The sequence below is a fragment of the Buchnera aphidicola (Diuraphis noxia) genome, from assembly GCF_001700895.1.
GTDB lineage: Bacteria > Pseudomonadota > Gammaproteobacteria > Enterobacterales > Enterobacteriaceae > Buchnera > Buchnera aphidicola_D.
This window is the reverse complement of the sequence record NZ_CP013259.1, coordinates 57,672-288,357: the sequence shown is the minus strand read 5'-3', so window position 1 is coordinate 288,357 and position 230,686 is coordinate 57,672. Positions and strand designations below refer to the sequence as shown.

Sequence of the window (230,686 nt, the reverse complement as noted above, 5' to 3'; positions counted from 1 at the left end):
TTGACTAATTTTATGCCAGTTAATTTTTGGATATGCAACTAAATGTGCATTATAATTCCCAGTAGTGCCATTCATTTTACCTAATATTTCTATATTTTTAATTTTTTTATAATAACGTTGCATACGATAATAAAAATTAGTAAGTTCTTTTCCCATCGTTGATGGCGTAGCTGGTTGTCCATGCGTTAAAGATAATAAAGGGACATGCTGATATTTAAAAATCATGTTTTTTACAGAAGCAATTATTTTAGACCATAATGGTAAAATTATTTTATTACGAGCATCTTTTAACATTAAGGCATAAGATATATTATTAATGTCCTCTGAAGTACAACCAAAATGTATAAATTCTAAAATTGATGAAAAAATTTCTGATTTAGAAATTTTATCTTTTAAAAAGTATTCTAAAGCTTTTACATCATGTTGAGTTGTTTTTTCTATTTTTTTAATCTGACTGGCATCTTCTTCAGTAAAATCATTAATAATATTATTAAGAAAAGATATGTTTTTATCATCAATTTTTTTTAATTCTAAAAGTTCAGATATGCTTATTATTTTTTTAAACCACTGAATTTCTACGTTGAGACGATATTTAAAAAAACCAAATTCGCTAAAAATCTCTCTAAGTACTAAAGTAGATTTACTATATCGACCATCAATGGGAGAAATAGCAGTTAATGAATTTAACTTCATATATTATATCCTGACTATTTTAAAACCATTTATTTTTTGTAATTATATAGTATGTTTGTATATATTTAAAAACATATTAATTAAAAAAATTAAATAAAAATATCTAATTTTATTAGATTATTTATCAAAACAAATTATTTTTTTCATAAAAAATCTTTATTACATATAATTAATCATTTTTTAAAAAATTAATATTCATATAACTAAATTCTAATTTTTTCAAGACTTATAAAATCAAAAATATATGTAATAAACTTAAAATAAAAATAGAAAAAATTAAAAATCATACAAAATAAACGTTAAGATTTTTATTTTTAAATCAAGATTTTTCATGATATTTATGTATTACAATTACTCAGACTGACCTAACATATAACATACTGTATAAGAACGTTGGAAATGTATCATTCTCACATTTCTCAAATAAAATCATTTTTCAAAATATACTGGTTGATATACATTTAAAAATGATATTCTAATTGAATTTTCTTTGTTAAGTATAATGATCTTATTATTTTAACATAATCAAAAAATTAAAATAATGGTATTCTAGAATTAATAATTCCACCACCTATACATATTTCTGATAAATAAAAGACAACGGATTGTCCTGGAGTGACTGCATTTACTGGAGAATCAAATACAACTTTTATATATAAATTATTTACGTAATCTATCTTACAAGATATATTGTTTTGACGATACCGTGTTTTTACTGTACATGATAATGGAAAAGTAAACTGTTCATGATTTATCCAAGTAATATTTTTGGCAATTAATCCTGTTGACATAAGATGTTTATTATAAGCTCCTTGAGCAACAATTAATATGTTTTTTTTAACATTTTTATCTACAACGTACCATGGAATATTATATCGTCCTTTGATACCTCCAATTCCTAATCCTTTTCTCTGACCTAGAGTATAATAACAAGCACCATAATGTTGACCAACAATCTCACTATTAGTGGTAATAATATCTCCTTTTTTTTCAGAAATATATGGATTAAGAAAATTTCTTAAATTTTTAGGACCAATAAAACAAATACCAGTAGAATCTTTTTTTTCGGCTACTGTTAAATTCAGTTTTCTAGCAATATCTCTAACTTGTCTTTTTTTTAAGGCTCCAATTGGAAATAATATTTGTTTCAATTGATAATTATGCAACGTATATAAAAAATACGTTTGATCTTTATCAAGATCTATACCTTTGAGAAGGTAGTATTGTCCAGATATTTTTTTTATGCGAGCGTAATGACCCGTTGCAATATAGTCAGCTTGAAGATTTTGAATAGAATATTTTAAAAATAGATTAAATTTAATCTCTTTATTACAAAATATATCAGGATTAGGTGTGATACCACTTTTGTATTCATTTAAAAAACGTTGAAAAACATTTTCCCAAAATTCTGTAGAAAAATTCATCTTATGAAGATGTATATTTAACATTTTACATACGTTTTCAGCATCCAATAAATCTTGTTCAGAAGTACAATGTTTTGCATTATCATCTTCTTCCCAATTCTTCATAAATAAACCTTCTACTTCATAATTTTGTTTTTTTAAAATCCAAGCAGATACAGACGAATCTACACCTCCAGACATAGCAATGATAACTTTTTTATTTTTGTTAATTTTCATAAATAAAACTAATTTTTATATTGTTTTTATATTTTTCTAAAATCAAAAAATATATTATATATTATAAAATGAATCAATACATTATATACTAAAATAATTAAATATTATTAAGATATATTTTAAATAATTTTAATAAAAACAACAAAAAAATATTTTTTTATGCATATTAAAATAATAAAATATTATGGTAAATATTAAATATGAAAAAAATACGAAATTTTTCTATTATAGCGCATATTGATCATGGAAAATCAACTTTATCTGATCGTTTAATACAAATTTGTCATGGATTATCTGAAAGAGAAATGTCTAATCAAGTTTTAGATACAATGGATTTAGAAAAAGAACGAGGAATTACTATCAAAGCACAAAGTGTTATGATTAATTACAAAGATAAAAATGGTAATATTTTTCATTTAAATTTTATTGACACACCAGGTCATGTAAATTTTTCTTATGAGGTATCTCGTTCATTAGCCGCATGTGAAGGAGCATTATTAATTATTGATTCTACTCAAGGAGTAGAAGCTCAAACATTATCTAATTGTTACACTGCACTAGATATGAATTTAGAAATTATCCCAGTATTAAATAAAATAGATTTACCTAATTCTAATTTAGAAAAAGTTTCTAAGGAAATCGAGGATGTTATAGGTATATCTGCATCAGATGCTATTCGATGTTCAGCTAAAACAGGAGAAGGAATAAAAGAATTAATAGAATATATTATTAAAAAAATTCCACCTCCTAAGGGTTCAATAGAACAACCACTTCAAGCATTAATTATTGATTCTTGGTTTGATAATTACTTAGGTGTAGTATCCTTAGTAAGGATTAAAAATGGGATTTTATTTGAAAAAGATAAAATTCAAGTTATGAGTACAGGAAAAAATTATTTTGTTGAAAAAATAGGCATTTTTACACCTAAAAAAATTGAAAAAAATCAATTAAAATGTGGAGAAGTGGGTTGGATTATTTGTGGAATTAAAAATATCAATGCAGCACCAGTTGGTGATACATTAACAACAACTATTAATCCTGCAAAAAAAAGATTAACTGGATTTAAAAAAATTAAACCACAAATATATGCTGGTTTATTTCCTGTTTCATCTGATCAATATGAAGCATTTAAAAACGCATTAGGAAAACTGAGTTTAAATGACTCTTCGTTATTTTATGAACCAGAAAACTCTAGCGCACTTGGATTTGGTTTTAGATGCGGATTTTTAGGTTTATTACATATGGAAATTATTCAGGAACGTTTAGAAAGAGAATATTTTATTAATTTAATTTCAACAGCACCAACAGTGATGTATGAAATAGAACTCATCAATGGAAACAAAGTCTATTTAGATACTCCTACTAAATTCCCTCCTATAAATACTATAAAAAAAATTAGAGAACCAATAACTGAATGTAATATTTTAACACCTCCAAAATTTCTTGGTGCAATAATTAAATTATGCGTAAAAAAAAGAGGTTATCAAATTGATATGATTTATCATACACATCAAGTTTTATTAAAATATCAAATACCTATGAACGAAATAGTATTAAACTTTTTTGATGAATTAAAATCTGTTTCTAGTGGATATGCATCACTAGAATATGATTTCAAATGTTTTAAAACAGCAAAAATGGTACGAATTGATATACTTATTAATTCAGAAAGAATAGATGCTTTAACAATTCTAGTCCATAAAAATAATTCACAATATCGTGCACGAGAAATAGTTGAAAAAATTAAAGAACTAATACCCCGACATCAATTCGATATTGTAATTCAAGCTATTATTAATAATGCAATCGTAGCTCGATCAACTATTAAACAATTAAGAAAAAATGTATTATCAAAATGTTATGGTGGTGATGTTAGTAGAAAGAAGAAATTATTACAAAAACAAAAAGATGGAAAAAAAAGAATGAAAAAAATAGGTAACATTAATATGCCTAAAACTGCCTTTCTTGAAATTTTAAATATTAGTAAAAAATAACATTAAGGAATTAACATGTCTAATATATTAACTATTTTTTTATTGATTAGTACATTATTTACAGGTTTGTTTTGGACTTATTATCAGATTAAAAAAATTAAAAACATGTGTTTAAGAAAAAAAATTTTTAATAAAAACATAGATCACAAATATCTAGAAAAAATAGAATATAAAAATACTTTTTTTCAATCTTTATCATCTTTTTTTCCAGTCTTTCTCATAATATTTATTATACGTTCATTTATTTATGAACCTTTTCAAATCCCTTCAGGATCTATGATGCCTACACTTTTAATTGGTGATTTTATTCTTGTAGAAAAATTCTCATATGGTATTAAAGACCCTATTACGCATCATACTTTAATACATAAACAATTTCCTAAACGTGGTGATGTAGTAGTCTTTAAACATCCTATAGAATATAATACAGATTATATTAAACGTGTAATCGGATTGCCTGGAGATAAAATTGAATATAATGAAAATACTAAACATTTACAAATTTGTACAAATTATTTAATTACAAAAAATTGTAACGAAAATTTACTCATTAAATATTCACATTCTCGACAAAGTGAATTTACTCAGAAACTATATTTTTTTGATCAAAACAGATCAATACAAAACAATAAAATATATCATAAAGTTTATTATGATATTGTTGAAGAAAATATTAATAATCTAAAACATAATATTCTATTGTTAGAGGGGATAAAAAGTGTTAAACAAGATTATTATCAACAAAAAGATATGAAAAAATTAAATTGGATTGTACCTGAAGGGCAGTATTTTATGATGGGAGATAATCGTGATAATAGTTTAGATAGTCGTTATTGGGGTTTTGTTCCTGAAAAAAATTTAATAGGAAAAGCTGTTAAAGTATGGATGAGTTTTAATAAAAATGAAAATGAATGGCCTACTGGTATACGTATTAATAGAATTGGTAACATATATTGAAAATTATTTGTTTAATTAGTATTTACAATTTTTTTGTTTATATATATTTTAAATTTTATAAAAATTTTTTAATTTTCTGTTATATATCTAAAATCAATTAAAATATCATTACAATTGGTATAACATGAACTATATTACAACAAAAAAAATACAAAAAATATTGGGATATACTTTTAATCATAAAGATCTCTTAAAACAAGCATTAACACATAGAAGCGCAAGTAGTAAACATAATGAAAGATTAGAATTTTTAGGTGATTCTATTTTAAGTTTTGTAATTGCTAACGCTTTATATCAGCATTTTCCTTATATTAATGAAGGAGATATGAGTCGTATGAGAGCAACTTTAGTACGTGGAAATACCTTAGCTGAAATTGCATACGAATTTGATTTAGGAGAGTATTTGAAATTAGGACAGGGTGAATTAAAAAGTGGAGGATTCCGTCGTGAATCTATTTTAGCAAATACTGTAGAAGCAATAATTGGAAGTATTTATTTAGATAGTAATATAAAAACAGTAGAAGAATTAATATTAAAATGGTATGAAAAACGTTTAGAAAAAATTAGTCCTGGAGATACACAAAAGGACCCTAAAACACGATTACAAGAATATTTACAATCAAAACATTTATCTTTACCTACATATTTTATAGTTGAAATATATGGTGAAGCCCATAATCAATTATTTACCATTCATTGCAAAATTAGCATCATTTCAGAACATTTAATTGGTACTGGTTCAAGCCGGAGAAAAGCTGAACAAGATGCTGCAAAAAAAGCATTAATTAAATTAGGTGTAGAGTGAATATACAACAAAAATATTGCGGATATATAACAATTATTGGAAAAGTAAATGTTGGTAAATCAAGTTTAATTAATAAAATAATTGGGAAAAAAATTTCTATAATATCAAGAAAAAAAAATACTACACAAAATAATATTATAGGTGTTAAAACACAGAATGCTTATCAATCTATTTATATAGATACACCTGGAATAATGTTTAATAAAAAAAACAATATAATTTTGTATAAAAAAAATCTTTTTTATAAAACAATAAAAAACTCATCGTTGTTAATGTTTGTTATAGATAAATTATCTTGGACAGAAAATGATAAAAATATTTTTAGAATAATACAAAAAAGCAAAACTCCTATTATTATTATCATTAATAAAATTGATAAAATTCAAAATAAACAGAATTTGTTACCTTTTATTGATGATCTTAAAAAAAAAAATATCGCCATAGAAATAGTACCTATTTCTACAAAAAAAACAAATAATTTTTTTTCATTAAATAATACTATTCAATCTTTTTTACCAAATAATCCTCATATATATCCTGAAAACTATATTACAGAAAATTCTTATGTTTTTACAATTTCAGAAATTATTCGCGAAAAATTAATTTTGTTTTTAGGTGATGAATTACCGTCTATCTTAAAAGTCAAAGTTGAATTTTTTCAAAAGAAAAAAAATGAAGAATTATATATAAGAGCTATTATTTTAGTAGAAAATATAAGACAAAAAAAAATTGTTATTGGTCATCATGGAGAAAAAATCAAAAAAGTCAGTATTCTTTCTAGATATAATATACAAAAAGAATTTTCTATAAAAACGCATCTTTTTTTATGGGTAAAAATCAACCTGAAAAAAAACTTAAAACATTAAAATACGAATTTTTTACACAATTACTAATTTTTTCAAAATTAGTTAAAAACTTAAAAATGCAACTAATTTTAAAAAAAATTATATAAGAATATTTTTTATTTTTTAAAAGGTTTATTTGAACAATGTCAATTGTAGGTATAGGTATAGATATCGTAGATATTTTACGTATCAAAAAGATTTTTTTACTTTATAGACATCAATTTGCCAAAAAAATTTTATCAAAAAAAGAATGGAAAAACTACATGGTTAGTAAAAATCAAATTGTTTTTCTAGCAAAAAAATTTTCTGCTAAAGAGGCAGCTTCTAAAGCATTAGGTACAGGAATAAATTATGGCATAACATTTAATCAATTAGAATTGTATCATAATGATATAGGAAAACCTCAATTTTGTTTTCTAAAAAATGCTTTAAAAAGAGCTAAGGAAATACAATGCAAATCTATACATGTAAGTATCTCTGATGAAAAATTATATACATATTCTGTAGTTGTTTTAGAATCGTAAATTTATTAGCGATATATACTAAAAGTATTAATTATTTTGTTTTCTTTTTTTCTGAAAAAAATTTTTTAAAAGATTAGAGCATTCTTTTTGCATAACATTTTTTTGAATATTAAATTTTTTTTCCATATTTAAAAAAAGACTTTGTAAATTACATTGATTATTTTTTTGTTTTTCATAATTTGCACCAAATACTAAACGTTTAATGCGACTTTGTATAATTGCTCCACAACACATTATACAAGGTTGTAACGTTACATATAATGTGCTGTTAACTAGTCGATAATTTTTTATTACTTTTCCTGCATAACGTAATGCTACAATTTCTGCATGTGCAGTAGGATCATTTTGTGAAATAGAACTATTCCAACCGATTCCTATTATTTGTTCGTCAAAAATCAACACTGCACCTATAGGAACTTCACCTTTTTTTTCTGCATGATGTGCATATTTTAAAGCAATTTTCATCCATTTTTCATCTTTTTGATATATCATAAAATATCTTTAGTACCTTGTTTTTTTTTGATTATATTGAGTTTGTCTTTTTTCCATTGTTTATTTTTTATATGTAATCTTTTATCTTGTATACTTTTCCCCTTTGCTAATCCAAATTCTAGTTTACACCAAGATTTTTCCCAAAATAAAGATAAAGAAACAAGAGTATATCCTATATTTTTTTTCTTATTAGATAAAAAATTAATTTCATTTTTATTTAATAATAATTTTCTTTTTCTTGTAGGATTATATATAATATATTTAGAAGATACACTTAAAGGTTGAATTAAGGAGTTACAAAGATACATCTCATTAAAAACACTGGTTATATAACTCTCAGTAATATTTACTTTTCCAGATCTAATAGATTTTACTTCCCACCCCTCTAAAACAAGACCAGATTGAAATTTTTTTTCTATAAAATAGTTATAATATGCTTTTTTATTAACAATTTTAAATAATTTTAAATTACAATTTTTCTTATCTATCATAATATTATTTTTCCAAAAAAAATATGTATTAATGTCTTCTACATCTAAAAAATAGTATTTATAATCAATCTAATTATCATTAATAACATATAAATAAAAAAATGCATATCATTCAAGCAACAGTAGTTTATGCTTTACCAGATATTCAATATATTTTAAAGGTTAATATGAAAATAGGAAGTACTGTAAAAGAAGCAATATTAGAGTCAAAATTATTAACATTGATAAAAGGCCTATCATTATATACTTTAAAAGTGGGAATTTATAATAAATTAGTATATTTAAATTCACGCATAGAAAATGGAGATAGAATTGAAATTTATAGAAATTTAATATTTGATCCAAAAGAACGAAGAAGAAAAAATATTTTAATTCAAAAATGAATTAATTAAAGACTATAATGTATTTTAGATTTAATAAAATTAAAAAAATTTTTAATTTTTATTAAATCTAAGAATATTATGTTTATATTTTTTTCTTTGACACTAACACCATAGCTGGACGTAATAAACGAGAGTTATGTAGAATATAACCAGGTTGCATAACTGTTACTATTTTATTAGAATCCATGTTATTAGTATAATGAATAGACATAGCTTCATGAATAGATGGATCAAATGGTACATTGATAGCGTCTATTTTTTTTATATGGAATTGTTGAAAAGCTTGGTTTAATAAATCAGATATTAATTCTAATTTATTTTTTATTTCTACAAAAAATTTATTTGACATATTTTTTTTTATTAAATTTAATGAACGTTCAACGTTATCAAATATGGGTAGAAAATTAATAATACATTTTTCTAATGAAAATTTTCTAGCTTGGTTGATTGTTTTGTTTGATCTATTCAAAAAAATTGTTAATTCTTTATCAATAGAGATTTTTTTTTCTAATATTTTTTTTTCAGATTCTTGTAGTTGATTTTCTAAGAATGTTATTAAATCTTTGTTTATAAAATTATTCTTTTCACAATCAATTTTTTCTTTTTCAATGTTTTTTTCTATTTTTTTATCTTGTTTTTTTGTCATAAAAACATCTCTATTTAGTATTTGGTTATTCTATAAAAAATATTTTAAAAATCTTATTTTTTATGACGTTTTAAGAATTTATTATAAATATTATTTTATTATTTGTTTCAAGATATTCTATTGGATTTTATAGTTTTTAAATAGAGGAGGTATGTAAGAAATTGACGTATCCCATGGTTGTTCAATCCATACATTTTGAGGAATATCTATCACATAATCATCAACTAATAAACGACCCATTGGTTTTGCAAAAATTGTAACAAAATATGCTTTGGGATATAAATTTCTAATAATTTTTGCAGTTCCACCAGTATCTACTAAATCGTCTATTACAATAATTTTTTCTCCGTTACCTTTTGCTTTTTTGATAATTTTTCTACTTTTTTTTAGACAATTATAATCATAACTTGAAACACAGACAGTATCGACATATCGAATACCCAATTCTCTTGCGAGTAGAGTAGATGGAACGAGACCTCCTCTACTTACAGCAATGATTCCATTAAAAAGTTTAATTTTTAGTAATAATCGATTTGCTAATTTTCTAGTATGAATTTGAAGCATATCCCAGGTGACGATGTATTTCTCACTCATAAAAAGAAATTCCGAAACTATAAAATAGTATTTATTTGAGAAAATTAAAAAAAATTTATAATGATTATATGATTGTGGTGTTTTCAAAAAATTAGAAATTTAAGATAAATTAATATTTTTCATTTCTGTTTCAATAATTAGTATTAATATATGAATAATTTTAATATGAATTTCTTGTATTCGATCTGAAAATCCAGAGTAAGGAACACAGATTTCTATATCAGACAATCCTTGTATTTTTCCTCCATTATTTCCGGTTAAAGCAATTGTGTTAATATTTTTCTTTTTCGCTTCTTTTATTGCTTTAATAATGTTAGAAGAATTTCCAGAAGTAGAAATTGCTAAAACTGTATCTCCTGAACACCCCACACTCTGAATAAATCTTGAAAATACATGATCATAACCAAAGTCATTTCCTACAGAAGATATATAACTACTGTCAGAAATAGATATAGCTGGATATCCTGGTCGTTTTTCTCTATAAAGACTAGTTAATTCCTCTGAAAAATGTGACGCATCACAATGAGAACCGCCATTTCCACAGGAAATTACTTTCTTTCCATTTTTCAATGAACTACAAATTAACATTGCAGATTTTTCAATATTATTTAATTGTTTTTTATCTTGTAAAAATTTTATTAAAAGATTTGATGCAACATTTAATTCTGAAAAAATTATTTTTTTATACATAATTTAAATATTTTTATATTAAATAAAAAAATTTAATATTCTCTTTAAAAGAGAATATATTATTTTTTTTCGGTGCGGACGGGGCTCGAACCCGTGACCTCCGGCGTGACAGGCCGATATTCTAACCAACTGAACTACCGCACCTTCTTTTTTTAATTATACTACTATTTTACATATTTTAAAAAAGCAGTCAATGATCTTTTTAAGATTTATGAAAAAAATTTATTCCACAAACATATACCATGTTTTTTCATATATTCAAGATATTCTTCATGTAGTTGAATTTCTTTTTTTGTAGCATATAAAACTTTTAACGGTTTTTTGTTAGCGATCGTATTTTTTTTTTCTTTAAAAATTGTGTTGCTAGAGATATTGTCATAAACAAACATAGACTCTTGACCACCAGTCATTAAAAGATATAATCTACCTAAAAGAGTTGCATCTATAATAGCGCTATGTAAATTTCTCGCAGATTTAGTTATTTTATAACGTTTACAAAGAGCATCTAGATTATTTTTTTTACCAGGAAATAATTTTTGCGCGATTTTTAATGTATCTATTACAGAACAAATTGTATCAATTTTGTCTATTTTTTTGTTTAACATTTGCAATTCTTGATTTATGAATCCTATATCAAATACAGCATTATGAATAACTAATTCAGAGTTACTGATATATTTTAAAAATTCATCAGAAATATCTTCAAAAGATGGCTTGTCTAATAAAAAACTATCATTAATACCGTGTATGTTCAAAGCTTCAGGGTCAATCGATCTGTTAGGTTTAATATAAACATGAAAATTATTTCCTGTAAAACGTCGATTAATAATTTCAATAGCTCCAATTTCTATAATTCTATGATTAATATGTGGAAGTCCATAAAAATTTATACCTGTCGTTTCAGTATCTAATACAACTATTCGTTTTTTTTTGATCATAATTTTAAACTTTTTTTAATAAAAATTATATAATTTTAGGAATTAATACTATGCTTAAAAAAATTAAAATGTTTACAGATGGATCTTGTTTAGGAAATCCTGGAGCAGGTGGATATGGAACAATATTACGATATAAACTACATGAAAAAATATTAACCTCAGGTTTTTATTTAACCACTAATAATAGAATGGAATTAATGGCTGTAATATCAGGGTTAGAATGTTTAAATCAATCTTGTTTAGTTCAAATTACAACAGATAGTTTATATGTTAAAAAAGGCATTACAGATTGGATGCCTGTATGGAAAAAAAAAGAATGGCGAACAACTAAAAAAAAACGCGTAAAAAATATAGATTTGTGGTTAAGAATCACTGATGTCTTAGAAAAACATTTAGTGAATTGGCTGTGGATTAAAGCACATGTAGGACATTTAGAAAATGAAAGATGTGATATAATAGCACGTGAATCAGCCAAAAATCCATCATTTAAAGATTTTTATTACGAAAATAATCAATTATAAAAATAATTTATAAATTTTTTTTTAAAAAATAATATTTTTGTTGGAGTTAAGAAATGATGTTAAAAAAAATTCCTGTATTAATCGATAACTATATTTGGATACTATATAATAAAAATAATTTTTGTATCATTATTGATCCTGGTGAATCGGATCTAATATTGAAAGAAATAAAAGAACATAAATGGTTTCCAGTAGCTATTTTATTGACTCATAATCATTTAGATCATGTAAGTGGAGTAAAAAATATAGTCAAACATTATCCAGAAATAATAGTATTTGGACCTCAAGAAACAATAGAAAACAATATCAATGTTGTTGTTCAACCTAATGAAAAAATATTTTTATTAAATAAAGAATTTTTTGTTCTTTTTACTCCAGGTCATACATTAGGTCATGTTGCATATTATAACAAACCTTATCTTTTTTGTGGTGATACTGTGTTTTCAGCAGGTTGTGGAAAGGTGTATGATAAAAGATATTTAGATATGTATAATTCTATAAAAATTATTGCATCGTTTCCGGATGAAACAATACTATGTTGTGCGCATGAATATACGTTGTCTAATTTAATTTTTTCTATGTCTATACTTCCTCACGATCGATTGATTAAAAATTATTATAACAAAATAAAAATAATTATCGAAAATCAGAGATCTTCTTTACCTACTTATATATCAATAGAGAAAAAAATTAATATTTTCTTTAGGACTAAGGAAAATTTTTTAAAAGAAGCTATAGGATTAGATTATAATTGCAGTTGTTTAGAAACATTTACAAGTCTAAGAATAAAAAAAGATTTTTTTTGGAGCTAAGCGGGATCGAACCGCTGACTTCCTGCGTGCAAGGCAGGCGCTCTACCAGCTGAGCTATAGCCCCAGATAATAATATGGTAGGCCTGAGTGGAATTGAACCACCGACCTCACCCTTATCAGGGGTGCGCTCTAACCGTCTGAGCTACAAGCCTGTTTTATTAGATAATTTGTGTGGGCACCTTCAAAAAGTATATATTTTTTAAGGAGGTGATCCAACCGCAGGTTCCCCTACGGTTACCTTGTTACGACTTCACCCCAGTCATGAATCACAAAGTGGTAGGCGCCTTCTTTTTATAGTTAGGATACCTGCTTCTTTTGCAACCCACTCCCATGGTGTGACGGGCGGTGTGTACAAGGCCCGGGAACGTATTCACCGTGGCATTCTGATCCACGATTACTAGCGATTCCGACTTCGTGGAGTCGAGTTGCAGACTCCAGTCCGGACTACGATTTACTTTATGAGATTTGCTTGTCTTTGCAGATTTGCTTCTCTTTGTATAAACCATTGTAGCACGTGTGTAGCCCTGGTCGTAAGGGCCATGATGACTTGACGTCGTCCCCACCTTCCTCCGGTTTATAACCGGCAGTCTTCTCTGAGTTCCCGGCCGAACCGATGGCAACAGAGAATAAGGGTTGCGCTCGTTGCGGGACTTAACCCAACATTTCACAACACGAGCTGACGACAGCCATGCAGCACCTGTCTCACAGCTCCCTAAGGCACTTTTTTATTTCTAAAAAATTCTGTGGATGTCAAGACCAGGTAAGGTTTTTCGCGTTGCATCGAATTAAACCACATGCTCCACCGCTTGTGCGGGCCCCCGTCAATTCATTTGAGTTTTAGCCTTGCGGCCGTACTCCCCAGGCGGTCGACTTAACGCGTTAGCTTCGGAAGTCACTTCTCTTGGAAACAACCTCCAAGTCGACATCGTTTACGGCATGGACTACCAGGGTATCTAATCCTGTTTGCTCCCCACGCTTTCGCACCTCAGTGTCAGTATTCGTTTAGGAGGCCGCTTTCGCCACGGGTATTCCTCCAGATATCTACGCATTTCACCGCTACACCTAGAATTCTACCTCCCTCTACGATACTCTAGTTTTTCAGTTTCAAATGCAGTTCCTAGGTTGAGCCTAGGGATTTCACATCTGACTTAAAAAACCACCTACGAGCTCTTTACGCCCAGTAATTCTGATTAACGCTTGCACCCTCCGTATTACCGCGGCTGCTGGCACGGAGTTAGCCGGTGCTTCTTCTTCGGGTAACGTCAGGAAATAAAATTATTAGTTTTATTTTTTTCTTCCCCGCTGAAAGTACTTTACAACCCTAAGGCCTTCTTCATACACGCGGCATAGCTGCATCAGGCTTTCGCCCATTGTGCAATATTCCCCACTGCTGCCTCCCGTAGGAGTCTGGACCGTGTCTCAGTTCCAGTGTGGCTGGTTATCCTCTCAGACCAGCTAGAGATCGTCGCCTTGGTAGGCTATTACTCTACCAACAAGCTAATCTCGTCTGGGTTCATCCATAAGCATGAGGCCAAAAAGGTCCCCCACTTTGGTTTTTCAACATTATGCGGTATTAGCTACCATTTCTAGTAGTTATCCCCCTCTTTTGGGTAGATCCCCAGATATTACTCACCCGTTTGCCGCTCGCCGACAAGAAAGCAAGCTTTCTTTCGCTGCCGCTCGACTTGCATGTGTTAGGCTTGCCGCCAGCGTTCAATCTGAGCCATGATCAAACTCTTCAATTGAAAAGCTTTTCTTAAAGAAAGAATCTTTAAGATTTATTAAATAAAAAAATAATTTTTGTACTTAATTTAAGTGCCCACACAGATTATCTAATATATTTTTAAAGAGCGTTTTGTTTATTTAAAACTTGAGTTAAGAGATTACATTTTTTTTATTGTATTGTCAACCTTTTTTGTAAAAAATATTTTTTTGTATTATATTCAAGATATATATTATTAAATACAATATATATTGTAAAAAATTATTGAATAAAATAAAAAAGGTTTAATTTATGAATTTAAAAAACATAATAAAAAAAGATATTAAAATTATTTTATCTAAAATTAGTTATAAAAATACACTTGATCCTATTATTACATTAAATAAAAAGAATAATTCAGATCATTATCAAATCAATAATTTGATAAAAATAGCTACTACATTAAATTTAAAAACTTGTGAATTAGCTGAAAAAATAATGTTTTATATTAACAAAAAACATATGTACAAAAAAACAAGTTTTTCTGAACCAGGATTTGTTAATTTTACCATTTGTAATAACTGGTTATCTGAAGCATTAGAAAAAATTTTTATATCACCTAGACTGGGTATAAAGTATGTACACTCAAAAAATATTGTTATAGATTACTCTTCTCCAAATATTGCAAAAGAAATGCATGTTGGGCATTTACGTTCAACAATAATTGGTGACGTTATGGTAAGAGTCTTAAGTTTTTTAGGGCACAACGTTATTAAAGCTAATCACATTGGAGATTGGGGGACTCAATTTGGTATGCTAATTGCATATCTAGAAGAAAAAAAAATAAACAATAAGGATTTATCTCTTCCTAAACTTGACAAGTTTTACTGTAAAGCCAAAATAAAATATGATTCAGATAAAAGATTTGCAGAAAAATCTAGAAAATATGTAGTAAAATTACAATATGGAGATAAATATTGCTATAAAATCTGGAAAAAATTAGTATTTATTACTATGTCTGAAAACTATAAAATATATAAAAGATTGAATGTGACGCTAGAAAAAAATGATACTATGGGAGAAAGTTCATATAAGAATATGCTTTTTGATATTGTTGAAGATCTAAAAAATAAAAAAATAGCAATTGAACACAATGGAAGTGTAATTGTTTTTTTAGAAGAATTTAAAAATAGAATAGGAAAATCTATGGGAGTAATTATTCAAAAAAAAGATAAAGGATTTTTATATTCTACTATTGATATAGCTTGTATTAAATATAGATATGAAACACTTCATGCCGATAGAATAATATTCTACACTGATTCACGTCAACATCAACATTTAATTCAAGCTTGGATGATAGCAAAAAAAGCTAATTACATATCTAAAGAGTTATTATTAGAACATCATGTGTTTGGTATGATGTTGTCTCCAAATAAACAACCTTTTAAAACTCGAGATGGCAACACCATCAAGCTATCTACTCTTTTAAATCAAGGTGTAGAAAAAGCAAGAAAACTAATTAAACAGAAAAAACCAAATTTTTCTAAAAAAGTTCTAATTCAATTATCTTCTATAATCGGTATTAGTGCAATCAAATATTCTGATTTATCTAAAAATAGACACATGAATTATATTTTTGATTGGGAAAAAATGCTTAACTTTGAAGGTAATACCGCTCCTTATATACAATATGCTTATACAAGAATTATTTCTTTGATCAAGAAGTCTAATATTCCTTTAAAAAAATTAACGTCCAAAATTATTTTAACAGAATCATATGAAATTCATTTAGCTATTAAAATATTAGAATTTGAAGAAATCATTTTATTAATAGAAAAAAAAGGCACACCACATGTAATGTGTAAATACATTTATCAACTTTCTACGTGTTTTTCTAATTTCTATGAAAATTGCTCAATACTTTTTTCAAAAACAATAAAAACTCGAAAAAGTAGATTAAAATTATCGATTTTAACAGCTAAAACATTAAAAAGAGGTCTTAGCATGCTTGGTATTAAAACAATAAAGAAAATGTAACATTTTATATTAAATAATTGAGAAAGGTGAGGAAATAATATAATACTGAAAATGTACTATTTACACCCACACCTCAACTTACTTGAAAAAACTCATTTATTTTTAAATTAATTACCAATAATACTACTCATTTTTATTTGATTAACATTTGTGATTTCTAAATGAGATAAGACAGTCAATTCTGGAAAATTTAATCGTAAAAATTTAGATAAAAAATATCGAAGAGGATGACTAACTAATAATACAAGAGGAGCATTTATTGATAACTGTTTTGTAATAGCTTCTTTTGTTTTTACTAATAAAGTTTGAGATAAATTAGGTTCAATAGCATTAGCACCTTCTTTTATAGTATTTAATAATAACTTTTCTAAATTTGCTTCTAATCCCATTACTTCAATGATATCTTTGTTGCCAAATAATTTTTGTATGATAATTTTTCTTAATGCAATACGAACAATATTAGTTAATTCATGTGGATCTTTTTGTGTATCTGCATGTTCTGATAATGTTTCTAGGATCGTTCTCATATCACGTATTGGAACATTTTCTGATAATAAATTTTTCAAAACTTTATGTAGAACTGTCAAAGTAATTGTATTTGGAATTAAATCTTCTGTAAGTTTCGGCATATCTATAGAAACATGTTCTAATAGCTTTTGAGCTTCTTGACGACCAAACAACTCATCAATACGGTGTGATATTAAAAAATTTACATGTGTAGAAATTATCGTACTAGATTCTATGACAGAATAACCTTTTTCTTTTGCTTCATTTTGAAAATCTTTATTAATCCAATAACCAGATAAACCAAATGTAGGTTCATAAACTTTTTCAAATGGCAACGATTCTATTTCTCTTCCAGTTTCAATAGCCATAAAATGATTAGGAAAGCATTTTCCTTTACCTACTTCTACACCTTTAATTAAGATACGATAAGAATTTTTTGATAAATTTATATTATTTTTGATATGTATTAATGGAGGTAAAAATCCAATTTCTTGAGCAATCGTTTTTCGTACAATACGTATTTTATCTATTAAATTCGTTGCATCATTAATATTAATCATTGATATTAAATTACGTGCTATTTCTATTCTAACTGGGTCTTCTAATTGAACATCATTCCAAGATGCTTCTGTAATAGATTGTTCTATTAACTTATATTTTTTATTGGCATTTAAAACATTACCATTTTTTATAGATTTTTTTTCATATAGCCACCAAGATAAAAAAAATAACAAAGCTGTGAAAACTAAAAAAATAATATTTGGCATACCAGGAACTAATCCTAAAATACCCAATACTCCTGCGCTTAATAAAATCACTTGAGGATTACAAAATAATTGACTAACTATTTGTTCTCCAACATTTTGATTAGTACTCACACGTGTTACAATCACACCAGCAGCAGTAGAAATAACCAGAGCAGGGATTTGTGCAACTAATCCATCTCCAATGGTTAATAAAGTATAAACTTCCGCAGCCTTTTTTAAAGGCATATTATGCTGTAAAAAACCAATAATTAAACCTCCAATGATATTTAAAATCATTATTAAAATTCCAGCAATAGCATCACCTCGAACAAACTTACTAGCTCCATCCATAGAACCATAAAAATCAGCTTCTTGTGTTATTTTAATACGACGTTTTTTAGCTTTTTCTTCACCAATTAAACCTGCATTTAAATCAGCATCTATTGCCATTTGTTTTCCTGGCATCGCATCTAATATAAATCGTGCACCTACTTCTGCAATACGACTAGCACCCTTTGTAATTACTATGAAATTAATAATTACTAAAATTATAAATACAACCATTCCAATAGCAAAGTTTCCACCTACTAAAAAATGACCAAAAGATTCAATTACTTTTCCCGCTGCACTAGTTCCAGTATGTCCATTTAAAAATACAATACGAGTAGAAGCTACATTTAATGCTAAACGTAACAATGTAGAAAACAGTAAAATTGTTGGAAAAGCTGTGAATTCTAAGGTATGACGAGTAAACATTGAAACAAGTAAAATTATTATTGATAAAGAAATATTAAAAGTAAAAAGTATATCTAATACAAAAGGCGCTAATGGTAAAACCATCATCGCTAAAATCATTAAAATCAGTATAGGACCAGCTAGTATTTGCCATTGAGATATTTTAAAAATTTTCATAATACTAAAAAAGGAAGAAAAATTAATCATTTTTTTTACGTTCTCCTCTAAAAATTAGTTCTGATGGGACTATGATATTTTTAGGTTTTTCAGGAAAAACACCACCTTCTTTTTTCCATTTCTTTACTTTCCAAACCCATGCTAAGACTTCTGCAACAGCTTTATAAAGAGGACTTGGAATATATTGTCCTATTTCAGAATAACGGTATAACGAACGAGCTAAAGATGGTGCAGAAATTGTAGAAATATTATATTGAAAAGCTATATTTTGAATTTTAATAGCTGTTTCACCTATACCTTTAGCAATTACTTTAGGTGCATTCATTCTTTTATCATCATATTTTAGTGCAACTGAATAATGTATAGGATTTGTGATTACAACATCAGATTTAGGTACATCTGATATCATTCTTCTGCGTATAATAGCTTTCATTTCCTGACGAATACGAGCTTTAATATTGGGATTTCCTTCTTTCTCTCTAAATTCATCTTTTACTTCCTGATGAGTCATTTTTAAATTTTTATAATGCTTAAATTGCTGAAGTAAAATATCGAAAGATACTATAGGAACTAATCCTAGTATTACTAAAAAACAACAATGAAATATCATATTGCACCCATGAAATAAAGATGATATAAAGCTTTCATGAATTAATGTTAACATTTCAGGAAAAGAAAAATACAAATACCATAGGGTTATACTGATAATAATAAATAATTTTAATATTATTTTAAAAAATTCTATTGCGATTTCAAAAGAAAATATTTTTTTTAAACCACGAAATAGATTTAATTTTTTAAAATTAAAATCTAATGATTTAAAATTAAATTTAATGCCACTGAATAAAATCGGAGGTATTATTATTATAAATAATAGAGTTACCAAAAAAGGAAATAAAATAAAAAACAACTCTTGTAAAAATATAAAAATGTTGAATGTAATTACATCATTGTTTGAAATAATATTTCTATTAAAAGAAAAACTATGAAACATAATATTCATAAAACTAGATAATATAAGATTTTTATACCACCATAAATTTATCAATCCAATCAATAAAATCAACAAAGAATTTAATTCTCGAGGGTATCTTGTTTTTCCTCTTGTTTTAAATTTTTTAATACGATGTTCAGTGGGATTTTCAGTTTTTTCTTCATTTATATTATGATTCATATTCAGTATTTTTAACCATTATTTTCATCTATAAAAAATTTATTAAACCTCTCTATTAAAAAAAAAACAAGTTAATTTTTTGCAATTTTATATACAATTAAAATTCTTTTTACAAAAAAATCTTTTTGATGAAAATTCAAAAATTTTCTACTTTTTGATTAATGTATAAATTTTTTTAAAATGAAAATACAAATTTATGTTTAAAAAAACATTATAAATGTTATTTTATAATATATTGCAATTAGATTCATTAATAAAAAAAATTTTATTTTTTGAGATATAATAAATGCGCACAAGTCAATACTTACTATCAACTTTAAAAGACAAACCTTATGATGCTAAAATTATTAGTCATCAACTAATGATAAGAAGTGGAATGATTAGACAATTATCTTCAGGTTTATATATTTGGCTTCCTATTGGAATAAGAGTTATAAAAAAAATAAAAAAAATTATTACAAAAGAAATGCAAAAAATAAAGGCTCTAGAAATACATATGCCTATAGTTCAACCTGAATCTTTATGGAAAAAAAGTGGACGTTTAAATGTTTATGGAGAAGAATTATTAAAATTTTATGATCGTCGTCAACATCAATTTATTTTAGGGCCTACTAATGAAGAAGTTGCGACTGACTTTGTAAAAAAAGAAATTCATTCATACAAAGAACTTCCTTTAATCATATATCAAATACAAACAAAATTTAGAGATGAAATACGACCTCGTTTTGGAGTAATTAGAGCACGTGAATTTATAATGAAAGATGCCTATTCTTTTCACATTGATAAAGATTGTTTAAGAAAAACTTATGATATTTTTTATCAAAGTTACATCAATATATTTAAAAAAATGCAACTAAATTTTTGCATAGTAAAAGCTAATTCAGGTTCTATGGGTGGAAATTTTTCTCATGAATTTCAAGCTTTTTCTAAAAATGGAGAAGATGAAATTGCTTTTTCAGAAAACAAATTATATTCATCAAATATGAATACAGCTCAATCTATGGAAACCATTAATTTTTTAAAAAATAAAAATACAATTCATACACGTCAAAAAATAAAAAACAGTCAAAAATCTAGAATAATTTCTCATGCGTTAACAACGCCCATAAAAAAGCAAATTAAAACCATTTTAGTTAAAACCAAAGAACATGATACTAATTTAGTAGCAGCATTATTAATACGTAGAGATCATGAATTAAATTTATTTAAACTTGAAAATCTTGCAATATTTCAAAAACCTTTAGTTTTTTTAAACGAAAAAGAAATAATTTCATTAACAGGAGTAAGTAGTAAGTTTGTAGGTCCTATAGGATTAAAAATTCCTATTGTTGCAGATATTTCTACTATTAATATGAAAAACTTTACTATCGGTGCAAATGTAGATGATCAATTCTTTGTGAATGTCAATTGGAATATAGATCTACCTATACCTATTGTACAAGATATTAGAAAAGTTACAAAAGAAGATTTAAGTCCTAATGGAGAAGGTTATCTAAATATTAAAAAAAGCATTGAAATTGGACATATATTTCAAATTGATAGAAAATATTCTAAATCAATGCAAGCTTCAGTTAAGTTAAAAAATGGAAAAAAAGAAAATATGTATATGGGATGTTATGGTATAGGAATTACAAGAACCATAGCCGCTATCATCGAGCAAAACCACGACGAAAATGGTATTATATGGCCTAGTGTTATTGCACCTTTTGAAGTAGCTATCTTGCCTATTAATATAAATAAGTCCAATAAAATAAAAAATATATCAAACTTTTTATATGAAAATTTTAAAAATAGAAAAATAGATGTTATTATAGATGATCGAAATGAAAGACCAGGTATTATGTTTAATAAAATTGATTTAATTGGTATTCCTCATCAAGTCATAATTAGTGAAAATTCAGTTGCAAACCAAAATGTTGAATATAGAAGAAGAAAAGATAAAAAATTTATTTTAATCAATATAAATTGTATTATTGATTTTATTTCAAATCAACTAAAAAAATAAAAAAATATACTATATAAAAAAATATGAAAATACTTTAAATTATAAAACTAGATTACTCGCATCTGAATAAACAATATATTTATGCGAGTTATAAATCTAAAAGCATGTTTAATTATATTTTAAATTTATTTTTTTTGTTTTTGATAATTTTTGCAACGTATTTAAAAATTTATCACTGATATCAATTAATAAATTTTGTTTCAATTTTGAATCTAAAAAAAAATTGTTATTTTGATAAACCATACTTACAGAAACAGTTCCTACAGATTGTTTTTTTAAAAAATGAACAAGATTTTGAACAAAACAAATATCTGTGTTGTTTTCATTGATTATAATTTTTAATTTATGTATATACTTTTTACGAACTATTTGTAAATTCATGATATTATGAGCTGTCATTTTAAGGTTTTTATTGATAAAATTAATATTTACAATACCTTCAACAAACAAAAGATTTTTTATTTTTAAAAGAGATTTATAAGAACTTAATAAGTTTGAAAAAATTATTACTTCTATACGACTTGTATTATCATCTAATACCAATATAGCTATACGATTATTATTTTTGGTTTTTTTAATTTTGATAGAAATTATTATTCCTGCAATTAACATTTTTTTACTTTTACTAAGAAATTTTACATTTGAAATTATTGTATTTTTTAAATAATTTTTTAATTCATCTATATACTTATCAATAGGATGTCCTGTAAGGTAAAATCCTAATACTTTATATTCATCATCTAATGAATTATTCTTTACAGATGATAAATTAATTAGATTATTTTTTTTTACTTGATGTAATTCATCTTTAAACATACCAAAAAGACTTTGTTGTTTAGAAGATTTAAGCTTAAAAGCTTCTTTTGAAGCTTTTAAAACATCGTCAATTAAATTAATTAAATAATGCCGATTTTTATTAAAACAATCACAACTACCAGACATAATCAATTTTTCTAAAACTCGACGAGTGATTTTATTAGAATTTACACGCATACAAAGATCAAATAAATCATAAAAATCACCATTTTTTTTTCGTTCTTTAACAATATCACGTACTGAATTTTCCCCAATACCTTTAATAGCACCCATTCCATAAACTATATGATTATCTTTATTAACGTAAAATTCATATGTACTCAAATTAATATTAGGAGGTATAATTTTTACGCCTATACGAGTAGCCTCTTTCACTAAAACAACGATTTTTTCTGTATTATCTATATCAGATGTCATTGCTGAAGCTATAAATTCTGCAGGATAGTGAACTTTTAACCACAAAGTTTGATAAGAAACTAAAGCATATGCAACAGAATGAGATTTATTAAACCCATATCCTGCAAATTTTTCTAATAAATCAAAAATTTTCATAGCTAATTTTTGATTAATACCATTTTTTAAAGCACCTGATTGAAATATAGAACGTTGTTGTGACATATCTTTCATGTTTTTTTTGCTCATTGCTCGTCTTAAAATATCTGCGCTTCCTAAAGTATAACCAGATAAAATTTGCGCTATTTGCATGACTTGCTCTTGATACAAAATAATACCGTATGTTGATTCTAATATTGGTTTAAGTGATAAATGTTGCCATTTATGATCCGGATATGAAATTTGTTCACGTCCATGTTTACGATTAATAAAATTATCTACCATCCCAGATTGTAAAGGTCCAGGTCTAAACAGTGCAACTAATGCAATTATATCTTCAAAACAGTCAGGTTGTAGTCTGTAAATCAAATCTTTCATACCCTGAGATTCTAATTGAAATATAGCTGTAGTTTGAGATTTTTTGAGTATTTTAAAACATTTATGATCATTGATGGGAATGGAGTTGATGTTTATTAATTTTTGTTTATTTAATTGACGTTTTACATTAATCATATTTACTGCATCATTAATAATTGTTAAAGTACGTAAACCAAGAAAATCAAATTTAACTAAACCTACATATTCTATATCATTTTTGTCAAATTGAGTCACAGGGTTATTACCTGTTTCATCACAATATAACGGACAAAAATCAGTAATTTTAGTTGGTGAAATCACAACTCCACCTGCATGTTTCCCAACGTTTCTATTTGTTCCTTCTAACTTTTTAGAAATATCAATTAAATTTTTAACATCTTCATTATTTTGATAAAGATTGAATAATTCAGATTCGTTTGAAAATGCCTCATTTAAAGTCATACCAGGGTCTGAAGGTATTAATTTAGATAAATTATTAATAAATCCATATGGATATCCCAATACTCTACCCACATCTCTAATGACAGCTTTAGCTGTCATGGTTCCAAAAGTAATAATTTGTGCTACTGCTTTTCTACCATATACATCCGTTACATGTTCGATTACTTTATCACGTTTTTCCATGCAAAAATCAATATCAAAATCTGGTAATGAAATACGTTCTGGATTTAAAAAACGTTCAAATAAAAGATTAAAAGATAATGGATTTACTTCAGTAATATTTAATGCATATGCTACAAGAGAACCAGCACCAGACCCTCGTCCTGGACCTACTGGTATATTATTATTTTTTGCCCATTTGATAAATTCCATAACAATTAAAAAATAGCCAGGAAAACCCATTTCATTGATTACTTTTAACTCCATGTCCAAACGATTTTTATATTTTTTATATATAATTTCATATTCTTTTTGATGAAAATTAAATGTAATTAAACGATTTTTCATTCCTTTATATGCTTGAATAATTAAATAATCTTCAACACTAGCTTGCCCTGTAATAAATTTAGGTAAAAAATATTTACCAGATTTAATAAAAACATTACAACGTTTTGCAATTTCTACACTATTTTCAAGCGATTCTGGGATATCAGAAAAAAGATCATACATTTCTGATATACTTTTTAAAAACTGCTCATCACTATAATTATTTTGAATTTTTGAATTTTTTAATGTCTCACCTTCATTAATAGCAATTCTAATTTTATGAACTTTAAAATCTTCTTTGTTTAAGAAACAAACATCATTAGTTGCAACGACTGGAATATTTTTAGATAAAGATAAATCTATTGCTAAACGTAAATATTTTTCTTCGTTATCTCTATTAGTACGCAACAATTCTAAATAATAAGATTCAGGAAAAATTTTTTGATAAAAAGATAAACAAGTAGATATTAATGATGAATTACCATTTAATAAAACTTTTCCAATTTCACCTTGACAACCTCCAGAAAGTAATATTAATCCTTGATTAATTTCTAATAACCAGTTTTTTTTTATCTTTATATTATAACTATTAGTATATCCATTTTGATATGCTCGAGAAATTAATAAAATTAAATTCTTGTATCCTTCTTCATTTTCAGCTAATAAAGTTAATTTAGTTAGTTCATTGTTTATTAAATCAGAAGAAAATTTAACAGTGACTCCAATAATAGGTTTTACACCCAACGCATGAGCTATATTATAAAATTTAATTACACCATATAAATTATTGTAATCTGTTATTGCAAGAGCAGGCATACCTAACGATGCCGCTTTTTTAATTAAATCTTCAGGTTTAGATAAACCATCGATAATTGAATAATCACTGTGTACGTTAAGATGAATAAATTTAGTTTCATTCATACTATTTCCTGAAATTAACATGAAAATATTTAATTTTAAACAGATTTTTTAGCAAAAATTGTTATTGATTTACAAATTATATTATTTTTTACAAAAGCAATATTTTTAAATTTTAAAATATTTTTTTTAGACTTCAAAAACATTGTTTCTATTGCAATTTGATCACCAGGTACTACAAATTTCTTAAAACGTACATTATCTACACCTACAAAATAATATAAAGTGTTTATATTGAGTTGTCCTATACTTTTGTATATTAAAATACCTGCAGCTTGAACCATAGCTTCAATAATTAATACACCCGGAAAAATTGGATTAGTTGAAAAATGTCCTTGAAAATATGGTTCATTAACTGTACAGTTTTTTATTGCTTTTAAATATTTAAATATATCTAGTTTAATAACACGATCGATAAGCAAAAAAGGGTAACGATGAGGTAGAATTTTTAAAATTTCTTCAATATTTAAAGTATTTTTTATAACATTCAAAATATCTTCCTATGTTAAAAATTTTTAAATGAATACTAATATATATAAAAATTTTTAATATTTATTTTATAATTACCAATTCTTCCCGATATTAAATTGAAATGGTTCTAAATGATGATTTTTATTTTTTTGAATAGGAATAGAATAAGAAAACACTAATGGACCAATAGGTGAAAACCATTCTAATGAAAGACCAAATGATGAATAAATATCATCGATAATATTATGTTTTAAAGAAGTGAATGTATTCGTATAATTTTTATTATTTAATTTTGTGTCCCAAATATTTCCAACATCAAAAAATATAGAAGATCGTAAAAATTGAGAATGTATTTCATTTAGAAATGGAATTGGTATGATAAATTCTAAATTGGTAGAAAACGTAGCGTTACCACCAATGGAATCAATTGATTCACACGAATCATTGTTTTGATATCCCATACAATGATCTAAATCAACATTATCGTAGATTTTTTTAGGACCAATAGTTTTAGAACGGAAACCGCGAATGTGATTTGAACTATCAGCATAAAAATTTTCATAAAAGGGTAATTTTTTATTATTAAAACTATTTCCTATACCCATGTGAATATGGCTTAAAAAAATAAATTTTTTTAATTTATCCAATGGAACATATTGTTCACTATCTAATATAATTTTATAAAAATTATTGTCCGATCCAGGAATTGTATTTTTTCCGCTTATATAGGTTTGATTACCGGAAATAGGGAAATAAATATATTTTAAAGTATTATACGTCCAAGAATAATTTAAAGTAAAATCATCAACTAAACTAGTGGCTAAAATATTATCATTTAAAGATGTGTTTATTGAAGAAGGAGTTTTTATTTTTTTATTTATTTTTGAAGTATCATTGTTAAAAATACCATTATGACTATATCCTATACCAAAATTTATTTTATTAGCATCATTGATTGGAAATCCTAAGTTACTTTCAAAACCATAAGTATGTTTGTTTATATTCGAAACACTATTAAAATTATATTTAAAATCATTAAAAAATAATCTAGTATTTAAATCTGTTTTATCAAAAATAAAATAAGGATAATTTATTGATAAATCGATATATTTTTGATTTTTATTTTTAATAATACTGGATTTTAAAGAATTACCTGAACCAAATATATTGTCTTGAGAAAAAGAAGTATTAAAACTGATACCACTATCTATACCATACCCTAATCCAAAATTTATAGAACCTGTTGGTTGTTCTTTTACTTTATAAATAATATCGATTTGATTAGAATCAGAAGAAATTTTATTATTTATTACTTGTATTTGACTAAAATACTTTGTATTTTCTAATAAAATTTTTCCAGATTCTACTAATTTCAAGTTAAAGCATTCCCCTTCCATTTGCTTCATTAAACGACGTAAAACTTTATCTTTAGTTAACTCATTACCCTGAAAATAAATTTTATGTACATAAAATTTATTTTTGATATCAATATTAAAATTTAAAACAATGGTTTTTTTTTCATAATTAATTTCTGGAATAACAATAATCTGGGCATCAATATATCCATGTTCAAATAATAATCGTTTTATTCTGTTCACAATCAAATTAATTTTATCTTTATTATATGGCTCGTTATGATTAATATTAATTAAATCTTTTATTAAAGGTCTGTAATCAAATAAATCACCATTAATGAAAAATTTAGAGATGTTATATTTTTGACCTTCAGAAATGTAAATTTTAATATCTACAGAATTATTTTCTTTAAGAAAATTTACTTCTTTTTTATCTATATTAAAATAAAAATACCCTTGATTTACATAAAAATTATTTAATTTTACTAAATCAACGTTTAACTGTTTTGGTGAATAATGAGATTCATGAAAAAGATTCCACCAATTTGAATTCGTTTTTAACTTAAATAATGAAATTATTTTTTTTTCAGAAATATTTTGTGCGCCAAATATTTTAATACTATTCACTTTTATTAGAACACCTTCATTAATCATTATTTTTAAATTAACGGTATTATGAGGTAAAAAAATCTTTGAAATTTTTATATTAAATTTACATCTTCCTATATCATAGTAAAAATCTTTTATTGTTTGAATAAATTTTTTTTCTATATATTCACTGAATGAATGACCTTTTTTTATGTTTAATTTTGTCAAATATTTATCTAATATGTTAGTATCAATAATTTTATTGCCTAAAATGATTACATCATTAATAATAGGTCGTTCATGGATATAAAAAATTATTTTTTGTCCTGAAAAACCTACCTTTATATTGTCAAATTTCCCGGTTTTAAATAAAGATTTAACACTATTTTGTATATCATTTTGAGTTATTTTACTTCCAATATTAAAAACAATATTTTGTAAAACTTCATTTTCTGAAACATTTTTTAATCCGTTAAATTTTATATCTTTGACAATCCATATATTTTTTGCATAGACAGTAGAACTGACAGTAGCACTAAAAAACATAAAAAAAAATATAAAAAGTTTTTTCATTAACATTATCGTCAACATTTTTCCTGGAAAATATTCCATATTTTATAAAAATAAAATCTCAAAATACTTGATGAGTAGTCATTTTTACAAAATAATTAAATAAAATTGTTTTAAAAATATAAACATATTATTTTTCACATGCATTTAAATTTTATTTGTATACATGACTTGAATTGTATTTAAAAAATATACTATTTTTTACACCCTCCAAAACGACGTTCACGAGATATAAAAAAATCTATAGCATTTTGAAAAATATATTGATTAAAATCAGGCCATAATACATCAGTAAAATATAATTCTGAATAAGCTATTTGCCATAGTAAAAAATTACTAATTCTTTTTTCTCCTCCTGTTCTTATAACTAAATCGACTGGTCTAAGACCTCTAGTAGATAAATATTTAGAAATAGTATGTTCTTTGATTTGCTCTACATTTAAAATTCCTTGTTGAACGTTTTTCACAATTTTTTTAACACTTTGTATTATATCCCATTTTCCACCATAATTTGCAGCTATATTTAAAATTAAACCACTATTTTTTACAGTAATGTCTTGAACTTGATTGATTTTGTTTTGCAATGTTTTATTAAAAAATGTTGTATCACCAATAATTTTTAATTGAATATTATATTTTTCTAAATTATGTAATTCATTATTTAATGCAAATAAAAATAATTCCATTAATCCATTTACTTCAAGCATTGAACGATTACGATTTTCAGTACTAAAAGCATACAATGTTAATATTTTTATATTATTTGTAATAGAAAATTTCACTGCTTTTTTTAATGCTTGGAAACCTTCTTTATGACCTAAGATAGATAATTTCCCTTTTTTTTTAGCCCAACGTCTATTACCGTCCATAATAATAGCTACATGATTAGGATTTTCTTTTTTAATTTTTTTTTTATATTTTAACGAAAATTTATACAACATAGTACTTATAAATTTCTCTTAAAAATAGAATTTTTTTATTTAATATTTTTATCTAAAAATAATTTATTTATCATATTCAGTTAAAACGAAAAAGATAACACTTTTTTCATGGCCAATATTCTTGCCATTCTATCAATTTCTAAAACATCTTCAATAGAATTTGGTTCTGAAAAACAAGAAGACATTAATGTCTCTAAATTGACGTTATATATTTTATCAAAAGAAATTTTTCTATTCAGAAAAGCAGAAACTGCAATTTCGTTTGCTGCATTTAAAACAGTCATTGCTGATTGACCTTCAGAAAAGGTATCAATGGTTAATTTAAGACATGGAAATTTAGTAAAATTAGGTTCAAAAAAAGATAAGTTATTATTTTTTAAATAATTAAAAAAATCAGATTTTAAACGAAGACGATGGGGCCAAAACATTGCATATGAAATAAAAATTTTTATATTAGGAATAGATAATTGAGCTGATATAGAACCATCATAATACTCAATCATAGCATGAACTACAGATTGAGGATGGATCAAAATTTTAATTTCTGATTCTGAAGCATGAAATAACCATCGTGCTTCAACATATTCTAAACCTTTATTCATCATGGTAGCTGAATCTACTGATATCTTTTTTCCCATTGACCAATTTGGATGAGAACATGCCTGAATTGGTGTTACATTTTTTAATTGAGATATAGAAAAATTATAAAAAGGTCCTCCAGAAGCAGTTAAAATAATATTTTTAATAAAACTTTTTTTTAAATTAACTATGCCTAAATTTTTTTGTATATCTAAAGGTAACAATTGAAAAACAGCATTATGTTCACTATCAATTGGAAGAATTCTAGCTTTACTAAAAGATAATTCTTTCATAAACAAGTGGCCACACGTAATTAAAGATTCTTTATTAGCTAATAATATTGTTTTTCCAGCACGTATTGCAGATAACGTCGGTAATAATCCTGCTACCCCAGAAATAGCACAAACTACTTGATCTATTTCTGATAATGAAGCAAGTTGACAAATTGCTTGTGCACCAAAAAGAACACGAGTTTTAATTTTTTTAATTCTTAATTTTTCACTAAGTGAATTCGCAGATTTTTCATGATACATTGCTACCCATTCAGGAGAAAAAATTTTACATTGTTCTAAAACTTTAGTAACATTTTTATTTGCAACTAAAGCAACTACTTTAAACAAATTTGGGTAAAGTCGTATAATAGACAAGGTGCTAGTACCAATGGAACCACTAGATCCTAGGATAGTTATCTTTTTCATGAATATTGTTATATTATAAATAAATTTTTATTATGAAACGAATATTATAAAGCTTTTTTATTAAATAAAAAATTTAAAATTTCATTAATTCTGCTTCTTTTTTTGCTAAAATCAATTCTATTTTTTTGATGTATTTGTTGGTAATTTCTTGTATTTTAATTTGTGCAATATGTTCTTGATCTTTTCCAATAACTTTATCTTTAATCAATTTTTTAATTTTATCATTTGCATCTCTACGAATATTACGAATACAAATGCGACTATTTTCAGAATCTTTACGCATAACTTTAATTAAATTTTTTCTTCTTTCTTCGGTTAATGCTGGTACTTTTATAATAATATCTTTACCAGTCAACATTGGATTTAAATCAAGATTTGCTTGTAAAATAGATTTTTTAATTAATGATGTAACCGAACTATCAAATACATTAAGTCTAATAGTATTAGCATCTTCAACTATAATGTTACAAACTTGACGTAAAGAACTTTTGGAACCAAAATATTCCACATAAATATTATTTAATAAAGATGGCGATGCTCTACCTATTCTAATATTATTTATATTATTTTGAAGTGTTTGAACACATAACTTCATTTTTTCATTACTATTCATATTAATTTCATTAATCATATTTTTACCTATACAATATGCTTTTATATGTCTTCATTTATCAAAAATACCAGTATTTTATTGTTTTGAGTTCATTTTACTTAACTAATAAGTGTGCCTTCGTTTTCACCCATAATAATTCTATATAAAGATCCAGAATTATTAATATTAAAAACCCGAATAGGTAAACAATAATCTCGAGCAAGTGTAAAAGCAGATAAATCCATCACTTTTAACTCTTTTTCTAGCACATCTTTATATGTTAATTTTTTATAAAGAATCGCATTAAAATCCTTCTTAGGATCTGCTGAATACACTCCATCAACCTTAGTTCCTTTTAAAATGATATCAGACTCTATTTCAATACCTCGCAAGCAAGCAGCTGAATCAGTTGTAAAAAAAGGATTTCCAGTTCCTGCGGCAAAAATCACAACAAAATTATTAGATAATAAATTCATTGCTCGATCATAATTATATGCTTGACAAATACCATTTATTGGTATTGCAGACATTAAATAACTATTAACAATAGACATTGAATTAATTTTATCTTTCATAGCTAAACTATTAATGATTGTAGACAACATACCTATATGATCTGATACTACTCGATTGACACCTAATTTAGATAGTTTTTCACCACGAAACAAATTACCACTTCCAATGACTAAACCGACTTGTACACCAATCTTTACTATAGATGAAATTTCTGTAGCAATCCTTGTTAACACACTTATATCGATTCCAAATTTGTTAACTCCCTGTAATACCTCTCCACTTATTTTTAATAAAATACGTCGATATGTAATTTTTTTTTTTTCAGACATGTTCCTCAACCTAAGTACATTCTATATTCATAGAAAACTAATGAAATAAAAGATGTGGTGAAAAAGAATTAATGCATAATATTAATTTAAGAAATAATTTCACCTAATTCAAATCTAAAAAATGATTTAACATATACGTTATGTTTATTTAATATATCTTGTACTGTTTTACTAGTATCCATAATAAAATTTTGACTAGTTAACGAAATATTATTCAGAAATTTATTCATTCTTCCGTTTATAATTTTTTTAACTACATGATCAGGTTTTTGAAGATTTTTTGCTAATTCTAATTGAATGTTATATTCCCGTTGAAACACTTTTTGAGAAACATCTTTTGGATGTAAATATTGTGGTTTACTTGCCGCAATATGCATAGCAATATTTTTCAGTATGTTTTTATCACAATCTGTAGCATTAATTAATACACCAATACGATTACCATGTAGATAAGAAAGAATATTCTCACTTTCTATAAAACAAAAACGACGTATATTAATATTTTCACCTACTTTTGTAATTAGATTTATTCTTTTTTCTTCAAAAGTATCTTTTAATTTTTGAATATCATGTATTTTTTCTGCTAGTACTGTTGAAACTATTTCATTTCCTAATACAATAAATAAATTATCTTTAGATACAAAATCAGTTTCACAATTTAACTCTAACATTACGCCAAATTTATCTCGAGTTTTTAAAAAAATTGCGCCTTGATTAGTAATATTATTAACTTTTTTTTCGGCATGTAATTTTCCTGATTTACGTAAATTATCAATAGATCGTTCTATATCTCCATTTTCTTCTATTAATGCGCGTTTACATTCTAAAAAACCAACTCCTGTGCGCAATCTCAATGTTTTAATTAAACTAGCAGTAATATCAATTTTCATATGTATTCTTCTTATTCATTGTTTTAGATGTAAAATAATATTAGAAAAAATTTCAGAAACAAATATATATTTTATTTAGAATCTATCTCTTTTGTACAATGCGTCAATGATTTATCTGATATATTTTGAAGATTGATCTTAGATAGATTAATCGAAACAAAATTTAAGTACAATGACACTGATCGAATAGCATCATCATTTCCAGGGATAACATAATCTACACCATCAGGATTAGAATTAGTATCAACAATAGAAAAAACGGGAATACCTAAATTATTGGCTTCTTTTATTGCAATATGTTCATGTAATGCATCAATAACAAACAAACAATCAGGTAATCCACCCATATTTTTAATGCCACCTAAACTATTTTCTAATTTGCATAATTCTCGAGATTTTATCAACGCCTCTTTTTTAGTTAATTTTGAAAAAGTACCATCCTTCGATTCTATTTCTAAATCTTTTAAACGTTTTATAGATTGTCGAACTGTTTTCCAATTAGTTAACATTCCTCCTAACCAACGGTGATTAACATAAAATTGACTGCAATTAATAGCTACTTGTTTTACTCCTTTTCTAGCTGCTCTTTTCGTACCAACAAATAATATTCTGCCTTTTCTAAAGGCAATTTTTTTCAATTCTATAAGAGCAAAATTAAACATTGGCAAAGTTTTTTCTAGGTTAATAATATGTACTTTGTTGCGAATACCAAAAATAAAAGGTTTCATCTTTGGATTCCAATAACGTGTTTGATGCCCAAAATGTACTCCTGCTTTTAACATATCTTTCATGGATACTATGTCCATAATCACCTCTAAGTTAAAATAATCAACGATATTAAAAAAATAACAATAAAATTATCAAAAAATTCTATTAAATATTTTAATTAAAATTCATAATAATTAAAATGTTAAATTTACATTTTTTTCATATTAATATATATCATATTTTTATATTAAAATTATAAAATTATTAATAATAAATAATATATTTTCATTTTATGTAGATTTATTAGTAAAGAATTTTTTAAATACATTTCAAATATAGTTTTAATATATCCTAAATTTTAAAAATTGACATAAAAAACGGCTAAATATTATGAATTATATGATTAAGAAACCAACAGAAATTAAAAAAATGCGAATATCTGGAAAAATAGCCGCTGAAGTCCTGGAAATGATAGAAAAGTATGTTCGACCTAATATAAGTACAGAGGATATCAATCAAATTTGTCATGATTATATCATTCATGAGAAAAAAGCTATTTCAGCATGCTTAGGATATCATGGATTTCCTAAATCTATTTGTACTTCTATTAATGATGTCGTATGTCATGGGATTCCAAACAAAAAAAAGATATTGAAAGAAGGTGATATAGTGAATATCGATATCACCATTATAAAAGATAACTATCATAGTGATACTTCAAAAATGTTTTTAATTGGGGAAACAAGTATTTTATCTAAACGTTTATGCACAATTGCTCAAGAAAGTCTATATCGCTCGTTAAAATTAGTTCAACCAGGAATACCTTTATATAAAATTGGTGAAACGATTCAAAATTATGTTGAAAACAACAATTTTTCTGTTGTAAAAGAGTATTGTGGACATGGTATAGGTCGCAATTTTCATGAAGAACCACATATTTTGCATTATAAAAACAAAGATAATAACATTGTTTTAAAAAAAGACATGATTTTTACTATTGAACCTATGATTAATTCTGGAAATCCTCAAGTCAGATGCATGAAAGATGGATGGACTGTCAAAACTAAAGATCGTTCTTTATCAGCACAATACGAACACACTATTTTAGTTACAGAATATGGATGTGAGATTTTGACATGGCGTAAAAATGAAAAAATTTGTCAAAAATTATCTAATAAAAACTAAATTTTTACTAAAAATAACTCTAAAAAATATCTTTACTTATTAATAAAGAAATAGGTGCATAAAAAAACAATGGAATCATTTAAAAAAATTATTGAAGAAGCATATCTCAAAAAAAATAATATTACTGAAATGACTCATGATATGTTTAATACAGTAAATTATGTTATTAAATTATTAAATAATGGAAAAATTAGAATTGCAGAAAAAAAATCAGGTGTATGGATAACGCATGAATGGTTAAAAAAAGCAGTTTTATTATATATGTATATAAAAAAAAATCATATAATATCAGATTATCATACAAATTATTATGATAAAATTCCATTAAAATATGAAAAATACAATGCACAACAATTTGAACAAGACAAAGTTCGTATAGTGCCACCAGCAACCATTAGATACGGTTCATTTATCGCACGTAATACAGTAATTATGCCATCTTATGTGAATATTGGCGCATATATTGATGAAGGGACTATGGTTGATACCTGGGCTACGGTCGGTTCTTGTGCTCAAATTGGTAAAAATGTTCATTTATCTGGAGGTGTTGGTATAGGAGGGGTTTTAGAACCATTACAAAATAATCCTACAATTATTGAAGATAATTGTTTTATTGGAGCTCGTTCTGAAATTGTAGAAGGAGTAATTGTAGGACAAGGATCAGTAATTTCTATGGGTGTGTTTATTGGGAAAAGCACTAAAATATATGATAGAACAAATGGAAGTGTTTTTTATGGAAAAGTACCTTCTAACTCAGTAGTGGTTTCCGGAAGTTTACCTTCAAGAGATAAGACTCATCATCTTTATGCTGCTATCGTTGTAAAAAAAGTAGATTTACAGACATTAAGTAAGACAGAAATTAATACACTTTTAAGACATATATAATAAAAAATCCGCCCGATTTGTTCGGGCGGAAATATCAAAAATTATTCGCTTACTAAATAAATGCTATAATTACCTCGTTTTACACTAAAAACTAATATTTTTGGTTTACTATTTAGAATCATCCTTAGTTCTTCTACATTTGTTATAATTTTTTGATTAACTGCTATTATAATATCATCTTTTTTAAAACCAATTTTTGACGCCGCAGTATTTGATTCTACATTTTCTACTTTTACGCCTTTTTCTCCATTTAATAAATAATCACTAAAATTTGCACCTTCAATTCCTAAATAATTATTATCTAAATTTAGATTATGGTTTAAAGAATGTTTTAATTCTACAATAATATTTCTAATTTTTCCTTCTCTAAATATTCCTAATTCCATTTTCGTAGTAACTGGTAAAGAACTAACTTCGGCACGTAATGCAGAAAAACTAGAAATAGGTTTTTTATTTAAAGAAATGATGATGTCACCAGCTTTAATACCTGATTCAAATGCAGAGGAATTAGGTAAAACTTGACTTACAAATGCACCTTTTTGTGCATTTATCTTCATAATTTTTGCTAAATCTGAGTTTAATTCCATACCTATAATTCCAAGTTCTCCTCGTCTAACTTGTCCAAATTGAACCATTTGTGCAGTGACGTTCTTCACCATATTCCCTGGTATCGCAAAACCTATTCCAATATTACCACCATCTGGCGCTAAAATAGCCGTATTAATACCTATTAATTCACCGTTTAAATTCACTAATGCTCCACCAGAATTACCGCGATTAATTGCTGCATCAGTCTGAATAAAATTTTCATAATGTTCAATATTTAGTCCACTACGACCCAAAGCAGAAATAATACCTGACGTAACAGTTTCACCAAGACCATATGGATTTCCGATAGCTACAGTATAATCTCCTACTCTTAAACTGTCAGAATCAGCAATTTTTATTGCACTTAAATTATTTGCGTCTTTTAATTGTATTAAAGCAATATCAGAACGCGGATCTTTTCCGATTATTTTAGCTTCATAACGACGCCCGTCACTTAACTGTACTTGAATTTTATTAGCATTTTCTACAACATGATTATTTGTTACTGCATATCCTTTTTCAGCATCAATAATTACTCCAGAACCCAATGCATGAAACTTTTCATGTGTATTTTCAGAATTTGGATTCACATCACAAAAAGGAGAATGTCGAAATGGCGAATTACCTTGACAAAACGGAGAATTATCACCAAAAAATGGTTGAAATTGATGCGGTAAACGAGAACCACGTATTATAGTACTTCCTTCAATATTAATACTAATAACTGAAGGCATTACTTTTTCTAACATTGGTGCCAAACTAGGAGCTATTTCGTTAGAAAAATTATTATTTTTATCCAAATTACCTGAAGACATTCCAAAACTTAGTAATAGCATGAAAAATAACATTACTTCGCTTAATATTATCATCTTTATTCTTTTCATTGTTTCTTTCTCATTATTACAATCTAATCTATAAATGAACTTTATTTTTCATAGTAATCATTACAAAAACAGAAGATATTTCATTATACACTTCATCACTCTTGAACTCCACGAATCGTTAATATCTATAAAAAATAAATTTAAAAAATATATACTAATATGAAATTAAAGTTTTAAAATAAATTAAAAAATGCATACTTATTTTTCAAATATAAAAAATGTTTATAAATTATTATACTTTAAAAAAGTATACGATTTTATAGTTTGAAAAATAATACTTGTGATTAAAAAAAGGATTATAGATATTTATGTTTTTCAAAATTATATTTAATATTTTTTTATATTTTTTGTTTTTTCTAATCGTTTTTCATAATCAATTTTTAACAATATTCAAAAAAACAATACACGTTACAACTTTAACAGGAAGAACTATGGGGACATATTGGCAAGTAAAAATCCCAAATCTAAAAAAAAAATACAAATTTATAATTTAATAAAAAAATCTTTAGATAAAGATGAAAAAATGCTTTCTTCTTGGAAGGAAAATTCTATAGTATCTCAATTTAATAAGCGTAAAAAAAATGAACTGCAAATAATTAATAGAAATTTTTATCATATCATTTCACAAGCAATGAAAATAAACAAAAAAACTAATGGAAAATTAGATATTACAGTTGGTAAATTAATTAATATATGGGGATTTGGCACTAGAGAAAAACCTACTATTTATCCTTCTATGAAAAAAATACAAAATAATATGTTTGATTTTGGAAGTAGACACTTAAAAATTATTAAGAAAAATTCTAAAATATATTTAACAAAAGATATCAATGGTATAGAAATTAATCTTTCAACTTTAGGTGAAGGTTTTGCTACAGATCATATATCGTATATACTTAAAAAAAAAAGATAAACAACTATACTATTTCAGTTGGAGGAACTGTATTAACAGAAACAGAAAAAAATGAAAAACAGTCTAAAATAATTGCAATTCAAAAACCTATAGATCAAAACCAATCAATTCATTTATTAATAAATTTAAAAAATGGTGCCATCAGTACGGCTGGATGTTACCGTAACTATTATTATCTTAAAGGAAAACGTATTTGTCACTTAATCAATCCTAGAACTGGAAAACCTATAACACATAATTTAGTTTCTGTTAGTGTTATTTCTTCAACTGCTTTAGAAGCAGACGGATGGGATTCAGGATTACTTATCATGGGATTTAAAAAAGCAAAAAAATTAATACTAAAAGAAAAATTAGCAGTTTGTCTTATCACTCAAAAAAAAAATACTTTTTCAACATGGACATCTCCTCAATTTAGAAAATTTTTACTTAAGTAAAATACTTTTAAATCATGACAATAATTAATCAATATAAATTGCATTTAATTAGATTCTACTAATTGATAATATCTGATATATTTGTAATAATAAAAAATTACATCATTAACAAAAATAATAGTTTTTATTTTTAACATAAGAACTATTTGAAAAATATCGAAAAACTATTTTAAAAATTTTTTATATTAAATAGCGCTAATTTTATCTAGATAAACTACAGGATAATCTGATAGATAGCGAACTAGGAAATAAAACCTAATACTAAATTAGTATCCTGGAGGAAAAAATGGAAATATTGTCAGGAGCCGAAATGGTCGTTAGATCATTAATTAATCAAGGAATACAACATATATTTGGTTATCCTGGTGGAGCTGTACTAGATATTTATGACGCTCTAAAAACTATTGGTGGAATTGAACATATTCTAGTTAGACACGAACAAGCAGCAACTCATATGGCTGATGGATATGCCCGTTCTACTGGTAAAACAGGAGTGGTATTAGTCACTTCAGGACCAGGTGCAACTAATGCTATTACTGGCATCGCTACTGCATATATGGACTCAATTCCTATGGTGGTAATATCAGGTCAAGTTGCTTCATTATTAATTGGTTATGATGCTTTTCAAGAATGCGATATGATCGGTGTTTCTCGTCCAATAGTCAAACATAGTTTTTTAGTTAAAAAAACTGAAGATATACCAATTACTTTTAAAAAAGCTTTTTGGTTAGCAGAAAGTGGACGTCCGGGACCAATCGTTATTGATTTACCAAAAGATATTTTAAAGAAAAAAAGTAAATATTTTTTTAAATGGCCAGATAGTGTTAATATCAGATCATATAATCCCACAACTAAGGGGCATAAAAAACAAATTCAAAAAGCTTTATATAGATTACTCAAAGCTAAACAACCAGTTATTTATGCTGGCGGGGGGGTAATTAGTTCCAAATGTCATAAAGAATTACTTGAATTTGCAGAAAAAACAAATTGTCCTGTGACTACTTCTTTAATGGGATTAGGTGTCTTCCCAGGAAATCATCCTCAAAGTATTGCTATGTTGGGTATGCATGGTACTTATGAAGCAAATATGGCAATGCATCATGCTGATGTAATTTTTGCTATTGGTGTTAGATTCGATGATCGAACAACAAATAATTTAAAAAAATATTGTCCTAACGCTATTGTTGTACATATTGATATTGATCCTACTTCGATTTCTAAAACTGTTTCAGCGCATATACCTATTGTAGGAGACGCGAAATACGTTTTACAACAAATGCTCAAAATATTAAAATCAGAACAACATATTTTTTGTTTAAAAAATTGGTGGAACTGTATTGAAAAATGGAAAAAAGTTAATAGTTTAAAATACTATGAAAATAACAAAAAAATTAAACCTCAAAAAGTTATCGAAACTCTTTTTCAACTCACCAAAGGTGATGCTTATATAACTTCAGATGTCGGTCAACATCAAATGTTTACTGCATTATATTATCCTTTTAATAAACCTAGACGCTGGATTAATTCAGGTGGATTAGGTACCATGGGATTTGGATTTCCTGCTGCTTTAGGTGTCAAATTAGGTTTCCCTAAAGACACAGTTATTTGTATAACTGGAGATGGCAGCATTCAAATGAATATCCAAGAATTATCTACAGCACGACAATATAATTTAGCTATATTAATTATTAACCTGAATAATGCTTCTTTAGGTATGGTTAAACAATGGCAAGATATGATTTATTGTGGACGACATTCTCATTCTTATATGGATTCACTACCAAATTTTATACAATTAGTAGAATCTTATGGACATATTGGAATTCAAATTAGCCAACCTCTAGAATTAAAAGAAAAACTAATACTGGCATTACAAAAACTATCTACTGGAAATTTAGTTTTCGTTGATATTAAAATCGATAGTTCTGAGCATGTTTATCCTATGCAAATCCAAGGTGGTGGAATGAATGACATGTGGCTAAGGAAAAAAGAGGAATTTTAAAGATGCGCAGAATTTTGTCTATTTTATTAGAAAATGAATCAGGTGCACTGTCAAGAGTAATAGGGCTTTTTTCCCAAAGAGGATATAACATAGAAACGATAACACTTGCACCAACTGAAGATCCAACTCTATCAAAAATGACTATACAAACAATCGGAGATGAAAAAAATATTGAGCAAATCGAAAAACAACTGCATAAATTAATAGATGTATTAAGAGTTGTTCAGATTGACCAATTTTCTCATATAGAACGCGAAATTATGTTAGTTAAAGTCCAGATTAATACTTCTTCTAAGAGAGATGATATTAAACATACTACTGAAGTGTTTAGAGGTCAAATTGTAGATATGACATCTACAACATATATACTACAATTATCTGGAACAACAAAAAAATTAAATTCTTTTTTAAAAGTTATAAGAAAGATATCAGATATCATAGAAATAAGTCGTTCTGGCATAGTAGGTATTTCACGAGGATAAGTTGCTGTTTTATAAAAAATAATATGTGATTTTATTATTTTTTTATATGTATATGCAAAAAATATTTATTTTTTTAAATTTTTTAAGTTTAATTTTATAAATTAAATCAATTTTGTTAAACATGGTCATTTAAATTTAGTGACCGTGTATAAATAATAAACTACTATAAAAATTAAAATGAATGACATACTTAAACATATTCCAGTAATGAAAAAAGAATTAATACAATCTTTGAAAATAAAAAAAAATGGCATCTATATTGATAGCACATTTGGTTCTGGTGGGCATTCAAAAGAAATTTTGAAATATTTAGGGAAAAATGGCACGCTATATTCGTTTGATAAAGATCCTAGTGCTATAGCTATAGGGGAAAATATTCAAGATTCTCGTTTTCATATAATTCATGAAAAATTTTCTAATTTATTAAATTATGCTGAAAATAAAAAAATAATAGGAAAAGTGAATGGAATAATTTTTGATTTAGGTCTTTCTTCATTACAAATTGATGATTATAAAAGAGGTTTTTCATTTAAACAAGATGGTCCTTTAGACATGCGCATGAATCCTAATTGTGGGATTTCTGCATCAGACTGGTTATTTAAGAGTGATGTTCATACTATCTCTTATATATTAAAAAATTTTGGAGAAGAAATTTTTTCAAAAAGAATAGCTTATGCTATTAAAAATAAAAATCGCCAAAAAAAAATAACAACTACTAAAGAATTAGTTGATATTATCAAAAATGCAATACCTATAAAAAACAAATTTAAACATCCAGCAAAAAGAACTTTTCAAGCTATTAGAATTTATATTAATGAGGAACTAGAGGAAATTAAAAAAGCTTTAAACAATACCTTAAAAATACTAATACCAGGAGGACGTATTTCCATTATTAGTTTTCATTCTCTAGAAGATAGAATTGTAAAACAATTTATGATAAAAAACAGTAGAAAAGCCAGCGTTCCATATGGAATGCCAATTACAGAAGTACAATTAAATAAATTAAAAACATCTAAATTAAAAATTATTCATCGTATTTTACCTACTCAGAATGAAATAAAGAAAAACCCAAGATCAAGGAGCGCAATACTCCGTACTGCAGAAAAAAAATAAAACAATGAAAATTCAACGTTATGATCTAATTCAAATAATAAAAAATGATTTTCTTTCAAATTGGAAAATACACTTAATTTTATTGATAGCCATTTTAATATCTGCCAGTTGTACTGTTATTACAGTCTATAAAACTCGTTTACTAATTTCAGAAGAAGAAAATCTTCTTCGTATTAAAAAAAAAAAAACAATGAATGGAGAAATTTAATCATTGAAAAAAATACTTTATTTGTTTCATCTCATATCTCAAAAAAATAATTTCTATCAATTAACTTTTAAAATACATAAAAGTATCAAGTCAATAGTTTAAATCAGATAATTTAAATTAATCAATGTTCTCTAAAAAAATGTATAACAAAAAAAATATTAATTTTTCTAAAGAAAAAAAATTTAAAAAAAGTGTGTATATAAATTGCCGTTTTTTTATATTATGTAGTTTTATTTTCTTATCTTTTATAATTTTAACATTACGTATATTTTTTTTACAAATTATTCATAAAGAAGAACTAATAAATGAAGGAGATCGGCGAACTTTAAGAATAGAATCTCTACTTAGTACAAGAGGAATTATACACGATCGATTAGGATATCCATTGGCTGTTACTGTATTAGTTAATGCTGTATGTGCTAATCCTACAGTAATATTAAACAATCAAAAAAATATTACAAATGATTTACGTTGGAAAGCGTTATCAGAAGCTATTTCGATTCCTTTAAAAAACATTATTTATAACATTAATAAAAATAAAAAATCAAAATTTATTTATCTAGCTCGACAAATTTCTCCAGAAATTGGAAATTATATTAAACAATTACAACTGTCTGGGATTTTCTTACAAGAAGAATCAAAAAGATATTATACTTCTGGGAAAATAGCTGCTCAATTAATAGGATTGACTAATATAGATGGTGAAGGTATTGAAGGGATTGAAAAAAGTTTTAATAAATTATTGATAGGAAAACCAGGAAAAAGAACGATTAGAAAAGATAAAAAAGGACAAATTATTGAACAAACATCTTTAGTTGATAAATCTGTATCTAATAATTTAACTTTGAGTATAGACAAAAGATTACAAACTATTGTATATAATGAATTAGATCAAGCTGTTAAAAATAATAAAGCTGATTCAGGAACTGCTGTTTTAATTGACATTGAAACTGGAGAAATTCTCTCAATGGCAAATAGCCCTGCATATAATCCAAATAATATGCTGCATGTTCTTGCAAAAAATATTCGTAATAGAGCTATTACAGATATGTTTGAACCTGGTTCTACAGTAAAACCAATCGTCATAATGGAAGCCTTAAAGTTAGGAATAATTCAAACAAACTCAGTAATTAATACAAAACCATATTTAATAAAAAAACATAAAATAAAAGATGTGTCATATTACAATCAACTATCTATAACAGGAATATTACAAAAATCAAGTAATGTAGGTGTATCAAGAATTGCATTATCTATTCCGACCAAACAATTAGTTGAGACTTATATGAAGTTTGGATTAGGAAAACCTACTCAATTAGGTTTGATTGGAGAACAAAATGGTTTTTTCCCAAGAAAAAAAAACTGGTCTAATTTAGAAAAAGCGACTTTCTCATTCGGATATGGATTAATGGTAACTCCTCTTCAATTAGCACGATTATATGCAACAATTGGAAGTTATGGAATTTATCGTCCTCTTTCGATTATAAAAATTGATACACCCGTCAGAGGAATACGAGTTTTCCCTAAAAAATATGTAAAAAACGTAATCCATATGATGGAAAGCGTCGCTAAAACAGGAGGTGGAGGTATAAAAGCAGCTGTAAAAGGATATCGTGTAGCAATTAAAACAGGTACTGTAAAAAAAGTTGGCATACATGGAACTTATATCAATCAATATGTTGCTTATACTGCAGGAATAGCACCAGCTAGTAATCCAAAATTTTCATTAATAGTAGTTATTGATAATCCTAAAGGCAAAGAATATTATGGAGGTGCAATTTCTGCTCCAGTTTTTAGTAGTATAATGCAATTAATATTAAAAAAAATGAATATCAAACAAGATAACGCATAAAAAAGGTTTAAATGCACAATATTTCACTAAAATATTTATTATCACCTTGGATAAAAGATGTACCGAATAGAAATGTTTTATCTTTAACAACAGACAGTAGAACTTTAATTGAAGGAAGTTTATTTATTGCTATATTAGGAACAAAAAGAGATGGACGAAGTTTTATTTATGATGCAATTCATAAGAAAGTAGCAGCTATTCTATACGAAACACAAAAAAAAGTAGATCATGGAATATGTAAATATATTCATTGTATTCCTATTATTTATTTTTTTAAACTTTCTAAAAATATTTCAACATTAGCAAGTCGTTTTTACAAAGCACCAGGAAAAAAAATAAAAATCATCGGAATAACTGGCACTAATGGAAAAACAACAGTAACACAATTAATTAATCAATGGAGTGAAATTTTAGGGACAAAAATAGCAACTATGGGAACTTTAGGAAATGGTTTTTTAAAATCTTTACATGTAACAAAAAATACTACACCTGAAGCTATTTACATACAATCATTTTTATATATGGCAGTAGAAAAAAAAACTAAATTAGTGACTATGGAAGTATCATCACACGGTTTAGTACAAAATCGAGTTAAAGAGATTCCTTTTCATATTGGAATATTGACAAATATCAGTCAAGATCATTTAGATTTTCATGGAAACATGGAAAATTATAAATCAGCTAAATGGTCATTTTTTTCTAAACATAAAATAAAAAAAGTAATATTAAATGCAAATGATAAATGTGGACAAATTTGGCTAAGAAGATTATTTAATGTCTATACGATAGCAGTTACTATTAAAGATAGTACACAAAAAAAATATGCAACCAAATGGATTAATGCTACTCATCTTCAATATGATAAAAATGGCACTAATATCACTTTTGAATCTAGTTGGGGTTCAGGTAATATAAAATCCTACTTAATAGGAGACTTTAATGCTATAAACTTATTATTATCATTAGCTTGTCTTTTAGAATTAGGTTATAAGATATATGATCTTATAAATACATCATATAAAATACAGCCTATAAATGGTCGAATGGAGACTGTGTTTCATAACAACAAACTCGTTTTCATTATTGATTATGCACATACTCCAGATGCATTAAAAAAAGCACTGAATTCAATTCGTTTACATTATAATCAATCTTATATATGGTGTATATTTGGATGTGGTGGAAATAGAGATAAAAAAAAACGTCCTCTAATGGGTTCTATCGCCGAAAAAATAGCAAATAAAGTCATTATTACTAATGACAACCCAAGAAATGAAAAAGAAGAAAATATTATTAATGATATTTTAAATGGTTGTAAAAACCCAAAAAAAATTTTCATTATTCCAAATAGAAAACAAGCAATATCTTATGCGTTTCATCAATCACAAGATGATCATATAATTTTTTTAGCAGGAAAAGGTCATGAAGACAAACAAATTATTCAAAATAAACATATTAATTATTCAGATAAAAAAGTAGTTTTAAATTTATTGGAAAAATAAAATGATTTCTCTATCCTTGAAAAAAATAGCTAAAATTACTAATGGAAAGTTATATGGATCAAATTTAGTAATAAATAAAATCGTTATTGATACTAAACAGGTTGTTCCAGGCTGTCTGTTTATTGTATTAATAGGTAAAAAGTTTGATGCGCATAACTTTATAGAAAATGCTATCATCAAAGGATGTGCGGCTATTATAATGCAAAAAAACATCAAATGTTGTATTTCTTATATTATTGTAAAAAATACATCTATTGCATTAGGTGATATTGCTTCTTGGATTAGACAATCAACTAATGCAAAAATATTAGCGATTACAGGTTCTTGTGGTAAAAGTTCTGTAAAAGAAATGACATCATCTATACTAAAACAAGATGGCAATACAATATCTACTATTGGTAATTTTAATAATCACATCGGTGTTCCGATCACTTTACTACAACTTACAAAAAAACATAAATATGGTGTCATTGAATTGGGTGCAAATCAACCAGGTGAAATTTTTTATAGTAGTAAAATTAGTCGACCAGAAGTCGTATTAATAAACAATATTTACTATGCTCATTTAGAAGGTTTTAAATCACTTTTAGGAGTCTCCAAGGCAAAATCGGAAATATTTTCTGGTCTTAAGTCTAATGGTATAATTATTATCAACTTAGATAGTCATCATCTTTCACAATGGAAAAAAAATATATCTCAAAAAGATATCATATATTTTTCTATTAAAAAAAAAAATCGAGCGATATTTTTTCTAGTGACATTAAAATTCACATACATGGTACATCTTTTACAATACATACCCCGTCGGGAAAAATAAATATTTCATTACCATTTTTAGGATATCAAAATATATCTAACGTATTAGCAGCAACCGCTTTATCTTTTTCTTTGAAAATACCCTTAAAAAAAATAAAAAATGGATTATTAGCCACTCCAATTTTATCTGGAAGATTAGAACTCATTGAATTAAAACCGCATAAAATTTTGATTAACGATACTTATAATTCTAATGTTTCATCTATGATTTCAGCTATTCAGGTATTAGATAAAATGCCAGGATATAAAATATTAGTTTCCGGTGATATGTCAGAATTAGGGAAAAAAAGTGTTTTATACCATAAAATAATAGGAAATACTGTAAATTTATATAAAATAGATGAAATCCTTACGATTGGACAAATAAGTTATGAAATCAGTAAAATATCTAATAATGGAAAACATTTCCTTGATCATAGACAATTAAATAAATATTTAAAAAAAATATTTTTTAATAAAAATAAAATTACAATTTTAATTAAAGGTTCACGTAATACAAGAATGGAAAAAGTAGTAGAATATCTCATTAAAGAGAGTAAAAAACATGTTAATTTTGTTGTATAAATACTTCAATGTTTATTTTTACACTATTTCATATATTTCATATCGTGCAATATTTAGTTTGTTGACGTCTTTTTTTATCAATTTGTATATTGGACCTATTTTTATATATTTTTTTAAAAAAATACAAACATATCAAACAATAAGACACAATGGTCCAAAAACTCATTACTTAAAAAATAAAGTTCCAACTATGGGTGGTTTATTTATTATTTTTTCTATAATGTTTTCAGTTCTTTTATACTGTGATTTATCTAATAATTACATTTGGTATGTGGTTAGTATTTTATTAGGCTATGGTTTTATTGGTTTTGTAGATGACTATAAAAAGTTAAAATATCAAAATTCTCAAGGATTAACAGTTTTATGTAAATATTTTTTATTATCTATTCTCGCATTAGGAATAATATATATAATATATATTAATAATAAAACTCTTTTTTTTACTGAATTAAATATTCCATTTTGTAAAAAAAATATTCAAATTAATTATCTATACATATTATTATCTTATTTTATAATTGTTGGTACTAGTAATGCAGTTAATTTAACAGATGGATTAGATGGTTTGGCAATTATGCCCGTTATTTTTTTGTCATGTGGTTTTACATTAATATCGTTACTTAGTCTAGATATAAAAAATTCTGAGTATTTAAATGTGTCTTATATAAAAAATGCAGGCGAATTATCTATATTATGTACAGCTATTATTGGATCAGGATTAGGTTTTTTATGGTTCAATAACTATCCTGCTAAAATATTTATGGGCGATGTTGGATCTTTATCATTAGGAGGATCGTTAGGAATAATTGCAATTTTATTGCATCAAGAATTATTATTAATAATAATGGGTGGAGTATTTATTTTCGAAACTATATCTGTTATTTTACAAGTTATATCATTTAAAATCAGACGAAAAAGAATCTTTAAAATGGCACCAATTCATCATCATTATGAACTGAAAGGAATATTAGAACCTACAATAATCGTAAGATTTTGGATTATTTCATTAATATTACTTTTAATAAGTCTTATTTCACTCAAGGTGTGTTAATGAAATACAATTACTTTGGGAAAAAAATATTAATTTTAGGTATTGGATTAACAGGAATATCATGTATTCATTTTTTTTTAAAAAAAGGTGTAATACCAAAAATAATTGATGAATCTAAAAATCCTGTGTTTTTAAAAAAAATCCCTAAAAACATTCCATTTTTTCTAGGAAACTTAAACAATAAATGGATTCTAGAAGCAGATATAATTGTTATTAGTCCAGGAATTTCTTCATTTAAACCTATTTTAATACATGCTCGTTCATTAGGAATTGAGATTATTAGTGATATAGAACTTTTTTCAAGAGAAGCCATTTTTCCTATTATTTCAATCACAGGTACTAATGGAAAAAGTACTGTGGCTACAATGGTTGAAAAAATTGCAAAAAAATCAGGTTACAAAGTATGTTTAGGTGGAAATATAGGCGTTCCTATTTTGAATATGCTCAATCAAAAAGTAGATTTTTACATATTAGAATTATCTAGTTTTCAATTAGAAAATACATTTACTTTAAAATCTAAAATTGCAGTAGTGCTAAATATCAGTGAAGACCATATTAATCGATATCCAGAAGGTTTTAAACAATATAAAAAAATTAAATTATCTCTTTACCAAAGAGCAGAAATTTGCATTGTCAATGTAAAAAATAAATTACATGATGTTATTCAGACCAATAAATCTAAAAAATATATTACTTTTGGTACTCAAAACAGTGATTATCAAGTTCATTATAACCATAAAAATGTTATATTATCTCGTAAAAATAAAAAAATACTAGATATTAGTCAAACATTATTATGGGGTGCTCATAATCATCAGAACGCATTAGTTGCTCTAGCTATTTCTGACTCTATAAAATGTCCTAGACATTGTATAATAACTACATTGCAAAAATTCTCTAGTTTACCTCATAGACTTCAAATTATACATAGAAAAAAGGGAATAGATTGGATAAACGATTCTAAATCTACAAATGTAAATAGTACAAAAGTTGCTTTAAATTCCTTAAATACTTCTGGAACAATCAGATTATTGTTAGGTGGAGATAGCAAATCTGCAAATTTTAATATACTAAAAGATGATTTTGAAAAATTTAAAATAAAAATTTACTGCTTTGGAAAAGATGGAAAAAATATTTCACAAATATGTAAAAAAAAATCTATTTACTTCGATACTTTACAACAGGCAATGAAATTAATTATAAAAGAAGCAATATCAGGTGATACAGTACTTTTATCTCCTGGTTGTAGTAGTTTAGATCAATTTTCTAGCTTTGAAGAAAGAGGTAATATTTTTATGAAAATAACAAAAGATATAGCTTCTTGAAAATACCCAAATAATTTAAAAATATATATAAAAAATTCAATATGAAAAACTCATATATCATATTATATGATCGTGTATTAGTTTGGTTAAGTTTAAGTTTATCTGTAATCGGATTGATTATGGTTCTCTCGACATCTATTCCTATAGGTCAAAATTTATACCAAGATCCATTTTTTTTTGTAAAAAGAGAAATATTTTATTTCTTTTTAATCTTTGCTTTATCTTTTATTTTTTTACGTACACCAATTATTTTTTGGAAAAAAAAAAGTAAATTAATGTTAATTATTTCAATTCTATTACTTATATTTGTACTGTTAATAGGTCATTCAACACGTGGATCTTATAGATGGATAAAAATAGGGTTTGTGCACATACAACCTTCAGAAATATGTAAGATTTCATCTTTTTGTTATATATCTAGTTATTTATCACGTAAACAAAAAGAAGTATGCAATAATTTTTGGGGGTTTTTCAAACCTATCAGCATCATTATAATCGAGTCTGCTTTATTGCTGGCTGAACCTGATTTGGGAAGTGTTATTGTTATTTTTTTTACTAGTTTGTCAATTTTATTTCTTTCTGGTGCTAAAATAAGACAATTTTTAATAATTACACTTATCAGTACAATAACGGTTTTTTTATTAATCCTAGTAGAACCTTATCGCATGAGAAGAATATCATCTTTTTGGGATCCGTGGAAAGATCCTTTTGGCAATGGCTATCAATTAACACAATCTTTAATGGCATTAGGAAGAGGTAATTTTTTCGGTCAAGGATTAGGAAATTCGATACAAAAATTAGATTACTTACCTGACGCACATAGTGATTTTGTATTTTCTATTATCGGGGAAGAATTAGGTTATATTGGTGCTTTTTTTATACTTTTAATGATTTTTATCATTTCTTTTCGTGCTATGTATATTGGAAAAAAAGCATTAGAAAAAAAACAAATATTTTCAGGATTCTTAGCCTGCTCTATTGGAATTTGGATTGGATTTCAAACATTAATTAACGTTGGCGCAGTAACTGGTATATTACCTACTAAAGGATTAACTTTGCCACTAATTAGTTATGGTGGCTCAAGTTTAATTATTCATTCAATAGCTATTTTTTTTTTATTAAGAATAGACTTCGAAATTAGATTAAGAAGATCACAAGATTTTCCTAAAGAGGTGAAATGATTTCAAAAAAAATAATCATTATGTCAGGTGGCAGTGGAGGTCATGTTTTTCCAGCTTTAACTATAGCAAAATTTTTAATAAAAATGGGCTGGAATGTCAATTGGATTGGTACGAAAAATAACATTGAAGCTGAAATTATTCCAAAACATGGAATAAAAATACATTTTATTGAAATTAAAGGATTACGTAATGCCAGTTTAAAAAACTTAATTTTCTGTCCAATTTATATATTAAAATCTTTTTGGAAAGTAAAAAAAATAATAAAAAATTGGTCTCCAGACATTATATTAGGTATGGGAGGATACGTATCTGGTCCAGGAGGAATCGCCGCTTGGTGCTCCAAAATTCCATTTATTTTACATGAACAAAACAAAATTGCTGGTCTTACTAATCAATGGCTATCTAAAATATCTACAAAAAATATGCAGGCTTATTCTGGATCACTTAAAAATGCAGAACTAGTAGGAAATCCAATTTGTGAAAATATAATAAACATTCCGTCACCTAAAAACCGTTTTAAAAACAGGGAGGGACCTATTCGAGTATTAGTAGTTGGAGGGAGTCAAGGAGCTTCAATATTAAATACAATTTTACCAGAAGTCGCTTGTTTGTTAAAAGAAAAAATTATTGTTTGGCATCAATCTGGAAATTTCGAATTTAAAAAAACCAAAAAAAAATATAAACAATTAGGATTAAATTCAAGTATTATTGTTTCTTTTATTACAAATATAGCTTCTGCATATGAATGGGCAGACATAATTATTTGTCGTTCCGGAGCTCTCACTGTCAGTGAAATATCTGTAGTAGGATTAGGAGCAATTTTTATACCATACCCACATAAAGACAAACAACAACACAAAAATGCACAAGAACTTGAAAGTATTGGTGCCGCAAAAATCATCGATCAAAAATATTTAAATACAACATTAATCATTAATATAATTAATCAGTTAAACAGAGAAACTCTGTTAAAAATGGCAATACAATCTTATTCTTTAGGAATTCGCGATTCAATATTAAAAATTTCTGAAATTATTCACGATACTATTAATGAATAGTCAATATTATATTTTAAAAAATATTAAAATAAATTGAAAATTAAAAATTAAATCTTAAAAGATAAAAATATGAATGTCAATGACATAAAAAATATTAATTTTTTTGTTTATAACAAAAAAAAAATAAAAAATATCCATTTTATTGGTATCGGTGGTACAGGAATGGGAGGTATTGCTTTAATTTTGTTAAAATTGGGTTATAACATTAGCGGATCTGACTTATTGAAAAATGCTGTTACAGATACATTAATTAACTTAGGAGCTAATATATATTTTAAACACTCTAAAAAAAATATTAAAAATTCTGATTTTGTTATTAAATCTAGCGCTGTTTTATCAAACAATCCAGAGATTACTTCTGCTAAAAAATATAATATTCCTATATTATTAAGAGCAGAAATGCTTCAAATATTAATGAAATTTAAAACTGGCATAGCCATTTCAGGTACACATGGAAAAACTACTACTACTTCAATGATTACAGATATCTGTATTAGAAGTAGATTAAATCCTACTTGCATTAACGGTGGATTAATAAAATCTATAAACTCTTATGCTACACTAGGTTCTTCTAGATACTTTATTGTAGAAGCTGATGAAAGTGATGCTTCATTTCTGTATTTAAATCCAACGATAGCTATCGTAACAAATATTGAATCAGATCACATGGATCACTATAATAGTTTGCAACAATTAATAGAAACGTTTTTAAAATTTTTAAAAAAAATACCAATACATGGAATAGCGATAATATGCATAGATAATTTTCCTATTCCTAATATTTTTTCCAAAATAAAATGTCAAATTATAACATATGGATTTAATAAAAACGCAGATATTCGCATTCTCTGTTATCGACAACATTCTTTTCTTGGATTTTTTTCATTAATTGTTAACAAAAAGATAAAATTAAGTATCAAATTAAATATACCAGGTAAACATAACGCATTAAATGCAGCTGCCGCTGTTGCTTTTTCTTTAAGTCAGGGATTAAAAACTGAAGATATAATTAAAACACTAAAAAATTTTCAAGGAACTGCGAGAAGATTTGAATATCTTGGATATCTTTCAATCACAAAAGATAACATTAATAATAAAAATTCTATACTCATAGATGATTACGGACATCATCCTACGGAGCTTTCTGAAACTATTAAAACAATACGAACAAGTTGGCCAAAAAAAAATTTAATAATGATATTTCAACCTCATAGATATACGAGAACATATAATTTATATTATGAATTTATTAAAGTTTTAGTAACAGTTGATACTCTTTTAATATTAAATGTATATTCTGCTAACGAAAAATTTATATCTGGAGCAAATAGTTATTCACTGTACCAAGATATAAAAAAATCTGGAAAAATTGATATAACATTAATTTCTAATAACAATTTCATTATGACTACACTTCTTTCTAAAGTAACAGGCAATGATGTTATTTTAATACAAGGAGCAGGAAATATAGATACAATTATGAAAAAAATATTAATTTACCAATAAAAGAAAAAACACAATGAAAAAAAAAATAGCAGTCTTATTTGGTGGAACATCTTCTGAAAGAGAAATTTCAATACAATCAGGAAATGTTATACTCCAAAGTCTAATAAAATCTGGTTTTGATGCACACGCAATTGATACACGTAATACGTCTATTTGTAATTTAAAAAAAGAACAGTTTGACAAAGTATATATTATGTTACACGGAAAAGGGGGTGAAGATGGGAGTATTCAAGGAGTTCTCGAATATCTCAATATACCTTATACTGGAAGTGGGATTATGGCTTCTGCAATATCTATAGATAAATTTAGAACTAAATTACTATGGAAATCTTGTAATTTACCCACAATACCTGATGTTTATATTAAAAAAAAAACTCAAAACTGTTGAGTTCTTCTATAATACAAAAAATATTAAAACTAGGATTTCCTATTTTGATAAAACCAAATAATCAAGGATCGAGCATAGGAATTACTTTAGTATCTTGTATAAAAGAATTGAGTAATGCCATTAATATTGTGTGTAGTTATAATGATGATATTTTAATTGAAAAATTTATAAAAGGAAAAGAATATACGATATCTATTTTAAACAACGAAATATTACCAATTATTCGTATTTATACAAACAATAATTTCTATGATTATAATGCTAAATACCAATCTTTTTCTACTCAATATTCATGTCCTAGTGGATTAAACATAGCGCAAGAAACAACACTAAAAAAAATAGCACTATTAGCATGGAAAACATTAAACTGCAAAGGATGTGGACGAGTTGATGTTATATTAGATGAAAAAAATCAATTTTGGTTACTAGAAGTAAATACTATACCTGGTATGACTCATCGTAGTCTAGTTCCAATGGCAGCTAAAGCAAGTGGAATATCATTTGATGAACTAGTTTTATTAATTTTAAACTTAAAGAAATCTAAAAACAACTATCCAAGTAAAACTTGTTAAATTTTATCTGATAAATAATAAAATAAAACTATTAATATCAAAAGATAATGGTTCAAAAAATTATTAAATAAATTAAAAATTTTTTAAATTATCAAATTTTATTATAGCATAAACATCAAAAACAATAACATTGTGTTTGATTAAAAAGTAATAACTAAAGTAATAAAGTACAGGCCAAAGAACAATGATTATATCAAAAGATAGAAAGTTAGTAGTCGGTTTAGAAGTTGGCACTACTAAAGTTGTCACTTTGGTGGGAGAAATATTAGTAGATAATACATTGAAAATCATTGGATATGGAATATGTTTATCAAAGGGAATTGATAAAGGAAGAATTAACAATTTAGATAAAATTGTTACATGTATACGCGAATCTATTAATCAAGCTGAAATTATGGCTGACTGTCATATTACTTCTGTATATCTTTCTTTATCTAACAAATATATACACTGTCAAAATGAAATAGGTATAGTTCCGATTTCTGAAGATGAAGTGACAAAAGAAGACATAGAAAATGTAATCCATACTGCAAAATCCGTTCAAATTCCAAATGAACATTATATATTACACGTCATTCCTCAAGAATATTCAATTGATCAACAATCTGGAATTAAAAATCCTATAGGACTATCTGGAGTACGCATGCAAGTAAAGGTACATTTAATTACTTGTGATCAAAATATAGCAAAAAATATTGTTAAAGCTATAGAAAGATGTGATGTAAAAGTTGATCAAATGATTTTTTCAGGTCTTGCTTCAAGCAAAGCTGTTTTAAATAAAGATGAACGTAAACTAGGTGTATGTATGATTGATATAGGAGGAGGAACGATAGATTTTACTATTTATATCGATGGTTATATACAACATAGTCAAGTTATTCCATATGCAGGAAATATTGTCACTAGTGATATTTCATATGCTTTTAATACGTCTGATTTTAATGCAGAAAAAATAAAAATGCAATATGGATCTGTAATAAAACCTTCTTTAGGGTCCTCTAAAAATATTGATTGCTCTAATATCAACAGTAATTTCCAAAAAATTTTACAACAAGATGCGTTGATAGAAGTTATTGAATCAAGATATATTGAATTACTAAATTTAGTAAAAGATAAAATTTTTAATATACAAAAAAAACTTCATAAACAAGGAGAAAAATATCAATTATCTAGTGGTATAGTATTAACGGGAGGTGGATCAAATATTCCATATTTAACTGATTGTTCAGAAAAAGTATTTAATAAAAAAGTACGTATTGCTAAACCTTTGAATATTTCTGGTTTAATAGAAAACATAAGTCAACCAGATTATGCTACAGTAATTGGCTTATTACATTATGCAAAAGAATTTTATATAAATATTGAAAAAAAACAAAAACAACTTTCTTTTTTTGAAAAATGGTTCAAAAAACTTAATAATTGGTTTAAAAAAGAATTTTAAAAACAATTAAATATACTTAAAACTCTATAAATAAATGATAGATAATGGAAACAAATTATGTTGGAACCTTTAGAAGCAAGCAACAACGCAATAATTAAAGTCATTGGTGTTGGAGGTGGTGGTGGAAACGCAGTTGAACATATGGTTAGAGAACGTATCGAAGGAGTTGAATTTTTTTCAGTTAATACTGATGCACAGGCCTTAAGAAAAATAGAGGTAGAGCAAACCATACAAATAGGTAACAACATCACAAAAGGATTAGGTGCAGGAGCTAATCCAGAAATTGGCCGTACTTCAGCAGAAGAAGATAAAGAATTATTAAAATCTGCTTTAGATGGTTCCGATATGGTTTTTATAGCTGCTGGAATGGGTGGAGGGACAGGTACTGGAGCTGCACCTGTAGTTGCAGAAATTGCAAAAGAATTAGGTATTTTAACTGTTGCTGTAGTTACAAAACCTTTTAATTTTGAAGGTAAGAAAAGAATGATTGTAGCAGAACAAGGCATTATAGAATTATCAAAATATGTAGATTCTTTAATTACTATTCCTAATGATAAATTATTAAAAGTACTCAATCGGGGTATTTCTTTACTTGATGCTTTTAGTGCTGCGAATAATGTTTTAAAAGGAGCTGTACAAGGTATTGCCGAGTTGATTACTAGACCTGGTTTAATGAATGTAGACTTTGCTGATGTACGTACTGTCATGTTAGAAATGGGATATGCAATGATGGGAACTGGTATATCATCAGGAGAAAATCGTGCAGAAGAAGCTGCCGAAATTGCTATATCTAGTCCTTTATTAGAAGATATAGATTTGTCTGGTGCACGCGGTGTATTAGTTAATATTACTGCTGGGTTTGATTTGAAATTAGATGAATTTGAAACAGTAGGAAATACTATTAGATCTTTCTCTTCTGATAATGCAACAGTAGTTATAGGAACTTCTTTAGATCCCGATATGAATGATACTCTGAGAGTAACAGTTGTTGCTACAGGTATTGGAATGGAAAAAAATTCAGATATTAATCAGATAAAAAATAAATCATCTAGAGAATTATTAATGGATTACCGATATCAATATTTAAATATTTCCCCAAAAAAAATAGATAAAATAACAAAAAACCAAGAAAAAACAAAAACAGAAAATAAAACACACAAAGAACCGGAATATTTAGATATTCCATCTTTTCTTCGTAAAAGATCAGATTAATCTCTTTGTATCACAAAAACGTATTTTTAAAAAAATTCCAATTAAGTATTGATGAATTATCTTTGTATCTTAATAGCCTGTGCCAATAACAAAAAAATTTATTGGTACATGGGCTAATTTTTAAACAATAAAACATATAAAATATATAAAAAATATTTATTTATGCTAAAATAAACATTTTATGTATTCTAAGAATAAGAATGAAAAATAAATATAAAAACTATATTAGTTTTACTGAAAAAGCAGCGAATAAAATAAATGATTTTATCAAAACAAAAAAAAATAATAACTTAAAGTTAAGAATATATATTAGTGGAGGTGGATGTAGTGGTTTTCAATATCAATTTATTTTTGACGACAAAGTAACCAAAGATGATATCATAATAAATCAATTCAATGTATCATTAGTGATTGATCCTATTAGTGCTCAATATTTATATGGAGGTAAAATCGATTATTTAGAAAACCTAGAAGGTTCTAAATTTATAGTATCTAATCCGAATGCAAAAAATACATGTGGATGTGGTTCATCATTTAGCATTTGAAAAATATATCAATAACACAATAATTTTAATAATTCAATATACATGATAAGAATATGAAAATTGGAATAATAGGCGCAATCAATCAAGAAATTAAAACATTAAAAAACATGATGTTTCCATACACAAAAAAAAAAATTGGAAATTGTAAAATTTATATAAGTATTTTTAAAAAAAATAATATCTTTTTAGTAAAATCAGGAATAGGTAAAGTTTCTTCTAGCATAGCATGTATGATTCTTATCAATTTGTATAAAATAGACATTATTATTAATAGTGGATCCGCCGGAAGTTTAATTACATCATTAAATGTTGGCGATATTGTCATTCCAAAAAAAATATGTTATCACGATGTAAATTTAACAAATTTTGGTTATTCTCTAGGGCAAATACCTAAATATCCACAAAATTTTTTAATAAAAAAAGATATATATATATATATAAAAAATATTACTAAAAAAATTAAATTAACATTTAATACAGGACTAATAATTAGTGGAGATACTTTTATTAATAACAATTTATCTATAAAAAAATTAAAAAATCAATTTCCTTCTGCAGTAGCTGTTGATATGGAATCAGCCGCAATAGCACAAGTGTGTTATCAATTTACAATTCCTTTAATTTGCATAAAAACTATTTCTGATTTATCTGATGTCAACGCAACTGTAAATTTTAAAAAAAATATTAGTACTGCATCTTTTCGATCTTTTCAAATAGTAAAAATAATTTTAGAAAATATAGTAAAAATATAAAAAGTATATAAATCAAAGTAATAAAAGTTAGTATTATTATAATTTTTTTGATAATCTTATCGAAAATATTTTTTAAAATTTTTTTAATTAATGATATTAGATAAATTTTAAAAATTAATTTATTTCGATAAAATCACTTTCCTTCTTTTAAATAATTTAATAAAAAAATCTATTATCACAATATACTTAGAATTTTGTATTAATACAAAAAATCTATAACGTTATATTTTATAGGATAAAAAAATAATACCATGAATTGCAAAAAAATATGGCATGAAAAACTTTATTGTCATTTTGGACAACATTTTTTAATTGACGAACTATTATATAAAAAAAAAACTAATTATCAAGAAATAATGATATTCAAGAATTCTTTTTTTGGTAACATTATGGTAATAGATGACGTTGTTCAAACAACTGAAAAAGATGAATTTATATATCATGAAATGTTAACTCATATTCCTGTATTTTCTCATGGGTTAATAAAAAATGTCTTAATAATAGGAGGAGGAGATGGAGGTATACTACGCGAAGTATGTAGACATAAAACAATTGAAAATATTACTATGGTTGAAATTGATCATGAAATTATTGATATATGTAAAAAATTTTTTCCTAATCATAGTAAAAATTCTTATAAAGACTCACGTTTAAAATTAATTATTGACGATGGTTTAAACTTTACAAACAAAACCAAAGAAAAATTTGATTTAATTATATCAGATTCAACAGATCCTATAAAATATGGAAAAAATTTATTTTCATCAAAATTTTACTTAAACTGTAAAAATTGTCTTGATAAGAATGGTATTTTTGTGGCACAAAATGGTGTGTTTTTTTTACAAAAAAAAGAAACTTTTCTGACTTTAAAAAATTTAAAAAAACACTTTCATGACACAAGTTTTTATCATGCAACTATTCCAACTTATTATGGAGGAATAATGATGTTTGCATGGGGTACTAACAATATAGAATATCGTAAAAACACTCTCAAAAACCTACAATCACGTATAAAAAATGCAAAATTAGCTTTTAATTACTATAATGCTAAAATTCATATCAGCAGTTTTTATTTGCCTGAATATATTATTAATGAATTAGACAAAAATTAAAATCCTTTCATAGGAGAATAATTAAATTGCAAAAACTAAAATTATATGGCTTTAATAATTTAACTAAAAGCCTAAGTTTTTGTATCTATGATATTTGCTATGCGAATACTAATGATTCACGTAACGGTTATATTTCTTATATTGATGAACAGTATAATGCTATTCGATTAACTAAAATACTAAGAAAAACTTGTTCAATTATTGGTGCTAATGTTTTAAATATATTTCATCAAGATTATGAACCACAAGGTGCAAGTGTAACTATTTTAGTTTGTGAAGAACCAATAAATATAGATAAAATTAATGTATTAAACGACAATATAATATCATCTTCTGTTGTTGCTCATTTAGATAAAAGTCATATATGTGTGCATACATATCCAGAAAGCGATCCACAAAGTGGAATTTGCACATTTCGAGCAGATATTGAAATTTCAACATGTGGGATTATATCACCTCTTAACGCTTTAAATTATCTTATACATAAATTAGAATCTGATATTGTTACTATTGAATATCGTGTTAGAGGATTTACTCGAGATATTAATGGTATCAAACACTTTATTGATCATGACATTAATTCAATTCAAAATTTTATGTCCGATAACATAAAAGCCATGTATGATATGGTCGATGTCAACGTATATCAAGAAAATATTTTTCATACTAGAATGTTATTAAGAGAATTTAATTTAAAAAATTATTTATTTAATATTAATTTACAAGATTTAAAAAAAGAACAACAATCTCATATAATTAATTTATTATGGAAAGAAATGAGAGAAATATATTACGGCAGAAATATAACTGAAAATAAAGTTAATTTTTCGTAAAGTTATAATAATTACAAAAGATATGTTATGAAAAACGTGAATTTTTTCCGTCTTCGTAAGAAATATTTTTTTAGAGTTATTTATTAATTTTTTAATATTGTACATTTATCAAAACTTTTAAGTTATCTAATAAAAAACTTTTCATTAGATAACTTTAAAAAAGTTATTTTTTAGATTTCACATTTAATAAATCTGTTATAGTTCCTTGAAAAATTTCTGCAGATAAACCAATTGATTCAGATAAAGTAGGATGAGCATGAATAGTTAATGCGATATCTTCTACATTACAACCCATTTCAATTGCAAGACTAACTTCACCAATTAATTCACCTGCATTAGTACCTATAATAGAACCACCAATAATTTCATTATTATTTTTATTAAAAATTAATTTTGTCATACCTACAGTAGCATTACAAGCAACCGCTCTTCCAGATGCATTCCAAGGAAAAATCGAGACTTCATAATCTATATTGTTTTTTTTTGCTTCTTTTTCATTTAATCCTACACAAGCAATTTCTGGTTCTGTATACGATACTAATGGTATGACTTTAGGTTCAAAATAATGATTTTTACCAGAAATAACTTCTGCTGCAATATGTCCTTCATGTATGCCTTTATGGGCTAACATAGGGGGACCTGTGACATCACCAATAGCATAAATATGAGATATATTTGTTTGTAATTGTTGATTTGTTTCAATAAATCCAAAATTATTAATTTTTATTCCTATTTTATCTAGTCCTATTTCATGAATATTTGGAGTTCTTCCAATAGCTACCAATATTGCATCATAAGATACATATCTTTTATTAATATCGTTTTCTATTATTTTTACCATTAATTTATTATTTATTGATTTAATTTTTTCTACATGAGTATTAAGTATTAAATTAAATCTATTATTAATAGATTTTATATATAAATCACTGACATCTTTATCTACTGAAGGTAAAAAATGTTTAAAACGATCAATTACATCAACTTTAGAACCCAATGCACTGTATATAGTCGCCATTTCAAGTCCAACAATTCCAGCCCCTATAATTAAAAAACGATTCGGTATATTTTTCAACATTAAAGCATCAGTCGAATTCCAGATTCTGACATCATCGTTAGGTATAGAAGAAATTTTAATAGGATGAGAACCAGTAGCAATAATTGCATGTTCAAAAAAAATAGTAATTTTTTTCTCTTTATTTATCACTACAAGACTTTTATCCGTATTAAAAATAGCACTTCCTTGAACAACTTGTATTTTTCTTTTTTTTTGCATATTAGATAAACCAGTCGTCAATTTGCTGACAATGGTTTCTTTCCAACTTCTAATTTTCTCAATGTTAATTAATGGCGGATTAAATGACACTCCTGTTGTATGTAATTCTTTTGATTCTTTAATTACCTTTGCTATATGTAACAATGCTTTAGAAGGAATACAACCTACATTTAAACAAACACCACCTAATTTATTATAACGTTCTATTAAAATTGTATCTAAGCCTAAATCTGAACAACGAAAAGCTGCAGAATATCCAGCAGGTCCTGAGCCAATCACAACAACTTTTGTATAAATTTCTTGATGCATCTTAACCTCTTTAAAAAAAATTAACACAATTTTTTTGATAAATAATAAATTACATAATTAAAAAATGCATATCAGAAAGTAATTTCCCAATAAATGTAACAAAACGTGCTGCATCAGCACCATTAATTACACGATGATCATAAGACAAAGACAATGGTAACATTAAAGAAGGAATAAATTCTTTACCATTCCATAAAGGTTTTATCTTAGATTTTGAAACACCAAGAATAGCTATTTCAGGTGAGTTAATAATGGGAGAAAACCAAGTTCCTCCAATACCGCCTAAGTTAGATATCGTAAAAGATCCTTGTGTCATATCGGATGAATTTAATTTATTGTGTCGTGCTTTTTCTGCTAAATTTATTAATTCAAAAGATAACTGTTTAATATTCTTTTTATCAACATCTTTTAATACAGGTACAAATAAACCATCTTTTACATCTACAGCAACTCCTATATTAATGTATTTATTCAAAACGATTTTTTTCTTATTATCAGATAAAGAACTATTAAAAATAGGATATTTTTTTAATGCATAAGCAACTACTTTAAGTATAAAAACTAATATCGTAACATTATTTTTAACATTGTTTTCAGCATTATATTTTTTACGAAATTGTTCTAAAATTGTAATATCAAATTCGTCAAAATGTGTAACATGAGGTATGTTTTTCCAATTTTTTTCTAATCTTACACCAACAATTTTTTGAAGGCTACTTAATTCAATTTCTGATTTTTGTATTATATTTAAAATAGCAGAATTAATCGTATTGCTTTCTTTTAAATTCGTTTGTTTTAATTGATTTACATATAACTCAACATCTTCTTTTAGAATACGATTTTTACGACCAGTAGGGACGACATTTTGTAATTCAATATTCAAATTTCTTGCTAAACGTCTTATGAAAGGAGTAGCGTGTACAACCACACTTTTATTTAATTTATGAGAGTTAACAAATGTATCTTGTTTTAAGGGTTTTTCCTCTATTGTAGATAAATTTTCATTTTTTTTAGTTTGATAGGAATTTATATTATTTATTTTTAAACTCATTAAAATAGAAGAAGTTTTAACTTTATCACCAATTTTTATAAAAATCTTTTTTACCATTCCTGATATAGGAGACGGTATCTCCATAGAAGCTTTTTCTCCTTCCACAGTAATTAATCCTTGTTCTATTTCTACCATATCATTAACATTTACCAGAATTTCTATGATTTCTACTTCATCTAAACCAATATCAGGCATTTTTACTTCAATATCCACTGTTTTTACCTCTTAAGCTAAACGCGGATTAATTTTATCGATATTAATATTAAATTTAATAATTGCATCTTCTACTACTTTAGTCTGAATACTATTTAATTTAGCTAGTAAATTCAAAGCTGCTACTACAATATAATATGCGTTAACCTCAAAATGATTACGTAACTTATCACGACTATCGGAACGACCAAAACCATCTGTTCCTAATACATGATATTCTTGAGCCGGAATGTAATGACGAATTTGTTCTGCAAATAACTTCATATAATCAGTAGCTGCAACAGCAGGATGTTGATTCATCACCTTTTTAATATAAGCTATTTTATTTTTTTCATGAGGGTGTAACATATTCCATCTTTCACAATCTGCACCATTTCTAGCTAACTCTGTAAAAGACGTAACACTATATATATCCGTTGTTATTAGATAGTCTTCGAGTAAAATTTCTGCAGCTTTACAAACAGAACGTAGAATTGCACCAGAACCCATTAACTGTATTTTTATATTTGTACCATGTAAAGTTTTTAATTTATAAATACCTTTACAGATTCCTTTTTCTGCATTTTTAGGCATAGCAGGCATATGGTAATTTTCATTAACAGTAGTAATATAATAATATATATTTTCTTGTAAAGGACCATACATACGTCTTAATCCATCTTGTATAATCACAGCAACTTCATATGCAAAAGCAGGATCATAAGATATACAATTAGGAACTGTTAAAGATTGTATATGACTATGACCATCTTCATGTTGTAATCCTTCGCCATTTAAAGTAGTTCTTCCTGAAGTTCCACCTATTAAAAAACCTCTTGCTTGCTGATCTCCAGCAGCCCAAAATAAATCTCCTATTCTTTGAAAACCAAAAATTGAATAATAAATATAAAAAGGGATCATAGGAAAATCATTCGTACTATAAGAAGTAGCAGCTGCTAACCAAGATGCAGCAGCACCTAATTCATTTATTCCTTCTTGGAAAATTTGACCTTTTTTTGATTCTTTATAATATGCTAATTGTTCTCGATCTTGAGGAATATACTTTTGACCGTTAGAACTATAAATACCAATTTTTCGAAATAATCCTTCCATTCCAAATGTACGTGCTTCATCGGCAACAATAGGCACTATTAAATTTTTTATATCATTACTTTTTAAAAGTATATTTAAAACACGTATAAAAGCTATAGTTGTAGAAATTTTCTTATTTTGTTCTATTAACAATAATTTAAAATCTATTAAATCGGGTAAAATTAACTCATGAGTAAATTTAGATAAACGAAAAGGAACATAACCACCTAATTTTTTTCTTTGAGTATGTATATAATTATATTCTTTAGAATTTGGTTTAAAAGTAATATATGGTAATTGATCTAAATCATTATTTGATATAGGAAGATTAAAACGATCTCGAATATATGCTATACCATTAGTATTAATTTTTTTTATTTGATGTGCTATATTTTTACCTTCTGCAATAGTTCCCATACCATATCCTTTGACAGTATGTGCTAAAATTACTGTAGGTTTATCTTTTGTTTTTTGTGCTTTTTTAAATGCATTAAATATTTTTTTAGGATCATGACCTCCTCTATTTAACTCCCATATTTCTTGATCTGACATATGTTTAACTAATTCTGATGTTTCCTTATATTTTCCAAAAAAATATTTTCTAACATACGCACCATCTTTAGATTTAAAAGTTTGATAATCTCCATCAATTGTTTCATTCATTAATTGAATTAATTTTCCAGTTGTATCTCGTTTTAATAAATCATCCCATTTACTTCCCCATATTACTTTTATTACATTCCATCCTGCGCCATAAAAAAAACTTTCTAATTCATTTATAATTTTTCCGTTTCCTACTACTGGACCATCTAACCTTTGTAAATTACAATTTATTATAAATATTAAATTGTCTAGTTTTTCTCGAAAAGCTATAGAAATAGCACCTTTAGATTCTGGTTCATCCATTTCACCATCTCCTAAAAAAGCGTAAACTACTTGATTTTTAGTGTCTTTTAATTCTCTATCTTGTAGATATTTTAAAAATTTAGCTTGATAAATTGCACATATAGGACCTAAACCCATAGATACAGTTGGAAATTGCCAAAAATTAGGCATTAATTTAGGATGAGGATACGAAGGTAAACCTTTTCCATCAACTTCTTGTCTAAAATTATTTAATTGTTCTTCTGATAAACGTCCTTCCAAAAAGGAACGAGCATAAATACCAGGAGAAATATGACCTTGAAAATAAATTAAATCACCACCATCTCTTTTATTTTTAGCTCGAAAAAAATGGTTAAAACAAACTTCGTATATTGTTGCTGAAGATTGAAAAGATGATAAATGCCCACCTAGTTCTAAATTTTTTTTTGATGCACGCAATACTATCATCATGGCATTCCAACGAATTACAGAACGAATACGTCGTTCTAAAATAAGATCTCCAGGATATTCATATTCATCTTTACTAGAGATAGTATTAATGTAATCACTAGTAAAAAAATATCTGAAAAATTCAGATCTATTTATTTTAGATTTTTTTAAAATTTGTTCGATTAAAAAATAAGCTCTTTTATAACCTTCTTTACAAATCACAGATTCAATAGCCTGTATCCAATCGCTAGTTTCAATTGGATCCACGTCATCATATAAACGTTTTAACATGCTATAAATTCCTTATACATTTTATGTATTTAACGATTAAATTAAGGTTTAATATAAATACTATTATAAAATAATTTCTTCATTAGTTTATGATAATTATTTTACATATATTATTAAGAAAACATTAATTATATATTTTTAAAAAAATCAATAAAATTAATCATATATAAATACAGTTAATTTTATTGATTTTAATAAATAAATCTTTTTATAAAGATAATACAAATCACTCTTTAAAAATATCAAAAATACAATTTTCTTGTTCATTTACTCTGATAAAAGTAGTTCTTTTTGTTAATTCCTTTAGTTTTTCAGCTCCAACATAAGTACAAGTAGAACGTATACCGCCTAAAATATCACGTATAGTAACATGGACATCACCACGAAAAGGTATTTTAACAGTTTTACCTTCAGAAGCCCTATATCCCTTAATTTCTCCTGAATAACGCTTCATAGCAGAGATAGAACTCATTCCATAAAACAACATATATTTTTTAGATTTTTCTTCTACTATCCTTCCTGAACATTCATTATGTCCAGACAGCATACCACCTAACATAACAAAATCTGCTCCACCACCAAACGCTTTAGCAATATCTCCAGAAACAGAACAACCTCCATCACTAATAATTTGACCATTTAATCCATGCGCTGCATCGGAACATTCTATAACTGCCGAAAGTTGAGGATAACCAACACCAGTTTTAACTCTCGTTGTACACACAGAACCCGGTCCAATACCTACTTTCACTATATCCGCTCCAGAAATTATTAACTCTTCAACCATTTCTCCAGTCACAACATTACCTGCACAAATAATTTTATCAGGAAAAAAATCTCTGACTAATTTTAAAAAAGAGACGAAATATTCAGAATAACCATTAGCAACATCAATACAAATATATTTTAACTCCGAAGATAATAAAAAAATTTTTTTAATTTTTACAAAATCATCTTTAGATGTTCCAATTGACACAATTACATAATTTAATATATCTTTAGAAGATGATAAAATGAAATTTTTCCATTCTTCAAAAGAATAATATTTATGTATCGCTGTAAGTATTTTAAAACCTGATAAAGCTTGTGCCATTTGAAAAGTTCCTATCGTATCCATATTTGCAGCAATCAGAGGAATTCCTGACCATGTCAAAGGGGAATATTTAAAAGAAAAAGTACGAATTAAATCTACTTGAGAACGACTTTTTAAAATAGAACGTTTTGGTCGAATCAATACATCTTTAAAACCTAATTTAATATCTTCTTCAATACGCATAAAATTAGAATCCTAATAAAAATATATAATTACAGATATTATATAAAAACAACATTGAATACAAAAAATATGACTTATATTGTAGCACTTACTGGAGGCATTGGTAGTGGCAAAACTACGGTCTCTAATAGTTTTAAAAAAATAGGTGTCAATATTATTGACACAGATGCAATTGCAAAAAAGATTATAAAATATAATGATAAAATATCAGATGCTATAAAAAAAAAATTGGAAAAAAAATATTAAAATCAAACAACACAATTGATAGATTGTCTTTAAGAGAACATATTTTTAACAACCAAAATGATCGATTATGGTTGGAAAATTTACTACATCCTAAAATTTATCGAGAAAGCAAAAAACAAATACAACTGGTTAAAGAACATTGGTGTTTATGGGTAGTACCTTTGTTAATTGAAAAAAAATTACAACATATACCGAATAGAATTCTTTTAGTAGATACCACTCTCAAAAACCAAATAAAACGCGTGATAAAAAGAGATAAAATCAGTATACAAAGTGCTAAGAAAATTATTTCTGCACAAGCTTCAAGAAAAGAAAGAATTGCCATATCAGATGATATTATTTTTAATAAAAACAGTATTCATCAAATAAGAAAATATGTTGATTATTTTAATTTGTTTTATTCATATTTATCAAAAAAAAATAATCAAAAACAAACAATCAGCATAAAAAAAAATTATTTAACAAGGTTTTATTAATATATGGACTTTTTAAGTTTAAATATAATGGCAATATTTTTTTATATAATTTTATTAAAAAAATTTATATTGTTTTTAAAAGTTAACAAAATATTGAAATTTTCCGGTGAAAATGCATTAGAATCTAGATTCTAGAATACTCTCAAATATAAAAATATTTTTCTTTAACATAAATTTTTTCTTTCAATTTATATATTAAAAAAATATAATTTTAACGATGCTTGACAATACATATACTTTTGCGATTGAAAACATTTAAATGTTAGAATTTTAATTCTAACTTATTTTAATAATTCTCTTTTTAATGCAGATATTATATTTTTATGTTTGTTTAATTTTACCAATTAGAAATTCCCATAAATGTTTTTTATATTTCCTGGTTGGTATAGAACTCTTTTATCATCATTCTAATTTCTATATTTAAACATTTTATTTATATCTTATTTTTAAAATATCACTTGATTTGTAATAATTTAATTTTTATAAAGCACCATGACAATACTTGTATTTTTTTCCTGAACCACATATACAAAGTATGTTTCGACTAATTTTTGTCCATTTAGAAGAGCTTGAATATGATAAATCTTGATGCAAAGACATATACTTTTTTACATCAGATAAATTAATTTTATTCAAGCAAGACACTACTTCGTATTGTAATGATTCTAACATGTCAGAAAACATATTAAAAGATTCACGTTTGTATTCTTGTTTAGGATCTTTTTGAGCATATCCACGTAAATGAATACCTTGTCTTAAATAATCCATCGCTGATAAATGATCTGTCCAAAGAGAATCTAAAGTTTGTAACATAATAGCTTTTTCTATATTTCTTATATTATTTTCACCAATTAATTTTTCTTTTTTATTATAATTACTTTTTGCATAATTAAGAATTTTATTTTTAATATCTTCAATTTTTAAACTAGAATTTTTATTGAACTCATCCCAAATAGATATATGCAAATTAAAATCAGTATTTAGTTTATTTTCTAATCTAATAATAGATTCTTTCTTTACATTTTTATTTTTTAAAATGTAACTATCCATAGTTCTAATTAATACATTTTTTAAAATTTTATAAATAATTTGTTTAATATTTTTTGAATCAAGTAATTGATTTCTTTTAGAATATATTAAACAACGTTGTTCATTAATAACATTATCATATTCCAATAATTGTTTTCTGATATCAAAATTTCGATTTTCTACTTTTTTTTGAGCATTTTCTATTGCTTTTGTTACCCAGGGGTGCTCAATAGCTTCATTAAAAGATAATCCTAATTTGCGCATCATATGAATCATTTTATCAGATGCAAAAATCCTCATTAATGTATCTTCCATAGAAAGATAAAAACGAGAAGATCCACTATCTCCTTGACGACCAGAACGCCCTATCAATTGATTATCAATACGACGTGATTCATGACGTTCAGTACCAATTATATGTAATCCACCTGCAGACACAACTAAATCATGTTCTTTTTTCCACTTTTTTTTTATTTCTTTAATTTTATTAGGATATTTTTTTGACACTCGATTTAATTCAGCATCTAAATTTCCTCCAAGAACTATATCTGTACCACGTCCTGCCATATTAGTAGCAATAGTTATTGCTTTAGATTTCCCTGCTTGTGCTATAATATCTGCTTCTTTATCGTGAAATTTGGCATTTAAAACATTATGTCTAATATTTAATCTTTTTAAGATTTTAGAAATCATTTCTGATTTTTCAATAGAAACAGTTCCCACCAGTACAGGTTGATTCGATTTTATACATCTTTGTATATCCTTAATAATAGCCTTCATTTTTTCTTGTTCAGTGATATATACTAAGTCTGACATATCTTTCCGTATCATAGGCTTATTTGTTGGTATGATTACAGTATTAAGATTATAAATTAAACTAAATTCATAAGATTCAGTTGCCGCAGTTCCTGTCATACCTGCAATTTTTTTGTACAAACGAAAATAGTTTTGAAAAGTAATAGAAGCTAATGTTTTGTTTTCACTTTTTATCGAAACATTTTCTTTTGCTTCTATCGCTTGATGTAATCCATCTGACCATCGACGTCCCGGCATAGTGCGTCCTGTATGCTCATCTACAATAACTATATTATCGTCTTTTACAATATAATCTACATCTCGAATAAATAACTTATGTGCACGAAGTGCAGATAAAATATGATGCATTAACACTATATTATTTGAAGAATATAAAGAATCTCTTTTTTTTATCATCTTTTTTTCAAATAATATTCTTTCAAATTCAATTAATCCTCTTTCTGTAAGATGTACTTGTTTGGATTTTTCATCAATAAAAAAATGTCCTTTGCCTTGAAACACCTCTGAATCTTCTTTTTTTTGCAATATTAAAAGAGGTACAATTTTATTGATTTCCTCATATAAATCAGAACTATCTTCTGAAGTACCTGAAATAATTAAAGGTGTTCTAGCCTCATCAATTAAAATTGAATCTACTTCATCTACTAATGCATAATTTAACCCCCTTTGAACTCTTTCTTCAGGGAAAGAAACCATATTATCACGTAAATAATCAAATCCATATTCATTGTTTGTTCCATAAGTAATATCAGATAAATAAGATTTTTTTTTAGATAAAAAAGACATGTCAGGTAAATTTAAACCAACTGTTAAATCTAAAAATTGAAATAATTCAGTATTTTTTTTAGCATCTCTACGTGCTAAATAATCATTCATAGTAACTATGTGAACACCGTTTCCTGTCAATGCATTTAAATAAGCAGGTAATGTAGATGTAAGTGTTTTTCCTTCTCCTGTACGCATTTCTGCGACACATTGGTTATTTAAAACAATTCCACCAAGTATTTGTACATCAAAATGACGCATATTAAACACACGTTTACTAGCTTCTCGAACGGTAGCAAAAGCTTCTGGTAATAAATCATCTAATGATTCACCATTGCTTAGTCGTCTACGAAATATTTTCGTGTTGTTTTTTAATTGTTGATCTGAAAATTTTTCAAAAACTTTTTCTAATTTATTAATAGAAAATAATATTTTTTCATATTTTTTTAAAATACGATTGTTACGACTACCAAATATTTTAGTAAAAATTTTAATTAACATATTATAATTCTCATATTAAATCTTTTTAAATGAATTAATTTTTAAAAAAATGTTTATTATTTTTACACCTTTTAACTATTTGAAATTTATTTATAAATTAATGTTTAGAAAAAAATTCTAATGCATAAAACATTAATAAATAAAATTTAAATTTTTAATGTATAAAAAGATCTTTTAACCAGAATAAAAAAGATTTTTTTTTGTTTTTAAATTTTTCAAAATAATCTATAGGTTTTTTTAGAAAACAATTTTTTTTATCTTTTTTAGACCATATAGGTATAAATCGATTATGATTATCACTTTTTGTACAAAATAATTTTCCTGAACTATCTATATAAAACATATCAATATTTTTCGGAGGATTTAATATTAAATTTTTTGGATTGTGATATTGAAGATATTTTTTATAGATTTGCATTGCACCAGAAGAACTATATAATCGAGTTGTTTTATTATTATCCCTACCTATCCAAATGATTACTACTTGCTTTCCATCAATACCAACAAACCAATTATCTACTAAGTTATTTGTTGTTCCAGTTTTTCCTGCTAAATTAATATTTTTAAAAACTTTTCCTAATGATTTTGCAGTTCCACTTTTTATTACTTGTTGCATAGCGTATAATGTTAAATAAGAAGCTTCAGAAGAAATTATATGTTTCGATGTAGGTAAACTTTGATATAAAATTTGATTATTATCAGTAACAACAGATCTAACTGAAGATAATGATGATTTAAAACCACTATTAGAAATAATTTGAAAAACTTGAGCAATTTCAATTGGAGTTAAATTAATAGCTCCTAAAGATATAGATGGATATGGAGTAAGGTATTCTCTAGACACACCCAAACGTAACCAACTATCAATTAACTTATTTAATCCTATATCTAAACTTAGATTCACTGTTGGTATATTAATTGAGTTAACTAAAGCATCTAATAACATCACTTTTCCACTAAAATGATAATTATTATTATTAGGTATCCAATATTTACCATTTTTTAATTTAATTGAAATAGGTGTATCAGAAATCCAGGTGTTTAAATTATATTTATCTGGTTGTGATAAAGCGGTTAAATATGTTATTGGTTTAGATAATGAACCAATTGCACGACGTGCGTGTAAAGCACGATTATAACCGTTAAATTTTACTTTAGAACCGCCAATTAAAGCTTGAACTTCTCCGGTAAATTTGTCTATAACGACCATAGCAACTTCTAAATCTTTTAATTGTTTTTGTTTTTTTAATATAGGCATTCCTATTTTTACTGCTTTTTCTGCTGCATTTTGAGATACAAAATCTAAAGTAGTAAAAATTTTTACACCTGAATATTTTTCAATGGAATAATTAATTTTTTTTTTTAATTCAGTATTAACAAGTTGAACAAAAGCAGGATGAGAAGTAACAACATCACCTCTACATTGAACGTTCAAAGAACGTTTACATAAATCTTGATAGATTTTTTTCGTAAATAATTTTTGATTATACAATGAAGATAGTACTAAATTTCTTCTTTTCATTGCAATACTAGGATTAGTCCAAGGATTATATAAAGAAGCTCCTTTAACCATTCCTACTAATAAAGCATATTGATCTAAAGTTAATTCATCTATTGGTCGACCAAAATAATAAATACTAGCAAGCGGAAATCCTCGAATTTGTTCATCACCATCTTGTCCCAAATACACTTCATTTAAATATAGTTCTAAAATTCGATTTTTTGTGTAAAAATAATCTAAAATTAATGCCATATAGATTTCATTTACTTTTCTAAAAATTGAACGAGTATTAGTCAAAAAAAGATTTTTAACTAATTGTTGCGTAAGAGTACTACCACCTTGAATCGTATGTCCTGCTGTCAAATTTGCTAAGAAGGCACGACCAATAGAATATATATTAATACCTTCATGTTTATAAAAATTCTTATCTTCAATTGTTAATAAAGTTTTAACTAAAATTTTAGGAAACTTATCATAAGACTGAAATATGCGTTGTTTTCTATCAGGAGTTTTTAACATAGTAATTAACTTCGGTTCTAATCGAAAAAAATTAAAATCACGATTATTTTCAATATTAGTAATTTTTGTTAAAATATTGTTCTTAAAACATAACCTCGTATAAACTTCTTTTTCTTTAATATCAGGAAAATCAAAAGATCGTCGTATAAATTCTATTTGATTTTTGTGTATACTATATTCTCCTGGTAACATTACAGTATTGACTTTTTTATACATAGTATCATTTAAAAATTGTAAGACTTCTGTTTGAGAATATAAACTTCCTGGTTCTAAGTTGATAATACGAGAATATATGGAAGTAGGAAAACTCCATACTTTTCCATCAATTAATTTACTTATTTTGATATACAAATATAATCCATAGAAAATAAATAAAAGCAAGCCTAAAGAAGACATTTGTATTAAAAGATTTTTTTTTTATTTATGTACATTACGTTTTCCCCAATTTGTTTTATATTAAAAATAAATACTGATTTTCAGAAATGTTATTGAAATATATCATTTATATAAAAAATAGAGTCATACGTTTTGATTGGTAGATGAAAATGCAAAGGATAATCTACTTTCGTTAAATATAAACCTTTAGCTGGTGCTGTCATGCCTGCAAAACGTCTATTTTTTTTTCTTAATAACTTTTGGATACAAAAGTCTTTTTTATTAGATGTACCAATTTCAATTAAAGAACCGACAATATTTCTAACCATATGATATAAAAAAGAATTAGCTGTAATATCAATTATTACCCAATCACAAAAACGACGAACATTTAATTTTGTAATATTTCTCCAAGGGGAATGAGATTGACAATTAAGTGCTCTAAAAGATGTAAAATCATGTTCTCCTAATAAAAATTGAGATTCAAAATTCATCTTTTTTGCATTTAAGGTTCTATAAAAATGATATGCTCGATTTCGAAAAATAGCAGTTCGAGAATTATTATTATATATAACATAACGATAAGAACGTGAAATAGCACTATAACGAGCATGAAATTCTTTTGAAACTGTTTTTGCCCACATAATAGAAATATGTGGAGATAAATAATTATTTGTACCTATCGTCCATGACTTCTTTTCTCGAATAGATTTAGTATAAAAATGTATTACTTGTCCTATACCATGAACGCCAGTATCAGTACGTCCTGCACATGTAACTTTTATTTTATGATTAGCTATGCGAGATAACGCTGTCTCTATTTCTTCTTGAATACTAGGAACATTTTTTTGACGTTGCCATCCATGATAAAAAGTTCCGTCATATTCAACACCTAAAACTATTTTTTTCATATATTATTTTATCTAAAAGTAATACTCATTATATACTTTACAGTACAATAAATCTGTTTTTTAAAAAATCATGTATAAAATATATTAAAATATAGTTAATATTAAAATTATTTATTATAATGAATTCTTTTACTTAAAAAAAATTTTTACTATATATACCTAAACTAATAAAATTAGATCTAGAAAACATATATTATAAAAAAATATTTTTAACAAATTGTTTTAAAATAAATCCATAAAAAATAATAAACCACACATATTCTTTACTAACATCATATTTAAAATTTAATTTTTAGCACATATATTATCTCGGAGAGAGTTATGGAAAAAGAAAAAAATAAAAAAACATCATCTTTAAATGTTCTTTCTATTGCCGGTTTAAAACCGTATCAAAAAAAAATAGACGAACAATATATGAATGAAGATCAAATGTTACACTTTCATAAAATTCTTGAAACATGGAAAAACCAATTAAAAGTTGAAATCAACCATACTCTACTCTACATACAAGATAAAGCTACTAATTTTCCTGATCCCATTGATAGAGCAACACAAGAAGAAGAATTCAGCTTAGAGTTACGCAATCGAGATCGCAGTCGAAAGTTAATTAAAAAAATTGAAATGACTTTAAAAAAAATACAAAATAAAGATTTTGGTTACTGTACTTCTTGTAGTATTGAAATTGGTATTCGACGTTTAGAAGCGAGACCTACTGCTAATCTTTGTATTGATTGTAAAACATTAGCAGAAATTAGGAAAAAACAAATGACTGGTTAGACATAAATATTTTAAAACAATTAAAACATTTTAATAAGGATACTCGGTTTTTGAAATTATTACGAGTATCCTATATAAATTAATATTTACAATGTAAAGTTTAAAACGTAATTAATTAAGGTGCAAATGGAAAACATTACGATTTCTAAATTAACCTCTTGGAAAAAAAATAAAAAAAAAATTGCTGCTATCACAGCTTATGATTTTAGTTTCGCTAAATTATTTTCTAATCAAGGGATACCTGTTATACTTGTAGGTGACTCTCTTGGAATGACTATACAAGGCCATAATTCTACATTACCAGTAACAGTTAAAGATATTAAATATCATACCCAATCAGTCAGAAAAGGGGCCCCAAATGTTTTTTTATTATCTGATTTACCTTTTATGTCTTATTTTACAAGTACACAAGCAATTCAGAATGCAGCTAAAATTATACAATCTGGGGCAAACATGATCAAAGTAGAAGGAGGGAAATGGTTAATCACTATTATTAAGGAATTATCCGAAAGATCAATATTAGTATGTGGTCATTTAGGATTAACACCTCAATCATTTAATTTTTTAAGTGGATATAAAGTTCAAGGAAAAAATGAAAAAGATGCCAATAAATTAATAGAAGAAGCATTCTTATTAGAAGAAGCGGGTATTCGAATGCTTGTTTTAGAATGTATTCCAGCACTATTAGCAAAACAAATAACAGAAAATTTATCTATACCCGTAATTGGAATAGGAGCAGGTAATAGTACTGATGGACAAATACTTGTCATGCATGACTTATTAGGGATAACTGACGGTAAAATACCTAAATTTTCAAAAAATTTTCTTGCTGAAAACGGGAGTATTCAAAACGCCGTGCAAAAATACATAAAAGAAGTACAAACAGGTCTATATCCTGATAAAATATATAGTTTTTAAGAAATAGAGTAAAAATAAATGCATATAATAAAAAAAATACATACTTTACATAAAAAAATAAAAATATTCAAAAAAACAAAAAAAAAGATAGGATTTGTTCCTACAATGGGTAATTTACACAATGGTCATATAAAATTAATTTTATTATCACAAAAATATTCAGATATTATTATTGTAAGTATTTTTATTAATCCAATGCAATTTAATAATTTATTGGATTTAAAAAATTATCCTAAAACTTTTAAAAAGGACTGTAAAATATTACGAAATACTGGTATTGATATTCTTTTTTTTCCTGAGATAAATGAAATTTATCCTAACGGATTTAAAAATCACACATTTGTTAACGTTCCTATATTATCTAAAATTGTAGAAGGTGAATCGCGTCCTGGACATTTTGTAGGTGTTACAACAATTGTTTCAAAATTTTTTAATATAATACAACCTAATTTTTCTTTTTTTGGAGAAAAAGATTATCAGCAATTATTAATTATAAAAAAACTTGTAAAAGAATTAAATTATATGGTAAAAATAGTAAGTTTATCTACAATACGATTAAAAAATGGACTCGCTTTAAGTTCTAGAAATAATTATTTAACTTGTGAAGAACAAAAAATAGCACCTTATTTGTATAAAATCATCAGAAAAACATCAAAAAAAATTATCAAAGAAAACATAGATAACAGAGCAGAAATTATTAATCAATCTAAATTAGATTTAATAAAAAAAGGTTTTTTAATAGATATATTTAATTTATACGATCGTGAAACACTAAATTTATCATCTAAAAATAGTAAAAAAATGATTATTCTCGCTTCTGTTTGGTTGGGAAAAACTCGTTTAATTGACAATAAAAAAATCTTTTAAGTCGCATAAAATTATTTATTTTTCAAAAATTACTTTTCCTATATATGGTAAATATCGGTAAGATTGAGCATAATCAATTCCATAACCTACAATAAAATCATCTGGAATAGAAAAACCTATGAAATCAACATTAATATTCACTTCACGACATTCTGGTTTATCTAAAAGAGTGCAAATTGATAGTGATTTTGGTTTTCTAAGTTTTAGAATATCTAGCACCTTACTTAAGGTTTTTCCTGAATCAATGACATCTTCTACTATCAATACGTGTTTATTATAAATATCTTCATCTAAATCTTTTATGATTTTTACGTCACCACTAGATACTATTCCTCGTCCATAACTAGAGGTTGTCATAAAATCTATTTCATGTTGGATTTCAATCCTACGACACAAATCCGCTATAAACACGAAAGAACCACGTAACAATGCAATTAATATCATCGTATTTGTACTATTTTTATACTTTTTGGTAATTTCTTGACCTAATTCTCGAACACGAGCATCTAGTGCTTTTTCTGAAATAATAACTTTAATAATATGTTTCATAATATAAAAGAAATTTTTAATGTACGTGAATTTAATTATATTGAAAATTTGAAATAATTATAGTGGTTTTCACTTAAAATGCATACAGAATAATAAACAACTGAATTTTGAATAATACCGATAAAAATTCAATATTTATTTTTTTAACTATTGCACTAATAATGATCATTATGTTATAAAAATTAATTCAATAAGAAATATTCATGTCTACTTATAGCCTCTTTACTAGAATAACTATTCTAGTTATAACTAGTTATGAAGTGGGGCCAGATGATATATTTTAAAAACCCGCTCATAGCTTAAAGCGGGTTTTTTTATAATATAAATTTAAGGAATAATTAAATATGAAATTACTAAAATTTGGTGGTACCTCACTAGCTAGTGCAAAAAAATTTTTATGTGTAGCTAATATTATAGAACAAAATATACGATCTGAACAAACTGCAGTTGTGCTTTCAGCACCAGCTAAAATTACTAATTATTTAGTTTCAATTATAGAAACAATCACTCAAGAAAACAAAACGTTAGACATCATTAACCTAACAGAAACTGTTTTTATCAATTTAATAAAAGATTTATCAAAAATACAATCTAATTTTCCATTTTTAAAAATAAAAAATATCATAAATAAAGAATTTAATCGATTAAAACAAATAATACATGGAGTAATGTTATTACAACAATGTCCAGATAGTATTCGTGCAATCATTATTTCTCGCGGAGAAATACTATCAATCTATATTATGAAAAGTATATTGAAATCTAAAAACTATAATGTCACTGTTATTAATCCTATTAAACAACTTGTATCTTCAGGAACTTATTTAGATTCTACTATTAATATAATTGAGTCTAAAAAACGTATTGAAAATATGACTATAGATAAAGACGATATTATTTTAATGCCTGGATTTATTGCAGGAAATGAAAAACAAGAATTATCAGTATTAGGACGAAATGGTTCAGATTACTCTGCTGCAGTTTTAGCTGTCTGTTTAAACGCAAAAATCTGTGAAATTTGGACTGATGTTGATGGAGTATTTACATGTGACCCAAGAGAAGTCTCTAACGCGTATTTACTAAAATCAATATCATATAAAGAAGCAATGGAATTATCTTATTTCGGCGCAAAGGTACTTCATCCTCGTACGATTGAACCAATTGCTAAATTTAAAATTCCTTGCGTTATAAAAAATACTAATAATCCTAACTCTTCTGGTACTGTCATTTGTTCTAGTAATTTTTCAAAAGAAAAACGTTTAAAGGGAGTTACTCATCTCGATCATATAATGATGTTACACGTATCTGTATTGTTGACAAAAAAAATGAACAATATTATTTCACGTATACTTAATATTATGTCACAAAATAATATTAAAATAATATTAATTACTCAATCATCTTCTCAAAACAAAATTAATTTTTGTATTTTAAAAGATAAAACTAATCTAGCTTTATCTTCTTTAAATAAAGAATTGCAATTAGAATTAAAAAATTGCCTATTAAAACCTTTTAAAGTTACAAAAAATTTATCTATTTTATCTGTAGTGGGATCAGATATTTATAAAAAAAATAATATTGCATCAAAAATTTTTTCTTCTTTAGGTAATTCGAAAATTAATGTTTTAGCAATTGCACAAGGATCGTCCAAACATTCTATTTCTGTAGTCATTAAAACAAAAAATATTTTAAATGCAGTTAGAAACGTACATGACATATTGTTTTATAATAAAAAAATTATTCATGTATTTTTAATTGGAATAGGTGGTGTAGGTGGTACTTTATTAAAACAAATACTCAGACAACACACATTTTTAAATATAAACAATATAGAAATCAAGATTCGTATTATTGCTAACTCTAAAAAAATATTAATTTCAAATGATACAATTGATTTATTACATTGGGAAAAAGATTTCCAAAAAACAACAGAAGAATTTAATATAAAAAAATTAAATAATATAATACAAAATCACTGTTGTACAAACTCAGTGATTATTGATTGCACATCTGATGAATTACTATCGGAACAATATATAAATTTTTTATATAGTGGATTTCATATAATAGCTTCTAATAAAAAAGCAAATACTAGTAAATGGGAATACTATCAAGAAATAAGAAATGCAGTTTCTAAAACAAATAAAAAATTTTTATATGAAACTAATGTTGGAGCGGGACTACCAGTTATAGAAACAATTCAAAATTTATTTAAAACAGGTGATAAACTTATTCGTTTTAAAGGTATATTATCTGGATCTTTATCTTTTATTTTTGGAAAACTTGAAGAAGGAGTTTTATTATCAAAAGCTACTCAAGAAGCTAGAAAATTAGGTTTTACTGAACCTAACCCATGTGATGATTTATCTGGTATAGATGTAGCTAGAAAACTACTAATTTTAGCACGTGAAGCTGGACATAAAATAGAATTAAAAAACATAAAAATCGAACCGTTATTACCGATTACATTTAAAAAACATAAAGATGTAAACAAATTCTTAGTAGAATTAAAAAAATTAGATGCACATTTTTTACAACTAATTAACAAAGCTCTTGATTCTGGAAATGTATTACGTTATGTAGGAACTATAGAAGAAACAGGAGAATGTTTCATAAAGCTTGAAGAAGTAAATGTAAACGATCCATTATATAAAATAAAAAATGGTGAAAACGCATTAGCATTTTATACTAATTATTATCAATCGATTCCTCTTGTATTAAGAGGTTATGGCGCTGGTAATAACGTTACAGCATCTGGAGTGTTTTCCGATTTACTGCGCATACTATCATAAACGTCAGGAACATAGAACCAATGATTAAAATTTATGCACCAGCTTCTATTGGTAATGTTGGAGTAGGATTTGATATTTTAGGTGCAGCAATCACACCTATAAATGAAACTCTATTAGGTGATCTTATAACAATAGAACCATCAAATAAATTTCAATTAGTTAATAAAGGTCTTTTTTCTAGTAAATTACCTAAAAAGACTGAAGAAAATATTGTTTGGAAATGCTGGTCAAAATTTTGTAAAGTTGTAAAAAAAAACATCCCAGTATCTATTGTTCTTGAAAAGAATATGCCTATTGGATCAGGATTAGGTTCTAGTGCATGTTCTATTGTTGCTACATTAGTAGCAATAAATGAATTTTGTAATAAACCTTTAAATTCTAAAGAATTATTAGTATTAATGGGTCAAATAGAAGGTGAAATATCTGGTGAGATACACTATGATAATGTGGCTCCATCTTATTTAGGAGGTTTACAACTGATATTAGAAGATACTGAAATCATCAGCCAAAAAATACCAAGTTTTAAACATTGGTTTTGGGTAATAGCTTGGCCAGGGTTTAAAGTATCTACTGCAGCAGCAAGAAAAATATTACCTAAACAATATAAAAAAAACATTTGTATTAAGAATAGTCGTTATTTAGCTGGATTTATTCATGCCTCATATAGTCAACAACCTAATTTAGCAGCTAGATTAATACAAGATTTTATTGCAGAACCATATCGTATGAAATTGCTACCTAATTTTTTAAAAACCAAAGAAAAAATAAAAAAAATCGGAGCTATAAGCTGTGGAATATCAGGATCAGGACCTACTATTTTCGCGATTTCGGATAACATAAAAATAGCTCAAAAAATATCTTTATGGTTGAAAAAATATTATTTAAAAAATGAAACAGGGTTCGTTCATATTTGTTTTTTAGATATGCAAGGTGCACGTAAAATAGGATAAAAAATGAAACTTTATAATTTAAAAAATCATAATGAAAAAGTTAATTTTTCTACAGCTGTAAAATTAGGACTAGGACAAAAACAAGGATTGTTTTTTCCAGTAGAATTACCTGTTATTAATAACATACAATTATCAGAAATATTAAAAATGGATTTTATTACACGTAGTACTGAAATACTTTCTAGATTTATTTATAATGAAATTTCTAAAGAAGAATTATATAAAAATGTAAAAACAGCTTTTTCATTTAAACAGCCAGTAAAAGTCAAAATTACCAACAACATACATTGTTTTGAATTATTTCATGGTCCAACATTAGCATTTAAAGATTTTGGCGCACGCTTTATGGCACAAATGATACTGTCAATTAATAAAAATAATGAATCTGTTACTATTTTAACTGCCACATCAGGTGATACAGGTGCAGCAGTAGCACATGCATTTTATAAAATGAAAAATGTTAGAGTAATTATTTTATATCCAAAAGGAAAAATCAGTGAATTACAAGAAAAATTATTTTGTACTTTAGGGAAAAATATTAAAACCATATCAATTAACGGCAGTTTTGATGATTGTCAAAACTTAGTGAAAGAAGCATTTAATGATAAAAAATTAAAAGAATCGATAGGATTAAATTCAGCTAATTCTATAAATATTAGTCGATTATTAGCTCAAATATGTTATTACTTTGAAGCATTTTCTTTAATTCCTAAAGAAAAAAGAAATAATTTAGTGATAGCAGTCCCATGTGGTAATTTTGGTAATTTAACTGCCGGGTTACTAGCTAAATCTCTTGGTTTACCAATTAAATCATTCATAGCATGTACTAATGATAATGATACAGTGCCAAGGTTTCTTAAAGATGGTCAATGGAATCCAAAAAAAACTGTATCTACAATATCTAATGCAATGGATATTAGTCAACCTAATAATTGGACTAGAATAGAAGAATTATTTAATCGAAAAAAATGGAATTTAAAAGAACTTAGATTTGGTAGTGTATCAGATAGTGTTACAAAAGAAACATTAAAAGAACTTTTTCAATTAGGTTATGTTTCTGAACCTCATGCTGCAATTGCATTTCGATTATTACGAAATCAATTAAAAAAAGATGAATTTGGATTATTTTTAGGAACTGCACATCCAGCTAAATTTAAAAATACTGTAGAAACAATAATCAAAAATAAAATTTTATTACCTAATGAATTAAACAATCGAATTAATTTACCATTATTATCTTATAATATTAATCCTGATTTTAAAAAGTTAAAACAATTTTTAATAGAAAAATAAAAAAATAGAGAGGATTAATAATTGTTCCTCTCTAAAAATACAATCTAAAATCAAGATTTTTACACATTAAAAAGAAAATGTACGATATCACCATCTTCTATTTTATAATTTTTTCCTTCTTTTGTACACTTTCCAAGTTCTCTTATTTTTACTTCGTTTTTATATTTTATAAAATCGTTATATTTAATAATTTGCACTCTAATAAAACCTTTACTAAAATCAGTATGTATTTTATGAGCTGCTTGAAGACTAGTACTACCATCAAGAATAGGCCAAGCACGAATTTCTTTTTTACCCACGGTAAAAAAAGTAATTAATTTTAACAATTGATACCCTGCTGAAATAATATTATTTAGACCTAAACTTTTTATATTGAAAACTTTCATAAAAGATTTTTTTTCTATTTCATTCATCTTAATTAAATCTAGTTCTAGATTTGCAGAAATTGGAATTACTGGAGCATTTTCTTTTTTAGCTATATGATATACTTTTTTTAAAAGAAGCAAAGATTCTTTTTCTTCATTCATATTTGCTATATACATAGTCGGTTTCAAGGTTAAAAGACGTAAAGAACTAATAGTATTTCTTTCATCTAAATTTAGATTAAGATTTTTTAACATTAAACATTGTGTTAAATGTTTAATACATTTTTCTAAAATATTGATTTTTTTTTGCACATCTTGAGTTCGTAATGTTGTTTTTTTTTTATACTTTAACAAATGTTTTTCACAAACATCTAAATCCGATAATATCAATTCAGTATTGATGATTTCTATATCTCTTTCAGGTTTAATGTCGTCATAAACATGACTGATTTTATTATCTTGAAAACAACGTACAACATGAGCTATAGCATTTGTTTCTCGTATATTATTTAAAAATTGGTTTCCTAAACCTTCTCCTTGAGCAGCTCCTTTAACTAATCCAGCAATATCTATAAATTCTATAGATGCATGTATAATCTTTTTTGGAAGAACAATATTAGCAAGTCTATTCAGACGTTCATCTAAGACAGAAACCTTAGCTATATTTGGTTCAATAGTACAGAATGGAAAATTAGCAACAGCTGAATTTCCTTTTGTTAACAAATTAAATAAAGTAGATTTACCAATGTTAGGTAGTCCTACGATACCGCATTTAAAGCCCATTTTTATACGCCTTGAACATATAGAATATATTTTTATAAAATTAAGTTTTTAAAATGAATGAATGTATAGTTTCTTCTATCGCATGTAAAATAGATTGTTTAATTGAAAATTTTTCACATTTATCTGGAATTGACAAAACAAAAGAAGAAACTTGAGATTTGCTACTTGGACGACCAATTCCAATTCTAAATCTATGAAAATTAGTTTTTTTTTTAAATGTACAAATAATACTTCTTAGACCATTGTGACCGTTGTGTCCATAACTGTGTTTCAGTTTTGCAATGCCAGGATTCAATTCTAAATCATCATGAACAATCAATATTTCATTTAAATGTATATTATAAAAGGAGGCCATTTTAAACACTGATTTACCATTTAAGTTCATAAATATATTTGGAACTAATAATCGAATATAATTCGATTCTATATTTAAAAAAGAAGTAAAACCAAAAAATTTTTTTTCTTCTTTCAAAATTTTTAAATAACGTTGAGCTAATAAGTATACAAACCAAGAACCGACATTGTGACGTGTTTGATGATACTCTTTTTTTGGATTAGATAATCCTACTATCATTTTAATAGTATTCAAAAAAATATCCTTAATATTTTGGTAAAAATATTAAAAACATATAATTAATATAAAATTATATGTTTTTATAAAGATATACAATATATAAAAAAACTTTTAATATTTACTAAACAAATAATTAGTTATTTTTGTAAACGATCAGATGCTACTTCCCAATCTACTACATTCCAAAATGCTTTAATGTAATCTAATCGTCTATTTTGATATTTTAAATAATAAGCATGTTCCCATATATCTAATCCGATAATCGGAGTACCATAAAATTTAGACGTTGATTTTTCCATTAAAGGATTGTCTTGATTCGTAGTAGATACTATAGATAAGATACCATCTTGATTTATCAACCATACCCAACCAGATCCAAAATGATTAAGTGCTATTTCTTCAAATTTTTTTTTAAAATTATCAATTGTATTAAATTGTTTTTCTATTTCTGTTTTTAAATCATGTGTTAAAACTGTTCCTACTCTTAGACTTTTCCAAAAAAAACTATGATTTATATGTCCTCCTGCATTATTTTTTAGTGTCTGTTTATTTTCTAAATTAATTTCATTGAAAATTGAAATTAATTCATCAATAGATAAAGAAGAAAACGTTGTATTTTTTAAAATAATATTAGTGTTATTAATATAATTTTGATGATGTTTAGTATGATGAATTTTCATTGTTTTTTCATCAAAAAAAGGTTCTAAAGCATTATATGAATAAGTCAGATTAGGAAGAACATAACTCATCTTATTTTCCTTGTACAATTGAAATAAAATAAAAAATAATATTCATAAAAAATTACATTTATTTAATATTTAGATATTTCTAAAAATTATAGTACACTTGTTGAATAACGACTAATAATTATAATATATTAATACATATTTAAATAGTATCCAAAATTAAAATCACAAAAAATGTAAAAAATTATTTTTTACGAACTTTTTACATTTTGTAATAACTTTAAATCAATAAAAAACTTTTTTAATATATTTCTATAATATATTGATTTTTAATATTTTAAATATCAATATTTTAAAAAAAATAAAAAACTAATTAATTAAACAAAAAGTATTTTAAAAAAATGAGATTTTGATGTCTACAACTCAAGAATTCAATTTATTAAGTGATCGATTTCGTAGTTTTTATCCTGTTGTTATAGATATTGAAACTGCAGGATTTAATGCTAACACTGACGCATTATTAGAAATTGCTATAATTACACTAAAAATGGATAAGCTAGGATGGCTACATAAAGAAAATACTTTACATTTTCATATAGAACCATTTGCAGGTTCTATAATAAATTCTGATGCAATAGCCTTTAATAAAATTGATCCTTTTAATCCATTACGTGGAGCTATTAGCGAAAAGATAGCAATTAATTCAATATTAGAAATGGTAAATCAAGGAATTAAAATACAAGGATGTAGTAAAGGTATTGTTGTTGCACATAACGCTAATTTCGATCATAATTTTTTAATGGCAGCAATTCAAAGAGTAAAAATAAAAAATAATCCTTTTCATCCATTTGTAACTTTTGATACTGCAGCACTCAGTGGTTTAGTAGTCGGTGAAACAGTTTTAGCTAAAGCATGCAAAGCGATTGGTTTAAAATTTGATAATAATCAAGCACATTCTGCACTGTATGATACATTGCAAACTGCAAATCTTTTTTGTGAATTAGTCAACCGTTGGAAACGTTTAGGCGGTTGGCCCTTAAATCAAATAAAAAAAAAATAAATTTATATTTAAATATAAATGAAAAACGTAATAGAAACATATGACATTACTAACTAAAGATAAAAAAATTAATGTTCTTTATTGTAATGTCATATATTAATTTAACAAATAATATATTTTTATATATTAAAAATTATTATTTTTTATATTTCTTAACTGTATTTGATATTAATTTTTTTAGAGCTCCATTTTCTAACATATCGAGAATAATGCTACAACCTCCAATCAATTCACCATCTACCCATAATTGCGGAAACGTTGGCCAATTCGAATATTTTGGTAATTCATTTCTTATATCTGAATTTTCTAAAACATCTACATAAGCAAATTTTTCACCACACGATGATAAAGCTTGAACTGCTTGAGCGGAAAATCCACAGCTAGGAGATTGAGGTGTTCCTTTCATATAAATTATAATAATATTATTTTTGATTTGTTTTTCTATCTTTTGAGTAATATTCATATCTTTTCCATTTTTAAAATTTACGTAAAATTATTAAATAAAATATTTTTAAATATACATTTAAAGAATTAATAGACAAATTGCTTTTTTTTTGTAATAATAGTCACATAAAAATGGGGCTGTTTTTGGATTTGACAAAATTATTTACTAAATAAAGTGCATGCCGAGGAACGGTTTGCCTCGATAAAAGCCGTAAAAAAATAGCTGCAAAAAATAAACAACACTACGCTTTAGCAGCTTAAAAAACTGCATAAAGCCCTTTCTCCTTAGCTTCTTCTCTTAAGACAAGGGTCTATAGAAAGGTCAAAAAAGAGAAAAACGTGAAAATCGAGCTTGACGATGACACGTCATAATTTTCAAGCTATATACCCAAAATGGGTTTTTTCAAATTGGGATACGAATCTAAAAAATAAAAAACTAAGCATGTAGTACTTTATTTTTGTAGACATTTTGGACGCGGGTTCAAATCCCGCCAGCTCCAAAAATTATATTTTTTTGAGACATATTAGATTTCATCAAACTTAAAACTTATCACTTTGTTACCTTGAAAGTATAAACTTAATATTATTTTATGAAAAACATTTCTATCTGTTTCATTACAAAAATAATAATGATAAACGTCTTCAAAAGAATCAGAAATAATTGGAATTCCAAACATATAAATGATTTGTTTTTTTGTCATTCCAATATAATTTTTATTTAAATAATTTTGATTAAAATAAATCTTGTTTGAACAATTCAAATGCTCTTCACTTCTCTCTAACAATGAACAACCAGAAAAAAAAATAAGAATAAATAGTATTATTTTATAATGTCTCATTATAATACCCTATTACAATTTAATATGTAAAAAAAAATTCTTTTCTGTAATATATATAAAATATTTTAAAAAAACTTTTTAGACCAATTTAATTTTGAAGTTAACGTTTGAAAATAATTGTAACTTTTAGGATGTACAAGTCTTAAATAAAAACTACTTCGACGAATAAAAACACATTCACCTTTTTTAATAGTTAAAACTATTTGACTATCACAACTGATTTTTAAATTAGTTTCTACTTTAGAAAATTTTAAACAAATGATACTGTCACTGTGTATCACTAATGGACGAGCAGATAAGGTATGAGGAAACATCGGAACTAAAACCATAGCATCTAAAGATGTAGCTATAATTGGACCACCTGCCGATAATGAATAACCAGTAGAACCAGTGGGCGTTGAAATAATTAGTCCGTCTGCACGTTGTGAAAAAGAAAATTTATCATCAATGTAAACTTCAAATTCTATCATATGAGCTAAATGTTTCGTATGCAAAACTACTTCATTTATTGCTATACTAGATTTAGAAATATTTTTTTTTTGACATACTTGCGCATCTAATAAAAAACGATTTTCTAAAAAATAATTTCCAGATAATACTTCCGATAACTTTTTTAAACCGGTATCAGGATTTAAATCAGTCAGAAAACCTAAATTACCACGATTAATCCCAATAATTTTAATATTATAAATAGATAACACACGTGCTGCACATAATAAATTTCCATCTCCTCCTATAACAATTGCTAAATCACAAGATTGACCAATTTCTATTAATGTAGCAGTATCAGCGTTATTTAAATTTAATGCTCTAGCAACAGTACATTCAATAAAAACTTTATAACCATTTTTTACTAACCACTTATAAAGTATCTTATGTGTTATTAATGCACTCTCATGACGGGGATATCCAACAATACCAATATAAGTGAAATATTGCTTCATTAGACAAAAATTCCTAACAAAAATAATGTATATTATATTATAATATAACAATAAATGACCTTGAAAGATTAATTATAAACCTTATAATCAATTAGTGATTAATAATATTTAAATTGGTAAACTTTATGGATAATCAAACAAATAATTTAAATGCTAATATAGCAGAAGAAGAAAAAGAAAACATAGAAAATGATAATAAAAAAATTCATAACTTAAAGTCTCAAATATTAAAAAATGAAAAAAAAATAAATGAAATTGAATTGCGAAAATTAGCACATATAGAAAATATAAAAAAAAATACAACAGAAACAATAAATACAATAAAAAAAGAACAAATAGAAAAATTTTTAAAAACAATCATTCCTATAATCGATTCTCTTGAAAGTATTGTACAATTATCTAATAAATTAGACAGTAAAAATGAACCATTAATAGAAGGAATTCAATTGACGTTAAAATCTTTTTTAAATACGTTGTTCAATTTAGATGTAAAAATCGAAGGACAGGAAAAAGAACTTTTTAATCCTAATATTCATGATGCAATTCGCTTAGAAAAATCTAATACAACACCGCCTAATCATATTATTTTTGTAGATAAAAAGGGATTTAGTTTAAACAAAACAATATTACGAAAAGCCAAAGTAATAATTTCTAAAGAATAATGTTTTATTTTAAAAAAAATCACATAAAAAAATTTTATATTATTTAAGAATAGAAAAAATTCTAAAATTTTTTTCTATTTTTAAATTACAAACCAATTAATCGGTTGTTTTTTTTCTTTATTTAAAATTTTATTAGTTAAAGAAAAATGTTTACAACCAAAGAATCCACGATAAGCTGATAATGGAGAAGGATGAGACGTTTTTAAAATATAATGATTTTTAGTATTTATCAAATTGATTTTTTTTTGTGCATCATTGCCCCAAAGCAAAAAAACTATAGAGCGTTTATATAAACTAATCATAGAAATAACTCTATCAGTAAAAATATTCCATCCTATATTAACATGAGATCTTGGTTTATTTGACTCCACCGTTAAACTTGTATTTAATAAAAAAACACCTTGTGTAGCCCAATTATTAAGACACCCATGATTAAATAAATAATTTTTTTTAAAATCACTATTTAACTCTTTATATATATTTCGTAAAGAAGGTGGTATAATACAACCATAAGGAACAGAAAAAGACAAACCATGTGCTTGATTTTTAGAAAAGTATGGATCTTGACCTAAAATCACAACCTTAATATTATGAAATGGAGTTAATAAAAAAGCATTAAAGATCTCTTTTTGTTGAGGATAAATCGTTTTTCTTAAACGTTCTTTTTTCAAGAATTTTATTATGTTAATAAAATATTTTTTTTTTCTTGAGATAAAAGATCTTTCCAAGATAATTTTTCATTCATTGTTAACTTCTCTCTAATGTTTTTTTATAAATAAAACTTGTTTTTTAAAAATATTTTTTTTATTGTTGAAATAGTTTTTTTAAACAACACATTCTTTTTATTCAAAAAAAATTATAGGAAAAAAAATGGTTTTAGTTACAAAAGAAGCTCCAAATTTTATAGCCCCAGCAATTCTAAAAAATAATCAAATTATTGAAACATTTGATCTGAAAAAATATGCTAATCAACAATCATTAATATTATTTTTCTGGCCTATGGATTTTACCTTTGTATGTCCATCTGAAATTATAGAATTTAATAATATTTACCTAGAATTGAAAAAAAGAAATACAAAAATTGTTGGTGTTTCAATTGATAGTGTTTTTGTTCATCAAGCTTGGAAAAATACGTTACCTAAAAATGGTGGAATTGGAAAAATTAATTTCCCTATGGTATCTGATATTAAACGAAATATTCAGAAACTTTATGGTATTGAACATCCTGTTCTTGGTGTAGCGTTAAGAGCTTCATTTTTAATTGATGCAAACTGGATTATACGTCATCAAGTTGTCAACGATCTGCCATTTGGAAGAAATATCAAAGAAATAATACGTATGGTTGATGCTATAGATTTTCATAATAAAAATGGTGAAGTATGCCCTGCTAATTGGAAAAACGGTGAGAATGGAATGACACCTTCTATACAAGGTGTTTCTGAATATTTAAGTAAAAAATATTAAAAAAATTAAAGTCAGCAAAAAATATTTTATGCTGGCTTTATTTTTAACAAAAAAATACCTAGAATTATGAATTCTAATATATTAATATTTTAAAGAAAATTCTCGTCATCATGATTCATCTCTTCATAATCTGTAGTTTCAACATCATTATTAACAGTATCTAAGTTAGATGTATTTGGATTAAATTCTTGTTGAGTTTGCTCATAACTTACTAAGTTATCATGATTAATATTGTCTGGTATATCATTATTGTCATGATGTTGTAAAGATGTATTATTATTTTTAATAGTATCAAAAACTTCTTCTTCCGGATTAGCATGATTAAAAACATTCATTAACATATTTCCTAAAATCATACCGCCGGCAACACCTGTTGCTGTTTGTAATGCATTGCTAAGAAATCCACTATTTCTATTAGCCGTTATTATAGGTGATGATTGTGTTACAGGATTAGAAGTCTGAGATTGCAAATGACTATCATTATGTTTCCATATATTGTTATCATGAGATAATTTTTGAGAATCAGGTCTATTTTTAAAAAAATTTGATAAGAAACTTGGTTTTTTATTAGATTCTTTCGTTTTTAATATTTCAATCCTCTTTTTTAATTCTTCAATTTTTGAATTCATTTTATTTATGGCAGTTTCCTGGATCAATATTGTTTGCACCATATAATAAGAAGAAAATGGTTGTTGTTTTACTAGTTTTTGAATTAATTCGTCGGCTGAATTATCTCTTTCAAAAGAATTGAGTTCAGTGTTTTTTAAACGATGAAACAAATTTTTTATTAAATTTTTTTCTTCATCTTTCATATAAGATCTCGTTTTAAAGTCAAATTAATGAACTAAATAAATTATTATAGAATTGACAATTCGTTGTTAGTTTATTTAACAAAAAATTGTGATTATATTTTATATTAATACTTTCATTAAAAATAAACAATATAAAAAAAATTTTATTTTACATAATTTATTTTTTAAAAATTTATCACTAATGACAATATTTTCTTTCTATGCATCTAATAGATTAATTATGTTATACTTTTGTACTTAATTTGATTATGTTCACATATAAAGAGATAATAGTTTTATGAAATATCCTGCACGAGAAATCATACAGGTTGATATTGAAAAAGAGTTAAAAAGCTCTTACTTAGACTATGCTATGTCTGTAATAGTTGGTCGAGCATTGCCTGATGTTCGAGATGGTTTAAAACCAGTGCATAGAAGAATACTTTTTGCAATGTATATATTAAACAATGATTGGAATAAAGCATATAAAAAATCTGCGAGAATAGTAGGTGATGTTATAGGAAAATATCATCCTCATGGAGATTCAGCTGTATATGATGCAATAGTAAGAATGGCTCAAAAATTTTCATTACGGTATATGCTTATAGATGGACAAGGTAATTTTGGTTCCATAGATGGAGATTCAGCAGCAGCAATGCGATATACAGAAATTCGCATGTCTAAGATCTCTCACGAGTTATTAGAAGATTTAGAAAAAAACACTGTTGAATATATTCCAAATTATGACGAAACAGAAAATATACCAGAAATTCTTCCAGCACGAATACCCAATCTTTTAATTAATGGTTCATCAGGTATTGCTGTAGGTATGGCGACAAATATACCACCTCATAACTTATATGAAGTAATTAATGGATGTTTGGCATATATAAATAACAATGATATTACCTTAAGCGAATTAATAAAATATATTCCAGGTCCAGATTTTCCAACTGCCGGTATAATCAATGGAAAATTAGGAATTGAAGAAGCTTACCGAACAGGAAAAGGAAAAATTTATATTCGAGCAAAAAATATTATTGAACAAAACAAAAAAAGTAAAAAAGAATCTATTATTTTTAATGAAATACCCTATCAAGTCAATAAAGCACGATTAATTGAAAAAATAGCAGAGTTGGTAAAAGATAAACGTATTGATGGTATTACTGCATTACGTGATGAATCAGATAAAGATGGAATGAGGATTGTCATTGAAATAAAAAAAGAAACCATGTCTGAAATAATTTTAAATCAATTATATTCTTTAACACAACTAGAAATTTCTTTTGGAATTAACATGGTTGCTTTATGTCAAGGACAACCAAAAACTTTATCTTTAAAAGAAATTTTAAAAAATTTTTTATCTCATCGACAAGAAATAATTACAAGACGTAGTCTTTTCGAATTGGAAAAAGCACGTAATCGCATTCATATTTTAGAAGGATTAAATATTGCTTTAATCAATATTAATTCAATTATTGAAATAATAAAAAAATCGAATAATTTCATAGAAGCAAAAAACTTAATAATCAAAAAAAAATGGAAATATCAAAACATTAATACTTTTTCTCTTTTTGAAAAAAAACATCAATATTTTTTTAGTGAAAAACAAGTACAAGCTATTTTAGATTTACGTTTACATAAATTAACTACCTTAGAAAAAAATAAAATCATTACAGAATACAATGAGTTAATAAAATATTCTAAACAACTACAAAATATTCTTGAAAATAAAAATTCTATGCTTGAAGTTATTAAAGAGGAATTATTATTAATACAAAAAAATTTTGGTGACAAAAGAAGAACAAAAATCATTGAAAATCATACTGATATAAATATTGAAGATTTAATTAATCAAGAAGATGTTGTAGTTACACTATCGCATTCAGGATATGTAAAATATCAGCCCATTTCTGATTACAATGCTCAAAGACGTGGTGGAAAAGGAAAATCAGCTGTAAAAATAAAAGAAGAAGATTTTATAGAAAGTTTAGTAATAGCAAATACACATGATACTATATTATGCTTTTCAAGCAGAGGTATTTTATATTCAATAAAAGTTTATCAATTACCAGAATCGAGTAGACATGCGAAAGGTAAACCAATAGTTAATTTATTACCTTTAAGCAAAAAAGAAAGAATTACAGCTATATTGCCCGTATATGAATATAAAGATAATCTGAATATTTTTATGGCCACTGCTCGGGGAATAGTAAAAAAAAGCTCTTTAAGTCAATTTAAAAAACCTAGATTTTCAGGAATTATTGCAATTAATTTACATTCTAATGATGAACTTATAGGAGTTTCTTTAACTGATGGGAATAACAATATTATGTTATTCACACAAAATGGTAAAGTAGTTCAATTTTTAGAAAATAGTGTCAGAACTATGGGCAGAACTGCTTCAGGAGTAAAAGGTATTAAAATAAAACCAAATGACAAGGTAGTGTCTTTGATTGTTCCAAAAAATAAAGGTAGTATTTTAATAGCAACAAAAAATGGTTATGGAAAACGGACAAAAATCACTGATTTTCCAATCAAATCACGTGCCACACAAGGTGTAATAGCGATAAAAATTACAAAAAAAAATGGAAAAATTATTGGAGCAATACAAGTTTTAGAAAAAAATCAAATTATCATGATTACTGATGCAGGTACACTAGTCAGAATACGAGTATCTGAAGTAGGTGTATTAGGAAGAAATACACAAGGTGTAATATTAATCAGAACATCAAAAAACGAAAAAGTTGTTGCTTTACAAAAAATCGTAGAATCTATATAAAAAAAGTATATTTACTTGAATATTAAACGTATAAAAAACTTTAAACATATATCTTTTTACATTCTTTTATAATAAGTAAAAATTAACATGGAAAATAGTCTGTTTGTTACTAAACGCAACGGAAATAAAGAAAAAATCAATTTAGATAAAATTCATAAAGTGCTAAATTGGGCAGCTAAAGGGTTAGATAACGTATCTGTTTCTCAAGTTGAATTACGTTCGCGTATTCAATTTTATAATAACATGACTACTATTAATATTCATGAAACTATTATTAAAGCTGCAGCAGATTTAATTTCACAAAATACACCAGATTATCAATATATGTCTGCAAGACTAGCTATTTTTCATCTTAGAAAAAAAGCTTATGGTAAATTTGAACCACCTATGTTATACGAACATGTAAAAAACATGGTTTACTTAGGAAAATATGATGAAAATTTATTGAAATATTATTCTTATGAAGAGTATTTACATATGAATTCCTTTATTGATCATTGTCGAGATATGAATTTTTCATATGCTGCCGTAAAACAACTAGAAGGTAAATATTTAATACAAAATAGAACTACTGGAAAAATATATGAAAGTGCGCAATTTTTATATATCTTAATTTCTGCATGCTTATTTTCTAAGTATCCAAAGGATACTCGTATGGATTATATTAAACGTTTTTATGACGCAATTTCAACGTTTAAAATTTCATTACCTACTCCAATTATGTCAGGTGTAAGAACACCTACTCGGCAATTTAGTTCTTGTGTTTTAATTGAATGTGATGATAATCTTGATTCTATTAATGCCACAACTAGTTCTATTGTAAAATATGTTTCGCAACGTGCAGGAATTGGCATTAATGCTGGTAAAATTCGCGCCATAGGAAGTCCAATTAGGAATGGAGAAGCTTTTCATACTGGTTGTATTCCTTTTTATAAATATTTTCAAAGTGCTGTAAAATCTTGTTCTCAGGGAGGTGTTAGAGGAGGAGCAGCAACTATTTTTTATCCAATATGGCATTTTGAAGTTGAAAGTTTATTAGTTTTAAAAAATAATAGAGGTATTGAAGAAAATAGAGTACGTCATCTCGATTATACAGTTCAAATCAATCAATTAATGTATAAAAGATTATTATTAGGGAAAAATATTACATTATTCAGTCCTTCTGATGTTCCTGGATTATATGAAACATTTTTTTCAGATCAAAAAAAATTTAAAAAAATGTATATAGAATACGAAAAAAATAAAAAAATAAGAAAAAAAAGAATTAAAGCATTAGATTTATTTTCTTTAATAATGCAAGAAAGAACATCTACTGGACGAATCTATATACAAAATGTAGATCATTGTAATTCACATAGTGCATTTAATCCAAAATTATCTCCGATCAAACAATCCAATTTATGCTTAGAAATTACATTACCTACTACATCTCTACAAAATATATACGATAAAAATGGAGAAATTGCACTATGTACATTATCAGCTTTTAATTTAGGAACAATTCAAAATCTAGATGAATTTAAAGAATTATCTATATTATCTGTACGAGCTCTTGATGAAATATTAGACTATCAAAATTATCCTATACTAGCAGCAAAAAAATCATCTGTTTCTAGACGATCTTTAGGTATTGGTGTAATAAATTTTGCGTATTATTTAGCGAAAAATAAAGTACGATATTCAGATGGCAGCGCAAAAAATTTAACTCATAAAACTTTTGAAGCTATGCAATACTATTTATTAGACGCTTCATGTCAATTAGCTAAGGAAAAAGGAGCATGTGCTTTATTTCATCAAACAAATTATTATTTAGGAAAATTTCCTATTGATACATATAAAAAATATATTGATAAAATATGCAATGAACCACTACATCTAGATTGGATTACATTACGTAAAAAAATTAAAAAATATGGTTTGAGAAATTCAACGTTGTCTGCTTTAATGCCATCAGAAACATCTTCTCAAATATCTAATGCAACTAATGGTATTGAACCACCCAGAGGATTTGTCAGTATTAAAGTTTCAAAAGATGGAATTTTACGACAAGTAGTTCCGGAGTATAAAAAATTAAAATTACAATACGAATTACTTTGGGATATACCGAATAATATAGGTTATTTAGAATTAGCTGGTATTATGCAAAAATTCATTGATCAATCTATATCCGTAAATACTCACTATGATCCAAAAAGATTTGTAAATGATAAAATTCCAATGAAACAACTTTTACATGATTTACTTTTATCTTATAAACTTGGTTTAAAAACATTGTATTATCAAAATGTGCACGATGGTTCTAAAGATGATCAAAACGTTATATCTGAGTCTGTAATAAATAATATTTGTGAAAGTGGTGCATGTGTTATATAACATCAAACAATTTGTATATATTTAAAAAATATTTTTTAAAGAAAAAAATTAATTATCAGGTATAACAATATGTCTTATACAATTTTTTCAAAAAAAAACAATAATCAACTGAAAGAGCCTATGTTTTTTGGACAATCTGTAAACATTGCGAGATATGATCAACAAAAATATAATATTTTTGAAAAATTAATTGAAAAACAATTATCGTTTTTTTGGAGACCAGAAGAAATAGATTTGTCTCGAGATAGAATAGACTTTCAAAATTTACCTGAACATGAACAACATATTTTTATTAGTAATTTAAAATATCAAACATTATTAGATTCTATTCAAGGAAGAAGTCCTAATATAGCTTTTTTACCTATTATTTCTATTCCTGAATTAGAAACATGGGTTGAAACTTGGTCATTTTCAGAAACCATTCACTCACGTTCTTATACGCATATAATTAGAAACATTGTCAATTCTCCATCTTTAATATTTGATGATATTATTTCAAATAAGCATATTAATGATCGAGCTCAAAATATTTCTATATACTATGACGAATTGATACAACTGACAAGCTATTGGCACTTATTAGGTGAAGGAATTCATTCAGTTAATCAAAAAAAAATTAATATTACTTTAAGTTTATTAAAGAAAAAGTTATATTTATGTTTAATCAGTGTCAATGTATTAGAAGCAATTAGATTTTATGTTAGCTTTGCATGTTCGTTTGCATTTGCAGAAAGAGAATTAATGGAAGGAAATGCGAAAATCATACGACTAATAGCACGAGACGAAGCATTACATTTAACAGGGACTCAGCATATTTTAAATATTTTAAGTAACATAGAAAACGACGAAGAAATGAAAAATATCATTTTACAATGTAAAGAAGAAGCTAAAAATATATTTATTTCAGCAGCTGAACAAGAAAAAAAATGGGCTGAATATTTATTTCAAAATGGTTCTATGCTCGGATTAAATAAAGATATAATTTGTCAATATATAGAATATATTACTAATATACGTATGCATGCTATAGGTTTTAAAATGCTTTTTCAAAAAAAATCTAATCCTATTCCTTGGATTAATTCTTGGTTAACTTCGGATAATATACAAACTGCACCCCAAGAAACAGAAATCAGTTCATATCTTGTTGGACAAATTGATTCAGAGGTTTCTGATAATGAATTTAAAAAATTTCAACTATAAAATAAATAAATCTGTGATTAGAATAATAAATATTAAAAAAAAATTCTATATAAAAAAAACGTTTCATTATTGATGATATTAGAATTAAATAATATTGGTATAGCATACCAATGTCGATCCGGTTATTGTGGAATGTGTCGCATTGAATTAATAAAAGGGAATATAATTTATTCAATAAAACAGCCTATGGCTGCTTTATTGACAAATAAAGATATTTTCCCTTGTTGTTGTCAACCTCACGGGGATATCACAATTAAAATTTAAAAATAATAATACATACTTTATAGAGACTGAATTGAAGTCAAAGCAATAGTATAAATTATATCTTGTACTGAAGCACCTCGTGATAAATCATTTACTGGTTTTCTTAATCCTTGCAATATAGGACCAATAGACAGTATATTTGCAGACCTTTGTACAGCTTTATAAGCTATGTTGCCAGAATTCAAGTCAGGAAATATAAATATATTAGCAGAACCTTCGATAGGTGAATGAGGCGCTTTTAATTTAAAAACAGTTTTTGAAATTGCTGCATCATACTGAATTGGACCATCGATTATCAAATTAGGTTGTCTGTTTTTAATGATACAAGTCGCTTGTCTGACTTTTTCTACTGTAGATCCATGTCCTGAATAACCAGTAGAATAAGATAACATGGCTATACGAGGTTTAATTTTAAAGATTTTTAAGAAATTAGAAGAATTTATAGCAATTTCCGCTAATTCTTCTGAAGTTGGATTTATATTAATAGCACAATCAGAATATATTAAAACTTTATTTGGTAATAACATAAGAAAAATAGATGATACCAACGAAGTGTTATCTTGAGTTTTAATTAATTGTAATGCTGGAAGTATAGTATTAGCTGTCGTATTAACGGATCCACAAACTAATCCATCTACTTCATTATTTTCAAGCATCAAAGTAGCTAAAATAATATTATCTTTTAATTGTTTTTGTGCAAAAATTTTATCTATATGTTTTTTCTTTCTTAATTCTAAGAATCGACTAACATATTTATTTCTGATTAAATTAGGATTAATTATTTCAGTATTTGAATTTAAATCAATATTATTTTTATTTGCTATATGAAAAATTTTTTGTTGATCGCCTAATAATACACATTGAGCAATATTATTTTTTTGACATTCCACAACAGCTTTCAATATTCTAATTTCATATGACTCAGGTAATATGATACGTTTATTATTTTGTCTAGATAATAATCTTAAATTATAACAAAATTCTTTTGGAGAATATTTTATCTTATAATCATCTTGTTTTTTTACCGATTTTAAAAACTCATTAGAAAAAAAACTAGAAATATATCTTTGCAAAATATCAATATAAATTTTATTTTGAACAGTAAGATTGAAGTTAAATTTTTGTAACTGACATAAGATCATCATAGTATTTTTTGTAGTAAAAGCAACATTAATATTTCTTTTAATTAAACATTTACAACAATCTATGATACTTTTTTTCGATTTTAATTGTACATCTGTTAATATAATTCCAATAATTTTTTTTCTATCAAAATTTAAATTAAATAGTTTTATAAAGCTATTGATACGACTAAAAGAAACTATTATCAAAGTATTAAAATATTGTTTTTCTATCATATTATTAACACTTTCATCAAATATTATTATTTCTTGAACAATAGATTCATCTGTCTTTGATATGTTAAGAAATGAAATATTTAAAAAATTGAAAATACTCTTTAAATATATTTGTTTAATATTTTTATTCCAAGGTATAAAAGCTAAAACTGGAAAGAAAATATTTTTAGATATTATTTTTTGATCTATGAAACCTTTTTCATTTTCTTTTTCGTTTTTTAGTATTATTGATTTTTCAATAAAATTATATTCCTTTTTAATAAAAGGGGAATTCACTTTATTAAAAATTACACCTAAAACATTTTTAAATTTTTTTCTTTTTAAAAATAGTTGAATTTCTTGTTCTTTTTTTTTAAAACTATCAGAAGAATCATTTTTTAAATTAACTAAAAAAACCACTTCTGCACTTAAATTTTGAGCAATATCATAATTTATTTGTTCAGAATGAAAATTTAAATGATGTTTTAAACCTTCAATTAAAATTAACTTATACAAAGATTTTTTGTGATAAATATTTTCAATCATTTTATCTAATAAAAAAAGATATTCTGCAGAATAAAAAATTTTGTTAGAAAAGTTTATATCGTCTAAAATATCTACAATATTTGAAAAATATTTATTAATAATTAAAGATGTATTATTTTTTGAATTATTTAAACAAGAAAAATATAATATAGATTCTTGTGAATTATTATCAAATATTTTTGTTTTAAAAAAATATATTAAACTTAAACTAATAGTAGTTAAACCAACGTCTTTATCTAAAGGAATTAACATTATAATACGTGACATAATCATCCTAATATAATATTGCAATATAAAAAAACTAAAAACATAATTGTTATGTTTTAATTATATTTAAGGTTTCTTGAGCTATTAATAATTCTTCATTTGTTGAGATAACAAATACTGGACGAGAATATACTTCAGTAATTAATCCAGATTTTCCTCCTATCATAGATAAATTAAGTTCCGAATTGATCTTAAAACCTAATAGTAATAGCTTAGAAAAAGTTAATTTTCTAACTAAGGGGACATTTTCTCCAATACCGCCAGTAAAAACAACAGCATCTAAACGATTTTCCATTAAAGATGTATAAGCTGCAATATATTTAGCTAGTCTATGACAAAAAATATCTACAGATCTTTTAGCTTCTTTTTTTAAATGATAATTTTTTTCAAAATAACGAAAATCATTACTAACTCCGCTTAAACCTAATAAACCAGATTTTTTAGTTAACACTTCTTCAATTTCATTAATGCTCATATTTAATTGTTTATGCATAAAAAAAATAATAGAAGGATCAATATCTCCACTTCTTGTTCCCATTACTAATCCTTCTAAAGGAGTGAAACCCATAGAAGTATCTACACATACACCGTTACAAATTCCTGAAATTGAAGATCCATTTCCTAAATGACAAGTTATAATATTCAAGGAATGAAATTTTTTATTTAGAACAGTGCAAGCTTCACGAGCCACATAATTATGACTAATACCATGAGCTCCATAGCGTCTAATCCTATATTTTTCATAAAAATTATAAGGAATCGCATATAAAAAAGAAGTTTCGGGCATGTCTTTATAAAAAGATGTATCAAAAACTGCTACATTTTTCTTAGACAAAATGGGATATTTTTCCATAACTATTTTAATACCAATTAAATTAGCCGGGTTATGTAACGGAGCAAATAACGCAGCATCTTGAATATGTGTCAGTACGTTTTCATCTATTAACACGGATTTTTTTATTTTGATTCCTCCATGTACTACTCTATGCCCTATTCCAACAATATTTTTTAAAATATCTTTTTGTTTTAGTAAAATTTTTTCTATAATAAAATCTAATGCAAATTTATGATTGATATTTGAACCTATAATTTGTTTATATTTTTTATCTAAATATTTCCATGTAATACATGTATCTGGTAAAAATAAATATTCTACTAAACCAGAAAGATATGTTTTTTTACTATCAGGATTTAATATTGCGAATTTTATAGAAGAACTTCCACAATTTAACACAAAAATAAAATTTTTCAATTTTTTATCCATTATTTAGTATAATAGTGTGTGTTTAAAAAAAGTTTAATTTATCAAAAAATAATAAATTTATCCTCTTAATAAGAGGAGAATTAGGATAAAAATGTGAATATGCAAAAAAAAATTATTAAATTATTAAAAGTAAAAGCAATAATTATACCAGAAATAGAAATTAAAAATCGTATTAATTTTTTAAAAAAATATTTACTTAACAATATTCATTTAAAAACTTTAATACTTGGTATTAGTGGAGGACAAGACTCCACATTAACTGGAAAATTATGTCAAATTAGTATTGAGCAATTAAGAAAAAAGACAAAAAATACAAATTATCAATTTATTGCATTACGTTTACCATATGGTATACAAAAAGATGAAAAAGATTGTCAAGATGCAATCAATTTTATAAATCCGGATTGTGTCCTAAATATAAATATTAAAAATGCAGTTTTAAGTAATGAACAAGCTTTAAAAAACTCTGGAATTATTATTTCAGATCATATAAAAGGAAATATAAAATCAAGAGAAAGAATGATCGTACAATATAGTATCGCTGCAGTAAAAAATGGTTTAGTAGTAGGAACAGGACATGCATCAGAAATTATTAGTGGTTTTTTTACAAAATATGGAGATAACGGAACAGATATAAATCCTATTTCTACATTAAACAAACGACAAGGTGTTCTTTTATTAAAGCAACTAAGATGTCCTAGTCATCTTTATTTAAAAAAACCAACTGCGGACCTTGAAGATGAACATCCACAAAGAGAAGACGAATCTGTTTTAGGAGTCAAATATGACGACATCGATTCTTATTTAGAAGGAAAAAAAATAGATATTTCTAGTAAAGAAATTATTGAAAAATTATATTTAAATACATTGCATAAAAGAAATAAACCAATAATATTTTAACACATAAAATATTTTAATGTAATATCATTTTTTTTTGTTCAATAGAATGAATTTGAACTTTAATAATTTCACTAATTGGATCTTCAGGACAATGTTCTACAAAATAAATTAAATCTGTTAAAGCGACATGATTGCATTCTAACTGTGCATATATTAATCCTCGATCACGAATTTCATATGGATCATTTGGATCGATTTCTAAAAGTACATTAGTTACATTTAATGCTAATTCCATTTTTTTTTCTTCCATTAGAGCAGATTTTAATATATCCAACATTTTTCGAACAACAGTAATAGATTCAGCTTTATATAAATCATTTTCATATAATTCTGCAGTAGGACTAATGTTACCTTTTAACCATACTTCTAATGTATGTTGATCTAATATGTCGCCGTTAAACGGATTAATTAACCATTTTTTCTTATTAATCCAATCTGCTCTTAAAATAAGCTGAGTAGGAAATATAACAGGATTTAATGGTAATTTTAATGCTTGTGCAATATGTAAAAATACAATGCCTAAAGACACTGCTGTACCTTGACGTGTTTTTAGTACATTATCAATCCACAGTGTATCTGAAAGTTTGTAAATGCCACTTGCACCACCAAATTTCCAGTGAATATAGAATAATTCTAATAATTTTTTTAGTTGTCTATTTGGTGTACATTCAGATGAAATATAGGATTCTGCTTCCTTTATTCTAGTTTTTAATTCAGAGATCACAGCATGTGCCGGAAAATCTGATCGAATAACTTGAGAAACAGCAATGATAGATTCAAAAAGCGATATTTTAGAAAAATTGATATTAGAAAAAGATTTCATATGTTCAATAATCGTAATGTTTGTAAAAAATTAAAAGTTTAAATTGCATAAGTGATAATATAATTATATATATATTTTATAGTAATGTATAATATTGTTTTCTTTTATTATGATTACAAGATTGTTGATATTAAGAATTCGTAGAAATATATAAAATTTTATTTATCATTTTTTTTTTCCGATTGTAAGACGATCATTTCCCCCATAATCTTGATAGGATTTTATTTCAAAAAAATTATGTTTTTTAAATAATTTTTGTACTTTTAATTTTTGTTGCCATCCATGTTCTATAAACAATAAACCTTTAGAAAATAAATAAAACTTTGCTTTTTTTATAATAATTTCGATATCTGATAGTCCATTTTTTTTTGATATTAAAGCCATATAAGGTTCAAAAAAAATATCTTTCTTTAAATATTTGATATCTTTTTTACCAATATATGGTGGATTGCTTACAATTACATGAAATTTACTAGTTATATGTGAAAACCAATTACTAAAAAAAAAAGAAACATTTTTTAAATTTAATTTACATGCATTAATTTGAGCTATTTTAAGAGCTTTTTTTGATTTATCAACACCAATAACTCTCCAATGAGAACAAGTATTAGCTAATGATAAAGCGATAGCTCCACATCCAGTACCTAAATCAAGAATTAAAGCATGTCGTTTTTGGATCTTAGATATTACCTGTTCCACTAAAATTTCTGTATCAGGCCTGGGAATAAGAGTATCATATGAAACACTTAAAGATAAAGACCAAAATTCTTTTTCTTTCGTTATATAAGCTAAAGGTTCTCCTAAAGATCTACGATAAACTAAATAATTTAAATATTGATATTTTTGTCTATTTAATTTTATCGTATCAGAAGTCAAAATAAAACTATGAGTACAACCTGATACATATCTTAATAACAATTCAGCTTCATATTTAGGATTATCACACAAAGATAATTTTTCAATAGATTGTTTTAACCAATTTTTAATATTCATAATTTAGATTTTGATAAAGACGAAAGAAAATCCGCTTGATATTCTTGTATAATTGGTTCGATAAGCAATTCTAATTTTCCTTGTAATACTTCATTTAGTTTATATATAGTGAGATTAATTCTATGGTCTGTAATTCTATTTTGAGGAAAATTATATGTTCTATTTCTATCTGATCGTTCACCACTTCCTAATAAAATTTTTCTCATACAAGCATTTTCTTCATGAGTTTTTCGTAATTTTTCTGCGTGCACACGCGCAGATAAAATAGATAAAGCTTTAGCTTTATTTTTATGTTGCGATCGTTCATCTTGACATTCAACAACATGACCAGTAGGAATATGAGTAATTCGAATAGCAGAATCAGTCGTATTGACATGTTGTCCTCCAGCTCCAGAAGAACGAAAAGTATCAATTTTTAAATCAGACATATGAATTTCTTCCATTTCAGTTTTTGGTACGACTGGCATAATAGCAACAGTGCAAGTAGAGGTATGAATTCTACCTTGTGATTCTGTTTCTGGCACTCTTTGTACACGATGACCACCAGATTCAAATTTTAAACGACCACATACACCTTTTCCTGTAATTTTCGCAATTATTTCTTTAAATCCTCCTTTTTCATTCTCACTAGCACTCATTATGTCAACTTTCCAATCACAAGATTCAGCATATTTAGTATACATACGAAATAATTCACTAGAAAAAATTGAAGATTCATCTCCTCCTGTAGCCGCTCTAATTTCAATAAAACAACTGCGTTCGTCATTAGGATCTTGAGGAATTAATAATTTATTAATTTTTCTTTCTAAAATTTTCTTTTTTTTATTATATAAAATTAATTCTTTTTCTGCTAGTTCTTGTATTTCTGTATCTTCACATAAAGAGTAAATATTTTCAATATCAAGTTCTAATTTTTCCCATTTCATAAAACATTTAACCACTTTAGAAAGCTTTAAATATTCTTGAGATAAACTCTTTAAGCTTTCTTGATTAGAGATAATATGTTTTTGAGTAAGTAAAATTTCAATTTCTTTAAAACGATTTCGTAAAGATTTTAATTTATTTAAAATAGAATCATTCATAATTTTTTCCATTTATTAACATATTGTATATAAAAAATATATTTTTTATTTAATAATTCAAAAAAACTGTAAAATTGAAATATCTACATTTATTAAAATTATTATATCATTTTTAATGTTTTTATTGTATTTTTAACAAAAATAACTTGAAATTTATTTTAATAAAAAAATAAATGATTTATACCTGGCCATCTCCCGCAAAAATTAATCGTTTTTTATATATAACTGGCATACGTCCCGATGGATATCATTATATACAAACATTATTTCAATTTCTTGATTACAGTGATACATTAAAAATAATCCCTAATCAAAAAGGTACAATTAAGTTATTTACCAAAAAAAAATCTCTTATTAATATAAAAAATACTATTATTATTGCAGCTAATTTATTAAAAAAAAAAGCATTACTATACAAAAAAACTAACTCTTATAATTTGGGTGCTACAATATTTTTAAATAAAAAAATACCAATTGGTAGCGGACTAGGAGGTGGATCTTCTAATGCTGCAACTGTTTTAATTGTTTTAAACAAGTTATGGAATACACAATTTACCTTAAAAGAACTTGCTTTATTTGGTCTTGAGATAGGGGCAGATGTACCTTTTTTTGTTATGGGAAATACTGCTATAGGTGAAGGAATAGGAGAAATATTATATCCAATTAAAAAAAAAGAAAAATGGTATTTACTTGTATATCCTGATATAAAAATCTTAACAAAAGATGTATTTTCAAGCCCTTGTTTAACAAAAAGAAAATCTAAACAATCTATAAAACAATTACTAAAATTAAATTTTACTAATGATTTAGAGTATATCGTCACAAAAAAATTTACTAAAATAAAAAAATTAATTTTAAAATTATCTAAATATGCACCTTCACGAATAACAGGTACTGGATCCTGTATTTTTTCTGAGTTTCAAAATAAACAATCAGCTAAAAAAGCGTTTTTATTATTACCTAAAAATACAAAAAAAATCATAGTAAAAGGGACGAATATTTCACCATTACACAGTCTCATTTATAAAAGAAAAAATATATCTTATTAATTCGAAAAAATATTTTTTTCATCATTTTGTTATTAAACTTTAAAAATATGATAATAATATAAAAAAATACCGTTCATTTAAAATATATCACAGAAAAATAAGGTTTTTTATGCCTGATATGAAACTGTTTGCAGGAAATTCTATTCCAAAACTAGCGAAATTTATTGCAGATCGATTATATATTAATTTAGGAAATGCTTCTGTAGGTCGATTTAGTGATGGTGAAATTAGTGTTCAAATTAATGAAAATGTAAGAGGCGGAGATGTTTTTATTATTCAATCTACATGTTCGCCTACTAATGACAATATAATGGAGTTAGTTGTGATGATAGATGCTTTAAGACGAGCTTCTGCCGGTAGAATTACTGCAGTAATACCATATTTCGGATATGCTCGTCAAGATCGTCGAGTAAGGTCAGCACGAGTACCAATAACAGCAAAAGTAGTGGCTGATTTTCTATCTAGTATTGGAGTAGATCGAGTATTAACAGTAGATCTTCATGCAGAACAAATACAAGGTTTTTTCGATGTACCTGTAGATAATGTTTTTGGTAGTTTAATTCTTTTAGAAGATATGCTCCAAAGAGAATTAAAAAATCCTATTGTAGTTTCACCTGACATTGGAGGAGTCGTAAGAGCTAGAGCAATTGCCAAACTACTTTATGATACTGATATGGCAATTATAGATAAAAGAAGACCTCGTGCCAATATCTCTCAAATTATGCATATTATTGGAGATGTTGCAAATCGTGATTGCATTTTAGTTGATGATATGATTGACACAGGAGGTACTCTTTGTAAAGCTGCAGAAGCTCTTAAGGAAAGAGGAGCTAAAAGGGTATTTGCTTATGCAACTCATCCTATTTTTTCTGGAAATGCTTCAATAAATTTAAAAACTTCTGTTATTGATGAAGTTGTCGTATGTGATACGATACCGTTATCAACCAATATTGAATTATTACCTAATGTACGTACGTTAACTTTATCAGGAATGCTAGCGGAAGCCATCAGAAGAATTAGTAACGAAGAATCTATTTCAGCAATGTTTGAACATTAAACTTGTGATATTTTATTTTTTACAAAATTTTTTAAATGTTGTTAATACTAAGCACAATATAATTCTTATACTCATATAAGCAATGTGCTTAGTTTTAAACACGATTAAAAAAATCAAATAAATAAATAAAAATTTTAGAAAAAAAAGAAATAAAAATAGAATATTTTACATAATCTTCAAAATTATCTAGATTCATATATTTAAAACAAAATAGAACACAACATACTAATATGACACCACGAAATATTCCAAATAAACCTCCTAAAAAAAAGTTTAAAAAAGAGAGATGATTATTTTTTATTATTTTTGTTAAACAATAATTGAATAGTTGTTTAAAACAAAACAAAACAACGAATGTCATAATAATTAAAATTTTTTTTTAAAAAAAGTATATTGTAAAGAATTTTTATAAAAAGAAATAAAATAATGATAACTATTAAAAAAATAAAAATTAAATAACCAAAACAAAAAGGTAATACATTCTTTATGAAAACCACGATAAAATCCAATCATAAAAGAGATCAAAATAATACAAATTATTATGTAATCAATTATAAACATGTGTTTCCTAAAATTATATGATTTTGTATATTACTTGCTATAATAAATTCCGCAACAGTCACAAAAGAACCAAATACTAAAATAACATCTTCTTTTTTTACTAATTTACGTAACTTTTTATAAGTTTCATCAATACTATTCGAAAAAAATGTATTATTTATAGGCAAAGTGTTTTGTAATTGATCTATAGTTGCAGTTCGAGAGTTTTTTAAAGGAGAGGCATACCAATAATCAATTTTTGTTTTTAAAGGAAAAACAGTTCCTGAAATATCTTTATCTCGAAACATACCTATTACTGCATATATTTTCCCTTTTATAAACATTTCGTCTATTTTTTCTGATAAATATAATGCAGCATCTGGATTGTGAGCCACATCAAGAATAATATTTGGTGAAGAAGAGATAACTTGAAATCTACCTGGTAATTGAACAGTAAGAATTGATTCATTTATAATTTTTTCATTAATTTTAAAATCTGTATAATATATTGCTGATAGAGCAATAGCAACATTGGATAAAGGAGTGTTAACTACAGGTAAATTATATAATTGAACATTTGAATGAATAAAATTCCAACGATAATAGTTTTCTTTCCAAAAATAATAATCAAGATTAATTTTTTTTAATATTGCTTTTTTTTTTGAGCTATTTTATTCATGGAATCTGGAATGTCAGTTTCGCCAATTACAGAAATTATATTTTTTCTAAAAATTCCAGATTTTTCACGTGCAATAAGTGAACGATTTTTACCTAATATCTTAGTATGATCTAATCTTATATTAGTAATGATAGATAAATTAGGATCTACAATATTAGTGGCATCTAATCTCCCTCCTAATCCTACTTCTAATATTATAATATCTAATGAATATCTTTTAAATAAAATCAATGCTGAAAGAGTGATGAATTCAAAATAAGTCAAAATAGTTGTTTTTCTTATATAATCTACTTCTTCGAAAGAAGCTATGTGTTCTTCAGCACTAAGAGTAGCCCCATTGATTCGAACTCTTTCTAAATAACTTATCAGATGAGGTGAAGTATATAGTCCAACTTGGTAACCTGAATCTAAAAATAATTTTTCTAATATTGCACAAGTTGTACCTTTTCCATTCGTTCCAGCTACAGTAAAAACAAAAGATTTAAAATTTAATAAATCTAATTTTTCAGCTATCAATTTTAATTCATTCAAATTAATCTTTTTTTTATTTGATATTTCTAAATACTTTAACCACGCAGATAAAGATTTTTTTTTGTTAATCATATGATTTTTAGTTTTTGTATAAAAATTAAACTTAATGTTTTTATGAATGTTTTTATATGAAAAATAATTTTTAATAAGTTGAATTTAAAAAAAATAGTTAGTTAAATATTAATTTCAAAAATACTAAATTTTTTTAATACAAAAAAATTTTTTATTATTAATATTTTTAATAATTTTAATTAAGTGATCAAATCATAAAATATAAATTTTTTTAGATAGTTCTATCAAAACACTTTTTAAAATGATTAATAAAAATTGAAAATAAAATACTATAAAAAATTTTATTTTTAATAAATATATTGCAAAATATAATAGCATTTTTAGACTAAGAAAGTTCATAAAATTAAATATTTTAAAAGAGTATTTTTTATAAATACTATTGATATTAAAATCGTAACAAATCCTAATAATATAAACATAATAAATATAAATGAATAAATACATCTTATGTATTTAAGAATAACATTTTTAAAAGTATAAAAAGGATTTGATATAATTAATTAAAGGATTTGGATAAATACCAAATATTAACAATACAATACCTGAACAAAATATTACTAATTTTGAAGGATTATACAAGTAATTATTAGATATTTTTAAATTGTTTTCTAACATTGTTTTTGATGGATATACATATAAGGTGATAATAAATCTCAAATAACAATAAAAACCTAACAAAGTACTTATTAAAAAAGAAATACCCACTATCCACAAATGTTCTTTTACAATAATTGATAAAATATAAAATTTTCCAATAAATCCTAAGGTCATTGGAAAACCAGATAAAGAAAGCAAAACAAGTGTCAATATACTTGATAAAATTGGTTGATTCCAAAAGAAACCTGTATATGAAGATATTAAATTAGCTTGATTGTTTTTATGGTAATTAGTAATTAAATTAATTACACCAAAATATGCTATATTGCTAAAACAATAACCACATAGATATATAGAACTCGCCTCTAAAGATAATAAGTAATTATCTTTTGATGCTAATAAAACTATAAATAAATAACCTATCTGTGAAATTGAAGAATATCCAAAAAATCTTTTAATATTGTTTTGGAAAAGCGCCATTAAATTTCCAACTAACATAGAACAAACAATAATGAATAACAATATATTATAAAATATATTATCATTTAAACTAGAAATTTTAGATAAAAAATGCAATAAAACACAAAAAGTAGAAATTTTTCCAACGGTTGAGAAAAACGACAATACTACTGAAGAAGTTCCTTGATAAACATCAGGAGTCCATAAATGAAACGGTACAATTGACAATTTAAAAAACAAAGACATTAATATCATTACAACACCGAAAAAAAGAATTAATCTTTCATTTAAAGATATAACATTCAATGTTTCATTAATAGATATCAAACTTAAATTTCCAGAAATAGAATAAACCCATGCAATACCAAATAATAAAAAACTAGATGCAACACTAGATAAAATTACATATTTAAATACAGCTTCTAAAGAGTTTTTTTTATTATTAAAATAAGCAATTAAACCAAATATTGGTATCGAGGTAACTTCAATGTTAATAAACAAAGAAGCCATGTGATTAGAAACTACTGACAGTATAGCCCCTAATGTTGAAATTAATATTAATAAATAAAATTCTTCTTTATTATACGGATATTTAATTAAAGACGGATAGGCAAAAATACATGTGCTAATACTACAAATAAGAATCATTCCTATATAAAAAATAGAATATTTATCAATACGAAACAAATTAACTACATCTATAGGAACTGTTTTAATTAAAAAAAATAATGAAAAAAACACAAGTGTAAAACTAATTATAACAAATATAGAAGTAAAAAAATGATTTCTATTATAAGAAATAGAAAGTATAACGATTGCTAAAGTAGAAATAATAATAAAAAAAGGTAAGAATACGATTAATTGTTCTAAATTTATCATCATTACTCATTATAACCTTATTTTTAGGATAGAAGTGTTATTTTTTTTGAATACTATGTATAAAACTATATGAAATATTTATAATTTTTTGCGGATTCGTTCCCAAAAAAATTAACATAAGAACCAACGCTAACATTATCGATAATTCTTGTTTAGTTGTAAAATCAACAGTTAATTTTTTTTTATCAGAACCATAAAAAATTCTTTGAATCATACTTAAGGAGTAAATAGAAGAAAAAACAATACCTATGACTGCAAATATACATATATATGGAAAATTAGAAAATATTCCAGATAAAATTAGAAATTCACCAATAAAATTCCCTGTTCCAGGAATTCCTAGATTTGCTAAAGAAAAAAATAAAGCAAAACCAGGTATCCAATAAACAAACGACCATATACCACTCATTTGAGAAATATCTTGAGTTTTTATACGTTTATAAAGTTGACCAGATAAAATACATAAAGCTGTAGTAGATACACTATTTGATAATATCTGAATTATTACTCCTTGAAGTGCAATTGCACTATTACTATAAATACCAATTAAAATCAATCCCATATGAGAAATAGATGAATACGCAATTAGTTTTTTCAAGTTACTTTGAGAAAAAGCAAGAAAAGCTCCATAAAACATACTAATCAGACCTAAAAACATGGCTATAGAAGTAAATATTTCTGTTGAATAAGGGAAAAGTACTAAATTATATCTCAAAATAGCATAAGGAGCAGTTTTTAATAACAAACCTATAATTTCTACTGAACCACAATATGTAGATTTAGAATGAACATTAGGTAACCAACTATGAAATGGGACAATAGGCATTTTTATTGCAAACGCTATAAAAAAACCCAACATAACTAAGTATTCTATATGTTTATTAATTGATTGTGTCAGTAATATATTATAATTAAAAGTCAAAACATGAGTATTTTCATAATAAGTAAAAACTAATAACAAAATAGATGCAAGTAATATTAAACCAGAAATTTGTCCATATATAAAAAACTTATTTTCTGTGAAATGCTTTTTGTCTCTTTGAGGTGCATTACCCCATAAAGATATTAAAAAATACATGGGAATTAAAACTATTTCCCAAAAAAAGAAAAACAAAAAAAGATCAATAGCAATAAAAATCCCAATAGTTGCAGTTAAAACTAGCATAAAATTAAAATAAAAAAATCCTTGGTGATTTTTTATTTCATTCCATGAACATAAAATAGCAATGAAAGATAAAATGCAAGAAAAAATTAACATTACAATAGAAAAACCGTCAATTGCAATATTAAATTCAATACCTAATGTCGGTATCCAAGGTATTTGAAATTCAGAACTCCAATTATGAAAATTAGAATTTTCAATAAAAAAATAATGTTTTTGTAAAAAAATCTGAATAGCAACTAATAAAGTTAATAATATTCCACTCAAAGCAATCCAACGCGGTATATTCTTATGTAATTTATAAGAAAAAAAAGCAAATAAACTACTAAAAAATGGAATTATAATTAATAAAGAAAGTAACATTACACGTATTTTCCTATTATCTACTATAAGTATTGAATAAATGAAACTGATTATTATTTATCATAAAAAAATAAAGTTTATTTAAAAATAAAACCAATAAATTAAAATCAACATAAATATTGAATTAATACCTAATATCATTGAAACTATATAAAACCTTAAATAACCACTGCTACTTTTTAATAAATAAAAGTTTAAAATATATGTTATTTTGATAAAAAAATAAGAAACTCGACCTATAGGATCACAAGATAATATTTTTGAAATACGCAAATACAAATTTACAACAGATAAATTGTACAACCAATCAAAATAATACCCTTCTAATAAACAACTATGTATGTTATTTAAATATTTAATTTTACATAAACGATCAATAAAACCCGGATTTTTAATCCAAAAATAATAGGATAAATATATTCCAGCAAGAGACAATAGACTACATATAATTTCTAATATAAATTTATCATCTGTCGAAATATTAAATAATGGAAACACATGAAAAAATGAAGGACATATGTAGGTTCCAAAAAATGTAGAAAAAAATAAAAGAATTAATAAAGGTGCATTATGTGAAAATCCTTTATAAAGAGTAACTTGATTATAACTAGGTCCATGAAAAATTACAAAAATCATTCTAAATGTGTATAAAGCAGTTAGAAAGGAACAAAATAAAGAAATTAAAAATAAATTATTATATCCACTTTTTAAAACATGAAATAAGATATCTCCTTTACTATAAAATCCAGAGGTAACTAAAGGCACAGAACTTAAAGATGCGCCTCCTACTATAAAACTAAAATACAAAAAAGGAAATTTTTTTCGCAAGCCACCTAATTTAAAAATATTTTTTTCATTACATGATAAAATTAATGATCCTGCGGATAAAAACAATAATGCTTTAAACACTGCATGCATGATCAAATGTGTAATAGCTGCACCCCAAGCTTTAACTCCTAAAGCTAAAAACATGTAACCTATTTGACTCATCGTAGAATAAGCTAAAATACGTTTCAAATCATTTTGACATAAAGCGGAAAAGCTAGAAACTAATATAGTTAACGTTCCGATAAAACTCATCCAATATAATATATTTGGAGCTAATAAAAATAAAAAATGTGTTCGTGCTATTAAATAGACTCCAGCAGTTACCATAGTAGCCGCATGTATTAAAGCTGAAACAGGAGTCGGACCAACCATTGCATCTGATAACCAAGTATGCAATGGAATTTGCGCAGATTTACCAATCACACCTATTAATAAAAAAACAGCAATGCAATTTAAATTATAACCGTTTTCTATCTGTAAAAACGTTGATAAGAATTTAATTTCTTGAAAATTAAAAGTACCGTATTCTTGATATACTAAAAATATTCCAATTATTAAAAAAATATCAGAAATACGAGTTAAAATAAAAGCTTTTAAAGCACAATAATTATTGTAAGTTTTAGTATAATAAAATCCAATTAATAAATAAGAACAGACACTAACACCTTCCCATCCTAAATACATTAATAAAAAATTATCAGCTAACACTAATACTGACATACTAGCTATAAATAGATTTGTATAAGCAAAAAAACGTGAATAACCTTCTTTGTTTTTCATATACCAAGAAGAAAAAATATGTATTAAAAAACCAATACCTGTAATCATAAGTAACATATTTAAAGATAATTCATCTAAAAAAATGCTAAAATCGATTTTAAATTCATCAATAGAGACCCAATTATATAATTTTTGAGTAAAATTATGATTAATATTTTTAATCAGATTCTTTCCATAAAACACAGTAATAAAAAATGATATAAATACTGAAGATATAGCTATACAAGAAGTCTTTCTGTTAGAAATTCTACCTTGTGAACAGGATAACAATAAAAACCCAATTAACGGGGAAAGTATTATTAATAAAATAATGTTCATCCACGCATCTCACTTAAAATATCAATATTTAATATTTTTTGACGTCTATAAAATTGAAGCAATAATGCTAGTGCTATACTAGCCTCTGATGCAGCTAATGTAATAGCAAATATATACATTATTTGACCATCTGATTGTTGCCAGTAATTTCCTACAAAAACTAATGCTAATGCAACAGCATTTATCATTATTTCTAAACTAATTAATATAAAGAATATGTTACGTCTAATCATCAAAGATGTTAAACCTAAAACAAATAATACTAATGATAGAAATAATCCGTGAAATAAAGAAATCATGCATTATCATTCCTTCAAAATTAATTAATAATATTTTTACTTAATATGTTTTTTTTTACCACTTATATGAAACACTACAATTAAAGCAGCAAGTAAAAGAAGCGAAGAGACCTCAACTAATAACACATAAGGACCAAATAAACTAATACCTACTATTTTTGCATCAATCACCAATCTTTCTATTTTTTGATTTTTTAAAGAAAATATTGCATAACTCATTAATAAAAAGAATGTCAACGATAAAATACCAGATAAGATCCAAAAAATTGGGGTAAAAATTTTTTTTGATTTGATATTATGTTCATTTTCAAAATTAAGAGTCATAATCACAAACACAAATAAAACTATAATAGCCCCCGCGTAAATAATAACTTCTAAAGCTCCGGCAAATAATGCTCCAATCGAAAAAAAAATACCAGATATAGATAAAAGAGATATAATCAAATAAAATAAAGAATATACTGCATTTTTTTGAATTATTGTGAAAAAAGTAGACATTATAGCTATAAACGAACATATATAAAAACCATATTCCATAAAAAATTTCCCTATGGTAATAAATTCTTTACATCAACAGGTTCAGATTCAGAATGTAATTTATTTATTTCTTTATCTTTTATAGACACACCACAAAACTTATAAAAGTTATAATCTGGATATTTACCTGGACCTGAAATTAATAAATCTTTTTTTTCATATATCAAATCTTTTCTTTTAAAATCAGATAATTCAAAATCAGTAGTTAACTGAATAGCTGCTGTAGGACATGCTTCTTCACATAAACCACAAAATATACATCGAGAAAAATTGATTCTAAAAAATTCTGGATACCAACGACCATCTATTTTTTCAGATTTTTGTAAAGAAATACAATCTACTGGACATACTGCAGCACATAGATTACAAGCAACACAACGTTCCTTTCCATCTGTATTTCGAGTTAATATAATACGTCCTCTGTAACGAGGAGAAAGAGATACTTTTTTTTCAGGATATAATCTAGTTTCAGATCTAGAAAAAATATTCAAACCAATCATTAAAATACTTCTTATCTGAGTGAAAAATCCAAAAATAATATTTTTTAATGTCATAAATAAAAAATTCTCTTAAAAAATTATAATAATATAAAAAAAGCAGTTAATAACAAATTTAATAACGTTAACGGCAAACAAAATTTCCATCCAAATGACAACATTTGATCATATCTTGGTCTCGGCAAAGACGCTCGTATTAAAATAAAAATAAAAATAAACAATACTGTTTTTAAAAACAACCATATATAACTATCAACCCAAGGTCCAAACCAACCCCCAAAAAATATTGTCACTATTAATAATGAAATCACAATAATAGAAATATATTCTCCAATAAAAAATAAACCAAATTTCATTCCAGAATATTCAATATGATAACCATCCGCTAATTCTTGTTCAGATTCTGGCTGATCAAACGGATGTCGATGACATACAGCCAATCCTGCTATAAAAAAATTTAAAAAACCAAAAAACTGTGGAAATACATTCCACATATTTTTTTGATAATTAATGATATCTAAAATTTTAAAAGATCCTGATTGTGCTACTACACCCATTAAAGATAAACCCAAAAATACTTCATAACTTAAAGTTTGAACACAAGCACGCATTGCACCTAATAAAGAATATTTATTATTACTAGACCAACCAGCAAACAATACAGAATAAACAGATAAACTAGCCATCATCAAAAAAAACAAAATACCTATGTTTAAATCAATGATAATTAAATTAGACGTAAACGGAATAATTGGAACAACGAACAATAAAGCAACAAAAGAAATGATTGGCGATAAATTAAAAATAAATTTTCTACTAAAGGGAGGGGTCCAATCTTCTTTAAATAAAATTTTAATCATATCAGCGAAAAGTTGTAAACTACCCATCCAACCTACTCGATTAGGACCATGTCTATTTTGAAAGAAACCTAATAGTCTACGTTCAATAATACTTAACATAGCTGCAGAAAATATTACTAAAAACAAAATACAAATAACTTTTGAAAAACAAAAAAATATTTCAAATACATTTGTTTTAAACGAAATCATTTAATAAATTCCTGTTACAATTGAACTTTTTGACCAATAAGAGAAATAGGAAAACTTTTTCTTCCTACAGGTAAGCCGATCTGTTTTGAAGATAAATGCTTAGAAATCCGTATCTTTAAACGATAATTTTGTTTTAAACAATGAAATTGTAATGTTGAATCTTTATTCAAACCTAATTTAATACTATCTACTAAACTAATTAAGGCATATGCTTCAGGAATATTTTCCTGTATAATCAATGAATATTGAGTTAATTCTTCATTTCCATAAATATGATAATAAGGAATTATATACCAATATTTTTCTTTCATAAAATTTTTTAGGATTGGAATAAAGGAAAAATTTTTTATTATTTTATTTTTTTTAAACAGATGTGTTCCTGAATTACCAGATATTAGAGACTTTCCTATTTTGTCTTGAAACTTATTCCACGCTTGAGGTGAATTCCATCCAGGAAACCAAGCAAATGGGATATGAGATATACATTTGTGAGGTTGATTATATCCTTCCATAGAAAAAGAAAACATAGTGTTGATATCTTTAGGTTGTTCAGGTTCATGAATATTAATATCGGCACGTAAAGCAGTTCTTCCACTAGACCTATTAGGAGAACGAGAAATTTTTTGACCATGAATGCGAAAATTAGCATTTTTTTCATTGTTTTTAATTTTTTTAAAAATTGGATATTTTTCAATACATGCATTTATCACATCATCTAAATTAAACCAAGATATTTCTGTCTTATTTATCTTTGATTTAATATAATGTAACCATTTCCAACTTTCATGAAGACAATTTCTGTTATCATAGAACATAGGATCATACACTTGAAAAAATCTTTGTGCTCTTGCTTCAAAGTTTACTATAGTTCCAGAAGTTTCTGTAAAGTTAGTTGCCGGTAATTTTAATCCAGATTTTTCATAAGTCTCAGTATGCTGATGATCTATTGTAATTATTTTTTTTTTGTTCTTGAACACAAAATCACAATCATATTTAGATAAAAAACGATATATATCGTACTCCATAAAAATCACTGCATCTACTTTCTTTTCTTTGAACTGTTTTAAGACAGTATCTATAGAGATACCTCCAATTAAACTTAGCCCTAAAGAATTACAAGAAGATGTTAAAAAAGCTAAACCAACATGATGATTAATATTTCGTGTTTTAATAGACGTAGCGATATTTATCGCAGATTTTATAATAGAACTACTAAAAGAATGCGAACCAGAAATAATTAATGCTTTTTTTGACGAAAGTAATCTATTTGCAATAGTTGAAACTTTTTCTTTTAAAACAACACTTAAATTTGATAATTTTGGTAACTTTTCATCTAACTCACACGCAATAGCATATGAAAAATTCACTTGTTCATGAATCGATGCAAAATAAGACCATTCAGCAACATCATCTAATTTAGTTTCATGAGTATGAATAATATATAAAGAATTTTTATGATGTTCTACAATTTGCGAAATAGGAGTACTATTCCATTTAGGAATCTGATGTAAATTTGCCATATCATGTGCTTTTTTTTTCATTGCTTGACGTATTGCAAGCGCAACTCGAGGGGATGTTTGTGTTAAATCTTCTCCTAAAACTAAAATTACATCATAGCTTTCAATTTCTTTTAAATTAGGACTATATAAACCACTATTTTTCAAACAATCTAAAATTATTGTAATGCATTTTTCTTCTTTTTTCGTCATTCCATGAGAAAAATTTGATTTTCCCACTAATTCTTGTAATGCGAAATTATTTTCTATACTTGATCTAGAAGATCCCACTCCAATTACACGACTATATTTTTCAAAAAACAAAGCACCTAATTCTATTGCTTCTTGAAAATTTAATATCATAGAATTATCACTGTTTACATAAACGGGTTTTTTTGGACGTTTGCTTAAACTAGTATGAGAATAACCAAATCTACCGAGATCACAAATTAAATAATGATTGATATTTTGATGATATCTATTTTCTATTCGACGAATTTCACCATAACGTTCTCCAATGCTAATATTACAACCAACGCTACAATTGTGACAAATGCCTGGAGCATATTGCATATCCCATTTACGATTATATTTTTTAGAATGAGTGTTATCTGTAAAAACTCCAGTAGGACATAACTCTATTAAATTCCCTGAATGTTCATTCTCTAAACCCCCATTTTCTATACGACCGAAATAGAGGTTATTATTACAACCATACACACCAAAATCCGTTCCATCCGCATAATCATTATAATATCTAACACAACGATAACAAGCAATACACCTATTCATTTCATGCTTAATAAACGATCCTAAATATTGATTTTTATATGTTCTTTTTTTAAACCTAAAATTACGAACATTATGTTTTGTCATTACAGCCATATCTTGTAAGTGACAATGACCACCTTCTTCACATATCGGGCAATCATGTGGATGATTAGTTAATAAAAGTTCTATTATAGAACTTCTAAAAGTTTTTGATTCTATATCATTAACAGAAATTATCATTCCATCTATTACAGGAGTCATACACGACATAATCAATCGACCTTTACAATCTTCAAAATCATTATATTGTGTTACAGCACATTGACGACAGGCTCCTAAACTTCCCATTAAAGGGTGCCAACAAAAATAGGGAATATCAATACCTACTGATAAACACGCTTGAAGTAAATTTTCTGATTCATCAACATCATATGTTTTACTATCTACATAAATTCTAGCCATAAGAGAATAATTCCAAAACTGATATTTAAAGAAAATTTTCTTAAAATAATTTTATACAAATTAAATAAAAAAATACTGATTTTTTAAAATGTTGATTATTAATGTTAAAGAACATTAGACTGTATTCCTGGAATTTTTTTATTAAACTGTACATTTTTCATATTAATTCCAGCTTCAAATTCAGAACGAAAATATTTTATAGCACTTTGTAAAGGTTCGATTGCTCCAGGTGCATGAGCGCAAAATGTTTTTCCTGGACCCAAATTTTTACATAATCGTTCTAAAATATTTACATCATTTTTATATCCTTCAGATTTTTTTAAACTTTTTAGTATCTTCACAATCCATGGTAATCCATCTCTACAAGGAGTACATAAACCACATGATTCACGAGAAAAAAACTTTTCTAAATTATATACCAATGAAACCATATTAGTTTTATTGTCTACGGCCATACAAAGAGCTGTCCCTAAACGACTACCTGCTTTACTAATATTTTGAAAATCCATTGGTAAATCTAAATGTTTGTCAATTAAAAAATCCGTACTGGCACCTCCAGGTTGCCAAGCTTTTAAAAAAAATCCATTCTGCATGCCACCAGCATATTTTTCTAATATTTCACGTGCACTTATGCCAAAAGGTAATTCCCAAACACCAGGGTTTTTTACTTTTCCTGAAAAACCCATTAATTTAGTTCCACTATCAATACTTTTAGATAAACTTTTATACCAATTAACACCATACAATAAAATCGCTGGAATATTAGATAATGTTTCAACATTGTTTACACAAGTAGGTTTTCCCCATAAACCAAATACGGCTGGAAATGGAGGTTTAGATCGAGGATTAGCTCTGCGACCTTCTAATGAATTAATTAAAGCAGTTTCTTCTCCACAAATATATCGACCTGCTCCAGTATGTAAAACTAATTCAATATTGAATGCACTTCCTAAAATATTATTACCAAGATAACCAAAAGTTTTTGCTTCTTCTATAGCAGTTTTTAAAATATTTTCAGCAGAAATATATTCTCCTCTTAAAAAAATATAAGCACGAGAAACATTTAATGCATATGAAGATAATATTATTCCTTCAATTAATTGATGAGGAAGTTTTTCCATCAACAATCTATCTTTGTAAGTACCTGGTTCCATTTCATCTGCATTACATATTAAATAACGATGATCTGAAGAAAATGTATTTTTAAACATTAAACTCCACTTTAAACCAGTAGAAAAACCTGCTCCTCCTCTTCCTTTTAAACCTGATTCTTGTATTGTCTGAATAACTTCTTTAGAAGACATATTTTTTAATACTTTTTTTAAAGATGCATAACCATTTTTTTTGCAATATTCTTTTATCCAAATAGTTTTTTGATCATGTCTTAATCGCCAAGTTAAGGGGTGTGTTTCAGCAGAACGAATAGTTTGATTCATTTGTATAATTCCAATAAATGTTTAATAGATTCAGCATTTAAGAAAGAGTATGTGTCTTCATTAATCATAAGAGTTGGAGCTTTATCACAGTTTCCTAAACAACAAACTGGTAATAAAGTAAACCGATTATCTTTACTTGTTTCTCCAGTTTTTATTTTTAAAGAATTTTCTAATGTTGTTTTTATAATTTCATAACCTGTTAAAAAACAAACAACACTATCACAATAACGAATGATATTACGACCTACAGGTTGGCGAAAAATTTGACTATAAAAAGTAGCAATCCCTTCGATTTCACTAGGATTCATTTGAAGTATTTCAGAAATGGCATAAATCGCTTGATCAGAAACCCATCCTCTTTTTTTTTGAACAATTTTTAATGCTTCTATAGAAATAGCTCTATAATTTTCATAATATTTTTTTTGACTTTCTATTTCTTGTACTTCTTCTTTAGTTAGTTGAAATTTTATACTAATTTTCCGAAATTTACTTTTTTTTTATACATAATTATCTATCCACGTCAGACATAACAAAATCTATACTACCTAAATATGCAATTAGATCTGATATTAAACTTCCACGAATTACTGAAGGTATTTGTTGTAAATGTGGAAAACTAGGTGTACGTATTCTTGTACGATAACTCATCGTACCACCATCACTAATTAAATAATAACTATTAATTCCCTTCGTTGCTTCAATCATTTGAAAACTTTCATTTTTTGGAATAACTGGTCCCCAAGAAACCTGTAAAAAATGATTGATCATAGTATCTATATTTTGCAAAACAGATAGCTTATCAGGTGGTGTGGTTAAAGGATGTTCAGCTTTAAATGGACCTTCTGGCATATTATTCAAACATTGTCTTAAAATAATAAGACTTTGATAGATTTCTTCTACTTTAATCATTACTCTTGAATAACAATCACTAATACCTTTTCCTATCGGAACATCAAACTCATAGTTTTGATATCCAGAATATGGTCGCCATTTTCGCACATCAAAATCTAATCCTGTAGCACGTAATCCTGCTCCTGTCACACCCCATTTCAAAGCTTCTGTTTTATTATATTCAGCAATTCCTTTAGAACGATTGATTAAAATACTATTTTGTAACGAAATTTTGATATAATACTTTAATCTTTTTGGCATCCAATGAAGAAATTCTTTTAATAAAATATTCCAACCATTTGGTAAATCATTAGCAACTCCTCCAATACGAAACCAAGCAGGATGCATACGAGCACCTGTAATTGCTTCAATTAAATCATATATTTTTTGACGATCAGTAAACGCAAAAAAAACAGGTGTCATACAACCAACATCTTGGATAAATGTAGAAATATATAGTAAATGACTATTTATTCGAAATAATTCTGACATCATTACTCGTATCACTTCAACTTTTTCTGGAACTATAATATTAGCTAATTTTTCGACAGCTAATACATAAGGCATTTCATTTACACAGCCTCCAAGATACTCAATTCGATCAGTATAAGGAATATAACTATGCCATGATTGACGCTCTGCCATTTTTTCAGCTCCACGATGATGATATCCAATATCTGGTACACAATCTACAATATGTTCACCATCTAGTTGTAAAACAATTCTAAAAGCCCCATGAGCAGAAGGATGATTAGGACCTAAATTTAAAAACATAAACTCTACGTTATTGTGTTTACGTTTCATTCCCCATAATTCAGGATTAAACTTCAATCCTTCCATTTCAAAATCTTCTTTTTTTTCATTTAAAAAATACGGTTCATATTCAGTTGCTCTTGCGGAATAATTTTTTCTTAATGGATGTCCTATCCACGTACTTGGCATAATAATGCGAGTTAAATTAGGATGTTTATCAAAAACAATACCAAACATATCCCATGTTTCACGTTCATACCAATTAGCATTTGGAAATAAATTAGTAAATGTCGGTAAAATTAAATCTTGTTCTAGTAATGGAACTTTTAACATAACATCAGAATTTCGTTCAATAGATATTAAATGATAAAAAACAGAAAAATCTGCAGGGGGTAAATTTTCTCGATTTAATCGCAAACGCTCATCAATACCATGTAAATCATAAAGCATAGTATAAGGTTTAGATAAATTATATAAAAATTCACCTATTTTTAATAAAAATATTTTATCAATCCATAATATAGGAAAACCAGTGATAGTGATTTGTTCAATAAAACATTGCTGACCAAATGCACGAAATAAATTTTTTACTATTGAATCATTTGAACTGTTTTTGAAAACATTTTTAAATAAAAATTTTTTTTCTTTTCGATTTAAATTTATCATATATTGCTCGTTACTCTTATCTTAACAAGATCAAGTATATCATGAAATATTTTCAGAAGTAGGAAGGTTAATTACATTAATTCTTTTATTTCTTCTTTTTTCTTTTTCAGAAACCATTTTTTTATTATATATACCTTGTTCTCCAATAATCCAAGATAACGGCCTTCTTTCTTCTTTAATTAATTTTTGTAATAACATTAAACCTTGAATATACGCTTCAGGACGAGGTGGACAACCAGGAATATAAATATCTACGGGTAAAAATTTATCTACACCTTGCACAACAGAATAAATATCATACATTCCACCCGAATTAGCACAAGATCCCATAGAAATAACCCATTTTGGCTCTAACATTTGATCATATAATCTTTGAATCACAGGTGCCATTTTGATAAATGGTGTACCAGCAATCACCATAACATCAGCTTGTCTTGGAGAAGCTCTTAATACTTCAGATCCAAAACGAGCAACATCATGAACAGAAGTAAAAGCAGATACCATTTCAACATAACAGCATGACAGTCCAAAATTATAAGGCCATAAAGAATTCTTTCTTCCCCAATTAACTATTGTATGTATCAATTGAGTGATTTTACCCATAAATATATTTTTTTTAATATATTGCTTTACAGGATCTTCGACAGAAGTAGTATTTTTTCTAGGAAAATTGACGTTGCGTTTATGATTTTCTGCTCTAGTTAAAGTATAATTCATTTTTCTCTCGTTTAAATGTTAAATATGTAAATTTTTTAAGATATCCAATTTAGTGCTTTTGTACGAATTAAATAAATTAATCCTAATATAATAGACATTATAAACATAAAAGCTTCTTCAAATCCAACCCATCCAGACTCAGTAATACTGACAGACCATGCATATAAATATAATGCCTCAACATCAAAAATAACAAAAAAAATCGCAATTAAATGAAATTTTGCAGAGCAATGAAGAAAAGTATTTCCTATAGAAGAAATACCTGATTCAAAAGGTGTGTTCTTATATCTAGATGTAGATCTACCACCTAACATATAACTTAATAGAAGCATAAAAAAACAAAATCCAAAAGAGAACATTATAAAAATAAAAAAAGATAAATATTCCATTGTGATTTCCATGTTTTTTATAGAAAAAGTTTTTATTATAATTATAAGTAAAGTATACAATAAAAAAATATTATAATATGAAATATATTAATAAAAATATGATTTTTAATAAATAAAAAATTCCAAAACAGTTCATATTTTATTATAAAAAACTTTAGTTTTTTTTAACCTAAACCCTTGATGGCAGAAAAAGAGACCCCATTTAATAATCATTCAACTTTAAAGCTAACATGCAATAAAAATACTATTTTATTAGTTTATTAAAAGCCAAAAAAATGGTTGCATAAAGGTTGAAAACCCAATTTATCAAGCTATTATAGGAGAAATTTTCATGGGTAAAATTATTGGTATTGACTTGGGAACAACCAACTCTTGTGTTGCCATTATGGATGGCAACAAACCTCGTGTTTTAGAAAATGCAGAAGGTGACCGTACAACACCTTCAATCATTGCATATACTCAAGAGGGAGAAGTTTTAGTCGGACAACCAGCTAAACGTCAAGCTATTACAAATCCAAAAAATACATTATTTGCAATAAAACGTTTAATTGGTAGAAAATTTCAAGATGATGAAGTTCAACGTGATATAAAAATAATGCCGTATAAAATTATCAATTCTGATAACGGTGATGCATGGATTAATATAAAAAAAGAAAAAATAGCTCCTCCTCAAATTTCAGCAGAAGTTTTAAAAAAAATGAAAAAAACTGCAGAAGACTACTTAGGAGAGAAAATAACAGAAGCAGTCATAACAGTTCCTGCTTATTTTAATGATGCTCAACGTCAAGCTACTAAAGATGCAGGAAGAATAGCAGGATTAGAAGTAAAAAGAATTATTAATGAGCCTACAGCTGCTGCACTCGCTTACGGTTTAGATAAAGGGCAAGGAAATAGAACAATTGCTGTTTATGATTTAGGCGGTGGGACGTTTGATATATCTATTATTGAAATTGATGACGTTGACAAAGAAAAAACGTTCGAAGTCCTTGCGACAAATGGAGATACTCATCTTGGAGGCGAAGATTTTGATAGTAGATTAATTAATTACCTAGTCACAGAATTTAAAAAAGAACAAGGTATAGATTTAAGGAATGATCCTTTAGCTATGCAACGGTTAAAAGAATCTGCAGAAAAAGCAAAAATAGAACTATCATCTGCACAACAAACAGATGTCAATCTCCCATATATTACAGCAGACTCTAACGGTCCTAAACATTTAAATATTAAAGTTACTAGATCAAAATTAGAATCTTTAGTAGAAGATTTAATAATACGTTCTATTGAACCAGTAAAGGTTGCGTTAAAAGATGCAGGACTTTCAATTTCAGACGTGAATGATGTAATCTTAGTAGGTGGTCAAACAAGAATGCCAATGGTTCAAACCAAAGTCGCAAATTTTTTTGGAAAAGAACCTAGAAAAGATGTAAATCCAGATGAAGCTGTTGCAGTAGGTGCTGCTGTTCAAGGGGGTGTGCTATCTGGAGAGGTTAAAGATGTTTTATTACTTGATGTCACTCCATTATCATTAGGTATTGAAACAATGGGTGGGATAATGACTCCACTTATAAAGAAAAATACTACTATTCCTACTAAACATAGTCAAGTTTTTTCAACAGCAGAGGATAATCAATCAGCAGTAACCATACACGTATTACAAGGTGAGCGTAAAAAATCATTAGATAATAAATCGTTAGGACAATTTAATTTAGATGGAATTGAACCAGCACCTAGAGGAACAGCACAAATTGAAGTAACATTTGATATCGATTCTGATGGAATATTACATGTTTCTGCAAAAGATAAAAAAACAGGAAAAGAACAAAAAATTACCATTAAAGCATCTTCTGGGCTGAAAGAAGAAGAAATTAAAAAAATGATAGATGATGCTGAAGCTAATTCTGAAGCTGATCAAAAATTCGAAGAATTAATTCAAACAAGAAATCACGCTGATCAATTAATTCATACTACAAAAAAACAATTAGATAAAAATAAAAATATCCTTGAAGAAAAAGATAAAAATGAAATTAAATGTGCTTTAGATGATTTAGAAAAATCATTAAAAGGAGAAAATAAATCTGACATTGAAGAAAAAATACAAATTCTTTTAAAAAAATCATCAAAGCTAAACGAAATAAATCAAAAAAAATCTGAAGAAAATTCACATAATAAAAACAACCCATCTAACAAAAAAGACGAAAATGTCGTAGATGCTGAATTTGAAGAAATCAAAGATCCTAAAAAATAAAACATAGGGATAATTATAATAGAATTTAAACTAGCACGGGCGTAGAAAATTCCTCTACGCCCGTGCATTATTTTAAACTCAAACAGAGCAAGCAAGAATGGCAAAAAAAGACTATTATGAAGTTTTAGGAATTTCAAGATCTGCGGAAGAACGTGAAATTAAAAAAGCATACAAAAAATTAGCAATGAAATATCATCCTGATCGTAATCAGGGAGATAAAACTGCAGAAAATAAATTTAAGGAAGTAAAAGAAGCATATGAAATATTAATCAACGAAGAAAAAAGAACTGCATATGATCAATATGGACATTCTGCTTTCGATCATAATAATGCTGGAAATAGTACATATAGTACATTTACTAGCTCTTCAGATTTTGGAGATATTTTTGGAGATGTTTTTGGAGATATATTTGGAGGAAACAGAAATCAAAGAGCTAAAAAAGGATCTGATTTATGTTATAATATGGAAATTTTATTAGAAGAAGCAGTCAAAGGAACAAAAAAAGAAATTCGTATTCCCACTTTACAAACTTGCAAAATATGTTATGGAAGTGGATCTAGAATTGGCACAAAACCTCGATCATGTCATACATGCCATGGAAAAGGTCAAATACATATTAGAAAAGGATTTTTTACTGTACAACAATCTTGTACTACATGTTATGGAAAGGGAAAAATAATTCAAGATCCTTGTCGTTCATGTCATGGACAAGGAAGAGTGGAAACATATAAAACATTACTTGTAAAAATTCCACCTGGAATCGATACCAATGATCGAATTCGTTTAAATAAAGAAGGAGAATCTGGTATCAATGGTGCAGAACCAGGTGATCTTTATGTTCAAATTACAGTTAAAAAGCATCCTATTTTTGAAAGAGAGGAAAATAATTTATACTGTGAAGTACCAATAAATTTTAGCATGGCCGCTTTAGGCGGAGAGATAGAAGTCCCTACTTTAGACGGAAGAGTTAAATTAAAGATTCCATCTGAAACACAATCAGGAAAACTCTTTCGTATTAAAGGAAGAGGAGTGCAATCTGTACAAAATAGAAACAAAGGTGATTTGTTATGTCGAGTTGTAGTAGAAACACCCGTTAATCTGAATGCAAAACAAAAAAATCTTTTATTTGAGTTAGGAACAAGTTTCAATGGTTTTCGTGGTGAAAAAAATAGTCCACGTTCAAAAAGATTTTTTGATGGAGTAAAAAGATTTTTTGATGATTTAACAAAATAAAACTTGTTATTAAAGTTAAAGTATTGCTTCTTAAAATACAATTAGAGGCAATACTATCGAAATACTTAACTTTAACGCATTTTAGAAATCTGTAAGTATAAAGTAGATTTATAACGTGCAGCTTTGTTTTTATGTATTAAACCCTTATTCACGTGGGAATCTACAATAGGCTGCATTTTTTTAAATGCTTTCTGAGCTATTTCTTTTTGTCCTGAGATAATAGCTAATCGTACTTTTTTGATATAAGTACGAATCATTGAACGTCGACTAGTATTGTTTTTTCGACGTTTTTCAGATGTTATGACATCTTTTTTAGCAGCTTTGATATTTGCCAAATTTAACCTCCTAAAATTTTTAACAAATTACATCTTTATTTCAACATATAAGCGATATCAATATACTAAAAATATTTTTATCAAATTAATTAAAAAAATATTTCAATAAGCGATAATTTACATCTAAAAATCGCTTTTTTAAAAAATATCTTTTTTAACAATTCAAACCACTACATTTTCAAAGGTTAGTTTAAAAATGAACATCATAAGAGGAATTCATAATCTTAAAGAAATTCATGCTAATGCAGTTGTTACAATTGGAAATTTTGATGGAATACATTTAGGACATCAAAAATTATTTCTTCGTGTATATAAAATAGGGGAAAAATATAATATACCAAGCATAATAATACTATTTGAACCTCAACCGTTAGAGTTTTTAAAGAATAAAAATGCGCCAATAAGAATTACAAGATTTCGAGAAAAAATCAAACATATTATGTCTTATAATATTGATTATATTTTATGTATTAAATTTAATAAATTTTTTCAATCACTAACTGCAAAAGATTTTATCACAAAGATACTAATAAATAAACTACATATAAAATTTATAATCATAGGAAATGATTTTAGATTTGGATGTCAAAGATCTGGAAACATTGATATGCTAGAAAAACTAAGCAAGAAATTTTCATTTAAAATTATACAAGTACAACCTGTTTATAAAAATAATATCAAAATTAGCAGTACTAAAATTAGAGAAGTGTTATCTGCAAATAATATAACACTAGCATCTAAGTTTTTAGGTCGTTTATTCAGTATTTATGGTAAAGTAGTGCACGGTAAATCTATAGGAAAAAAAATAGGTTATCCTACAGCAAATATACTTCTAAACAAAAGTTTTTTATTAAGCAATGGAGTATATGTAGTAAAAGTGAATTGTTTTTTAAATAAAACATTATTAGGAATATGTAATATTGGAATCAAACCCAGTTTTTCTCAAGTACAAAACAACAGAGTTCTTGAAGTTTATTTGTTTAATATAAAAATAGATTTATACGGAAAATATATAGAAGTAATCATTTTAAAAAAAATAAGAAACGAACTATTTTTCCCTTCAATACAAAAACTTAAAAATCAAATTGAAAATGATATTAAAAAAGCAAAACAATATTTTAATATTTCTTATCATTTATAAAAAAAAGAAAATATCATGAATGATTATAAAAAAACACTAAATCTACCTAAAACAAAATTTTCTATGAAAGGCAATCTTTCAAAGAAAGAACCGGAAATTTTAAAAAATTGGAATGAAAATAATCTATATGAACTAATTAGAATAAAAAAAAAGGGAAAAAAAATATTTTTTTTACATGATGGTCCGCCATATGCTAATGGAAATATTCATATTGGACATGCTGTCAATAAAATTTTAAAAGATATTATTATAAAATCTAAAAATATATCAGGATTTGATGCTCCTTATATTCCGTCTTGGGACTGCCATGGTTTACCTATTGAACAAAAAGTAGAAAAAATTATTTCTAATAATATAGAAACATCTATTTCAGAATTTCAAGAAAAATGTAGAAAATATGCAAAAAATCAAGTTAAAAAACAAAAAAAAGATTTTATTAGACTTGGAATAATAGGTGATTGGGAAAATCCTCATCTCACAATGGATTTTAAAAATGAAGCCAATATAATTCGAACATTGTCTCAAATTATTAAAAAAAAATATTTATATCAAGATTTTAAGCCTATTCATTGGTGTCTTGAATGTTCTTCTTCTTTATCTGAAGCAGAAATTGAATATTCTAAAAAACAATCAGATTCCATTATAGTTGCATTTAAAAATCAAAATACATCAATAATAGAAAATATATTTAATATCAAAAAATTAGGTAAAAAAGACATATATTTTCCTATTTGGACAACAACACCATGGACTCTACCATCTAGTAAAGCTATTTCAATTAATCCAAATTTTCAATATCAATTAATTCAAACTGAAAAATATATTTTAATTATTGCACAAGAATTAGTTAATAACGTATTAAATAAATTAAAAATAAAAAAATGGACAATAATAAGTTCTATAACAGGGAACAATTTAGAAAATATAATTTTTTTACATCCATTTTTAAAAAATGTTTTTTTACCTGTTATTTTAGGAGAACATGTAACATGTGAAACTGGAACAGGAGCAGTTCATACAGCACCTGATCATGGACCAGATGATTATAAAGTTAGTCAAAAATATAATATTAAAACAAGTAATTTAGTAGATTATAATGGCAACTATATCTCTAATATTCATCCAAAACTAGATGGGATGAATATTTTTAAAGCAAATTCAATTATTATAAAAATATTATCTAAAAATAATTTTTTATTACATCATGAAGTGTTAAAACACAACTACCCACATTGTTGGCGACATAAAAGTCCAGTTATATATAGAGCTACTCCACAATGGTTTATCAAAATAGATCATAACCAACTCCGTGATAAATCTTTAAAAGCAATTAAAAACGTATTTTGGATACCTACATGGGGACAAGCAAGAATAAGTGAAATGATTAAGAAACGACCTGATTGGTGCATTTCTAGACAAAGAAAATGGGGAGTACCAATGTCAATTTTTGTACATAAAAAAACAAAAGAAATTCATCCTAAAAATCATTTTTTAATAGAAAAAATAGCAAAAAAAGTAGAAAAAGAAGGATTAAAAATATGTTGGAAGATAGACTTAAAGGAAATTCTAGAAGAAGACTATAAATCATATGATCACATCTTAGATGTTTTGGATGTATGGTTTGAGTCTGGTAATACACATACTTCCATACAATATAAAAATAAAAAATATAAAAAAAATCATGCTGATATGTATTTAGAAGGTTCAGATCAACATCGAGGTTGGTTTATGTCTTCACTTATAATATCGATGTTAATTAATGGAAAAGCGCCATATTCTGAAGTGTTAACTCATGGATTTGTAGTGGATGGAAAGGGACAAAAAATGTCTAAATCCATAGGAAATACTATTAGTCCTAATAACATAACTAATAAATTAGGAGCAGATATTTTAAGGTTATGGGTAGCTTCTTCTAATTATTCTAATGATATTTCAATTTCTAATGAAATATTAACAATTACATCAAATACATATCGTAGAATTAGAAATACTGCAAGATTTATGTTAGCTAATATTAATGACTTTGATCCTGAAAAAGATATAATATCGAAAAATAATATGGTTTATTTAGATAAATGGGCTATAAGCCATACTAAAACTGTACAAGAAGAAATTATTGATTTTTATAAAAAATATAACTTTCATGCAGTCGTACAGAGAATAATGTATTTTTGTTCAATGGAAATGGGATCATTTTATCTTGATATCATTAAAGATAGACAATACACTTTGAAAAAAAATAGTCAAGAACGACGAAGTTGTCAAACAACTATATATTATATTATTCATGCACTTGTTCGATGGATAGCACCAATATTATCTTTTACTGCTCATGAAATATGGAATTACTTACCAAAAAATAAAGCTCAATATGTATTCACAGAAGAATGGTTTGATAAATTATTTTATTTGAATAATGCAGATATGTTCAACTGTAAATTTTGGGAAGAAATAATTAATATTAAACATGAAATAAATAAATTTCTAGAAGAATTAATAAAAAATAAAACTATTAATAATTCCTTGGAAATATCTCTAACATTATATGTTTCACATGAATTATTGAATAAATTAAAAATTTTAGATCAAGAATTAAAATTTATATTTTTAACGTCTGAAGCAAAAGTAAAACCATATGAAACTGCACCTAAAAATACGAAAAAAAGTACAAATATTTCTTTTTTAAAAATTTTTTTAGAAAAAATTACCGGTAAAAAATGTCCACGTTGCTGGCACTATTTTCATGATTTTAAAAATCAGTTAGAAAATGAAATTTGCAATCGTTGTATTTTAAATACAATAGGAAAAGGTGAAAAACGTGTTTTCATATGAAAAAAAATCAATGTTTAAAAAAAATACACCAATGGATTCATTTCATTATAATAATCTTGATAGTATTAATCGATTTATTTAGCAAAAATTGGATAATAAATCACATAAGAAACAATGAAAAAAAAGAAATTTTTTCAATTTTAAATTTTTTTCATGTTCATAATTACGGTGCAGCATTTAGTTTTTTATCCGATCAAAAAATATGGCAAAAATGGTTTTTACTAATTATAAGTAGTTTTACTATATTAGTGATAATAAGAATTATCGTAAAATCCAAAACAATAAAAACTAAGAAAATCATAGCTTATTCTTTAATTATTGCAGGAGCAATAGGAAATCTAATAGACAGAATTTTTTATGGTTTTGTGATAGATTTTATTGATATACATATTAATAATTGGCATTTTGCTACATTTAATATAGCTGATTGTAGTATTTTTATTGGAATTATTCTTTTAATACGTATTAATCATTAAACATGAAAATGAGTTATTGAAATTGAAAATAGTTGTTATCTAATTAGAAATCTATAAAAATTTTTATTTTAGAGAAAAATATAAAAATGAATATTATATTAGCTAATCCTAGAGGATTTTGCGCAGGTGTTAAAAGAGCTATTTTAATAGTCGAAAACGCTTTAAAAATATATAAAAAAAAAATTTATGTTAAACATGAATTAGTGCATAACGAATATGTAATCAAAAGATTACGTAGAAAAGGTGTAATTTTTGTTGAAAAAATTTCACAAATTCCAAACTATTCAATAGTTGTTTTTTCAGCTCATGGTGTGTCAAAACAAATTAAAAAAGAAGCAATAAAGAAAAATTTAATTATTCTAAATGCTACTTGTCCATTAGTAACTAAAGTGCATAAAGAAGTATCAGAATATAGCAAAAAGGGAATAGAAACAATTCTTATTGGTCATAAAGGACATCCTGAAGTTGAAGGTACGTTGGGACAATACGATAATAAAAATGGGAAAATATACTTAGTACAATCCACACAAGATGTAAATAAATTAAGTATCAAAAATACTGACAAATTAAATTTTGTGACTCAAACAACTCTATCAGTCACAAAAACACAACATATTATTTCTTGTTTAAAAAACAAATTTCCAAAAATTTGTGCTCCCAATAAAGAAGATATATGTTATGCCACAACCAATCGTCAAAAAGCAATTCGTGAACTATCTAAAATAAGTGATATAATATTTGTAATAGGTTCAAAAAATTCTTCCAATTCTAATCGTCTTGCAGAGTTAGGAAGAGAAGCTGGTATATTGACAAAACTAATTAATTCTTTTGTTGATATTAAAACAAAATGGTTAAAAAATATTCACTCTATTGGTATTACTGCAGGTGCTTCAGCTCCAGAAATACTAGTAAAAGAGGTTGTCCAATATTTACAAACACTCGGAGCTAATCAATCAGTTAAAACAATAGGATTTGAAGAAAAAAATTTTTTTAAAATTCCACAAAAATTATTAAAAATCCAAACATATAAGAATAAAATGGAAAAAAATAATGAATAAAAAAACTCGTATTGCAGTAACTGGTGCGACAGGTCGTATGGGTCAAGAACTTATTAAAGAAATCGAAAAAAATCACAATACATGTTTAACAGCAGCATTAATAAAAAAAGATCATAAACTTATCAAACAAGATGTTGGAGAAGTTATTGGAATAGGGAAAATAGGTGTCATAATAAGCGACGAACTTAATATACAAAAAAATGATTTTGATGTCCTCATTGATTTTACGAGACCTAACGGTACATTCAAATATTTAGAGTATTGTCATAAATTTAAAAAAAATATTGTTATTGGCACCACTGGATTTTCCAAAGAAGAATATAATATTATAGAAAAATATTCTAAAAATATTAGTATAGTTCTTTCTTCAAATTTTAGCATAGGAATAAATTTATTATTTAAATTAATTAAAAAAACTAGTGAAATTATAGGAAAAAATTCTGACATTAATATTATTGAATATCATCATAGAAATAAAATCGATGCCCCTTCAGGTACTGCATTAGAAATAGGAAATGTAATATCTAAAGTAATGCAATGGGATTTAAATAAACATTCTATATATTATAAAAAAGGTATAACCGGGATTAGAAAACAGGAAAAAATTGGATTTTCTATTATTCGTGCAGGTGATATTGTGGGTAAACATACAGTGATGTTTTCTAGCGATGGTGAAGAAATTAAAATAACTCATACCGCTTTTAATAGAGCATCTTTTGCTAAAGGTGCTATAAAATCTGCCATCTGGGTTCATGAAAAACAAAACGGTTTATTTAATATGATGGATGTATTATCGTCTTAAACAATTTTAATAATTATTTTACATGTAAAAAATGTTTTGTATACATCAGAATAGACAAAAATATTAATTTTAGTTAATATAAAATATATAAAAAATTTAATAATTATTTTCTTAATGGAGGGTGTTTTGAACCAATCGGCAGTACTGGTTTTAGAAGATGGAACTAAATTTCACGGACAAGCTATTGGAGCAACAGGAATAACTGTAGGTGAAGTTGTTTTTAACACATCAATAACTGGTTATCAAGAAATTATTACTGATCCTTCTTATTCTCATCAAATCATAACATTAACTCACCCTCATATTGGTAATGTCGGAACAAATTCTAACGATGAAGAATCAGATAAAATTCATGCTAAGGGATTAATTATTCGTGATTTATCTGCAATTGCAAGTAACTATAGAAATACAAAAAATCTTTCTTCATATTTAAAAGATAATAATATTATTGCAATATCAGATATTGATACAAGAAAGTTAACTCGCATTTTACGCACCAAAGGTTCGCAAAATGGATGCATTATAGAAGATAAAGAAGAAAATTATTCTATAGCACAAAAAACAGCTTATAACTGTTTAAGTTTACAAGGTTTAGATTTAGCAAAAGAAGTGTCTACTAAATTTATTTACAATTGGTACGAAGGTAGTTTTAATTTTAATAAAAAAAAATTTTTTTCGATTCAAAAAGAAAAAGCTTTATTTCATATCGTTGTATATGACTTTGGAGTAAAAAGAAATATATTACGTATGCTTGTAGATAGAAATTGTTATTTGACAGTTGTTCCTGCTACTACCGATCCTAGAATTGTAATGAATCTATCTCCAGACGGAATTTTTTTATCTAATGGACCAGGTGATCCAAGGCCTTGTATTTATGCTATTAATGCTATTCAGTATTTTCTGAAAAATAATATTCCAATGTTTGGAATATGTTTAGGACATCAATTACTCGCATTAGCCAGCGGAGCCAAAATTACCAAAATGAAATTTGGACATCACGGAGGCAATCATCCTGTAAAAGAAATAAAAACTAATCGCGTTATTATTACATCTCAAAATCATAATTTTACTGTAGATATAAAAAATATACCTAAAAATATAGAAATCACACACACTTCTCTTTTTGATGGAACATTACAAGGACTAGCGTTAACTAATAAATTTTCCTTTAGTTTTCAAGGACACCCAGAAGCTAGTCCTGGACCACATGATGCTTCTTCTTTATTTGATCGTTTTATTCAATTAATTATTTATCAAAAAACTATAACTCAGTAATTCATTAGGGAAAAAAAAATGCCTAAATCTACTGATATAAAATCAATTTTAATTCTTGGTGCAGGTCCAATAGTCATTGGACAAGCATGTGAATTTGACTATTCTGGAGCACAAGCTTGTAAAGCATTAAAAGAAGAAGGATATAGAATTATTCTTGTAAATTCTAATCCTGCTACTATTATGACAGACCCATGCATGGCTGACTCTACATATATTGAACCTATTCACTGGAAAGTGATAGAACAAATTATTAAAAAAGAAAAACCAGATGCATTATTACCAACTATGGGAGGTCAAACTGCTTTGAATTGTGCTTTAGAATTAGATAAAAAAGGAGTTTTAAATAAATTTAACATAAAAATTATTGGCGCAACAATTGGTGCAATTAAAAAAGCTGAAAATAGAAAATTATTCGAACAATCAATCAAAAAACTAAAATTAGAAACAGCGAAATGTGGTATTGCGAATAATATGAAAAAAGCGTTTTCAATTTTACATGATGTAGGATTTCCATGTATTATTCGCCCTTCTTTCACTATGGGAGGCAGTGGCGGAGGAATTGCGTATAATCTTGAAGAATTTGAAGAAATTTGTGAAAGGGGTCTTAAACTCTCTCCTAATAAAGAACTTTTAATTGATGAATCTCTAATAGGTTGGAAAGAATATGAAATGGAAGTTGTACGAGATAGAAATGATAATTGTATTATTGTATGCTCTATTGAAAATCTAGATCCTATGGGAATTCATACAGGTGATTCGATTACTGTGGCACCTGCACAAACTTTGACTGATAAAGAATATCAAATTATGAGAAATGCTTCTATGTCAATTTTGAGAGAAATTGGTGTAGAAACTGGTGGTTCCAATGTACAATTCGCTATTAATCCAAAAAATGGTCGAATGATCGTTATTGAAATGAATCCTAGAGTTTCTCGATCTTCTGCATTAGCATCTAAAGCTACTGGATTTCCAATTGCTAAAATAGCTGCAAAACTAGCTGTTGGATATACGTTAGATGAATTAGCTAACGATATCACAGGAACTAATACTACTGCTTCTTTTGAACCATCAATCGATTATATAGTAACAAAAATTCCTAGATTTAATTTTGAAAAATTTCCAGGTTGTAACGATAGACTTACTACTCAAATGAAATCTGTAGGCGAAGTTATGGCAATAGGACGTACTTTTCAAGAATCTATACAAAAGGCAATTCGCGGTTTAGAAATAGGTGCTAGTGGATTTGATACCAAAATTTCTTCTTTTAATCCAGAATGTTTAATACAAGTAAGACATGAATTAAAAGACGCTGGTTCTGAACGCCTTTGGTATATCGGTGATGCATTCCGTTTAGGTATGTCTGTAAAAGACATTTTCGAATTAACATCCATTGATCCATGGTTTCTTATTCAAATTAAAGAAATTATTTTGTTAGAAAAAAGAATCAAAAAAAATGGATTTTTAGGTTTAACATATGATTTCTTTTATTTTATTAAACGTAAAGGGTTTTCTGATCAACGTATTGCAACACTAACAAATCAAAAAGAATCTGAAATAAGAGATTTGCGCTACAAATTAAATTTACATCCTGTATATAAAAGAATTGATACATGTTCGGCTGAATTCTCTACAGAAACAGCATATATGTATTCCACATGGGAAGATGAATGTGAATCTTATCCCACAGAAAATACTAAAAAAATTATTATATTAGGTGGAGGTCCAAATAGAATAGGACAAGGTATAGAATTTGATTATTGTTGCGTACATGCTGCACAAGCTTTAAGAGAAGATGGGTTTGAAGCTATTATGATTAATTGTAATCCAGAAACAGTATCTACTGATTATGATGTTTCAGATAGACTTTATTTTGAACCAATTACGTTAGAAAATGTTTTAGAAATAGTCAGGATAGAAAATCCTCAAGGTGTTATTATTCAATATGGAGGTCAAACACCATTGAAATTAGCTCGTCAATTTGAAAAATCAGGCATACCTATCATTGGAACTAGTCCAGATTCTATTGACAATGCAGAAGATCGTGATCGATTTCAAAAAACGGTTAATAAATTAAAATTGCGACAACCCTTAAATGCAATTGCATTAAATTTTAAAGAAGCATGTAAAAAAGCGAACATTATTGGTTATCCAATTATGGTAAGACCATCTTATGTGCTTGGTGGTAGAGCAATGGAAATTGTTTACGAAGAAAATAGTTTAAAAAACTACTTTAAAACAATTTTAAATACAAAAAATACTACTCCTATTTTATTGGATCAATATCTAGATCATGCTACAGAAGTTGATGTAGATGCTATTTGCGACGGTAAAACGGTATTGATTGGAGGTATTATGGAACATGTTGAACAAGCAGGAGTGCATTCTGGAGATTCTGCATGTTCTTTACCTGTATATACTTTAAACAATAAAATTCAAAATGAAATTAGATATCAAGTTACTAAATTAGCTTTTGAACTTTCTGTAAAAGGCTTAATGAACGTACAATTTGCTATTAAAAATAGCAAAATATATATTATTGAAGTTAATCCCAGAGCTGCTAGAACTGTTCCATTTGTATCAAAAGCTACAGGTCTGGCATTGGCAAAAATCTCTGTAAGAGTTATGTATGGAAAAACATTATTAGAACAAGGTTTTACAAAAGAAATTATTCCACCATATTTTTCAGTAAAAGAAGCTATTTTACCTTTTGATAAATTTCAAGGCGTAGATCCTATATTAGGTCCAGAAATGCGTTCAACAGGAGAAGTAATGGGCATTGGTAAAAATTTTTCTGAAGCATTTTCTAAGGCTATGATTGGTGCACATACTAATATGAAAAAAACTGGTCGTGTTCTTCTCTCAGTCAGGGATAACGATAAAAATAACATTATAAATTTAGCTGTCAAATTAAAAAAATTAGGTTTTGAAATAGATGCTACTAAAGGGACATCTATGATATTAAAAAAATCTGGAATTCAATCTAGATTGGTAAATAAAGTCCATGAAGGACGTCCTCACATACAAGATCGTTTAAAAAACAGAGAATATTCGTATATTGTCAATACTACCTCTTCTCAACAAGGTATTAAAGATGCTAAATTAATATGTAGTAGTGCATTACAATACAATGTTCACTATGATACAACGATAAATGGTGCATTCGCAACAGTTATAGCTCTAAATGAAAACCCAATCAAAAACTTTATGTCTCTGCAAGAAATGCATAAAAAAATATAATACAATAAATTAACAAAAATTGTTTTAGCAATTTAAAAATTTATAAATATGTTGTAAAACATATTTATAATATATATAAGAATGTTTTTATGAAAATAAATATAAGTCTAATAGCTGCTATATCCAATAATTTAGTTATTGGATATAATAATAAAATACCTTGGCATATGCCAGAAGATTTAAAATGGTTTAGAAAAAATACAATTAATAAAAATGTTATTATGGGGCGTTTAACTTGGGAATCAATTAATAAACCTCTATCAATGCGTCATAATATAGTGGTTAGTAAGAAAAAAATTCAAAAAAAAAATGTCATATGGGCAAATTCAATATCCAATGCTATTATTTCTGCGCAACATGATAAAGAAATTATGATTATCGGAGGAGCTCAAATATATAAAAATATGTTATTTTATGCTAACAAATTATACTTAACTCATATAGATATTAATCTTATTGGAGATACTTACTTTCCTAAATATCAAACATTTCCATATTGGAAGGTATTATTCAAAAAAACTTTCATAAAAAACAAAGAAAATCCTTATAATTGTATATTTGAAATTTTATCTAGATAAAAAATATCTGATTATTTTAATAGACTTTTTTGAAAAAACACTTTTTTATCTTCCCACCGAAATAAAGTCAGTTCTTCACCCCAACAACAACCAGAATCTAAAGAAATAAAAGGTTTAGGTATATCAATGGATTTTAAAGTAGACCAATGGCCAAAAAATACAGAATAATCTTTGGAAATATTATGTTGCATAACAAACCATGGTTGTAAAGGGTATTTAACTAAATTAGGAGATTGTTTATAAAACATATTTAATCGACCATCAGGATAACAGTATCGCATTCTAGTCAATGAATTCATACTATATCGTAATTTATCTAATTGATTTAAATGTAAGTCCCAAAAATTCACTGTATTATCATACATAGATTCTAAAAATAAAGCATAATTACTATGTGATAAAAATTTTTTAATTTGAAATGCATATATTTCTGCAGTCGGAATGTCCCACTGCGGACTAATTCCGGCATGTGACATAATGATTTTACGATTTTTATCTACCTTTATAAGATTTTGACTACGTAACCAGTTTATTAATTTATCACTATCATGAGAAGAAAGGATTTCATCAAAATAATTTTCTTCTTTGTTTTTCTTAATACCAGCGTGTACCGCAATTAAATTTAAATCATGATTTCCGAGTACCATTTGTACTCTATTTTTTAATGATAATGAATAAAGATATCTTAAGACTTTAAGAGAATCAGGACCTCGAGATACTGAATCTCCTGCTACCCATAAATAATCTGTTTTATAATCAAAAGAAGATTTTTCTAATAAAATCTTAAATTCTTTATAACAACCATGAATATCACTAATAAAATAAGTACTCATATATATTATGTTTTCTCTCTAAATTTATATACTAAAAATTCAAAACATATTTAATGTTCATGTTTTTCTTGCAATATTTTTTTTATACAAATAGTTAGATAATTTACAGTATTCTAAAATAGAAATATTTTCTGCTCTTAATCTTGGATTAATGTCTAATTGAATTAATTTTTTTTCAGAAAATAGTTTATTTAAACTGTGACGTAACATTTTTCTTCTATTTTGAAATGCTATATTTGTAATAAAACTAAGAACGCTTACATCGTGAACATAATAAGGAGAATTTAAATGTGGGGTAAAATTCACAAAAACAGAATCAACTTTTGGTTTCGGCCAAAATTCTTCTGAATTAACATTCAATAATAATTTAACATTGCAATAATATTGAGATATGATGCTTAAACGACTGTAATATTTATTGCCAGGAGAAGCGACTAATCGTTTAGCTACTTCTTTTTGGAGCATAAAATGCATATCTTGAATAATTTTAATATATTGAAATAAAAAAATAATTAAAGAAGTAGAAATATTGTATGGTAAATTCCCAAAAATACGAATTAATTGACAATTTTTGTCTAATAAACTCATATAATTAAAATTTAAAGCATTATTACAAAAAATTCTTAACTTTGAGTAAAATGAACGTTCTTTTAATAAATTTAACAAATTAGCATCAATTTCAATAACAATTAATTTTTCTAAAAATTCACATATTGGTTTTGTCAATGCACCCAATCCTGGTCCAATTTCTACTAATTTTTGTTGGTACTGAGGATTGATTTTTTGAATAATTTCTCTTGCTATTTTCTTATTTATAAGAAAGTTTTGTCCATATTTTTTCAGAGGATGATATTTATATAGTTTTTTTACAATCATTCATGATACTTTTTTATTTAATTTATAAAATAATTGATTACTTTTAATTTACAGATAAGTAGATTCAAATGTCAAAAATAATATTTTTTATGGTTGTATAATTTTTATATAAGAAGAATTTTTAAGATCTTGTATCCAATTATATTTTTCTAAAAACATTTTTCGATGTAATATAAAATCATAAGATTGATGTTTTTGTAAATTATAAAATTGATCTATTTTACGTTTTTTTAATAATCTAATGATATGCCAACCCATTTGAGATTTAATCGGTTGACTAATTTCATTTTCTTTTAATAATAATAACTCTTTTTGAAAATTTGTGTCTAAAGAGTCGTTTGAAATCCATCCTAAATCACCTTGTTTATTTGACGAATCAATATCATCAGAAAATTTTTTGACAGCATAATCAAAACTATAAACTCTATTTTTGATGTTATTATATATATTAAAAGTATTATTTTTTATTTCTACATCATTTAAGATAATAGAATTCTTTATTAAACAGTGCTGAATATAAAATTCAGTTAAAATATTTTCTTGATTATTTAAAATATCATCAACTTGAAAAATATAAAATCCATTATTTTTTAAAAAAGGACCTAAAACTTGTTTTTTTTTGAAAATCTCTAAAGTTTTAGAAAAATTTTTTTGTAAAGTGTTCAGTTTTATCCAAAAGTTTTTTTTAAATAACAAATCACTGTTATATATTTTAGATTCGTTACATAACTTATCAAAACTATAACCACTATTTAGTTTTTTAAAAATTTCTTCTGATAATTTTTTTTTATTCGTAAAAAAAATATCAGATTTTTTTTTCAAAAAGGGTAAAAAAATATAGTTTAAATTTATTTTTTTTAAAGTTTTATTTTTGTTAATGATTTTTTTAAATACAAAATTTACTTTTTTTTCAGGTATATGAATACGTTTATGAAGTTCATAATTTTGTACTAATTTAGTTTTTAACATATTTTCAATATTTTTCAAGTAATTTTCATAAGAAATATTATCATTTAATATAATTTGATTTTTGAATTCATTCACACTCATGTTTTTTTTGAAAGCAATATTTTTAATTACATCGTTAATTTGTTTTTTAGTTATTGAAATATTCATTTTATTTGCTTGTTGTAAAATTAAGTTATTAACAATTAATTTTTCAATTACTCTTTCCTTTAAAAAATTACTTTTCAAAGGTGTTATAACATTTTTACCTTCTTTTTCTAGCATAAACATTATGTTATCAATATCACTATTTAATAGTATTTGATCATTAACAATAACTTTAATTTCATCTATTTCACCATCATCAGCTAATACGTAAAATGTACTATTAATGATGCATAAAAATAAGAAAACCCAAAATTTAATCATAATTATTCTTTTAATGTATTTTATTAATACTAAAACAGTTTCTGTATTAAGCAATTATAAAAATAATATATTACTTTTTTCTAAATAAGTAGTCAAAATTTTTAAAAATTTTTCTTGAGGTTATTTTAAAAAAAATATAAAGTATCAAATATCTATTTAAAATACTTAAATGTTAAAAAACTTTAAAAAACGAGGACTTATGGAATCCTGGTTAGAAAATTTTATTACACAATCTTTAACTTATTCATTGATAGCAGTAGGTACAATTTCCTTTTTAGAATCTCTTGCTTTAGTGGGACTCTTAATTCCAGGAATTATTTTAATGACAACATTAGGAACATTCATAGGTAGTGGACAGTTATCATTTTATCCTGCTTGGATTGCCGGTACAATTGGATGTTTACTAGGAGATTGGATTTCATATTACATTGGTTTATATTTTAAAAACTGGCTATCTAATTTTAGATACTTAAAAAATAATCAAAAATTATTTAATAAAACTAAATCTGTACTACACAGGCATAGTATAATAGCAATTATTCTTGGTCGTTTTATAGGACCAACTAGACCTTTAATACCAATGGTATCTGGTATGTTAAAACTACCTTTGAAAAATTTTATATGTCCTAGCATAATTGGATGTATATTATGGCCTCCAGTTTATTTTTTCCCAGGCATCATTACAGGAATTACTATAAATATGCCTCAAAATCCACAAAGCGATTACTTTAAATGGTTTTTATTAATTATTTCTATTTTAATATGGATTGCAGTATGGTCAGTATCAAAATGGTGGAAAATGAAAAAATATAAAATTCATACTAGTTCTTTTTTAACGAAAAAGAAGACTGGTTGGATAGCTGTAATAACTGTTTTTTTTGGAGTTTTTAGTTTAATCGCTATACAGTTTCATCCTACAATGCTTATTTTAAAAAGCACTTTTATAACTATATTATCCCAAGGTATTTAATAAAATTTATTCTTAAACACATAGAAAATCAATATGTAATAATTTTAACTTAAAAGAATGTCTTTGAATAGCTTGAACTTTAACCTGATATTTTTTATCTTGAATAAGTAATAATAAGTTCTTCTTATAAAAATTTGTTTTCTTTTGTAAATTAAAAACAGTATTATGATCTAATGTAAGTAAAATTACAGATTTTTTTAATCCGTATAAAACTCCTGGAAATTTGTTATAAAGACGCAATTTTCTACTAAAACTTTTGCCTGTATTCAATCTTTTTTCTGCATTAATTACTAACATATTTTAACCTCTTGTAAAAGAAAAAAGTTTAATTTATTGTTTGTGATCTTAGCCAAGAAATTTCTTGTTCCCAGATTTTAGAATTAATTGTTTCTAATATCATAGGAAGATGATAAAAATCTTTATTTTGTACAATCCATGTAAAAGCTAATTTTCCTATATTTCCTAATCCTAAATTTTCATGTCGATCAATACGGCTGTTAAACATTTTCTTAGAATCATTTAAATGAATACCTTTTAAATATTCAAGACCTATAAATTCATAAAATTTCTGAAATGTATTTTTACAATTTTTTACAGTACGTAAATCATATCCTGAAGCAAATAAATGACAAGTATCAAGACATACTCCAATACGAGATTTATCTTCGATATCCTTAATAATTTTAGATATATGTTCGAAACAATATCCAACATTAGTTCCTTGTCCTGCAGTATTTTCTATCACTGCAATAACATTTTTTGTTTTTTGTAAAGCTATATTTATTGATTCAGATATTCTTTTTAAACAATTAATCTCAGTAATTATATTTAAATGACTACCAGGATGAAAATTTAAAAATTTCAGACCAAGCTGATCACAACGAATTAATTCATTTATAAAAGATAATCTAGATTTTTCTAATAACACATTATTAGGATGACCTAAATTAATCAAATAACTGCTATGGGGTAAAATTTGTTGAGGTGTAAATTGATATTTAATGCAATATCTTTTAAACTGATTTATTTTTTTTTCAGATAGTGGAGGGGAAAACCATTGGCGTTGATTTCTAGTAAAAAAAGAAAAAGCAGTTGCTTTTATTTGAAAAGCACGAAAAATCACTTTTTCTATGCCACCAGAAGAACTAATATGTGCACCAATATATTTCATATTTTCATCATCTCTTAAAAAAATATTTGTATTCTTTTATAAAAAATTACAAAATTATATAAAAAAATAAATCAAAATAAATTTTTTAAATTAAAATAATATTTTACTGAGAAAATACATTTTAATCAATCAAAATTAATTGAATATATTTACTTTATTAGGTAATATTTTGATGTAAAAAAAATTCATTACGAAGATGTTTATCAGATTTAAATAAACCTTCAAAAGAAGACGTAATAGTACGACTATTAACATCACACACTCCACGTGCTTTGACGCAAAAATGTTCCATATTTATAACAACTGCAACGCTATTAGTTTCTAATAAGGCTTGTAAGACAAACAATATTTGTTTTGTTAAACGCTCTTGTATCTGCGGTCTTTTAGAATAGAATTGAACAATTCTATTTATTTTAGATAGACCTATAATTTTTTTTTGGGGGATATATGCAATAGTAGCTTGTCCATTAATAGTAATTAAATGATGTTCACATGTACTAAATAAAATGATATTTTTAACTAAAATCATTTCATTAGAATTTATTACGTTGTCTATAAATGTTATTTTAGGAAAATTTTTATAATTTAAACCTGAAAATATTTCATTAATATACATTTTTGATATACGATTTGGTGTATTTTTTAAACTTTCGTTTTTTACATCTAAGTTTAATAAAATCATAATTTTACGTATATATTTAGAAATTAATAATTCTCTTTCTTTTTCATTTATATCATTGTATTCTTTTAAGATAGAATTTTCTAATTTTTTTTTTAACAAAACATTATAAGCAATATGAGCTTCTTTACTAAAAATTATCATCTTGTTTTCTTACTTTTTAAAGTATAATACATATTATGCATTTTAAATGTATAAAATATATAAAAATTATTAATATAGATTTTAATACAAAAAAAAAAGAAAATCTATTATTAGATATAATAAAACAAGATAAAAATATATCTTTATTTTTTGCTGGACATCCAATGAAAAATCATCATAATACTTTTCACAATCTTATTCAAAATTTAACAAAATACTGGATACAACAAAAATGTATCATTTTTCAACCATTAGATATACCAATAGGAGCTGGTACTTTTCATAATATAACTTTTTTAGGAACAATTGGTCCAGAACCAATTAACGCTGCATATATACAATCTTGTCGTCGTCCTTCCGATGGAAGATATGCGAAAAACCCTAATCGTTTACAACATTATTATCAATTTCAAGTAATTATTAAACCACCTCCAAAAAACATTCAAAATATTTATCTTAAATCACTTAATCTACTTAATATCCATGAAAAACTGAACGATATACGCTTTGTCGAAGATAATTGGGAAAATCCTACTTTAGGAGCTTGGGGAATTGGTTGGGAAGTGTGGCTAAACGGAATGGAAATAACACAATTTACTTATTTTCAGCAAGTAGGTGGCTTAGAATGTAATCCTGTGACTGTAGAAATAACATATGGATTAGAAAGAATTGCTATGCATATACAAAATACATCAAACGTCTATGATCTTATTTGGCAAGAAAATAAATACAAAAAAATAACTTATGGTGATATTTTTAAAGATAATGAAATTGAACAGTCAGCATATAATTTTCAGTATTCTGATATTAACTTTTTATTTAGTTCCTTTGAAAAATATGAACTAGAAGCAAAAAAATTAATGAATTTAAAAAAACCATTATTATTAGTATCCTATGAAAAAACATTACAAGCAAATCATATATTTAACTTATTAGATGCAAGGAAAGCTATTTCTTCTAATGAACGTCAAAATTATATTTTAAGGATTCGAAAATTAACTGCACAAATTGCAATAGAATATTTAAATTTAAGAAAAAAACTAGGTTTTCCTTTATGCAAAAAAAACAGAGAAAAAAATGAAGAAAAAAATACTATTAATTGAAATTGGAACTGAAGAACTGCCTTCTAGATTTCTTCATGAAATATATTCAGATTTTTATCGAAATTTTACAAAAGAATTAAAGTTTTATGATATTTCATATAAAATGATCAAACAATTTTTTACTCCAAGAAGACTTGCATTACAAATTTTAGATATCGATGTAACGCAAAAAATATCCACAATAAATAAAAGAGGTCCATCTATAAAACATGCATATGATAAAAATGGCGAATTTACAGAAATAGCTTCTCGTTGGATAAAATCTTATGATATTCAAATTAATCAAATAAGTCGTTTTAAAAACGAAAAAGGTGAATGGTTATCATATCAAATAATAAAAAAGCAAGAAAACATTGAATTCCTACTTCCTAAAATTATTGAATTATCTTTAAAAAAAATTATTATTAAAAAATCTATGAGATGGGAAATTAATAACAATAAATTTTCTCGACCTATTCGCAATATTGTTATTTTATTAGATAAAAACATTGTTCTAGGGAAAATTTTTAATATAACATCTGATCGTTTTTTGCAAAATCATCTTTCTTATAAAGAAGAAAAAATAAAAATTAATCATGCAAAAGATTATCCCGAAATTCTTTTTAAAAAATATAATATTATTGCAGATTATGAATCTCGAAAAAAAAGTATTATACAACAAATCAATTCAATAGCAACAGAAATAAAAGGTGATATAAAAAATAGTGATTCTTTAATTAAAGAGGTGACTAATTTAGTCGAATCACCTAGGGCATTTTTAGCGACTTTTGATAAAAAATTTTTAAAATTACCAAAAAAAATATTAATACATATTTTAGAAAAACAGCAAAAATGTTTTCCAATATATAATAAAAAAAATAATATTTTTCAATATTTTATTTTTATTTGCAACACTTGTATAGAAAATTCTAAAAAAATTGTTTTAGGTTATGAAAGAGTCATGCATGCACGACTTTCAGATGCTGATTTTTTTTTCCAAAATGATAGAAAAATCAAATTAGAAAATCATCTTGTATTTCTAAAAAAAATTTTATTTCAAACTAATTTAGGTTCTATGTATGAAAAAACAATGCGTATTCAATCACTTATGAAATGGATATCAAATTATAGTGGTAGTAATAAGAAAGATTCTATACGAGCAGCACTGCTATCAAAATGTGATTTAGTGACTAATATAGTATGTGAATTTCCAAATTTACAAGGAACTGTAGGTATGTATTATGCTTTAGAAGATAAAGAAAAAAAAGATATTGCAATTTCTTTAAAAGAACAGTACTTACCATCTTTTTCTGGGGATAAATTACCATCCACTCTTATTGGTTGTTCATTATCTATTGCTGATAAAATTGATACATTATCAGGAATGTTTTACAATGGTAATATTCCAACTGCAAACAAAGATCCTTTTGGATTAAGACGTTTATCTATAGGAATATTGCGTATTATTTTAAAAAAACATATTTTATTAGATTTAAAGCGTTTGATTAAAAAAAGTCTTTCTTTATATGATAAAAATCTTATTAATAATTCACTTGTATATAATAAAATAATCAATTTTTTTATGATTAGATTATTTAATTGGTATGAAGAAAAAAAATATAATAAAAATATTATTAAATCAGTTTTATCATGTAAACACACACAAATAATAAATATTGATAAAAAAATAAAAGATTTATCTAATTTTTATAAGTTAGATGATTCAAAATCAATTCTTTTATCTATCAAAAGAATATCGCATATTATAGAAAAAGAACATAAAAATATATTTGGAGAAATTAATATTAAACTTATAAAACAACCAGAAGAAATTACATTATTCAATCAAATAGAAAATTTTAAAATCAACACAAAAAATTTATTTTTAGAAAAAAAATATAAAGAAATTTTATTAAAATTAACAGAATTTGAAAAACCTATACAACATTTTTTTGATAACGTTAAGATAAACCATAATAATTTAGAAATACGAAAAAATAGATTAATTTTATTACAAAGAATAATACATATTTTTTCAAAAATCACAAATTTTTCTTATTTATATTAAATATTTATATAATAAAAAATTTTTTATTGTATGAAAATTTATATATCATAAAGATTTTAAAGTACCTTTAGGTAAGGATGATGCTACAAATTCACATTTAATAAAAACTTCTGTAGTATCGTTTAATTGAAGTAAAATATATCCATTTTTTGTAATTCTAATTATTCGTCCTAATAAACCACTCGTGGTAATAATTTCATCTCCTTGAGAAAGGGAATTTATAAGGTTTTTATGTTCTTTATCTTTCTTTTGCTGAGGGCGAAAGAGCATAAAATAAAAAATTAACAAAAATATTATAAACATAATAACTAAAGAATATGAATTACTTTCCGAAGATACACTGGCAATAGTATTAGCATTTTGTGTAAAAAAATTCATTTTAAAATCCTCTTTATATATCAATTAATAATTTTTTTTACTATAAAAATCAAATACAAAATCTTTAAATTTATTATTCTGTATTGCAGTTCTAATATTCAACATTAAATTTTGATAATAATGTAAATTATGTATTGTATTTAAACGAACTCCTAATATTTCATTACAAGAATCTAGATGATGCAAATATGATCTAGTATAATTTTGACAAGTATAACAGCTACAAGACTTGTCTAGTGTAGATAAATCTTTTTTATATTTTTTGTTTCTTATTCTTATTATACCATTTGTTACAAATAAATGTCCATTTCTGGCATTTCGCGTTGGTATTACACAATCAAACATGTCTATTCCTCGACTTACTCCTTCAATTAAATCTTCTGGTTTCCCTACTCCCATCAAATATCTTGGTTTATTTTTAGGTATTTGAGGACAAATGTGCTCTAATATTTTATACATTTCTTTTTTTGATTCACCAACTGCTAAACCACCTAAAGCATATCCATCAAAATCTATTTTTATTAATTCTCGAAGAGAAATATCACGTAAATCTGGATATATTCCTCCATGAATAATCCCAAATAGTAGATTTTTATTTTTATATTCATCAAAATATAAACGACTTTGTTTGGCCCATTTTAAAGATCTTTCCATAGCATCTTTTGTCTTGTCCCAATTATTATTATATTTAATACATTGATCAAAAATCATAACAATATTAGATTTTAAATTTGTTTGAATCTCCATAGACTTTTCTGGAGTAAGAAGAAAATGTTTACCATTAAAATAATTTTTAAAGATAACTCCTTTTTCATTTACTTTTGCAAATTTTGAAAGACTAAAAACCTGGAATCCACCAGAATCAGTAAGAATAGGACCTGACCAATTCATAAAGTTATGTAAACCATTATGCAATTTTATAATTTCTTCACCAGGACGTAAATATAGATGAAAAGAATTAGCTAAAATAATTTCACTTCCAGTATTTTTAATTTCTTCTGTACTAATACTCTTTACCGATCCATAAGTTCCAACTGGCATAAAAACAGGTGTTTCTATGATGTTCCCTTTAAAAGTGAACGCACCATGTCTAGCATTTACATCTTCATGATAAATTTGAAAATTCATTGTTTTTCCATTTTTCGTATTATATTTTAAGATAAAATCTTTTCATATGGAGCTAATTTATTATAAGTAATATACATTGCATCTCCATAACTAAAAAACCTATATTTTTTTTTTATAGCTTCATGATAAGCATTTATTGTATTCTGATATCCTAAAAATGAAGCAACTAACATAATTAATGTAGATTCAGGAACATGAAAATTAGTAATCAAAGCATCAACTACATTATGTTTGTAACCAGGATATATAAAAATACTTGTCTCTCCTATAAATGTCTTTACATTATTCCATTCAAGTGAATTATATGCACTTTCTAAAGCACGTAATGTACTTGTTCCTACTGCAATAATACGACCACCTTTTTTTTTACATGATTGAATTTTTTTAATCAATAAAGAAGAGACTTCAACTAATTCCGAATGCATCACATGATCTTTGATCGTCATTGTTCTGATAGGTTGAAAAGTACCGGAACCTATATGAAGTGTTAAATATTCTATATTTACACCTTTTTTGTCTAAATTTTCTAATAATTGAACATTAAAATGTAATCCAGCAGTAGGTGCTGCAACAGATCCTGTTTTTTTGTTATATACTGTTTGATATAAATTTATATCTAATGTACTTATAGATCTTTTAATATAAGGGGGTAATGGAATTTGCCCAAAACGGTTGATAATATCAATACAGGTAAAGTTATTTTTATGAAATAGAATTTTAAAAAAAGAATTTTTATATTCTATAATAGAACTTTTAATTTGATTGTTAGGACCTAAAAAAATATGAGTTCCAACCTTAATGTATTTACTATTTTTGATAGTGACTAAAATTGTTTGATCACTTAATATTCGTTCAACTAAACATTCAATTTTACCGCCACTTTCTTTATATCCGAAAAATCGAGCTGGCATAACCTTAGTATCATTTAAAATAATTAAATCACCTGGATTGATTTCATCAATAATGTTAAAAAAACGTTTATGAGATATTGTTCCAGTGTGTCCATTTACAAGCATTAAACGACATTCGCTTCGATTAAAATAAGGGTAGAAAGATATCAGTGATTTTGGTAAATTAAAATAAAAATCAGAAAGTTTCATTATTTAATTCTTTTAAAAAAATAAAATCATTTTATTAAGAATAAGTACTACTGTTTTTTTTTGTTAAATAATTTTGAACTCTATTTTTTAATTTTTGACCGGCTTTGAAAGTAACTACTCGTCTAGCGGTAATTAAAACTACTTCACCTGTTTTAGGATTTCTACCAGGACGTTCTTTTTTATCTTTTACTTCAAAATTTCCAAACCCAGATAATTTAACATCTTCTCCTTTTTCTAATGAAAGTCTAACTTCTTCGAAAAAAAACTCTACAAATTTTTTTGAATCTTGTTTACTTAATTGTAATTTTTCAAATAAATTTTCTGAAATTTCAGCTTTTGTAAGTACCATTAATTTATTTCCTTAAAATAACTTGAAATTTTCTTTTTAAGAGTCCTATACAATCATGTATCATTAAATTAATTTCATTTTCTTTTAAATTTTTTTTCATATTTTGAAAGACAAAGCTGATACCTAAACTTTGAGTCTGATTAAAAAGTTCTGGTCCAGAATATATATCAAATAAATTTATTTCCACTTTCTTATTAATAAAAAATTTTTTACATGCATTAATAATCTCAGAAACAGCGATATCTTTCGATATTAATATTGCAAGATCACGTCGACTAGTGGGAAATTTTGAAATTTTTTCAATTTTTAATGATGATTTAATTTTTGAAAAATTATTTAATGATATTTCAAATAAAAATGTAGAACTGTTGACATTTAATTTTTTTTCTAATCTTGGATCTACTGCACCGATACTACCAATACAACTATTGTTAAAATATATTGATGCACTTTGCTCTGGATGTAAACCAGGTATAATTTCATGTTTAAATTGTACATCATCTAATTCAATAATAGATTCTAATATACATTCTAAATCACCTTTTAAATCATAAAAATCCACTGATCTTTTTTTACAACACCAATTTTCTTTAGTATAATCACCACTAATGATAGCTGCTAAAAACATTTCCTGTTGAACACCAAGTTCTTTTTCTTCTTTTATCGAAAAACAAAGTCCAGTTTCAAAAAAACGAATATTTTTTTGCTGACGATTTTTATTATAAGAAAGAGTTTTAAGCAAACCAGGCCATAGAGATATACGCATACATGACATGTCTTGAGAAATAGGATTTGATAATAACAATTTTTTTTTGTTTAAAAACATCAATTCATGTATTTTAGGATCAATAAAACCATAAGTAATAATTTCATTATAACCTTTATTAATTAAAATAATAGAAAATCTATCTAATAAAAAATCGGTTAAATCAGTTTGTTTTCTAAAATTTAAAGATTCTTTTAATGGTTTTAATGGAATATTATCATATCTATATATTCGCAGTAGATCACCTATTACGTCTTCTTCAATCAATATATCAAATCGCCATTTTGGTGGGATAACATCACAGTATTTTTTCTCACAAATGATTTGATAATCAAGATTATATAAAATGTTTGTAACAACTTTACTATCGATTAAGCATCCTACTTTTTTATTTAAATTTTCATAATACAATCTTATATGTTTGTTAAATGAAAATGAATTCATAGTCAAATGATTAATTTCAACAATAGGACCCGGTTTACCACCACATATTTTTAAAATTAAATCAGTTGCATATTCAATAGCATATTTTTGAAGAGATACGTCAATACCATAATTATAATATTCTAATATTTGATTAGATTTTATATTTCTTATAATATAAGAAATTGATTTTTTATTAACATAAAGAGAACTTAAAAATATATTTTTAGTATTTTTATTAATATCTGCAATATAAGAATTAATATTTCCAGGAATAGATAATATTTTATTTTTATCAGAGATCACTAAACATTTTTCATTTAAATGTAATTTAGTATTATCTTTCAAAAAAATATTTTCTTTGTTATTAGCATGCCGAATTACGATAAAATCATCAATTTTATTAAAATCTAATACATTTAAAGGTTGAGCAATCTCAATTAAAATATAATGAATAATATCTGTAATAACATCTACTAATAAAATATCGGAAAAAAATAATTTCTTTTTTATCCAAAATGGAGTTTCAACATTAATATTGATATCTTCAATAACTCTTCCAAAATAGTTGATAGACTCTCTTTTAGACTTAACGTAAATATCAATTTTTTTTTGAGTTTGTAGAGAAATAGATTTATATTGTAAAGGTGACATTTTAACATTATTCAAAGCAGCAATATTACGTGATAATCCTAAAATACTTAATCCATCTGGACGATTAGAAGTAGTAGAGATTTTAATAATATTATCTTTCAATAATAAATGATCATTAACATTAGATCCTATAGATATATCTTGAGGTAACTCAATAATTTTATCAGTATAAAACATACCTAATTCAAAAAAAGAACATAACATCCCTTCAGATATTTCTCCGTGTAAAATTTTTTTTTCAATTTTTATATTTTTAGGTAAACTAGAGCCAACAAGCGCCACCGCTACTTTAATACCATAACGACAATTAGATGCTCCACAAACGATATTTAGTATATTAGTAGTGCCTACATCTACTTTTATTATTTTCAAGTTATTTAATTTTTCATGCGTTCTACATTCAATAACTTTACCAACTATGATACCATTAAAAATCGGTTCAAATTTTTTTACATATTCTATTTCTATACCAGAACTAGAAATTTGATTGTATAAAATATTACTATCAATTTTTATATTTATCCATTCACGTAACCATGTTTCACTAAATTTCATTTTACCTCACCAATTATACTGGAATTGTTTTAAAAATCTTACATCATTTTCAAAAAAACAGCGAATGTCAGTAATTCCATAACGTAACATTGCAATTCTTTCAATTCCTATTCCAAAGGCACAAGCAGAATATATATTAGAATTAATATTTACATTTTTTAAAACAATAGGATGTACCATACCACACCCGAGTATTTCTAATGCTTTTCCTTTATCATCTATAATATCTACTTCTGCAGAAGGCGTGGTAAAAGGAAAATATGATGGTCGAAACTGAATAGAAATTTTAGTTTTAAAAAAATCATACAAAAAATTGTAAATAATCCATTTTAAATTTGCAAAATTTATGTTTTTATCAACTATTAATCCTTCTACTTGATGAAACATAGGTGTATGTGTATGATCATGATCGTTACGATACACTTTTCCAGGAAAAATCAATCTAATAGGGGGTTTTTCTTTTTTCATAATACGAATTTGCATATTGGAAGTTTGAGTTCGCAATAGTCTATTACTATCAAACCAAAAAGTATCATGACTATCTCTAGCTGGATGATTTTTAGGAATATTTAAAGCATCAAAATTATGATATTCATCTTCTATTTCAGGACTATTAACAGATTGAAAACCTATCTTTAAAAAAAAATGTTTTATACAACTAATAGTATGTGTTATAGGATGTAAAGAACCATGTTCAATACGACGACCGGGGAGAGAGACATCAATTTTTTCTTTTTTGATACGTTGATTTAATATAATTTTATCTAATATTTTATTTTTTGCGTTAATATGAAAAATGACTTTTTGTTTTATTTGATTAATAGTAAAGCAATATTTTTTCTTTTCTTCTGAAGAAAAATATTTTAAATGTTTCATATAAGAAGTTAAAATACCTTTTTTTCCTAAATATTTGATTCTCACTTTATCTAATTCTTCTTTATTTGTAGAATTCTTTATATTGATTTCAATACTATTTAATAATTTTTTTAAATTTAACATCTTAATGTTCTTATTGTAATTTTATTTTGATAATATATTCAATGTGATAGTAAAAAAGCTTCCATAAAGGAAGCTTTTTTTTAACTAATATTTTTTTAATCAATATAGATTTAAAAATATTAATTAAATAATATGTTTTGTAACAATATCTTTTTTCGAGGAGGGGAGATAAACATTCCCCTCTAAAAAAACTTTGAAATATATTATTTATAAAAAAGCTTCTTTGGATTTTTTTACTAGTTCGTTAAATGAAAATATATCAAATATAGCAATATCAGATAAAATTTTTCGGTCTATTTTAATTGATGCTTTTTTTAAACCATACATAAATTTACTATAAGACATCTGACTTTGACGAACAGCTGCGTTAATACGTGAAATCCATAATTGACGAAACTGTCTTTTTCTTTGACGTCTATCACGATAAGCATATTGTCCAGCTTTTATTACTGCTTGATAGGCTACTCTGTATACACGAGAACGTGCTCCATAATAACCTTTGGCTTGTTTTAATATTTTTTTATGACGAGCATGAGAAGTCACACCACGTTTTACACGAGCCATTTATGTTCTCCTTTCCGTAAAATCTCAAAAAAATCAAATAAATTTACGCATATGGTAAAAAAGATTTTACTTTTTTTATATCTCCTTTAGCTACTAAAATCTTAGGACGTAAATGACGTTTTTTTGCTGTCGTTTTTTTTGTTAAAATATGACGTAAATTAGCTTGTTTACGCTTAAATTCACCAGATGCAGTTTTTTTGAATCTTTTTGCTGCACTTTTTAAAGTTTTAATTTTTGGCATAAGATATTTTATTTAAATGATAAAAAGACAAATATAAAGCTGATTACAAACAAGTTGTATGTTTTTGTATACAAAAAAATACTATTTTTTCTTCGGTGCTAAAATCATTATCATTTGACGACTTTCAATTTTAGACGGAAATGATTCAACTATTGCTAATTCACTTAAATCATTTTTCACTCTATTCAGAACATTCACTCCTATTTTTTGATGTGCCATTTCACGACCTCTAAATCGTAAAGTTATTTTAACTTTATCACCATCTTCTAAGAAACGTATTAAATTTCGTAATTTAACTTGATAATCACTTTTATCTGTTCCAGGACGAAATTTTATCTCTTTTATTTGAATCACTTTTTGTTTTTTCTTTTGCTCTTTAGAAGATTTACTTTTTTCGTAAAGGAATTTTCCATAATCCATAATACGACAAACTGGTGGTGCAGCATTTGGACTAATTTCGACTAAATCTAGTCCTAATTCTTCTGATTTTTTTAAAGCATCACGTAAATTAACAATACCAACTGGATCGCCTTCAATTCCTGTAAGACGCACTTTAGTCGCGCGTATTTCATTATTGATACGATTCGGACGTGTTAATTGAATTCGTTTTCCACCTTTAATACCTTATTCCTCCATTTGATAAAAATTACGCATCAAAATTTCTTTTTGTAATTTTTTAATAAAAATATTACTATCAATCATATTAAAATTATGACCATTTCTATTTCTCACAGAAATTTTATTAAATTTCATTTCTTTTTCCCCACAAACTAATATATAAGGAATCCGACGTAATGTATGTTCACGAATTTTAAAACCGACTTTTTCATTCCTTAAATCAGATTCTATACGAATATTAACATCAAGAAATTTCTTAGATAACTTTTTAACATATTCTATACTAATATCAGAAACGCTAATAATAACAATCTGTACTGGAGACAACCAAGTTGGTAAATTACCTGAGCATTCTTCAATTAATATTCCAATGAATCGTTCTATCGAACCTAATATAGCTCTATGAATGATTACTGGTTCTTTACGTTCATTATTTTCATTAATATAAAATGCATTTAAACGTATAGGAAGATAAAAATCAAGTTGAATTGTTCCACATTGCCAATTTCTTTTTAAAGAATCTTGTAAAATAAATTCAATTTTAGGTCCATAAAAAGCACCTTCACCTGATTGATATTCAAATGATAAATGATTTTCAATTAGCATATCAGATAAATCTTTTTCTGCTTGATCCCAAATTACATCGTTACCAATACGTTTCTTTGGTCTTGTTGACAGTTTTACTAAGATTTTATTAAAATCAAAAATACTATATAAATCATATATCATTTTAATACAATCATTTATCTCAGAACGTACTTGTTCTCGGGTACAAAATATATGTGCGTCATCTTGAGTAAAATTTCGGACTCTCATAAGACCATGTAAAGAACCGGAAGATTCATTACGATGACAACTGCCAAATTCTGCCATACGAATAGGTAAATCTCGATAAGACTTTAATGTGCTATTGAAGATTTGAACATGTCCTGGACAATTCATGGGTTTAATACAATATTCTCGATGTTCTGATAATGTGGTAAACATTGAATTTTTATAATTGTCCCAGTGTCCACTTTTTTCCCACACAATTTTATCCATTAATAACGGAGTTTTAACTTCTTTATATTGATAATATTTTAATTTTACTCGAACAAAATTACGTAATTCATTAAAAACAATCCAACCATTATGATGCCAAAAAATCATACCTGGAGACTCTTCTTGCATATGGTACATATCTAAAAATTTTCCGATTTTTCTATGGTCTCTTTTTTCTAATTCATTTACATAACTTAAATGTTCATCTAACTCTTTTTTGTGAGACCAAGCTGTACCATAAATGCGTTTTAACATTTTATTTTTACTATCTCCTTTCCAGTACACACCTCCAAGTTTGTTTAACTTAAAATATTTGCAAAATTTTATGTTAAAAATTTGCATTCCTATATCAATATCTACATAATTTTCGTGATAATATAAAGAAATATTCTTGTTAAAATTAATTTTTTTATTAATGCATAATATTCTATATTTTTCAGAACGTTGTTGAAATATTTTGATCGCCTCAGTAAAAGAGACTTTTTTATTAAAAATATCATATTTTTTATTCACAAGTTTTTTCATATGATTTTCTAATAAAATCAAATCATTTTCTGAAATTTTATCATCTAAATCTATATCAGAATAAAAACCATTTTTTGAAATATTACTTTCCGCGATTTTGGCAGTCGGCCAGATGTTTTTAACTGCGTAATTTAGTAAATGTATACAAGAATATCGAATTAAATTTACAGCTTTATGATGTTTCTGGTTGATGAATTCTATATAAGAATCTTCTGTTATTAAAGTGTTTAAATGTGAAAAGTTATTATTAACAGAAATTGCAAAAAGAGATTTGATTATGTTAGGGTTTTTATTTTTGATAATATCTATCAACGAAACTGAATGCTCGTATACTTGATGACTTCCATCACAAAATTTCACTACAGGCATTCTTAAATCCTTAATAAAAATTTTAATTGTTCATGATTTAAAGAAATAAATGTTTATGATACCATTTATTTTCATATAAAAAATTTTTGTATAAAAAATATGCTAGTCAAATATTTTTGACTAGCATATCAGCTAAAAACGAGTGTCTACAGCATCTGCTAATTGTTTAATAATTAAAGTGCTATCTTCCCAATTTAAACAAGGATCAGTAATTGATTGTCCATAAACTAATGGTTGATTATCGATTACTGTTTGAAAACCTTCTTGTAAGAAACTTTCAATCATAACTCCAAATATAGATTTAGAACCATGAGAAATTTGATATGAAACAGATTTGGCAACATCTTTTTGGCGAAGATGTTCCTTTAAACAATTGCCATGACTAAAATCAATCATTAAGTATTCTGATAAATTGAATTCACGTAAATATTTTACTGCAGACTTAATATCATCAGCATGATAATTAGGAGTGCTACCACCACGCATAATGATATGTCCATATGGATTACCACTAGTATGATTAATTGTCATTTGGCCATCTTTATTAGGGGCTAAAAACAAATGACGTACCCTTGCTGCACGAATTGCATCAATTGCAATGCGTATGTTTCCATCTGTACCATTTTTAAACCCTACTGGACATGAAAGAGCGGAAGCCATTTCTCTATGAATTTGACTTTCTGTCGTTCTAGCACCAATAGCACCCCAACTGATTAAATCAGCAATAAATTGCCCTATTACCATATCAAGAAATTCTGTTGCTGCAGGCATTCCTAAGGCATTAATATCTAACAATAACTTACGAGCTACTGCTAAACCGTGATTTACTCGAAAACTACCATTTAAATCTGGATCTGAAATTAATCCCTTCCATCCAACAACTGTTCTCGGTTTTTCAAAATATGTACGCATTATAATTTCAAGACGATCTTTATATTTGACACGTAATTCATACAATCGATGTGCGTATTCTACTGCTGCAATAGGATCATGGACTGAGCATGGACCTATTATAACTAGTAATCGAGAATCTTTTCCAGTCATAATACGAGCAATATTTTGTCTAGTTGTAATGACGTTGTCCATGATATCTGAAGTAATAGAATATTGTTTTGCTAATTCAGATGGCGTTACTAATGGATCAATGCGTATTGTACGTAGTTCATCTGTTTTTTTCATTTTTTTCTCTAAATGAATTTTTTCTAGAAAGAATAACAAGATGTGATAAAAAATTATAAAAAACTAAATAATTATACATTGAAATTTCTAATATTTTATAAATATCATCTATAGAAAATTTTTTAAATTTTTAAGAAAAAAAGTTCTAATTAGTAAACTGTAAATAACATAAATATATTAGTTGTTTGATTAAAAATTATTATATACAATTAAACTGTTATTTATATTATCATATTTTATGACTATATTTAATTAAATATATTGACGTTGTCTAATATGATTAGTATTAATGTTTTTCTTTTAAAGAAGATGGGTTCTTTAAAAAAGAAGCAATGGAAATACCATAAATCCATGATATTATTAAACGATAAAATATTACCAATACTACAGGTCCAACAAACACACCTATCATTCCAAACGCTAATAAACCACCAATAACTCCAGATAAAATTAGTAAAATAGGAAAATCAGCACCCATACGTATAAAAAAAGGTCTCAATATATGATCTAATATAAAAACAAGACAACTCCAAATTAATAGTATTGTACCCCAAGTCGTACTATTGTTCCAATAAAGCCATATAATTGAAGGTACTAGAATTGGTAAGGGACCTAATTGTATTAAGCAAGAAAAAACAATAATTATCATTAATAATGCCCAATATGGAACCCCAGAAATTAATAATCCTATGCCAGATAAAACAGCTTGAATTAAAGCAGTGACTGCTACACCTAATGCAACTGCTCTTACTGCTTGTACTGCCAGTAAAATAATAGCATCTCCGTTTTTTAAACTGAGACGTAATGCAAAACGACGTATAGCATTACTTGCTTTTTCACCATTCCAATATAAAATAATACTAAAAAATAACATTAATATTAAATGCATAAAAAACAAGCCACAATTTTTAGCTTGACTAATAAAAAACTCAGTTGTACGTCCCATGTAAGGTTTAATTTCTCGAATTAGCTCACCTCCATCGCCCTCTAATAATTCTTGATAACTAATAAATATTTTTTTACCAATTAAAGGAATATCTTGAAGCCAAATAAGCTCTGGAAATTCTAAAGTATTGGAGCTAAACCAATGAATTAAAGGTATACTCGTTGCAATCAAACTATTTACTACAAAAAAAACTGGAATTATAAATAATAAAAGCAAAATAATAATCATACTTAATACTGCAAATAAACGTTTACCCCATAAAATATTTTGTATCTTTAACATCAGTGGCCAAGTGGCAATTACAATCATGCTAGCCCAAGAAAAGCCTAATATAAATGGATGGATTACTAAAAAGCTTATTACGCTCATAGCAAAAATAAATATTAGTGATAAAATAGATTGCGATAAATCTATTTTTTCTTTTGGATTTTGCATATAATTACTTTACCTCAATATTTTTACATTATAAATGATTTTTGTAAAAATTAATTTAATTTAATGAGACACAAAAATTTCTGTAAAAAAATTATAACATTAAATTTTGTAAAATAATTAATAAAAATAACATTATTGAATATACAAATTTATACAATTAAATTAACCCTGAAAAGGTTTTTAACTAATATTTTTTTAAAACGAAAAAAATTATGAAAAAATATAATATTAACACTTACGTTCCGAAAAAAAATGAATGGAAAGGAATTTCAATTACTAAAAATGCAATAAAACAAATTTTATTTTTAATAGAATCACATTCTGATAATAAAGGAATAAGATTAAGTATCAAAAAATCTGGATGTGCAGGATTTCGTTATACTATGACATTAATTAAAAAATCAGAATCAAAAAAAGAAAAAAATAAAAAAGAAATCACTTTTTTTTATCAAAACATTTTTATTTGTGTTTATTCTAATGAAATGTCTCTTTTAGAGGGAATTGAAATAGATTTTGTAAAAAATAATATTAATAAAATATTTAAATTTACTAATCCTAAAATAGAAAGATTTTGTGGTTGTGGTGAAAGTTTTTCTATTAGTTAAAAAACTTACCAGCAAATCAAACAGTGATTTTTTTTTCCTCTAGATAATAAAGTAAATTTTCCAAATAATTTATCTTGATTTTTAAATAGATGGTTGATTTTAATTTTTTGAGTATTAATAGATATAGCATTTGCAAAAATCATATTTTTAGCTTGTGTTCTAGAAGTAGCTAATGAAGCTAATACTAATGCTTCTTGTAAATCTTTTATTTTTTTTTCTACCTTGATTGCGGGAATACCATCTTGCTTTAACTGTTGAAGATCAGATTCTGTAATATTTTGGAGACCTTTTAAAAAAAGAAATTCTGTAATTCTTTCCACTGCTAATAATTTTTCTTCACCATGTATAAAACGAGTAATATTTTTTGCAAGATCAGTTTTGTCTTCAATAATTTTATTATCAATATATTTTTGTTCTTCTTTTTTTTTAATTTCTGATAAACTGATGAAAGTAAACATTTTTAAAAAATTATAAATATTTTTATCTTCTATATTCATCCAAAATTGATAAAATTTATAGGGGCTAGTTTTATTAGCATCTAACCAAATTGTTCCTGATTCTGTTTTACCGAATTTAACCCCATTAGACTGAGTAAGAAGTGGTACTGTCAAACCATACACTTCTTTCTTAGATTTACGATTTATTAAATGCATTCCTGCGGAAATATTACCCCACTGATCCGCTCCTCCAATTTGTAAGTTTACTTCGTGCATTTGATTTAAAAGAAAAAAATCATATGCTTGTAATAAATTATAAGAAAATTCTGTAAATGAAATACCTTGATCTGGTCTTGATATACGTTGTTTAACTGATGAACGATTAATCATCGTGTTAATTGAAAAATATTTCCCAATTTCACGTAAAAACGATAAAATATTGATTTTTTTAAACCATTTATTGTTATTTAATAACAAAGCACTATTTCGACCACAATTAAAATCTAAAAAACAAGAAATTTGTTTACTAATTTTTTTTGTCCAAATATCAATATTCTTACTACAGTAAAATTCTCTCTCTTTTTGTTTAAAACTAGGATCTCCAATTAAACTTGTAGCTCCTCCTATTAATACAATAGGTTTATGTCCTAACATTTGAAATCTTTTCAGTACAATTAAAGGTAAAAGATGACCTACATGTAAACTTTCTTCTGTAGGATCAAAACCACAATACAGTGATATAAAATTACTTTGAAGAAGTTTTTGTAAATTATCTTTATGCGTAATATGAGAAATTAAACCTCTATCATATAATGTATTAATTAAATTAAAATGACTCATTAAAAAACCTTTTTTTAAGTTAATATCAAAAATACTTTTCATATAACTTATTCTGATAAAATATAATTTTTAAAAATATTTCTTTATTAAAAATAATTTAAGATGTTAATTAGGTTCAATATCTACAAACCATTTTATTGTTTTAGAAATAGAAAATAAATTTATTGTTTGTATACATTCGTTTAATAACTTATTAAGTTGCATACGAGACAAAGATTGAATTAGTAATTGGTAAATTATTTTTTTTGTTTTTAATGAAAAAACTGGATTTGGACCAAAAAACCACAAAATAATATTATATTTATTAGATTTTTTTTTTAACATATTTTTGATTAATTGTAAAAAAATAATATTTTTTTCAGGATTTACATTTTCACAATAAATCATAATTTGACAACACCAAGGTGGTAAAAGAAATTTTTTTCTTATTAATAATATTTCATTAGCAAAAAAGTGATACTTATTATCAGATAAATTATTTAAAATTGACTTTTCTAAATATGATGTTTGTACTGAAATTGTAGGTAAATTTTTTTTATACTTAGTTAATTGAATCAAATTAAAGTACAATTGTAAAAAATATTCCATATTCCGAAATTCAAAAGAAAAAAAATAATTATCAATACAAAGTAAACTAATTAGCGTTACATATGGAAAATAATAATTTTGAACAATTTCTTCTGTTGAAAAAATAACACAAGGAGTAGAAAATAAAAAATCAAAACAAGTTTTATCAAACATTTCTTTCTTTATGTGGTTTTTATTTAACAAAAAAAATATTTTTTTATCAGGAAAAATATCCTGTAGCATATTTTTTAATTTTTCTATACTTAAATTTATTACCATTAAAGATAAAGAATAACATTTATAACAAAATAATGGTTTTTTAATTTTTATTAAACAAAATTTACAAAATAAAATATTTTTATACTCGTTAGATTCAAAATAAGTTTTACAATTATGACATGTAAATATCCATTGACATTGACTGCACTTTAACACAAAGAAAAAAAAACTTTTTTTATTAAAAATTAATAACGCCTGTCCTGTCTTACAATGTTGAATAATCTGATTAATCAAAGAAAGAGAAAGACCAAGTTTTACTTTTTCTCGTTTAAGATTGATAATATTTTTATGAAATTGTACTGAATAATCATATTTTTTAATATTTATATTAAAATATTTTCTACATAAAATATTATGTAAAGTTTTTAATGAAGGAGTTTCTGAATCTAAAATTATAGGTATTTTTTCTTTATATGCTCTTAATATTGCTATATCTTTAACATGATATCTACATTTTTCTGTATTCTTATAATTTAAGTTATGTTCTTCAAAAATAAGAATAGCACCTAATTTAAAAAAAGGCAAAAAAACACTTTTTTTCGTACCAACAATAATAGAACTTTCTCTATTTTTTATTTTTATCCAGTTCTTGAAATACTGAGTATGTGTTAAATTTGAATGAATAATATCGATACCAACATCAAAAAATTTTTTTAAAAAAAATATAATTACATGTATATGTTTAATATACGGCACTAATATTAACAATTGCAATTTTTGATTTAATATTAATTGAACAAAATTCAAATAAAATTTAATTTTTTCATATAAACTTTTTTTAGTATATAACCAACATGAAAATTTTTTTTTCTTCAATATTTTGCTAATAAAAATTGTATGTTTTTTATTTAAAAAAAGTTTTTTTTTCATTTGAAAAAAAGGTTTTTTAATAAAAGATTCTGGATGAAGAACATTTAATTGACATAAACCTTTTATCTGTAAATTTTTTAAAATTCTTCTAGATAAATTATATTTTTTTAATTCAGAGTTTAAAATACTATGTTTTTTTAAAATCAATAAAGCATTAAATTCTTGTTTCTTATTTTTTAAAGTAAGTAAATTTTTTTCTTTTCCTGTATTTGTAATAGTCCATTGATAAAAAATCTGATCTTTTATAATATAATCTTTATGTAAAATGTTTGGTAAAACAGAAAAAAACAAATTACCAATAGGACAGTGATAATTTTTACTAATCCATATTAAAATCTCTAATGAAACATCACTATAACATGATTTAGTATCAATTAAATTTTTAACATGCTTTAAATTTAATTGATCTCTCTCTAGAGTTTTACAAATAGAAATTATAATTCCCACTATATATTTAGAACGAAAAGGAACAACTATTCGCCCGCCAATAATAGGTGGCATTAAATCAGCAGACATAATATATTTAAAACATTGTCGAATCGGAAAAGGTAAAACAACGTTTACAATAATCACATGTACACCTATAAACTATATATTAATGTTTTTCTTTTTAAATTCACATAATTTATGTATTAAACAAATATTACATTTTAATTTTCGTGCAGTACACACATATCTCCCATGTAAAACAAACCAATAATGAATTTGTGATTTAAAAGTACTAGGAACTACTTTATTTAGTTTTTTTTCAACTTCTAAAACATTTTTACCATTAGCAAAATTAGTACGATTAGAAACTCTAAAAACATGTGTGTCAACAGCAATAGTTTTTTGTTTAAACAATACATTTAAAATTACATTAGCTGTTTTTCTACCTACACCAGGAAACAACTCTAACTCATCGCGAGTGTTGGGTATTTTCCCTTTAAATTGAGTTAATATTAAATAAGAAGTTTTAATAATATTTAATGCTTTAGTATGATATAAACCAACATGTTTAATATATTCTTCAAGACGTTTTAAACCTAATGATAAAATACCTTCAGGTGTATTCGCAATTTTAAATAATATTTTAGTAGTTTTATTCACAATTATATCAGTAGATTTAGCTGATAGCATTACAGATAACAATAATTCAAAATCTGAGCAAAAAATCAACTCTATTTTAGGATTAGGATTATGTTTTAAAAACAGTAATAAAATTTTATAACGTTTATCTTTATTCATATTAAATATTTTTATTTTTTCTTGTACAGACACACCTAAAATGACTAGACATTAATTTTTTTTTATTATATAAATCTATGCTGTTCTTAATAGCAATTATAGAACCTAATATAAAAAAACCACCCGGGGGTAAAGCAGCTAAAATTACAGAAACATGTTTATCAAATATTTTAATAAAAAAAGAATCATCTAGATTTAAAATAATTTTATTTATACCAAAAAATAATGTTCCATTACCTAATATTTCACGTATTATACCAATTATAAGCATAGATATTGTAGAACCTAAACCTATTAAAAAACCATCAAAAAAAGACACCAATATAGAACTTTTATATGCAATGATATCAGCTCTTCCTAAGACAATACAATTAGTAACTATTAATGGAATAAAAACTCCTAATGACTGATATAAACTAAATTGATATGCATGAATTAACATTTCTATAGCAGTAACAATAGACGAAATTAATATCATATAAATAGGAATTCTTAAATTTTTAGGTATAAATTTCTTAAAACAAGAAACTAAAGTATTAGTTATCATTAAGACTAAAGTAGTTGTTATTCCTAATCCTATCGCATTAACACAATTTGTCGTCATTGCTAAAACTGGACATAATCCTAATAATTGCACAATAGATGCGTTATTTTCCCATAATCTATTTTTTAAAAAATTTTTACATGTCATAAATATGTTCATTCGCAAGATCTAAAATAGATGATATATTTTTAATAAAAAGAACTGCTCTTTTCACCGCATTACTTACTGCCTGTGGAGTGATTGTAGCTCCTGTAAATTGTTCAATTTTTCCTCCATATTTTTTTAATAAACAACTAGTATCTTCTTCAGAAGATACATAAATATTAGAAAACTTAGTAATCCAATTAGAAATTGATAATTCAATTTTATCTCCGATTCCTGGAGTTTCCTTATGAGACAATATCCGTACTCCAATAATTTTACCGTCAAAATATGCCGCTACTAACATATGAATTGAACCTGAATAACCATCAGGAGCATTCGCTTCAACAATAGCTCCTTGTGCTTCCTTTTTTTTATCTAATAATAACCATAAATTATGAGTTTTATCATCTCCCAAAAAGTTATTTTTTACTTTGTATAATTTTCTTTCAAATTTATTTAACACTTGCGGAGATAAAAGCTTTTCTAATAAAAGATCTTCTTTTTTTTGATTTTGATCAACTATTTTAGTTTCAGTTATTTTATTTATTAAAATTATACTAATAATAGAAAAAATAGAAAAAAAACTAATTAAAAAAGCGTTTTTTAATATTTTTATGTACATTTTGATGAATTTTTATGGCCATATCCAGATGTTTGAGTACAATGATCAATTAGTGGAACTAGCATATTGGCGAATAAAACTGAAAATGCTATTGCATCTGGATAATCGCTATAATTACGAATAACCCAGGTCAGAACACCAATTATTATCCCAAAAACTATCTTTCCTAAATTAGTACAAGAAGTAGTAACTGGATCTGTAGCAATAAAAAAAGCACATATCATTGTTCCTCCAGAAAAAAAATGTATTAAAGGAGATAAAAACAATTCTTTCGAATAAAAAAAAGAAATAATTGATATACTTCCTAAAGCACTTAAAAAACTTATTGGAATACGCCAACAAATTACTTTTTTGAACAGTAAAAACATCCCTCCTAAACAAAAACTGATATTTATATATTGCCAGCTATTTTGAATATTAATATTTAGATGTGTATTATTTTCTACTTGATAAAAATGTTTTAAATGATTTTGTATTTTAAAATTATTTAAAGGTGTTTCCTCAGTAAAAAAATCAGGAACTAAATAAAAATTAGTATTTTCGATATTAAAAATAGAATATTTCAAAAAAATGAGATTTAAAGACTGTTGAATCTCATTTAAAGAAAACAAAGCGTAATTTCGTTCGTTCCAATTATTCATCTCAATTGGAAAAGATATTAATAAAACCGCATAACCTAACATAGCTGGATTAAATATATTTTGGCCAATTCCACCATACAAATGTTTTCCAATAACAATAGCAAAAAACATTCCAATAATTATCATCCACCAAGGAACAATAGGAATACTCAATCCAAATAAAACTCCAGTCAAAATAGCAGAATTATCTTGTAAATGAGTTCTAATAGTTTTTAGACGTATTTTTAATACTATCGTTTCTAATAATAAAGCAACGATTACAGAAAAAAAAATTTGTATTAAACTTGCACTACCAAAAAAATAACATTTAGCAATTATGCCAGGAATACAAGCTACAATTACTATAAACATTATTTTTCTAACACTAGAAACATAATATATTTTAGGAAACATCATTGGTTATATATCATCTATTAAGAATAAATAAGTTTATTGTTTTTGTTTTATACGTGCTATCGCTGCAGCAACTATTTCTTTTCGTTGATTTTTTTCAGCAATATTTATATATTGATGTTTGACATGCATAGATTTTGTTTTATTCTCATTGAGAAGATATTTATCTTTATTGTTAATGAATTTTTTTTGAGCTAATAATCGTTCTTCTCGTTTTTTAAAACGAAGAAAAGATGACTTTTTAAAGTTTTTTTCTATGTTTATATTTTTGAGAATATTTTTTTCTTCTGTAAAAAATTTCACTAACGGAATATAACTCGGACAAACTTTTTCACATGCTTTGCACTCAATACAATCTAAAACATTATATTTTCTCGTTTTTTCATGAATGTTATTTTTAGCATATAAATAAATTTGTTGGGGCAGTAGATTTACTGGACATACATTGGAACAGTAATCACATCGAATACAGTGATAATTAATAGTATTTTTATATTGTATTGTATTAAATCGAAAAAAAATAAAATTATTTGTTTTTAGTATTGAATAATTTAAGTTATTTATTTTTTTTCCCATAAATGGACCTCCTAAATATACACTTAAATCCAAATTTTTTTCATCTACTTGATTACTTAAAAAATGTTTTATTGGAGTGCCTATTCTAGTCCAAAAATTTCCTGATAAAAAATCTCGATCACTTAAAATAGTAATAATTCGTTCAGTTAAAGGTTTACCATCAATAACTGATTGTTTGATAGCATATATTGTCGCAACATTGAACACAAGATATCCTATATCTATAGAATGTTGATTATAAGGTATTTCTTGACCTGTTAAGGCTTTTACTAAAATTTTACTACTGCCTCCAGGATATTTTTTTTTGATGATACAAATTTTAAATAATGAATCATTTTTAATTAAATGAGAAATTTTTAAAATAGATTCAATTTTATCTTCTTGAATTGCAATTAAAACAATTTTAATTGAATTTATCCAACAAATAATCTTACATCCTATAAGGATGTCACTAAAATGATTATTTATTAGACAATAATCTGCTGTTATATATGGTTCACTTTCTACAGCATTAACAATCAAAGTATGTGCTTTATTCATAGCTAACATTAATTTTTTTGCAGATGAAAATTCAGCACCACCAAGACCCACAACACCTGATTGATAAATTTTTTTAATTAATTTTTCAGAAGTATATTGTTTATAGTTTTGAATAGGTTTTAATCGGATCCATTGATCTAAATAATCTGGTACAACTACAATTTTTAAAATTTTCTTCTTATTTTCAGTAAAATCAGAACTAAAAGAAATATCTTTTATCCAACCTGATGTTGGTGAATGAACAGGAACAATATTATCATTACCAAAAATCAAGGGTTGTCCACGCAATATTTTTTGATTTACTTTTACACGTATTTGTTTATCACTAAAATTACCTTTAATCATAATAAAAAATATTTTAGGAAGAAGTGACTTTTGTAAAAAATGATCATTTAGTTTATTTTTTTTATATGAATATTTTACACCACCTTGAAAATTATATTTTTTTTTATATTAAAAAAACTAAAAATTGTTTTTTTCCATAATGCTATTGAAAAAATTTTTTTTAAAATATTTTTGTTACATAATAATTTTATAACATTCATAATTATCTTGTTTTTATCTTGATACAATTAGTCGGACAATGTAATAAACAAATATTACAACCTGTACAAAAATTTTGTAAAACTGTATGTATAAAATTTGGTGCACCAATAATTGCATCTACTGGGCAAAAAAGAACACATTTTGAACATCCTACACAATTTTCTTCATCAATCCATGCAACTGTATGAAATATTTTTACATCTTTAATAACAACATTATTAATAGGTTTTTCTATATTTAATAAATTAGAAATTTCTAATATAACATTACTTCCTCCAGGAAGACATTTGTTAATTTTTTCAGAATTTTTCACTATTGCAGTTGCATAGGGATAACATCCAGGATATCCGCATTGCGCACATTGACTTTGAGGTAATAATTCATTTACAGATTCGATAACGGGATCTTTTTTTAATTGACATTTATAAGAAGTAAAACCTAATATGATTCCAAATAAAAAAGATATCATAGCAAAAATAAAAATCGTTAGCATCATTAAATTTTTACCAAACCCTTAAAGCCCATAAAAATAATAGACATCATACTAACAGTAATTAAAACAATAGGAGCACCTTGAAACGGTAAAGGAATATCAGATAAAACTATACGTTCACGTATACAAGAAAAAATAATCATGACTAAAGTAAATCCCAAAGATGCACTAATACTATAAAATATAGACTCTAAAAATGTATAATTAGAATATAAGTTAAATAATGGAATTGCTAAGACTGTGCAATTAGTTGTAATTAAAGGAAGAAAAATTCCAAGTGTCCTATATAATATAGGACTAGTATTACGTAATACAATTTCTAAAAATTGAACACTACATGAAATAATTAACATATAAGCTATAATTTTTAAATAAGTTATATCCAATGGTAATAAAATGAAAAAATTTACTAACCATAAAAAAATTGACGACATACAAACAACAAAGGTAGTTGCAAAACTCATTCCAATAGCAGTTTTTAAGTTATTTGAAGAACCTAAAAATGGACATAAACCAAGAAACTTTACTAAAATAAAATTATCAATTAATATATTAGATATAAAAAATAAAAAATAATGTTTCATGTATAAAAACCATCATCCATATATTGTTCTATATAAGTTTTATTTAAAAATAATGTTAATATTTTATTATCTTTTGAATATGATTGATTGTGTATTAATTAAATATTCAGTAGTATCTACAATCGTTCGAGTATAAAAATCTACTTCGATGTTCATTAAACTACCTTTTTTTTTACTACCTATTGTAGTACTCAATAAAGTTTGAGGTATTAGATTAATAGAAAATTCATTTTCAGAGACATTTCCAACAGTCAAACTAATTCCATCAATACAAATAAATCCTTTATAAAAAATATATTTCATTAAATTTTTATCTTGTAATTTTAACCATAAAATATAATTTTTATCAAATTTTAATATTTTAGTGACTTTAACTGTATTCATCACATGACCAGATATTATGTGACCACCAATTTCATCTCCATATTTCACTGATCTTTCAATATTTATCTTATCTCCAATATTTAGAATCCCTAAATTAGTCTTTTTTAGAGTTTCCTGTATGACATCGCATGTTATATAATCATAGTCAATAGACTTAACAGTTAAACAACATCCATTATGTGCTATTGAATCACCTATTTTTAAATTTTTAGATAAAACAGATGGAAGTTGCACAGTGATGACATGTATTTTTTTTTTCTTTTTTATAGAAACAATACTAGCAATTCCATTTACAATACCTGTAAACATAACATTTCCTCAACAGCATAATACTTTTAATCTTTTTAAGAATTTTAATGATATCATAACGGAAAATAAATAAAAAAATATCAATTTTTAATTAAAATATTTGTATATTATATCAATAATAATATATAATTGAAATATTAAAAACATTAAATAAAAATTTAAGTTCTTACGTTCGTAGCTCAATTGGTTAGAGCACTATCATGACATGATAGAAGTTAGTGGTTCAAGTCCACTCGAACGTATTAAAATATTTTAATAGGTTTTTTTTGATAAGAAAAATTATAACACTCACAAATAACAAATCATTCGTAATAGCTTATAGTGGTGGATTAGATTCTACAGTTTTACTTTATAAACTTATTGCGATAAAAAAAATCATTTCTGATATCAAAATACGTGCGATTCACATCAATCATAATTTGACTTTATCTTCTAAAAAATGGGTCAAACATTGTACAGAACATTGTAAAAAAAATTCTGTACCATTATCTATTAAAAATCTTCATCAAGATAAAAACAATTCTGAAGAAAAATTGAGAATAAAACGATACAACATTATGTATCATAATTTATCTTCTGAAGAAATACTTCTTACCGGCCATCATATGAACGATCAATGTGAAACATTTTTTTTATCTTTAAAACGGGGCAGTGGTCCTACTGGTCTTTCTGGTATGTCTTTTGAAACTATATTTGGTCAAAAAAAAATTATTCGCCCTTTTTTAAATAAAACAAAAAAAGAATTACAATTATGGGCTAAACGTAAAAATTTAACTTGGATTGAAGATTTTAGTAATTTTGAAACTCATTACGATCGTAACTATATTAGGCATAAAATTATTCCGATAATAGAAAAAAAATGGCCATTTTTTTTAAAAAACTGTTTGCGTACGATAAAAATATGTAGAGAAGAAACAATCTTACTAAATCAATTTCTTCTTGAAAAAATTCAAAATTTTATAAACTTTGATAACTCTTTAAACATTAAATATTTTAAAAACATTCAAAAAAAAACATGTACTGCATATATTAGACGATGGCTTGCACTACAAACAATAAAAATGCCATCATATAACACAATTCAATCTATATATAATGAAATAGTTTGCAGTCGTGCAGATGCAAATCCCAAAATAATTTTATGTAAACACGAAATCAGACGTTATAAACAATCAATATATTTTTTAAAAATACAAAAAAAAATAAATAATACTTTTTTATTTTGGCACAACATAACTACTAAATTAGTTCTTCCTAATAATTTAGGAAATTTAATACAAGATGAAAGAGGGATTAGTCTTCCACAACCTAAAACAAATGAATTAATTAATATTCGTTTTCAATATGAAGGTAAAATTTTAATTATAGGAAGAAATAAAAAAAGAAAAATTAAAAAAATTTGGCAAGAAAACAATATTCCCCCTTGGTTACGCAATCAAATTCCTTTGTTATTTTATAATAATACATTTATTAGTGCATTAGGTGTATTTATTATTAATTTAAAAAATAGAAATAAAAAAAAGTGGAAAATATCTTGGAAAAACGATTTTAAATTCAATAATTCTACCTTTTCTTTTTACTAGAAAAATTTTTTTATTTGATCAAAATTCATTAAATATTTTTATTTATATAAATTAATTAATGTATCAATTTTTTTAAAATCAATTCTTTTATATAATGGAATAAATTTCTTTAATTTATGACATAATAAAGGAGAATTAATATTATTCCAAGTTAAATATGACATTAAAAAAGATTCAGTTTTCATTGCAAGATCTGGTAATATTGGTTTTAAAAAAATCATAACTATTCTAAATAAATTAATCCCCATAGTACAAATTTCTTGTAATTTGTACATATTACGTTCTGTTATTTTGATATTCCACGGTTTTTTATCATTAATATAACAATTAGCTATGCTCATTAATCTCATAGATTCTCGTGTAATAACATTAAATTCACGATTTTCAAAACACTTTCTAATCATACTTCCTTGATCTACAAAATACTGATATAATGTATTATCACTTAATTTATCGGATAAATATCCATTAAAATACTTTTCTATAAAACTAATTGTTCTAGAAGGTAAATTAACTAGTTTATTTACAATATCACTATTTATTTTTTGCACAAAATCTTTTAAATTAATTTCAATGTCATTTATATTGTTTGTTAATTTACTAGCATAATAATAACGTAAGCTATCCGAATCAAAAACTTTAATCCAATCTTTTGCTTTAATTAATCCAATACTACGTGATTTAGATAATTTTAATCCGTTCATAGTAAGATAACCATGTACAAATATACGATTAGGCTTTCTTAAAGAAGAGGCTTCCAATATTGCAGGCCAAAATAAAGTATGAAAATAAATAATGTCTTTTCCGATAAAATGATATAATTCATAATTAGAATTTTTATGCCATAGTTCATTAAAATTTAATTTTTTATTTTTATTACAAAGGTTTTTAAATGCACTTATATAACCAATAGGAGCATCCAACCAAACATAAAAATATTTTTTCGGAAATTGTGGGATTTTAAATCCAAAATACGGTTCATCTCTAGAGATGCCCCATAATTTTAAACCCGTTTTAAACCATTCTTCTGTTTTTTTTATAACTGGGCGTTCTAAAACACCAGAATGTATCCATTTTTTTAACATATCGGTAAAAAAAGGTAAATTAAAATATAAGTGTTTAGTACTTTTTAAAATAGGAGTGTTACCAGAAATTACAGATATAGGATGAATTAAATCTATTGATTCATAAGTTGCGCTACATATTTCACAATTATCACCATATTGATCATCTGAACGGCAAATTGGACATTGTCCTTTTATAAATCTATCGGGGAGAAATATTTTTTTTGTATTATCATACAACTGAAAAATGTTTTTCTCTTTAATTAAACCTTTTTCATTTAATATTCTAAATATTTGTCTTGATAAATATAAATTTTCTATACTATGTGTAGAATGATAATTATCATAAGAAATATTAAAATTAAAAAAATCTTTTTCATGTTCTTTTTTGATTTTTTTAATTAAATCTTTTGAAGATATTTTTAAATTTTCAGATTTTAACATAATAGCAGTACCATGTGCATCGTCAGCAGAAACAAACCATACTTCATGACCACGCATTCTATGATAGCGAACCCAAATATCTGCTTGAATATGTTCGAGCATATGACCTATATGAATAGAGCCATTGGCATAAGGTAAAGCACAAGTTACTAATATTTTTCTGAGTATGTTTGGCATAAGATTTTATTTTTGAAATAAAGAGTATCATATATAAAATAAAATAAATCGTAAACTATTCTTTTTTACAAAATTTTTATTCTCTATTAATTCGACTTGGTATCACTCCATCTTGACTTTTATATTTAGCATCATATCGAGCATGATAAGGATGTAATACTGACTTAGAAAGAACTTCAAAGCTAATAGCTGCTATTTTCATTTTAGGTCGCAATAATAAAGTTAATTTTCCAGCATTAAACATTTCTAATACAATATTACCCTTCCATCCTGGATCAATACGATGTGCAGTAGCATGAATCATTAAACCTAATCGGGCTAAAGAAGAACGGCCATCTAACCATCCTACTAAATTATTTGGAATCGTAAAACTTTCAAAAGTAGAAGAAAGTACTAAAGAATTAGGTTGTAGAAATAATGGTTTATCTTGAGAAAAAACTATTTCATCACTCATAACTTCTTTTAAGGATTCCGTTGTGTTATCTTTTAAATTACTCAAATCAATATAAGATCTTACATGATCATTAAAAAAACGAAATTTATTACTAAGATGTATATCAACAGTAATACCATGAATTAATTGTTTTTGAGGGAAAGGTTCAATGATTAATTTTTTTCTATTCAACCATTTTTGAATATCTGTGTCGCATAAACGCATTATTATCCCTATTAAAAATAAATCTAATTTAATAAAAAATTGTTATTATTAAATATAATAGCAGAGATATTTTTTTTACATCATCTGCTATTTACATGTTTAAATGTAAAACGTTGATTTTATAATTAATATATTTTTATATAAAATCCTGAAAAAATTTTGATTTTATTAAAAATAAAATTATTTTTTTTCTAACCAATTTGTGTGAAAATAGCCAGATCGATCAGTTCTTCGATAAGTATGAGAACCAAAATAATCTCTTTGAGCTTGTATAAGATTAGCAGATGAATGAACAGTACGATAACTATCATAATATGATATTGCAGTAGAAAATGCAGGTATAGCAATGCCATTTTTTACTGATTCAACCACTATTTTCCGTAATGAAGTTTCATATTTATTAGCTATTTTTGAAAAATAAGGAGTTAATAATAAATTAACAATCTTTTCATTATAGGAATATTCTTCTGTTATTTTTTGTAAAAATTTTGCTCTAATAATACATCCAGATCTGAAAATTTTTGCGATTTCACCATATTTTAAATCCCAATTATACTTTTCTGAAGCTTTTTTTAATTGAGAAAACCCTTGAGCGTAAGAAATAATCTTGCCTAAATATAAAGCACGTCTAATTTCTTCAATAAAAATTTTTTTATCTTTTATGACACCTCTTTCTATATTAGGACCCGTTAATATCTTTGATGCAGCAACACGTTGTGATTTAAGAGATGATAAATAGCGTAAAAATACAGATTCAGTGATCAATGAAAGAGGTTCACGAAGTTCTAGAGCATCTTGACTTATCCACTTTCCCGTACCTTTATCTTCTGCAACGTCTAAAATACAATCTATTAAATAATTTCCATTATTATCTTTTGCAAGAAAAATATCTTTTGTTATATCAATTAAATAACTATTTAATTCACCTTGGTTCCATTCAGAAAAAGTGTTTGCTAATTCTTTGTTACTCATATTTAATAAATATTTTAATAAAAAATACGATTCTGCAATAAGTTGCATATCTCCATATTCAATACCGTTATGTATCATTTTTACATAATGTCCAGCACCGTTTGGTCCGATGTAACTTACACATGGTTCATTTTTAAATTTTGCTGATATATTTTTCAACATAGAAGATACTAATTTATACGCTTTTTTTTGGCCTCCAGGCATAATTGACGGGCCATTTAAAGCTCCTAATTCACCTCCAGAAACTCCCATTCCAATAAAATTAATACCCTTATCAGATAACTCATCGCTTCTTCGAATAGTGTCTTTATAAAAAGTATTTCCACCATCAATTAATATATCTCCTTTTTCTAAATAAGGAGTAATTAATTTAATAGTTTCATCAGTTGCTTTTCCAGATTGAACCATTAATAAAATACATCTAGGTTTGATGAGTGAGCTAACAAATTCTTCGATAGTAAAATATGGAAAAATTTTTTTTTCTGAATTTTGTTTAATAATTCCTTCTGTTACTGATTGTGTTCTATTATATATAGAAACAGTATAATTTTTATTCTCAATATTTAATGCTAAATTGCGCCCCATTACAGCCATTCCTATAACACCAATTTGCTGTTTTGACATTTTGTTCTCCAACTCAAATAGTTTTAAAAAATATTTTTATTTACAAGTTTTATTATAAATAATATTACAACTATTTTTCATTTATTAAAAACAAAATATTAAAATAACGTTTCTGTTCATTTAAAATACAAATACATGTTCATGTAATATTATTTTTGATTGTAAAATAAAAAGAAATCAACTGATATCACATTTAATAAATTGCAAAAAAGTGCAATATCGATTATATGCATTTATTATGATCGAATTTTAATACTAATATGAAAAATTAATTTTAAATAGAAGAAAATTAAAACATATGAAATAAATTTTGAATAATAAACCAAACATATTTTCAAAAAAGACTGTTATTTTTGTTTATTTCTTTTTTTTAAGTTATTGAGCACCATATTAAAATTTAAATCTTGATCATGTAAAAGCACAATTAAATGATAAATTAGATCAGAAGATTCATTAATTAATTCATTTTTATCTTTTTTCATGGCTGCTAATATTGTTTCTACAGCTTCTTCACCAACTTTTTGTGCTATACGACTTGTACCAGATTTATATAATCTGTTTGTATATGAATTATATATATCTGTTGTTTTGCTGTTTTCTATAATATCTTCTAATTTAGTTAGAAAATTTACATCATTTTCTTTTGAAGAAAAACAACTTGTATTCCCTAAATGACATGTTTTTCCTATAGGTTCTACTAATAATAAAAGTGCATCGTAATCGCAATCTACAATAATTTTAATTACTTTTAAATAATTTCCTGATTTTTCTCCTTTCGTCCATAAACGATTCTTAGTACGAGAATAAAATGTTACTAAACTTTTTTTTTGCGTTTCTAATAACGCTTCTTTATTCATGTATGCATGCATTAAAACTTCTTGAGAAAAATAATTTTGTACTATAACTGGCAACATGCCATTAGTTTTTATCCAATTAAGATTTAATAGATTTTGTTGATTTAACATATTCTAATTTCTATACCTTTTTTAACTAAAAAATTTTTTAAAATTTTTATATTTACTGTATTTTTATGGAAAACCGATGCTGCCAAAACTCCATCTACATTAGCTTCGTGTAAAGCATTATAAAAATGATTCATATTTCCAGCTCCGCCTGATGCGATTAAAGGTACATGACAAATATCTCGTATCTTACAAAGTTGTACAATATCATAACCTTTTTTTAATCCATCATTATTCATCATATTTAAAACAATTTCACCAGCTCCTTTATCTTGAACTTGCTTTACCCAGTCAGACGTTTTCCAATTCGTTTGATAAGTTTTTTTGATATCTCCTGTATATTGTTTAACCATATAACATTTTTTATCTTTATCATACCAAGAATCGATTCCTACTACTGTACATTGGATACCAAAACGTTTTGAAATTTTTGTAATTAAATTAGGATCTGTTAAAGCTGAAGAATTAATTGATATTTTATCTGCACCACTAGATAAAACATTTTTTGCATCTTCTACACTTTTAATTCCTCCAGCAACACAAAAAGGTATATTTATTACTTTAGCAATTTTTTTTATCCAACTTTTATCAACTAATTGATTTTTTGTTGCAGCAGTAATATCGTAAAATACAAGTTCGTCTATACCTTCATTTGCATAACGTTCAGCAAGTGGCAATATGTCACCAATCACTTCATGATGTTTAAATTGTATTCCTTTCACAACTACACCATTACTCACATCTAGACATGCTATTATTCTTTTTGCCAACATCTCAAAGCATCCTCTATAGTGATCTTTTTTTCTAATAAACTACGACCAATAATAATATGTTGAATCCCTGTTTTTTTGAGATCCACAATATCTTGTAAAACTGACACTCCTCCAGAGGCTTGAAATTCTATATTTTTAAACAATGTTGTAATTTCTTGATATAATTTGATATTAGGACCCAGTAATGTACCGTCTTTAGATATATCAGTGCATAACACATGTTTTAATTGACTAAAAGAAAAATATTCAATAATCTCTTCGAATAAATAATTAGTTTGTTTTTGCCATCCATTAATACATATTTCTTTTTCACCAAGATAGTTAATCTTTAAATCTAATGCCAAAACAATTGCATCCGAACCATAAATATTCAACCATTTTTTTACGTCTTTTCTATTTGTGATTGCAACAGAACCAATTACTACCCTTTTAGCTCCTAGTTCAAAGAGAATATCTATATCTTTTTGATTTCTTATACCTCCACCAACTTGTATAGGAATAGTCGTGTGATTAAGGATTTTTTTTAATAGTTTTAATTGTCTATTATTACTATTTTTTGCTCCATCCAAATCAACTATGTGAACTAGTTTTACTCCTTTTGATGCATATTTCTCTAAAGATTCATATAAATTTATATCATAGTTCTTTTGATAAGCATAGTCACCTTGATACAAACGCACTGCTTTACCATTTATTAGATCAAATGCAGGAATAATCATGAAACTACATCTCCAAAAAATTCTTTAATAATTGAGAACCTATTTTACCAGATTTTTCTGGATGAAATTGCACTCCAAAAAAATTGTTTTTTTGTATAACTGAACTAAAATTCATACCATAATTAGTTACAGACAAAGTATATTTATTAACAGGAACTATATAACTATGAACGAAATAAAATCTTGAATTATTTGGTATATCTTTAAATAACGCATGACATTTATTAAATGAAATTTGATTCCATCCTATATGAGGTAAAGGTAAATTATTAGTTTTTAAATGTAATACAGACGTTTTAACAACACCAATAGTTTTTACTCCATTGGATTCTTCACTAAAATTGCAAAAAATTTGCATTCCAAGACATATACCTAAAATTGGATTCGTAAATGTTTTTATAATATCAACTAATTTTTTTTGAGATAAAAAATTCATTGCAGCTAAAGCTGTACCCACTCCAGGTAAAATAATTTTTTTAGCGTTTTTTACTATAGAAGGTTCAGCAGTAATCATACAACAATAACCTAGTTTTTCAATTGCTGATTTAATTGAAGTGAAATTAGCACAATCAGTATTTAATATGATGATTTTCCCCATTATAAAAGTCCTTTAGACGTTGGTAATTTATTTCCTTCTATTTTAATAGCTTCACGTAATGCTCGTCCAAACGCTTTAAATAAACTTTCAATGCAATGATGATCATTTTCACCTTTAGCACATAAATGAAGTGTAATTTTCATAGAATATGCTAGAGAATAAAAAAAATGTTCAATCATATCAGTGTTTAAATCACCAACTATTTGATAATTGAATTTTGCTTGAAATTTTAAATATGGACGATTTGATATATCTATAATACAACTAGATTGGCTTTCATCCATGGGAACATAAAAACCAAATCTACATAAACCATTTTTTTTTCCTAATGCTTGAAATAAAACTGTTCCAAGTGCAATTGCTGTATCTTCTACAGTATGATGATCATCAATATCAATATCACCTTTCGTAAAAATATTCATGTAAATTCCACTATGTACTGCTAATTGATCTAACATATGATCAAAAAACTTAATACCAGTATTAATTTGACTATTTTCTTCTGAATCTAAAGAAACTTGTATTTGGACTGCAGTTTCTTTTGTTTTTCTGCAAATTTCTGCATATCTATTATTTTTTGTAATTTTATTTACAATATGAATCCAATTAAATGCATTTTCTTCATATTGAAGACCTGTTATTTGCATATTTTTAGCTAACATCATATCTGTATCACGATCACCAATAACATAGCTACGATTTTTATCTATATTGCCTAGCCATGGTTCTAACATTTTAATTTTAGGTTTACGACATTCACAGTTATCACTTTCAACATGAGAACAAATTAATATATCATCAAATATTATATCTTCTGAACGAAAAATGTTTAACATAAAAAAATGAGGTTTATTAAAACTTTCTAAAGTAAAACCTTTACTACCAAGTTTATCTTGATTAGTAACCATAATTAATTTATAATCTAACATTATTAATTTACGTAAAGAAGAAATCACATATTTTTTAAAAATTAATTTATTGATTGAATCTACTTGAAAAGTATCTATGGGTTCATTAATTAATGTACCATCTCGATCAATAAATAATATTTTATCTTTCATTTAGACCCCTTTTAGATATTTTTTAGAAAAAAACTTAATTTCTTCAATCAAACGCGAACATTCTAAATGCGTTCCTACTGTAATTCGTAAACATTGCTTTAAATTTATCTTATGATCTTGATTTCTCACAATAATACCTTTTTCCCATAACATTTGAAAAATTTCTTCAGACATGAAAAATTGTACTAGTATATAATTAGTATTACTTTGAAATATTTTTTTTACGGAAGAAATTTTCTTTAATTTATTAATTAACCAAACACGATTAGCATTTAAATCTAATACTCTATTTTGCATTAATTTAATATAATTTTTATGCAAAGATTCAAGTGCTATACTAGCAGTAGGTATAGATATTGGATAAGGACTGATTATTTTATTTAAAATGTTAATAATTTCTTTTTGTGCTAAAACAAAACCACATCGTATTCCAGCTAAAGCGAATGCTTTAGACAATGTTCTTAAAATCACTAAATTAGGATATTTTTTTAAATATAATGTCATACTTTCTTTAGGTAAAAATTCAATATATGCTTCATCTACTACAACTAAAGATGTATTTAGTGTCATTTCTAATAAATCAAAAAGATCTTTTTTTGAACACGTACTACCGGTTGGATTGTTAGGATTACAAATATATATTAATTTTACTGAATTTAAATTTAATTTAATATTCAACAAATCTAATTGCCAAGTATTTTTAATCGTAGGTACTTCTTTATATTTAATGTTATATATTTCAGCATTCACCCTATACATATCATAAGTAGGTGGACAATAAATAATTGCATCTTTTCCTGATTCACAAAAAGCTCTTATTAACAACTCAATTCCTTCGTCTGCTCCTCTTGTCACTAAAATCTGATTAGTAGATAATCTTACATAATCAGCGTAAGCAGAAATTAAATCAATAGGTTGACATTCTGGATAACGATTTAATAGTTTTTTTTTAAATGAAAGTTCAACAGATACGGGCGATTCATTTGCATTTAGCCAGACGTCACCATGTTGTCCTCCAATTCGTCTTGCAGATTGATAAGGTTGTAATTTTTGTACATTAATCCTGGCCAATTTAATGAGACTATTGATCATATTTTTTCCTTTTTAAAAAATCTACTCGAATTTTTACAGCGTTTTTATGAGCATCAAGTTGTTCTTCAGAAGATAAAATTTCAATAGTATTAGATAAATCTATTAATCCTTGAGACGTTAATTCTTGAATTAATATACGTTTTTGAAAATCAGCTAATCCTAAAGCAGAATTAGTTAAAGATTTTCCATATGTTGGTAAAACATGATTTGTTCCAGATGCATAATCACCTACAGATTCAGGTGACCACTGTCCTAAAAAAATAGAACTAGCATTTGAAATATTATTAAGAATTTTTCTTGGTTGTTTTGTTTGAATAATTAAATGCTCAGGTGCATACATATTTGATATCTCAATACACTGTGACATATTATCAGTGATAATGATCATACTATTTTTTAATGATTTTGAAATTTCTGATAATCTAGGCAGTTTTTTAACTTGTTCATTAAGAGAAGAAATAACGTTTTTAGATAATTGAACAGATGAAGTTAGTAGTATAACTTGAGAAGATGAACCGTGTTCTGCTTGAGATAATAGATCAGCAGCAATAAAATCTGGATTAGCTGTTTCATCAGCAATTACTAATAGTTCTGATGGTCCTGCTAACATATCTATTTCTGCTCCATTGAATACAGAACTAACTTGCAATTTTGCTTCTGTTACGTAAGTATTTCCAGGACCAAAAATTTTATCTACCTTAGGGATGGTCTCAGTACCAAAAGCAAGTGCTGCTATAGCTTGCGCCCCACCTACCTGAAAAATTTTTTTAATACCACAAACATATGATGCATAAAGAATATTATTGTTAATTGGTGGAGGTGAACAAAGAATAATTTCCTTACATCCAGCAATTTTTGCTGGTATTGCTAACATTAATACACTTGAAAATAACGATGTTGTTCCATTAGGTATATAAATACCAACAGAATTTAAAGGTAAATAAACTTGTTGACAACGTACCCCAATTTGCGTTTCAATATCTATTGTTGATAATATTTGAGCTTCATGAAAAGACGTAATATTTTTTTTTGCAATTAAAATTGAACTTTTTAAGTTTTCATTGATATTTAAAAAAGATGAAATAATTTTTTCTTCAGGTATTCGAAATTCATTTACATTAAATTTATCAAATAAAATAGAATATTTTCGTAAAGCGTTATCACCAAAATTTTTAACATTTTCTATAATTTTTTTTACAGTGTCTTTCATAGTGTGATTTCGATTTAGAATAGGTCTTGATAATATTTTTTGTTGTTCATCATAATTTAATTTACTCCAATAAAAAATATTTTTTAAATAATTCATTATAATTTTTTACTCCATCATTTTTTCGATTGGTAAAACTAAAATAGAACTAGCACCTAAAGCTTTTAATTTCTCCATTGTTTCCCAAAATAGCGTTTCACTACTCACCATATGCATAGCTACTCGATTATCATCACCAGCTAATTTTAAAACAGTTGGTCTTTCTGCTCCATGTAATAAAGATATTACCTCTTCTAATTTATTTATAGGTGCATGTAACATAATATATTTAGATTCACGAGCTTTAATTACACCTTTAATTCGAGTCATTAATTTATTAATCACTTCTTTTTTTATCTTGTTAATGTCTCCATTTTTAGAAATCAAACACGCACGAGAACGATAAACAACCTGAACTTCACGCAAACCGTTAGCTTCTAATGTTGCTCCGGTTGAAACTAAATCACAAATAGCATCAGCCAAACCAGCTCTAGGTGCTACTTCTACTGATCCGTTTAGCATACATGACTTAAAGGAAATATTTTTTTTATCCAGGTACTTTTTTAATAAATGAGGATAAGAAGTTGCTATTCTAATATTTTTTAAAGAATTAATGTGAGTATATGTAGTATTAACTGGAACAGCTAAAGATAATCTACAAATTCCAAAATCGAGACGTGTTAAGGTAACATAAGAATGTTCAGAATTTTGAGATATTCGATTTAATCGTTCTTCTTCAAGAACGTTTTCTCCGACTATTCCAAGATCTACTACCCCATCCATGACCAATCCAGGAATATCATCATCACGAACCAACATCGCATCAATAGGCATATTTTCAGCAAAAGCTATCAATTTTTGTTGTTTTAAATTAATTTTAATTCCGCAACTTGTTAGCAATTTTATAGAATCACTACTTAATCGACCAGTTTTTTGCATTGCTATACGTATACGATTATTATTAAACATATTAACAATTCCTTAAATTTTTTATAACATACAAAACTTATATTGTTAAAAAATAAAAAACCCAAAAAAAAATATAAGGGTTTGAAAAATTTTTTTATTTTCTATAAAAAATTATAGTAAAATATCAAATACGATATCAACAATGTTATAATAAAATTATTATATAACAAATAAAAAAATTTTTTGTATGAAAAGTATAAGACTTGAAAACGAAAAAATTTAAAGAATTTTTATATTGAAATTACTAAAAAATTTTTTATAAAAAATAAAAACTTAAATTTGATATTAATCAATTTCGATTATAACTATAATTGCAGCATCGCTTCCAAAAATTTTAGGAGCTCTATGAAAGGCAATAATATCTGGATGTTGAGATAACCAAAAAGGCGTTTGTTTTTTTAAAATTTGCTTACCATGTCCATGCATAATATGAGCGCAAAAAATTTTTTCCTTTTGGCATGTTCTAATTAATTCAGCTAGTGCTTTTTGCGCTTGATATTGGGTTAATCCATGTAAATCTAAAAAAATATCTGGAGCATATCTTCCATTTTTTAAATTTTTTAAAACATTACATGCTTTTTTATTACGAATATAAGAAACTGGATTGTCTTTAAATAAATTTTTTTGCTTTTTACAAGAAAAATAATGAGTATGAGCATCTTGTTCAAAAAACATACGTTTAGACAACATGTTTTTTGTATTTCTTTTATCAATTCGAGAATGAAACACAGTATCTTGTATAATTTCACGAGTATCACTTAACCATTGACGAAATAAAATATTTTCATTAGTAATATAAGGGCTGTTTTTATTCATAATGTTTTACCAAAAAATATTAACATATAGTTTCATGTATTTTAAAAATAATTATATAATTTAGTTTTTGTAAAAACAACAAATAAAAAGTTTATCATTAGTAATTTTTTATGTATTAATATTTATATAAAAGTATATTTTTTTCATATTTTTCAAAATAAAAACCATTTTTTCTTATTTATTCTGTATAGTAAAATAATTGAATTTTAAAAAAAATAAAAACAATGTCTGGAAATACAATTGGTAAAATATTTTGTGTGACTACTTTTGGAGAATCACACGGAGAAGCATTAGGATGTATAGTTGATGGAACTCCTCCAGGTCTTGAATTATCTTGCGAAGATTTACAAAAAGATTTGAACCGTAGAAGACCTGGGGCTTCTCGGTATACTACTCAGCGATCTGAATTAGACAAAATCCATATACTGTCTGGCGTATTTAATGGTATAACAACGGGCACTAGTATAGGTTTGATCATTTATAATAGTGATCAACGTTCCAAAGATTATGATGATATAAAAAATTTATTTAGACCAGGACATGCTGATTTTACTTATGAAAAAAAATATGGTATTAGAGATTATCGTGGAGGAGGAAGATCTTCTGCACGAGAAACTGCTATGCGAGTTGCAGCAGGAGCAATAGCAAAAAAATATCTTCAAGAAAAATATGGTATCACTATACGTGCATATTTATCATCTATGGGTAATATAGATTGCCCATTTAAATCTTGGGAAGAAGTTGAAAAAAATGATTTTTTTTGCTCTAATTCAGAAAAAATACCAGATCTAAAAAATTTAATTAAAAAATTAAAAAAAACAGGTGATTCTATTGGAGCAAACATAACAGTTATAGCTGAAAAAGTTCCTATAGGTCTAGGAGAACCGGTATTTGATCGTTTAGATGCAGATTTAGCACATGCCTTAATTAGTATCAATGCAGCAAAAGGAATAGAAATTGGAGATGGTTTCTCAGTGGTCAATCAAAAGGGAAGTGAACACCGTGATGAAATCACACATGAAGGATTTTCTAGTAATCACTCTGGTGGTATTTTAGGAGGTATTAGTAATGGTGAAAACATTGTTTTAAAAATAGCTTTTAAACCGACATCTAGTATTAGAAAAAAAGGGAAAACAATTAACAAAGACAATCAACCTGTGGAAATAAATGTAAAAGGTAGACATGATCCCTGCGTAGGTATTAGAGCTGTACCAATAACGGAAGCAATGGTAGCAATTGTTTTAATGGATCATGTATTAAGATTTAAAGCTCAATGTAGTAAATAAGAAATTTTTCAGTCAACTATTTTTAATTCAATGATCGAGCTACTAAATCATATTATTTTAGTAGCTTGTTTTATTTAAAAATGACAATTGTTTTTTAATTGAAATAATTTATGATAATATTACGACTTTGAAAATATTAAAATTCACAACATACATTTTCGAGTATATTAACAAAATTGTTTAACAACTATTTCAATGAATACTATAAAATTTTTTTAAAAACTAAATGATTTACTAAAAAAAATTTTATCAAAAAATAATCAATTAAAAATTTCATATTTTTTAAAAACATAATGTATTAAAACCATTATAACTAATAACTAAATTTTTATATTTTAATTCTTAAAACATTCTATTTTATTACAGGTATTATTATATGAATTTAAATTTTACATTCTTTGAATATAAATAATATTTTAAAATAAACAATCAAAAAAATTTATACCTAAGATATCTAGTAAAGAAATTGACCTTATTATAATTAAGTAATAGAAAAAAAAGATGACAGTATTAAAAAATGACATGTTTTTTTGAATACGCTTCTAATTTAAATTAAAAATAAATATTTAAATAATATACTTATATTAAATATAACAATAATATTTAAAAACTAATTTTATTCTACTATGGAGATACTGAAGTTTTATGATATACATCATATTCTCTAACACTGTTATTTTTCATAAGATATTATTAAAATATTCATTTAAAAATTTATATACTTTTTTAGATATATTTTAAACAGACTGTAAGGTGTTTTTTATGGAGGAGGACAACTATAATGTTCACAGGAAGTATTGTTGCGCTAATCACACCTATGGATGAAAAAGGTCAAATTTGTCGTTCTAGTTTAAAAAAACTAATTAATTATCATATACATAATAAAACTACAGCAATTGTTTCTGTTGGAACTACAGGAGAATCTGCAACACTAAGTCAAGAAGAACATATAAAAGTGGTTATGTTAACTTTAGAATTAGCAGATAATCGTATTCCAATTATCGCAGGAACAGGAGCGAATGCTACTACTGAAGCTATATCTTTAACAAAAAGATTTGAAAAATCTGGCATTGCTGCTTGTCTGACTGTGACACCATATTATAATAGACCTACACAAGAAGGATTATATCAACACTTTAAAGCTATTTCAGAAAACACTGAAATACCACAAATTTTATATAATGTACCTAGTCGGACTGGATGTGATTTACTACCAGAAACAGTGTCAAAATTATCTAATTTTAAGAATATAATAGGGATTAAAGAAGCAACTGGTGATTTGTCAAGAATTAATAAAATTAAAGAATTAATAAAAAACGATTTTTTATTAATTAGTGGAGATGATACAACAGCTTTAGATTTCATGCAATTAGGAGGTCAAGGTGTAATATCAGTAACAGCTAATATTGCTGCAAAAGAAATGATGAAAATTTGTACATATGCGCTCAAAGGAGACTTCATAAAAGCAAGATCTATAAATAAAAGATTGATTTTATTGCATGAAACACTGTTTATAGAACCTAATCCTATTCCAATAAAATGGTTAGCTAGAAAATTAAGATTGATAAAGTATGATACGCTTCGTTTACCAATGACTTTAGCTTCAAATTCTACACAATTAAAACTTGAAAAAGCTATTCAATATGCTAATATTAAAAAATATTAAAAAAAACAAAATATTTTTCAAAATTATCATTACATGCCAAATATTAAATTTATTTTTAATGGCTTCTTGTTCATTAAAAAATGTAGAAAATAATAATAATATTTTGTTTGAAAAAAGTAAAAAAGAATTAAAAAAATTAATAATACCAAAAGGTATTACTCTTCCCAAAAAAAATAAAGAATACGAAATTCCTTATGTAGATAAAGATTTAGAAAAAAAAAATCATGACATATTACCTCCTATATAATGAAAAAATTTCTATATACAAATTTTTAAATTAATTATAATCATATAGAAATTGATGCAGATTATCTTTGCGATATTCTGCATTATTATATATAATATTTAAAAAATTTTTATCATTTCAGATTAATAACTCTTTCATAATATTTTCATACATACATGTTAAAAGATATAAATCAGATATTTTCACACATTCATTAATTTTATGAATTGTATTATTAGTTAATCCTAATTCTACTATTTCAGATCCCATTAGAGCAATAAATCGTCCATCAGATGTTCCTCCAGAAGTAGATAAAACAGGATTTGTCTTATTCAAGCGAATAATAACATTTTTTACAGTATCTACCAAAACGCCTTTTTTCGTAAGAAAAGGTTGACCCGAAAGAAACCATTGAATGGTATAATTAATATTGTTTTCATGTAATACATTTTCAATTTTATTTTTAATTTCTATATCAGAAATCTCTGTATTAAAGCGTACGTTCAACTGTACAAAAAAAGATCCTGGAATAATATTATTAGCACCGTTTCCTGCATGAATGTTTGCAATATTTATAATAGTTGGTGCAAAAAAATCATTTCCATTATCAAACTTTAATGATATTATTTTTAAAATAATAGGTAATCCTTTACGTATAGGATCATCAGCTAAATCAGGATAAGCAATATGTCCTTGTATTCCATGAATAGTTAAATTTGCTGTAATTGATCCACGTCTACCGTTTTTTATTACGTCACCTACTATATTAGTACTGGATGGTTCGCCTACTATACAGTAATCAATCATTTCATCGTTTGATTGCAAATATTCTACTACTTTCACAGTTCCATCAACTGCATTAGATTCTTCATCTGAAGTGATAAGAAAAGATAAGCGTCCATTATGATGAGGAAATTTACTTATAAATTTTTCAGCAGCAATTATCATACAAGATAATGCGCCTTTCATATCTGATGATCCTCTTCCAAATAAAAATCCATTTTTTATGGATGGAATAAATGGAGGCGTACACCAATTTTTTTCTTCACCTGGAGAAACTACATCTGTATGACCTGCAAATGTTAAAGTCTTTCCAGTACCTCTAAACGCCCAAAAATTTTTTGTTTTATTAATATTAATCATTTTAATTTGAAACCCTATTTTACATAGGCGTTTCATAATAATCTCTTGACAACCTAAATCTTGAGGACTAATCGATGGAATGCGAATTAATTCCTGTGCTAATTGAATTATCGGACAAATCATTATTCTTCCTAAATAAATCTTTTATTTATTAAAAAATTTCTATTTTAATGTTACAAATATATGGGGCTATATTTAAGCCCCAAAAACGATTAATACAATCACGAAATAAAAAATTATATTTTTAATAAAATTATTGCTTTTTCAACTATATTATCTACGGTAAAACCAAATTTTTCAAATAAATCTTCTGCAGGAGCCGATTCACCGAAAGTTTTCATTCCAATGATTACCCCATGTTTTCCTACATATTTATACCAAAAATCTTCAATACTAGCTTCTATCGCAATTCTTTTTTTAACATAAGACGGGAATATAGATTCTTTATATGCATTGTCTTGCTTATCAAAAACATTAGTAGAAGGCATTGAAACTACACGCACAGAATATCCCAAAGAAACAATTTTTTCTGCAGCTAATAAAGTAATATATATCTCTGAACCTGTCGATATTAAAATTAAGTCAAGTAATGGTTTAGAATCATATAATATATATGCTCCACGAGATATATTCTTTAATTGTTCAGAATTTCTTGCAGATTGAAATAAAGTTTGTCTTGATAAAATAAGAGCTGTAGGTCCTGATTTTTTCTCAATAGCATTTTTCCAAGCTACTGCAGTTTCTACTTGATCACTAGGGCGCCATACATCTAAATTCGGAGTCATTCTTAAACTAGACAGTTGTTCTATTGGTTGATGAGTAGGGCCGTCTTCACCTAACCCAATAGAATCATGAGTATATACAAAAATATGTTGTGTGTCCATTAAAGAGGCCATACGAACTGCATTACGTGCATATTCAAAAAAAATTAAAAACGTAGCAGTGTATGGAATAAAGCCACCATGATGAAATATACCATTTGCAATAGCAGTCATACCAAACTCACGAACTCCATAATGGATATAGTTACCAGATAAGTTTTTTAAAATAGAATCAGAGCAAGACCATGTAGTTAAATTACTAGGTGACAAATCTGCTGATCCGCCAAGAAGTTCTGGTAACATTTTACCAAACTCTTCTAATGTGTTTTGCGAAGCTTGCCGACTTGCAATATTTTTTGGATTTTTTTGTAAAATAGTAATATAATTCTTCGTTTTTGCATTCCAATTATCAGGTAATTTTTTATGAATTCGTCTTAAATATTCAATTGCTAAACTTGGATAATCAGATTCGTATAAAGCAAATTTTCTATTCCATTCGTTTTCTAATTTTACACCCTGTTTTATAAAGTTCCATTTTTCATAAATATGTTCAGGTATTTCAAAAGCAGGATATTTCCAATTTAATTTTGCTCGTGTCAAAAGAATTTCTGTTTCTCCTAAAGGAGCTCCATGTGATTCTGCAGTTCCTGATTTATTTGGTGATCCAAATCCAATAACTGTACTGCAAATAATAATTGACGGTTTATCTTGTATTAATTTTGCTTTTTCTATACTTTTTTTTATCGATTTTGAATCATGTCCGTCAACTTGATCTACTACATGCCAATTATACGATTCAAAACGTTTTGCTGTATCGTCCGTAAACCAATTAGAAACATGGCCATCTATAGAAATACCATTTTTATCATAAAAAACAATTAATTTACCGAGTTTCAAAGTTCCTGCTAAAGAACAAACTTCATGAGAAATACCTTCCATCAAACAACCATCACCTACAAAAACCCAAGTATAATGATTAACAATATCATAATTTGGTCGATTGAAATAAGAACTTAAGGTTCTTTCTGCAATAGCCATCCCAACAGCATTAGCTAAACCTTGTCCTAATGGACCGGTTGTTACTTCTATACCCGGTGTTTGATTTATTTCAGGGTGTCCTGGAGTTTTTGAATTAAGTTGCCTAAAATTTTTTAATTCCTTTATAGATAATTTATATCCTGTAAGATGTAATAAACTATATAATAACATCGATCCATGTCCATTAGAAAGTATAAAACGATCACGATTACTCCACATGGGATTTTCTGGATTATGTTTTAAAAAATCTCTCCACAACACTTCAGCTATATCTGCCATACCCATAGGCATACCAGGATGACCTGATCGTGCTTTTTGAACAGCATCTATACTAAGAATACGAATAGCGTTAGCTAATTCTCTTCGTGAACACATATATTTTCCTTATCAATAAAAAATAATTGTCAATATTTTTGAATAAATTTACATTTTTTTAGAAAGTATTTTTTCTAAAAGTAATTGATCTCTTCCAAAATTTCGTATACCTTCAGATAATTTTTCTACAGCCATAGCATCTTGATTATGTTCCCATCTAAATTCTTCCTCAGAAAGTGGTTGAGGCGGAGTTAAAAAGGTATTATGGGGAATAAGTTTTCTTTCTAATTTTTGAGTATTAGATTGCAACTGGTCTAATAATATTGGTGAAATAGTTAATCGATCACATCCAGATAAATACAATATTTGTTGTATATTACGAAAACTTGCACCCATAATTATAGTTTTATAATTATGTTTTTTATAATATTCGTATATTTTACAAACTGACATGACACCAGGATCTTTTTCTATAGAAGATTTTGATATTAAATTTTGAGCAACATACCAATCATAAATTCGTCCAACAAATGGTGAAATTAAAAATACGTTTGCTTCTGCACAAGCACGCGCTTGAGCAAAAGAAAATAAAAGTGTTAAATTACAAAGAATATTTTCTTTTTGTAATTCTTCTGCAGCCTTTATAGATTCCCATGTAGCTGCTAATTTAATTAAAACACGATTTCTTGTAACGCCTTGTTGTTCATACAAATAAATTATTTTTTTAGCTCTTAAAATACATTTTTCTTTACTAAAAGATAAACGAGCATCAACTTCACTAGAAATATACCCAGGAATGTATTTTAAAATTTCTACTCCAAGATCAACTAATATTTTATCACTAGCATTAATAATTTGATCTTTATATAATCCTCCTTTCATTTTTCCATATTTTATAGCCTGATCAACAAAATGTTGATTATTTTTTAAATTTATTGCTTGAAGTATTAAAGATGGATTTGTAGTTGCATCATCTGGTTGATATTTACATATAGATTTTATATCACTAGTATCTGCAACAATAGTTGTAAATTGCTTTAATGCATTCAATTGATTCATTGTTTAGTTCTCTGTCTTAGTAAAATAAAAAGATATTAAAATCATATTTTAAAAACATATTTTTTATTTAAAAATAATTAATAATTAATTTTTCATAAGAAAAAATCATTTTAATACTGTAAATATTAAAATGATTTTTTGTTGTAAAACATTTAAAAAAACCTTAATTAGTTTATGAAACTATCTTTTTTATACTACATATAAAATAAAAAATGCTATATATACTAAACATATTAAATATAACAATGTTAATATTTTTTTAGTATTAATGAAACATTAGTACCACCAAAACCAAAACTATTAGACATTGCTGTACTAATTTCTATATCAATAGTTTTTTGAACAATATTCATGTTCTTTGCATATGGTTCTAATTTTTCAATGTTAATTGTTGGTGCTATAAAATTATACTTAAACATTAGTAGTATATAAATAATTTCATGTACTCCTGATGCACCCAATGAATGCCCAGTTATTGACTTTGTTGCAGAAATCATTGGAAGTTTTTCTTTATTAAAAACTTTTTTAATTGCTTTTAACTCTATTAAATCACCAATTTGAGTAGAAGTTCCATGTACATTAAGATAATCAATAGGGATATCATTTTCTTTTTTAGCTAAATTCATACAACGAACTGCTCCTCTTCCTGAGGGTACAAACATACTATCACCATCAGACGTAGTGGAATATGCAATAATCTCTGCATAAATATTAGCGGCACGAGATAAAGCAAAGTTTAATTCTTCAATCACTAATATCCCTGCCCCTTCTGAAATAACAAATCCATCACGATGGATATCGTATACACGCGATGCTATTTTAGGATTATTATTAAAATTAGAAGATAAAACTTTCATTGTATCAAATTCACGAGCCAATGCTATATTAACATTGTCTCCACCACCTGCAAAAATAACATCTTGTTTTCCGGATCTAATTAATTCAAATGCATGACCAATACAATGAGCCGAAGTAGAACATGCTGAACTAATAGAATAACTTATCCCATAAATTTTAAAAAAAGTAGACAAACATGCTGACATGTTAGAAGGCATTTTTTTAAAGACAAAATAAGGACTAATAGAATTTAAATAATCTATATTTTTCGTAGTAGTTGTGCAATCATATGCATCATTTTTTGAAAAACCACATCCTGAACCAGTAATTAATCCTACACGGGGATTTTTTTGATATTGTATAATCTTTATTTTAGCGTCTTTAATAGCTGCTTTCATAGATAAAAAAGAATATTTAGAGGCATTATTCATAAAACGTAAACTTTTTTGATTTATTTTCTTGATCTCTTTTAATTGAACATTACCCCATATTTGACTGCGCATGTGTAATTTTTTCATTTCATCTGAAAAAGTAATACCTGAATTACCGTTATATAAAGATGTCAGTACTTCCTTTTTATTATTACCTATACTTGAAACAATACCAAAACCTGTAATAACTACTCGTTTCACTAGCGATCCTTAAAATAAAAAATATGTGTATAATTTAAATTTACACACAAAAAAATATTGTATATATTTTAAATATAATTTTTATATTCAATAAAATTACAATGATGAATATTTAAAAAAAAAATTATATGAAAAAAATGAATCAAATAAACAATGGTATACTTTATATCGTACCAACACCAATCGGTAATCTTTTAGATATAACTCACAGAGCGTTGGAAATATTAAAAAATGTTAATTTAATTGCAGCAGAAAATATTAGACATACTAATATTTTACTACAAAATTTTAATATTAAAAACAATCTAATATTAATGAATAAAGATAATGAAAAAAAACAAAGTAACAATTTAATTGAAAAATTAAAAACAGGAAAAAACATAGCTTTAGTTTCAAATGCAGGTACACCTGTGATTAACGATCCTGGTCATTTATTAATCAAAAAATGTCATTTTTTTAATATTAATATCATTCCGCTTCCAGGTCCTTGTTCTGCTATTACAGCATTAAGTGCCTCTGGAATCACTAATAATCGTTTTTGCTACGAAGGATTTCTTCCTTCAAAAAAGAAAAAACGATGCGATTTGTTATTATCTTTAAAAGAAGAAACACGAACAATGATTTTTTATGAATCAAAATATAGAATCCTTGAAACCATAAAAGATATAATAGAACAAATAGATAAATACAGACATATAGTAATTGCTAGAGAGATAACAAAAAAATGGGAATCTATATATGGAACGCAAGCAAATTTAATGCTCAATTGGCTTCAAGAAGATAAAAATCGTTATAAAGGAGAAATAATAATAATTGTTGAAGGTTTTAAAAAAACTAAAATTGATCATTTATCAAATGAAATATTAAATACATTTATACTACTAAGACAATCTTTATCGTTGAAAAAAGCTGTTTTAATTACTTCACAAATATATAAAATTAGTAAAAATTATTTATATCAAAAAATGATTCAAAAAGAAAAGTGACAAATTCGTCTAGATCATGTAAAATTTTATGTTTGAAGTTGACCAAACAGTCGCTGTTTAGTTTTATGAAAAATTAAAAAGAGGAAAGTCCGGGCTCCAGAGAGCAGGGTGCCAGATAATATCTGGAAAGCGTAAGCTTATGACTAGTGCAACAGAAAAAAAACCACCTATTTTTTAAAAAGTTTTATATTTTTTAAAAAAATATGGCCAGGGTGAAAAGGGGTGGTAAGAGCACACCGCATAATTGGTAACAATTTATGGCATTGTAAACTCCACCCGGAGCAAAGCCAAATATAGGTCGTTTTCTGTATTGCTCGTACTCTATAAACCTGGGTAGGCTGCTTGAGTTAATAAGTGATTATTAACCTAGATGAATGACTGTTAAAACAGAACCCGGCTTACAGGTCAACTTCATTAAAAAAATTAGTTTAGTTTAATAAATAAAATTAAAATTTTATAAAGGTAATAAATCTATTACCTTTAATAAATTTGATAAAATTAAAAATCTGTTAATTACCTGAAACTTGTATTTCCGATACAAATATTGAACCACACTGAATGTTATTACGTATATCAATATCATTACTAATATTAATGATATCATTCCAGATATCTCTTAAATTCCCAGATATTGTAATTTCATTTACAGGATAAGAAACCTCTCCTTTTTCCACATAAAAACCTATTGCACCACGTGAATAATTTCCACTTACGATATCAACTCCTTGTCCCATTAACTCAGTAACTAATAAACCTTGATCCATTTTTTTTAGTAATTCTCTGAAAGAGATATCATTGTATGATACTATCCAATTAAAAATTCCACCGGCATTACCTGTAGTTTCTAAGTCAAGTCTTCTAGCGTTATAAGTATTCAATAACCAAGTTTTTAATATTCCATTTTTAATAATATATTTATATTGTGTAGATACACCTTCATTGTCAAATGGTTTACTACCTAAACCTTTTTTTAAATGCGGTTTCTCTTCGATATTTAACCACTTAGGAAAAATTCTTTTTTCTAAATCATTAATTAAAAACGTAGATTTTTGATAAACATTATCACCACTAATAGCATTGGCAAGATGAGAAAAAAAAATATGAGCTATTTCCGCTGAAAAAATGATTGGACATTTTCTAGTGTGTATTTTTTGTGATCCTAATCGAGATATGGCACGAGTAGCAGTACTTTTTCCAAGCGTTTCTGGTTTTTCTAAGTCATTTATCTTTCTAGCAACAGAATAATCAAAATCTCTTTGCATGGAATTACTATCTTGAGCAATCATACAATTATAAGTTGAATAACGGGTAGAGGTGTATTTTTCTAACATACCTAAACTATTTCCAAAAACATTTATTGTCATATGACTATTAAAAAAACTACCTTCACTATTAACAATCCGTTTGTCAAATTTAAAAGCTTCTTGTTCAGAAGAAGTAACAAGCTTAATTATATTTTTTATGCTTAATTCAGATGGATGAAATAAATCGAGATCTAATGCACGAAAACATAATAACTGTAAATTTGGTAATCCTGAGAAAAAATCAGAAGAAGAATATTTTGAAATATTAATAGCTGTATCTAACATATTTTTAATACCATTGATACTAAAATCTTTTGAAGATACACAAGCTTTAGAAAATTTATTATACACAGTAATAAATAATGTATTATCACTATTAAATTGAACATTTTCAATAATACTATTTCTCACATTAACACTAATGCCTATTATTTTTTTTATAAAAACTTCAATCGCAGTTGTTTTATTCTGAGCTATTTGCAATGTGTTTTTTACTGTATCTAACAAGAATTTTTCTTCATTTTTTATTTCTTGTATTGAGTGCATGTATACATCCTTAAAAATATGCTTTTATGTAATTAACATTATATAAAAATTTATTTAAAATTAAAATAAATTACTTTAGATAAAGTATAGATATAATAATTTTCGAATGTTATTATTTATTACAGAGTTATATTTTTATTGATATAAAAAACTCAACTAATAACATATATAATAATATTTTTTAAGGAATAACAATGAATTTTAAAAAAGTGATTGCAGGTAATGACATACCTAATGATATATACGTAATTATAGAAATTCCATTGAATTCTTCTCCAATAAAATATGAGATAGATAAAGAGTCAGGAGTTCTTTTTGTAGATCGATTTATCTCGACACCAATGTTTTATCCCTGTAACTATGGATACATTAATCAAACTTTATCTTTAGATGGAGATCCTTTAGATGTATTAGTACCGTCTTATTATCCTATACAATCTAACTGTGTTATTCATTGCAAACCTATCGGAATATTAAAAATGTGCGATGAATCAGGATCAGATGATAAAATAATAGCAGTACCAAGTAGTAAAATTTGTATAGAATACGAATATATAAACAATATATCAGATATATCAACGTTATTAAAAAATCAAATTTCTCATTTTTTTGAACATTACAAAAAACTAGAAAAAAGAAAATGGGTCAAAATTATAGGATGGGGAGATTGTCAAGATGCAAAATCAGAAATCATTGCCTCATATAATCGTGCTCAAAAATTAGTTTAATATTTAATTGAAACTATTTTTAAAATCAAATAAAAAATTTTTTTCGTTAATTTGAAAATAAAAAAAAGCAAGCTTTATATATCCAGTTAAATCATATTTTGAAAATAAATAATGTAAATTTAAATAAGAAGAAAATTTAAATGTTATTTTTGGGAAAATAGCTATTGCTATTTTTTCACTTTTAAATGATAAATTCCATTCTGTATTATTAGATTGTGTTAAATTTGGATTTAAAGTGAATACTATATCAGCTTTTTTTATTAAAATTGATTGATTAATTGTGATCAAATTTATTTTTTCTAAAAAATAAGGAAAAACTACAGTGAAATATTTTAATATATTATTACCTTTAATAAAAATATCTTGAAGCTCTATATTAGCTGATATTTTAGGTCGAAAAAAACTGCCAAAAAACACTATACGACTTTTAAATGCACCTATTGCTATATCAAATCCTTCAGAAAAAAAATTAATAATAGAACTAGGAATTTTAGAAATTACACATGTTCCTTGTATATTTTTTTTATTATAAACATCTATAATGTTTAAATATCCAGAAATATTTGTTTTTTTCTTTGCATTTATTAACTCGTTCCATACCCAGCGACTTTTCAATTTATTTTTGTTTAAATGAATAGATAATTTAATATCATCTATATGATTAAAAAAATTCTTGTTTAAAGTAGTGTTTCTTAATTTTATATCATGAGCATTTAATAACAATCTTCCATCAGTAATGTTTTTTCTAAACATCCATTTTAATTTTGTATTTATAGAAAGTTGTGTTTGAAACTGTATACAAGATTGACGCAATATATTAGATAAATAATTATTTGCCTTATAAAAAAAAGAAAAAAAATTATGTTTTTTTTTCAAACTATTTTGACAATCATTATCTTTTGAGTTTTTTATATGATAAACATGAAGTAAAACGCTATCTTTGATAGAAATATTTCCTAAAAAAGTTTGAATATTTGCTTTTTTAAAAAAAATGTGCCAGTTTTTTTCTTTATGATCGTAAAAAGTATCAATAACTAAATTTATATATAATTCATGATTTTTTAATACGAAAAAAAATGTTTTCTTATTATTATACCAGTGAGTTTTTAAAAACAAAGAATTAATCTGAAAACTAAAAAAATTCATTTTTTTTGCATTTAATAAAATTGTCCCTGAATACTGATTTTGAATATTGATATTCGTAAATATTTTTAATGAACTTAAAAAAATATTATTCGTACTGATATTGTGTCCATAAGTTTTGCTATTTATCATAATAGGAAATATATAATCACCACAGATATTAAATGTAGATTTAATTTTTCCTTTCAAATTTGGCAAAAAATAATCTAAATTATCAGCATAAATAGAAGAATTAATATTAAATGTTTTTCCCAATGTTCCCTCTAAGTACAATTTATTTTTGCCGAAAATAAACTCTATCCCAGGAATATCTAGAATATTAAAATTCTTATAATTTAAAGAACCTAATATAGAAAGCTGTTTATTCATTAAATTACCATTTAAATGTATGTTAGAAAAATACATATTATGTATATTATTATTAATTTCTCCTATTAAATTCATTTTTCCTATTAATTTTAAAAAATATTGAGTATCTATTATTGTATTGTTTAAATAATCTTCTTTTGTTTGTAATATTTTTCCTTTAATAGGAAAAAATTCAATTTTTTTTAAAGATATATTTTTTAAGTTACCGTTTCCTTTAATTTTAATAAAACTTGATGGTATACCTTTCATATTAAAAATATTTTCTAATAAAAAGACATAATGATCTGAATTTCCTTTTAACATTGCATGTAAATTTTTAACATCTAAAATAATATTTTTTTTTAAAGAAAAAAACAAACGTTTAATTTTTAAGTTTAAGTGAAATGAATGAATAAAATTATTTAAAAAAACTATACCAGAAATATTAAATTTATATAAATTATTACATTGTAAATTAAATTTAAGTTTTTTATCTAAATCACCTTTTAATAAAACGTTTAAAAATTTATTATGAAATCTTGGTATTAATATTTTATTATGGATACTGTATGAAATACGGTGATTATCATGTAATATAATGTTGCCATAAGATTGTAATCTTAAAAAACTAGAATTTACTTTAATTTTATGTATTTTTAAAACATTTTTTTTTAATTTAGCTGATAATTTTATCTTAAAAACATTTATATTGCGATAATTGATAAAATTGATCTTTTTGCATTTTAAAGATATTAAATTAAAATTTATCGGAAGAAAATTTTTTTTTTGAGCAGAAAAAATAGGTAGAAAATCATAAATTTTTTTATTTTTAAATAAACTTTTTATAGTAATTAAATTATTTTTTTTAAATTGTTTTTTTAATTTTTTTTTTGATAATGCTATCTGAATATGATCAATATCAGTAGGAAATATAATGATATTACCATTTGAAATATGTATACTAGTTAAAACATTTGATAGACCAATACTCGTTTGAGATGTTTTAATTATTACATTATTTATATGTATTTTCTGAAAGAAGAGAGAATGTTTAATAGATTGATATTTTCCGAAAAAATTATTCGATAATTCTTTTTTAACAAAATTAATATTTTTATTTTTTTTAAACGAAATAATTAATTTTTCTGTTTCAATATTTTTGATAACTGTAGAAATGTTAAATAAAGATTTACAATCTAAAACTACATGTATACGATTAGCTGTCATAGAAGTATTAAACATGTTATAATTAACGTTTTTTAATGTAAAATCATGCCAATTTCCAGATACTTCTTCAACCTTTAATCCTAAAAAAAAACGACTAGTTAAACTAAAAATCCATTGAAATCCTATATTACTTTCTATAAATAATAAAAAAACAAGAAATAAAATAGAAAAAAATATTGAAAACCTAGATAAGTATTTATGGTATATACTCATAAAAAAATTTTCCTGATTAATATTCACTTATATATAAACATTAAAGAACCAATAATAGTATTCTTATATTCAAATATTCAAATAATATTCTAATACTTATAAACTATTGTTTTCAAAAATTCATTTAATTTGTTAAGAAATACACATAAAAAATATGATGTAATATAAAAAAATGCAGAAAAATTAAACAACTACTATAGTTTTTTATAATATGCTAAAATATTTTTATCGATTAATATATAAAGATAAAAAATATTAATTTTTTAATTTAAGAGAAAAAATATGTCACGTATATGTCAAATAACTGGAAAAAAAAGAATGATTGGTAACAATCGATCACATGCAATGAATGCAACAAAAAGAAAATTTTTAATTAATATTCAATACCACCGATTTTGGATTGCTGATGAAAAAAGATTTATTAAACTACGTGTTTCAGCTAATGGCATGCGTTATATTAATAAGAAAGGAATTGAAACTATAATAAAAAAAATCAAGGATAAATAAATGGCTAAAAAAAATCGTGAAAAAATCAAAATGATATCATCCGCAGGAACTGGTCACTATTATACTACTACTAAAAACAAAAGAAACACGCCAGATAAGTTAAAATTTAAAAAATATGATCCTATCATTCGCAGACATGTTTTATACCATGAAGGCAAAATTAAATAAAAATTTTCATTAAAAATTATTCTGATAAAAATATTAAAGTATAATTTTTAAAAAAATTATACTTTAATCATATTTTTTTATGTATGTAAAGAAAAGATAATATTATTCATTGATTGAAAATTATCCAGATACATTTAATAATGTCTGAGATATAAAAAATATTGATTCATGTAATAACTTTTTAAAATAAGGAAATGTAACAGATATTAAAAAATATAATGATAATATGCCAGTTAATAAATTTAATGGAAAACCAATTGAAAAAATAGATATCTGAGGAGATAAACGATTTAATATACTCATAATAAAACTAAGTGTTAAAAAAATAATTATAATTGGTAAAACAAATAAAATACTATTTAAAAAAATATGACTAGAAAATTTTAATAAAGTAAAAAAAATATTTGAGTTTAAAAGATAATTATCAATAGGCATACTATAAAAACTATCAATCAACATAGAAATGAAATAAAGATGCGCATTAATAACTAAAAAAAACAATAACATCAAAATATTCAATAAACGAGATATTATAGAAGTACCAATATAACTATTTGGATTAAAAAAAGTTGCAAATGATAAACCTATTTGCAAACCTATTATTTCTCCAGATAAATTAGCCGCAACAAATAATAATTGTACAGTAAAACCTAAAACAACACCAATTAATATTTGCTGAAATAGTAACACAAAACCAATATCTGAAAACAATACAGTTTGAACTTTAGGTAAAAATGGAGATATTAAAAAACTGATCATAGCAGATAAAATGATTTTATTTTTTTTATTAAACAATTTGTCATTAAAAATAGGTGCTATTGAAACAAAAGATAAAATACGAACCATGGGCCAAAAAAAATTACTAATCAATGTCATTAATTGAAAACTATTAAATGTCAACATTATTTTATAACCAATGGTATATTATTAAATAAATTATGCATATAATCTAGCATTATACCTAACATCCAAGGTCCTAGTATCGCTATGACTCCTAAAACAGAAATAATCTTAGGAATAAAAGATAAAGTTTGCTCGTTGATTTGAGTAGCTGCTTGCAAAATACTGATAATTAAACCACTAATTAAAGCAGCTAATAATAATGGTGATGCAAGAATTAATGTAATTTTCATGGCATCATGAAATAATTCCATTACATATCCCGATGTCATAAACATCTCCACTTAATAAAATTCATATAAAAATATTTAATAATATGTACACCACATTTATGCAAAAATTGCATTATATATTAAAACTTTGTGCTAAAGAAGAAATTAATAATTGCCATCCATCAACTAATACAAACAACATTAATTTAAAAGGTAAAGAGATCGTTGAAGGCGGAACCATCATCATACCAAGAGCCATTAATACACTTGCTACAACTAAATCAATAATTAAAAATGGTATAAAAATAGTAAAACCAATTTGAAATGCTGTTTTAAGTTCACTAGTGATAAATGACGGTAATAAAACACGCATTGGGATTTCATTTTTATTTTTGTAAGAAGAAATATGCGCTAATTTAGAAAATAATTCTAAATCAGGTGTCCGTGTTTGATTTAACATAAATTTTTTTAAAGGCTCAGAACCTTTTAAGATGGCATCTTCCATATTTATTTTTTCTTCACTAAATGGAATATAAGCTTCTTGATACACTTTATCAAAAGTTGGAGACATAATAAAAAACGTTAAAAATAGCGCCAATCCAATTAATATTTGATTTGGTGGTGCATATGGTGTGCCTAATGCGTTACGTAGTAAACCAAAAACAATAACAATTCTTGTGAAACTAGTCATCATTAAAACAAATGCAGGAAGAAAAGTTAATGATGTTAAAAAAACTAACGTTTGTACTGGAACAGACCATGTTTGCCCTCCATTTTCCAAAAGATGACTTGTTAACCCGGGAATTTCTGCGCGAACAGTTGGACAAAACAATAAAAAAAATAAAAAAGGAATAATTCGATAAAACATTATTTTTTTCCAGAATTTTTTAGAAAATTTTTTTAAAGTATTACTAAAAAAATTTTTTTTTGAAAAAGTAATATTATTTGTCTTTTTTTCTAGTTTATCTATGTCTAAAATAGACGAAATAGTATGTAAATGAGTAATATTTTTAGACGTCACACCTAATATTAACTTTGATTTTTCTATCTGTATTATAACCACAGATTCATGTGGTCCAAGAGATAGCCTGTCCACAATTTTCATACATGAAATTAAATTATTAATCTTAAAAAAAGATATCTTTTTTAAGATCCAACTAAAAATTAATATTAGTAATATTATTTGTGATAATGAACTTGTTATTTGAAAAAATTTTTCACTATTAAGTATCGGTGAAAAAGTGCTGAATATTAATTCAGAAGATACATTATTTTTCATAAAATTTTAAATTTCAGATGACATCTTTAAAGTTTGTAAAGAATTTTTTATATTCATAATACGCAGACCATATTTATTTTCTAAAACTACAATCTCACCGCGGGCAATTAAATTACCATTTAAATAAATATTTAAAGGTTCTTTTATTGATTTATCTAAAATCAACATACTTCCTTTAGATAAATTCAGAAAATCTTTAATTTTTATTTTTGATTTTCCTAATTCCACTGTGATTTTAATAGATGTGTTTAATAAAATATCTTTATTTTTTAATAATTCTTGAGAGTCTTTTAATGTATCTTGTTTATTATCTTGTTGAGGTGTTTTATTTTTATTAAATCTTTTTCGTGGGAATTCATCTTTTTTAGTATCAATTGATATATCATGATTAGAATTTTTTTGTATATTACTCATTCACGTGTTCCTTGTCCTTTTTAATTTCTGAGTTATCAATAAATTTCTCTATAAAGAAAATACATTTTTCATTAAATCTTTTATATTTTCCAGAAAATACAGGTTGATCTTCTAAAAACCCTATAACTGTATTAGGATTATCAATTAATAAAACATCCCCTATCAATAAAGAATTCAATTTTTTATAAGAGATAAAAATATCATGAATTCTAAATTTAATATCTAATTCCACATTATATATATTTTTAAAAGTAGTATAATTCACAAGATTTTTTTCTATCAATGTATTTTGATGAATTGTATTTTTATTTTCATTATTTGTACTTGTAGTAGAGATAATTTTTTTTTCACTGATTTTTGTTATGATAGATAATGGTAGTAAAATACTAAAAGATACTGGTATATCATATATATTAAAGTTAAAATTATTGATCAAAAAAAATTCATGATAATTAAAATCAGGTGTTTTAAAATTTAAAAACAGTTTCATGTTCATATATTTTATATCTAAAGAAAAAAATTTTTTAAAACTATAAAAAAAACAGTTCATTATAGAATCAGTTATCTTTTTATTAATTAGTTTTTCAGTTAGTGTAAAGTTATCTTTTTTATCAGTTTGTTCTATTAAATCCCCACGACCTCCAAATAGAAGATCTATGAAAATAGATAAAAAATTAGAAGAAAAAATTAAAAAGAATTGATTTTTAAAAGGTAGTACTTCAATTGAATTTAACAAACTAAAATTTTTTAGATTTTTTTTATTTTGATTTAAAAATGACTCTATTTGCACACTATACGAAATATATTTAATATTTTTTTTAACAAACTCAGAAAGATATATTTCAATTTTATTAGAAAAGTAATTATTAACTTTTTCTAGTATTTTAATGTCTTCTTTTTTTAAAAATTTATGTAAATTTTTTTCGTTTTGATAAACCTTTTTTTGTTCATTATGTAAATTCTTACTTTTCCCCATTTATACACCTCAAAGGTAAAAGTCATTATAAGATAAAAAACTTAATATTTTAAAGTATGATCATTTATATTGATTTTTTTTTTCAAAAAATCTTATATTAGATATATATATCAACTGCATTTTTTTTTATATTTTTTTTATGAAAATCAAATTCTTTTTCTAATGCATAGTCATAAAAAACATTTTTATAATTTTTTTTTCTTTCGTTTTTTGATAAATTAAAAATTTTAACTTTTTCTAATTTAATGCCATTTTTTTTTAGTGAATTGCGTAAAAAAGATAGATGAGCATGTAAAAAATCTATCACTGATTGATGCATAGAAAAAAAATCTAATTTCAAATTATTTTGTTTCATATTAATTTTAATTAATATAGAACCTAAAAATGTTGGATTTAAATAAATTTCTTCTTGATTATTTTTATTAGCAATAGATAACAGTATTTTTTGACTAATTAATTTTTTCCATTTCACACTATTGTGTGTATCATCTACAAACAACGATTTTAGATCTGATTGAATATTTTCTCGTTTATCGATTTTTCTTAAAAAATTGATTTCATGTACTAAATTATCAATTTTACTCATATTTTTGAAAATAGATGAATTATTTATATTACTTTTATGATGTTGAGTAGATTGAAAATATGCACAATCTTGAACAAAAACTGTATTTTTTTTATCTTCAATATTTTTGACATAAACATTGTTAAAATGAAATGTATTTTTTTTATGTTCATCAGATTTATTTTTAACATTTATTAAATATAAGTTATTTAATATATTTGGATCATTTTTCATATAATTGTTTCGTAAGTATAGATTTCGATGATCATATATATTATTATGCAATATTTTTGTATTTAATAGTTCAGGTTTTTCTTGGTTTGTTAATGTGTTCTTATGATCTGTATCATCTATAGATTTTATATAATTTTTTTTACTTTGATTAATATACTTATCTGTTTTTTTTTTTATATTATTGTTTATGTTTTGATTTTCTTTGTCTTTTTTAAAAAACTCTAGATCGTCAAAACTTAAAGTTCTATCTTTATAAGATAGAATATTCAGATAGTGATTAATTAAAAAATTAGAAAAGATACAATCTGTATCATGTTGTTTTTCTTTTTTAAAAATATTATCAAATTTTATTGTTTTATTCATTAAAGATTTATTTAGTTTTTCACAAAACAATTCTGATGTTTCTAATGTATTATCAATATAAAAATTTTTATCTTGTAAATCAACAAAAGAAGAAAAGTTTTTCAATACTGAAATAGTATCAATAATTTTGAACATGAAAATTATTATCCTTTTTTGAAAGATTTTAATTGAATATAATCGTTATTGAATTTGTTTTCTTGATATTTTTTTATTTTCAACATTATTTTTTTATTTTTTAAGTTTAAGTTGTTCCATAATTTTATTCTATTTGTGTTTAAATGCCAAGATTTTAAACTGTTTGCTATAATTTTTTTATTACACTGAACTATATTTTCGTTATTGTTGATAATTTTTTTTAAAACAGAAATAAAAACATTATAATTTTTCCATTCATTTACACAAATTCCTGATTTTACTTTTGCATACATCGTTTTTGTGTATTCTTTTTCATAATTATACAACAATTGTAATTGTTCAATAGTTTGTTTATTTTTTTCTTTTGTATATTTAATTTTAATTAATTCTTTTTCTGATTTAATTTTTTCTATTTTTTCTAAAATAGAAAATATAATTTTTTTAGATTTCATATATATTGATACATCCAAAACTTTTTTATATACAAACATCAATGAAATATTTCATTTAACTGTTGACAAGAAAGAGAATAATTATTTTGTTCAGATAATTCTTGACGTAAAAATTTTTCGAGTTTCGGCCAAAGTTTAACTGCATTATCTAAAACCAAATCGTTTCCAGAAACATAAGCACCTACGTTTATTAAATCTCGATTTCTTTGATAGGAAGAAATTAATTGTTTAAAATAAGTGGCTTGATGATATTGTTGAACATTAACAATATCTGGCATAACTCGACTAATAGAAGATTCAATATCAATTGCCGGATAATGACCTAAATCCGCATAATGACGAGATAAAATAATATGTCCATCTAATATAGAACGAGCAAGATATGAAACTGGATCTTGTTGTGTTTCGTCTTCCATTAAAATTGTATAAAAAGCTGTAATAGAACCGTTATTTTTTTGCGTATTCCCTGCGCGTTCTAATAAATTTGGGATTTTTTCAAAAACAGAAGATGGATAACCTTGACAAACTGGTAATTCTCCTAAAGCTAATGAAATCTCTCGTTCTGCCATAGCGTAACGAGTTAAAGAATCCATTACTAATAATACATTTTGACTTTTTTTACAGAAATATTCTGCAATACTAGTTGCATAAGATGCTGCTTGGATTCGTATTAAAGCAGAAACATTTGACGGAGCTGCAATTACTACAGATCGTGATAAATTTTGACTATTCAATACGTTTTTAACAAAATGTTTTACTTCTCTACTTCTTTCACCAATTAGTGCAATTACAACAACATCAGCTTGTGTATATTTTGTAATCATTTCCAGTAACATGGTTTTACCAAGACCTGGAGTAGAAAAAATTCCTATTCTTTGACCTTTTCCAATTGTCAAAAGACCATTAATAGATCTTATGCCAGTATCTAGTACTTCAGTAATTAACTTACGATTTAATGGATTTATATTATTACTATAATTTTTTACATTAATATAATGTCGCACATCTAATGGTGATAATCCATCTAATGGTAATCCGTTGCCGTCTAATACGCGACCTAATAGTTGCATACATAATGGCACTTTTTTTACTAAATGATTAGCATGTTTATCTAATTTTAAAAAAACACGAGAACCTAAAAAAACACCATCAATTTCTTCGAAAGATAATAATAAACTTTTTCCTTGTGAAAAACCTACTACTTCAGCATGAATATTAATATTTTGGCCATCTATAATTCTTTCAATAACACATTGAGCTCCAATAGGAACTTTTAATCCAACGACTTCTGCAATTAATCCTTTCACAGAAACAAGATATCCATAATTAATCATACTAGGAAGATTAGTAATCCTGTTTTCAAGAGAAGAAAGTTTTTTTAATAATTGAGTAAATCTCAAATTCATTAATATTCCTCTAAATCAATCAAACGATATAATTCTTGCCATCTAGCATCAACTGTAGAATCTAGATTATAACCTTCTGATTTAATTTTAAAATCATTCAAATCCATATTATCATCATATATTAATTTCCATTGATAAATACTTAGAAAATCTTTAAATTTTTTTTCTATAAATGCTTTATTATTAGAATGAAGAAATAGTGTTAGTTTGTTAAAACATATAGCTTCATCATTGATAATTTGTTTGATATGATCTAATAAAATAGATTTATCAAAATTAACTTTTTTCCCAACAATATAAGATGAAATTTTCAGTATGATGTTGATTAAACGAGTATATAATTGCTTTTCTATAATAGAAAAATTATGTTCAAATTCTGAAAAAAAATTATTTAATTTATTTGTTAATAAAATATTTTCTTTTTTCCCTTCTAATAAACCTTTTTTAAAACCATCATCATATGATTTTTTTTTTATACAATTCATTTGTTCTAAATCTATTTTTTCTAATTTGGAACAATTTTTTTTAGTTTTATTGATTTTGTTGTCATTTGAACTTTCATAAAATTTTTTTTCTTTCAATAGCTTATTTAAATAATTTAAGGATTGTGTATTATTTTTAATGTGTTTTAAATATATTTCTTCTGGATACCATTTGATCCATTCATCTTCTGATATGACATTAGACATAATACTCTCTTAAGTTTTTTAATGAAAAATTTTTATTATCTATAATATTTTTAATCATAACCAAAATTAGTTTTTGTTCGTTCTTTATAGAAATATCAGAGATATAAGATTTTTTTTCTAAACTTGAAGCCAATTTATTCGCTTCTAAATCAGACATATTTTTAAAAAATTTCTCTTTAATACTAAAATCAGTGTTTTGCAGTGCAATATATAATTTTTCTTTCTCTATGTTTTTGATAACCATTTTAATATATTTATCATCTAAATTTATTACATTTTTAAATAAAAATATTTCTTTAAGAATACTTTTTGCTAAATTTTCATTCATTATTTTAATTTGTTTTATAGTTTCTTTTTCATCCTTTAATTTCATCGTATTTAAAATGTTTACTGCAGTTTTTATGCCTCCTTCTTCTGATAAAATTAATTTTTTATTTTTTATTAGATTATTAATTACTCTATTTAACTCTACTAAACAAGATTCTTCTATACCACAAAATTCTGTAATTTTAGATATAATTTCAGCACGCTTTTTATTACTGAAAAAAGAAAGAACTTGAGCAGCTTGATTTTTGTCTAAATAAATTAAAATTGTTGTAATAACTTGAAGATGTTCATTATTTAATAAAAACGCTAATTGCTCAGGTTTCATGTAATTAAGTAATTGAATAGATATTTTAGCATCACGAATTTCCAATGTTTCTTGTAAAAGACAATTGCCTTTTTTTTCTCCTAAGGCTTTAAATAACATATCACCAAGATATTTATCATTAAAATTTAAATTAAAAGTGTCGTTTTTAATAACATCACAACAATCACGAAGTATTTCATACCGTTTTTTTCTAGACACCCTTTTAATATTTACCATAGAAGAAAGAATTTCTTGAATTTCAAGAGGAGTTAAATTTTTTAATACTTCCCCTGCTTGATCGGCTCCTATCGACATCAATAATAATGCACTTTTTTCAATACCATTTAGAATCATATTTTATCACTCATCCATTTACGAATAATCAATGCTATAGTACGTGAATTTTGATTAGATATTTGATTAATTAATTTATCTGTCTCTATACTGCTTTCAAGATTATTTTTTGTAGAAACACTATCTTTAATATCATCATGATATCTTTTATCTTTTTTCTCATTTTTAATAATTTTGTCTACTGAAGTATCTTTTTTTGAAAAAGGACAAACATATTTTTTTAATAAAATTAAAAACAATAAGGAAGAAATAATCCATGGTGTTAATGTAAATGCATAATTTGATAATCCATCAAATGGATTTGGATCATTTAATTTAATTAAATCTTTTTTAGGATATTGAGCAAAAGATTCGTTTACAACATGAATACTATCACCTCTAGATTTAGAATATCCTATAGCTTCACATATTAAATCTTTGATATTTTTTATTTTTTCTGGACTCAAAGGAATTAATTTTCCATTTTTATCTTGAATAAAATTCACAACAACAGCTGCTGATAATCGTTTAATTTCTCCTATATTCATTTTCATATGTGACACAGTATGATCTAATTCATAATTTATTATATTTTCACGATTAACATCAGCGTTGGATGGAATATAATCATTTTTTAAATTTCTACTGTTTTTGATTTGAATATTATCTTTTATATTATTTTTGTTGTTATTTTTAAAACTTTTCAAGATATGATTAGATAATGCACTTGGAATATTTTCATGTATATTATTTTTTTCTATTTGATCATGCACACTAGTTTGACTAGAACGTATTGCTTGATTCTTTTCACTAGAATTAGGTGAATATTTTTCTTGTGTTTTTTCTTGGGAATTAAAATCTATTTGAGCAGTAACTTGAGCATGAACATTGCCAAATCCTAATAATGGTTCTAAAATACTTTCAATTCTATCTTTATAACGAGATTCAATTTCGTCAGAATATTTAAATTGTAAATCATTAATTTGATTATATTCTAAAGCATTTTTATTTAATAAATGGCCTGATTGATCTACAATATTAATATTTTTTATAGATAAATTTGGTACGCTAGTGGAAATAAGATGTAATATAGCATTAATTTGTTCTGTATTTAATGTTTGTCCAGCATGAAATTCTAAAATAACAGAAGCCGATGGTTTTTTTTTGTCTTGTAAAAATAATGATGATTTAGGTAATACAATGTGTACTCTAGCATTTTTTATAACATTAATTTTTTTTACTGTTCGAGACAACTCTCCTTCTAAAGCACGTTGATAATTTATTTGTTCATTAAATTGACTAATACCAAACTTTTCTTTATCTAATAACTCAAAACCTATTCCTCCAGTTTGAGGTAAATTTTTTTCTGCTAAATATAAACGAGTGTCATCAATTTTATTTTTTGGTACAGCGATTTCCCCAGAAATATCAATAAATTTATAAGGAATTCTCATTGTATTTAACTCGTTAATAATAGCGTTACTATCTTCATTAGATAAATGATTATATAAAACCTGATAATCAGGAGATTTAATCCAAATCGAAAAAGAAATAGCAGTAATGACCGCAGCTGTTAATAATATAACTAAAACACGAGAATTTTTTAAAAAGCGAGATAAAAAATTATTAAATTTTTTTTTCTCTTCTAAGACCGAATCTTCTATAGTACTAAAATTCATGAAATATTCCTATCTAATAGTTAGTTCTAACTACAATTGAGTAGTATATTAAACAATTTTATTTAAGATAAAACATCTCCTATTAAATTATTTTTAATTTTTTTTAAATAATATTAAATTTATGCTTTTAAATATCGATTCTTTTTTATAGAATGAAAATATTTTAAAATTTAAAATAATAAAAAATTATTTAGAGGAAGATTATGTTTATCGATAATATAAACTATCAAAATTTTAATAAAACAATTAATTTGTTAGATAAAAATATAAACACACAAAAAAATACAAAATCTGATAATTTTATCGATTGTATAAAAACAGCATTAGGAGAAATTAGCAACATTCAAAATAATACAAAAATTGATACTGAGAAATTTTTATCAAATGAATCGGAAAAATCTTTAAATGATATTATGATCAATATAGAAAAATCATCTATTTCTATGAAAATGGCAATTCACATAAGAAATAAAATTATTGCTGCTTACCAAGAAATAATGACTCAACAAATTTAGATTATCATTCTGTCTGTGCTGAAAAATTCAGCACATTCTAAAATAAATATATACTTTTATATATATTTAATTCGGATTTTTTTAAATATTCACGTATGTTAAAATAAAATTTTATGGAGCTAAGTGGAATCGAACCACCGACCTCTTGCATGCCATGCAAGCACTCTACCAACTGAGCTATAACCCCGAAATATTACAATATAAAAACACATGAATTCTGTCAATTTATTTTTATTAAAATAGTTTCTTAAATTTTTATGATCAAACATCTTTTACATTATTGAAAAACACTTTGAATACAAAATCTAAATATAATCTTATTAAAAAGTAAATGTGTCAATTTTTTTATAAATAAAATTAAAATATATTTTTATAAAAATATCTATTTTTTTAAATTTAATTTTTTAATACAATCAAGCGTTTTTTGAATCCTCAATAAAACTTGTTTTTGACCTAATAAATATATCATTAGACTAATACTAGGTGAATGAACTACACCAACAACCGCAACACGTAAAATCATATTGATTTTTATTTTTTGAATATTCGTTTCAATAGATAAATGATCAATCATATTAGATATAATAGAACTGTTCCAAATAGATAATTTTTTTATCTTCTTATAAGATTTCTCTAAAATAGAACAGTTACTTAATACAAGATATTTTTTTGTTTCACTATTACAAAATATTTTAAATTCTTCATAAAAACATCTAAAAGATGTTGCCATTTCCTGTATAGTGTAAAAACGATTTCTTAATGATTTTACTAAAAATTCTAAATTAGGACTATTTTTTATGTCAACATTTTCTTCTTTCATATAGTTTCTAAGAATATCAGTAATTTTTTTTAACGATAAATTACTAATGTAATATTTATTGATCCATAATAGTTTTTTTATGTTTATAATACTAGCAGATTTACTCATTGATGTTAAATCAAATAACTTTTTCATATCTGAAATACTAAAAATTTCTTGATTACCATAAGACCATCCTAATCTTACTATATAATTTAATAATGCTTCAGGTAAAAAACCATTTTTTTGATATTCCATAATATTTTGAGCATTTTTTCTTTTAGAAATTTTATTTCCTACTTCATCTAAAATCATTGATAAATGGGCATAAATAGGAATTTTAGCTCCTAAAGATTTGAAAATGTTAATCTGACGAGGTGTATTGTTAATATGATCTTCTCCACGAATAACATGAGTAATATTCATATCTAGATCGTCTATTACAACACAAAAATTATAAGTAGGCATACCGTTAGAACGTTGAATAATAAGATCATCTAGTTCACGATTTTCAAAAACAATTTCACCTCTAATTTGATCATTGAACTTAACTTTACCCGAAACTGGATTTTTAAATCGTATTACATAATCATGATTCAGTACACTGGAAAAATTTAAATTTCTACAAGTACCAGAATAACGTGGTTTTATACCTTTTCTAATTTGTTCTTCTCGTTCTTTTTCTAGTTTTTTATGTGAACACACACACTTATATGCATCTCCTTTTTTAAGCATAATTGCAATAACTTTTTTATATCTGTTTAAACGTTTTGTTTGAAAATATGGTCCTTTATCCCAATTCAAACCTAACCATTTTAATCCATTTAAAATAGAATCAATTGAATATTTTTGAGAACGTTCAACATCAGTATCTTCTATACGCAATATAAACTCCCCGTTATGTTTTTTTGCAAATAACCAAGAGTATAAAGCGGTACGAATGCTGCCAATATGTAAGTTTCCAGTAGGGCTAGGGGCAAAACGTGTTTTTACTTTCATATATTCCTTATAAAAAAATTAAAATAATATAAAATAGAAAATATAGACTATAATCTCATCATTATGATTAAAATTTCAACAAACAAATATAATTTTAAAAAAAAAGATTGACTCTATTTTTAGTGGCTTTACAATAAAGAAATATAGTAAATTTTTTACAGGGTGATTAGCTCAGTTGGTAGAGCTCCTCCTTTACACGGAGGAAGTCGGCGGTTCAAGTCCGTCATCACCCATAAAAAGGGTCGTTAGCTCAGTCGGTAGAGCAGTTGACTTTTAATCAATTGGTCGCAGGTTCAAATCCTGCACGACCCAAAAATAAAAAAATTATTTTTTGACGTTTAAATTAACAGATTAAGTTGTTTTTCATTGATCATCTCTATATTTAAATTTTTTGCTTTAAAAAATTTAGAACCAAAATTTTTTCCATAAATTAATATATCTGTATTTTTCGATACACTATTTAAAATCTTAGCCCCTAAATTTGATAGGATAATTTTTAGTTGATGTCTTGAAAAAGAATCAAATACACCCGTTAAAACTATTTTTTTATTAAAAAAATATGTCTTTTTCTGGTTTTTGATCACAGTATTTGGATCATTCCAGATAATTTTTATCTTGTTTTCAAGTTTATAAACCATATCATAATTGACACTTACCGAAAAATAATTAAATATATTATTTGCAATAACTTTTCCTATACCAGAAATATTATTTAATTCTGTGATACTAGCACAAACCAATTTATTTAAATTTATAAAATGATTAGCAATCTTTTCTGCAAAAACCTCACCTACATTAGGGATTCCTAAAGCATAAATAAAACGTTTGAAAGTAATTGTTCTACATCTTTTTAGAGAATTTATAATATTAACGCTTTTTTTACGCCCTACATTTTTTAACGTAATTAAATCAAGATCTGTAAGAGAAAAAAAATCTACTGGATTTTGAACCAATCTTTTTTCTATTAACTCATTGATAATATTAGGGCCTAATCCTATTACATTAAAAGATTTTTTCGAGAAAAAATGATAAAAAGATCTTTTTTTCTGAGCATCGCATGTTAATCCGGCGTGACAACGAATTATTTTTTCTTCTTTATTTTCTAATAATTTAGTATCACAAAATGGACACAAAACAGGAAAAACCACTTTTTTAGAATTATTAAAACGAGTAGAATTCACAACGTTTAATATTTTGGGTATAACATCACCAGAACGACAAATAACAATAGAATCACCAATATGTAAATTTAATTTTTCTATTTCGTTTTTATTATATAACGAGGCTTTTTTTATTTTTACACCAGATATATAAACCGGATTAAAATAAGCTACAGGCGTAATTACACCTGTTCTACCAACTTGAAATTTGACGTCTTGTAACTTAGTTGTTTGTTGTGAAGAAAAAAATTTTAATGCTATAGCCCATTTTGGAAATTTTGAATTACATCCTAATTTTTTTTGTAAATCTATTGAATCAACTTTAACAACAATACCATCTATATCAAAATCAAGAAGATTGCGTTTTTTTTTAAATTTATTATAAAAATTAAATACTTCTTGATGATTTGAGCAACGAATAATTTCTTGATTAATTGGAAACCCCCATTTTAAACATTGCATCAATCTTTTGTAATGAGTAGAAATATTTTTTATTGTTTTAAAATCTTTAAAGAAATAACATCCATAACAAGAAAATATTAATTTTCTTTTGTCTGTTATGTTTGAATCAAGATGACGTAATGAACCAGCAGCTGCATTTCTAGGATTAGAGAACATCTTGATTTTATTTATTCTAGATTTTTCATTTAATCTTAAAAAATCAGATTTTAACATAAATACTTCTCCTCGTACCTCTAATCTTTCAGGTATATTAGAACCTTTTAATTTCAAAGGAATTGACTTTATCATTTTCGCATTGGAAGTGATATTTTCTCCTTTGTAACCATCACCTCGAGTAGCTGCTCTTATGAAAATTCCTTTTTCATAAATAAGACTAATAGCTATACCATCAATTTTAAGTTCACAACAAAAATTTATTTTTTTCTTTGTATCAATATTTTTTTTAATTCTTTTTTCAAATTCTAAATATCCATTAAAATCAAATGTGTTTTCTAAAGATAACATAGGGAAAAAATGCAGAATTTTTTTAAATTTATCCGTTAAATTTGAACCGATTTTTTGCGTAGGTGAATCATCAGTAATAAAGTTTTTGTTTTTTCGTTCCAAAATGTACAATTGATTAAGTAAATAATCATATTCAGCATCAGAAATAATAGACTCATTTAAAGTATGATAATAATATTGGTATTTTAAAAGATCTTTTCGTAAATGTTCAATTTTGTTTTTAATAGTTTTCATAAATATATTGTATAAATTCTCTAACAAACCGGATTCTAAATTATCTCATAATTCTATAAATTAATAATATTGGTATGTTTTATTATATAGTTTTTCCTTATAATATAAGTATTGTTTATTTTTGATATATAGAAAAACAGTTTTTTTAAAATTATTTAAAATCCGTATAATAAAAAAATCATTTAATCAGTTTTTCACTAAATTTTTTGATTTAGAAAAAATAAATTTAAAAAAATAAGGAAAAAAATGAATAAAATATATGAAGATAATTCTTTAACTATAGGTAACACACCGCTAGTACGTTTAAAAAATATAGGAAATGGAAATATTTTAGGAAAAATTGAATCTAGAAATCCTAGTTTTAGTGTTAAATGTAGAATTGGTGCTAATATGATATGGAATGCAGAAAAAAATAGTAGTTTAAATAAAAATATAGAGCTTATAGAAGCTACTAGTGGCAACACAGGAATTGCATTAGCCTATGTTGCCGCCGCTAGAAATTATAGATTAACTCTTACTATGCCAAATACAATGTCAATCGAAAGAAGAAAAATCTTAAAAGCTTTAGGTGCAAAACTAATTTTAACAAATGGTAAATATGGCATGAAAGGATCTATATCTAAAGCTAATGAAATTGTATCAAAAAATCCCAAAAAATATCTTTTACTGAAACAATTTGAAAATCCAGCTAATCCTGAAATTCACGAAAAAACTACCGGTCCAGAAATATGGAATGATACTAATGGTAATATAGATATTTTTATTTCTGGTGTAGGTACTGGAGGTACCATTACAGGAGTAACAAAATTTATAAAAAACACCCAATTAAAAAAAAACTTAATTAGTATTGCTGTTGAACCATCTGAATCACCGGTAATTACACAATTTTTATCAGGAGAAGAATTAAAACCAGGATTACATAAAATTCAAGGAATTGGAGCAGGATTTATCCCAAAAAATTTAGACTTAACATTAATTGATCAAATTATAACAGTTTCCAGTGAAGAATCAATAATCATGGCTCAAAAATTAATGAAAGAAGAAGGTATATTAGCAGGTATTTCTTCAGGAGCAGCTTTATGCGCAGCTTTAAAAGTTCAAAAACAAAAAACATTTTTAAATAAAAACATCGTGGTTATGTTACCTTCTTCAGGAGAACGTTATTTAAGTACTGAATTATTTTCTACATTGATCTAATTATTTTATTAAAAAATATGTGTATTTTTTTAATAAATTTTTAAACTCTAAGAAAATTATACTAATAAATTATTATTAAGGAAAAAATATGTTTCAAAATGAAATTACAATAAATGCTCCACATGGATTACATACTCGTCCTGCTGCTCAATTTGTAAAAGAAGCAAAAAAGTTTATTTCAAATATTTTTATTGTTCACAATGGTAAATCAGTCAATGCGAAAAGTTTATTTAAAATTCAAACATTAGGTTTAGTGAAAGGAAGTTTAATTACATTGTCTGCAGAGGGTGAAGATGAAAAACAAGCTATTGAACACTTATCTACAATAATGACAGAACTGGAATAAAATTATCATTAAAAAATAATTTATATATTTTCTATAATACCGGAGGTTAAAAAAAATCATAACTTCCGGATTATTTTAGTATGGACACGTATTCATCTAACACGCCATCTTTTTCCTTTCTGAATAGACAAACTTTATGATTAAAGGTAATTGTTATGATTTCAGGTATTTTAGCATCACCCGGTATAGCTTTTGGACTAGCTCTTTTATTAAGAGAAGCAGAAATCGTTATTGATCGGAAAATCATCGATATTAAAAATACACAAAAAGAAATAAATAAATTTTTTCACGGTAGGAACAAATCAATACAACAATTACTAGAAATAAAAACTACAGCTAAAAAAAAATTAGGAGAACAAAAAGAAAGTATTTTTGAAGGTCATATTATGCTTCTTAAAGATGAAGAATTAGAAAAAGAAATCATTGATTTAATAAAAGAAAAAAATATATCTGCTTCAGCAGCTGTAGAACAAGTGATTGAAGGACAAGCAAAGGTTTTAGAAGAATTAAAAGACGAATATTTAAAAAACCGAGCTATTGATGTAAGAGATATTGGTAATCGCTTACTAAAAAATATTCTTAATTTAAGCATTATTGATTTAAACAATATAAAAAAGAAAGTAATTTTAATTGCAAAAGATTTAACTCCTTCAGAAACAGCTCAAATTAATTTAAAATATATTTTAGGTTTTATTACTGATTTAGGTGGAGAAACATCACATACTTCTATTATGGCAAGATCATTAGAAATACCTGCTATTGTAGGAACTAATAAAATTACGAAATTAGTGAAAAATAATGATTTTATTATTCTAGATGCTGTTAATAATCAAATTTTTATCAATCCATCTCAAGAATTGATTAATCAAAAGAGAAAAGAAAATGAACAACTTATTTTAAGAACAAATAAGTTGACAAATTTAAAAAATTTATCTGCAACAACGATAGACGGACATAATGTAAAAATTGGTGCTAATATTGGTAATGTTCAAGATATTTATTCTGCAAAAAAAAATGGCGCTGAATGTATTGGACTTTATAGAACAGAATTTTTATTTATGGATAGAAATTCTTTACCTAGTGAAGAAGAACAATTTCAAGCATATAAAAAAATAACAGAATCAATGGGGGAAAAAGCTGTTATAATTAGAACAATGGATATTGGTGGTGATAAAAACCTTCCTTATATGAATTTACCGAAAGAAGATAATCCCTTTCTTGGATGGCGTGCTATACGTATTTCAATGGATAGAAAGGAAATACTACACTCACAATTAAATGCAATTCTAAGAGCATCTGCTTTTGGAAAAATATACATTCTATTTCCTATGATCATTTCAGTAGAAGAAATTAGAATATTAAAACTAGAAATCAAAATACTTAAGAAAAAATTATACAATAATCAAATAATGTTTGATGAAAATATCCGTATTGGAATTATGATAGAAACACCTGCATCAGCTATTATCGCTGAGCACTTAATCAAAGAAGTAGACTTTTTTAGTATTGGAACTAATGACTTAACACAATATACTTTAGCCGTTGATCGAGGGAACGATTTAATTTCACATCTTTATGATCCTATGAATCCATCTATTTTAAAATTAATTAAACATGTTATTGATGTTTCACATTCGCACGGGAAATGGACTGGAATGTGTGGAGAACTTGCAGGAGACGAGCGTGCTACTATATTACTATTAGGAATGGGATTAGATGAATTTAGTATGAGTTCCATAAGTATTCCTAAGATAAAAGAAATAATTCGTAAAACGTCTTTTTCTCATGCTCAAAAACTCACGAAAAAGATATTAAAATTAGCTACTACTAAAGAAATACTTAATTTATTAAAAAAATTCGTTTAAATACTCAAGAGATCAATATGTACTCAAAAACATTATAAAAAAGTAATTAGGAGAAAAAAATGAGTTTCTTGTCTGATCTTTTCCAGAGTAAAAAACCTAATTTTTCTAAAAAAATAGACATTTTTTCACCGTTAACTGGTAATATAGTAAAAATTGAAGATGTACCAGATCTTGTGTTTGCACAAAAAATAGTAGGAGATGGAATAGCAATACAACCATCAGAAAATAAAATTCTTTCTCCTGTTAATGGAACTATTGGAAATATAGTAGAAAGTATGCATGCTTTTTCAATTATATCAGAAGATAATGTTGAATTATTTGTACATTTTGGTATTGATACTATTAAATTAAAAGGACAAGGTTTTAAGACAATGGTAAAAAAAAATCAAAAAGTAAAAATAGGAGATGAAATTATCATTGTTGATTTAGATTTTTTAATGAAAAAATCTAAATCTATTATAACGCCTATTGTAATATCTAATATAGAAAACTTTAAAAAAATAAAAAAATATTCAGGCAATACTATTGCTGGAAAAACAGTTATTATGTCCTTATACAACTGATATTCAAAATAAAAACGGTGCTATTATTTAGTACCGTTTTTATATAATGTAAAACATTTCGAAGGAAAAACAATGATGGATTTATGTCAAATGATTCCTGTTATTATTATTGGGACAATAGAAGGAATAACAGAATTTTTGCCAATTTCTTCTACAGGACATATTATTATAATTTCTCATTGGTTAAAAATAGACAGTGACAACACTCAATTACTATCAATGTTTATACAATTTGGATCTGCGTTAGCTATAGCATGTTTTTTTTATAAAAACGTTTTAAATATACTAGATTTTAACAATTGTCTTTTAAATAAAAAAACAAAAATTTTACATGTATTTGTTGCGATCTTACCAACAATCCTTTCAGGATTAATTTTTTACAAAAAAATTAAGATTTTATTGAATATAAATGACATTATGTATGCATTAGTATTAGGTAGTTTCTTTTTGATTTTTTCTGAGTTATTAAAACCAAAAAAAAATAAAATATCAAATATGAACAATATCAGCTTATGTCAAGCGATTATTATTGGATTATTTCAAGTATTCTGTCTATATCCAGGTATTTCAAGATCAGGAGTTACAATAGCAACTGGAATATTGTTAGGCATTAAAAAAACAGTTGCAATAGAATTTTCTTTTATTATATCTATTCCATTATTAATGGGTTCTGCTTTATTTGAAATCATTCAAAATATTGATAAATTCAAAGAAACTCATCTTTTAATATTATTTTCTGGTTTTATAATTTCGTTTATTATTTCTACTCTTTTTATAAAAAAACTATTAAAAATAATTAACGAAACATCAATGATATTTTTTGGAATATATCGTTTAATATTAGCCATATTAATTTATTTTGTTCATTAAAAACTAAAATTTATAATTAATTTCTTCTTTTATTTTTCGCAAAATTTTTGTATTTTGTTTGATCGCCATTCATCTAGTTTTTTTATTCGTAAACGTATTAATTCACTTTTAATTTTTTTTCCTTTAAAACCTTTATTTAAAATTAATTTAGTAGATACATTATTTACAATAAAAAAACATTCATTTAGAAAAAGACTAGAATTACTATCATTATAATTAACTTTTAATACATTTAAAAAATTAAATTTACTTAAAAAAGCTAATTTTTTAACACGATCTGGTTTTCTCCAAGCATCAATTTTATAAAAAAATGTTATAATTTTTTTAGATGATTGATGACTAATAGTATTTAAAAAAAAACAAAAACCAGTATTTAACACTGATATATCTCGAATATAAGATGGAATATTAAAACGTGTGCATAAATTACTAACTAAATCAGCCGAACTTTTATCATAAAATTCATTAAATGAATGCATGTAAATTACATTCATGGATAAAAATTGACATAAATAAGCAAATCGTACATCTATATCATTACAAAGAAAAGAGATTTTAGCTAATCCTTTTAAAATAATTTTTATATCATATAACATATTAAAAATATAATAATTAAAAAAATTTTTTGTATCATATAAAAAACGAATTTCTGGAAAAAAAAAATGCAAAGCTTTACATTTATATAATATTTTAAAATATATATGAGGATTAGAAGTTTTAAAAGCTTTTTCAGTTTCATTCCATATTCTGTTTTTGGTTAAATATAATAATTCTTTTTTTTTTACCATAATAGACATTAAAATCATAGTTTCTTTTGCAATTTTAAATCCTAAATGAATTAAACTAGCAGAAAATCTGGCTGTTCGTAAAATACGTAATGGATCTTCTGAAAAAGATGGTGATACATGTCTTAGTAAACGGTTTTCGATATCTTTTTTCCCGCCAAAAGGATCAATATAATTACCTTCTATATCTTGAGCAATAGCGTTAATTGTTAAATCACGTCTTATCAAATCTTCCTCTAAAGTGACATTAGAATTATAATCAGTATTAAAGCCAGTATATCCTGTACCAGATTTTTTTTCTTTTCTTGCTAAAGCATATTCTTCATGTGTTATTGGATGTAAAAATACTGGAAAATCTTTTCCAACTTGTTGAAAATTATTTTCTAATAATATTTTTTCCGAACCACCAACTACAACCCAATCTCTATCTTTAATAGGTAAATTTAATAACGAATCGCGAACAGCGCCTCCTACTAAATATATTTTCATAACTATTTTCTCACACTGAAAACATCTCTAATTTAAATAAAAAAAATAATTTTTAAGAAAATTTTATTATTTTAAATAATTAAATCTTGTAATAATCTGATAGATAATATATAAAAAATATATTACTTATGAAATTAATCTTTTTTATCTAAAGAAATAATCTTATGAAAAAAAAAACAATTACTTTTAAAAACTCAAATATTCTTGTTATTGGTGATCTAATATTAGACTGTTATTGGTATAGTAAAAATCACCAAATGTTATCAGAACAACTTACACCAATTTTATTAATTGATAAAATAAAAAAACAACCTGGAGGTGCTGCAAATGTAGCTAAAAATATTGCAGATATTGGTTGTCAATCTAAAATTATTGGGTTTGTTGGAATGGATTATGAAGGATTTATTTTAAAAAAACTTTTACACCATATCAGAATCGATTGCGATTTAATTTCTATAAAAAAAAACAAAACAATTACTAAGATTCGTATCTTATCAGATAAAAAACAATTAATGCGATTAGATTTTCAAAAAAAATATATTTCTAAAAAAATTGATTCTTTATATCAAAGAATCCTTTGTTCATTGTCATATTTTAAAATTTTAGTGCTATCGGATTATTCCAAAGGCACTTTAACTGACGTTAAAAAAATTATTCATTTAGCTAGAAAAATGTCAATTCCTGTACTAATAGACCCTAAAGGAATAGATTTTAAAAAGTACTCTGGTGCAAATTTACTTACACCTAATCTTTCTGAATTTGAAAAAATAGTTGGAAAATGCAATAAAGAAAAAGACATATTCAAGAAAGGTGCAAAATTATTGTATGATCTAAAATTATCAGCACTTTTAGTTACTCGTTCTAAAAATGGTATGACTTTATTCCAAATTAAAAAAAAACCCATACATTTTCCTGTTACGTCGACAAAAGTATCTGATGTTACTGGTGCGGGAGATACAGTCATATCTATTATTGCAGCTTCTTTAGCCAAAGGTTACTCTTTAGAAGAAGCATGTTTTTATGCAAATGTTGCCGCAGGTGTAGTCGTACAAAAAATAGGAACTGCAACAATTACTATCCATGAACTAAATTCAGCTTTAAATCTTTAATTAAAAAAAGATTGAGGTTAAAATTTCCTCGAAATTTGTTAAAAAATTTTTTATAATTTATGTACATAATAAAATTATATACATTTTATAAAAAATGAATATCTTATTATTTTATTGATATTTTTTATCTTATAATTTTCTAGATTGCTCTTCAATTTAATTCAATATACAATCATTATTTATAAAAAAGTTTTATTTACGGTATCAAAATCTAATATATTTTATTAAATATGTTTTTTATTTTATAAAATTTTTTAACAAGTCAATTTATTAAGGATTTTTATATGAATCAAAAATTTTTATCTAAATTTGGTACATCCACAGAACGAGTTGAAAATGCAATATCTGCTCTTCAATCAGGTCAAGGAATTATTATATTAGATGATGAAAAACGTGAAAATGAAGGAGATCTCGTATTTGCCGCTGAAAATATGACAGTTGAACAAATGGCTTTAACGATTAGATACGGTAGTGGAATTGTATGTTTATGTATAACTGAAGCTAAACGAAAAAAATTAAATTTACCAATGATGGTTAAAAATAACACTAGTAAATATCAAACAGGATTTACAGTAACAATCGAAGCAGCAAAGGGAATTTCTACTGGTGTATCGGCTCAAGATAGACTAACTACTATAAAAACAGCTATTTCAGATAATTCTAAACCTGAAGATTTAAATAGACCAGGTCACGTCTTTCCATTAAGAGGTCATAAAAATGGACTATTAGGCAGATCAGGACATACAGAAGCTGCTATTGAAATAGTTTCTTTAGCTGGTTTTAAACCATCAGGAGTTATATGTGAATTGATGAATAAAAATGGAACTATGGCTCGTTTATCAAAAATTATGAAATTTTCTCAAAATAAAAAAATAAAAATATTAACTATACAAGATTTAATCGTTTATATGGGCAATAAAAAAACTGTTATTAATAATAGTTAATTTCAATAATATTAATTATCAATAGGAGATAGTTCAATAATAGACCATTTTGGTTTTACTAAAATATCTAATTGAGGTTTTTTTGCTTCTTTATATCGTAAAAAACCAACATATGCAATCATCGCTGCATTATCTGTACATAGATCTAATCCTGCATAAGAAACTGTTCCATTAAAATCTTTTTTAATCATTTGTTCTGCTTGTTTTCGTAAGAGAGAATTTGCACTAACACCACCTGCTATAACTAAATGTTTCCATTTTTTTAATTTTAATGCTTTTTTAGTTTTAATTAATAATGTATCTATGACTGCATCCTCAAAAGATCTTGCAATATTTGCTTTATCTTGTACAGTTTTAAAATTTTTAATGACTTTAGCTACACATGTTTTTAATCCTGAAAAGCTAAAATTTAAATTAGAATGATGTATCATAGGACGAGGAAAATAAAAATAATTTTCAACACCATCAGATGCTAATTTAGATAATGCAGGACCACCAGGATATTTCAAACCTAACAGTTTTGCAACTTTATCAAAAGCCTCTCCTGCTGCATCATCTAAACAATTTCCAAGTATTTCATATTGTCCTAGTTCATGAACAGCAACAATTTGAGTATGTTTTCCTGATACTAATAATCCAATGAATGGATATTTGATTGATTTATATCCTAACATTGGTGATAAAAGATGCCCTTCCATATGATTAATAGGAACCACTGGAATATTTAAAGAAAATCCTAAAGAACATGCAAAAGTAGCACCGACTAATAAAGAACTTACTAAACCAGGTCCAGCAGTATACGCAATAAGATCAATATCTTTAATATTTGTAATATTAAATATTTTTTTTAATAGAAAAACTATAGAATCCATATGTTTACGAGATGCTAATTCAGGTATTATACCACCATTTTTATTATTTAATATATTTTGATTGTATACCTGATTTACCAATACTCCTTTTGTACTATCATAAATAGCTACACCTGTATCATCACAAGAAGTTTCAATACCTAATACTTTCATATTTTTTATCTCTTCTAATCAAGTTTTTAATAAAAATATATATCAATCACTTTTTTTAAGTGCATGTAATTCTCAAAATATTGAATTATTGTAAAAATTAACAAAAAATTTACTTGGATGATAGAAAATAAAAAAATGATACTTTACAAGATAATATATATTGATATAGGATCAATCATTATTAAAAATTTTTATAAATATTTTGTATTATTTTATAAAAACATATTGAGGTCAATATTAAATGCCAGTAATCAAAGTACGTGAAAATGAACCTTTTGATGTAGCACTTCGTCGTTTCAAACGATCTTGCGAAAAAGCCGGAATTTTATCTGAAATTCGTCGAAGAGAATTTTATGAAAAACCTACTACTGAACGTAAACGAGCAAAAGCGTCTGCTATTAAACGTCTTGCAAAAAAACTTACACGAGAAAACGCAAGACATATTCGAATGTATTAGATATTTTAATTATATTTATTCACAAAAAACAATCCAAAATACCGTTCTTCTATTTATGAGAACGGGAACTAATTTTTATAATTTAAAAATATATGACTGGGAAAATACCTAAATATTTTATTAATGAATTATTATCTCTAACTGATATTGTAGAACTTATTAAATCACGATTAATCCTGAAAAAATGCGGTAAAAACTATCAAACCCACTGCCCTTTTCATAATGAAAAAACTCCATCATTTACTGTTAGCTATGAAAAACAATTTTATTATTGTTTTGGATGTTATGCACATGGAAATGCTATTGATTTTTTAATAAATTATGAACGTTTAAACTTCATAGAAAGCATTGAAGAATTATCTATAATGCACGGCATGACAATACCATTTGAAAATACACAAGATAATTTTTTTTATGTAAAAAAACAAAAATTATATTTATTAATGAATCAATTATGCAAATTGTATCAAAAAAATATTATTTTAGATAATTCAGCTAATGAATATTTATTTAAAAGAGATATTAACAACACAATGATTAGTACTTTTTTAATTGGTTTTGCTAGTTTTAATTGGAATATTTTTTGTAAAAAAATACATATAAATAAAAAATTAGAAGAAGACTTATTAGTTTACAATATATTATCGATCAATAAAAAAGGATATAAATATGATGTTTTTCAGGGACGTATAACATTTCCAATACAGGATCAAAATGGTAGAATTATAGCGTTTGGAGGACGTTCAATAAATAATTTTTTACCAAAATATCTAAATTCTCAAGAAACAGATATTTTTTGTAAAAGAAAACAAATTTATGGGTTATATCAAGTTAAAAAAAAATTCTCAAAACCGAAATATCTATTAGTTGTGGAAGGCTATATTGATGTTATATCATTAACGCAATATAATATCAACTATGCAGTTTCTTGTTTAGGTACTTCTATAACGATTGAACACATTCAAATTCTTTTTCAAAATACCAATACAATTATCTGTTGTTATGATGGCGATACAGCTGGAAAAAATGCAGCTTGGAATACTTTAAAAAAAGCATTACCATATATATCAGATGCAAAGACTATAAAATTTATGTTATTACCTAATAATGAAGATCCTGATACAATTATCAGAAAAGAAGGTAAAGAAAAATTTCAAATCCGAATTGATAATGCAATAACTATGTCAAATTTTTTTTTCACACACATGTTAACAAATATTAATTTATCGTCAATAGACAATAAATTTTACTTAAGTAAACGTGCTTTACCTTTAATAAACACTATTGCTAGTGATACTATACGCATTTATTTACGTCAAAAACTAGCTAGAATGATAGGAATTTTAGATGACAATCAATTTGAAAAATTTTTATATGAACAAGAAATTAAAAAAATACAAAAACCAGAATTTTACATCAAAAGAACTCCAATGAGAATTCTTATAGCTTTACTTATACAAAATCCTGATCTAGCTATAATAGCTCCTCCAATAAAAAAATTAAAAAAAATAAAAATAAAAGGTTTATATATTTTTTTAGAAATATTACAAATATGCTTAGATTATCCTAAAATTAAAACAGGTCAGATATTAGAATTTTATAGAAACACTAACATCAATAATATTTTAAAAATGTTATCTAGATGGGATCATATGATTGTTCAAGAAGAAATTCAAAATATGTTTTTAGATCTATTAACTAATATATATGATAAAATTCTTGAAGAAAGACAAGAATATCTTATTGCACAAGAAAGAACAATAGGACTCACTATGACTGAAAAAAAAGAAATTTGGTCTATTAATAAAAAACTATCAAATAATAAAAATTTTTCAAAAAATAATACACATAATACTCAAAAAAATTAAATAATTTTTTATTAAAATTTTTAATATTAAATTTAGATTTAAAAAATTATTAATTTTCATCAAACTAATAGAATTTGGATATCGTCTTATGGATCAAAATCCACAATCACAACTTAAGCTACTTGTTAATCATGGTAAAGAACAAGGCTATTTAACCTATGCTGAAGTTAATGATCATCTGCCAGAAGACATTATTGATTCTGAACAAATTGATGACATTATTCAGATGATTAATGACATGGGAATTCCAGTGGTTGAAGAAGCGCCTGATGCTGATGATTTGATTTTAAATGAAATACAATCAGACACAGATGAAGATGCGGTTGAAGCAGCAACACAAGTTTTATCTAGTGTAGAATCAGAATTAGGACGAACAACGGATCCTGTGCGAATGTATATGCGAGAAATGGGTACTGTAGAACTATTAACACGAGAAGGAGAAATAGACATAGCTAAACGTATTGAAGAAGGCATAAATCAAGTTCAATGCTCAGTATCAGAATATCCAGAAGCCATAACTTATCTGCTTGAACAATACGATCGTATTAAAACTGGTGAAATACGATTATCTGATATAATAACAGGATTTGTAGATCCTAGTGTAGAAGAGATTTATTCCCCTGTAACTATTAATATAGGTTCAGAAATTCTAGATGAATTACAAAATAATGATGAAGAAAATAATCAAACAGAAAATGAAGATGATCACAGTGTTGATCCAGAATTAGCAAACGAAAAATTTTCTGAATTACGAAAACAATATAATAACACTAATGAAATAATTAAGAAAAAAAATAGAACACATAAAGATTCTTTATTAGAAATTTACAATCTTTCAGAAGTGTTTAAACAATTTCGATTAGTTCCAAAACAATTTGATCATTTAGTTAATAATATGCGAAATATGATGGAACGTGTTAGAACACAAGAAAGAATAATCATGAAATTATGTATTGAAGAATGCAAAATGCCAAAAAAAATATTTATTAAAATTTTTCCAGAAAAAAAAATTAATTACCATTGGTTCATAAAAGAACAAAATACAGATCAACCATGGTCTAACAATTTAAAAAAAATAAAAGAAGCGGTTTTTATTAGTATACAAAAATTAATAGACATAGAACAAGAAACAGGTTTAACAATTGAACAAGTTAAAGATATTAATAAAAGAATGGTCATTGGTGAAGCCAAAGCTAAAAGAGCAAAAAAAGAAATGGTAGAAGCTAATTTAAGATTAGTGATTTCTATTGCAAAAAAATATACGAATAGAGGATTACAATTTTTAGACTTAATTCAAGAAGGAAATATTGGTTTAATGAAAGCAGTAGATAAATTTGAATATCGTCGTGGTTATAAATTTTCAACATATGCAACTTGGTGGATTCGACAAGCTATTACTAGATCTATTGCTGATCAAGCTCGTACTATTCGTATTCCAGTTCATATGATAGAAACTATTAATAAACTAAATCGTATTTCTAGACAAATGTTACAAGAAATCGGTCGAGAACCAACTCCAGAAGAACTATCTGAAAAAATGCTTATTCCAGAAGACAAAATTAGAAAAGTTTTAAAAATAGCTAAAGAACCAATATCTATGGAAACTCCTATCGGAGACGATGATGATTCACATTTAGGTGATTTTATTGAAGATACCTCTCTAGAATTACCATTAGATTCTGCAACATCTGAAAGTTTACGATCAGCAACACATGATGTTTTATCGGGTTTAACTGCTCGTGAAGCAAAGGTACTACGGATGCGATTTGGCATTGATATGAATACTGATCATACTCTAGAAGAAGTTGGAAAACAATTTGATGTTACTCGAGAAAGAATACGTCAAATAGAAGCAAAAGCTCTTAGAAAACTACGTCATCCAAGTAGATCAGAAGTTTTGCGTAGTTTTTTAGATGATTAAAAAATGGTAATTATAAAATAAAACTTCTGAATAATAATTTATTTTCTCTTTAAAAACAACAGAAGTTTTTATTTTATATAAAACAATTAAATACCATCTCCGTATTGAAAATTATTTATTATACATGATAAATTATCTTTATTTTTTTGAGAAAATTCTTTATTATTGATTTTAACTATCTTAGCTGGCACTCCAACAACTGTAACATACGAAGGGATATTTTCTAACACTATAGAACCAGCACCTATTTTCGAACCTAAACCAACTTCAATATTACCTAATATTTTTGCTCCAGCTCCTATCACGACATTTTTTCGAATAGTAGGATGTCTATTTTTGCTATCATTTTTACCTGTTCCACCTAAAGTAACTGAATGAAAAATTGAAACATTATCTTCTATAATGACACCTTCTCCAATAACAATTCCAGTTGCGTGATCAAGCATTATACCAGAACCAATAGAAGCTGCTGGATGAATATCTACTGAAAAAATTACAGATATTCTACTTTGCAAGTATATAGATAACAATTTTTTTTTAATATTCCAAAGATAATGACTTAATCTGTAAGCTTGTAAAGCATGAAAACCTTTTAAATATAATAAAGGTGTTAAATAATCTGTTACTACTGGATCTCGTTTCAATACAGCTTTTAAATCTTCTAATACAACGTTTACAAGAGAAACATTATTTAGATATATATAATTAAATATTTTTCGAATCTTTTTTTCAGAAACGCTGGATATAGATAATTTATTAGATAATATATAACTCAAAGAACTACTTAAAGTTTTATGTTTCAAAATACAATTATAATAAAAATCTGATAAAATTGGTTCTTTTTTTAATAAAAGTGAAACTTCGCATATTATTTTATTCCATATTTTTGATATTTCTAAAACAGACATAATTATTCTCCTAAACA

General features: G+C 25.4%; 198 protein-coding genes, 7 tRNA genes, 1 rRNA gene, 2 other RNA genes and 6 pseudogenes (1 of these 214 running past the window's edge). 88 read left to right on the top strand and 126 right to left on the bottom strand.

What is annotated here, in order from left to right; translation table 11 throughout:
- Both purB and mnmA read right to left on the bottom strand, forming a co-directional pair.
- On the bottom strand, positions 1–693 hold the 5' portion of the coding sequence (gene purB, locus ATN01_RS01330) for an adenylosuccinate lyase (RefSeq protein ID WP_075433300.1). 678 nt of this gene lie to the left of the window's left edge; the window shows 693 of its 1,371 coding nt (coding positions 1–693); its start codon is at positions 691–693; the stop codon falls past the left edge of the window.
- A gap of 533 nt (positions 694–1,226) precedes the next feature.
- A complete protein-coding gene (mnmA, locus tag ATN01_RS01325) occupies positions 1,227–2,333 on the bottom strand; it encodes a tRNA 2-thiouridine(34) synthase MnmA (RefSeq protein ID WP_075433299.1) in 1,107 nt (368 codons plus the stop codon).
- Positions 2,334–2,533: 200 nt separating this feature from the next.
- On the opposite strand from mnmA, the gene lepA reads away from it, so the two are divergent.
- From lepA to acpS, 5 genes are all read left to right on the top strand, one after another.
- Positions 2,534–4,327 (top strand): translation elongation factor 4, encoded by a 1,794-nt coding sequence (lepA, locus tag ATN01_RS01320; RefSeq protein ID WP_075433298.1) that lies wholly within the window; start codon positions 2,534–2,536, stop codon positions 4,325–4,327.
- Between the two features lie 15 nt (positions 4,328–4,342).
- Positions 4,343–5,284, top strand: coding sequence for a signal peptidase I (gene lepB, locus ATN01_RS01315; protein WP_075433297.1), 942 nt, complete (start codon positions 4,343–4,345; stop codon positions 5,282–5,284).
- 124 nt (positions 5,285–5,408) lie between these two features.
- Positions 5,409–6,089: a ribonuclease III gene (gene rnc / locus ATN01_RS01310; protein WP_075433296.1), complete on the top strand. Its 681-nt coding sequence runs from the start codon at positions 5,409–5,411 to the stop codon at positions 6,087–6,089.
- Positions 6,086–6,955: a GTPase Era gene (gene era / locus ATN01_RS01305; RefSeq protein ID WP_075433295.1), complete on the top strand. Its 870-nt coding sequence runs from the start codon at positions 6,086–6,088 to the stop codon at positions 6,953–6,955. Before rnc ends, era begins: the two co-directional genes overlap by 4 nt.
- A 122-nt stretch (positions 6,956–7,077) precedes the next feature.
- Complete coding sequence (gene acpS / locus ATN01_RS01300; protein WP_075433294.1) at positions 7,078–7,458, top strand: holo-ACP synthase; 381 nt, start codon at positions 7,078–7,080, stop codon at positions 7,456–7,458.
- A 27-nt stretch (positions 7,459–7,485) separates the two neighbouring features.
- Here acpS and tadA read toward each other — a convergent pair whose 3' ends face one another.
- Positions 7,486–7,950 (bottom strand): tRNA adenosine(34) deaminase TadA, encoded by a 465-nt coding sequence (gene tadA, locus ATN01_RS01295; RefSeq protein ID WP_075433293.1) that lies wholly within the window; start codon positions 7,948–7,950, stop codon positions 7,486–7,488.
- A complete protein-coding gene (gene smpB / locus ATN01_RS01290) occupies positions 7,947–8,441 on the bottom strand; it encodes an SsrA-binding protein SmpB (RefSeq protein ID WP_075433292.1) in 495 nt (164 codons plus the stop codon). Before smpB ends, tadA begins: the two co-directional genes overlap by 4 nt.
- Before the next feature lie 101 nt (positions 8,442–8,542).
- Here smpB and ATN01_RS01285 point away from each other — a divergent pair, with 101 nt between their 5' ends.
- Positions 8,543–8,824, top strand: coding sequence for an RnfH family protein (locus ATN01_RS01285; RefSeq protein ID WP_075433291.1), 282 nt, complete (start codon positions 8,543–8,545; stop codon positions 8,822–8,824).
- Positions 8,825–8,906: 82 nt separating this feature from the next.
- On the opposite strand, the gene ATN01_RS01280 is transcribed toward ATN01_RS01285, so the two are convergent.
- From ATN01_RS01280 to dnaQ, 5 genes are all read right to left on the bottom strand, one after another.
- Positions 8,907–9,470 carry a nucleotide exchange factor GrpE gene (locus ATN01_RS01280; protein ID WP_075433290.1) on the bottom strand — a complete coding sequence of 188 codons (564 nt, stop codon included), beginning with the start codon at positions 9,468–9,470 and terminating at the stop codon, positions 8,907–8,909.
- Between the two features lie 117 nt (positions 9,471–9,587).
- Entirely contained in the window at positions 9,588–10,064 is a 477-nt protein-coding gene (gene gpt, locus ATN01_RS01275) for a xanthine phosphoribosyltransferase (RefSeq protein WP_075433289.1), read from the bottom strand.
- A gap of 99 nt (positions 10,065–10,163) precedes the next feature.
- Positions 10,164–10,754, bottom strand: coding sequence for a D-sedoheptulose 7-phosphate isomerase (gene lpcA, locus ATN01_RS01270; protein ID WP_075433288.1), 591 nt, complete (start codon positions 10,752–10,754; stop codon positions 10,164–10,166).
- A gap of 70 nt (positions 10,755–10,824) precedes the next feature.
- A tRNA-Asp gene (locus ATN01_RS01265) sits at positions 10,825–10,898 on the bottom strand.
- Positions 10,899–10,963: 65 nt separating this feature from the next.
- Positions 10,964–11,695, bottom strand: coding sequence for a DNA polymerase III subunit epsilon (gene dnaQ / locus ATN01_RS01260; protein WP_203415005.1), 732 nt, complete (start codon positions 11,693–11,695; stop codon positions 10,964–10,966).
- Between the two features lie 47 nt (positions 11,696–11,742).
- Between dnaQ and rnhA the strand changes: the two genes are divergently transcribed.
- Together rnhA and gloB are read left to right on the top strand one after the other, a co-directional pair.
- On the top strand, positions 11,743–12,213 hold the full coding sequence (gene rnhA / locus ATN01_RS01255; protein ID WP_075433287.1) for a ribonuclease HI: 471 nt from the start codon (positions 11,743–11,745) through the stop codon (positions 12,211–12,213).
- 53 nt (positions 12,214–12,266) lie between these two features.
- Positions 12,267–13,025, top strand: coding sequence for a hydroxyacylglutathione hydrolase (gene gloB, locus ATN01_RS01250; RefSeq protein WP_075433286.1), 759 nt, complete (start codon positions 12,267–12,269; stop codon positions 13,023–13,025).
- Here the strand turns inward: gloB and ATN01_RS01245 are convergent.
- From ATN01_RS01245 to ATN01_RS01235, 3 genes are all read right to left on the bottom strand, one after another.
- Positions 13,017–13,089 (bottom strand) — tRNA-Ala (locus ATN01_RS01245). The genes gloB and ATN01_RS01245 overlap by 9 nt on opposite strands.
- An 11-nt stretch (positions 13,090–13,100) precedes the next feature.
- A tRNA-Ile gene (locus ATN01_RS01240) sits at positions 13,101–13,177 on the bottom strand.
- A gap of 48 nt (positions 13,178–13,225) precedes the next feature.
- Positions 13,226–14,770: ribosomal RNA gene (locus ATN01_RS01235) — 16S ribosomal RNA — on the bottom strand.
- A 269-nt stretch (positions 14,771–15,039) separates the two neighbouring features.
- Here ATN01_RS01235 and argS point away from each other — a divergent pair.
- Complete coding sequence (gene argS, locus ATN01_RS01230) at positions 15,040–16,767, top strand: arginine--tRNA ligase (RefSeq protein ID WP_075433285.1); 1,728 nt, start codon at positions 15,040–15,042, stop codon at positions 16,765–16,767.
- 107 nt (positions 16,768–16,874) lie between these two features.
- Here the strand turns inward: argS and flhA are convergent, their stop codons facing one another.
- Both flhA and flhB read right to left on the bottom strand, forming a co-directional pair.
- Positions 16,875–18,962, bottom strand: a complete 2,088-nt coding sequence (flhA, locus tag ATN01_RS01225) for a flagellar biosynthesis protein FlhA (protein ID WP_075433284.1) — start codon at positions 18,960–18,962, stop codon at positions 16,875–16,877.
- On the bottom strand, positions 18,955–20,106 hold the full coding sequence (gene flhB / locus ATN01_RS01220; protein ID WP_075433283.1) for a flagellar biosynthesis protein FlhB: 1,152 nt from the start codon (positions 20,104–20,106) through the stop codon (positions 18,955–18,957). The genes flhA and flhB overlap by 8 nt, the downstream gene beginning before the upstream one ends.
- Before the next feature lie 286 nt (positions 20,107–20,392).
- Between flhB and ATN01_RS01215 the strand changes: the two genes are divergently transcribed.
- On the top strand, positions 20,393–22,111 hold the full coding sequence (locus tag ATN01_RS01215) for a proline--tRNA ligase (protein ID WP_075433282.1): 1,719 nt from the start codon (positions 20,393–20,395) through the stop codon (positions 22,109–22,111).
- Positions 22,112–22,219: 108 nt separating this feature from the next.
- Here the strand turns inward: ATN01_RS01215 and dnaE are convergent, their stop codons facing one another.
- The 9 genes from dnaE to rpsB form a co-directional block, all read right to left on the bottom strand.
- Positions 22,220–25,705, bottom strand: a complete 3,486-nt coding sequence (dnaE, locus tag ATN01_RS01210) for a DNA polymerase III subunit alpha (protein ID WP_075433281.1) — start codon at positions 25,703–25,705, stop codon at positions 22,220–22,222.
- 35 nt (positions 25,706–25,740) lie between these two features.
- Positions 25,741–26,193, bottom strand: a complete 453-nt coding sequence (gene fabZ, locus ATN01_RS01205) for a 3-hydroxyacyl-ACP dehydratase FabZ (RefSeq protein WP_075433280.1) — start codon at positions 26,191–26,193, stop codon at positions 25,741–25,743.
- A 72-nt stretch (positions 26,194–26,265) separates the two neighbouring features.
- Positions 26,266–28,728, bottom strand: coding sequence for an outer membrane protein assembly factor BamA (bamA, locus tag ATN01_RS01200; protein WP_236854829.1), 2,463 nt, complete (start codon positions 28,726–28,728; stop codon positions 26,266–26,268).
- Positions 28,729–28,880: 152 nt separating this feature from the next.
- On the bottom strand, positions 28,881–29,627 hold the full coding sequence (gene uppS / locus ATN01_RS01195) for a polyprenyl diphosphate synthase (protein ID WP_075433278.1): 747 nt from the start codon (positions 29,625–29,627) through the stop codon (positions 28,881–28,883).
- Between the two features lie 80 nt (positions 29,628–29,707).
- Entirely contained in the window at positions 29,708–30,904 is a 1,197-nt protein-coding gene (gene ispC / locus ATN01_RS01190) for a 1-deoxy-D-xylulose-5-phosphate reductoisomerase (protein ID WP_075433277.1), read from the bottom strand.
- Between the two features lie 73 nt (positions 30,905–30,977).
- A complete protein-coding gene (gene frr / locus ATN01_RS01185; protein WP_075433276.1) occupies positions 30,978–31,535 on the bottom strand; it encodes a ribosome recycling factor in 558 nt (185 codons plus the stop codon).
- Between the two features lie 80 nt (positions 31,536–31,615).
- Positions 31,616–32,341, bottom strand: coding sequence for a UMP kinase (pyrH, locus tag ATN01_RS01180; protein WP_075433275.1), 726 nt, complete (start codon positions 32,339–32,341; stop codon positions 31,616–31,618).
- A gap of 86 nt (positions 32,342–32,427) precedes the next feature.
- A complete protein-coding gene (gene tsf, locus ATN01_RS01175; RefSeq protein WP_075433274.1) occupies positions 32,428–33,231 on the bottom strand; it encodes a translation elongation factor Ts in 804 nt (267 codons plus the stop codon).
- A 71-nt stretch (positions 33,232–33,302) separates the two neighbouring features.
- Positions 33,303–34,037: a 30S ribosomal protein S2 gene (rpsB, locus tag ATN01_RS01170; protein ID WP_075433273.1), complete on the bottom strand. Its 735-nt coding sequence runs from the start codon at positions 34,035–34,037 to the stop codon at positions 33,303–33,305.
- Between the two features lie 292 nt (positions 34,038–34,329).
- Here rpsB and map point away from each other — a divergent pair, with 292 nt between their 5' ends.
- Both map and dapD read left to right on the top strand, forming a co-directional pair.
- Complete coding sequence (gene map / locus ATN01_RS01165; RefSeq protein ID WP_075433272.1) at positions 34,330–35,124, top strand: type I methionyl aminopeptidase; 795 nt, start codon at positions 34,330–34,332, stop codon at positions 35,122–35,124.
- Between the two features lie 69 nt (positions 35,125–35,193).
- Complete coding sequence (dapD, locus tag ATN01_RS01160; protein ID WP_075433613.1) at positions 35,194–36,009, top strand: 2,3,4,5-tetrahydropyridine-2,6-dicarboxylate N-succinyltransferase; 816 nt, start codon at positions 35,194–35,196, stop codon at positions 36,007–36,009.
- Between the two features lie 41 nt (positions 36,010–36,050).
- Here the strand turns inward: dapD and degP are convergent, their stop codons facing one another.
- A complete protein-coding gene (gene degP, locus ATN01_RS01155; protein ID WP_075433271.1) occupies positions 36,051–37,481 on the bottom strand; it encodes a serine endoprotease DegP in 1,431 nt (476 codons plus the stop codon).
- A gap of 523 nt (positions 37,482–38,004) precedes the next feature.
- On the opposite strand from degP, the pseudogene ATN01_RS03205 reads away from it, so the two are divergent.
- The 21 genes and pseudogenes from ATN01_RS03205 (at position 38,005) to speD (ending at position 60,343) form a co-directional block, all read left to right on the top strand.
- Positions 38,005–38,828, top strand: a pseudogene (locus ATN01_RS03205) (FAD:protein FMN transferase).
- A 286-nt stretch (positions 38,829–39,114) separates the two neighbouring features.
- A complete protein-coding gene (gene ilvB, locus ATN01_RS01140; RefSeq protein ID WP_075433270.1) occupies positions 39,115–40,830 on the top strand; it encodes a biosynthetic-type acetolactate synthase large subunit in 1,716 nt (571 codons plus the stop codon).
- A 2-nt stretch (positions 40,831–40,832) separates the two neighbouring features.
- A complete protein-coding gene (gene ilvN, locus ATN01_RS01135) occupies positions 40,833–41,312 on the top strand; it encodes an acetolactate synthase small subunit (RefSeq protein WP_075433269.1) in 480 nt (159 codons plus the stop codon).
- A 177-nt stretch (positions 41,313–41,489) separates the two neighbouring features.
- Positions 41,490–42,425, top strand: coding sequence for a 16S rRNA (cytosine(1402)-N(4))-methyltransferase RsmH (gene rsmH, locus ATN01_RS01130; RefSeq protein WP_075433268.1), 936 nt, complete (start codon positions 41,490–41,492; stop codon positions 42,423–42,425).
- Between the two features lie 4 nt (positions 42,426–42,429).
- A complete protein-coding gene (locus tag ATN01_RS01125) occupies positions 42,430–42,633 on the top strand; it encodes a cell division protein FtsL (RefSeq protein WP_236854822.1) in 204 nt (67 codons plus the stop codon).
- 139 nt (positions 42,634–42,772) lie between these two features.
- The gene (gene ftsI, locus ATN01_RS01120; RefSeq protein WP_075433612.1) at positions 42,773–44,485 is read left to right on the top strand and encodes a peptidoglycan glycosyltransferase FtsI; all 1,713 of its coding nucleotides are present in this window, start codon (positions 42,773–42,775) and stop codon (positions 44,483–44,485) included.
- A gap of 11 nt (positions 44,486–44,496) precedes the next feature.
- Positions 44,497–45,987: a UDP-N-acetylmuramoyl-L-alanyl-D-glutamate--2,6-diaminopimelate ligase gene (gene murE, locus ATN01_RS01115; RefSeq protein ID WP_075433267.1), complete on the top strand. Its 1,491-nt coding sequence runs from the start codon at positions 44,497–44,499 to the stop codon at positions 45,985–45,987.
- A 1-nt stretch (position 45,988) separates the two neighbouring features.
- Positions 45,989–46,804, top strand: coding sequence for a Mur ligase family protein (locus tag ATN01_RS03130; RefSeq protein WP_236854819.1), 816 nt, complete (start codon positions 45,989–45,991; stop codon positions 46,802–46,804).
- The gene (locus ATN01_RS03125; protein WP_335621898.1) at positions 46,732–47,367 is read left to right on the top strand and encodes a glutamate ligase domain-containing protein; all 636 of its coding nucleotides are present in this window, start codon (positions 46,732–46,734) and stop codon (positions 47,365–47,367) included. The genes ATN01_RS03130 and ATN01_RS03125 overlap by 73 nt, the downstream gene beginning before the upstream one ends.
- A complete protein-coding gene (mraY, locus tag ATN01_RS01105; RefSeq protein ID WP_075433266.1) occupies positions 47,348–48,418 on the top strand; it encodes a phospho-N-acetylmuramoyl-pentapeptide-transferase in 1,071 nt (356 codons plus the stop codon). The genes ATN01_RS03125 and mraY overlap by 20 nt, the downstream gene beginning before the upstream one ends.
- Positions 48,418–49,743 carry a UDP-N-acetylmuramoyl-L-alanine--D-glutamate ligase gene (murD, locus tag ATN01_RS01100; RefSeq protein ID WP_075433265.1) on the top strand — a complete coding sequence of 442 codons (1,326 nt, stop codon included), beginning with the start codon at positions 48,418–48,420 and terminating at the stop codon, positions 49,741–49,743. Before mraY ends, murD begins: the two co-directional genes overlap by 1 nt.
- 41 nt (positions 49,744–49,784) lie before the next feature.
- Positions 49,785–50,924, top strand: coding sequence for a cell division protein FtsW (gene ftsW, locus ATN01_RS01095; RefSeq protein ID WP_075433264.1), 1,140 nt, complete (start codon positions 49,785–49,787; stop codon positions 50,922–50,924).
- On the top strand, positions 50,921–51,982 hold the full coding sequence (gene murG, locus ATN01_RS01090; protein ID WP_075433263.1) for an undecaprenyldiphospho-muramoylpentapeptide beta-N-acetylglucosaminyltransferase: 1,062 nt from the start codon (positions 50,921–50,923) through the stop codon (positions 51,980–51,982). The genes ftsW and murG overlap by 4 nt, the downstream gene beginning before the upstream one ends.
- 69 nt (positions 51,983–52,051) lie before the next feature.
- Complete coding sequence (gene murC, locus ATN01_RS01085) at positions 52,052–53,488, top strand: UDP-N-acetylmuramate--L-alanine ligase (RefSeq protein WP_075433262.1); 1,437 nt, start codon at positions 52,052–52,054, stop codon at positions 53,486–53,488.
- Between the two features lie 13 nt (positions 53,489–53,501).
- Positions 53,502–54,448: pseudogene (locus ATN01_RS01080) on the top strand (D-alanine--D-alanine ligase).
- Between the two features lie 184 nt (positions 54,449–54,632).
- Positions 54,633–55,889: a cell division protein FtsA gene (ftsA, locus tag ATN01_RS01075; RefSeq protein WP_075433261.1), complete on the top strand. Its 1,257-nt coding sequence runs from the start codon at positions 54,633–54,635 to the stop codon at positions 55,887–55,889.
- 57 nt (positions 55,890–55,946) lie between these two features.
- Entirely contained in the window at positions 55,947–57,101 is a 1,155-nt protein-coding gene (gene ftsZ / locus ATN01_RS01070; protein WP_075433260.1) for a cell division protein FtsZ, read from the top strand.
- A gap of 200 nt (positions 57,102–57,301) precedes the next feature.
- Positions 57,302–57,646: an iron-sulfur cluster insertion protein ErpA gene (gene erpA, locus ATN01_RS01065; RefSeq protein WP_075433259.1), complete on the top strand. Its 345-nt coding sequence runs from the start codon at positions 57,302–57,304 to the stop codon at positions 57,644–57,646.
- Positions 57,647–57,699: 53 nt separating this feature from the next.
- Positions 57,700–58,398 carry a 5'-methylthioadenosine/adenosylhomocysteine nucleosidase gene (locus ATN01_RS01060; RefSeq protein ID WP_075433258.1) on the top strand — a complete coding sequence of 233 codons (699 nt, stop codon included), beginning with the start codon at positions 57,700–57,702 and terminating at the stop codon, positions 58,396–58,398.
- 251 nt (positions 58,399–58,649) lie between these two features.
- Entirely contained in the window at positions 58,650–59,510 is an 861-nt protein-coding gene (gene speE, locus ATN01_RS01055; RefSeq protein WP_075433257.1) for a polyamine aminopropyltransferase, read from the top strand.
- Between the two features lie 17 nt (positions 59,511–59,527).
- Positions 59,528–60,343 (top strand): adenosylmethionine decarboxylase, encoded by an 816-nt coding sequence (speD, locus tag ATN01_RS01050; RefSeq protein ID WP_154021182.1) that lies wholly within the window; start codon positions 59,528–59,530, stop codon positions 60,341–60,343.
- A 163-nt stretch (positions 60,344–60,506) separates the two neighbouring features.
- Here speD and lpdA read toward each other — a convergent pair whose 3' ends face one another.
- From lpdA to ATN01_RS01030, 4 genes are all read right to left on the bottom strand, one after another.
- Positions 60,507–61,928, bottom strand: a complete 1,422-nt coding sequence (gene lpdA / locus ATN01_RS01045; protein WP_075433255.1) for a dihydrolipoyl dehydrogenase — start codon at positions 61,926–61,928, stop codon at positions 60,507–60,509.
- Between the two features lie 49 nt (positions 61,929–61,977).
- Positions 61,978–63,192, bottom strand: coding sequence for a 2-oxo acid dehydrogenase subunit E2 (locus tag ATN01_RS01040; RefSeq protein ID WP_203415004.1), 1,215 nt, complete (start codon positions 63,190–63,192; stop codon positions 61,978–61,980).
- 12 nt (positions 63,193–63,204) lie between these two features.
- Positions 63,205–65,868 carry a pyruvate dehydrogenase (acetyl-transferring), homodimeric type gene (gene aceE / locus ATN01_RS01035; RefSeq protein ID WP_075433254.1) on the bottom strand — a complete coding sequence of 888 codons (2,664 nt, stop codon included), beginning with the start codon at positions 65,866–65,868 and terminating at the stop codon, positions 63,205–63,207.
- 226 nt (positions 65,869–66,094) lie between these two features.
- Positions 66,095–67,144: a GMP reductase gene (locus tag ATN01_RS01030; protein WP_075433253.1), complete on the bottom strand. Its 1,050-nt coding sequence runs from the start codon at positions 67,142–67,144 to the stop codon at positions 66,095–66,097.
- 69 nt (positions 67,145–67,213) lie between these two features.
- On the opposite strand from ATN01_RS01030, the pseudogene coaE reads away from it, so the two are divergent.
- Positions 67,214–67,866 (top strand): annotated as a pseudogene (gene coaE / locus ATN01_RS01025) (dephospho-CoA kinase).
- Positions 67,867–68,346: 480 nt separating this feature from the next.
- On the opposite strand, the gene secA reads toward coaE, so the two are convergent.
- The 3 genes from secA to truA form a co-directional block, all read right to left on the bottom strand.
- Entirely contained in the window at positions 68,347–70,977 is a 2,631-nt protein-coding gene (gene secA / locus ATN01_RS01020; protein WP_075433252.1) for a preprotein translocase subunit SecA, read from the bottom strand.
- 154 nt (positions 70,978–71,131) lie between these two features.
- The gene (gene mrcB / locus ATN01_RS01015) at positions 71,132–73,393 is read right to left on the bottom strand and encodes a penicillin-binding protein 1B (protein ID WP_075433251.1); all 2,262 of its coding nucleotides are present in this window, start codon (positions 73,391–73,393) and stop codon (positions 71,132–71,134) included.
- Positions 73,394–73,482: 89 nt separating this feature from the next.
- The gene (gene truA, locus ATN01_RS01010; RefSeq protein ID WP_075433250.1) at positions 73,483–74,283 is read right to left on the bottom strand and encodes a tRNA pseudouridine(38-40) synthase TruA; all 801 of its coding nucleotides are present in this window, start codon (positions 74,281–74,283) and stop codon (positions 73,483–73,485) included.
- 321 nt (positions 74,284–74,604) lie between these two features.
- Here truA and dksA point away from each other — a divergent pair, with 321 nt between their 5' ends.
- From dksA to panC, 3 genes are all read left to right on the top strand, one after another.
- Entirely contained in the window at positions 74,605–75,060 is a 456-nt protein-coding gene (gene dksA / locus ATN01_RS01005) for an RNA polymerase-binding protein DksA (protein ID WP_075433249.1), read from the top strand.
- A 126-nt stretch (positions 75,061–75,186) separates the two neighbouring features.
- On the top strand, positions 75,187–75,978 hold the full coding sequence (panB, locus tag ATN01_RS01000) for a 3-methyl-2-oxobutanoate hydroxymethyltransferase (protein ID WP_075433248.1): 792 nt from the start codon (positions 75,187–75,189) through the stop codon (positions 75,976–75,978).
- A gap of 18 nt (positions 75,979–75,996) precedes the next feature.
- Positions 75,997–76,845 (top strand): pantoate--beta-alanine ligase, encoded by an 849-nt coding sequence (gene panC, locus ATN01_RS00995; RefSeq protein ID WP_075433247.1) that lies wholly within the window; start codon positions 75,997–75,999, stop codon positions 76,843–76,845.
- Between the two features lie 15 nt (positions 76,846–76,860).
- On the opposite strand, the gene hpt is transcribed toward panC, so the two are convergent.
- Complete coding sequence (gene hpt, locus ATN01_RS00990) at positions 76,861–77,394, bottom strand: hypoxanthine phosphoribosyltransferase (protein WP_075433246.1); 534 nt, start codon at positions 77,392–77,394, stop codon at positions 76,861–76,863.
- A gap of 344 nt (positions 77,395–77,738) precedes the next feature.
- On the opposite strand from hpt, the gene thrA reads away from it, so the two are divergent.
- Genes thrA through thrC form a run of 3 tightly spaced genes read left to right on the top strand, consistent with a single transcriptional unit; the run spans position 77,739 to position 82,429 of the window.
- Positions 77,739–80,186 carry a bifunctional aspartate kinase/homoserine dehydrogenase I gene (gene thrA, locus ATN01_RS00985; RefSeq protein ID WP_075433245.1) on the top strand — a complete coding sequence of 816 codons (2,448 nt, stop codon included), beginning with the start codon at positions 77,739–77,741 and terminating at the stop codon, positions 80,184–80,186.
- Between the two features lie 20 nt (positions 80,187–80,206).
- Positions 80,207–81,136, top strand: a complete 930-nt coding sequence (gene thrB / locus ATN01_RS00980) for a homoserine kinase (RefSeq protein WP_075433244.1) — start codon at positions 80,207–80,209, stop codon at positions 81,134–81,136.
- Positions 81,137–81,139: 3 nt separating this feature from the next.
- Positions 81,140–82,429 (top strand): threonine synthase, encoded by a 1,290-nt coding sequence (gene thrC, locus ATN01_RS00975; protein WP_075433243.1) that lies wholly within the window; start codon positions 81,140–81,142, stop codon positions 82,427–82,429.
- 59 nt (positions 82,430–82,488) lie between these two features.
- Here the strand turns inward: thrC and ychF are convergent, their stop codons facing one another.
- The 3 genes from ychF to ATN01_RS00960 all read right to left on the bottom strand — a co-directional run bounded on the left by ychF (position 82,489) and on the right by ATN01_RS00960 (position 84,900).
- Positions 82,489–83,577, bottom strand: coding sequence for a redox-regulated ATPase YchF (gene ychF, locus ATN01_RS00970; RefSeq protein ID WP_075433242.1), 1,089 nt, complete (start codon positions 83,575–83,577; stop codon positions 82,489–82,491).
- A gap of 40 nt (positions 83,578–83,617) precedes the next feature.
- Complete coding sequence (gene pth / locus ATN01_RS00965; protein ID WP_082248327.1) at positions 83,618–84,151, bottom strand: aminoacyl-tRNA hydrolase; 534 nt, start codon at positions 84,149–84,151, stop codon at positions 83,618–83,620.
- 137 nt (positions 84,152–84,288) lie between these two features.
- The gene (locus ATN01_RS00960) at positions 84,289–84,900 is read right to left on the bottom strand and encodes a Fe-Mn family superoxide dismutase (RefSeq protein WP_075433240.1); all 612 of its coding nucleotides are present in this window, start codon (positions 84,898–84,900) and stop codon (positions 84,289–84,291) included.
- Between the two features lie 349 nt (positions 84,901–85,249).
- Here ATN01_RS00960 and rnt point away from each other — a divergent pair, with 349 nt between their 5' ends.
- Positions 85,250–85,897, top strand: coding sequence for a ribonuclease T (rnt, locus tag ATN01_RS00955; RefSeq protein ID WP_075433239.1), 648 nt, complete (start codon positions 85,250–85,252; stop codon positions 85,895–85,897).
- 136 nt (positions 85,898–86,033) lie between these two features.
- Here rnt and grxD read toward each other — a convergent pair whose 3' ends face one another.
- A complete protein-coding gene (grxD, locus tag ATN01_RS00950; RefSeq protein ID WP_075433238.1) occupies positions 86,034–86,360 on the bottom strand; it encodes a Grx4 family monothiol glutaredoxin in 327 nt (108 codons plus the stop codon).
- A 115-nt stretch (positions 86,361–86,475) separates the two neighbouring features.
- Here grxD and ssrA point away from each other — a divergent pair.
- Positions 86,476–86,842, top strand: a transfer-messenger RNA (tmRNA) gene (ssrA, locus tag ATN01_RS00945).
- Between the two features lie 23 nt (positions 86,843–86,865).
- On the opposite strand, the gene bamE is transcribed toward ssrA, so the two are convergent.
- Both bamE and nadK read right to left on the bottom strand, forming a co-directional pair.
- Entirely contained in the window at positions 86,866–87,180 is a 315-nt protein-coding gene (gene bamE, locus ATN01_RS00940) for an outer membrane protein assembly factor BamE domain-containing protein (RefSeq protein ID WP_075433237.1), read from the bottom strand.
- Between the two features lie 65 nt (positions 87,181–87,245).
- Positions 87,246–88,124, bottom strand: a complete 879-nt coding sequence (gene nadK, locus ATN01_RS00935; RefSeq protein WP_075433236.1) for an NAD(+) kinase — start codon at positions 88,122–88,124, stop codon at positions 87,246–87,248.
- A gap of 125 nt (positions 88,125–88,249) precedes the next feature.
- Here nadK and grpE point away from each other — a divergent pair, with 125 nt between their 5' ends.
- Positions 88,250–88,786 (top strand): nucleotide exchange factor GrpE, encoded by a 537-nt coding sequence (gene grpE / locus ATN01_RS00930; RefSeq protein ID WP_075433235.1) that lies wholly within the window; start codon positions 88,250–88,252, stop codon positions 88,784–88,786.
- Between the two features lie 80 nt (positions 88,787–88,866).
- On the opposite strand, the pseudogene ung reads toward grpE, so the two are convergent.
- Positions 88,867–89,531 (bottom strand): annotated as a pseudogene (gene ung / locus ATN01_RS00925) (uracil-DNA glycosylase).
- A 125-nt stretch (positions 89,532–89,656) separates the two neighbouring features.
- On the opposite strand from ung, the gene ATN01_RS00920 reads away from it, so the two are divergent.
- Positions 89,657–90,250, top strand: coding sequence for a peroxiredoxin (locus tag ATN01_RS00920; protein WP_075433234.1), 594 nt, complete (start codon positions 89,657–89,659; stop codon positions 90,248–90,250).
- Between the two features lie 89 nt (positions 90,251–90,339).
- Here ATN01_RS00920 and ATN01_RS00915 read toward each other — a convergent pair whose 3' ends face one another.
- Positions 90,340–91,062: a DUF2076 domain-containing protein gene (locus ATN01_RS00915; RefSeq protein ID WP_075433233.1), complete on the bottom strand. Its 723-nt coding sequence runs from the start codon at positions 91,060–91,062 to the stop codon at positions 90,340–90,342.
- 277 nt (positions 91,063–91,339) lie between these two features.
- On the opposite strand from ATN01_RS00915, the gene gyrA reads away from it, so the two are divergent.
- The 4 genes and pseudogenes from gyrA to yfaE all read left to right on the top strand — a co-directional run bounded on the left by gyrA (position 91,340) and on the right by yfaE (position 97,660).
- Positions 91,340–93,823 (top strand): DNA topoisomerase (ATP-hydrolyzing) subunit A, encoded by a 2,484-nt coding sequence (gene gyrA, locus ATN01_RS00910; protein ID WP_075433232.1) that lies wholly within the window; start codon positions 91,340–91,342, stop codon positions 93,821–93,823.
- Between the two features lie 87 nt (positions 93,824–93,910).
- On the top strand, positions 93,911–96,196 hold the full coding sequence (gene nrdA, locus ATN01_RS00905; protein WP_075433231.1) for a class 1a ribonucleoside-diphosphate reductase subunit alpha: 2,286 nt from the start codon (positions 93,911–93,913) through the stop codon (positions 96,194–96,196).
- A 69-nt stretch (positions 96,197–96,265) separates the two neighbouring features.
- A complete protein-coding gene (gene nrdB, locus ATN01_RS00900; protein ID WP_075433230.1) occupies positions 96,266–97,396 on the top strand; it encodes a class Ia ribonucleoside-diphosphate reductase subunit beta in 1,131 nt (376 codons plus the stop codon).
- Between the two features lies 1 nt (position 97,397).
- Positions 97,398–97,660: pseudogene (gene yfaE / locus ATN01_RS00895) on the top strand (class I ribonucleotide reductase maintenance protein YfaE).
- A 17-nt stretch (positions 97,661–97,677) separates the two neighbouring features.
- Here yfaE and pta read toward each other — a convergent pair.
- Positions 97,678–99,810, bottom strand: coding sequence for a phosphate acetyltransferase (pta, locus tag ATN01_RS00890; protein WP_075433229.1), 2,133 nt, complete (start codon positions 99,808–99,810; stop codon positions 97,678–97,680).
- A 49-nt stretch (positions 99,811–99,859) separates the two neighbouring features.
- On the bottom strand, positions 99,860–101,074 hold the full coding sequence (locus tag ATN01_RS00885) for an acetate kinase (protein WP_075433228.1): 1,215 nt from the start codon (positions 101,072–101,074) through the stop codon (positions 99,860–99,862).
- Positions 101,075–101,167: 93 nt separating this feature from the next.
- Between ATN01_RS00885 and nadE the strand changes: the two genes are divergently transcribed.
- Positions 101,168–101,974, top strand: coding sequence for an ammonia-dependent NAD(+) synthetase (gene nadE, locus ATN01_RS00880; protein ID WP_075433227.1), 807 nt, complete (start codon positions 101,168–101,170; stop codon positions 101,972–101,974).
- 13 nt (positions 101,975–101,987) lie between these two features.
- Here nadE and sirB1 read toward each other — a convergent pair whose 3' ends face one another.
- The 3 genes from sirB1 to prfA all read right to left on the bottom strand — a co-directional run bounded on the left by sirB1 (position 101,988) and on the right by prfA (position 104,872).
- The gene (sirB1, locus tag ATN01_RS00875; protein ID WP_075433226.1) at positions 101,988–102,797 is read right to left on the bottom strand and encodes an invasion regulator SirB1; all 810 of its coding nucleotides are present in this window, start codon (positions 102,795–102,797) and stop codon (positions 101,988–101,990) included.
- 165 nt (positions 102,798–102,962) lie between these two features.
- Entirely contained in the window at positions 102,963–103,790 is an 828-nt protein-coding gene (gene prmC, locus ATN01_RS00870; protein ID WP_075433225.1) for a peptide chain release factor N(5)-glutamine methyltransferase, read from the bottom strand.
- The gene (gene prfA, locus ATN01_RS00865; protein WP_075433224.1) at positions 103,787–104,872 is read right to left on the bottom strand and encodes a peptide chain release factor 1; all 1,086 of its coding nucleotides are present in this window, start codon (positions 104,870–104,872) and stop codon (positions 103,787–103,789) included. The genes prmC and prfA overlap by 4 nt, the downstream gene beginning before the upstream one ends.
- 173 nt (positions 104,873–105,045) lie before the next feature.
- On the opposite strand from prfA, the gene ispE reads away from it, so the two are divergent.
- Together ispE and ATN01_RS00855 are read left to right on the top strand one after the other, a co-directional pair.
- Positions 105,046–105,921, top strand: coding sequence for a 4-(cytidine 5'-diphospho)-2-C-methyl-D-erythritol kinase (gene ispE / locus ATN01_RS00860; RefSeq protein ID WP_075433223.1), 876 nt, complete (start codon positions 105,046–105,048; stop codon positions 105,919–105,921).
- Between the two features lie 109 nt (positions 105,922–106,030).
- Positions 106,031–106,978, top strand: coding sequence for a ribose-phosphate pyrophosphokinase (locus ATN01_RS00855; protein ID WP_075433222.1), 948 nt, complete (start codon positions 106,031–106,033; stop codon positions 106,976–106,978).
- Between the two features lie 94 nt (positions 106,979–107,072).
- On the opposite strand, the gene ATN01_RS03200 is transcribed toward ATN01_RS00855, so the two are convergent.
- The 17 genes from ATN01_RS03200 to ndhC all read right to left on the bottom strand — a co-directional run bounded on the left by ATN01_RS03200 (position 107,073) and on the right by ndhC (position 124,149).
- Entirely contained in the window at positions 107,073–107,339 is a 267-nt protein-coding gene (locus ATN01_RS03200) for a CvpA family protein (protein WP_075433221.1), read from the bottom strand.
- A 5-nt stretch (positions 107,340–107,344) separates the two neighbouring features.
- Positions 107,345–107,539: a CvpA family protein gene (locus ATN01_RS03195; RefSeq protein ID WP_075433220.1), complete on the bottom strand. Its 195-nt coding sequence runs from the start codon at positions 107,537–107,539 to the stop codon at positions 107,345–107,347.
- Positions 107,530–107,913, bottom strand: a complete 384-nt coding sequence (locus tag ATN01_RS03120) for a glutamate ligase domain-containing protein (RefSeq protein ID WP_236854814.1) — start codon at positions 107,911–107,913, stop codon at positions 107,530–107,532. The genes ATN01_RS03195 and ATN01_RS03120 overlap by 10 nt, the downstream gene beginning before the upstream one ends.
- 248 nt (positions 107,914–108,161) lie before the next feature.
- On the bottom strand, positions 108,162–108,800 hold the full coding sequence (locus ATN01_RS03115) for a Mur ligase family protein (protein WP_236854812.1): 639 nt from the start codon (positions 108,798–108,800) through the stop codon (positions 108,162–108,164).
- A 468-nt stretch (positions 108,801–109,268) separates the two neighbouring features.
- Entirely contained in the window at positions 109,269–110,738 is a 1,470-nt protein-coding gene (locus ATN01_RS00830) for an NADH-quinone oxidoreductase subunit N (protein WP_075433218.1), read from the bottom strand.
- Between the two features lie 34 nt (positions 110,739–110,772).
- On the bottom strand, positions 110,773–112,260 hold the full coding sequence (locus ATN01_RS00825; RefSeq protein WP_075433217.1) for a complex I subunit 4 family protein: 1,488 nt from the start codon (positions 112,258–112,260) through the stop codon (positions 110,773–110,775).
- 81 nt (positions 112,261–112,341) lie between these two features.
- Positions 112,342–114,186 (bottom strand): NADH-quinone oxidoreductase subunit L, encoded by a 1,845-nt coding sequence (nuoL, locus tag ATN01_RS00820; protein ID WP_075433216.1) that lies wholly within the window; start codon positions 114,184–114,186, stop codon positions 112,342–112,344.
- Positions 114,183–114,485 carry an NADH-quinone oxidoreductase subunit NuoK gene (gene nuoK, locus ATN01_RS00815; RefSeq protein WP_075433215.1) on the bottom strand — a complete coding sequence of 101 codons (303 nt, stop codon included), beginning with the start codon at positions 114,483–114,485 and terminating at the stop codon, positions 114,183–114,185. Before nuoK ends, nuoL begins: the two co-directional genes overlap by 4 nt.
- A gap of 36 nt (positions 114,486–114,521) precedes the next feature.
- Complete coding sequence (gene nuoJ, locus ATN01_RS00810) at positions 114,522–115,022, bottom strand: NADH-quinone oxidoreductase subunit J (RefSeq protein WP_075433214.1); 501 nt, start codon at positions 115,020–115,022, stop codon at positions 114,522–114,524.
- Positions 115,023–115,033: 11 nt separating this feature from the next.
- The gene (gene nuoI / locus ATN01_RS00805) at positions 115,034–115,576 is read right to left on the bottom strand and encodes an NADH-quinone oxidoreductase subunit NuoI (protein WP_075433213.1); all 543 of its coding nucleotides are present in this window, start codon (positions 115,574–115,576) and stop codon (positions 115,034–115,036) included.
- Positions 115,577–115,599: 23 nt separating this feature from the next.
- Positions 115,600–116,568: an NADH-quinone oxidoreductase subunit NuoH gene (nuoH, locus tag ATN01_RS00800; RefSeq protein WP_075433212.1), complete on the bottom strand. Its 969-nt coding sequence runs from the start codon at positions 116,566–116,568 to the stop codon at positions 115,600–115,602.
- A gap of 14 nt (positions 116,569–116,582) precedes the next feature.
- On the bottom strand, positions 116,583–119,297 hold the full coding sequence (gene nuoG / locus ATN01_RS00795; RefSeq protein WP_075433211.1) for an NADH-quinone oxidoreductase subunit NuoG: 2,715 nt from the start codon (positions 119,295–119,297) through the stop codon (positions 116,583–116,585).
- 104 nt (positions 119,298–119,401) lie between these two features.
- Complete coding sequence (gene nuoF, locus ATN01_RS00790) at positions 119,402–120,733, bottom strand: NADH-quinone oxidoreductase subunit NuoF (protein WP_075433210.1); 1,332 nt, start codon at positions 120,731–120,733, stop codon at positions 119,402–119,404.
- On the bottom strand, positions 120,730–121,209 hold the full coding sequence (nuoE, locus tag ATN01_RS00785) for an NADH-quinone oxidoreductase subunit NuoE (RefSeq protein ID WP_075433209.1): 480 nt from the start codon (positions 121,207–121,209) through the stop codon (positions 120,730–120,732). Before nuoE ends, nuoF begins: the two co-directional genes overlap by 4 nt.
- Positions 121,210–121,240: 31 nt before the next feature.
- Entirely contained in the window at positions 121,241–123,043 is a 1,803-nt protein-coding gene (nuoC, locus tag ATN01_RS00780; protein ID WP_075433208.1) for an NADH-quinone oxidoreductase subunit C/D, read from the bottom strand.
- 39 nt (positions 123,044–123,082) lie between these two features.
- Complete coding sequence (locus ATN01_RS00775) at positions 123,083–123,760, bottom strand: NuoB/complex I 20 kDa subunit family protein (protein WP_075433207.1); 678 nt, start codon at positions 123,758–123,760, stop codon at positions 123,083–123,085.
- Between the two features lie 35 nt (positions 123,761–123,795).
- Positions 123,796–124,149: an NADH-quinone oxidoreductase subunit A gene (gene ndhC, locus ATN01_RS00770; RefSeq protein ID WP_236854810.1), complete on the bottom strand. Its 354-nt coding sequence runs from the start codon at positions 124,147–124,149 to the stop codon at positions 123,796–123,798.
- A 331-nt stretch (positions 124,150–124,480) separates the two neighbouring features.
- Here ndhC and dnaK point away from each other — a divergent pair, with 331 nt between their 5' ends.
- Both dnaK and dnaJ read left to right on the top strand, forming a co-directional pair.
- The gene (dnaK, locus tag ATN01_RS00765) at positions 124,481–126,394 is read left to right on the top strand and encodes a molecular chaperone DnaK (RefSeq protein WP_075433205.1); all 1,914 of its coding nucleotides are present in this window, start codon (positions 124,481–124,483) and stop codon (positions 126,392–126,394) included.
- A gap of 97 nt (positions 126,395–126,491) precedes the next feature.
- A complete protein-coding gene (gene dnaJ / locus ATN01_RS00760; RefSeq protein ID WP_075433204.1) occupies positions 126,492–127,628 on the top strand; it encodes a molecular chaperone DnaJ in 1,137 nt (378 codons plus the stop codon).
- Between the two features lie 71 nt (positions 127,629–127,699).
- On the opposite strand, the gene rpsT is transcribed toward dnaJ, so the two are convergent.
- Complete coding sequence (gene rpsT, locus ATN01_RS00755) at positions 127,700–127,963, bottom strand: 30S ribosomal protein S20 (protein ID WP_075433203.1); 264 nt, start codon at positions 127,961–127,963, stop codon at positions 127,700–127,702.
- A 196-nt stretch (positions 127,964–128,159) separates the two neighbouring features.
- On the opposite strand from rpsT, the gene ribF reads away from it, so the two are divergent.
- From ribF to folA, 8 genes are all read left to right on the top strand, one after another.
- A complete protein-coding gene (gene ribF, locus ATN01_RS00750) occupies positions 128,160–129,104 on the top strand; it encodes a bifunctional riboflavin kinase/FAD synthetase (protein WP_075433202.1) in 945 nt (314 codons plus the stop codon).
- A gap of 15 nt (positions 129,105–129,119) precedes the next feature.
- On the top strand, positions 129,120–131,936 hold the full coding sequence (gene ileS, locus ATN01_RS00745; protein ID WP_075433201.1) for an isoleucine--tRNA ligase: 2,817 nt from the start codon (positions 129,120–129,122) through the stop codon (positions 131,934–131,936).
- Positions 131,933–132,412: a signal peptidase II gene (gene lspA / locus ATN01_RS00740; protein WP_075433200.1), complete on the top strand. Its 480-nt coding sequence runs from the start codon at positions 131,933–131,935 to the stop codon at positions 132,410–132,412. Before ileS ends, lspA begins: the two co-directional genes overlap by 4 nt.
- An 86-nt stretch (positions 132,413–132,498) precedes the next feature.
- On the top strand, positions 132,499–133,470 hold the full coding sequence (gene ispH / locus ATN01_RS00735; protein WP_075433199.1) for a 4-hydroxy-3-methylbut-2-enyl diphosphate reductase: 972 nt from the start codon (positions 132,499–132,501) through the stop codon (positions 133,468–133,470).
- On the top strand, positions 133,463–134,272 hold the full coding sequence (dapB, locus tag ATN01_RS00730) for a 4-hydroxy-tetrahydrodipicolinate reductase (RefSeq protein WP_075433198.1): 810 nt from the start codon (positions 133,463–133,465) through the stop codon (positions 134,270–134,272). Before ispH ends, dapB begins: the two co-directional genes overlap by 8 nt.
- 114 nt (positions 134,273–134,386) lie before the next feature.
- Entirely contained in the window at positions 134,387–135,547 is a 1,161-nt protein-coding gene (gene carA, locus ATN01_RS00725) for a glutamine-hydrolyzing carbamoyl-phosphate synthase small subunit (protein ID WP_075433197.1), read from the top strand.
- Positions 135,548–135,565: 18 nt separating this feature from the next.
- Positions 135,566–138,784 carry a carbamoyl-phosphate synthase large subunit gene (gene carB, locus ATN01_RS00720; RefSeq protein WP_075433196.1) on the top strand — a complete coding sequence of 1,073 codons (3,219 nt, stop codon included), beginning with the start codon at positions 135,566–135,568 and terminating at the stop codon, positions 138,782–138,784.
- Positions 138,785–138,879: 95 nt separating this feature from the next.
- Positions 138,880–139,362, top strand: a complete 483-nt coding sequence (gene folA / locus ATN01_RS00715) for a type 3 dihydrofolate reductase (RefSeq protein ID WP_075433610.1) — start codon at positions 138,880–138,882, stop codon at positions 139,360–139,362.
- A gap of 11 nt (positions 139,363–139,373) precedes the next feature.
- Here folA and ATN01_RS00710 read toward each other — a convergent pair whose 3' ends face one another.
- The 3 genes from ATN01_RS00710 to ATN01_RS00700 form a co-directional block, all read right to left on the bottom strand.
- On the bottom strand, positions 139,374–140,195 hold the full coding sequence (locus ATN01_RS00710) for a symmetrical bis(5'-nucleosyl)-tetraphosphatase (RefSeq protein ID WP_075433195.1): 822 nt from the start codon (positions 140,193–140,195) through the stop codon (positions 139,374–139,376).
- Between the two features lie 57 nt (positions 140,196–140,252).
- Positions 140,253–141,071, bottom strand: coding sequence for a 16S rRNA (adenine(1518)-N(6)/adenine(1519)-N(6))-dimethyltransferase RsmA (gene rsmA, locus ATN01_RS00705; protein WP_075433194.1), 819 nt, complete (start codon positions 141,069–141,071; stop codon positions 140,253–140,255).
- Between the two features lie 87 nt (positions 141,072–141,158).
- Positions 141,159–142,442, bottom strand: coding sequence for a peptidylprolyl isomerase (locus tag ATN01_RS00700; protein WP_075433609.1), 1,284 nt, complete (start codon positions 142,440–142,442; stop codon positions 141,159–141,161).
- Positions 142,443–142,644: 202 nt separating this feature from the next.
- Between ATN01_RS00700 and ATN01_RS00695 the strand changes: the two genes are divergently transcribed.
- A complete protein-coding gene (locus ATN01_RS00695; protein WP_075433608.1) occupies positions 142,645–143,415 on the top strand; it encodes a DedA family protein in 771 nt (256 codons plus the stop codon).
- Between the two features lie 12 nt (positions 143,416–143,427).
- On the opposite strand, the gene rplY is transcribed toward ATN01_RS00695, so the two are convergent.
- The 3 genes from rplY to folE form a co-directional block, all read right to left on the bottom strand.
- A complete protein-coding gene (gene rplY, locus ATN01_RS00690) occupies positions 143,428–143,712 on the bottom strand; it encodes a 50S ribosomal protein L25 (protein WP_075433193.1) in 285 nt (94 codons plus the stop codon).
- A 28-nt stretch (positions 143,713–143,740) separates the two neighbouring features.
- A complete protein-coding gene (gene nfo, locus ATN01_RS00685) occupies positions 143,741–144,586 on the bottom strand; it encodes a deoxyribonuclease IV (RefSeq protein ID WP_075433192.1) in 846 nt (281 codons plus the stop codon).
- 157 nt (positions 144,587–144,743) lie between these two features.
- A complete protein-coding gene (folE, locus tag ATN01_RS00680; RefSeq protein ID WP_075433191.1) occupies positions 144,744–145,409 on the bottom strand; it encodes a GTP cyclohydrolase I FolE in 666 nt (221 codons plus the stop codon).
- Positions 145,410–145,573: 164 nt separating this feature from the next.
- On the opposite strand from folE, the gene glyQ reads away from it, so the two are divergent.
- The gene (gene glyQ / locus ATN01_RS00675) at positions 145,574–146,512 is read left to right on the top strand and encodes a glycine--tRNA ligase subunit alpha (protein WP_075433607.1); all 939 of its coding nucleotides are present in this window, start codon (positions 145,574–145,576) and stop codon (positions 146,510–146,512) included.
- Entirely contained in the window at positions 146,487–148,559 is a 2,073-nt protein-coding gene (gene glyS / locus ATN01_RS00670) for a glycine--tRNA ligase subunit beta (RefSeq protein WP_075433190.1), read from the top strand. Before glyQ ends, glyS begins: the two co-directional genes overlap by 26 nt.
- A 45-nt stretch (positions 148,560–148,604) precedes the next feature.
- Here glyS and yajC read toward each other — a convergent pair whose 3' ends face one another.
- The 12 genes from yajC to ydiK form a co-directional block, all read right to left on the bottom strand.
- Positions 148,605–148,937 carry a preprotein translocase subunit YajC gene (gene yajC, locus ATN01_RS00665; protein ID WP_075433189.1) on the bottom strand — a complete coding sequence of 111 codons (333 nt, stop codon included), beginning with the start codon at positions 148,935–148,937 and terminating at the stop codon, positions 148,605–148,607.
- Positions 148,938–148,961: 24 nt separating this feature from the next.
- On the bottom strand, positions 148,962–150,065 hold the full coding sequence (gene tgt / locus ATN01_RS00660; protein WP_075433188.1) for a tRNA guanosine(34) transglycosylase Tgt: 1,104 nt from the start codon (positions 150,063–150,065) through the stop codon (positions 148,962–148,964).
- Between the two features lie 26 nt (positions 150,066–150,091).
- Entirely contained in the window at positions 150,092–151,165 is a 1,074-nt protein-coding gene (queA, locus tag ATN01_RS00655; RefSeq protein ID WP_075433187.1) for a tRNA preQ1(34) S-adenosylmethionine ribosyltransferase-isomerase QueA, read from the bottom strand.
- Positions 151,166–151,199: 34 nt separating this feature from the next.
- The gene (locus tag ATN01_RS00650) at positions 151,200–151,514 is read right to left on the bottom strand and encodes an integration host factor subunit alpha (RefSeq protein ID WP_075433186.1); all 315 of its coding nucleotides are present in this window, start codon (positions 151,512–151,514) and stop codon (positions 151,200–151,202) included.
- A gap of 4 nt (positions 151,515–151,518) precedes the next feature.
- Positions 151,519–153,912, bottom strand: a complete 2,394-nt coding sequence (pheT, locus tag ATN01_RS00645) for a phenylalanine--tRNA ligase subunit beta (protein ID WP_075433185.1) — start codon at positions 153,910–153,912, stop codon at positions 151,519–151,521.
- A gap of 6 nt (positions 153,913–153,918) precedes the next feature.
- The gene (gene pheS, locus ATN01_RS00640) at positions 153,919–154,911 is read right to left on the bottom strand and encodes a phenylalanine--tRNA ligase subunit alpha (RefSeq protein ID WP_075433184.1); all 993 of its coding nucleotides are present in this window, start codon (positions 154,909–154,911) and stop codon (positions 153,919–153,921) included.
- A 207-nt stretch (positions 154,912–155,118) separates the two neighbouring features.
- Positions 155,119–155,475 (bottom strand): 50S ribosomal protein L20, encoded by a 357-nt coding sequence (gene rplT / locus ATN01_RS00635; RefSeq protein WP_075433183.1) that lies wholly within the window; start codon positions 155,473–155,475, stop codon positions 155,119–155,121.
- 43 nt (positions 155,476–155,518) lie between these two features.
- Entirely contained in the window at positions 155,519–155,716 is a 198-nt protein-coding gene (rpmI, locus tag ATN01_RS00630) for a 50S ribosomal protein L35 (RefSeq protein ID WP_075433182.1), read from the bottom strand.
- An 81-nt stretch (positions 155,717–155,797) separates the two neighbouring features.
- Positions 155,798–156,337, bottom strand: a complete 540-nt coding sequence (gene infC / locus ATN01_RS00625) for a translation initiation factor IF-3 (RefSeq protein ID WP_075433181.1) — start codon at positions 156,335–156,337, stop codon at positions 155,798–155,800.
- Between the two features lie 3 nt (positions 156,338–156,340).
- Entirely contained in the window at positions 156,341–158,269 is a 1,929-nt protein-coding gene (thrS, locus tag ATN01_RS00620; protein ID WP_075433180.1) for a threonine--tRNA ligase, read from the bottom strand.
- A gap of 132 nt (positions 158,270–158,401) precedes the next feature.
- Positions 158,402–159,448: a 3-deoxy-7-phosphoheptulonate synthase gene (locus ATN01_RS00615; RefSeq protein WP_075433179.1), complete on the bottom strand. Its 1,047-nt coding sequence runs from the start codon at positions 159,446–159,448 to the stop codon at positions 158,402–158,404.
- A gap of 286 nt (positions 159,449–159,734) precedes the next feature.
- Positions 159,735–160,829 carry an AI-2E family transporter YdiK gene (gene ydiK / locus ATN01_RS00610; RefSeq protein ID WP_075433178.1) on the bottom strand — a complete coding sequence of 365 codons (1,095 nt, stop codon included), beginning with the start codon at positions 160,827–160,829 and terminating at the stop codon, positions 159,735–159,737.
- A 212-nt stretch (positions 160,830–161,041) separates the two neighbouring features.
- Between ydiK and ATN01_RS00605 the strand changes: the two genes are divergently transcribed.
- Positions 161,042–161,434: an iron-sulfur cluster assembly accessory protein gene (locus ATN01_RS00605; protein WP_075433177.1), complete on the top strand. Its 393-nt coding sequence runs from the start codon at positions 161,042–161,044 to the stop codon at positions 161,432–161,434.
- Between the two features lie 5 nt (positions 161,435–161,439).
- Here the strand turns inward: ATN01_RS00605 and tyrS are convergent, their stop codons facing one another.
- The 10 genes and pseudogenes from tyrS to ATN01_RS00555 form a co-directional block, all read right to left on the bottom strand.
- Positions 161,440–162,711: a tyrosine--tRNA ligase gene (gene tyrS, locus ATN01_RS00600; protein ID WP_075433606.1), complete on the bottom strand. Its 1,272-nt coding sequence runs from the start codon at positions 162,709–162,711 to the stop codon at positions 161,440–161,442.
- 105 nt (positions 162,712–162,816) lie between these two features.
- Positions 162,817–165,000, bottom strand: a complete 2,184-nt coding sequence (gene priA / locus ATN01_RS00595; protein WP_075433176.1) for a replication restart helicase PriA — start codon at positions 164,998–165,000, stop codon at positions 162,817–162,819.
- A gap of 15 nt (positions 165,001–165,015) precedes the next feature.
- Entirely contained in the window at positions 165,016–165,654 is a 639-nt protein-coding gene (nth, locus tag ATN01_RS00590) for an endonuclease III (RefSeq protein ID WP_075433604.1), read from the bottom strand.
- A 1-nt stretch (position 165,655) separates the two neighbouring features.
- A complete protein-coding gene (locus tag ATN01_RS00585) occupies positions 165,656–166,345 on the bottom strand; it encodes an electron transport complex subunit E (RefSeq protein WP_075433605.1) in 690 nt (229 codons plus the stop codon).
- Positions 166,335–166,964 (bottom strand): electron transport complex subunit RsxG, encoded by a 630-nt coding sequence (gene rsxG, locus ATN01_RS00580; protein WP_075433175.1) that lies wholly within the window; start codon positions 166,962–166,964, stop codon positions 166,335–166,337. Before rsxG ends, ATN01_RS00585 begins: the two co-directional genes overlap by 11 nt.
- Positions 166,955–168,001, bottom strand: a complete 1,047-nt coding sequence (locus ATN01_RS00575) for an RnfABCDGE type electron transport complex subunit D (RefSeq protein WP_075433174.1) — start codon at positions 167,999–168,001, stop codon at positions 166,955–166,957. The genes rsxG and ATN01_RS00575 overlap by 10 nt, the downstream gene beginning before the upstream one ends.
- Before the next feature lie 33 nt (positions 168,002–168,034).
- Positions 168,035–169,546: pseudogene (rsxC, locus tag ATN01_RS00570) on the bottom strand (electron transport complex subunit RsxC); the annotation flags it as partial.
- A 115-nt stretch (positions 169,547–169,661) separates the two neighbouring features.
- Positions 169,662–170,153, bottom strand: a complete 492-nt coding sequence (rsxB, locus tag ATN01_RS00565; protein WP_075433603.1) for an electron transport complex subunit RsxB — start codon at positions 170,151–170,153, stop codon at positions 169,662–169,664.
- A 2-nt stretch (positions 170,154–170,155) separates the two neighbouring features.
- The gene (rsxA, locus tag ATN01_RS00560; protein ID WP_075433173.1) at positions 170,156–170,737 is read right to left on the bottom strand and encodes an electron transport complex subunit RsxA; all 582 of its coding nucleotides are present in this window, start codon (positions 170,735–170,737) and stop codon (positions 170,156–170,158) included.
- 66 nt (positions 170,738–170,803) lie between these two features.
- Positions 170,804–171,430 (bottom strand): riboflavin synthase subunit alpha, encoded by a 627-nt coding sequence (locus tag ATN01_RS00555; RefSeq protein ID WP_075433172.1) that lies wholly within the window; start codon positions 171,428–171,430, stop codon positions 170,804–170,806.
- Between the two features lie 168 nt (positions 171,431–171,598).
- Between ATN01_RS00555 and ATN01_RS00550 the strand changes: the two genes are divergently transcribed.
- Positions 171,599–171,672, top strand: a tRNA-Val gene (locus tag ATN01_RS00550).
- A 24-nt stretch (positions 171,673–171,696) separates the two neighbouring features.
- Positions 171,697–173,013, top strand: a complete 1,317-nt coding sequence (gene tilS, locus ATN01_RS00545; RefSeq protein ID WP_075433171.1) for a tRNA lysidine(34) synthetase TilS — start codon at positions 171,697–171,699, stop codon at positions 173,011–173,013.
- A 38-nt stretch (positions 173,014–173,051) separates the two neighbouring features.
- Here the strand turns inward: tilS and metG are convergent, their stop codons facing one another.
- The 12 genes from metG to smrB all read right to left on the bottom strand — a co-directional run bounded on the left by metG (position 173,052) and on the right by smrB (position 185,188).
- Positions 173,052–174,698 (bottom strand): methionine--tRNA ligase, encoded by a 1,647-nt coding sequence (gene metG / locus ATN01_RS00540; RefSeq protein ID WP_075433170.1) that lies wholly within the window; start codon positions 174,696–174,698, stop codon positions 173,052–173,054.
- 76 nt (positions 174,699–174,774) lie between these two features.
- Positions 174,775–175,356, bottom strand: a complete 582-nt coding sequence (gene dcd, locus ATN01_RS00535) for a dCTP deaminase (protein WP_075433169.1) — start codon at positions 175,354–175,356, stop codon at positions 174,775–174,777.
- A 180-nt stretch (positions 175,357–175,536) separates the two neighbouring features.
- A complete protein-coding gene (gene gndA, locus ATN01_RS00530) occupies positions 175,537–176,952 on the bottom strand; it encodes an NADP-dependent phosphogluconate dehydrogenase (RefSeq protein ID WP_075433168.1) in 1,416 nt (471 codons plus the stop codon).
- 347 nt (positions 176,953–177,299) lie between these two features.
- A complete protein-coding gene (gene hisIE, locus ATN01_RS00525; RefSeq protein WP_075433167.1) occupies positions 177,300–177,917 on the bottom strand; it encodes a bifunctional phosphoribosyl-AMP cyclohydrolase/phosphoribosyl-ATP diphosphatase HisIE in 618 nt (205 codons plus the stop codon).
- The gene (gene hisF / locus ATN01_RS00520; RefSeq protein ID WP_075433166.1) at positions 177,911–178,687 is read right to left on the bottom strand and encodes an imidazole glycerol phosphate synthase subunit HisF; all 777 of its coding nucleotides are present in this window, start codon (positions 178,685–178,687) and stop codon (positions 177,911–177,913) included. Before hisF ends, hisIE begins: the two co-directional genes overlap by 7 nt.
- A complete protein-coding gene (gene hisA, locus ATN01_RS00515) occupies positions 178,669–179,406 on the bottom strand; it encodes a 1-(5-phosphoribosyl)-5-[(5-phosphoribosylamino)methylideneamino]imidazole-4-carboxamide isomerase (RefSeq protein WP_075433165.1) in 738 nt (245 codons plus the stop codon). The genes hisF and hisA overlap by 19 nt, the downstream gene beginning before the upstream one ends.
- A gap of 4 nt (positions 179,407–179,410) precedes the next feature.
- Positions 179,411–180,004, bottom strand: a complete 594-nt coding sequence (hisH, locus tag ATN01_RS00510) for an imidazole glycerol phosphate synthase subunit HisH (protein WP_075433164.1) — start codon at positions 180,002–180,004, stop codon at positions 179,411–179,413.
- Positions 180,004–181,065, bottom strand: coding sequence for a bifunctional histidinol-phosphatase/imidazoleglycerol-phosphate dehydratase HisB (gene hisB, locus ATN01_RS00505; protein WP_075433163.1), 1,062 nt, complete (start codon positions 181,063–181,065; stop codon positions 180,004–180,006). The genes hisH and hisB overlap by 1 nt, the downstream gene beginning before the upstream one ends.
- Positions 181,066–182,157 (bottom strand): histidinol-phosphate transaminase, encoded by a 1,092-nt coding sequence (gene hisC / locus ATN01_RS00500; RefSeq protein ID WP_075433162.1) that lies wholly within the window; start codon positions 182,155–182,157, stop codon positions 181,066–181,068. It lies immediately after the preceding gene.
- Entirely contained in the window at positions 182,147–183,463 is a 1,317-nt protein-coding gene (gene hisD, locus ATN01_RS00495; protein WP_075433161.1) for a histidinol dehydrogenase, read from the bottom strand. Before hisD ends, hisC begins: the two co-directional genes overlap by 11 nt.
- Before the next feature lie 9 nt (positions 183,464–183,472).
- Entirely contained in the window at positions 183,473–184,372 is a 900-nt protein-coding gene (gene hisG, locus ATN01_RS00490; protein ID WP_075433160.1) for an ATP phosphoribosyltransferase, read from the bottom strand.
- A 285-nt stretch (positions 184,373–184,657) separates the two neighbouring features.
- On the bottom strand, positions 184,658–185,188 hold the full coding sequence (gene smrB / locus ATN01_RS00485; RefSeq protein ID WP_075433159.1) for an endonuclease SmrB: 531 nt from the start codon (positions 185,186–185,188) through the stop codon (positions 184,658–184,660).
- A gap of 224 nt (positions 185,189–185,412) precedes the next feature.
- Between smrB and aroC the strand changes: the two genes are divergently transcribed.
- The 3 genes from aroC to ATN01_RS00470 all read left to right on the top strand — a co-directional run bounded on the left by aroC (position 185,413) and on the right by ATN01_RS00470 (position 188,387).
- A complete protein-coding gene (gene aroC / locus ATN01_RS00480; RefSeq protein WP_075433158.1) occupies positions 185,413–186,474 on the top strand; it encodes a chorismate synthase in 1,062 nt (353 codons plus the stop codon).
- 781 nt (positions 186,475–187,255) lie between these two features.
- Positions 187,256–188,140, top strand: coding sequence for a 4-hydroxy-tetrahydrodipicolinate synthase (gene dapA / locus ATN01_RS00475; protein ID WP_075433157.1), 885 nt, complete (start codon positions 187,256–187,258; stop codon positions 188,138–188,140).
- Positions 188,118–188,387, top strand: a complete 270-nt coding sequence (locus tag ATN01_RS00470; protein ID WP_075433156.1) for a hypothetical protein — start codon at positions 188,118–188,120, stop codon at positions 188,385–188,387. The genes dapA and ATN01_RS00470 overlap by 23 nt, the downstream gene beginning before the upstream one ends.
- A 117-nt stretch (positions 188,388–188,504) precedes the next feature.
- Here the strand turns inward: ATN01_RS00470 and dapE are convergent, their stop codons facing one another.
- The 4 genes from dapE to ATN01_RS00450 all read right to left on the bottom strand — a co-directional run bounded on the left by dapE (position 188,505) and on the right by ATN01_RS00450 (position 194,211).
- A complete protein-coding gene (gene dapE / locus ATN01_RS00465; RefSeq protein WP_075433155.1) occupies positions 188,505–189,632 on the bottom strand; it encodes a succinyl-diaminopimelate desuccinylase in 1,128 nt (375 codons plus the stop codon).
- A 113-nt stretch (positions 189,633–189,745) separates the two neighbouring features.
- A complete protein-coding gene (gene tkt, locus ATN01_RS00460; RefSeq protein WP_075433154.1) occupies positions 189,746–191,743 on the bottom strand; it encodes a transketolase in 1,998 nt (665 codons plus the stop codon).
- Between the two features lie 48 nt (positions 191,744–191,791).
- Positions 191,792–192,742 carry a transaldolase gene (gene tal / locus ATN01_RS00455; RefSeq protein ID WP_075433153.1) on the bottom strand — a complete coding sequence of 317 codons (951 nt, stop codon included), beginning with the start codon at positions 192,740–192,742 and terminating at the stop codon, positions 191,792–191,794.
- 248 nt (positions 192,743–192,990) lie between these two features.
- A complete protein-coding gene (locus ATN01_RS00450; protein WP_075433152.1) occupies positions 192,991–194,211 on the bottom strand; it encodes a beta-ketoacyl synthase N-terminal-like domain-containing protein in 1,221 nt (406 codons plus the stop codon).
- A 128-nt stretch (positions 194,212–194,339) separates the two neighbouring features.
- Between ATN01_RS00450 and rsmI the strand changes: the two genes are divergently transcribed.
- Positions 194,340–195,197 carry a 16S rRNA (cytidine(1402)-2'-O)-methyltransferase gene (gene rsmI, locus ATN01_RS00445; protein ID WP_203415003.1) on the top strand — a complete coding sequence of 286 codons (858 nt, stop codon included), beginning with the start codon at positions 194,340–194,342 and terminating at the stop codon, positions 195,195–195,197.
- Between the two features lie 34 nt (positions 195,198–195,231).
- Positions 195,232–195,614: RNase P RNA component class A (gene rnpB / locus ATN01_RS00440), an RNA gene on the top strand.
- Positions 195,615–195,706: 92 nt separating this feature from the next.
- On the opposite strand, the gene pmbA is transcribed toward rnpB, so the two are convergent.
- Entirely contained in the window at positions 195,707–197,047 is a 1,341-nt protein-coding gene (pmbA, locus tag ATN01_RS00435; protein ID WP_075433151.1) for a metalloprotease PmbA, read from the bottom strand.
- Positions 197,048–197,241: 194 nt separating this feature from the next.
- On the opposite strand from pmbA, the gene ppa reads away from it, so the two are divergent.
- Positions 197,242–197,775, top strand: coding sequence for an inorganic diphosphatase (ppa, locus tag ATN01_RS00430; protein ID WP_075433150.1), 534 nt, complete (start codon positions 197,242–197,244; stop codon positions 197,773–197,775).
- Positions 197,776–197,778: 3 nt separating this feature from the next.
- Here the strand turns inward: ppa and ATN01_RS00425 are convergent, their stop codons facing one another.
- Positions 197,779–200,706: a hypothetical protein gene (locus tag ATN01_RS00425; RefSeq protein ID WP_075433149.1), complete on the bottom strand. Its 2,928-nt coding sequence runs from the start codon at positions 200,704–200,706 to the stop codon at positions 197,779–197,781.
- 282 nt (positions 200,707–200,988) lie between these two features.
- Between ATN01_RS00425 and rpmB the strand changes: the two genes are divergently transcribed.
- Both rpmB and rpmG read left to right on the top strand, forming a co-directional pair.
- On the top strand, positions 200,989–201,213 hold the full coding sequence (rpmB, locus tag ATN01_RS00420; protein ID WP_075433148.1) for a 50S ribosomal protein L28: 225 nt from the start codon (positions 200,989–200,991) through the stop codon (positions 201,211–201,213).
- On the top strand, positions 201,214–201,381 hold the full coding sequence (gene rpmG / locus ATN01_RS00415; protein ID WP_075433147.1) for a 50S ribosomal protein L33: 168 nt from the start codon (positions 201,214–201,216) through the stop codon (positions 201,379–201,381). It abuts the gene before it with no gap.
- A 120-nt stretch (positions 201,382–201,501) separates the two neighbouring features.
- Here rpmG and fliR read toward each other — a convergent pair whose 3' ends face one another.
- From fliR to fliF, 11 genes are all read right to left on the bottom strand, one after another.
- Positions 201,502–202,284 (bottom strand): flagellar biosynthetic protein FliR, encoded by a 783-nt coding sequence (fliR, locus tag ATN01_RS00410; protein ID WP_075433146.1) that lies wholly within the window; start codon positions 202,282–202,284, stop codon positions 201,502–201,504.
- Entirely contained in the window at positions 202,284–202,553 is a 270-nt protein-coding gene (gene fliQ / locus ATN01_RS00405; protein ID WP_075433145.1) for a flagellar biosynthesis protein FliQ, read from the bottom strand. The genes fliR and fliQ overlap by 1 nt, the downstream gene beginning before the upstream one ends.
- A 73-nt stretch (positions 202,554–202,626) precedes the next feature.
- The gene (fliP, locus tag ATN01_RS03190) at positions 202,627–203,772 is read right to left on the bottom strand and encodes a flagellar type III secretion system pore protein FliP (protein WP_075433144.1); all 1,146 of its coding nucleotides are present in this window, start codon (positions 203,770–203,772) and stop codon (positions 202,627–202,629) included.
- Positions 203,773–203,778: 6 nt separating this feature from the next.
- Complete coding sequence (fliN, locus tag ATN01_RS00395) at positions 203,779–204,186, bottom strand: flagellar motor switch protein FliN (protein WP_075433143.1); 408 nt, start codon at positions 204,184–204,186, stop codon at positions 203,779–203,781.
- Positions 204,179–205,162, bottom strand: a complete 984-nt coding sequence (locus ATN01_RS00390; protein WP_082248317.1) for a FliM/FliN family flagellar motor switch protein — start codon at positions 205,160–205,162, stop codon at positions 204,179–204,181. Before ATN01_RS00390 ends, fliN begins: the two co-directional genes overlap by 8 nt.
- 97 nt (positions 205,163–205,259) lie before the next feature.
- Positions 205,260–206,459 carry a flagellar hook-length control protein FliK gene (locus ATN01_RS00385; protein ID WP_075433142.1) on the bottom strand — a complete coding sequence of 400 codons (1,200 nt, stop codon included), beginning with the start codon at positions 206,457–206,459 and terminating at the stop codon, positions 205,260–205,262.
- 8 nt (positions 206,460–206,467) lie between these two features.
- Positions 206,468–206,911: a flagellar export protein FliJ gene (locus tag ATN01_RS00380; protein ID WP_075433600.1), complete on the bottom strand. Its 444-nt coding sequence runs from the start codon at positions 206,909–206,911 to the stop codon at positions 206,468–206,470.
- A 38-nt stretch (positions 206,912–206,949) separates the two neighbouring features.
- Positions 206,950–208,317 carry a FliI/YscN family ATPase gene (locus tag ATN01_RS00375; protein ID WP_075433141.1) on the bottom strand — a complete coding sequence of 456 codons (1,368 nt, stop codon included), beginning with the start codon at positions 208,315–208,317 and terminating at the stop codon, positions 206,950–206,952.
- Positions 208,317–209,006, bottom strand: coding sequence for a flagellar assembly protein FliH (locus tag ATN01_RS00370; protein WP_075433140.1), 690 nt, complete (start codon positions 209,004–209,006; stop codon positions 208,317–208,319). Before ATN01_RS00370 ends, ATN01_RS00375 begins: the two co-directional genes overlap by 1 nt.
- Positions 208,999–209,991 carry a flagellar motor switch protein FliG gene (locus tag ATN01_RS00365; protein WP_075433139.1) on the bottom strand — a complete coding sequence of 331 codons (993 nt, stop codon included), beginning with the start codon at positions 209,989–209,991 and terminating at the stop codon, positions 208,999–209,001. The genes ATN01_RS00370 and ATN01_RS00365 overlap by 8 nt, the downstream gene beginning before the upstream one ends.
- Positions 209,988–211,649: a flagellar basal-body MS-ring/collar protein FliF gene (fliF, locus tag ATN01_RS00360; protein WP_075433138.1), complete on the bottom strand. Its 1,662-nt coding sequence runs from the start codon at positions 211,647–211,649 to the stop codon at positions 209,988–209,990. Before fliF ends, ATN01_RS00365 begins: the two co-directional genes overlap by 4 nt.
- 203 nt (positions 211,650–211,852) lie before the next feature.
- Between fliF and fliE the strand changes: the two genes are divergently transcribed.
- Entirely contained in the window at positions 211,853–212,164 is a 312-nt protein-coding gene (gene fliE, locus ATN01_RS00355) for a flagellar hook-basal body complex protein FliE (RefSeq protein WP_075433137.1), read from the top strand.
- A 114-nt stretch (positions 212,165–212,278) separates the two neighbouring features.
- Here fliE and ATN01_RS00350 read toward each other — a convergent pair.
- Positions 212,279–212,351, bottom strand: a tRNA-Ala gene (locus tag ATN01_RS00350).
- Positions 212,352–212,546: 195 nt separating this feature from the next.
- Positions 212,547–213,962, bottom strand: coding sequence for a glutamate--tRNA ligase (gene gltX, locus ATN01_RS00345; protein ID WP_075433136.1), 1,416 nt, complete (start codon positions 213,960–213,962; stop codon positions 212,547–212,549).
- Between the two features lie 160 nt (positions 213,963–214,122).
- Between gltX and ATN01_RS00340 the strand changes: the two genes are divergently transcribed.
- Positions 214,123–214,195 (top strand) — tRNA-Val (locus tag ATN01_RS00340).
- Positions 214,196–214,201: 6 nt separating this feature from the next.
- A tRNA-Lys gene (locus ATN01_RS00335) sits at positions 214,202–214,274 on the top strand.
- A 26-nt stretch (positions 214,275–214,300) separates the two neighbouring features.
- Here ATN01_RS00335 and ligA read toward each other — a convergent pair.
- Entirely contained in the window at positions 214,301–216,322 is a 2,022-nt protein-coding gene (gene ligA, locus ATN01_RS00330) for an NAD-dependent DNA ligase LigA (RefSeq protein WP_075433135.1), read from the bottom strand.
- Positions 216,323–216,568: 246 nt separating this feature from the next.
- Between ligA and cysK the strand changes: the two genes are divergently transcribed.
- The 5 genes from cysK (at position 216,569) to ATN01_RS00305 (ending at position 221,163) form a co-directional block, all read left to right on the top strand.
- On the top strand, positions 216,569–217,519 hold the full coding sequence (gene cysK, locus ATN01_RS00325; RefSeq protein ID WP_075433134.1) for a cysteine synthase A: 951 nt from the start codon (positions 216,569–216,571) through the stop codon (positions 217,517–217,519).
- An 88-nt stretch (positions 217,520–217,607) separates the two neighbouring features.
- A complete protein-coding gene (locus ATN01_RS00320) occupies positions 217,608–217,865 on the top strand; it encodes an HPr family phosphocarrier protein (RefSeq protein ID WP_075433133.1) in 258 nt (85 codons plus the stop codon).
- 155 nt (positions 217,866–218,020) lie between these two features.
- Positions 218,021–219,730: a phosphoenolpyruvate-protein phosphotransferase PtsI gene (gene ptsI, locus ATN01_RS00315; protein WP_075433132.1), complete on the top strand. Its 1,710-nt coding sequence runs from the start codon at positions 218,021–218,023 to the stop codon at positions 219,728–219,730.
- A 59-nt stretch (positions 219,731–219,789) separates the two neighbouring features.
- A complete protein-coding gene (gene crr, locus ATN01_RS00310) occupies positions 219,790–220,293 on the top strand; it encodes a PTS glucose transporter subunit IIA (protein WP_075433131.1) in 504 nt (167 codons plus the stop codon).
- Positions 220,294–220,365: 72 nt separating this feature from the next.
- On the top strand, positions 220,366–221,163 hold the full coding sequence (locus ATN01_RS00305) for an undecaprenyl-diphosphate phosphatase (protein WP_075433130.1): 798 nt from the start codon (positions 220,366–220,368) through the stop codon (positions 221,161–221,163).
- 29 nt (positions 221,164–221,192) lie between these two features.
- Here ATN01_RS00305 and ATN01_RS00300 read toward each other — a convergent pair whose 3' ends face one another.
- The gene (locus ATN01_RS00300; RefSeq protein ID WP_075433129.1) at positions 221,193–222,437 is read right to left on the bottom strand and encodes a tRNA CCA-pyrophosphorylase; all 1,245 of its coding nucleotides are present in this window, start codon (positions 222,435–222,437) and stop codon (positions 221,193–221,195) included.
- A gap of 164 nt (positions 222,438–222,601) precedes the next feature.
- Between ATN01_RS00300 and rfaE1 the strand changes: the two genes are divergently transcribed.
- Together rfaE1 and ribB are read left to right on the top strand one after the other, a co-directional pair.
- Positions 222,602–223,546, top strand: a complete 945-nt coding sequence (rfaE1, locus tag ATN01_RS00295; protein ID WP_075433128.1) for a D-glycero-beta-D-manno-heptose-7-phosphate kinase — start codon at positions 222,602–222,604, stop codon at positions 223,544–223,546.
- Between the two features lie 284 nt (positions 223,547–223,830).
- Positions 223,831–224,490 (top strand): 3,4-dihydroxy-2-butanone-4-phosphate synthase, encoded by a 660-nt coding sequence (gene ribB / locus ATN01_RS00290; protein ID WP_075433127.1) that lies wholly within the window; start codon positions 223,831–223,833, stop codon positions 224,488–224,490.
- Positions 224,491–224,501: 11 nt separating this feature from the next.
- Here the strand turns inward: ribB and tsaD are convergent, their stop codons facing one another.
- Complete coding sequence (gene tsaD / locus ATN01_RS00285) at positions 224,502–225,515, bottom strand: tRNA (adenosine(37)-N6)-threonylcarbamoyltransferase complex transferase subunit TsaD (RefSeq protein WP_075433126.1); 1,014 nt, start codon at positions 225,513–225,515, stop codon at positions 224,502–224,504.
- Positions 225,516–225,756: 241 nt separating this feature from the next.
- On the opposite strand from tsaD, the gene rpsU reads away from it, so the two are divergent.
- The 3 genes from rpsU to rpoD all read left to right on the top strand — a co-directional run bounded on the left by rpsU (position 225,757) and on the right by rpoD (position 229,761).
- Positions 225,757–225,972 carry a 30S ribosomal protein S21 gene (gene rpsU / locus ATN01_RS00280; protein WP_075433125.1) on the top strand — a complete coding sequence of 72 codons (216 nt, stop codon included), beginning with the start codon at positions 225,757–225,759 and terminating at the stop codon, positions 225,970–225,972.
- 92 nt (positions 225,973–226,064) lie between these two features.
- Positions 226,065–227,840, top strand: coding sequence for a DNA primase (gene dnaG / locus ATN01_RS00275; RefSeq protein ID WP_075433124.1), 1,776 nt, complete (start codon positions 226,065–226,067; stop codon positions 227,838–227,840).
- A gap of 88 nt (positions 227,841–227,928) precedes the next feature.
- Entirely contained in the window at positions 227,929–229,761 is a 1,833-nt protein-coding gene (gene rpoD / locus ATN01_RS00270) for an RNA polymerase sigma factor RpoD (protein WP_075433123.1), read from the top strand.
- Between the two features lie 86 nt (positions 229,762–229,847).
- On the opposite strand, the gene cysE is transcribed toward rpoD, so the two are convergent.
- Positions 229,848–230,669 (bottom strand): serine O-acetyltransferase, encoded by an 822-nt coding sequence (gene cysE / locus ATN01_RS00265; RefSeq protein ID WP_075433122.1) that lies wholly within the window; start codon positions 230,667–230,669, stop codon positions 229,848–229,850.
- Positions 230,670–230,686 lie beyond the last annotated feature (17 nt).

Bases quoted from the DNA above. Each gene is read 5' to 3' on its own strand.
- ispH (WP_075433199.1), top strand. From the start codon at position 132,499: ATGAATATTATATTAGCTAATCCTAGAGGATTTTGCGCAGGTGTTAAA.
- dapA (WP_075433157.1), top strand. From the start codon at position 187,256: ATGTTCACAGGAAGTATTGTTGCGCTAATCACACCTATGGATGAAAAA.
- pta (WP_075433229.1), bottom strand. From the start codon at position 99,810: ATGTCACGTATTATAATGTTAATTCCTTTAGATAAAGACGTTGGTTTA.
- carA (WP_075433197.1), top strand. From the start codon at position 134,387: ATGGAGGGTGTTTTGAACCAATCGGCAGTACTGGTTTTAGAAGATGGA.
- nuoL (WP_075433216.1), bottom strand. From the start codon at position 114,186: ATGAACATTATTTTATTAATAATACTTTCCCCGTTAATTGGGTTTTTA.
- fliQ (WP_075433145.1), bottom strand. From the start codon at position 202,553: ATGACATCGGGATATGTAATGGAATTATTTCATGATGCCATGAAAATT.
- ATN01_RS01280 (WP_075433290.1), bottom strand. From the start codon at position 9,470: ATGACAAAAAAACAAGATAAAAAAATAGAAAAAAACATTGAAAAAGAA.
- ATN01_RS00375 (WP_075433141.1), bottom strand. From the start codon at position 208,317: ATGAATTTGAGATTTACTCAATTATTAAAAAAACTTTCTTCTCTTGAA.
- ATN01_RS01285 (WP_075433291.1), top strand. From the start codon at position 8,543: ATGCATATCATTCAAGCAACAGTAGTTTATGCTTTACCAGATATTCAA.
- prfA (WP_075433224.1), bottom strand. From the start codon at position 104,872: ATGAATGATTCTATTTTAAATAAATTAAAATCTTTACGAAATCGTTTT.
- ATN01_RS00825 (WP_075433217.1), bottom strand. From the start codon at position 112,260: ATGTTACTTTCTTTATTAATTATAATTCCATTTTTTAGTAGTTTATTT.
- ligA (WP_075433135.1), bottom strand. From the start codon at position 216,322: ATGAAAACTATTAAAAACAAAATTGAACATTTACGAAAAGATCTTTTA.
- erpA (WP_075433259.1), top strand. From the start codon at position 57,302: ATGAAAAATAAATATAAAAACTATATTAGTTTTACTGAAAAAGCAGCG.
- ATN01_RS00370 (WP_075433140.1), bottom strand. From the start codon at position 209,006: ATGTCTAATGTCATATCAGAAGATGAATGGATCAAATGGTATCCAGAA.
- ATN01_RS01125 (WP_236854822.1), top strand. From the start codon at position 42,430: ATGAAAATTCAACGTTATGATCTAATTCAAATAATAAAAAATGATTTT.
- dnaK (WP_075433205.1), top strand. From the start codon at position 124,481: ATGGGTAAAATTATTGGTATTGACTTGGGAACAACCAACTCTTGTGTT.
- ileS (WP_075433201.1), top strand. From the start codon at position 129,120: ATGAATGATTATAAAAAAACACTAAATCTACCTAAAACAAAATTTTCT.
- cysE (WP_075433122.1), bottom strand. From the start codon at position 230,669: ATGTCTGTTTTAGAAATATCAAAAATATGGAATAAAATAATATGCGAA.
- secA (WP_075433252.1), bottom strand. From the start codon at position 70,977: ATGTTAATTAAAATTTTTACTAAAATATTTGGTAGTCGTAACAATCGT.
- ATN01_RS00300 (WP_075433129.1), bottom strand. From the start codon at position 222,437: ATGAAAATATATTTAGTAGGAGGCGCTGTTCGCGATTCGTTATTAAAT.
- glyS (WP_075433190.1), top strand. From the start codon at position 146,487: ATGAAGAAAAAAATACTATTAATTGAAATTGGAACTGAAGAACTGCCT.
- rnhA (WP_075433287.1), top strand. From the start codon at position 11,743: ATGCTTAAAAAAATTAAAATGTTTACAGATGGATCTTGTTTAGGAAAT.
- dnaE (WP_075433281.1), bottom strand. From the start codon at position 25,705: ATGAATGAAACTAAATTTATTCATCTTAACGTACACAGTGATTATTCA.
- gpt (WP_075433289.1), bottom strand. From the start codon at position 10,064: ATGAGTGAGAAATACATCGTCACCTGGGATATGCTTCAAATTCATACT.
- rsxB (WP_075433603.1), bottom strand. From the start codon at position 170,153: ATGCTAACGATTTTTATTTTTGCTATGATATCTTTTTTATTTGGAATC.
- hisG (WP_075433160.1), bottom strand. From the start codon at position 184,372: ATGTTTAATAATAATCGTATACGTATAGCAATGCAAAAAACTGGTCGA.
- nuoC (WP_075433208.1), bottom strand. From the start codon at position 123,043: ATGATAAATTTAAATCGAAAAGAAAAAAAATTTTTATTTAAAAATGTT.
- ATN01_RS00470 (WP_075433156.1), top strand. From the start codon at position 188,118: ATGCTAATATTAAAAAATATTAAAAAAAACAAAATATTTTTCAAAATT.
- dapB (WP_075433198.1), top strand. From the start codon at position 133,463: ATGAATAAAAAAACTCGTATTGCAGTAACTGGTGCGACAGGTCGTATG.
- glyQ (WP_075433607.1), top strand. From the start codon at position 145,574: ATGAAAAATCATCATAATACTTTTCACAATCTTATTCAAAATTTAACA.
- ATN01_RS00390 (WP_082248317.1), bottom strand. From the start codon at position 205,162: ATGGGGAAAAGTAAGAATTTACATAATGAACAAAAAAAGGTTTATCAA.
- mrcB (WP_075433251.1), bottom strand. From the start codon at position 73,393: ATGTCTTCTTTAGGCTTGCTTTTATTTATTTTCTATGGATTATATTTG.
- degP (WP_075433271.1), bottom strand. From the start codon at position 37,481: ATGAAAAGAATAAAGATGATAATATTAAGCGAAGTAATGTTATTTTTC.
- frr (WP_075433276.1), bottom strand. From the start codon at position 31,535: ATGATTAATGAAATTAATATGAATAGTAATGAAAAAATGAAGTTATGT.
- dksA (WP_075433249.1), top strand. From the start codon at position 74,605: ATGGAAAAAGAAAAAAATAAAAAAACATCATCTTTAAATGTTCTTTCT.
- tsf (WP_075433274.1), bottom strand. From the start codon at position 33,231: ATGAAAATTGATATTACTGCTAGTTTAATTAAAACATTGAGATTGCGC.
- nuoJ (WP_075433214.1), bottom strand. From the start codon at position 115,022: ATGGAATATGGTTTTTATATATGTTCGTTTATAGCTATAATGTCTACT.
- ATN01_RS00425 (WP_075433149.1), bottom strand. From the start codon at position 200,706: ATGAGTATATACCATAAATACTTATCTAGGTTTTCAATATTTTTTTCT.
- dapE (WP_075433155.1), bottom strand. From the start codon at position 189,632: ATGATTTGTCCGATAATTCAATTAGCACAGGAATTAATTCGCATTCCA.
- grxD (WP_075433238.1), bottom strand. From the start codon at position 86,360: ATGAATATTACTCAAAAGATAGAAAAACAAATCAAAAATAATATTATT.
- tadA (WP_075433293.1), bottom strand. From the start codon at position 7,950: ATGATATATCAAAAAGATGAAAAATGGATGAAAATTGCTTTAAAATAT.
- prmC (WP_075433225.1), bottom strand. From the start codon at position 103,790: ATGAATATTAAAAATTGGTTAAAACAATCTATTGAAAAATTATCTTTG.
- pheS (WP_075433184.1), bottom strand. From the start codon at position 154,911: ATGTTAAATTTAAAAAAATTATTAAATAGTATTGAAATCAATATAAAG.
- hisC (WP_075433162.1), bottom strand. From the start codon at position 182,157: ATGATCAATAGTCTCATTAAATTGGCCAGGATTAATGTACAAAAATTA.
- nth (WP_075433604.1), bottom strand. From the start codon at position 165,654: ATGAATAAAGATAAACGTTATAAAATTTTATTACTGTTTTTAAAACAT.
- pheT (WP_075433185.1), bottom strand. From the start codon at position 153,912: ATGAAATTTAGTGAAACATGGTTACGTGAATGGATAAATATAAAAATT.
- ATN01_RS00305 (WP_075433130.1), top strand. From the start codon at position 220,366: ATGATGGATTTATGTCAAATGATTCCTGTTATTATTATTGGGACAATA.
- hisD (WP_075433161.1), bottom strand. From the start codon at position 183,463: ATGAATTATTTAAAAAATATTTTTTATTGGAGTAAATTAAATTATGAT.
- rnc (WP_075433296.1), top strand. From the start codon at position 5,409: ATGAACTATATTACAACAAAAAAAATACAAAAAATATTGGGATATACT.
- rsmI (WP_203415003.1), top strand. From the start codon at position 194,340: ATGAAAAAAATGAATCAAATAAACAATGGTATACTTTATATCGTACCA.
- murG (WP_075433263.1), top strand. From the start codon at position 50,921: ATGATTTCAAAAAAAATAATCATTATGTCAGGTGGCAGTGGAGGTCAT.
- ftsW (WP_075433264.1), top strand. From the start codon at position 49,785: ATGAAAAACTCATATATCATATTATATGATCGTGTATTAGTTTGGTTA.
- lepB (WP_075433297.1), top strand. From the start codon at position 4,343: ATGTCTAATATATTAACTATTTTTTTATTGATTAGTACATTATTTACA.
- gltX (WP_075433136.1), bottom strand. From the start codon at position 213,962: ATGAAAGTAAAAACACGTTTTGCCCCTAGCCCTACTGGAAACTTACAT.
- hisA (WP_075433165.1), bottom strand. From the start codon at position 179,406: ATGATTATTCCTGCATTTGATCTAATAAATGGTAAAGCAGTGCGTTTG.
- ispE (WP_075433223.1), top strand. From the start codon at position 105,046: ATGATTTATACCTGGCCATCTCCCGCAAAAATTAATCGTTTTTTATAT.
- panB (WP_075433248.1), top strand. From the start codon at position 75,187: ATGGAAAACATTACGATTTCTAAATTAACCTCTTGGAAAAAAAATAAA.
- flhB (WP_075433283.1), bottom strand. From the start codon at position 20,106: ATGAATCATAATATAAATGAAGAAAAAACTGAAAATCCCACTGAACAT.
- cysK (WP_075433134.1), top strand. From the start codon at position 216,569: ATGAATAAAATATATGAAGATAATTCTTTAACTATAGGTAACACACCG.
- rpsB (WP_075433273.1), bottom strand. From the start codon at position 34,037: ATGGACATAGTATCCATGAAAGATATGTTAAAAGCAGGAGTACATTTT.
- fliF (WP_075433138.1), bottom strand. From the start codon at position 211,649: ATGAATTTTAGTACTATAGAAGATTCGGTCTTAGAAGAGAAAAAAAAA.
- folE (WP_075433191.1), bottom strand. From the start codon at position 145,409: ATGATAATTTTTAGTAAAGAAGCTCATATTGCTTATAATGTTTTGTTA.
- fliE (WP_075433137.1), top strand. From the start codon at position 211,853: ATGTTTATCGATAATATAAACTATCAAAATTTTAATAAAACAATTAAT.
- nfo (WP_075433192.1), bottom strand. From the start codon at position 144,586: ATGAAATATATTGGTGCACATATTAGTTCTTCTGGTGGCATAGAAAAA.
- nuoG (WP_075433211.1), bottom strand. From the start codon at position 119,297: ATGGCTAGAATTTATGTAGATAGTAAAACATATGATGTTGATGAATCA.
- ATN01_RS00920 (WP_075433234.1), top strand. From the start codon at position 89,657: ATGGTTTTAGTTACAAAAGAAGCTCCAAATTTTATAGCCCCAGCAATT.
- ATN01_RS03200 (WP_075433221.1), bottom strand. From the start codon at position 107,339: ATGACATTCGTTGTTTTGTTTTGTTTTAAACAACTATTCAATTATTGT.
- hisF (WP_075433166.1), bottom strand. From the start codon at position 178,687: ATGTTGGCAAAAAGAATAATAGCATGTCTAGATGTGAGTAATGGTGTA.
- rpsU (WP_075433125.1), top strand. From the start codon at position 225,757: ATGCCAGTAATCAAAGTACGTGAAAATGAACCTTTTGATGTAGCACTT.
- acpS (WP_075433294.1), top strand. From the start codon at position 7,078: ATGTCAATTGTAGGTATAGGTATAGATATCGTAGATATTTTACGTATC.
- murC (WP_075433262.1), top strand. From the start codon at position 52,052: ATGAATGTCAATGACATAAAAAATATTAATTTTTTTGTTTATAACAAA.
- nrdA (WP_075433231.1), top strand. From the start codon at position 93,911: ATGGAAAATAGTCTGTTTGTTACTAAACGCAACGGAAATAAAGAAAAA.
- tkt (WP_075433154.1), bottom strand. From the start codon at position 191,743: ATGTGTTCACGAAGAGAATTAGCTAACGCTATTCGTATTCTTAGTATA.
- flhA (WP_075433284.1), bottom strand. From the start codon at position 18,962: ATGATTAATTTTTCTTCCTTTTTTAGTATTATGAAAATTTTTAAAATA.
- ATN01_RS00320 (WP_075433133.1), top strand. From the start codon at position 217,608: ATGTTTCAAAATGAAATTACAATAAATGCTCCACATGGATTACATACT.
- nadK (WP_075433236.1), bottom strand. From the start codon at position 88,124: ATGAAGCAATATTTCACTTATATTGGTATTGTTGGATATCCCCGTCAT.
- ATN01_RS00695 (WP_075433608.1), top strand. From the start codon at position 142,645: ATGGAATCCTGGTTAGAAAATTTTATTACACAATCTTTAACTTATTCA.
- ATN01_RS00555 (WP_075433172.1), bottom strand. From the start codon at position 171,430: ATGTTTACAGGTATTGTAAATGGAATTGCTAGTATTGTTTCTATAAAA.
- nuoF (WP_075433210.1), bottom strand. From the start codon at position 120,733: ATGAATCAAACTATTCGTTCTGCTGAAACACACCCCTTAACTTGGCGA.
- tyrS (WP_075433606.1), bottom strand. From the start codon at position 162,711: ATGAGTCATTTTAATTTAATTAATACATTATATGATAGAGGTTTAATT.
- metG (WP_075433170.1), bottom strand. From the start codon at position 174,698: ATGCCAAACATACTCAGAAAAATATTAGTAACTTGTGCTTTACCTTAT.
- thrC (WP_075433243.1), top strand. From the start codon at position 81,140: ATGAAACTTTATAATTTAAAAAATCATAATGAAAAAGTTAATTTTTCT.
- nuoK (WP_075433215.1), bottom strand. From the start codon at position 114,485: ATGATTTCTTTATTTCACGGATTATTTCTATCATTAGTATTATTTGTT.
- rnt (WP_075433239.1), top strand. From the start codon at position 85,250: ATGTCTACAACTCAAGAATTCAATTTATTAAGTGATCGATTTCGTAGT.
- lpdA (WP_075433255.1), bottom strand. From the start codon at position 61,928: ATGCATCAAGAAATTTATACAAAAGTTGTTGTGATTGGCTCAGGACCT.
- ndhC (WP_236854810.1), bottom strand. From the start codon at position 124,149: ATGGAATATTTATCTTTTTTTATTTTTATAATGTTCTCTTTTGGATTT.
- ychF (WP_075433242.1), bottom strand. From the start codon at position 83,577: ATGGGCTTTAAATGCGGTATCGTAGGACTACCTAACATTGGTAAATCT.
- rpmI (WP_075433182.1), bottom strand. From the start codon at position 155,716: ATGCCAAAAATTAAAACTTTAAAAAGTGCAGCAAAAAGATTCAAAAAA.
- ftsA (WP_075433261.1), top strand. From the start codon at position 54,633: ATGATTATATCAAAAGATAGAAAGTTAGTAGTCGGTTTAGAAGTTGGC.
- tgt (WP_075433188.1), bottom strand. From the start codon at position 150,065: ATGAATTTTCAAATTTATCATGAAGATGTAAATGCTAGACATGGTGCG.
- aceE (WP_075433254.1), bottom strand. From the start codon at position 65,868: ATGTTAAAACGTTTATATGATGACGTGGATCCAATTGAAACTAGCGAT.
- ilvN (WP_075433269.1), top strand. From the start codon at position 40,833: ATGCGCAGAATTTTGTCTATTTTATTAGAAAATGAATCAGGTGCACTG.
- ATN01_RS03130 (WP_236854819.1), top strand. From the start codon at position 45,989: ATGATTTCTCTATCCTTGAAAAAAATAGCTAAAATTACTAATGGAAAG.
- rsmH (WP_075433268.1), top strand. From the start codon at position 41,490: ATGAATGACATACTTAAACATATTCCAGTAATGAAAAAAGAATTAATA.
- nuoI (WP_075433213.1), bottom strand. From the start codon at position 115,576: ATGACATTAAAAAATATTATTTTTGGATTTTTCACTCAGATAAGAAGT.
- ftsI (WP_075433612.1), top strand. From the start codon at position 42,773: ATGTATAACAAAAAAAATATTAATTTTTCTAAAGAAAAAAAATTTAAA.
- ATN01_RS00915 (WP_075433233.1), bottom strand. From the start codon at position 91,062: ATGAAAGATGAAGAAAAAAATTTAATAAAAAATTTGTTTCATCGTTTA.
- grpE (WP_075433235.1), top strand. From the start codon at position 88,250: ATGGATAATCAAACAAATAATTTAAATGCTAATATAGCAGAAGAAGAA.
- rpmB (WP_075433148.1), top strand. From the start codon at position 200,989: ATGTCACGTATATGTCAAATAACTGGAAAAAAAAGAATGATTGGTAAC.
- ATN01_RS00380 (WP_075433600.1), bottom strand. From the start codon at position 206,911: ATGAAATCTAAAAAAATTATATTTTCTATTTTAGAAAAAATAGAAAAA.
- smpB (WP_075433292.1), bottom strand. From the start codon at position 8,441: ATGATAGATAAGAAAAATTGTAATTTAAAATTATTTAAAATTGTTAAT.
- argS (WP_075433285.1), top strand. From the start codon at position 15,040: ATGAATTTAAAAAACATAATAAAAAAAGATATTAAAATTATTTTATCT.
- lspA (WP_075433200.1), top strand. From the start codon at position 131,933: ATGAAAAAAAATCAATGTTTAAAAAAAATACACCAATGGATTCATTTC.
- rpoD (WP_075433123.1), top strand. From the start codon at position 227,929: ATGGATCAAAATCCACAATCACAACTTAAGCTACTTGTTAATCATGGT.
- ribB (WP_075433127.1), top strand. From the start codon at position 223,831: ATGAATCAAAAATTTTTATCTAAATTTGGTACATCCACAGAACGAGTT.
- uppS (WP_075433278.1), bottom strand. From the start codon at position 29,627: ATGTTGTATAAATTTTCGTTAAAATATAAAAAAAAAATTAAAAAAGAA.
- tal (WP_075433153.1), bottom strand. From the start codon at position 192,742: ATGAATCAATTGAATGCATTAAAGCAATTTACAACTATTGTTGCAGAT.
- ATN01_RS00650 (WP_075433186.1), bottom strand. From the start codon at position 151,514: ATGGTACTTACAAAAGCTGAAATTTCAGAAAATTTATTTGAAAAATTA.
- aroC (WP_075433158.1), top strand. From the start codon at position 185,413: ATGTCTGGAAATACAATTGGTAAAATATTTTGTGTGACTACTTTTGGA.
- ATN01_RS00605 (WP_075433177.1), top strand. From the start codon at position 161,042: ATGAAAAAATATAATATTAACACTTACGTTCCGAAAAAAAATGAATGG.
- ispC (WP_075433277.1), bottom strand. From the start codon at position 30,904: ATGAAAAAGATAACTATCCTAGGATCTAGTGGTTCCATTGGTACTAGC.
- rsxG (WP_075433175.1), bottom strand. From the start codon at position 166,964: ATGTACATAAAAATATTAAAAAACGCTTTTTTAATTAGTTTTTTTTCT.
- ATN01_RS01215 (WP_075433282.1), top strand. From the start codon at position 20,393: ATGCGCACAAGTCAATACTTACTATCAACTTTAAAAGACAAACCTTAT.
- dcd (WP_075433169.1), bottom strand. From the start codon at position 175,356: ATGCGTTTATGCGACACAGATATTCAAAAATGGTTGAATAGAAAAAAA.
- pmbA (WP_075433151.1), bottom strand. From the start codon at position 197,047: ATGCACTCAATACAAGAAATAAAAAATGAAGAAAAATTCTTGTTAGAT.
- ATN01_RS00575 (WP_075433174.1), bottom strand. From the start codon at position 168,001: ATGATGTTTCCTAAAATATATTATGTTTCTAGTGTTAGAAAAATAATG.
- fliP (WP_075433144.1), bottom strand. From the start codon at position 203,772: ATGAAAAATAATGTATCTTCTGAATTAATATTCAGCACTTTTTCACCG.
- nuoH (WP_075433212.1), bottom strand. From the start codon at position 116,568: ATGATTTCGTTTAAAACAAATGTATTTGAAATATTTTTTTGTTTTTCA.
- hpt (WP_075433246.1), bottom strand. From the start codon at position 77,394: ATGAAACATATTATTAAAGTTATTATTTCAGAAAAAGCACTAGATGCT.
- rpmG (WP_075433147.1), top strand. From the start codon at position 201,214: ATGGCTAAAAAAAATCGTGAAAAAATCAAAATGATATCATCCGCAGGA.
- ATN01_RS01030 (WP_075433253.1), bottom strand. From the start codon at position 67,144: ATGCGTATTGAAGAAGATATTAAATTAGGTTTTAAAGATGTATTGATT.
- mnmA (WP_075433299.1), bottom strand. From the start codon at position 2,333: ATGAAAATTAACAAAAATAAAAAAGTTATCATTGCTATGTCTGGAGGT.
- dnaJ (WP_075433204.1), top strand. From the start codon at position 126,492: ATGGCAAAAAAAGACTATTATGAAGTTTTAGGAATTTCAAGATCTGCG.
- pyrH (WP_075433275.1), bottom strand. From the start codon at position 32,341: ATGTCTGAAAAAAAAAAAATTACATATCGACGTATTTTATTAAAAATA.
- carB (WP_075433196.1), top strand. From the start codon at position 135,566: ATGCCTAAATCTACTGATATAAAATCAATTTTAATTCTTGGTGCAGGT.
- ATN01_RS01060 (WP_075433258.1), top strand. From the start codon at position 57,700: ATGAAAATTGGAATAATAGGCGCAATCAATCAAGAAATTAAAACATTA.
- lpcA (WP_075433288.1), bottom strand. From the start codon at position 10,754: ATGTATAAAAAAATAATTTTTTCAGAATTAAATGTTGCATCAAATCTT.
- ATN01_RS00710 (WP_075433195.1), bottom strand. From the start codon at position 140,195: ATGAGTACTTATTTTATTAGTGATATTCATGGTTGTTATAAAGAATTT.
- ATN01_RS00615 (WP_075433179.1), bottom strand. From the start codon at position 159,448: ATGAAAAAAACAGATGAACTACGTACAATACGCATTGATCCATTAGTA.
- tsaD (WP_075433126.1), bottom strand. From the start codon at position 225,515: ATGAAAGTATTAGGTATTGAAACTTCTTGTGATGATACAGGTGTAGCT.
- ptsI (WP_075433132.1), top strand. From the start codon at position 218,021: ATGATTTCAGGTATTTTAGCATCACCCGGTATAGCTTTTGGACTAGCT.
- ftsZ (WP_075433260.1), top strand. From the start codon at position 55,947: ATGTTGGAACCTTTAGAAGCAAGCAACAACGCAATAATTAAAGTCATT.
- ilvB (WP_075433270.1), top strand. From the start codon at position 39,115: ATGGAAATATTGTCAGGAGCCGAAATGGTCGTTAGATCATTAATTAAT.
- ATN01_RS00855 (WP_075433222.1), top strand. From the start codon at position 106,031: ATGCCTGATATGAAACTGTTTGCAGGAAATTCTATTCCAAAACTAGCG.
- ATN01_RS03115 (WP_236854812.1), bottom strand. From the start codon at position 108,800: ATGATTAACAAAAAAAAATCTTTATCTGCGTGGTTAAAGTATTTAGAA.
- queA (WP_075433187.1), bottom strand. From the start codon at position 151,165: ATGAAACTTTCTGATTTTTATTTTAATTTACCAAAATCACTGATATCT.
- murD (WP_075433265.1), top strand. From the start codon at position 48,418: ATGAAATACAATTACTTTGGGAAAAAAATATTAATTTTAGGTATTGGA.
- ATN01_RS00365 (WP_075433139.1), bottom strand. From the start codon at position 209,991: ATGATTCTAAATGGTATTGAAAAAAGTGCATTATTATTGATGTCGATA.
- hisB (WP_075433163.1), bottom strand. From the start codon at position 181,065: ATGAAAGATAAAATATTATTTATTGATCGAGATGGTACATTAATTAAT.
- mraY (WP_075433266.1), top strand. From the start codon at position 47,348: ATGTTAATTTTGTTGTATAAATACTTCAATGTTTATTTTTACACTATT.
- speE (WP_075433257.1), top strand. From the start codon at position 58,650: ATGAATTGCAAAAAAATATGGCATGAAAAACTTTATTGTCATTTTGGA.
- ATN01_RS00585 (WP_075433605.1), bottom strand. From the start codon at position 166,345: ATGACATGTAAAAATTTTTTAAAAAATAGATTATGGGAAAATAACGCA.
- panC (WP_075433247.1), top strand. From the start codon at position 75,997: ATGCATATAATAAAAAAAATACATACTTTACATAAAAAAATAAAAATA.
- hisIE (WP_075433167.1), bottom strand. From the start codon at position 177,917: ATGTTAAATCAACAAAATCTATTAAATCTTAATTGGATAAAAACTAAT.
- thrB (WP_075433244.1), top strand. From the start codon at position 80,207: ATGATTAAAATTTATGCACCAGCTTCTATTGGTAATGTTGGAGTAGGA.
- fliN (WP_075433143.1), bottom strand. From the start codon at position 204,186: ATGAGTAATATACAAAAAAATTCTAATCATGATATATCAATTGATACT.
- ppa (WP_075433150.1), top strand. From the start codon at position 197,242: ATGAATTTTAAAAAAGTGATTGCAGGTAATGACATACCTAATGATATA.
- pth (WP_082248327.1), bottom strand. From the start codon at position 84,151: ATGATAGTAGGATTATCTAATCCAAAAAAAGAGTATCATCAAACACGT.
- ribF (WP_075433202.1), top strand. From the start codon at position 128,160: ATGAACATCATAAGAGGAATTCATAATCTTAAAGAAATTCATGCTAAT.
- hisH (WP_075433164.1), bottom strand. From the start codon at position 180,004: ATGGGGAAAATCATCATATTAAATACTGATTGTGCTAATTTCACTTCA.
- rsxA (WP_075433173.1), bottom strand. From the start codon at position 170,737: ATGAAACATTATTTTTTATTTTTTATATCTAATATATTAATTGATAAT.
- ATN01_RS00830 (WP_075433218.1), bottom strand. From the start codon at position 110,738: ATGATGATAAATTTAGAACAATTAATCGTATTCTTACCTTTTTTTATT.
- thrS (WP_075433180.1), bottom strand. From the start codon at position 158,269: ATGCCTGTAGTGAAATTTTGTGATGGAAGTCATCAAGTATACGAGCAT.
- rsmA (WP_075433194.1), bottom strand. From the start codon at position 141,071: ATGATTGTAAAAAAACTATATAAATATCATCCTCTGAAAAAATATGGA.
- smrB (WP_075433159.1), bottom strand. From the start codon at position 185,188: ATGAATAAAAACAGCCCTTATATTACTAATGAAAATATTTTATTTCGT.
- dnaG (WP_075433124.1), top strand. From the start codon at position 226,065: ATGACTGGGAAAATACCTAAATATTTTATTAATGAATTATTATCTCTA.
- bamA (WP_236854829.1), bottom strand. From the start codon at position 28,728: ATGGAATATTTTCCAGGAAAAATGTTGACGATAATGTTAATGAAAAAA.
- ATN01_RS00960 (WP_075433240.1), bottom strand. From the start codon at position 84,900: ATGAGTTATGTTCTTCCTAATCTGACTTATTCATATAATGCTTTAGAA.
- ATN01_RS00885 (WP_075433228.1), bottom strand. From the start codon at position 101,074: ATGGATAAAAAATTGAAAAATTTTATTTTTGTGTTAAATTGTGGAAGT.
- gndA (WP_075433168.1), bottom strand. From the start codon at position 176,952: ATGTCAAAACAGCAAATTGGTGTTATAGGAATGGCTGTAATGGGGCGC.
- ydiK (WP_075433178.1), bottom strand. From the start codon at position 160,829: ATGCAAAATCCAAAAGAAAAAATAGATTTATCGCAATCTATTTTATCA.
- bamE (WP_075433237.1), bottom strand. From the start codon at position 87,180: ATGAGACATTATAAAATAATACTATTTATTCTTATTTTTTTTTCTGGT.
- yajC (WP_075433189.1), bottom strand. From the start codon at position 148,937: ATGAATTTTTTTACACAAAATGCTAATACTATTGCCAGTGTATCTTCG.
- ATN01_RS03195 (WP_075433220.1), bottom strand. From the start codon at position 107,539: ATGTTTATAATTGATTACATAATAATTTGTATTATTTTGATCTCTTTT.
- murE (WP_075433267.1), top strand. From the start codon at position 44,497: ATGCACAATATTTCACTAAAATATTTATTATCACCTTGGATAAAAGAT.
- gyrA (WP_075433232.1), top strand. From the start codon at position 91,340: ATGAAATATCCTGCACGAGAAATCATACAGGTTGATATTGAAAAAGAG.
- gloB (WP_075433286.1), top strand. From the start codon at position 12,267: ATGATGTTAAAAAAAATTCCTGTATTAATCGATAACTATATTTGGATA.
- crr (WP_075433131.1), top strand. From the start codon at position 219,790: ATGAGTTTCTTGTCTGATCTTTTCCAGAGTAAAAAACCTAATTTTTCT.
- fliR (WP_075433146.1), bottom strand. From the start codon at position 202,284: ATGTTGACATTTAATAGTTTTCAATTAATGACATTGATTAGTAATTTT.
- sirB1 (WP_075433226.1), bottom strand. From the start codon at position 102,797: ATGAAATCTTTTTCTAATATCAATTTTTCTAAAATATCGCTTTTTGAA.
- ATN01_RS00775 (WP_075433207.1), bottom strand. From the start codon at position 123,760: ATGAATTATACTTTAACTAGAGCAGAAAATCATAAACGCAACGTCAAT.
- map (WP_075433272.1), top strand. From the start codon at position 34,330: ATGAATTATATGATTAAGAAACCAACAGAAATTAAAAAAATGCGAATA.
- thrA (WP_075433245.1), top strand. From the start codon at position 77,739: ATGAAATTACTAAAATTTGGTGGTACCTCACTAGCTAGTGCAAAAAAA.
- dapD (WP_075433613.1), top strand. From the start codon at position 35,194: ATGGAATCATTTAAAAAAATTATTGAAGAAGCATATCTCAAAAAAAAT.
- rplT (WP_075433183.1), bottom strand. From the start codon at position 155,475: ATGGCTCGTGTAAAACGTGGTGTGACTTCTCATGCTCGTCATAAAAAA.
- rfaE1 (WP_075433128.1), top strand. From the start codon at position 222,602: ATGAAAAAAAAAACAATTACTTTTAAAAACTCAAATATTCTTGTTATT.
- rplY (WP_075433193.1), bottom strand. From the start codon at position 143,712: ATGTTAGTAATTAATGCAGAAAAAAGATTGAATACAGGCAAAAGTTTT.
- truA (WP_075433250.1), bottom strand. From the start codon at position 74,283: ATGAAAAAAATAGTTTTAGGTGTTGAATATGACGGAACTTTTTATCAT.
- lepA (WP_075433298.1), top strand. From the start codon at position 2,534: ATGAAAAAAATACGAAATTTTTCTATTATAGCGCATATTGATCATGGA.
- nrdB (WP_075433230.1), top strand. From the start codon at position 96,266: ATGTCTTATACAATTTTTTCAAAAAAAAACAATAATCAACTGAAAGAG.
- ATN01_RS00385 (WP_075433142.1), bottom strand. From the start codon at position 206,459: ATGTTCAAAATTATTGATACTATTTCAGTATTGAAAAACTTTTCTTCT.